Origin of the sequence: Rhodopseudomonas palustris (genome assembly GCF_034479375.1) — a bacterium.
GTDB lineage: Bacteria > Pseudomonadota > Alphaproteobacteria > Rhizobiales > Xanthobacteraceae > Rhodopseudomonas > Rhodopseudomonas palustris_M.
The window spans coordinates 2117898-2348583 of sequence record NZ_CP140155.1 but is presented as its reverse complement, the minus strand read 5'-3'; the positions used below and the strand labels follow the sequence as shown (position 1 = coordinate 2348583).

Here is a 230686-nt window from a genome sequence, read left to right as displayed (position 1 = left end):
ACCTTGCGGTGCTCTGAGGCTAACCCGAACCTTCGATCGCATTACCATCAGCGCTGGTAGCAAAGGAACATGCCATGAAGATCAATCGCCGTCATCTCGTGATCGGAGGCGCAGCGAGCGCCGCCGTGCTGCCGTTCGGAACGGCCGCCCGCGCGCAGGCCAAGGAAGTCGTGATCGGTGTGATCTATCCCTTGTCCGGCGCCAGCGCCCAGATCGGCGTCGATGCCCAGAAGGCGTTTCAGACCGCGGCCGAACTGATCAACAACAAATACGACTACGATCTGCCGCTGGCGCGCGACGAGGGCCTGCCCGGGCTCGGCGGCGCCAAGGTGCGGCTGGTGTTCGCCGACCACCAGGCCGACCCGCAAAAGGGCCGCGCGGAGGCCGAGCGCCTGATCACGCAGGAAAAGGTCAGCGCCATCGTCGGCACCTATCAGAGCGCGGTCGCCGTCACCGTCAGCCAGATCTGCGAGCGCTATCAGGTCCCGTTCCTGTCGGCCGACAATTCGTCGCCGAGCCTGCATCGCCGCGGCCTGAAGTTCTACTTCCGCGCCGCGCCGCACGACGAGATGTTCTCGCAGGCGATGTTCGACTTCTTCGACGCGCAGAAGAAGAAGGGCCAGAAGATCGAGACGCTTGCGCTGTTCCACGAAGACACCATCTTCGGCACCGATTCGGCGAACGCCCAACTCAAGCTCGCCAAGGATCGCGGCTACAAGGTCGTCGCCGACATCAAGTATCGCGCCAACTCGCCGTCGCTGACCGCCGAGGTGCAGCAGCTCAAGGCCGCCGACGCCGACGTGCTGATGCCGTCGAGCTACACCACCGACGGCATTCTGCTGATCCGCACCATGGGCGAACTCGGCTACAAGGCCAAGAACATCGTCGCGCAGGACGCCGGCTTCTCCGAGAAGGCGCTGTACGATGCGGTCGGTGACAAGATCCCGGGCGTGATCTCGCGCGGCTCGTTCTCGCTCGACCTCGCGGCCAAGCGGCCGATGGTCGGCAAGATCAACGACATGTACAAGGAGAGGTCCGGCAAGGACTTCAACGACTATTCGTCGCGGCAGTTCATGGGCCTGATCGTGATGGCCGATGCGATCAACCGCGCCAAGTCGACCGACGGCGAGAAGATCCGCGAGGCGCTGGTCGCGACCGACATGCCGGGCGACAAGACCATCATGCCGTGGAAGCAGGTGAAATTCGACGCCGAAGGCCAGAACACCTTCGCCGACCCGGTACTGCTGCAATATGTCGGCGGCAAGTTCGTGACGATCTTCCCGGAACAGGCCGCGGTCGCCGAGGCGATCTGGCCGATGCCGTAGGCGACGGCTCGCCGCTGTTCGTCGTCATTGCGAGCGCAGCGAAGCAATCCAGAAGCTCCGAGTACGGCGCCGCTGAATTGCTTCGTCGCTTCGCTCCTCGCAATGACGGCAGCCCGCTTCTTCTTGTTCAGGAGCTTTGCCTTTGACCACCGCAACCATCATCCAATCCCTGGCCAGCGGCCTGCTGATGGGGCTGCTGTATGGCCTGGTCGCGGTCGGGCTGGCTCTGATCTTCGGCCTGATGGACGTCACCAATTTCGCCCACGGCGAATTCCTGATGCTGGCGATGTACATCTCGTTCTTCCTGTTCGCCTTCTTCGCGATCGACCCGTTGCTCTCCGCGCCGCTGGTAGGTGCGGCGATGTTCGTCTTCGGAGCGGTCGCTTACTTGTTCATCATTCGCTTCGCGATGCGGGCGAAAGCCAATATCGGCATGGTGCAGATCTTCACCACCTTCGGCCTCGCCATTCTGATGCGCGGCCTGGCGCAGTATTTCTTCACGCCGGACTATCGCAGCATCAACGTCTCCTGGCTCGGCGGCAAGACGATCTCGTTCGGCGGCATATTCCTGCCGGTGCCGCAACTTGTCGGCGCGCTGGTGTCGCTGGCGGCGTTCGGCGCGCTGTACTTCTTCATCAAGAAGACCGATTTCGGCCGCGCGCTGGAGGCGACCCGTGAGGATGCCGGCGCGGTGGCGCTGGTCGGCATCGACAAGAACCGGGTGTTCGCGCTCGGCTGGGGGCTCGGCTCTGCGCTGGTCGGCCTTGCCGGCGCGGTGATGGCGATGTTCTTCTACATCTATCCCGACGTCGGCGCCTCGTTCGCGCTGATCGCCTATGTCACCGTGGCGCTGGGCGGCTTCGGCAGCGTATTCGGCGCGTTCGCCGGCGGCATCATCGTCGGCCTCGTCGAGGCCACCACCGCGCTGATCATGCCGCCGTCGCTGAAAGCGGTCGGCATCTACGCCGTCTATTTGCTCGTCGTCTTCATTCGGCCGCGTGGCCTGTTCGGATCGATCTGATGGACCAGGCACACGCCAAACGCCGCCGCCGCGACCTCATCGTCGCCGCCGTGCTCGCCTGTATCGCGGCGCTGGTGCCGCTGTTCGTCAAGGACGTCTACGTCCAGAACATCATGGTGCTGACCCTGATGTATGCGGCGCTGTCGCAGGCCTGGAACATCCTCGGTGGCTATTGCGGCCAGATTTCGCTGGGCCACGCATTGTATTTCGGGCTCGGCGCCTACACCACGGCGCTGCTGTTCACCAAATTCGGCGTGCTGCCGTGGTTCGGGATGCTCGGCGGCGGCCTGATCTCGGCGGTGATCGCACTGGCGCTCGGCTATCCGACCTTCCGGCTGCGCGGGCATTATTTCGTCATCGCCACCATCGTGATCGCCGAAATCGGCTTCCTGCTGTTCCACAACTGGGACTGGGCCGGAGCTGCGCTCGGCATCGACATCCCGGTGCGCGGCGACAGTTGGGCCAAATTCCAGTTCACCCGCAGCAAGCTGCCCTACTACTACTTCGCCCTGGTGTTCTGCTGCGTCGCCTGGCTGGTGACGTGGTGGCTGGAGAACTCGAAATGGGGCTATTGGTGGCGCGCGGTGAAGGACAATCCGGAAGCCGCTGAAAGCCTCGGCGTGGTGGTGTTCAACTCCAAGATGGGCGCCGCCGCGGTGTCCGCCTTCCTCACCGCGATCGGAGGAGCCTTCTATGCGATGTTCGTGTCCTACATCGATCCCGAAAGCGTGATGACGTTCCAGTTCTCGCTGCTGATGGCGCTGCCGGCGGTGCTCGGCGGCATCGGCACGCTGTGGGGGCCGGTGCTCGGCGCCGTGATCCTGATCCCGCTGACCGAATTGACGCGCTCCTTCATCGGCGGCTCCGGACGGGGCGTCGATCTCATTCTCTACGGCACCGTGATCGTGCTGATCTCGCTGGCGCGGCCGGAGGGGCTGATCGGATTGTTCTCGCGGCGACCCGCCTCGAAGGGAGCGCCGCGATGACCGTGCCCTTGCTCGAGACCCGCGGCGTGTGGCAGCGCTTCGGCGGTCTGATCGCCAACAGCGACGTGTCGATCTCGGTCGGCCGTGGTGAGATCGTCGGGCTGATCGGCCCGAACGGCGCCGGCAAATCGACGCTGTTCAACCTGATCGCCGGCGTGCTGCCGCCGACCCAGGGCTCGATCATTTTCGACGGCGAGGACGTGACGAAACTTCCCGCTACCGCGCGTTGCGCGCGCGGCATCGCCCGCACCTTCCAGGTGGTGAAGAGTTTCGAGTCGATGACGGTGATCGACAACGTCATCGTCGGCGCGCTGATCCGCACCACGGTGATGCGCGAAGCGCGCCGCAAGGCGCACGAAGTGCTGGCCTTCTGCGGCCTCGACGCCCGCGCCGACGTGCTGGCGAACCAGCTCATCCCGTCCGAAAAGCGCCGGCTCGAGGTCGCGCGCGCGCTCGCCACCGAGCCGAAGCTACTGCTGCTCGACGAGGTGCTGACCGGGCTGACGCCGACCGAGGCGCAGACCGGCGTCGAACTGGTGCGCCGTGTCCGTGACACCGGCGTCACCGTGCTGATGGTCGAACACGTCATGGAAATCGTGATGCCGCTGGTCGATCGCGCTATCGTGCTCGATCTCGGCAAGGTGCTGGTCGAAGGCGAGCCGGCGGACGTCGTGCGGGATCCGAAAGTCATCACTGCCTATCTTGGGGATCGCCATGCTGTCGGTGCGTGAGATCACCACGGCCTATCAGGGGCTGGTCGCGATTTCGCAGGTCTCGATCGAGGTCGAGAAGGGCGAGATCGTCTGCGTCGCCGGCGCCAACGGCGCGGGCAAGTCGACGCTGCTGAAATCGATCGCCGGCGCCGAGCGTCCGCGTTCCGGACAGGTGTCGTTCGACGGCGAACGCATCGACGGCACCGCGCAGCACCTGATCACCGCGCGCGGCATCGCTTACGTGCCGGAGAACCGCAGGCTGTTTCCGCGGCTGTCGGTGCACGACAATCTGCGGCTCGGCAGCTATCTGTTCCGCGGCAAGCCGGACCGCGAGCAGCCGCTCGAGTTCGTCTTCAGTCTGTTTCCGCGCCTGCAGGAACGGCTCGAACAGCGCGCCGAGACATTGAGCGGCGGCGAACAGCAGATGCTGGCGATCGGTCGCGCGCTGATGACGCGGCCGCGGCTGTTGATGCTCGACGAGCCGTCGCAGGGCATCATGCCAAAGCTGGTCAGCGAGATCTTTCAGTCGGTGAAGAAGATCCGCGACGCCGGCATGACCGTTCTGATCGTCGAGCAGCGCATGGCCGAATGCCTCGAAATCGCCGACCGCGCCTACATCCTGCAGACGGGCAGGGTGCTGATGCAGGGCAAATCCGCCGAGCTGATGGACAATCCGGACGTCCGCAAAGCATATCTGGGCCTTTAGCTGAGTTTGCTGCGGGTTTTGCCTCCGAGTTGAGTCTCCATCGCTCCGCGTCATTGCAAGGCGCAGAGCGACGAAGCAATCCAGATGTCCCGTGCATCTGGTCCTGGATTGCTTCGCTGTGCTCGCGATGACGGATGCTGAAATTCATCGTATCTCTTGAGCCTCCAAGGATGCCGAGGGACGCTCAACATGCCGCGCTTTGCCGCCAATCTCAGCCTGATGTTCACCGAGCACCCGTTTCTCGATCGCTTCGATGCCGCAGCCGCAGCCGGGTTCTCCGCGGTGGAGTTTCTGTTTCCCTATGAGCACAGGCCCGACGACATCGCCGAGCGATTGAGGCGCAATCACCTCACGCAGGCGCTGTTCAATCTGCCGCCCGGCGACTGGGCGGCCGGCGAAAAGGGGTTTGCGGCGCGGCCGGAGAAGTTCGCAGAGCTACAGCAGAGCTTGCACACCGCGCTGCCCTATGCGCTGGCGACCGGCGCGAAACGCGTGCATCTGATGGCCGGGATCGCCGATCGCCACGACGGCGAAGCGGCGCTGGCGTTTCGCCGATCACTCGCGGTGGCGGCGCATTTCTTTGCGCCGCACGGCATCGATGTGCTGATCGAGCCGCTCAACACGCGCGACGTGCCGGGCTATTTCCTCGGCGATTTCGCCTTCGCCCGTGACCTGATCCGCGAATTGCAGATCCCGAACCTCAAGCTGCAGTTCGACATCTATCACTGCCAGATCCTGCACGGCGACGTCGTGATGCGGCTGCGCGAGATGATGCCGATCATCGGCCACATCCAGATCGCCAGCGTGCCGTCGCGTCACGAACCGGACGGCGAGGAATTGAACTATCCCTTCCTGTTCGACGAACTCGACCGGCTCGGCTATGCCGGCTTCGTCGGCGCCGAATATCGGCCGCGCGGCGTGACGCTGGACGGACTCGGCTGGTTCGCGCCCTACGCTGTGAACTCCAAGACGTCGTTGTGTCGCGACGTGGAATTCGAGCCAGATGACGGAAGATCGCCGGTCCGCCGAACTTCATGCTTCGGCGACCCGCGGCCGCGCTGACGCATCCGCGAGTTCCCTCGGCTTCCACGCTCCGCTCTCGTGATCGGCGGCGGGCCGTCCCGGACTCTCTCCGCTTGCGATCACTCTGTCGTGACCATCCATCCGCGACCGGCCGAAATACGCTGCTATTCGATCTCTGCAGGGAGCTTGTGCGTTGCAACAGCTTGGCGACCCCGGGTGCGTTCAGGTAGATCAGACATCGCGGCAGGGTCGCCGTCATCGACGACAGCATCGGGAACGGCCTGACGGATGATATCGCTGGTCCGCATCGCACTGAGCCGGCCCTACACCTTCGTGGTGCTCGCGCTGCTCCTGCTGATCATCGGTCCGCTCGCCGCATTGCGCACGCCCACCGACATCTTCCCCGAAATCCGCATCCCGGTGATCGGCGTGGTCTGGCAATACACCGGCCTGCCGCCGGACCAGATGGCCGGCCGCATGACCACGCCGTTCCAGCGCGCGCTGACCACCACGGTCAACGACATCGAGCACATCGTCGCCAATTCGTATAACGGCTTCGGTATCGTCAAGATCTTCTTCCAGCCCAACGTCGACATCCGCACCGCCAACGCCCAGGTGACGGCGATCTCGCAGACGATGCTGAGGCAGATGCCGCCCGGCGCGACGCCGCCTCTGATCCTGAACTACTCGGCCTCGACGGTGCCGATCATCCAGCTTGCGCTGTCCGGCGACGGGCTGACCGAGCAGAACCTCGCCGACCTCGCCATCAATCAGCTCCGCACGCCGCTCGTCACCGTGCCGGGCGCGGCGATCCCGTGGCCGTTCGGCGGCAAGCAGCGTCAGGTCCAGATCGACCTCGACCCCGCCGCGCTGCAGGCCCGCGGCCTGTCCGGGCAGGACGTCGCCAACGCGCTGGCCGCGCAGAACCTGATCACCCCGGTCGGCACTCAGAAGATCGGCGAGTTCGAATACGTCATCCAGCTTAACAACTCGCCGAAGCAAATGGCCGATCTCGGCAATCTGCCGATCAGGGCGGTCAACGGCGCGATGGTCTATGTGCGCGACGTCGCCTCGGTGCGCGACGGCAATCCGCCGCAGACCAACATCGTCCACGTCGACGGCAACCGTTCGGTGCTGATGATGGTGCTGAAGGCGGGAGCGGTGTCGACGCTCGACATCATTTCGGGCATCAAGCGCAAGGTCGCCGAGGTCAAGGACGCGTTGCCCGAACAACTGAAGATCGCCTTCATTGGCGACCAGTCGGTGTTCGTGCGCGGCGCCATCACAGGCGTCGCGGTCGAGGGCGTGATCGCCGCGCTGCTGACCAGCGTGATGATCCTGCTGTTCCTCGGCAGCTGGCGCTCGACGATCATCATCGCGGTGTCGATTCCGCTGTCGGTGCTCGGCGCCATCGTGATGCTGTCGGCGATCGGCGAGACGCTGAACATCATGACCCTCGGCGGCCTCGCGCTCGCGGTCGGCATTCTGGTCGATGACGCCACGGTGACGATCGAGAACATCAACTGGCATCTGGAGCAGGGCAAGGAGGTCGAGACGTCGATCATGGACGGCGCCCGGCAGATCGTGACGCCGGCCTTCGTCTCGCTGCTGTGCATCTGCATCGTGTTCGTGCCGATGTTCTTCCTCGAGGGCGTGGCGCGCTTCCTGTTCGTGCCGATGGCCGAAGCGGTGATGTTCGCGATGATCTGGTCGTTCATCCTGTCGCGCACGCTGGTGCCGACGATGGCGAAGTATCTGCTGAAGCCGCACGTGCATCACGGCAGCCTCGACGCCAAGCAGCGCTCGCGCAATCCGCTGGTTCGTTTCCAGCAGGGTTTCGAAGGCCTGTTCGCCCGGTTCCGCCACGGCTACGGTGATCTGCTGACGCTGGCGATGGGGCACCGCAGGCTGTTCGTCGCGGGCTTCCTCGGCGTCGTCGCGATCTCGTTCGCGCTGGTGCCGTATCTCGGACGCAACTTCTTTCCGTCGGTGGATTCCGGGCAGATCCTGATGCACGTTCGCACCCAGGTCGGCACCCGCGTCGAGGAAACCGCCAATCAGCTCGCCGAGGTGCAGAAGGCGATCCGCAGAATCATCCCGCCGGATCAGATCGAAACCATGACCGACAACATCGGCATGCCGATCTCCGGCATCAATCTGACCTACAACAATACGGGCGTGATCGGCACCCAGGACGGCGATATCCAGATCAAGCTGAAGGGCGAGCACGAGCCGACCGAAACCTACGTCCGTGCGCTGCGTGAGCAATTGCCGAGGCAGTTTCCCGGCATGAGCTTCGCGTTCCTGCCCGCCGACATCGTCAGCCAGATCCTCAATTTCGGCGCGCCGGCGCCGATCGACCTGCAGGTGCGCGGCGCCAACCTGCCGGCGAATTTCGAATACGCCGGCAAGCTGCTGGCGAAGATCAAGCGGATTCCCGGCGTCGCCGATGCGCGGATTCAGCAATCGCCGAACAATCCGATGTTCAATATCGATGTCGACCGCACCCGCGCCCAATATGTCGGGCTGACGACGCGCGACGTCACCAACAGCCTGGTGGTGAATCTCGCCGGCTCGTCGCAGGTGGCGCCGACCTATTATCTCAACCCCGACAATGGCGTGTCGTACTCGATCGTGATGCAGACCCCGCAATACCAGATCGACTCGCTGGGCAAACTGGAAACGATCCCGATTTCGGCGACCGGGAGCGCCGGCGCCAGCGCGCCGATCCTCGGTGGCCTCGCCGATATCAGACGCGCGGCCGGCAATGCGGTGATCTCGCAATACGACATCCAGTCGATGGTGCAGATCTTCGCCACCACCCAGGGCCGCGATCTCGGCGCGGTGTCCGCCGATATCCGCAGGGTGATCGAGGAGACCAAGGCCGAGGTGCCGAAGGGCTCGTCGGTAGTTCTGCTCGGCCAGGTCGAGACCATGAACAGCGCATTCTCGGGCCTGCTGTTCGGCCTGCTCGGCGCGATCGTGCTGATCTATCTGTTGATCGTGGTCAACTTCCAGTCCTGGGCCGATCCGTTCGTGATCATCACCGCGCTGCCGGCGGCGCTCGCCGGCATCGTCTGGATGCTGTTCGCGACCGGCACGACGCTGTCGGTGCCGGCGCTGACCGGCGCCATCATGTGCATGGGCGTCGCCACCGCCAACAGCGTGCTGGTGATCTCGTTCGCGCGCGAGCGCTACGCCGCGCTCGGCGATCCGGTGCAGGCGGCGCTGGAATCCGGCTTCGTCCGGTTCCGTCCGGTGCTGATGACGGCGCTGGCGATGGTGATCGGCATGGCGCCGATGGCGTTGGGCTTGGGAGAAGGCGGCGAGCAGAACGCGCCGCTCGGCCGCGCCGTGATCGGCGGCCTGATTTTTGCTACCATCGCGACACTGATGTTCGTGCCGGTGGTGTTCAGCATGGTTCACAAGAAGCAGCCGGCGCAAGACGCTGAGCCTGCCCCGGAGATGTCGCATGTCCACTGACGCCCCGCCGCGAAAATCCCGTCGCGGCCTCGGCATCGCCGGCATTCTGCTCGCCTGCGCCGCAGTCGCCGTCGTGGTCACGGGCATCAATGCGCGCGAGAAGAGCGACGCCGATCTGCGCAACTGGACCGATGAGCAGGCGATCTCCAGCGTCGCGGTGACGCGGCCCGACGGCAAGGTGCTGACCAACACGCTGGATCTGCCGGGCCGGCTCGAGGCCTATTCGCGCGCGCCGATCTACGCCCGCGTCTCCGGCTATGTGAAGAGCTGGAACGCGGACATCGGCGCGAAGGTCAAGGCCGGGCAGGTGATCGCCGAAGTCGAGGCGCCCGACCTCGATCAGCAATTGCTGCAGGCGCGAGCCGATCTCGCCAGCCAGCAGGCCAGCGCGCGTTTGTCCGAGGCGACGCTGAACCGCCGCAAGACACTGCTGGCGTCGAACTTCGTCTCGGCGCAGGAGATCGACGAGCGCACCGCGGATCTCGCCAACAAGAAGGCCGCTGTGAATTCCGGCCAGGCCAATGTCGAACGGCTGGAAGCGCTGGCCGGCTACAAGAAGATCACCGCGCCGTTCGACGGCGTCGTCACCGAGCGCAACACCGATGTCGGCGCGCTGATCAGCGCCGGCTCGAGCGCTGGTCCCGCGATGTTCGTGGTGTCGGACATTGCGAAGCTACGCGTCTACGTCAACGTGCCGCAGACCTATGTGCCGATGATCAAGATCGGCGCCAAGGCGGTGATCACGCTGCCGGAATATCCGAACCGCAGCTTCCCGGCGACGGTCGAGGCCTCGTCGCAGGCGGTCGATGTATCCTCCGGCACCACGCGGATGCAGCTCGCGCTCGACAACGCCAAAGGCGAACTGATGCCGGGCGGATACGCCAATGTGAAGCTCAGCCTGGTGCGCGACGGCGTGCCGCTGCACATCCCGGCCAGCGCGCTGATGTTCAATCGCAGCGGGCTGCGCGTCGCGGTCGTCGGACCGGACGACCGCGTGCAGCTCAAGACCGTGAAGATCGCGCGCGATCTCGGCCGCGAAATCGAACTCGCCTCGGGGCTGTCGCCCGACGACCGCATCATCGTCGCCCCGCCGGACGGCATCGCCGACGGCGAAAAAGTCCGCGTCGTCGGCGGCGATGCCGGCAAAGGAAAACCGACGGCGTCGGAGAAGCAGGACGTGAAGGGGTAGCTGCGGAAGACCAACTGCGATCGAGCGTCGCCACACGACTGACCTCATCCTGAGGAGCCCGTCGAAGCCCGCAGCGCGAAGCCGGGCGTCTCGAAGGATGTACACGAGCGCGTGCAGCTCATGGTTCGAGACGCCCGGCTTCGCTGCGCTACACCGGGCTCCTCACCATGAGGGCCCACGTCAAACCGCACGCCACTCCGGCACGCCATCGGCCGCCGTCGAGATAGCGCCACGCGCGCCGACCGGGCTGCGGTCCATGTTCGTCAGCGCCGCCAGAGTCGCCTGATCCTGCGCCGGCACCCGTGCCAGCGTGCGCGCGCCGTTCGACGTGCGCAGCATGACGACGCCGTGTTCGACGTCGCCCTTGCTGGTGTAGATCACGGTGAAGCTCTCGACCGTGCCGTCGCCCGAGGCTTCCGTCACGAACGCCGGCACGTCGCCGTAAGCCGCATCGGCGTTCGCCTGCACGCTGACGTTCTCGCTAAGCGCTTCTTCCGGAGGCGTTCGCGACACCACCAGCGCGTGATGCTTGGTGACGAATCCGCCTTGCCCGTACAGCAGGCCGAGCCTGGCGCCGCCGCGCAGCTTGCGCACCATCGCGCAGGCGGCGTGGGTCATGTAGGTGTTGAGTGGCGCGCCGAAGAAGGTCAGGCCGCCGGTCACCGTCGGCTGCACGTCGTCGCCGAGGCCGAGCGTGCGCCGCGCCATTTTCGGCACAACCGGGAAGCAGGAGTAAAGCTCGATCGCGTCGAAGGCGCGGCCGTCGCCGCCGACCATCGCCTTGATCGTCTCCAGCACGGCGTTCTGCGCGTGGCTCTGGTGGAACTGATCACGGGCGAGATAATCGCGCGGCTCCTCGGCCGAGGCGCCGCCGTGAATGTAGATCAGTTTCTCCTCGGCGATGCCGGCCTCGCGCGCCTTCGCCAGCGAGGTCAGCAGCACCGCGGCGCCGAGATTGACGCTGGGATTGGCGACCATCAGCTTGGTGTAGGGCCAGGCGATCAGCCGATTATCGGGCGATGGCGTGGTGATCTCGCTTGGTGCGAAGGCGCGCTTGATCCAGGCGCTGGGATTGCTTGCTGCGGCCTGGGCGTAGCGCGACCACAAGACTCCGGACTCGTCGAGCGCCTGCCGTGGCGTCTGGCCCCAATGCGCCGCGGTCGCCGCCTCGTACAAAGGATACACGGTGATCGGCCGCGCCACGCCGAGCTGCGTGGCGATCGGCTTCTGGAACGCCGCGCCGCGCTTCGGCTCGGGAACGTCGCTGGCGAACGGCGTCCACGGCAATTCGAGCTTGGCACGCGCCGCCTTGGTCGCGGTCGATTGCGCCTCGGCGCCGCACACCACCGCGACATTGGCCTCGCCGCGCGCGATGCGCAGCGCCGCCTCGTGGATGAAACGGATCGGGCTCTCGCCGCCGACCGGACCGTAATAGCAGTGCCGTGGTGACACGCCGAGCCGTGCGGTGAGCTGCTGCTCCGGCGCGTGATAGCGCCAGCTCAGGAAGTTGACGACGTCGAGCGAGTTGATATCGCGCAGGAGGCTCGTGGCGCTGTCATCTCCGGCGCGCCGCACCGCGGCTTCCAGCAGCGCCAGCGGCTCCAGCCCTTGCGCGAGGTCGTTCGGATGGTCGGCGATTTCGCCGATGCCGACGATGACGGGAATGCGCTCGGGCGTGAGTTCGCTGGCCATCTCTTGTTCTTTTTGTTGGTGGAGGGGCGCGATCGTCAGAACGCGGTGTAGCCGCCGTCGATCACGAAGGTGTCGGCGGTGTGATAGGACGACGCCTTGCTCATCAGATACACCGCGATGCCGCCGAAATCCTCCGGCTCGCCGAACCGGCGCACCGGAATGCGCGGCATCACATTGGCGACGAATTTGTCGTTGCCCATGATGCCCGCGGTCATGTCGCTCTTGATCCAGCCCGGCAGGATCGCGTTGGCGGTGATGCCGTTGCGCGCCAACTCGACCGCGAGCGCGCGCACCAGCGCGTTGATCGCCGCCTTGGTCGCGGCGTAGTGCTCGTTGCGCGCGGTGCCGAAGATCGAGGCGAGGCTCGAGGTGGCGACAAGCCGGCCGAACGGATCGCCGTTGGCGGCGCGTTCGGTCATGTGCCGCGCGGCGGCCTGGAAGGCATGGAAGACGCCGTCGAGATTGGTCGCGAACATCGTGCGCCATTGCTCTTCGGTGCGTTCGATGAACGGCTGTCGTCCGCCGCCGCCGATGCCGGCATTGGCGAAGCAGCCGTCGACCCGGCCGAAGGATTGCAGCGTCGCCTCCATCGCGGCCTTGACCGACGCCGGATCGGTGACGTCACAGACCCGCGCTTCCGCCTTGCCGCGCGCGCCGGCGAGGCTCTCCAACGCCGCCTTGTTCTTCTCGGGATTGCGGCCCCAGATCGAGACGTTGCAGCCGGCGGCGGCGAGCGCCTGCGCCATGCCGAGCCCGATGCCGCCATTGCCACCGGTGATGACCGCAACGCGTCCGCTCAGATCGAAAATGCTCATACAGCGTTTCCATTTTTGTTTGTCGCGCGCTAAACCGTTCATCACGGCTGCGCGCTGTTATCGTCGCCCGACCATGGACAAGCGCGCCGCAAAAATCAAATATGGCTCCAGGTCCGAGAGCCTTCCACACCGCGGAATAACGCGGAGCAAGCGCGAGGAAACAGATGCAGTTCAAACACGTCACGCTCGATTTCGATGGCCCCGTCGCGATCCTGAAGCTCGATCATCAGGAGGTGATGAACGCGGTTTCAATCGACATGCTCGGCGGCCTCGGCGAGGCGCTCGACGCGATCGAGGACAAGCGCGCCGAAGTGCGTTGCCTGGTCATCACCGGCGCGGGCCGCGCGTTCTGTACCGGTGCCAATCTGCAGGGGCGCAGCTCGAGCAACAACATGAGTCAAAGCGGCAAAGGCGCCGGCGCCGCGCTCGAAACCGCCTTCCATCCGTTCCTGCGCCGTCTGCGCAAGCTGCATTGCCCGATCGTCACCTCGGTCAACGGTCCGGCCGCAGGCGCCGGCATGAGCTTCGCGCTGATGGGCGACATGATCCTCTGCGCGAAGTCGTCCTACTTCCTGCAGGCGTTCCGCCGCATCGGTCTGGTGCCGGATTGCGGCTCGACCTGGCTGCTGCCGCGCGTGATCGGCAAAGCGCGCTCGGTCGAATTGTCGCTGCTCGGCGAGAAGCTGCCGGCCGAGAAGGCGCTGGAATGGGGCCTCGTCAATCGCGTCTACGACGATGCCGAGCTGTGGGCCGAGACCATGAAGCTCGCGCAGGAACTCGCCAACGGCCCGACCATCGCGCTGTCGCTGATCCGCAAGCTGTATTGGGATTCGCCGGAGAATTCGTTCGAGGAGCAGCTCAACCTCGAATTCGAATCCCAGCGCATCGCAGGCTCGACCGACGACTTCAAGGAAGGCGTCGGCGCGTTTCTCGAAAAGCGCCCCGCGAAGTTCCAGGGCAAATAAGCGCGCGATGGCCGCAACGGCTTTTGTCGAGGCGCTGGCGCGCAGCGTGCGATCGTGGTGCGCCGGCGCGACCGGCGTCCGCGACGTCGCGCAGCTCTCCGGCGGCGCCAGTCAGGAAACATGGTCGTTCGTGATCGAACGGCCGGACGGCGACGTCGCGGCGATCCTGCGCCGCTCGCCGCCGGGTTATGGCAGCGTGTCGGGTCGCGCCGCCGGCCTCGACGCGGAGGCCGAGCTGATGCGGCTCGCTTATGACGCCGGGGTGCCGTCGCCGCGCGTCCTGCACGTGCTCACCGAGCGCGACGGGCTGGGCGACGGTTTTTTGATGCAGAAGGTGGATGGCGAAACCATCCCGCGCAAGATCCTGCGCGATGAACTATTCGCCGCCGCACGTCCAAAACTGGCGCGGCAGATCGGCGCCATCCTCGCCGGCCTGCACGGCATCGACAGCGCCGCGCTGCCGAGCTTGCGGACGATCAGTTCGACGCAGGAGATCGGGCTGCTGCGCGACGACTATCGAGCCTACGATTGGCCGCGGCCGGTGTTCGAACTGGCGCTGCGCTGGCTCGCCGATCACGACCCCGGCGTCTCCAAGCAGATTTCGCTGGTGCACGGCGATTTCCGCCACGGCAATCTGATCATCGGCCCCGACGGCGTCCGCGCCGTGCTGGATTGGGAGCTCGCGCATCTCGGCGATCCGATGGAGGATCTCGGCTGGGTCTGCGTCAATTCGTGGCGGTTCGGCGAGATCGACAGACCGGTCGGCGGGCTCGGCTCGCGCGAGGAGATGTTCGCCGGCTACGAAGCCGCGGGCGGGCACGTCGATCAAGCACGCGTGAAATTCTGGGAAGTGATGGGCACGCTGCGCTGGGGCATCATGTGCTGCGGCATGATGCAGCGGTTCAGGCAAGGACCCGATCACTCGATGGAGCGCGCGATGATCGGCCGCCGCTCGTCGGAGACGGAAATCGATCTGCTGCGGCTGCTGGCGCCGCGCGGCTAATCATTCAACGAGGCAGCGATGCAGGACGAACCGAGGCCCGACGAACTGATCAAGGCGGTCGCCGACTTCCTGCGCGACCAGATCGCGCCGCAGATTTCCGGCCACGCCGCGTTCAAGCTGCGCGTCGGCATCAACGCGCTCGATCTGGTGACGCGGCAATTGGCGCTGACCGGCGAAAGCGACGCCGCAGAACACGCCAGCCTGAAGGCGCTGCTCGGCCACGACGGCTCGCTGTTCAACCTCAACGCCGAACTCGCCGATCGCATCGCGTCCGGCGCGGTCGACCTGTCGACGCCGGGCGTCAAGGACCATCTGTGGCGTACCACGCTCGCCAAGCTCGCGGTCGATCAGCCCAACTACGCGAGCTATCGGCGCGAGCTGGAAGGCGGTGAACAAGGCCTTCCAACAAACACTCCGTCATCCTGAGGAGCCCTGCTTCGCGAGTTGCGCGAAGCTGCGCGTCTCGGAGGATGGGCCGCAATCGACGTCAGCGACTCGTCGCCGCATCCTTCGAGGCTCGCTGCGCTCGCACCTCAGGATGACGATTCAGCAGTGTTCATCCGAGGAATTTCTCAGTTGTCATTCCGGGGCGCGCGTAGCGCGAACCCGGAATCTCGAAGAGTTCATCACCTCTGGATTCCGGGTTCGCGAGCTGCGCTCGCGCCCCGGAATGACCGACGTTGGTTTGCCGTCATTGCGAGGAGCACCAGGATCGGCGCTTTGCGCCGTCCGAGTACAGGCTCCGCGACGAAGCGATCCAGCGCCGGGCTCGGAGCTTCTGGATTGCTTCGCTTCGCTCGCAATGAGGCCAAGAGGTCGTGCTGACGAACTACTTGCCCTGCCAGTTCGGCTTGCGCTTTTCCGAGAACGCCTTCGGACCCTCGACGTAGTCCTGCGACGCGACCATCGCTTTCACGGCCGGATAGTCGCGCTGCTCGGCGATCGCCTGCGGCAGTGAGACGTCCAGCCCGCGCGACAGCGTCTGTTTCGAGGCGCGGATCGACATCGGGGAGACGGTGCAGATGGTTTCGGCCCAGCGCTCGGCGGCGGCGAGGGCCTGCCCCGGGGGCACCACCTCGTTGACGAAGCCGAGCTCGTGACCCTCTCTCGCCGAGACGTGGCGGGCGGTGAGGATCATGCCCATCGCGCGCTTCAGCCCGATCTGGCGGGGCAGGCGGTGCAGGCCGCCGGCCAGCGCCGCGAGGCCGACGCGCGGCTCGGGCAGGGCAAAGGTGGCGTTCTCCGCGGCGATGATCAAGTCGCAGGCGAGCGCAATTTCGAAGCCGCCGCCCATCGCCACGCCGTTGACCGCGGCGATGATCGGCTTGTCGCAATCGAACCGCGACGTCAGCCCGGCGAAGCCGGTCTCGCCCCAGCCGCGCTTGCCGCCGCTCGCCTGCCACTTCAGATCGTTGCCGGCGCAGAACGCCTTGTCGCCGGCGCCGGTGACGATCGCCACCCATTGTTCGGGATCGGCCGAGAAGTCGTTGAACACGCCTTCGAGTTCGTAATGCGCATCGGTGTGCAGCGCGTTGTAGACCTCCGGCCGCGACAGCGTGACGATGGTGATCGGGCCCTTGCGCGTCACATTGGAGAATTGCAGCGCCATCGGCGTTTCCTTTTTTCGTTGAGCAGAATTTGCGCGTCGCATGCGCGCTTGACTTGACGAGACGCGCGCATGTTAATCGGTCGCTTAACAAGATCAACAACAACGCGAAGACCGTGGGAGCACGCCTTGGATTTTTCTCTGCCGCCGGAGCTGGTCGCCTATCTCGCCGAGCTCGATCGCTTCATCGATGCCAAGATCAAGCCGCTGGAACAGGCGGACGACAACATCCGTTTCTTCGATCATCGCCGCGAATGGGCGCGCACCGATTTCGAGGGCGGCGGGCTGCCGCGTCACGAATGGGAAGAGCTGCTGCGCAAGGCGAAGAACATCGCCGACGATGCCGGGCATCTGCGCTTCGCGATCCCGAAGCGCTATGGCGGGCAGGACGGCACCAATCTGTCGATGGCGGTGATCCGTGAGCACTTCGCCGCCAAGGGCCTCGGCCTGCACAACGATTTGCAGAACGAGCATTCGATCGTCGGCAATTTTCCGATCGTGAAGATGCTCGACCTGTACGGCCGCGACGATCAGAAGGCGATGATCGACGGCTCGATCACCGGCAAATTTCGCATCACCTTCGGCCTGACGGAACCCGATCACGGTTCCGACGCGACGCATATGGAAACGCGCGCGGTCGAGGCGACGCGCGACGGCAAGAAGGGCTGGGTGATCAACGGCGAGAAGATGTGGACGACCGGCATGCACGTCGCCACGCATTGCGCTTTGTTCGCCCGCACCTCGGGCAACGATGGCGACGCGCGCGGCATCACCTGCTTTCTGGTGCCGGCCGATGCGCCGGGCGTGAAGGTCGAGGAATATCTGTGGACCTTCAACATGCCGACCGACCATCCGCGGGTGAGCTTCACCGACGTGTTCGTCACCGAGGAGGCGTTGTTCGGCGAGGTCGGCCGCGGCCTGTCGTTGGCGCAGTGCTTCGTGCACGAGAACCGCATCCGCCAGGCGGCGAGTTCGCTGGGCGCCGCGGTGTTCTGCATCAATGAAAGCGTCAAATACGCGCGGGAGCGCAAGCCGTTCGGCGAGGAACTGGCGCGCAACCAGGCGATCCAGTTTCCGCTGGTCGAACTCGCGACCCAGGCCGAAATGCTTCGCCTGCTGATCCGCAAGACCGCGTGGGAGATGGACCAGATGACCCAGGCGCAGGTCGAGCACACGCTGTCCGACAAGGTGTCGATGTGCAACTACTGGGCGAACCGGCTGTGCGGCCAGGCCGCCGATCGCGCGATTCAGGTTCACGGCGGCATCGGCTATTCGCGCCACAAACAGTTCGAGCACATCTACCGCCACCACCGCCGCTATCGCATCACCGAAGGCAGCGAGGAAATCCAGATGCGCAAGGTCGCGGGATTCCTGTTCGGCTATATGGGGGCGAACAAGAGGTGAAGGCGATCTGGGCGGTGTTCATCTGCCGTCCAACACACGTCATTGCCGGGCTCGACCCGGCAATCCATCTTCTTCGCAAGATGCATCGATTAGCGCGCTCTGCGCGCGATGGATCCGCGGGTCAAGCCCGCGGATGACGTCAGGTGGTGGAGCGAGCCCGTTGCCTCTCCGCGATCCCCGATTCGACTATCAAACAGCCACGGCAAATTGGTCTCGCGGCTCCATCGAGCCCGAGTTGTGCACCCGTCGCTGTCGCAGCGAGGGGTGGGGGCGCGCCGCGTGGCGCGAAGGTGGTGAGTTCGCGATGGCTTCTTTCGAAGTCATCGCGCAACGCCTCGTCGGCGCGCCCACCTGCGGCGGTTTTAGGCTGTCAGGCCCGTGCTTCCGTTGACAGGCAAGGGTAATGAAACCCCACGGTCCGGCGGATTACGCCGCCTTCGCCTGCCCCCGTGCAGCGAACTAACAAGTCGCAGAGCCTCGTAGTAGGCCCGGACGGGTACCCGAAGCCTCCCGGACGCGTGCTTGCGAGGCACGACGCGCAGGACGCCGCGTCAATCCGAATCCCCCGGCACAGCGCCGGCTTGATCGAACCATCGTTCCGGACCGGTTGCCCGGCCCGTCGATCTGTCCCGCTTCAAAAGCGCCCTCGAGAAGCGCCCCTCACGGACAGGACGATGCGGACTATAATCATATTAGGAATGTTGTCAAGAGATGCCGCCGGCAAGATCGTCATCACCCGCGCAGGCGGGTGATCCAGTATCGCAGGGCGCGCGCGGCGAATGCATAGCCCCCCACAGAGGCTCTGGGATACTGGGTCGCCCGCCTGCGCGGGCGATGACGGGGAGTGGATGCTGCTCCGTCCCGTTGCCTCCGGACCGCTCGTCGGATCCGCCTCGTGGTTCGCGACACCCGGCTTCGCGATGCTGCGCGATGCTCCTCTCCATGAGGGTCGAGACTGCGGGCGTTCGCGCCGAACTTCCCGTCAGCTCGCCGCCGGCGCGGCCGCCTTCATCTTGTCCTGCAAGGTGAAGCTGTCGCCGGAGCGGGTCAGGATCGCGTCGCGGTCGTGGAAGGCGTTGAGCGTCGAGCGGTGGCCGATCGAGACGATGGTGGTGTCGGGCAGCTTCTGATCGAGCAGACGATACAGCGCGGCTTCCGACGGTTCGTCGAGCGAGGCGGTGGCTTCGTCGAGGAACAGGTAGCGCGGCGCGTGCAACAGCGCGCGCGCGACGCCGAGCCGCTGCTGCTCGCCGAGCGACAGCGTCCGGTTCCAGTGGCCGTGTTCGGCGAGCCGGTCCGCCAGCGCCGGAAGCCCGACCTGCTTCACCACGTCGGCCACCTGCGCGGCGGTGAACGCCTCGGTCTCCGCGGGATAGACGATCGCGGCCTGGAGCTCGCCGACCGGGAAGTAGGGCCGCTGCGGCAGCATCATGATGGTGGCGTCGGCGGGAATCGCGATCGCGCCGGAGCCGAACGGCCAGATCCCCGCGATGGCGCGGAACAGCGTCGACTTGCCGGCGCCCGACGGTCCGGCGATCAAGGTGCGCTCCTTGCCGCTGATCCGGAAATCGTCCGCGCGCATCAGCGGCTTCCCGGCGGGCAGAGTCAGTTCGAGGTCGTCGAGATCGATCGCATCGCCGGCTTGCGTGACCACGCGGCTGATGCCGGGATTGGCGCGCTGCGCGGTTGCGTTCCGGATCGCGGCCTCGAAGCCATCGAGCCTCGCCACCACCGATTGCCATTCCGCCAGCGTGCGATAGGCGGTGACGAAGAACGACAGCGAGTCCTGCACGTTGTTGAAGGCAGAGGCGGTCTGCATCAGCCCGCCGAGCTGGACCTTTCCGGCGAAATAGGCAGGGGCGACCAGGATATAGGGAAAGATGATCGAGGCCTGCGAGTAGCTCGCGGTGAATGCCGTGAGCTTCTTGGTGCGCGTCATGATCCGCATGAAGTTGTCGGCGACCAGCCCGAACCGCGACGACAGCTTGCCACGTTCCGCAGGCTCGCCACGTAGCAGGGCGATCTGTTCGGAATTTTCGCGAGCCCGCACCAGGTTGAAGCGGAAGTCGGCCTCGAACCGCTGCTGGCGGAAATTCAGATCGGCCAGCGGCGAGCCGATCCAGTGCGTCAGCACGGTGCCGATGGTCGCGTAGATCAGCGCGCCCCACACCAGATAGCCCGGGATCGGGATGTCACGCCCGAACACGTGGAGCGGCGCATCGTTCGACAGCCCCCACAGGATGATGACGAACGAGAACAGCGTCACCACCGAATTCAGCAGGCCGATGCCCAGCAGCAGCGTGCGCTCGACGAACATCTGGGTGTCTTCGGCGATGCGCTGATCCGGGTTGTCGGCGGCGTCGCCCTGCAACTGCATCTGGTAGTGGTTGGAATCGTGCAGCCATTCGCCGAGATAGCGCTCGGTCATCCAGCGCCGCCAGCGGATCTGCAGCCACTGGTTGAGATAGAGCTGATAGACCTTGAGTGCGATGAAGATCGCCGCGAGCACGCAGAAATAGCCGAGCTGATAGGCGAAGACGTTGAAGTCGCGCTCCTGCAGCGCGTTGTAGAAGACGTTGTTCCAGCGATTGAACAGCACCGCGAGGCCGACCACGGCGAGTTCGATGACGACCACCGTCGCCAGCAGGATGCGGCCCATCCGCCGGTCCTCGGATTTGAAATACGGCACCGCGATGCGCCACACGGTCGCCAGGGTGGAACGAATGCTGGTCACGGATGAGTTCTCCGGGTGCGAGGCCCTCGCCCGAGGGCCGTTCGACAAGATTGCAGGTGTACGACCTACGGCGCGCGCCCACTTGTCGCACCCTAGCATGACGGCCGCGGCGCGGAACCGGGTCCGGCCTGTTTCGCGCGTTTGTGAGCATCCGCGGGCCCGGGTTCACCTGATCGCGCGCTGTCGCCGATGCGGGCGATCACTGGTCAAGCGGGCCGCATCCGCGATAGACAGCGCCATGATCTCGAACAACAGACGAGGAAAGATGCGTTCTTCTCTGCTGACAGGCGCCGCGCTGGCGGCGGCTCTCGTCGTCGCGCTCTCGGGCCCCGCAAAGGCTCAGCCGGACGGCGAATTTCCGTTCGGTCTGGAAATGACGCTGGAAGCCCCGCCGAAGCCGGGCTCGAAACGGATTCCGAATCTCGAAATCGGCGACAAGGGCGAGGTCCGGCTCGAACTGTGGTGCAAGGGCGGCAGCGGCCAGTTCTCGGTCGCCGGCGCCAGCGTGATCTTCGTGCCCGGCGCGCTGGAGGATCGCAATTGCCCGCCGGATCGCGCTCAGGCCGACGATGCGCTAATCGCGGCGCTGACGGCGGCCACCGGCTGGAGCCGGCAGGGCGACTACGTGACGTTCTCGGGCGGCGAGACGCTGCGGTTCCGGCTCAACAGCAACTAACTCGTCGGGCCGTCGCGCAGGATGATGTCGGCGCAGGCCGCCGCGGACTGCACGACGCCGCTGTAGCCGCCGAGCCCGGCATAGGCCGAGGCCAGATACAGCCCCGGCAGCACCGTGCGCGGCGAACGATACGGCGCGCCGCCGTCGTCCGGCGGCAGCGGCGCGAAGCCGTAGACCGAGCCTTGCGGCACGTTGAGATATTGCTGCACCGACAGGGCGACGTTGAACGAGGAAGCGGTCACCGCGCCGGCGATGCCGGGATAGATGCGGTCGAGATGAGCGACGATCGCCTGCTGCCAGCGGCCGCGCTTGGCGCGGTAGTCGTCCTGATCGAGGCCGCTCCAGTTGGTGATCTGATCCGGCCCGACCACCGACAGCACATAAGGCGGCGACGGCACGCCGGAATCGATCGCGGCGTAGTCGGCGATCGCCAGCGGCGGCATCCGCTCGGCGGGCTCGCCGGCCATCAGCGCCTTGCCGTCGGCGTAGTCCGCGAGGTTGTTCATCCAGTCCGGCAGCACCTGCGTCGAGTAGCTGGTGACGCCGAACTCGCGCGGCGGCTGCGATAGGCCGAGCGTCAGCGCGAACAGCGACAGCGACAGCGTGCGGCCGGCATAGCTCTCGGTCAGTCGCCGGTCTTGCGCATCGGGCATCAGCGCCGCCAGCGCGCCCGGCGCGGCGTTGCCGATCACGGTGAGGGCTTCGACCGATTGCGGATCGCTGCCGTCGCGCGCGGTGTGGGCGACGCGATGGATCGCGCCGGGCTCACCCATCTCGATGCCGCTGACGGCGCGGCGCAGCATCACGTCGCCGCCGCCTTTGCGTATCGCGCGGGCGAGGGCGCTCGACAGCCGCTGCGAGCCGCCCTGGACGTAGCGGGCGCCGGTCAGGAGAAAGCCGCCCTGCATCATCGCGAACGGAACCCACCACAGCCTGGCGGGGTCGTCGTGGAAGTAGGAGAGGTTGCCGGCGATCGCGCATTTCAGCGCTTCGTCGTCGCCGAACAGCGCCTGCAGCTTGTCGGCCAGCGACGACGACCAGTCGGGAAACTCCGGCGCCAGCGCGAACACCGCGTCGAGGCCGCCGTCGCCGGCGGCCGCAGCCAGTTGCTCCATCTCGCCGAGGAATTGTTCGATGCCGCTGCGGGCGCCGGGAAACCGCGCCAGCAGCGCCATGCGGGCGCCGGCGAAATCGTCCGGCAGCACGAAGGGCTGCGCGAGCGGGCCGCCGCGGATCTCGTACAGCGCGCCCGCCGGGACAAACTGCACCGCGTCGCGCGCCCCGGCGCGGCCCAGCGCCGCGTGCTTGGGGTCGCGCGGATGCTGCGGATCGCCGGTGATATGCAGCGAGCCCTCGACGAACAGATCGCCGACCTTGTAGCTCGACGCCGCGCCGCCGACCGAATTGCCGCGCTCCAGCACCAGCACCTTGCGGCCTTCGCGGGCGAGGATTGCGCCCGCGGTCAGGCCGCCGAGGCCGGCGCCGACCACCACTACGTCAAAGCGCGTCATTCAATCGATATTCCTGCGCAGAACGGAAGCGCTTCTTTGCCGCAATGCAGCGGCATGTCAAATCGCTGCTCCGCGGGCAGTCACGGACGGGTTTTACCTCTCCCCGCCCTTCTGCGGGGAGAGGTCGACCGGCATCGCGCAGCGAAGCCGGTCGGGTGAGGGGCGAGGCAGTGCGATCCGGCGGCGTCGGTATCTGCGGGGAGGCCGCAGACCACACCCCAGCCCTCTCCCCGCGAAGAGCGGGGCGAGGGAGCAGGCTGCGGCCGTCGAGAGGCTGGTCGAGTCACGAAGCGCCAGACTTGGTCGTGGCCTGGCCGTCACTGTATTCTTGGCGTGAGGAGCGGGACGGTATTACTGCCAGGTCGCGCTTTCGGAATCCCAGCGCTGGCCTTTCAGCTCCTTCGCCAGCGCCGCGACCGCGCCGCCATCGCTGCGCGGTTCGGCTCCCTCTTCGCCGGTGGCATCGTCGTTGATGGTGAGCCTGGGGCCGGCGCTCTCGTCGGAGGTGGTATCCGAAGGGTTGCCGAGCCACAGCATCAGCCTGTCGGTCGGGCCCGGCCTGTCGGCGCTGACCATCGCCTCGACCTCGATGGTTTCGGTGAGCTGCAGCGAGGGGACCAGATCGCTCGGCCGCTTGAAGGTCAGCTTCAGCTTGCCGGTGTCGTCGTTCCAGGCCGACGCGGACAGCTTCGCGCCGAGCGTTTGCGACAGCACGCCGGCGACGGTGGCGGCGAGCTTGTCGCGGTTCAGCCGGTCGCCGTCGCGCCAGCCGGCGGCGGGGAACAGGATGGTGCGGTCCATCTCGATGATGCCGTTGGTCCAGCCCGCCGCGATCACGCCCGGGAACGTCTTCGCTCTGGCGATCACCGCAGCGGCGCGCGCCGGGTCCGTGGTCAGATTGATCACCAGCGTGCCGGCGCGCAACGCGTCGCAGCCGACGCTCAGGCTCGACAGCGCCACCTGCAGGTTCTGGCCTTTCAGCGTCTTCAGGAAGTCTGCGGCGGCTTCGAGATTGACCCGTATGCCGACCGCCTCCGGCGACACTTCGGTGAAATCCTTCGGCGCCGTGGCGATGCTGTCGTCGGTGGTCTGGTTCTCCAGATATTCCTTCTCGCTCAGATCCGAATTGTCGCTCGACGTGATCTCGTGAACCGTCGTGCCGACGCTGATCTCGCCATTGAAGTCGACGGTCTCGCCGTTCGGCTTGCGGGTCAGCTTCACCGTCACCGCCGCCTTGTCGCCGGTCGTCTGCGTGGTTCCGGTGAGGCTCTGGCCGGTGACCTGCAGATTGGCGACGAAGCGCTCCTTGTGGTCGGACCCCCTGGCCGGCGAGTAGCAGACGTCGAGCACCGCGCCGGTCACCGTCTTGCCCTGCCGGGTTTCCTTCAGGATGACGTCGGCGCCGTCGAGGAAGCCGTCGAGGGCGGTGAAGTAGCGCGTCTCGCTGGCGGGCGCCGCCGCTTTCGGTGCGAGCTTGCTCTGGGCGACAGCGAGATCGGTCGCAGGCAGCAGCATCAGCAGGCTGAACATGAGCGCGCGCATCGGGGACTTTCCTCGCAGGATTTGCCGTTTCGGATCGTTGTCGATTCGAATTGAATCCGAACCAAGGCCTGACTAGCAAATCGCGGAGCCCGCGCCAAAAAACAAGCGCTAAGACACCTACAGCCGTCATCCCGTGCATGCGGGGATCCAGTATCCCAGAGAGCCCGTGGTTGAACGCCGACGCACTGGAATACTGGGTCGCCCGCTTTCGCGGGCGATGACGGCTGAGAGAGTGACGCCGGCCGTGCCATCGCGCGGTCTTAGCCATCGTAGCCCACAAAACAACAAGGCCGCCCGGAGGCGGCCTTGCGTGATCGTTATCGGAGGAGGGGCGCCGGGCTCAGAAGCCCATGCCGCCCATCCCACCCATGCCGCCCATGCCGCCGCCACCCGGCATCGCCGGTGCGTCGGCCTTCGGCAGTTCGGCGACCATGGCTTCGGTCGTCACCAGCAGCGCTGCGACCGACGAGGCGTCCTGCAGCGCGGTGCGGACCACCTTGGCCGGATCGAGGATGCCCTTGGCGAGCATGTCGACATAGTCCTCGGTCTGGGCATCGAAGCCGAACGTCTCCGACTTGTTCTCGAGGATCTTGCCGACCACGATCGAGCCTTCGACACCGGCGTTCTCGGCGATCTGGCGGATCGGAGCCTCCAGCGCCTTGAGCACGATGTTGATGCCGGCCTGGACGTCGGCATTGTCGTTGTGGATGCGGCCGACCGCCTTCTTGGCGCGCAGCAGCGCGACGCCGCCGCCCGGCACGACGCCTTCCTGCACCGCGGCGCGGGTCGCGTTCAGCGCGTCCTCGACACGGTCCTTCTTCTCCTTGACCTCGATCTCGGTGGCGCCGCCGACGCGGATCACCGCGACGCCGCCGGCGAGCTTGGCGAGGCGCTCCTGCAGCTTCTCACGGTCGTAGTCCGAGGTGGTTTCCTCGATCTGCGCCTTGATCTGCGACACGCGTGCCTCGATGTCCGGCTTCTTGCCGGCGCCGTTGACGATGGTGGTGTTCTCCTTGTCGATCACCACCTTCTTGGCGCGGCCGAGCATCTTGAGCGTGACGCTCTCGAGCTTGATGCCGAGCTCTTCCGAGATCAACTGACCGCCGGTCAGGATCGCGATGTCTTCCATCATCGCCTTGCGGCGATCGCCGAAGCCCGGCGCCTTGACGGCGGAGACCTTGAGGCCGCCGCGCAGACGGTTGACCACCAGGGTCGCCAGCGCTTCGCCTTCGACGTCCTCGGCGATGATCAGCAGCGGCTTGCCCGACTGCACCACGGCTTCGAGCACCGGCAGCATCGACTGCAGGCCCGACACCTTCTTCTCGTGCAGCAGGATGTAGACGTCGTCGAGCTCGACGGTCATCTTCTCGGCGTTGGTGACGAAGTAGGGCGACAGGTAGCCGCGGTCGAACTTCATGCCCTCGACGATGTCGACTTCGGTATCGAGCGACTTGTTCTCTTCGACGGTGATGACGCCTTCGTTGCCGACCTTCTGCATCGCCTGGGCGATCATCTTGCCGATCGGCGCGTCGCCGTTGGCGGAGATGGTGCCGACCTGGGCGATTTCGGCCGAGGAGGCGACCGGACGGGCGCGCTTCTGGATGTCCTTGACCACGGCCTGGACCGCGATCTCGATGCCGCGGCGCAGATCCATCGGGTTCATGCCGGCGGCGACGGCCTTGGCGCCTTCGCGCACGATCGCCTGGGCCAGCACGGTCGCGGTGGTGGTGCCGTCACCGGCGAGATCGTTGGTCTTCGAGGCGACTTCGCGCAGCATCTGCGCGCCCATGTTCTCGAACTTGTCGTCGAGCTCGATCTCCTTGGCGACGGTGACGCCGTCCTTGGTGATGCGGGGAGCGCCGAAGCTCTTCTCGATCAGCACGTTGCGGCCCTTGGGGCCGAGCGTGACCTTGACCGCATTGGCGAGGATGTCGACGCCGCGCAGCATCCGATCGCGCGCGTCTCCACCGAATTTGACGTCCTTGGCTGCCATTCAATTTGCTCCTGATGTCTGTTGAGAGGTGATCAGCCGACCACGCCCATGATGTCCGACTCCTTCATGATCAGGAGTTCCTGGCCGTCCAGCTTGATCTCGGTGCCCGACCACTTGCCGAACAGCACGCGGTCGCCGGCCTTGACGTCGATCGGGATCAGCTTGCCGGCTTCGTCGCGGCCACCCGGGCCGACGGCGACGATTTCGCCTTCCTGCGGCTTCTCCTTGGCGGAGTCCGGAATGATGATGCCGCCCTTGGTCTTGGTTTCCGCGTCGATGCGCTTCACCACGACACGGTCATGGAGTGGACGAAAATTGAGCTTAGCCATCGGTGATCCTGTGCTGTTGCTGGAGGAGGTCGGCGTCGAATGCCGGGCCCGGTGCGCGGTTCGGGTGTCGTCCGCGTTGTTGGCAATCGCGCTGCGAGAGTGCTAATTGTGGTTCCGGAATATGGCTTGATGCTGGTTCTGTCAAGTTGAGGGCTTAATAGCTTGGTGAGGCTGATGTAGGATTCTCCGAAAACGGATCGGGGCACCGGCATCTTCGCCGACCGCATTGCCTGCCGTGGCATTTTGCGCTTGTGTGCCGCAAGGGCGCATGGGGATGTTCTCTCGGGGAGACGTTATGATCATTACAAGCAACGCACGCGCGCCGGTGAATTTGGCAATCGCGTCTCTGATGGCGCTGGGCCTGGGTGCGTGCGGCAGCTTCGGCGGGTTCGGCGGAATGGGCGGCTCGCAGCCGGCCGAGGTCGCAGAGCCCGCGCCGCCGCCGGAAGTGCCGGCGACGATTCGCGCCGACGAGATCGTCGGCCGCTGGGGTCTGGCGTCGTTCCAGAATCCGGCGGACCGCGCGCGCACCGAAAAGGCGGCGTTGTCGCAGTGCAAAAATCCCTACGTGATCGGCGCCGGCGCGACCGGCGGCGTCATCATGCATCTCGCCGATCAGGCGACGCCGCAGGAACTGCGGCTGAAGGGATCGCCGGGCGGCAAGAACTATATCGGCCCGGCCGGTCCGATCGGCGATCAGGATCGTGAAATCCTGTCGTTCGACGGTCGCACCCTGGTCACCCGGTTCATCGACAAGGATGCCGCGACCCGGTACGGTAATATGGTCTATGTGCGGTGTTCGCCGCGCGCCTGATATCCGACCGACCGATCGAGCCGAGCTGACGCCATGCCTTCATGACCGCGCTGCGTAATCTCGGGTTCGGACCCGGACGCGCGGTCGTGGTGCTGGCGATCACCCAGATCCTGTGCTGGGGAATCCTGATCTACCCGCCCGTGCTGACGATGCCGCATCTGACCGCGGATCGCGGCTGGTCGCTGGCCTTCGGCATGGCGGGATTCTCGCTGGCGCTGGTGATCTCCGGGATCATGTCGCCGATCGTCGGCGGCCTGATCGACCGTCACGGCGGCAATGTGGTGATGGCGCCCGGTGCGCTCGCCGGCGCGCTCGGCCTGGCGCTGCTCGCCACCACCGATACGCGGCCGATGTACTTCGTGAGTTGGGCGCTGATCGGCGTTTCGATGTCGTCGAGCCTGTACGATCCGGCGTTCGCGACGCTGGCCCGGCTGTTCGGCAGCTCGGCGCGGCGGCAGATCACCTTCGTCACCTTTGCCGGCGGCTTCGCATCGACGGTCGGCTGGCCGGCGACGCATCTCCTGCTCGAGCATGTCGGCTGGCGCGGCACCTATCTGGTGTTCGCCGCCGTGATGGCCTTCATCGTCGCGCCGCTGCACGGCTTCGTGCTGCCGCGGAAGCCGTCGCCCTCGCACGGCGCGGTCGTGTCCGGACCGCATCCGGTGCCGGAAGAGCCGCTGCGGCCGGAAGGGCGGCCATTCCTGTTGCTGGCAATGGCGTTCGCGCTGCATGCGCTGATCATGTCCGGCGTCACCTCGAATTTGCTGGCGATGTTCGAGCGCGGCGGGCTGAGCGGCGCCACGGTGGTGACGCTGGGCGCGCTGTTCGGGCCGGCGCAGGTGGCGGCGCGGCTGATCGATTTTCTCCTCGCGGGTCGAACGCATCCGCTGTGGATCGCGCGCGGCGCGATCACCCTGATGGCGGTGTCGTTCGGAATGCTGGCGTTCTTCGGCGTGTCCGCCCCGGTGGCGGGGCTGTTCTGTATCGCCTTCGGCGCCGCCAATGGGGTGATGACGATCGCGCGCGGCAGCCTGCCGCTGCTGATGTTCGGCCATGCGGGCTATGGCCGGGTGATCGGCCGGATCGCACGACCGGCGCTGTTCGTTCAGGCCTCGGCGCCGTTCGTGGTCGCGGCGGCGGTGGAACGGTTCTCGGACGCTGCGGTGATCGAGGTCGGCATGGTGGCGGCGCTGGCCGGGCTGGGATGTTTCCTGCTGATCCGGCCGCCGCGGGCGGCGTCGCGGCGCTAGCGCGTTTCATCGATTGATTGAAGCGATCTGTTGAAGCGATGTGGCCCTTGCCGGATGCAGTGACTCCTCATCCTGAGGAGCCCGGCAAAGCCGGGCGTCTCGAAGGATGGGGCGACGCAGTGCCGGCGGCGCATGGTTCGAGACGGCGCTTCGCGCCTCCTCACCATGAGGTTGTGCCTGCGGCGAGTATCCCTGAAGGCCAGTGCCGATTCCATCGGAGACAGAGCGGCTCCAGGGTGCGAACCCGGAAACCGGATCGCCGTGTGATAGACGATTCACGCTGGTCGTGATCTGGGCTCGGGCGGTCGACAAAACGCCCCGGTCCTGATCGGAACCGGGGCGCAATTGTCTGTGGCGAGCGGCGCGTGCGATCAGTTGAACATCGCGTCGATGTCGTCCTGCGAGGCGTGGCCTTCGTCGTCGAGCTTCGGCCCGTTGAGCAGCCTGTCGTCGCCTTCGCGGTGGTCGACGATCGGCGGAGCGTGGGCCTTGATCGCGTCGACGCCGCCCCAGATGTCCATCATCGCCACGATGTGCTGTTCGATGAACTTCATGGTGCTCATCACTTTGCTGATGCGCTGGCCGGTGAGGTCCTGGAAGTTGCAGGCCTCGAAGATCGCGATCACGCGCTCCTGAACTTCCTCGCTCAGCGCCTTCTGCTGATCCACGGACGTGATCTTGCCCAGCGCCGTCGCGGCCTGGTCGATCGCTTCGGCAGCCTCGAGGATCTGCTGGGTGGCTTCCTCGGTGCCTCCGACGACGGCGCCGAGTTCGCCGTTGACCTTGGCCATCTCCTCGCCGTTGAAGCTCTTGGTGTGCAGCACCGCGATCTCGCGCTTGGTCTGGTCGATCGCGTTGTGGATCAGATCGAGTTCGATCCTGAGCTTCTCGAACTGCTCGATCTGGGCGCGGTAGGTCGCCAGCAGGGCTTTGGCCTCCGCGGCCTCGGCGGCTGCCGCGGCATTGATCTGCTGCGTGCCGCTGCCGGTGGCGACCGCTCCGCCGCCTCCGACGATCTGGGCACGTATCGCGCGCAGCTCTGCCATGATGTCGTGGTGAGTCGGCCCCGCTTCGTAGTCGATCGGTGCGAGCGGGGGCGCGCTGCCGAGCGTGAGTTCTTCGATCCGGAAGCGCTTGCGTGGAAGTGACATCGGCTCATCCTGTTTTCAGGCAATTACTTGTTTGTAGTGCCATCTGTTTAACGGTGCGTTGCCAGTCCGGAACTAACCCGCGGAACGGCCGGGGCACCGCCGAAACGCCGGGTTAACCATCCCGGCCGCGACTTCATGGAAAATAAACGCTGTCTTCGAGAACAGCGCCGTTTGCCGACGTGGTGAATCCACAACGGGCCGTCGTTTACCAAACCGATCGAGTTTTGGTTTCTGATCCGTTGCGTTCACCGGCGCCTTCGGGCGTGTCCACGACGAAACCAGTTCAGAGTACGTCGATGTTCAGGAAAACCACACTCGCCTTGTTGACCAGTGCGTCCTGTCTTGCCGCCGGCCTGCCACATGCGGCGGCCTATGAAACGTCACCGGTGCCCGAGCCCACGGTGATTTACGGGGCGCGCCAGGCGCCGCAGCCCGCGCCGGTCCGCACCGCTTCGGCGCAACGCTCCAATATGGGCGGCGGCTTCATCGAGTTTCTTTTCAGGGACGGCGGCGAGCCGTCGCACCCGGGTTACTACGAGCCACCGCCGTCCTACGAGCAGCGGCGTCAATACCTGCCGCCGATGGATCCGCAGGCCATGCGTCAGCCCGAGGCGATCGATCCGGCGCGGCCGGCGTTCGATCCGCGATACGAAAAGCAACTCGTCGATTACCAGGGCAACGAAAAGCCGGGGACCATCGTCGTCGATACGCCGAACAAGTTTCTGTACCTGGTGCAGGGCGACGGCCGGGCACTGCGCTACGGCATCGGCGTCGGCCGGCCGGGCTTCACCTGGTCGGGCGTCAAGACGATCTCCGCCAAGCGCGAATGGCCGTCCTGGACGCCGCCGAAGGAAATGCTGGCGCGCCGTCCCGATCTGCCGCGGCACATGGAAGGCGGCCCGGACAATCCGCTCGGCGCGCGGGCGATGTATCTCGGCTCGTCGCTGTATCGGATCCACGGCTCCAACGAACCGTGGACGATCGGCACCAACGTCTCCTCCGGCTGCATCCGGATGCGCAACGAGGACGTCATCGACCTCTATGGCCGCGTCAATGTCGGCGCGCGGGTGGTGGTGATCTGATCGCCGCCGCCCGTCACGACAACGGCCGCCCGTGGGCGGCCGTTTCTGTTCGGGGAGTGGCGAACCCGGTCGGTTCAGGCGAAGTCGCTGTCGCCGCCGCCGTCGAAATCGTCGGAGTCGAGATCCATGTCGTCCTGGTCGTAGCCGGCGTCGGCCATGCGATCGTTGCTCGATCCCGGATCCATCGCGCTCTGGCGCGACGAGCCGTCATCGACGCCGCCGCGCTGCGAGCCGATGTCGCCGAGGCCGGCCTGCTGCGCGAGATTGCCGCCCGAGGAATCGCCGCCCCACGGGCTCTGGGTGCCGCCGCCGAGGCCGGACTGATCCGCCGCGCTCTGCTGGCCGCTGCCGCCGCCCATCATGCCGCGGATGCTGGAGAGCAGCAGCGAGCCGCCGACCACACCGGCCGCCGCCGCCGCGGCGGTGCCGAGGAACGATCCACCGCCGCCGCCCATCGGCGAAGCCGCGCCGCCGCCGAACGGGCTGCCGAATCCGCCGCCCTGTTGCGGGGCGTATTGGCCGGGTGAAGGTTGGCCCATCTGCTGTTGTCCGAGCACCTGCCCGGTATTCCAGGCCGGTCGGCCGCCGCCGGGAGGCGGCACGTTCGGGACCGAACCGCGCTGCTGACCCTGACCGAAGATCGTATCACGCATCGTGTCGAGGAAGCCGCCGCCGCGATGAGAGTCGGCTTCGCCGTCGCTTTCCAGTTCCTGAATGCGCTCGTGCGCTCGCTTCAGCGCCTCGTCCTGCACCAGCACGGTCTGCACCAGCCCATAGATCGCATTCGGCGCAACCCGCTGGCCCTGGGCGATTGCCGCGGCTGCGTCGGGATCGCGCGGGGCGGATTCGAGACGGGCGAGCCTTTCGAACAGATCGTCCACAAGCTGGCGTTCTTGCGGTGTCATGATGGTCTCCCTGAGCATCCGTTACCTCACACGACGCGCGATCGCGGAAAGCGGCGCAGCGGGCGTGAGCCTGGAAAATGTAGGGAGGGTTTGGGCCGCAATAAGTCCCGGCCGGGATTAATTTTTGGTATGCGACAGAACGACCGGCGCCGGAGTGACCGCGGGCTTGCGCCCGCAGGTCACTTTGTCGCCAAGATCACATTGTGCTCCGCGAGTAGCGGCAGGAAGCGGTCGCCGGCGAGAAAAGCGTGTTCGCGTTCGCGCTGATCGGTGAACGGATCGAGACTGATCAGCACATCATCGACGAAGCCGGGATGGCACATCACCAGCCCGCCGTCGGGCAGGCCGTCGAGAAACGACGCCAGCAGCTTTTCGAAATCGGTCTCGCGGGCAAAATCATAGGCGCCGGCGAAGCCGGGATTGAACGCCAGCCCGGCGCGCGTCGCGCGCAGCCGGAATTGCCGGCTGAGCACGTCGAGCAAGAGCGGCTTCGGTGCGCCCAGTCGTTGCGCCAGCGGCTGCGCGCGGCCGCATTGCCGGACCCAGGCGTTCGGCGCCAGCGCCTTCACCACGCCGACGAAGGCGTCGCGGACCTGCGGAAACAGTTGCACGTGCTGATGGCCGTCGACGTAGTCCGGCATCCGTCCGAACCGCTCGGCGAAGGCTTCGAGCTGCGCGGTCAATTCCGCGGCGATCAGATGCGGGTCGTGCCGGCGCAGCAGGCTGCCACGCAGCTTGCGGCCGAGCGGCAGGAAGATCCCGCCATGCAGCGGCCGGTAGTGCATCGTCAGCGGCGAGAACGGCGCGGTCAGCGTCGCGTGCAGGCCGATGGCGCAGTCGGGATTGGCGGCGGTGGCGTCGAGCAGAGCGCGGACGTCGGTCCGAGTGATCGCCGGCGCCACCATCATCACCGACGTCGCGTTGATACGCCGGCGCTCGATCAGGTCGAGGATCGCGCGGTTGACGCCCGGGCTGATGCCGTAATCGTCGGCGCACAGCCAGATCCGCCGCGGCGCAGCGTCGCTCATTCGGCGGCGGTCTGCTTGGCCGGGCCGGCGTCGGCGTTCGGCTCGGAATTCCGGACGCTGTGCTCGGCGACGAAGTAGATCGGCCGCGCCTTCAGCTCGGACAGGATCTTGCCGATATACTCGCCGACGATGCCGATCATCAGCAATTGCACGCCGCCGATCGTCATCATGCCGACCATCAGCGACGGATAGCCCGGCACCGACTTGCCGCCGACCCAGGTCTCCCATAGAATCGACAGTCCGAACAGGAACGCGCCGAGCGCCAATGCGGCGCCGAGCAGGCTGGCGATCCGCAGCGGCGCCACCGAGAACGAGGTCAGGCCTTCGATCGACAGGCCGATCAGCCGGCCGGCGCTGAAAGTGGTGAAACCGTGGGTGCGCGGCGCCGGTTCGTAGTCGACCCGGAACTGCTTGAAGCCGATCCAGCTCGCCAGCCCCTTGAAGAAGCGGTTGCGCTCGGGCAGCAGCTTCAGCGCCGCGGCGGCGCGCGGCGACAGCAACCGGAAGTCGCCGGCGTCTTCCGGAATCTTCTGCCGCGCGCCCCAATTGATCATCGCGTAGAAGCCGCGCACCGCGGCGCGGCGCAGCCGCGGCTCGTTGTCGCGATGCGCCTTCGCGGTGTAGACGACGTCGTAGCCGTCGTCGATCCAGTGCGACACCAGCTTCTCGACCAGCTCCGGCGCGTGCTGGCCATCGCCGTCCATGAACAGCACCGCGCCGCGGCGGGCGTGATCGAGGCCGGCGAGCAGGGCTGCCTCCTTGCCGAAATTGCGCGACAGCGACACCACCTGGACGTCGATGCCATTGGCCGGCAGGTTGCGGGCGATGCTCAGCGTCGCATCGGCGCTGCCGTCGTCGACATAGACCACTTCGCAGGCCAGCCCGTAGCGCTGCCGCAGCGTCGCCGCGAGCGTCGCCAGCCGATCGTGCAGCGCCGGCAATCCGGCGGCCTCGTTGAACGCCGGCACCACGATCGACAGCCCCAGCGCAACTGCGCTTGCACCGGCGCTCAGGCCTGACAGGTCACTCCCCAGTCTCATCGGTCGGTTCCGGCTTGGCTTGCTGTGTTGTTAGTTCCGCACGCATCGGTCCACTGCACGATATGGCGGCGGCGCGGTGCTGTCGCCATGTCGGCGGAACCATAACCCGGCATTATTGCCTCAGGAATGCTGCAAGTTTGCTGAACAGCGGATTGTCCTTGTCGAACACGTAGTCGAGCGAGGCCACCGACACCGTGTCGGCGCCGTGGTCGCGCAGGAAGCTGCCGAGCCCGTAGATCTGCGCCGGCGGGCAGTGCAGCGTCAGCATCCCCGAGGAGGTCGGCCCGCCGAACGGCGACACCACGCCGAACCGGCTGTGCGCCTCGGCGAGCAGCGCGTCGTTGCAGCCCGTGAAGCGGGTGCGGACTTCCTTGTATTTGCTGGCGCGGGCGCGCGAGGCGATCTGGTCGAGGATCACGCGCGCCGTCTCGCGCGTCTCGTCCGACCAGTCGGCGTCGCGCGAGGCGACCAGATTGGCCTGGCTGCGCAGCATGACGCCGTCGTCGAGCACCTTGAGGCCGTTGGCGGCCAGCGTCGCGCCGGTGGTGGTGATGTCGACGATCATCTCCGCGGTGCCGACCGCGGGCGCGCCCTCGGTGGCGCCGGCGCTTTCGACGATGCGGTAGTCGACGACATTGTGCTGGGCGAAGAAGCCGCGCGTCAGGTTGATGTATTTGGTCGCGACCCGCATCCTTCGATTGTGCTGGGCGCGGAAGCCGGTGGTGACGTCGTCGAGATCCGCCATGGTGCGGACGTCGATCCACGCCTGCGGCACCGCGACGACCACATTGGCGTAGCCGAAGCCGAGCCCGTCGATCAGCAGCACGCGGCGGTCGGCGTCGGCGATGCTCTCGCGCAGCAGATCCTCGCCGGTGACGCCGAAATGCACCGAGCCGCGCGCCAGATTGGCGGCGATCTCGCTGGCCGACAGATACGCGACCTCGACATTGTCGAGGCCGGCGATGGTGCCGCGATAGTCGCGGGCGCCGCCGGACTTCGACAGCGCCAGACCGGCGCGGGCGAAGAAGGCTTCGGCGTTTTCCTGCAGGCGGCCCTTGGACGGGACCGCGAGAACGAACGGCGCGCTCATGCCGCACCTCCGGAGACCGTGGTTTGCGTCATCGCCTCGATCCAGATCGAGAAGCCGACCGCGGGGATCGGGGCGCTCGCGCCGAGCTGACTCATCAGCCCGTCATAGCGGCCGCCGGCGACCAGCGGATCGTCGCCATTGCCGGCGCGGTGAAGCTCGAATTCGAAGCCGGTGTAGTAATCGACGCCGCGGCCGAACGAGGTCGAGAACCGGGTCTTTGCGAGGTCGATGCCGCGCGCGGCCATGAAGCCGATCCGGCTCTCGAACTGATCGATCGCCGCATCGATCGCAAGTTGGGCGTCGGCGGCGAGCGCGCGAAGCTGTTGCAGCGCGTCGTTCGGATCGCCGCTGATGGCGAGGAAGCGCTGGATCTTCTGCAGCGCGTCGCGCGGCAGCGCGCCGCTCTTCAGCGTCGATTGTTCGAGGAAGCGGTCGGCGATCTCGGACACCGCGCGGCCGCCGAGCGTGGTGGCGCCGGCGATCGACATCAGGTCGGTGACCAGCGCCAGCGCCGCCTTGCGGTCGGAGCCGGCCAGCGCCGCCAGCACGCCCTCGTATTCGTTGGCGCTGGAGGTCGCGAGCGTCAGCCGCTCGAGGTCCTGCGCCAGGCTGATCTTACGGTTGAAGTCCTTCATCAGCCGCCGCCGCCACACCGGATACAGCCCGAGCGCGTCGATCAGCGCCGAGAACAACGCGACGTCGCCGGTGCGGATGTCGATTTCAGTGAGGCCGAATGCGGAAGTTGCTTCCAGCCCGAGCGCCAGCATCTCGGCGTCCGCCGCGGCGCGGTCCTGTCGGCCGAAGGATTCGATGCCGGCCTGCAGGAACTCGCTCGGCTTGCCGCTGCGTTGGCGGAACACCGGGCCGAGATAGCAGAACCCCGCCGGCTGGCCGGCGCCGGGCGAGGCGAGATAGTCGCGCGCGACGGGAATCGTCAGGTCGGGGCGCAGGCACAGCTCTTCGCCGCTGGAATCGGTGGTGAGGTAGAGGCTCTTGCGGATGTCCTCGCCGGAGAGGTCGAGGAACGGGTCGGCCGGCTGCAGGATCGCCGGCTCGGCCCGGACATAGCCGGCCTGGCTGAACGATTGCAGCAGCGCCTCCGCCCACTCGGCGGATCCGGTCGCGCGAGCGGCGGCGGTCTTGGTCATGGTCGAAATTCCAGCGGTCCCGGGCAGGGAAGGGGCAAAAGGGTCGTCTGCGCAGCCCTTAACACGGCCGAATGACAGTTTCGACCGTCATTCAAGAGATGCGTTAAGGCCGTTTGGGGCCAATCGTTGAACGCCACTCCTGTGTCGTCGCCGCGCAGGCGGGGACCCATACGCCGTAGCATCTCGACTGAAGTCCGGTGGCAGTGGCATTCCTTTGCTTGAAAAGCCGGGGGGTTATGGATCCCCGCCTGCGCGGGGACGACTCGTTGCGGGTGTTGCGGCTGAACATTTGATCATGTGCGATAGGCCGACTGGCTACGCCGTCCAATCACCCGCCACCGCCTGGACCAGCGCCAGCGCCGCGACCGCGGCGGTGTCGGCGCGCATGATGCGGGGGCCGAGCGCCAGCCGCAGGATTTTCGGCTGTCGCAGCAAAAGCTCGCGCTCGTCGGCGGCGAACCCGCCTTCTGGGCCGACCAAAAGGTCGATTCCCTGCGCAGCCGCGGGGCGGGCGGCCTGCAGCGCGGCGACCGGATTGGCGACCTCGGCGTCCTCGTCGCAGAATACCAGCAGGCGACTGCTTTCGGCCCGGACCGCGAGCCAGCGCTCCAGCGCGACCGGTTCCTCGACCCCGGCGAGGCTGAGGATGCCGCATTGCTCGGCCGCCTCGATCACATTGGCGCGCATCCGCTCGGTGTTGAGCCGATGCACCTGGGTGTGCCGCGTCAGCACCGGCTGCAGCCGCCCGGCGCCCATTTCGACGGCCTTCTGCGCCATATAGTCGAGCCGCGCGTGCTTCAGCGGCGCGAATGCGTAGGTCAGATCGGGCAGGCGATCCTGCGGCCGGGTCTGCTCGGCGACTTCCAGTTCTTCCGGTCGCTTGCGGCCGGCGAGCACGGCGCGCCACTCGCCGTCGCGGCCATTGAAGGCGAGCACCGGCGCGCCGGAACCGAGCCGCAGCACGTTGCCGAGATAATTGCTCTGGTCGCGGTTCAGCGGCACCTGCACACCGGCGGCGAGGGCGGCGTCGATGAAAAGACGGGGGCTGCGGAAATCGTATCGGGACATGGCAGTGGGTTCCAGGAGCCGGTTCTAATCCAAACGTCCAGCAAAATCAGCGAGTAAACGTGGCGAACCGCCGCGCTGCCGCCCTATTCCACGGGTTGTTAAGGGCATTCGGGAATCGTAAAAGGCCGAGGGCGACGAGCGCATCGTCGCGCCAGACGGGCATTCGGGGACTGTTTTTGGGGATTCTTGGGGACCATCGAACCTTTGCCGGAGGAGCAGCCTTGATCATCCCACGTTTGATAGTGCCGACGGTCGCCGCCGTCTTTACTTTGCACGCCGTGCAGGCGAATGCGCAAAGCGCATTTCCGGCACCCTTGCCCAACCAGGCCGCGACGTCCACGCAGACGACAGCTCCGATGTCGGCTTTTCCGGCGCCGTTGCCGAACCAGGCCGCTTCGGCGCCTGCGCAGTCCTCGCCGTTTCCGCCGGTCAATAGCGGCAGCGCGTTCGGGGCCGGTGCAGCTCCGCTCGCGGGAGGTGGAGGAGGGTTCGCGCCGCCGCCTCAGCAGGCCGCGCCGATGGGGCAGCAGGCCGGCGGCGAAGAGTGCATGAACGACTTCCTCAAGCTGCGGCAGGACGCCGAGAAGCGCGGCGCGGCGATTCAGGCCGCCGGCAAGCGGAAGGCTCCTGCAGCCGAAGCCTGCAAGCTGATCAACGCCTTCGCGGTCGCCGAGACCAAGATGATCAACTACGTGACCACCAACGCCAAGAAGTGCGGCATCCCCGGCGAGATCGCCGACCAGCTCAAGAAGGGCCATCAGAACACCACGGGGATGCAGAAGAAGGTCTGCGACATCGCGGCCCAGCAGCAGCAGCGCGGTCCGGCCGGCCCGAGCCTCGCCGACGTTCTCGGCTCGTCGGCCGCGGCACCCGAGGCGAATACCTCGGCGAAGAAATACGGCGGCACCACGTTCGACACGTTGAACGGCAACGTGCTGCAGAGATGACCGGCGTTCCGATCAGCGGCGCGACGGCGCCGGTTGCCGACTCGACCGGCAACTGGGTCGACAGCCACGCGCCGGAATGGTCGCGGCCCTATCTCCGTCTCGCGCGGTTCGATCGTCCGATCGGTTCCTGGCTGCTGCTGATGCCGTGCTGGTGGTCGGCCGCGCTGGCAGCCGGCATGGCGAAGGACCTCAGCCACCTGCCGCTGTTCTGCGCGCTGTTCTTCGTCGGCGCCTTCGTGATGCGCGGCGCCGGCTGTACCTGGAACGACATCACCGACCGCGATCTCGACGGCAAGGTCGAGCGCACCCGATCGCGGCCGATCCCGTCCGGGCAGGTCAGCGCCCGCAACGCCGCGGCCTTCATGGTGACGCTGTCGTTCATCGGCCTCGCGGTTCTGCTGCAGTTCAACAATTTCACCATCGCGACCGGCATCGCCTCGCTGATCATCGTCGCGGCCTATCCGTTCATGAAGCGGATCACCTACTGGCCGCAGATCGTGCTCGGGCTCGCGTTCTCGTGGGGCGCGCTGATGGGCTTCGCCGGCACCTTCGCGCGGCTCGAACTGGTGGCGTTCGTGCTCTATGCCGGTTCGATCGCCTGGGTGGTCGGCTACGACACCATCTACGCGCATCAGGATGCCGAAGACGATCTGATGATCGGCATCAAGTCCACCGCGCTGTTGTTCGGCGACAGGACTCACGCCGCGCTGATGATGCTGTACGGGCTTTCGGTGACGTTGCTGGGCACTGCTCTGGTGCTGGCCGGCTCCGGCTGGCTCGGCTGGGTCGGGCTCGTTGCCTTCGCGGTGCATCTGGCTTCGCAGATCGTCCGGCTCGACATCCACGACAGCGGATTGTGCCTGAAACTGTTCAAGTCGAACCGCGATGCCGGCCTGCTGCTGTTCATCGGCCTGTCGTGCGACGCGGTCGCCCGGACGATGGCGTAATCATCCGCGCAATCGTCGGCGGCTCGTTCTCTGCGGATCGTGAAGCCGCGCGTGCCGAACTCGCAGCGCGCGGCGTTCCTCGAGGGACTCAGTTTCGGGCGATGATCTCGCGCTCGCCGGCGTAGTTGCGCGGCGCCTCCAGCAGCGCACCGGTGCGCCGTCGCATCAGGAAGCGCGGCCGGCGCCGGCTGATCACGCTGTGGCGGCGGCGGCGTTGCGCGGGTTCGCGCGGCGTGTCGTCGGGCAGTTGCGGCAGCGCGAAGATTTCGCTCCACAGCGCGCGGGCGCGTTCGATCTCGTCGTTGTCGTCGCTGATACACAGCGGCACCGACAGCGACGGATCGCGATGCACCAGCATCAGCATCCGGCCGTCGTCGAGCCCGCGGCAGGCGATGCCGCGGAAGTCGCTGACGCGCACCTTGATCGCCATCCGCATGCCGGCGACGGCGCGGTGCAGGATCACGCGTTCGCGATGCAATTCGATTTGCCGGATGCCGCCATCGGCGCGAACGTCGTGCGCGTCGAAGCGGATCGGCAGTGAGAGGGGGTCGAGCCGCAGAGCGCGGCTCGACCCGACGGGATTGCTCCCGCCTGTTGCTGTTTGACGCCTCACGGCTTTGTTCTCCCCGCCGGATTTATCTGTCCGGTCGATGGGTGAAGGATGCCAGAGCGGCGTCCGGAATCGCTTAAAAAGCTCGGTTAATCGAAGCTTGCGCGGCTTGCTTCGCCCCGCATGATTGACAGAAGCTTGGCCGGCATGATTGACGGAAGCTTGCCGCGAAGCCGACAATGATTTGTTCCTTCGCCGCGCAAGGTGCTTGAAGTCCGCGCCGAACAGGCACATCTGTGAAATCTCGGGATGCGTTTCCGGACCCGCCGTCATTGCTTTCAGCCTCAGGATTTCTGTTTGTGAACTCTTCACCAAGCGTCCGATCGCCGTCGTCGCCTTCCAGGGATCAAGACCTGCTCGATCAGTCGGCGTTGAGCGAACTGGCGCAACGGCTGGTCGAAGCGGCGACGCGCGCCGGCGCCGATCAGGCCGATGCGGTCGCGGTGCGCGGCGTCTCGCACGGCGTCGAAGTACGCGACGGGCGAATGCAGGAATCCGAGCGCTCGGAGGGCGACGACGTCGGCCTGCGCGTGCTGGTCGGCCGCCGTCAGGCGGTGGTCTCGACCAACGACATCACCGGCGACGGCGTGTCGAAGCTCGCCGAGCGCGCGGTGGCGATGGCCCGCGTCGCGCCCGACGACAAATATGTCGGCCTCGCCGATCCGGCGCTTTTGGCCCGCGATTTTCCGCAGCTCGATGTGCTCGATCCGCAGACCCCGTCGACCGCCGAGCTGGAGCGCCGGGCGCGCGAAGCCGAGCAGGCGGCGCTGGCGGTCGAGGGCGTCACCAAATCGGGCGGCGCCTCCGCCTCGTCGGGGATCGGCGGCATGGTGCTGGTGACTTCGACCGGCTTCCACGGCGCGTTCCTGCGCTCCAGCCACGGCATCTCGATGACCGCGATCGCTGGCGACGGCACCGGGATGGAGCGCGACTACGAATACACCACGGCGCCGCACGCCGCGGATCTGATGTCGCCGGAAACCGTCGGCCGTGTCGCCGGCGAGCGCACCGCGGCGCGGGTCGGCCCGCGCAAGGTCGAAACCTGCAAGGTGCCGGTGATCTTCGATCCGCGCGTCGCAGGCTCGCTGGTCGGGCATCTGGTCGGCGCCGTCAACGGCGCCGCGATCGCGCGCAAGACCTCGTTCCTCAAGGACCGGCTCGGCGACAAGCTGTTCCGCGACGGCATTCGCATCGTCGACGATCCACTGCGCAAGCGCGGGCTGCGTTCGCAGGCGTTCGATGCCGAGGGCGTCGCGGTCAAGGAACTCGCGATCGTCGATGACGGCGTGCTGACCACCTGGCTGCTCGACTGCGCCACCGCGCGCGAACTCGGGCTCACCACCACCGGGCACGCGCATCGCGGCGTGTCGTCGTCGCCGTCGCCCGGGCCCTATAATCTGCATCTCGAAGGCGGCACGATGAGTCCGGCCGAGCTGATGGGCGACATCAAGCAGGGCTTCTACGTCACCGATCTGATCGGCTCCGGCGTCAACGGCGTCACCGGCGACTACAGCCGCGGCGCCGCGGGTTTCTGGATCGAGAACGGCGAATGCACCTACGCGGTCAGCGAGGTCACCATCGCGGGCCATCTGATCGAGATGTACAAGACGCTGACGCCGGCCAATGATCTGACCTTCCGCTACGGCGTCAACGCGCCGACGCTGCGGATCGAGGGGCTGACGATTGCCGGACGCTAGTCCCGATACGCGGCATAGCGAAGCCGGAGGGCGCGACGCCGCGCTGCTGGCCGAGACGGTCCGCGAGGCGGGCGCGCTGGCGCTGTCGATGTTCCGCACCAAGCTGCGCGAGTGGACCAAGGGCGCGTCGTCGCCGGTGTCCGAGGCCGACATCGCCGTCAACGATCTGATCCGCGACCGGCTGCAATCCGCCGTTCCAGAATACGGATGGCTGTCCGAAGAAAGCGCCGACGATCCAGCGCGGCTGGACAGCCAGCGGGTCTGGATCATCGACCCGATCGACGGCACCCGCGCCTATCTCGCCGGGCGCGAGGACTGGTGCGTCTCCGCGGCGCTGGTCGAGAACGCCTCGCCGATTCTCGCGGCGGTATTCGCTCCGGTCAGTCAGGAGTTCTTCTTTGCCGCCCGGGGGGCGGGGGCGACGCTGAACGGGCTCCCGATTCGCGCGAGCGCCGGCCCGGATCTGGATTTCATCAAAGTTGCGGGGCCGAAACCGTTGATCGAGCGGCTCGCGCTGCCGGAAGGCGCTCACATTCTTCCGCGGATCGGCTCGCTGGCATTGCGTTTATGTGGCGTCGCCGATCGTCGGATCGACGTCGCGTTCGCAGGTGGGCAAAGCCGCGACTGGGACCTTGCCGCGGCCGATTTGATCGTGCACGAAGCGGATGGTACACTAACAACCCTCGCGGGCGAAGCCATCGTCTACAACCGTCCCGAGGTCACGCACGGCGTTCTGGTGGCCGCGGGGCGCGATCGTCATGCTCGAATCGTCGAGCATTTTCGCAATCGCCCTGCGAGTTGAGCCTGCATCTGCCCGTTTGCCGCTGAGGAACCTCGATGCCCGACACTGCGCAGCAATTGCTTCATCTCGTCATCGGCGGCGAGCTCGAGGATCTCGAGAACGTCACCTTCCGCGACCTCGACAAGGTCGACATCGTCGGGGTGTATCCGAGCTACGCGTCGGCCTTCGCGGCGTGGAAGGCGAAGGCCCACCAGACCGTCGACAACGCCCACATGCGCTATTTCATCGTTCATCTCCATCGCCTGCTGGATCCCGGCCAGGACGCAAAGCTGGCACGTTGACCGGGCTCGCTGTGCGATGACGAGCGCGTCACCCCCGCGGTGGCAGACGGGGCCTTCGCTGGCCGAACCGTTGCCGATGACGCTGCGCGTCTATCAGAGGCTTACCGCCGGCATGGCCCCACTGGTCCCGCTGCTGATCAAGCGGCGGCTCAACCAGGGCAAAGAGGAGGCGGCGCGGGTCGACGAGCGCCGCGGCGTCGCCGCGCATGTGCGGCCGCACGGACCGCTGGTGTGGATTCATGGCGCCAGCGTCGGCGAGGTGCTGGCCGCGGCCGGGCTGATCGAGCGGCTGCGCGCGCTCAATCTGCGCATCCTGCTGACGTCGGGAACCGTGACCTCGGCGGCGGTGGTGGCGAAGCGGTTTCCGCCCGACATCATCCACCAGTTCATCCCCTATGACGCGCCGCGCTTCGTCGCGCGCTTCCTCGACCACTGGCAGCCGTCGCTGGCGCTGTTCATCGAATCCGACCTGTGGCCGAACCTGATCCTCGCCTCGGCGGCGCGGCGATTGCCGATGGTGCTGATCAACGGCCGGATGTCGCAGCGCTCGTTCCCGCGCTGGCGCCGGGCCTCGGCGACGATCGGCACGCTGCTCGGCAAATTCGACATCTGCCTGGCGCAGTCGCGGATGGATGCGGAGCGGTTTTCGGCGCTGGGCAGCCGCAACGTCATCACCACCGGCAATCTGAAGATGGACGTCGAGCCGCCGCCGGGCGACCCGGCGCGGCTGGAACGGCTGATGGCGGTGACGCGCGGCCGGCCGGTGATCGTCGCCGCCTCGACCCATCCGGGCGAGGAGGAGATCCTGCTCGACGTCCACCGCACGCTCATCGGCGTGTTTCCTGCGCTGCTCACCGTGATCGTGCCGCGGCATCCGCATCGCGGCGAACAGATCGCCGGTCTGATCGAGGCCTCCGGCCTGCACGCCGCATTGCGCTCGCGCGAGCAACTGCCGACCGCGGCCACCGCGATCTACGTCGCCGACACCATGGGTGAACTCGGCCTGTTCTATCGGCTGGCGCCGATCGTGTTCATGGGCGGTTCGCTGATCGAGCACGGCGGCCAGAATCCGATCGAGGCGGTCAAGCTCGGCGCCTCGATCGTGCACGGCCCGCACGTCTCGAATTTCAGCGACGTCTATCGCGCGCTCGACGACGAGGGCGGCGCCTTCACCGCGGCCGACGCCGCCGCGCTGGTCAGGCGGTTCGGCCAGTTGCTGTCCGACGCCAATGCGCGCCAGACCTCGATCGATGCCGCGACCCGCGTGGTCGACCGGCTCGGCGGCGCGCTGGACCGCACCGTCGCCGCGCTCGAACCCTATCTGCTGCAATTGCGCATCGAGCAGGGCGCCGCCGATGCGTGAGCCGGGCTTCTGGCACCGGCCTCCTTCGTTGCTGTCGCGATTGCTGCTGCCGCTCGGCGCCGTCTACGGCGAAATCACGTCCTGGCGGATGCGCAAGACCGGCGTCGAGGCCGGCGTGCCGGTGATCTGCGTCGGCAATTATCATCTCGGCGGCGCCGGCAAGACGCCGACGACGCTGGCGCTGGTGCAACTCCTCCGCGATCTCGATGAAAATCCGGTCGTGCTGAGCCGCGGCTATGGCGGCCGGCTGCGCGGACCGATCGGCGTCGATCCGCAACGCCACGGCGCGGCGGATGTCGGCGACGAGCCGTTGATGATGGCGCGCAGCGTGCCGGTGGTGGTGGCGCGCGACCGCGTCGACGGCGCGGCGCTGGCGCGATCGCAGGGCGCGAGCGTCATCGTGATGGACGACGGCTTCCAGAATCCGGCGCTGCTCAAGCATGTCGCGCTGATCGTGATCGACAGCCGGCGCGGCGTCGGCAACGCTTGCGTCTTTCCCGCCGGCCCGCTGCGCGCGCCGCTGCCGCTGCAGATCGAACGCACCGACGCGCTGATGATCATCGGCGACGGCGCGGCGGCCGATGACGTCGCGGCGCAGATCGCAGCGCAGGGCGGCGTCCTCCTGCGTGCGCAGCTTCGGCCCGACGAGGCCTCGGTGGAGCGGCTGCAGGGGCAGCGCGTGCTGGCCTTCGCCGGCATCGGCGACCCGGCGCGGTTCTTCGCGACGCTGCGCGCCAGCGGCATCGACGTGGCGGAAGCGCGGGCATTCGCCGATCATCATCCGTTTACGGCGGACGATCTCGCGAGCCTCGCCGACACCGCCCGCCGCGACGGCCTGACGCTGGTGACGACCGAGAAGGATCTGGCGCGGATCGGGGCCGCGGCGGCAACGCTCGGCAGCGCCATCGTTCCGTTCGCGGTGACGCTGGCGGTCGACGATCCGGTAAGGTGGCGGGGCTTCGTGCTCGAACGGCTCAATCAGGCCCGCGCCGGTCGGTTTCGTCGGCGGAGCTGAGCGATCCGCGATTGACTGCGCGGCCGATTTGACGATCCTGCCGTCATTGCCGGTTGTGCTCATCGATTGAATTGAGAGTTTCTCTTCCGCCGAGTGAAGACCGCCTCGCAACCCGAGGCGCCAGGGGATGGTGGCATTGGTGGATCGTCTGCAGATCGTCGTTCCCTGCTTCAACGAGGAAGAGGCGCTGCCGGAAACCGCGCGGCAACTCTGCGGCGTGATCGAATCCTGCATCGCGCGCGGATCGATCGCGAATTCGAGCAGCGTGCTGTTCGTCGACGACGGCTCCTCCGACAAGACATGGCGATTGATCGAGGCGCTGCACGCGTCGCAACCGCAGCGCTACGATGGCATCCGGTTGTCGGGCAATTTCGGGCATCAGGCGGCGCTGTGGGCGGGGCTCTCGGCCTCGACCGCCGAGATGGTGGTGACGATCGACGCCGATCTGCAGGACGATCCGAACGCGATCGAGACCATGGTGGCGCGCTATCACGACGGCGCCGACATCGTTTACGGCGTCCGCTCCGAGCGGCAGTCCGACACCTGGTTCAAGCGCAACTCCGCCGGCCTGTACTACAAGCTGCTCGGCCTGCTCGGCGCCGAGATCCTGCCGCAGCACGCCGACTTCCGGCTGATGAGCCGGCGCGCGATCGCGGCGCTGCTGCAATATTCGGAAACCAACCTGTTCCTGCGGGCGCTGGTGCACCGGCTCGGCTTCGAGACCGCGCAGGTCGCCTATCGGCGCACGCCCCGCGTCGCCGGCGCGACCAAGTACCCGCTCGGCAAGATGCTGCATTTCGCGATCGACGGCATCACCTCGTGGTCGGTGGCGCCGCTGCGGGCGATCGGGATCATCGGTCTCGCGGTGTCGCTGCTCGCCTTCCTGCTCGGCCTCTGGACGCTGTGGGCCAAACTGTTCACCGACCAATCGATTCCCGGCTGGGCCTCGATCATGCTGCCGCTGATGCTGTTCCAGGGGTTGCAGTTCATCTTCCTCGGCGTGATCGGGGAGTACGTCGGCAAGATCTTTCTGGAGACGAAGCGGCGGCCGCGATTCATCGTTCGCGAGACCGCGAGCGACGGCATCGCCGCGCGGCCGGACCGGCGCGAGCGCGAAGGAGGCGCGCGATGACCGGGGCGTCGCTCACCGCCGCGCCGCCGGCGTCGGATCGCTGGATCGGACTTGCCGGCCGCGCGCCGGTGCTGGCGCTCGCTGCGGCGGCTTTGCTGGCGATCTCGGTGAAGCTGTTCCTGGTGTTCACGCCGAACGAGATGGACGCGTTCTGGATCTACTCCTGGGCGGTCAATCTGGTCGATCACGGCATCCGCGCCGACCGCTTCTTCTATCCGAACGACCTGGTCGGGGGCACCTACGTGTTCTCGATGATCCCGACCGCGCTGATCGCGGCGGTGTATGCGCTGATGGGCCACGGCTACTGGACCGTGTTCGTCGCCAACGAATTGTGGCTGCTGCTGATCCTCGCCGCGTTCTACGGCTTCCTGCGCGCCGAGTTCGACTACCGTCCGGTGACGGCGCTGACGATGGCGATCGTGCTGTGCCTGATGGAGCCGGTGCTGCGCGGCGTGGTCTCTCTCCGCGCCGAAACGCTGTCGCTGGCGGCGACGCTGATAGCCTTGCTGTGCGTGCGCCGGCCGCGCCTGGTCTGGCTCGGCGGCGCGCTGGCGGTGCTCGCAGTGGAGATCCACGCCACCGGCGTGATCGGCGCCGGCTTCGTCGCGCTGCGCGTGCTGCTGGATCGCATGGGCCTGCGCGCGCTGGTGCAACTCGCGCTGGGCGGCGTGCTCGGCATGGCGCTGTTCTGGGCGCTGCATCCGGACATGGTGTCGCTGCGATGGCTGCACGATCTCGGCGGCCGGCAGGGCACCAACGGCATCCGTTCGCCACTGGCCGCTTACTTCTGGCACGCGCAGTACAAGCGCCATCTGCCGGAACTGGCCTGCATCGGCCTCGCCGGCGCGATCATGCTCCACGCCCGGAGTCTGCCGCAGATCTGGAACGAGGCGCGCGAGCCGATCCTGCAGATCGTGCTGGCGGTGGTGCTGCTGGAACTGCTCGGACGCGGCAGCTATCTCTACGTCGTCTGGATCTTCGTGCCGTTCTATCTGCTGGCGTTGCGGATCCGGCCGTCGGCGCTGCTGCCGCTGCTGGCGTTTCATCTCGCGAGCTATCTGGCGCTGATGCTGTACAATGGCGACTACAGCCACGCGCGGCTCGCCGCGGCCATTCGCAGGGTCGCGGCGCCGAACATGCTGGTGCTGGGGCCGCATCCGGCGTTGCCCGGTGCGCCGACGCCCGATCAATATGTCTGGCTGCCCGAGGATGCCGAGATCGCGCCGCAGATCCGCGGCCTATCGCGGCCGGTGCTGGTGGTCGGCCGCACGTCGCGGCCGGATGTGACGCCGGTCGACCGGGTCGGGGGCTTCTCGATCGGCTGGATGAAAAGCCCACAGGGAGATGCGCGATGACCAGCAGTCCCGACCGCAACGACGGCGCCGCCTCGCGCTGGGCCAGCGATCCCTATCCGGACTACGCGCCCGAGGTGAACCAGTCGATCAATTTCTCGGGCCTCGACCAGTCGTTCTTCACCCGCGGCAAGGCCGACAAGGTGATCGAGAAGGTGAAGAGCCTCGGCCTGGGGCGACCAGCGCGGCTGCTCGATATCGGCTGCGGCCCCGGGCTGATCCACGGCTTCCTGCCGCCATCGGTCTGCGAGGTCTCGGGCGTCGACGTCAGCCCGACGCCGCTCGACATCGCCAGACAGCGCCATCCGGGCAATGACTATCAGCTCTATGACGGCCGCACGCTTCCGTTCGCCGATGCGAGTTTCGATCTGGCGGTCACGGTGTGCGTCGTCCACCACGTCGCCGTCGCCGAATGGGTCGGGTTTCTCGAAGAAGCGCTGCGGGTGCTGCGGCCCGGCGGGGCGCTGGTGATCTGCGAGCACAATCCGTGGAACCCGCTGACGCGGCTGGCGGTGCATCGCTGCGCGTTCGATCACGACGCGGTGCTGCTCAGCGCGCCGACGGCGCGCGCGCTGCTGGCGCAAGCCGGCTTCGCGCCGCCGGAGATCGAGTACATCTTCTTCACGCCGTTCGAGAACGCAGCGGTCCGCAAGATCGAGCACGCGATTCGCAGGCTGCCGCTCGGCGCGCAATACGTCGCCACCGCGCGACGGCCCGTCGCGTGAACGGAAATCGAGCCCGCGGTTTGCCCGGCCGTCAGATCAGCGGCTTCGCCGCCTCGGGATAATGCCGCTGCAGCACCGCGATCGGCGTGGCGTAGGCTTCCTTGAGATCGACGCTCCAGTATTTCAACTCGTCGAGCGGAATCTGCACGCCGGTCACCGCGCAGCGGACATAGGTGCCCGGAGAGATCACGCGGAAATCTCCGTCGAGGTATTGCACCTGCGCTTCGCCCGAGCCCGAGGGGCCAAATTTGTTCAGCACGGCTGATCTCCTGAGATACCGCATGCGGCGAGGCGTTGCCCCGGCCGCTCGCGGTCGATATCTCCCACAGATAGAACGGATGAGCGGCGTTGCAAACCACCGACTTGTGATGAAATCGCAGTTCTGGCGCATGATAATCTGTATTGCGGTGGGCGCTCGCCGGCCGACCGGGATTACCGCCTGGACCTGTGCAATGCGCCTGCCTTTGTTTCTGTCGATTGCGGTTCTGCTCGCCGCGGGGCAGGCCGCCGTGGCGGCGCCCGCGCCCGAAATCGTGAATATTTCGGCGGCGGAGGGCAAGCTCAGCGCATTCCTGTTCAGGCCCCACGGCGACGGTCCGTTTCCCGCGGTCGTCGCCTTGCATGGCTGCGGTGGACTGGTCGGCAGGTCCGGCGCCATCAGGCCACGCTACGCCGATTGGGCCAGACAATTGCTGAAATCCGGCCATGCCGTGCTGCTGCCGGACAGTTACGGTTCACGCGGTCTCGGTCCTCAGTGCGACGCCCGGGGCCGCCGCTCGCTGGCGCGGCGCGAGCGCCTAGCGGACATCGCCGCCGCACGGCACTGGCTCGCGCAGCAGCCCTTCGTCGCGCGCCAGCGCATCGGCCTGATCGGCTGGGACAATGGCGCGAGCGCGCTGCTGTGGGCGGTGCGCCCGCAAACCGTGTCCGCCAGCGGCGAGCCCGAGTTCCGCTCGGCGATCGCGTTCTATCCGGATTGCCGGATCTCGGCGCGGCTCGGATGGAGTGCACGGGTGCCGACGCTGGTGCTGATCGGCGGCAATGACGCCATCAGCTCGGCCTCGGCCTGCCGGGCGATGATCGACGGCGCCCGCGGCCGCAGCGCGCTGGCGCGGATCGTGGTCTATCCCGGCGCCGATCACGATTTCGACCACGCCGGCGTCACGCCGCATCTCGCCGGCGCCGACGATCCGGAAGTGCCTGAGCAGGGCCATCGCGGCTTCGATGCGGCCGCGCGCAGCGATGCCGAAAGGCGGGTATCGCATTGGCTCGGGCGGTGAGTGGCAAATCTAGTCTAGATGGTCGAGCATTCCATCATATCAATTTTTGGCGTCAAAGAGCAGAGTTCTAAGAATTATTCAGCAGCCTCCATGTCGGACGCAATCTCAGCGAGCGGGTGGCGCAAGAAATGCTCAAACAGCGTGTCCTTGATAACCTTCTGTTTGCCTGAGCGCGCAAGCGCCAGAACCTGCTGGCCGTCCTTCCAATCGATGGGGAGCCGCGTCCGTTTGACTTTTTCTGCCTCGAGCAACTGAACCGAATCTACGCTGAATGTGCCTGATGTCCACAGCTCGAACCGCCGGTCGGCCTCGCGAAGCGTTCGATGGCTTTGGAGATAAGCATTGAACGTCGGAATACGCCGCAGCCAGTCCTCGACCTCGTCGATTTCGACAACACCACCCGGCTGTTTGCCCTTGCATTCGACAAGCGTACAGGATGCTGACTGCTCTGTTATGGCGATGATGTCGATATCTCCGCGTTTACCAGTCTTTTCATCATACGCGCTTATGCCTATATCGATCGACACCGCAGAACGCCGCAGAAGATGCGCCGAGAGCAGGTGAAAGAGAATGCCGCGCAAATTGCCGGCCTTACCTTCGATCGAAGATAGTTCGTGAATGTATTCTTCAAGTCGCTCCGGATAGCCGGACACCATGGCGGCGGCATCATTGAGCGTCTTCACAAGACTACGAATTGACTGCGCAACGCGCCCGCCAAAGAGGTTCTCGTGTGTCGCCAGCACAACACCGGCTTTATGTCCTTCGGTCAGCGCTGCGGACGTGAATGATTCTGCCAGCAAAATTGGGAAAATGCCCGTACCATTCAGCGCAGCCTTCGACATCCGAGCCTTGCGAATGAAATATCGGATGTGGAACTCATTCAGCCGTCCATCGGCAAATACGTCAGCCACCAAGAAGCCCGGCTTTGAATCACCGTTGCGCAGCGGCATCAAATAACTGGGACCTGATAGGTCCCACACGAACGGGCCGACCTGCGGCTTTCGAGCATCGCCACGAATGGCGATTGAACTATAACTGGCGAGACCAATCTTGCGCGCCCATTCGCGAAGCGCATCGAGCAGAACGCCTTCGGAGAGCGAACGGGCAGTACGGTTCGCCGAGCCAACCGCATCAGCCCTAGCGGCCGTATAGCAGCTCTCTGGCAAATCAAATGCGGTGAGAAAACCGGCATCCACCAACTGGGACGCGACGCGGTCTGCAGAAATTTGTCCTTTCTGCGCAATCGGTGCTCCGCTGATAACAGAGAAGTCCTCCTTAAGAACTGTGCCACCCCGGGCAAGCACACCGTCGATAGCGGCACCGTAGACCGAGTTTGTCGCGCGCAGGTCGCGATGAAAATTCGTCCAGAATCGTTCAGTGTTGCGATCAGGAAGCCGGTAAAGAAAAGCTTCACGCTTGGGCAAAAGAGGGATGGGAAAACGGACGATAGGCTTCGACACTCGCGACAGGCGTTTTCGCGCCGCATCGGCATTGATGCCGAGCTGCTTCTGCAGATGCTCTGCTATAAGAGACGATCGGCTCGGGCCGTGGGTAGCTAGGATGGCCTTGATATCGTTCATGTCACACTGCTTAATTTATTAATAATACTACCTTCGCTAGCGAGGTTTTTCAACGTCGAGGAACAAATCAATAATATCAATGGCTTATGGATGACTATTTCGGGGGGTCGAAGTTTTGGTGTCACGGACTGGTTTTCTGCAGCGTGAGCCTATTGCCGAAGCAATCGACCCCAAACGTGCACGGCGGCTTTCGGAAAGCTCATTCCTAAACGACAAAATCGTATCACGATTTCGAAGATCGATTTTCCAGCTCTAGAACAACGAGCCCTGGTCTATCGGCTTCGATACGCGCTTGGCCGCCGGCTTGGAGGAGGGGGCCGAGGAGGGCTTCGAAGCTTCGGATCTCGTCGACCCGCCGCCATCGGCAGTGACGCCGACGCGGCCGTCGGCGAACTCGACGCTGAGCTGCGCGCCGGCATTCACCGCTGCCGCGGCGTGGACGGCGTGGCCGCCGGCGTCGCGCACCAACGCGAAGCCGCGCGCCAGCACGCCGCGATACGACAGAGCGGTGAGCAATTTGCCTGATTGGGTCACGCGCGCCTGCTGGCGATCGAGCAGGGTGGCCAGCGCACGCCGTGCGCGCTCGGCGAGCCGGAGCATCCGTTCGCGCTCGCGTGCGATCCGCATCCGCTGCGCCTGTTCGTTGGCGAGCTTCGAGGCCTGCAGCCGGATCGCCAACCCTTCGAAGCGGTCGCGGCGATGGCGCAGCGTCGCGCGGGTGCAATGGCGCAGCCGCTCGCCGGTGATGCCGAGCCGCTGCGCGCTGTGGCCGACCTGCGCGCGCAGCACATTCAGCGTGATGCCCGCCGCAGCCCGCGCATAGCGCCGATGATGCGCATGCGTGTTGGCGCGCAGGGCCCGCGGCAGCCCGGCCGATGCGCCGTCGAGCCGCTGCCGCGGGATCGCGAGCAGTTCGCTCGCCGCCGGCAGCGCGCGGGCGGCGGCGCGCAACTCGTTGCGGCGCGAGTCCTGGCCGCGGGTCCAGCACAGCATCATCCGCCGCGCGTAGCTCTGCACCTCGACGAACAATTCGGCGCGCACCGGCACGGCCATTTCGGCCGCGGCGGTCGGCGTCGGCGCGCGCTTGTCGGCGGCGAAATCGATCAGCGTCACGTCGGTCTCGTGGCCGACCGCGGAGATCAGCGGGATCATGCTCTCGGCCGCGGCGCGAACCACGATCTCCTCGTTGAAGGACCATAGATCCTCCAGCGAGCCGCCGCCGCGCGCGACGATCAGCAGATCCGGCCGCGGGATCGGGCCGCCCTCGGGCAGCGCGTTGAAGCCGTGGATCGCGGCGGCGACCTGCTCGGCCGAGCCTTCGCCCTGCACCTTGACCGGCCACACCAGCACGCGGCGCGGGAAGCGGTCCTCGAGCCGGTGCAGGATGTCGCGGATCACCGCGCCGGTGGGGGAGGTGACGACGCCGATCACTTCCGGCAGCCACGGCAAGAGCTGCTTGCGCGCCTCGTCGAACAGGCCTTCGGCGCCGAGCTTGCGCTTGCGCTCTTCCATCAGCGCCATCAGCGCGCCGATCCCGGCGGGCTCCAGCGCCTCGATCACGATCTGATATTTCGACGAGCCGGGATAGGTGGTGAGCTTGCCGGTGGCGATGACCTCGAGGCCCTCCTGCGGCTTGAACCGCATCCGCCCGGCGACGCCCTTCCAGATCACCGCCTCGATCTTGGCGCTCTCGTCCTTCAGCGCGAAATAGCAATGCCCCGACGAATGCGCGCCGCGAAAGCCGGAGATCTCGCCGCGCACGCGGACGTGCCCATAGGTGTCCTCCACCGTCCGCTTGAGCGCCTGCGACAGCTCGGAGACGGTGAATTCGGCGACATTGACGAGCGTGTCGGGAGCGAGCAGTCGGGCCATGCGATTCGCGAGTTGTTTGGGTTGCTGCGGAAAATAGGGACTTTCGCAGCCGACGCCAACCGGCCGGGCCACATTGTGCTGCCACAGCCACGCAGCCGGCGTGCCGTGCGCGCGCTGCGGCCGGTTTTCCTGCCCGGTTTACGACATATCCACATCCGGACCCAAGCCCTCGTTGCCCGGAACCCCCGCCGTGTTACACCTCGCGCACCATCCACGGGGCACGGTCAGGCTTGCGATGAACATCTTGTTGCTCGGTTCGGGCGGCCGCGAACACGCGCTGGCCTGGAAGATCGCGGCCTCGCCTCTGGTGACCAAGCTGTTTTGCGCGCCGGGCAATGCCGGGATCGCGCGCGAGGCGAGCTGCATCGCGCTCGACGTCACCGACCATCGCGCGGTGATCGAGTTCTGCAAGGCGAATGCGATCGAGCTGGTGGTGGTCGGGCCGGAGGCGCCGCTCGCGGCCGGCATCGTCGACGATCTCGCGGACGCCGGCATCAAGGCGTTCGGGCCGACCCGCAAGGCCGCGCAGCTCGAAGGCTCCAAGGGCTTCACAAAGGACCTGTGCAAGGCGCACGGCATTCCCACCGCCGCCTATGAGCGCTTCAGCTCGCCCGACGACGCCAAGGCCTATATCCGCGTCCAGGGCGCGCCGATCGTGGTCAAGGCCGACGGGCTCGCCGCCGGCAAGGGCGTCGTGGTGGCGATGACACTGGCCGAGGCGGAAGATGCGGTCGACATGATGTTCGGCGGCGGGCTCGGCGACGCCGGCGTCGAGGTCGTGGTCGAGGATTTCCTGGTCGGCGAGGAGGCGTCGTTCTTCGTGCTGTGCGACGGCGAGCACGCGCTGCCGCTCGCCACCGCGCAGGACCACAAGCGCGCCTTCGACGGCGACAAGGGGCCGAACACCGGCGGCATGGGCGCGTATTCGCCGGCGCCGGTGATGACCGACGCGATCTGCGCGCAGGCGATGGAGCGCATCATCAACCCGACGCTGAAGGCGATGAAGGCGATGGGCGCGCCGTTCAAGGGCGTGCTGTTCGCCGGTCTGATGATCACCGAGGACGGCCCGCAACTGATCGAATACAACGTCCGGTTCGGCGATCCGGAATGCCAGGTGCTGATGATGCGGATGATGTCCGACATCGTGCCGGCGCTGCTCGCCTGCTGCGACGGCCAGCTCGCGCATTTCAGCCTGCGCTGGATCGGCGAGCCGGCACTGACGGTGGTGATGGCCGCCAAGGGCTATCCCGGCGCCTACGAGAAGGGTACGCGGATCGCCGGGCTCGAACGCGCCGAGAAGATCCCGGGCGTGCAGATTTTCCATGCCGGCACCATGGCGTCGGGCGACTGGGTGCTCGCCAATGGCGGCCGCGTGCTCGCGGTCACCGCATCGGCGAACACGGTGGCCGAAGCGCAGCGCCGCGCCTACGAGGCGATCGGCGTGATCAACTGGCCCGAAGGCTTCTGCCGCCGCGACATCGGCTGGCAGGCGGTGGCGCGGGAACGGCGAGGGAAGTAACGACGTTGAAGCTTACGGTCGCTTTGCTCACCATTCGTCATGGCCGGGCTCGTCCCGGCCATCCACGTCTTTCTCGCGGCGTCTGCAGCAAGACGTGGATGCCCGGCACAAGGCCGGGCATGACGGGTGCTTAAACTGATCGTCGGTCACGCGCGAGGATGAACTGATGCCCGATCTCGCCGATTTGTTTCCGGGCTTCGGCTCGGAGTGGATCAACACCTCGTCCGGCCGCATCTTCGCCCGCACCGGCGGCGACGGGCCGCCGCTGTTGCTGCTGCACGGCTTCTCCGAAACCCATGTGATGTGGCACCGCGTTGCGCCGAAGCTCGCGGAGAAGTTCAAGCTGATCATCGCCGATCTGCCCGGATACGGCTGGTCCGACATGCCGGAGAGCGATGCCGAGCACACGCCCTACACCAAGCGGGCGATGGCGGAGCAACTGATCGAGGCGATGGAGCGGCTGGGCCATGTGCACTTTGCGCTCGCCGGGCACGATCGCGGCGGCCGCGTCAGCTATCGGCTGGCACTCGATCATCCCGGCCGGCTGAAGAAGCTGGCGGTGCTCGACATCCTGCCGACCTACGAGTACTGGATGCGGATGGACCGCGCCTACGCGCTGAAGATCTATCATTGGAGCTTCCTCGCCCAGCCCGCACCGCTGCCGGAGACGCTGATCGGCGCGAGTTCGGATTTCTATCTCAAGAACAAGCTCGCGAGCTGGGCGAAGACGAAGGACCTGTCCTGCTTCGATCCGCGCGCGATGGAGCACTATCTCGCGCCGTTCCGCGATCCGATGCGGCTGCACGCGATGTGCGAGGATTATCGCGCCGGTGCGCATGCCGACTTCGCGCACGACAAGGCGGACGTGGAGGCCGGCCGCAAGATCCCGGTGCCGATGCTGGCGCTGTGGGGCGACGCCGGCATTGCGCAATCCGCCGCGACGCCGCTCGACACCTGGAAAAACTGGGCGGACGACGTGCGAGGCGGCCCGGTCGATTCCGGCCACTTCCTCACCGAGGAAGCGCCGGAGCAGACCGCGCAGGCGCTGCTCGAATTCTTCACGGCTTAGGACGACGCCGGCGGTCGCGCCTTTCGGGTCGAGGCCGCTGCCGCAAAGCCGTTTGCCGGGCGGGGAATGGGCTTTGCACCAGCCTTCCCAGCGCCTAATGTCCGCGCGGCGCTTGCGCCACAAAAACCCATCGGGAGGAATATTCGTGATCTATGTCGTCGCCACTTTGACCGTGAAGCCTGAAATGCGTGCCGAACTGATTGCCGGAGCGAAGGACTGCATCGCCGAGACCCGCAAGGAGCCGGGCAACATCGCCTACGACATGCACGAGAGCGTCAGCGATCCGACCAAGATGGTGTTCGTCGAACAGTGGGAGAACGCCGAGGCGCTCGGCCCGCACGGCAAGGCCGAGCACTTCAAGGCGTTCGGCCGGATCGCCGCGAAGTGCCTGTCGGCGCCGCCGAAGATCGAGATCATCACGCCCGAAAAGGTCGACGTGAAGTAACAACAACAAGAAAAGGGAAACGCCATGATCTATGTCGTCGCCACCACGCAGGTGAAACCGGAGTCCCGCGAGGCCTTCATCGAGGGCGCCAAGGCCTGCATCGCCGAGACCCGCAAGGAGAAGGGCTGCATCGCCTATGACAGCCACACCAGCATCAATGACCCCAACATTTTCGTCGTGGTCGAGCGCTGGGAGAGCCGCGACGATCTCAACGCCCACGCCCGCGCCCCGCACATGAAGGCGTGGCGTGAACTATCCACCCCGCTGAAGGCCGCGCCGACGGTGATCGAGATCATCAGCGACGGCAAGGTCGAGAAACTGTAGCGCGCATCGCGCGCCCGGAACCGAACGAGAGCGAGCATGATCCGAGCCGGCAAAGTCCACGGGCAATATCACTGGAAGGAGCCTGCGGCCGACACCGTCGTGCTCGATTTCGACGACCGGCATCGCCGCCGCATGGCGATGACCGGCACCCGTGGGCTTGAATTCTTGCTCGATCTCGAGCACGCCACCGCGTTGCGCGGCGGCGACGCGCTGGTGCTCGACGACGGACGGCTGGTCGAAGTCGTCGCGGCGCCGGAGCCGCTGCTGGAAATCCGCGGCCGTGATCCGCAGCATCTGGTGCGGCTCGCCTGGCACCTCGGCAACCGCCATCTGCCGACCCAGATCATGGCCAAGGCGCTGCGCATCCGCCGCGATCACGTCATCGCCGATATGGTCACAGGGCTCGGCGGCAAGGCGGTCGAGATCGAGGCGCCGTTCGATCCCGAAGGCGGCGCCTATGCGCCGGCGCACGAAAGCGCGGGTCATCATGATCACGGCGGTCATGAGCATGGGCATCATGATCACGATCATCACGACCATGCCCATCATGATCACGGCAAGCATGATCACGGCAAGCATGATCACGGCCACGAGCATCACGTCCACGACGAGCATTGCGGCCACGATCACGGGCACGGCCATTCCCACAAGCATGACCACAAGTAATACGCCGGAGGCGGCCGCCGCCGAGCCGCTGTCGGCGGAGCAGGGCGCGTCGCTGTACCGGCTGATGACCTGGCTGTCGCCGGCGTTTCCGGTCGGCGCGTTCTCCTATTCCAGCGGCATCGAATGGGCGGTCGAGGCCGGCGATGTCACCGACGCGGCGTCGTTGCGCGACTGGCTTGGGGCGATGCTCGAACACGGCTCCGGCTTTTGCGACGGCGTGTTTCTCGCGCACGCTTATCGCGCGGTCGCGCACGGCGACGACGCTGCGCTGCGCGACGTCGCCGAACTCGCGGCTGCGTTCGTGACCTCGGCCGAGCGCCATCTCGAAACCACGGCGCAGGGCCGCGCCTTCATCGAGATCGTCCGCAACGCCTGGGCGAGCGACGGGCTTGCCCGCGCGGTGACTGCGTGCAACGGCGCGCTCGCTTATCCGGTCGCGGTCGGCCTCGTCAGCGCCGTGCACGGCGTGCCGCTCGCCGCGACGCTGCACGCGTTTCTCCATGCCGTGGTCTCGAACTGGATCTCCGCGGGTGCACGTCTGGTCCCGCTCGGCCAGACCGACAGCCAGCGCCTGCTGGCGGCGCTGGAGCCCGCCGTGATCGCCACCGGCGACCGCGCGCTCAATGCCTCGCTGGACGACCTCGGCAGCGCCACCTTCCGCGCCGACCTCGCCGGCCTGCGCCACGAGACGCAGTACACGCGGCTGTTCAGGTCGTAGTTGCGGCGACGTGGACCCGCGGCCATCCTTCGAGACGCCCTGCTTCGCCTCCAGGCGAAGCAGGGCTCCTCAGGATGAGGGCCGAGAAGGCGGAGAGGCCCGGTGGCAAGATGAGCGTGACGGAAGTGCGATACGAGCACAGCGCCTCATGGTGAGGAGCATCGCGAAGCGATGCGTCTCGAACCATGGCGGAGAGCGGCTCAGCCCACCATCCGGTCGCGGCCTTTCCAGAAGTCGGCGCGCAGCACTTTCTTGTCGATCTTGCCGACGCCGGTCATCGGCAGTTCGGTGACGAATTTGATCTGCTTCGGCGCGTGCGCGGAGCCCTTGCGGCTCTTCACCAGTTCGATCAATTCCTGCTCGTCCGGCTTGCTACCTGCGCGGGCGACGACGATCGCGGTGACGGCTTCGCCCCATTTGTCGTCGGGCACGCCGACGACGGCGACCATCGCGACGTCGCGATGCGTCGACAGCACGTCCTCGACCTCGCGCGGGAAGATGTTGAAGCCCCCGGATACGATCATGTCCTTCTTGCGGTCGAGGATGTACATGTAGCCGCGATCGTCGCGCCGGGCGATGTCGCCGGTGTGCAGCCAGCCGTTCTTCAGCGTCTCGGCGGTCTGCTCCGGGCGCTTCCAGTATTCCGCCATCACATGCGGGGCGCGCACGCAGATTTCGCCGGACTCGCCGGTCGCGACCTCCTGATCGTTCTCGTCGAGGATCCGCGCGTCGCAGGCGGCGATCGGAAAGCCGCAGGACAGGAACAGCTCCGGGTCCTTCGGATCGTGATCGGCCTTGCGCAGCACCGAGATCGGATAGCACTCGGTCTGGCCGTAGAGCTGCGAGAACACCGGGCCGATCCGTTCGATGCCTTCGACCAGCCGCGTCGGCGACATCGGCGAGGCGCCGTACAGCACGAGGTCGAGCGAACTCAGATCGGTGGTCGCCAGCTTCGGATGGTCGAGCAGCACGTAGATCATCGTCGGCACGAACAGCGTGAAGTTGATCTTCTCGCGCGCGATCGTGGCGAGCACCGCTTCCGGATCGAACCCTTTCAGCATGTGCACGGTGCCGCCGCGCATCAGCGCAGGCAGCACCTTGGTGCCCGCGACGTGGCTGATTGGTGCCACCGTGAGATAGCGCGGGTCGGCGGGGATTTCGAAGTCTGCGAGGATCGCCGCGGCGAAGCCGGCGTTCTCGCGATGCCGGCGCAGAGCGCCCTTCGATTTGCCGGTGGTGCCGCCGGTGTAGTTCAGCACCGCGACGTCGTCGATCCGCGCGAAATCGCGCGGCGTGGCGGCGCCGGCCTTGTCCATCGCGACCAGCAAATCGAGGCCGTAATCGGCGCGGCCCAGCGTGAACACATGGCGCAGGCCGGTCGCTCGCGCCGCGAGCTCGCCGCCGCGCTGCAGGAAGGCGGCGGCGTCGATCACCAGGATCGCCGCCTCGGAATCCTCGATCTGGTCGAGCTGGTCCTGCAGCGATCCGAGCGGATGCAGCCAGGTGACCGCGAAGCGGGACAATTGCGCGGCGACGCCCGCGCACCAGCTCTCGGCGCGATTGGCGGTGAGCAGCGCGACGCGCGTGCCGGGCTGCGCGCCGAGCGCCATGAACACTTTCTGGATGCTGCCGATCGTGTCGACGGCGCCGCGATAGCTCATGCTGCCGCTCGGCCACGCGAACGCGATGCGCGACGGATAGCGCGACAGCGCACGCAGCGTCTGCGTGCCGGCGGTGGGGAAGGCGTAGAGGGCGTCGGTCATGGGCGTTCTCCCGGATCTTTGTCATCGGCCATTGCGCGTGCCAATGTTAGGCGACGAACCTAGCACGCCGCTGCGCGGAAGATGCAAACAGAGCAGGAGGAATTGCCGTGGAATTATCCGATCGTCTCGTCCGTTTTCGAGGCCGGCTCGAACTGCCGCTGATCGCGGCGCCGATGTTTCTGGTATCCGGCGTCGATCTGGTCGCCTCCGCATGCAGCAACGGCGTGATCGGATCGTTTCCGACGGTGAATTGCCGTAGTACGGAACAACTCGAGGGCTGGATCGGGACGATCGCCCAGCGGCTCGCGGCGCATGAAGACGCAACAGGCCGTCGCGCGGCGCCATGGTGTCCGAACCTGATCGTGCACCGCTCCAATGCGCGGCTCGCCGACGACCTCGCGGTGCTGCTGATGCACAAGCCCGAAATCGTGATCGCCAGCGTTGGCTCGCCGCAGCCCGTGATCGGGCCGTTGCATGATGTCGGCGCGATGGTGCTGGCCGACGTCGCCAGCATCCGCCATGCCGAACGCGCGGCGGCGGCGGGCGCGGACGGGCTGGTGCTGCTCACCGCAGGCGCGGGCGGGCAGACCGGGTGGCTCAATCCGTTCGCTTTCGTCCGTGCCGTGCGTCAGTTCTTCGACGGCGTCATCGTGCTGGCCGGCGGAATCAGCGACGGCGTCGCGCTGCGCGCGGCGATGACGCTCGGCTGCGACCTCGGCTACATGGGCACCAAATTCATCGCGACGCAGGAGAGCGCGGCCGATCCGCGCTACAAGGCGATGCTGGTGGATTCCTCGGCCGACGACATCCTGCTGACCAAAGCCTTCACCGGCCTGCAGACCAGCATGCTGCGGCCGTCGATCGTCGCCGCCGGGCTCGATCCGGACGCGCTGCCCGAGCGCGGCGCGATCGATATCGGCAAGGACATCGACGTCGGCGCGCGCGAGAACCGGCCGCAGCGCTGGCGCGATATCTGGAGCGCGGGGCATTCGACCTCGGGCGTCGGCGGCATCGTGCCGGTCGCCGAGCTGATCGCGCAGACGGCGCAGGAATTCCGCAGTGCAGGATAAGCGTGCCCTGACGCCAGTCGACGGCAGTGCTGCGCCATGGCATATCTGTCGGACAACAAGAATAATCGGGGAGACCACGCCATGAAGAGCTTTCGCGTTTCGGGCTTCGGCCAGCCGCTCAGCGAAGAGAACCGGCCGACGCCGGAATTGACCGGCACGCAGGTGCTGCTCCGCGTCAAGGCTGCCGGCATTTGCCACAGCGATCTGCATATCTGGGAAGGCGGCTACGAACTCGGCCACGGCCGCAAGAAACTGTCGCTGGCCGATCGCGGCGTGGCGCTGCCGCTGACGATGGGGCACGAGACCGTCGGCGAGATCGTCGCGGCCGGGCCGGACGCCAAGGACGCCAAGATCGGCGACGTCGTGCTGGTGTATCCGTGGATCGGCTGCGGGGAATGCGCGGTCTGCCGCGCCGGCGACGAGAACATGTGTCTGAAGCCGAGGTTTCTCGGCGTGTATTGCGACGGCGGCTATTCCGACGAACTGATCGTGCCGCATCCGCGCTATCTGCTCAGCCTCGATGGGCTCGATCCGGTGACCGCGGCGCCGTATGCGTGTTCGGGTGTCACCACCTACAGCGCGCTGAAGAAACTCGAATTCGCGTTCGACGGCCCGATCGTGATGTTCGGCGCCGGCGGCCTCGGCCTGATGGCGCTGTCGCTGCTGAAGGCGATGGGCGGCAAGGGCGCCATCATGGTCGATATCGACGCCAAGAAGCGTGAGGCGGCGGAGCAGGCCGGCGCGATGGCGACGGTCGACGGCGCGGCGCCCGATGCGCTGGAGCAGATCGCCGCGAAGGCCGGCGCGCCGGTGCGCGGTGCGCTCGATCTGGTCGGCAATTCGCAGACCGCGCAGCTCGGCTTCGATTGCCTCACCAAGGGCGGCAAGCTGGTGATCGTCGGCCTGTTCGGCGGCGGTGCGCCGTGGGCGCTACCGTTCATCCCGATGCGGGCGATCACGATCCAGGGTTCGTATGTCGGAAATCTGCGCGAGACCCAGGAACTGCTCGATCTGGTGCGCGCCAACAAGATCGCGCCGATTCCGGTGACGCCGCTGCCGCTGCCGAAAGCCAACCAGGCACTGCTCGATCTGCAGCAGGGCAAACTGGTCGGGCGCGCGGTGCTGACGCCGTAATCAGTCCGGCGCGCGCGCCGCCAGCCGTTCGGCCTCGGCGAGGTCTTCCGGCGTGTTGGCGTTGAAGAACGGATCGAACGGATCCGCCTGCCATTCCACGATCGCGCGCGGGTAGCGCGCGGTGAAGCGGTCGACCTTGCGGATGTCGTCCGCGAGCAGCGCACGGCGCAGGTCGAGGCGCAGACCGACGGGCCACAGAGCGATCACGGAATGAGAGCGGTCGGCCGACGCCGCGACCGCGATGTCGGCCTGCTGATCGATCCGCGCCTGATGCAGCCGCGCGACCAGATCGCGCGGCAGGAACGGGCAATCGGCCGGCGCGCTCAGCATCCATCGGGCCGTCGGCCGGTGTTCGGCGATCCAGTCCAGTCCGGCGAGCACGCCGGCGAGCGGACCGCGAAAGCCATCGACCGGATCGGCGATGATCGGCAGCTCGTAGTCCGCGAAACGCGCCGGATCGCCGTTGGCGCTGAGCGCCAGCGTATCGCATTGCGGCGCGAGACGCTCGATCACGAGCGCCAGCAGACTCCGGCCGCCGATGGTGCGCAGCGCCTTGTCGCCGCCGCCCATCCGCTGCGCGAGGCCGCCGGCGAGAATGATTGCAGGTGTGGCGGGATGGTCGGCCATCGAGCGTTTCCAGCATTCAGGGCGCATCACCGTGGTACAGGCGGCGGCGCGCATTCGCAATAAGGCGAACGGCTGAACGATTGACGCAGGCGCTGCGCTTCGCCATCGTCCGCGGCCATGGCGACAATCAAACTCGATCTGACCGGGCTGAAATGCCCGATGCCGGTGTTGAAGACGCGCAAGGCGCTGACGACGCTGAAGTGCGGCGACCGGCTGGAAGTGCATTGCACCGATCCGATGTCGCTGATCGACATCCCGGTGCTGATCCAGCAGACCGGCGACCGGATCGACAGCACGACGCGCAGCGAAGCGGCGATCGTGTTCGTCATCGAGAAGGCCGATGCGGCGGATCGCGCCGAGGGCTGAACACCGCCGGGAACTAATTATCGTCCGGATCGATTGATTTCCCTGTTGCAATGGGAGGTAGGCATGGCCCGGAAATATTCGAAGAAGGCGTCGGCCAAGGTCGCGCGCGCGATGAAGAAGCGCAAGTCCGGCACGCTCAAGAGCGGCGGCTCCGGCAAGACGGTGAAGAGCCGCAAACAGGCGATCGCCATCGGCCTGTCGGAAGCGCGCGCCGAAGGCAAGAAGGTGCCGAGCAAGAAGAGCGCGAAGAAGGCGGGGGCGAAGAAGACGGCTAAGAAGTCGACGACGAAGAAGACGGCCAAGAAGACGGCCAAGAAGACGACCAAGAAGACGGCGAAGAAGACGGCCAAGAAATCGTCGGCGAAAAAGACGTCGCGCAAGTCGTCAGCGGGCCGCAAGCGCAAGGCGTCGAAGAAGAGCTGAGGTCTGTAAAGGGGCTCCGTTCACAAATGTCCTCGCATTCGTCATTCCGGGGCGCTCGCGCAAGCGAGCGAACCCGGAATCCATAAGCCCAGTGCGCTGATCAAGGCAGAGCGTCGAAACGGTTCTACCCTCCACGTATGCTAGGGGATATGGATTCCGGGTTCGCGCTGCGCGCGCCCCGGAATGACGGATGAGAGGTGAAGCAGGCGGCGGGCGCTGTAGCGATGTCCAATACCTCACGCCGGCTAGTTGTTGGCTCTCGCCTGCTTTCTCTTGTCTGCTTTCTCTGCCGCCTTCAGCCTCAGCTCGCCTTGCGCGCCCGTGCCGCCGAACGGTGGGCCTTCTTGGCGGCGCGGCCGCCGCTGCGCGCGGAGGGGGGGCGGCGCTGCGCCGGCTTGCCGCCTTTGTTGCCTTTCAGGCTTTGCTTCAGCGCGTCCATCAGACTGACGACGTTGTCGGATTTCTCTTCCGGCTCGGGGATCTTGATCGACTTGCCGGCGGCCTTGCGCTTGACCAGCGCCTTCAGCGCGGTCTCGTAATCGTCCTTGAATTTCGACGGGTCGAAATGCGCTGCCTTGGTGTCGAGGATGTGCCCGGCGAGTTCGACCATGTCCTTCGAGATCTTCGGGCTCTTGATGTCGTCGAAATAATCATCGGCGTCGCGCAGCTCGTAGGGATAGCGCAGCGTGGTGCCGAGCAGCCCCTTGCCGAGCGGCTCGATCGCGATCACGTGCTCGCGGTTGGTCAGCACGATCCGCGCCAGCGCGACGCGGCCCTTGTCCTTCATCGCGTCGCGGATCACCGCGAAGGCCTCGACCCCGGCCTTGCCTTCCGGCGCGATGTAGTACGGGTGGTCGAGATAGCGCTTGTCGATCTCTTCGGCCGGCACGAAGCTGTCGATCTCGATGGTGTGGCTGCTCTCGATCTGCACGGCTTCGAGCTCCTCCTTCTCGATCTGCACATACTTGCCTTTGCGGACTTCGTAGCCGCGGCCCTTCTGGTCTTTTTCGACGACTTCGCCGGTGTCCTCGTCGATCATCTGCTGCTTCAGCCGATTGCCGGTTTCGGTGTTGATCATGTGGAAGCGGGTCTTCTCGACGCTGGTCGAGGCTGGATACAGCGCCACCGGGCAGGTCACCAGCGACAGTTTCAGCGAGCCCTTCCAGTAGGCGCGGCGCGGGGCCATGATGCTCTCCGAAGGCGATATGATAGATACGCGGCGAGGACCGGACGGCGGCGTCCGATCGGGAACTTCAACCCTGCGGTGGGGTTTTGGTTCCGGTGCTGAGGTTGCCTGGGCGCCATTGCGGAGACGATGAATGGCGGTGAACAAGACGCTTTCCCTGTACCGCAACAAGCGCGACTTCGCGCAGACCGCCGAGCCTCGCGGCGACGCCGCGGTCGCGCCCTCGAAACGGCGGCGGTTCGTGATCCAGAAGCACGACGCGACGCGGCTGCATTACGACCTCCGGCTCGAATATGACGGCGTGTTCAAGTCGTGGGCGGTGACGCGCGGCCCGTCGCTCGATCCGCACGACAAGCGGCTCGCTGTCGAGGTCGAGGATCATCCGCTCGATTACGGCGATTTCGAAGGCACCATTCCCGAGGGGCAATACGGCGGCGGCACGGTGCAGCTCTGGGATCGTGGCTATTGGGATTGCGACGATCCCGAGCGCGGCTTCAAGAAGGGTGATCTCAAATTCACGCTCGATGGCGAGCGACTGCATGGAAGCTGGGTGCTGGTGCGGATGCGCCACGACCGCAATGGCGGCAAGCGCACCAACTGGCTGCTGATCAAGCATCGCGACGACGACGCGCGCGAGGGCAAGGCCAACGACATTCTGGACGAAGACCGCTCGGTGGCGTCGGGGCGGCCGATGAAGCAGATCGCCGAGGGCAAGGGCCGTGCGCCGAAGCCGTTCATGACCGGCAAGACCGGCAAGGTGAAGGCCGACGCAGTGTGGGATTCGAACGAGGGACTGGCTGCGGACGCGCGAACGGCGAATGGTTCGGGCAAGCCAGCGGCGTCGGCGGCCAAGACGAAACAGGCTGCTGCAAAAACCACCAAATCAGCAAGGACGAAGCCGGCGAAGGCCGCGCGCAAAGCGCCGAAGGCCGTCACGATGCCGGATTTCGTACCACCGCAGTTGTGTACCTCGGTGGAGCGCCCGCCCGGCAGTGACGGCTGGGGTCACGAGATCAAGTTCGACGGCTACCGCATGCAGCTCCGCGTCGAAGACGGCGAGGCGACGCTGCGAACGCGCAAGGGGCTGGACTGGACCGCGAAATTTCGGGCGATCGCCGACGAGGCCGCCGGGTTGCCCGACGCGATCATCGATACCGAGATCGTCGCGCTCGATCATCACGGCCACCCGGATTTCGCCGCACTGCAGGCGGCGCTATCGGACGGCGACAGCGACAGACTGATCTGCTTTGCGTTCGACCTGCTCTATGCCGACGGCGAGGATTTGCGGGCTCTGCCGCTGTCCGAGCGCAAGCAGCGCCTCCAGGATCTGCTCAAGTCCGCGCGCGGCCGGCGCAAGGAAGGCCTGATCCGCTATGTCGAGCATTTCGAGACCGGCGGCGACGCGATCCTGCAATCCGCCTGCAAGCTGTCGCTGGAAGGCATCGTCTCCAAGAAGCTCGACGCGCCGTATCGCTCCGGCCGCAGCGACAACTGGACCAAGGCGAAGTGCCGCGCCGGGCACGAGGTGGTGATCGGCGGCTGGAAGACCACCGCCGGAAAATTCCGCTCGCTGATGGTCGGCGTGCACCGCGACGATCATCTCGCCTACGTCGGTCTGGTCGGGACCGGATTCGGCCAGGACGTGGTGAAGCGTATCCTGTCCGAGTTGAAGGCGCACGAATCGAAGGAGAGTCCGTTCGCCGGCAACAACGCGCCGCGCAAGACCAGCGACGTGCATTGGGTGACGCCCGAGTTGGTCGCCGAGATCGAATTCGCCGGCTTCACAGGCGCCGGCATGGTGCGGCAGGCAGCGTTCAAGGGACTGCGCGCGGACAAGCCTGCCGAGGAGGTCGAGGCCGAGGAGCCGACGACGGTCGCGATCACGAATCCGAAGCCGAAGGGCAGGGCGAAGACGTCAGCAAAGGCGGCGCCGACGGCGCGGAAAGCGCCAAAGGCCGCGCCTGCAAGGGCCGCCGGCCGCGCCGAGGTGATGGGCGTCGTGATCTCCAAGCCCGACAAGCAACTATGGCCCGCGAGTGAGATCGGCGATGCCGTCACCAAGCTCGACCTCGCGCATTACTACGAGGCGGTCGGCGACTGGCTGATCGCACATATCAAGGGGCGGCCATGCTCGATCGTGCGGGCGCCGGATGGCATCGACGGCGAGCTTTTCTTCCAGCGCCATGCGATGCCGGGCATGTCCAACCTGATCGACCTCGCGAAAGTGTCGGGCGACCGCAAACCCTATGTCCAGATCGATCGCGTCGAGGCGCTGATCGCGGTGGCACAGATCGGCGGCCTCGAACTGCATCCATGGAATTGCGCGCCGGGCGCCTATGAGGTTCCCGGCCGGCTGGTGTTCGATCTCGACCCCGCCCCGAACGTCGGCTTCGACGAGGTGATCGTGGCGGCGCGCGAGATGAAGGAACGGCTGGAGGCGATCGGGCTTGCGACGTTCTGCAAGACCACCGGCGGCAAGGGATTGCACGTCGTCGTCCCGCTGACGCCGAAGGACGATGTCGACTGGAAGCAGGCCAAGACCTTCGCCCAGACGGTATGCGCCCAAATGGCCGACGACAGTCCGGAGCGCTATCTGCTGAACATGTCGAAGCAGCAGCGCAAGGGAAAGATCTTCCTCGACTATCTGCGCAACGACCGTATGTCGACGGCGGTTGCGCCGCTGTCACCCCGGGCGCGCGCGGGAGCCACTGTGTCGATGCCGGTGACCTGGAGTCAGGTCAAAGCCGGCCTCGATCCGAAGCGGTTCACGCTGGCGACGGTGCCAGGTCTGCTTCGCAAGACCAAGGCGTGGGCGGACTACGACAAATCAGCGGCCCCGCTGAGGGCGGCGCTCGAGGCGCTCGCATCCAGCGGGGCTTGAGATCGCGTAAAGTGGGATCAGATCTTGCCGAGCAGGAGCAGGATCACCAGAATGATGATGATCAGGCCGAGGCCGCCGCCGCCATAATAGCCGGTGCCGTAGAACGGTCCGCCGCCGATGCCGCTGAAACCGCCCAGCAGGGCAATGATCAGAATGATCAGGATGATTGTGCCGATAGACATCTCGCTCTCCTTGTCGCGACGGGTCGCCCGAATGCTCCGCCTCTGTCAGAGCGGAAACACGCGGCGAGAGTGAAGGTTCCATAGGTTGAACCGGCCGCATGCTCTGTTATTTCCGGTGGAGCGCCCTAAATAACGACCGACGCAACGCCCCGATGACGGAAGGAAGTACTGATGTCAGCTCCGCTTGTCATATCGATACCTCATCGGCTGGGACGGGACGAAGCCGCGCGCCGTCTAAAGAGCGGATTGGGCCAGGCGGCGATCAGCGTGCCTGTGCTGACGCTCGACGAGGAGATCTGGCAGGGCGACCGCATGATTTTCAGAGTGCGCGCGCTGGGCCAGGTCGCGGCCGGCCACGTCGATATCGCCGACGATCACGTCCTGCTGGAAGTGCGACTACCATGGCTGCTGCAGAAGTTCGGCGACGTCGCGCAGCAGGCGATTCGCAAGCGCGGTCATCTGCTGCTGGAAAAGAAGAAGTAGCGCGTATCGCGGCATCGCGACAGGAATGCGTGCTGCTACGCAGCAAGTCAGTCGTCGAATCTATTGCATCTGCGTCTTAAGGTTCGCGTAACCGCTGGCTGAAATCATCTGGAAGCGGAGGAGGGAACCGATGACGAATCGGCACGAGATCCGCCAAGCCGCCCGGCGCGAGATCCCGGGCGGCTTCGCTCTGTAATCTCCCTGCGACCGCGATCAGGCGCCTGTCCTTCGGCGTGGCCGAGCCGAGCCGGCGAGATTGCTCAGGCGCGCCTGACGGACCGCGACCGGCAGATTGGGAAACAGCTCGGAGAGCTTCACGTCGCTTCCGGTCGTGCCTTCGACGGTGAATCCGGAAACATCCAATGTGGCGTCGAACGCGTCGCCGCGCGGCCATTGCCGGCCGTTGTCCGACAGCGGCGCGAAGTTCTTTCCGACCACCACGATCACGGCCTCTGCGCCGCGGGTGCGGGCGAAAGCGATCGCATGGTCGCGATGGGGGCCGGAGACGTCGAGCGGCCGATAGTCGCCGTCGGTGAACACGCTGCGGAGTTCGTTGCGGATCGCGAGAAGCCGCCGCGTCCACGCCAGCTTGACGCGGCCGTCGCGCCAGTTCCGCAGGAGCGCATCCCAGTCCGGCTCGGCGAGCGCGGCAAGCGCATTCTCGCGGGCGGCAAAATCGACCGGGCGGCGATTGTCGGGATCGACCAGTGAGAAGTCCCAGAATTCGGTGCCCTGATAGAAGTCCGGCACCCCGGGCATCGTCGTCTTGAGAGTGATCTGGCTCAGCGAATTCAACGCGCCGATCACGGAGACGCGCTCCGAAAGATTCTGAAGCGACTCCAGAAAGGCGCCGGACTGCGCCGGGTCGAGAAGCCGGTCGATGAAAATGCGGATGCCCTCCTCGTAAGCGAGGTTGGGGTTGATCCAGTTGGTCTCCTGCTTGCCCTCGCGCGCCGCTTTCAGCGCGTAGCCCTGAATCCGGTCGGTGAAGTCCGGGTCGGGTTCGAGCGGCCAGGCGCCCACCAGGCCCTGATACAGCATGTATTCGAACGTCGCGGACGGCGCCCGCATCGCGCCGTCGGTCACCAGATGGGCTGCGTTCAGAAGCTTCCATTTGGCGACCAGGCTCGCCCATTCGCCCGGCATCTCCGCCAGCGCCAGCAGCCGCGTTCGCGCGTCTTCGCCGCGCTTGGCGTCGTGGGTCATGGTCGAGGTCATGCCGTGCGGCCAGTCCTGCGCCCGCTGCGTCATCAACTGATGGAAGGCATCGGGCGCCAGCGCGTGCGCGGCGGGTTCGCCGCCGACCTCGTTGAGCGCGAGCAGGCGATGGTATCGATAGAACGCAGTATCCTCGAGCGACTTCGCCATGGTCGGCCCGGTGAACTGCTGGACCTTGAGCGCGAAGCGGCGGACCCGCGGCTTGCTGTGCGCGGCCCGGCGCTTCAGCAGGTCCATCGTCAGCGCGTCCTGCAGGAAGTCGAAAATGCCATCGTCGGCGCCGAACCAGTCGGCGCGCGCCTTCTCGATGGTCTGGGCGATCAGTTCGCGATCGGGCCCGTTCGGGCCGGAGCCGCTGATATAGGTGCGATACACCGGGAAGTGCAGCACGTAGAGTTCGAACACCTGGCGCAGATTGTCGGCTGAGAAGTCGCGCGTCGAATAGTGCCCGCTGGCGATCCGGGCCAGCAGGCGCGTCAGCACGGTGAATTCGCTGAGCAGTAGTGTCTCCAGCACGCGGCGCTTGGCGCGCATCAGCACCGGCGGGAAATCCGGCGAGGTGTTGCTCACCTGCCGCCAGACCTCGTCGAGCGGCTGCAGCCCGGCGCCGTGGACCAGTGCCTGGGTGATCACATTGAGCCATTCGTAGCCGGTGGTGCCGTGGACGCCGGCGAAGCGCCGCAACGGCTCGCCGTCGCCGAGGATCTTCTCGATCACCATGTAGAGCGGTGCGGCTGCGGGGCCCTGCGCCTCGCGGGTGAGGCGGCGCAGCCGCTGGAAATATTGCGCGGGGTCGCGCAGACCGTCGATGTGGTCGAGCCGCAGGCCCTGCAATTGGCCGTTTGCGATCAGCCGCTTGACCAGCGTGTGGATTGCCTCGAACGTGCCGGCGTCCTCGACGCGCAGGCCGGCGAGGGTGTTGACGTCGAAGAAGCGGCGATAGTTGATCTCGCTCGCGGCGAGCTGCCAATGGCCGAGCTTGTAGTGCTGGCGTTCGAGCAGATTGTGCAGCGCCTGGATCTGCGTATTGCGGCCTTCGCCTGTGCGATAGGCGGCGAGGCCCTTGTCGATCAGCTCGGCGCTGCCCGGAATAGCCTTCAGCGCCGCCTTGAAGTCCGGCGCTTCCTTGCGATCCGGGTGGCGCAATCCGCGATAGCGCGCGGCGAGCTCGAGGATCGCCTTGCCGGCAGGATGATCGGCGGCATCGGCCTCGCGCACGATCGTGCGCAGGATCTCGCTGTAGCGTTGCGGCGCGATCGGCAGCCGGTGCTCGAAGTACCAGGCCGAGAAGTTGCCTTCGCCGGCATCGTAGCGCAGCTCGATCTCGCCGCTCTCCAGCGCCTTGCCGTAGGACGTTCCGATGATCGGCAGCAACACGCCGCCGCGGTTGCGGAACGGCAGCATCTCCCAGTCGATGTCGAACGAGGCGGCATGCGGCGACGCCGGGCCCCATTCGAGAACGTCCAGCCACCATGGATTGTCGGCGAAGTGCACGCCGACATGGTTGGGGACGAAATCGAGGATCAGGCCGATATCGTTGCTCTTCAGCGCTTCGGACAGTCGCGCGAACGCCTCTTCGCCGCCGAGCTCGGGGTTGAGCCTGGTGTGATCGACGATGTCGTAGCCGTGGGTCGATCCGCGACGCGCCTTGGTGAAGGGCGACGCATAGAGATGCGAAATCCCGAGTTCTTTGAGATATGGCACGATCGCGGCCGCATCGTCGAAGCCGAAGGCGGCGGTGAACTGGATACGGTAGGTCGCAGTCGGGATCGCGGGAGGCATCAGGACTCTTCGAGGCGCCAGGTCACCGCCCACGGCGGAATCATCCCGTTCCAATCGTCGCCCCACAAATTAGTTCCATCGGGCGTTGCCTTGAAGGCGACGTCGTGGTCCGACAGATTGGCGACGAGCTTCAGGGTGGCGCCGTCTCCGAGCCGCCAGCGGGCGCGGAGCAGGCCGTCGTCGGCGATCTCGGCGTTGCCGAAGCGGGCGCCGGGCAGGCGCGGCACGATGCTGTTGCGCCGGATGTCGAGCAGCCGCTTCACCAGCGCCAGCCGCGCTGCGCCGCGGCCGCCGTCACGTTCGCTCCAGTCGATGACCGCGCTCTTGAAAGTCGATTCGTCGAGCGGATCGGGGACCTCGTCGCCGTATTTCTCGTAAGCGCCGGCGAATTCCTTGCGCCGACCCCGGCGGACCGCATCGGCGAGTTCGCCGTGGAAATCACAGAAGAACGGAAACGGCGCCTGCGAACCCCATTCCTCGCCCATGAACAACATCGGAATCGTCGGCGCCAGCAGCGTGATCGCGAGCGCGGCTTCCACCGCCTTCGGCTTCGTCAGGCTTTCCAGCCTGTCGCCGAGCGCGCGATTGCCGATCTGATCGTGGTTCTGCAGGAAATTGACGAAGCCGAGCGGCGGCAGCTTGTCGCTCGGTTCGCCACGCGGCTGGCCGCCGCGATGCTCCGACGGCTCTCCCTGATAGACGAAGCCCGAGCCGAGCGCGCGGGCGATGGCGTTCAGCGGCGATTCGGCATAGTCGGAATAGTACCCCTGCTTCTCGCCGGTCAGGGCGACGTGCCAGGCGTGGTGATAGTCGTCGTTCCATTGCGCGCGATACTGTCCGCGCGGGGGATCGACGACAGGATCGAGCACGGCGGCGATATTGTCGTCGTTCTCGAGCACCAGATGGATGTGGCGGCCGGTTTCCGCGGCGAGCTTTCCGACTTCCCGGCTCAGCTCGTAAAGCATCGGAATCTCGCCCTGGTCCGGGATGGCGTGCACGGCGTCGAGGCGCAACCCGTCGAAATGATATTCGCGCAGCCAGTACACGGCGTTCTCGATCGCGAAAGCCCGGACCTGCTCGACGTAGTAATTGATCCCGTTGCCCCACGGCGTGTGCGAATCCGAGAAGAACGGCGGCGCGTATTGGCCGATGTAGTTTCCTTCGGGGCCGAAATGATTGTAGACGACGTCGAGGAACATCATCAGGCCGCGCTCGTGCGCCGCGTCGATCAGCGCCTTGAGATCCTCCGGCCGGCCATAGGCGCTGTCGGGCGCGTACCACAGCACGCCGTCATAGCCCCAATTGCGTCGCCCGGGAAAATCCGCCAGCGGCATCAGCTCCAGCGCGGTCACGCCGGTGTCGACCAGATGATCGAGCCGGTCGATCATCGCCCGGAACGTCCCCTGCGGCGTGAAGCTGCCGACATGCGCTTCCAGCAGCACCGTCTCGTGCCACGGCCGACCACGCCATTCGGCGGCGCGCCAAGGATAGGCGGAATGATCGATCACTTCGCTCGGGCCCTGAATATCCTCGGGCTGGAAGGCCGATGCGGGATCGGGAACGTCGGTCGCGTCGTCGATGCGGAAGCGATAGCGCGTGCCGCCCCGCGCACCTTCGATCTCGACCTTGAACCAGCCGTCCTTGTCCCGCTGCATCGCATGGGGGCGATCGAGCACGACGTCGACGCGATCGGCGTTCGGCGCCCACAGCCGGAACTCGACGCCACGCGCGGTCAGCCGGGGTCCGAAGCCGCGTCCCATCATGCACAGGCTCCGGAAAACGCCAACACGGAGCGCGGCGGAGCGGACGTCTCGCTGCCCGTCGGCAGCGGCGCGACCTGGACGGAGTCCTTGGTGGTGTCGAATAGCTGATGCCAGTTTTGATATTCGGACAGCTTCGGCAAGTGAAACTTGATCGTCTCGACGCCCGAGTTGAGCACGATGAAGATCGCGTCGGCGTCGGGCTCCATGGGGCTCAGCACGTAAGCGAGAAACCGCCCGTCGGGAAACGCCCAATCCTGCTCCGTCATTTCGGTGGCGGAGGGCGTCAGCCACAACACACCATAGGACCCGTCGGCGCGTCGGCCGTCGACCCATCGACGCGAGCGAATCTGCGGAAAGCGGCGGCGGATCTCGCTCATCAGCCCGACGAATTCGACCATGTCGTCTTCGCGATTGAGGCCGTCCCAGCCGACCCAGCCGATCTCGTTGTCCTGGCAATAGGCGTTGTTGTTGCCGTTCTGCGAGTTTCCGACTTCGTCGCCGGCGAGCATCAGCGGGACGCCCTGGGCGAGAAACAGGCAGGCGAGCTGGTTCTTGCGGAGCTGGCGGCGCAGCGCGACGATCTTCGGATCGTCGGTCGGGCCTTCGTGGCCGCAATTGTTGCTGAGATTGTCGTTGGAGCCGTCGCGATTGTCCTCGCCGTTGGCGAGGTTGTGCTTGTCGTTGTAGCTGAACAGATCCGCGAGCGTGAAACCGTCGTGGACGGTCACGTGGTTGACGCTGGCGCGCGGCATCCGGCTGTCGTGATTGAAGATGTCGGACGAGCCCGTCATCCGCCGCGAGACTTCGCCGATCAGGCTGCCTTCGCCGCTCCAGTAGCGCCGCATCGCGCTGCGATAGCGGTCGTTCCATTCCGACCATTGCGACGGGAACGCGCCGACCTGATAGCCGCCCATGCCGAGATCCCATGGCTCGGCGATCAGTTTCACCGAGGCGAGCACGGGGTCCTGACGGAGCGCGGTGAAGAACCCGGAATTGCGTTCGTAGCCGTTCGGGCCACGCGCCAACGTGGTGGCGAGGTCGAAGCGGAAGCCGTCGACGTGGCAGACCTCGACCCAGTAGCGCAAGCTGTCCATCACCATCTGCAGCACGCGCGGATGATTGAGATTGACCGAGCTGCCGCAGCCGGTGAAGTCGTCGTAGAAGCGTGGATTGTCCGGCATCAGCCAGTAATACGAGGCGTTGTCGATGCCGCGAAACGACAGCGTCGGGCCGAGGTGATTGCCCTCGGCGGTGTGGTTGTAGACGACGTCGAGGATCACTTCGATGCCGGCGTCGTGCAGCCGCGCCACGGTGGTGCGGAACGCGTCGAGCGGATTGTCCGGCGCGTAGCGCGGCTCCGGCGCGAAAAACGAGATCGTATTGTAGCCCCAGTAGTTCACCAGCTTCTTCTCGACCAGCACGCGGTCATCGATAAGCGCGTGAACCGGCAAAAGTTCGATCGCGGTGACGCCGAGACGTTTGAAATGGTCGATCATCGCCGGCGCAGCGAGGCCGCCGAAGGTGCCGCGCAGGCCGGGCGGGACGTCCTCGCGCAGTTGCGTCAGTCCTTTGACGTGGGCTTCGTAGATGATGGTGTCTTCCCACGGGATGCCGGGGCGGTTCTCGTGGCGCGAGAAGCCGCCGGTCTCGTCGACCACCACCGCCTTCGGCATGCCGCGGGCGTTGTCTCGGCGGTCGAACGACAGATCTTCGCGCGGGCTGCCGGCGCGATAGGCGAAGTGTGCGTCGCTCCAAACCAGCCGACCGAACAGCCGCTTGGCGTAGGGATCGAGCAGCAGCTTGTGCGCATTGAAACGATGGCCCCCCTCGGGATCGTAGGGGCCGTAGACCCGGTAGCCGTAGAGTTGGCCGGGCGAAACGTCGTTGAGATAGCCGTGCCAGACGTCCTCGGTGCGCTCGGGAAGTTCGATCCGCTCCAGTTCGCGACGGCCCTGGCTGTCGAACAGGCACAGCTCGACCTTGTGGGCGTTGGCGGAGAACAAGGCGAAATTGGTGCCGCGGCCGTCCCAGGTGGCCCCGAGGCGCGAGCAGCTTCCGGCAGTGAGGCGCATGCTCAGTCTTCCGGCGTCAGAAAGATCACCGCCAAGGGCGGAATGGTCAGACTAAGCTCAGGCACCAGCCCGTCAAGCGTCCGGACCTCGCCGCCATTGCCGACATTGCCGCCGCCATAGGTCGCGGCGTCGGAATTGAACACCTCACGCCAGCGACCGGGGAACGGCACACGGACCCGATAGTCCGGGTAGACGTTCGGCGAGAAGTTCGCGATCACCAGGCAGCGCGCGCGGGTGTCGTTGCCCTTGCGCATCCAGGCGAACACGTTGCGCGCGGAGTCCTCGGTGATGACCCATTCGAAGCCGAACGGATCGCAGTCGAGCTGGTGCAGCGCCGGCAGATCCCGGTACAGCCTGTTGAGGTCCCGGACCAGCGCCTGGATGCCGGCATATTTCGGCGTATCGAGCAGGTGCCAGTCGAGCGAGCGGTCGTGATTCCACTCCCGCTCCTGGCCGAACTCACAGCCCATGAACATCAGCTTCTTGCCGGGGTGGGCGAACATGAAGGCGTAGTACGCCCGCAGATTGGCGAAGCGCTGCCATTCGTCACCCGGCATCCGGCCGAGGATCGAGCGTTTGCCGTGCACGACTTCATCGTGCGACAGCGGCAGGATGAAGTTCTCCGAGAAGGCGTAATGCAGCCCGAACAGGATCTGGCCGTGGTGATATTTGCGGTGGATCGGATCCTTGCTGATGTAGTTCAGCGTGTCGTGCATCCAGCCCATGTTCCACTTGTAGCCGAAGCCGAGCCCGCCGAATTCGACCGGCCGCGACACCTGCGGCCATGCGGTGGACTCTTCCGCCGCCGTGGTGGCCTGCGGGAATTTGGCGAACACCTCGGCGTTGAAGCGACGCAGGAATTCGATCGCCTCGATGTTTTCGCGGCCGCCGAACTTGTTCGGGATCCAGCCGCCCGCCGGCCGGCTGTAGTCGAGATACAGCATCGAGGCCACCGCATCCACGCGCAACCCGTCGATGCGGTAGCGCTCCAGCCAGAACAGCGCGTTCGACACCAGGAAGTTCACGACTTCGGTGCGGCCGTAATTGTAGATCAGCGTGCCCCAGTCGAGATGCCGGCCCTGAAGCGGATTGGCGTGCTCGTACAGCGCGGTGCCGTCGAAATTGCCGAGCCCGTGCGGATCGTCGGGGAAATGTCCGGGCACCCAGTCGAGCAACACGCCGATGCCGTGCTCGTGGCAGGCGTCGATCAGCGCGCAGAAATCCTCGGGCGTCCCGAACCGGCTGGTCGGTGCAAACAGCCCGGTCGGCTGATAGCCCCAGGAGCCGTCGAACGGATGTTCGCTGACCGGCAGGAACTCGACATGGGTGAAGCCCATGTCGCGCACATAGGCCGGCAACTGCTCGGCGAGTTCGCGATAGGTCAGCCACTGCTCGCCGTCCTTGCGGCGCCACGAGCCCAGATGCACCTCGTAGATCGACATCGGCGCGCCTAGCGCATTGATGTTGTCCGGCGCAGGGCGGGGGAGCGGCAGCCTGGCCTGATCGACGACGATCGAGGCGGTCTTCGGACGCACTTCGGCCGCGAACGCCATCGGGTCGGACTTCTGCGGCAGGGTTTCGCCGTTCGGCCCGGTCATATCGAATTTGTAGTGATCGTCGGCGGCGGCGCCGGGAATGAACAGTTCCCAATAGCCGTTACCACGCACCCTCATCTGGTGCCGCAGCGGATTCCAGAAATTGAAGTCGCCGACCACGCTGACGCGGCGCGCATTGGGCGCCAGCACCACGAAGGCGACGCCGCTGACGCCTTCCAGCACCATCGGATGCGCGCCGAGCTTGTCGTACAGCCGCTGGTCGGTGCCTTCTCCGAGCAGATACAGGTCGAACTCGGTCAGGATCGGTGGAAAGCGGTAGGGGTCCTCGAGATCGACGGTGGTGTCGCCGAAGCGGGCGCGGAGCTGGTAACGATGCGAGCCGTTCGGTAGCGGCCCGGCGAACAAACCGGCATCATGCACGCGCTCCAGGGTGGCCGTCTCGCCGTGCTCGCCGACAGCCTCGACGGCGGTGGCATCCGGCAGCAGAGCGCGGACGACGACGCGGTCGTCCTCGGGATGCGGGCCGAGATAGCGAAACGGGTCGGCGTGGCGGCCTTCGAGCACCGCATAGGCGTCATCGGTCAATTGGGCGGTCATGAATTAATTCTCCTCGGGCTGCCGAGTCAGGATGCGAAGGATGCCAGCCAGCGGCACGCGGAGCCAATCGGGACGATAGGCGAGTTCGTATTCGAGCTCGTATAGCGCCTTTTCGATCAGGAAGAAGTCCAGGATCCGATCGGCCGCAACGCGATCCGCAGGCCACACCGGGCCGTCGGCCATCGTTTCGCGATAGGCGGCCAGGAACGCCTCGGTCGAGCGCGTCCGCCAGACATCGAGCGCGGCGGAGATCCTGCCGGAATCGTCAGGCAATGAACGCAGCGCGCGCTCCAGCGCGGCTGTGGTCGAGTAGTCGATCGAGCGGATCAATCCGGCGACGTCGCGCGCGGCCGGCGCCTTGGCGCGACGTTCAGCCTGCGATCTCCGGGGTTCGCCTTCGAAATCGATGATGAAGATGTCGTCCTTGACGATCAGCATCTGGCCGAGATGGAAGTCGCCGTGATGGCGGATCTTCAGCCCGCCATCGTCGCCGAACAGGCCGCGCAGCCGTTCCAGGAGACCATCGCGCTGTGCCAGCAGATCGTCGACCATGGCCCGGTCGGCATCCCTCAGGCTGTCGCGCTTGCGGTCGAGCTCGTCGAGGACGCGCTTGGCGTTGTCCGTCACGATCCCGGACCATTTCCGCGCGTCGTCGCCGCCGATCGGCTCCGGCGCGAATTCAGCCACCTCGGGGTGGGCCGCCAATGCGATATGCATCTCGGCGACGCGCCTGCCGGTCTGCTGCATGTAGCGCAGATACGGAGCCAGCTCCTCGCTGACGTTGTCGTCTTCCGTGCTGATCAGCAGCCGCTGGTCGTCGACATAACGGTCGAGATAGCCCGAGGTGACGGTCCAGCCGTCGCCCTGGTTGGCCACGAAGTCGTGCACCACCCCGATCGCGCTGACCTTGTCGCCCTCGACCAGCTCGACGCTGCCGAGCAGGAAAGGCGTATTGGCGAAGCCGGCGACCTCGGAGAGGAAGCGGCCCATCTCGATCTCGGGATTGATGCCGCTCTCCAGCCGGCGATAAAGCTTGATGACGTAGCTCTCGTCGACCAGCGCGGTCGAGTTCGACTGCTCCGTGTCCACGGCGCGAATGTGATTGTAGGGGCCTGCCGGCTTGTCGGCGAGCCGCGAGCCGGGCCGGAATTCCAGCCGGTCGCCGTCGTTCTCCACGACGAGGGATTCACGCAGATTGTCGAGCAGCATCGTCGTGAATTCGGTGTCGGCGGCGACGTCGAGCAGGGTTCCCTCACGCGCGCCCTGGCGGACCGCGGCGAATGCTCTCGGATTGTAGCGCTCGCGATCGAACCGCACCCAGTCGATCTGCATCGGGAGCACGTAGCGGGCATTCACGCCGCGGACGGTGGCCTCGAAGAACGTCAGCCAGGGCCGGTTGTCGTGGGTGACCGAGAATGGAATCGCCGAGGTCAGGCGCGGATGGATCGCGCGCGGCGAGCGCTCCGGAAACCATCGCGTTCGCGACAGATAGGCCGGCAGCACGTCGCGCTCGAACACGCCGCGGGTGCGCGCCAGTGTCATCCAGGTCGACCCCAGCGGCACGACCAGCGTTTCGAACTCCGGCACCGTCGCGGCGGGCGCGACGTGATCCGAGGTGTCGCGCTCTTCGAGCTTGAACCAGTAGAACCCGTAGGGCGCGAGCGTGATCATATAGGGCAGTTCGCCGATCGGGGGGAATTTGGTGCGGCCGAGCATCTCCTGCGGCACGCGATCCTTCCACGGCGACAGGTCGAGTTCGGTCGCCTGCGCCGAGCGCGACAGATTGGCGACGCAGAGGATCACTTCGTCCTCGTACTGTCGGACATAGGACAGAACCGACCGGTTGACCGGCCGGATGAAGGTCATCGTGCCACGCCCGAAGGCGAGGGTGGACTTGCGGACCGAGATCAGGCGCTTGGTGGCGCTGAGCAGCGACGACAGGCTGCGCGCCTGGGCCTCGACGTTCACCGAAGCGTAGCCGTAGACCGGGTCCATGATCGGCGGGGCGTAGAGCCGCGCCGGATCGGCTCGCGAGAAGCCGCCATTGCGGTCCGACGACCATTGCATCGGCGTGCGTACGCCGTTGCGGTCGCCGAGATAGATGTTGTCACCCATCCCGATCTCGTCGCCGTAATAGATGATCGGCGTGCCGGGAAACGACAGCAGCAGCGAGTTCATCAGCTCGATCTTGCGGCGATCATTGTCCATCAGCGGCGCGAGCCTGCGCCGGATTCCGACATTGATGCGGGCGCGCGGATCGGCCGCGTAGGTCGTCCACAGATAGTCGCGCTCGACGTCGGTGACCATCTCGAGCGTCAATTCGTCGTGGTTGCGCAGGAACATCGCCCACTGGCAGTTCGCCGGAATTTCCGGGGTCTGCCGCATGATGTCGGTGATCGGGAAGCGATCCTCCTGGGCGATCGCCATGTAGATTCGCGGCATCAGCGGGAAGTGATAGGCCATGTGGCATTCGTCACTGTCGCCGAAATATTCCTGCACGTCCTCGGGCCACTGATTGGCCTCGGCGAGCAGGACTTTGCCCTTGGCGTAGGCATCCAGCTCGGCGCGCAGCGTCTTGATGACGGTGTGGGTCTCGGGAAGATTCTCGTTGTTGGTGCCGTCGCGCTCGCACAGATAGGGAATTGCGTCCAGCCGAAAGCCGTCGACGCCGGTGTCGAGCCAGCGCTTCATCACCTTCACGACCGCGCCGACCACGTGCGGATTGTCGAAATTGAGGTCGGGCTGGTGCGAGAAGAAGCGGTGCCAGTAATACTGGCCGGCTTCCGGATCCCAGGTCCAGTTCGACTTCTCGGTGTCGGTGAAGATGATCCGGGTGCCCTGGTATTTCTGGTCGGAATCGCTCCAGACGTACCAGTCGCGCGCGCTGGAGCCCTTGCCGCTGCGTCGCGCCCGCTTGAACCAGTCGTGCTGGTCGGAGGTGTGATTGATGACGAGTTCGGTGATGACGCGCAAATTGCGCTTCTTGGCTTCGACGATGAAGCGGCGGAAGTCCTTCATCGTGCCGAAATCGGGATTGATCGAGCCGTAGTCGGCGATGTCGTAGCCGTCGTCACGCTGCGGGGAGGGGTAGAACGGCAGCAGCCACAGCGCAGTGACGCCGAGGTCCTGGAGATAATCCAGCTTCTCGGTCAGGCCGGCGAAGTCGCCGATGCCGTCGTTATTGCTGTCGGCGAAGGCCTTGACGTGAAGCTGATAGATGATCGCGTCTTTGTACCAAAGCTCGTCGGTGGCATCGATTTCTGGCTTGGAATCGGTCGCGTCGACGGGGGACATCACGTTCATGGCTGCGCTCCTCACGCCAGGCAGCGGAAAAGCAGCGCAGGATCGCGTTGCGGATCGATCCGTAGAGTGAGGCCGCCCCATTCGACGGCGTGCCGCTCGCCGGTGAGCAGATTCTCGACCGCCACCACCGGGCGGCGCTCGCCGCCGACCTCGATCTGGGTGTCGCCGAGCGGGAACCAGAATTCATGAAAGTCGCGCGACAACGCGATCGCGACGGCCACCACATTGGTCAGGTCCGCGGAGTATTTGATGAAGCCGGTCACGTTGGGATCTTGAATATCGACAAAGCGCAGGTTGCTCGTCTGTTGAAGCGCAGGATTGCTGCGGCGGGCCTGATTGATGTCGCGAATATACGGCTTGATGTTGCCGGGCTTGTCCCAGTCACGTACCTTGATCTCGTATTTCTCGGAATCGAGATATTCTTCCTTGCCGGCAATCGGCTCGTGTTCGATCAGCTCGAAGCCGTTGTAGATGCCATAGGTCGATGACAGCATCGCGGCGAGCGCAAGGCGGGATTTGAACATCCACGGCTCGCCGCCCTGCAGATGAAAGGGCAGGATGTCCGGGGTGTTGACGAAGAAGTTCGGCCGATAGAAATCCCGCTCCGGATAGCCGGTCAACTCGCGCAGGTATTCCTCGATCTCCCACTTCTGGGTCCGCCAGGTGAAATAGGTATAGGACTGGCTGAAGCCGAGTTTGGCGAGGCCCTTCATCAGCTTCGGCCGGGTAAAGGCCTCCGCCAGAAACAGCACGTCGGGATGACTGAGCTGAACCTCGCGGATCATCCACTCCCAGAACCGCAGCGGCTTGGTGTGCGGATTGTCGACCCGGAAGATCTTCACGCCCTGGTCGACCCAGAACAGGATCACGTCGCGCAGCGCATTCCACAGCGAGCCGGCGTCCTCGCAGGTGAAATCCGGATTGACGATGTCCTCGTATTTCTTCGGCGGGTTCTCGGCGTATTTCATCGAGCCGTCGGGGCGCCGCTTGAACCAGCTCGGATGCTGTTTCAACCACGGATGATCCGGCGAGCACTGCACCGCGACGTCGAGCGCGATTTCGATGTTCACCAGCTTGCAGGCCTCGACCAGAGCGCGGAAATCGTCGAGCGTGCCGAGCTCGGGATGCACCGCGTCGTGGCCGCCTTCCTCTGCGCCGATCGCGTAGGGACTGCCGGGATCGCCCGGCTCGGCCTTCAGCGAATTGTTGCGTCCCTTGCGGTTGACGCGGCCGATCGGGTGGATCGGGGTGAAATACAGCACATCGAAGCCCATCGCCGCGATGTCCGGCAGCCTTGCGATGCAGTCGCGGAAGGTGCCGTGCTGGCCGGGCACCGTGCTCTGGCTGCGCGGTACCATTTCGTACCAAGCGCCATTGCGGGCGCGTTCGCGGTCGATCATGAGCGGCAGCAGCACCGAGCGGGTGACGTCGGGCCGCGCCTGACTCTCGCCCATCGCGTCGCGCAGCTCTGGGGCGAGCAGGGGAGCGACTTCTCCGGTCTGCAGATAGTCTTCGCATTGTCGCTGAATGACCGCCAGCGCATCGCGGCTGCCGTGGAGCGCCTTGGTCAGCATCCCGGCGCCTTCCAGCGCGTCGAGGGCGACGTCCTGGCCGGCCTTCTGCTTCAGCTCCATGCCGTGCCGCCAGGTCGCGAATTCGTCGGTCCAGGCTTCGATCGCATAGACATATCGGCCGATACGGTCGGGCGTGAAGGAGGCGGTCCAGCGGTCGTTGACCACATGCCGCATCGGGACCCGCTGCCAGTCCTGATCCTGCTCGCGGCGCCAGATCAGGGCTGCGGCGATCACCTCATGGCCATCACGGTAGACGTCCGCCCAGACCTCGAACGGCTCGCCGACGACCCGTTTAACGGGAAATCGGCCGCTATCGATGATCGGATAGATGTCTTCGATATGAAAAGCCCCGCCGGCCGCGACGGTCTGAATTGCTTGGGTCGACTGGTTCACGGTGATGCGTATAGGACGTCAGTCCCATTCCCTGGAAATCACATACGGGCGGTCGTCCCGTAACAAAGCTTCTGGAACGCCAAGGTTCCTGGAACTCACCCTACGCAATCGCGTTGCAGACGACTATCCTGTTCGGAATTGCCGGATTCGCGGCGCACTCCCGTGCGGCGATGCAGACAGCGTGACTGATGAATCTATTTACCAAAGCCGCAGAACTCGGAATTCAGACCGAATTCTTCGATGGGCAGGGGCAGCGCCACGTCACCCCCCCCGAAGCCCTCCATATCGTTCTCGATGCAATGCCGGCGCGGTCGACGCATCGATTGCTCGACCGGATCGCCGTTGTTCGGGCCGGGGAAGAGGCTGCTGCAGATCTGAGTGATGCAGCGGTCTTGCCGGTGGCGTGGAAAATTGTCGCAGGCGACGCCTGCCTGGCGGAAGGGACGACGCAGCAGCGCCGTGTCGTCTGGCCGTCCCATTTGCCGGTCGGCAGCTATCGTCTGCATCTTGCAGACGCGGGCGGTCACACGGAGGAGGCGCCACTGCTGGTGGCGCCGTCCACCGCCTTTCGTGGCGAGTTCGATCGCTCCTGGATCATCGCGGTGCAACTCTACGGGTTGCGCTCCTCACGCAATTGGGGAATCGGCGACTTCACCGATCTGGCGAGATTGATCGAGATGGCGGCCGGATGGGGCGCCGGCGGCATCGGCCTCAATCCATTGCATGCGCTGTTCGACGATCGGCCGGGCGACTGCAGCCCGTATTCGCCGAACAGCCGGATGTTTCTCAACCCGCTGTATATCGACGTCGAGCAATTGCCCGAGTTCAAGCTCGCCGATCTGCCCGGCGCGGCCGAAGCGATCGCGACGCTGCGCGGCGACGAACTGATCGACTATCCGGCCGTCGCCGAGTTGAAATGGCGCGCGCTGAGGAGCGCTCACGCGGCGTTTCGCGCGACGCCCACGTCCGGTCGCCGCGCCGCATTCGAAGCCTTCCGCCGCGAGCGTGCGCCGCTGCTGACCCGGTTTGCCTGTTTCGAGGCGCTGCGGCATCAATTCGCGAAGCCGTGGTGGGAGTGGCCGGACGAATGGCAGCATCCCGAGGATCTCCGCTGCGCGCAATTGCGCGACGGCCCGGACGGCGTCGAGATCGAATTCATCGAATATGTGCAATGGTGCGCCGACGATCAGTTGCGTGCCTGCCACGACCTCGCTGCTGAGCGCGGCATGGACGTCGGGCTGTATCTCGACGTCGCCGTCGGCGTGCAGAGCGACGGCTTCGACGCCTGGAACGAGCAGGTCGCGATCTCCCGACAATTGTCGGTTGGCGCGCCCCCCGACCAGTTGAACTCGGCCGGTCAGAACTGGGGCCTCGCGGGCTTCAACGCCGCGGGGCTCGAACTCACCGGCTTTGCGTCATTCCGCGAGATGCTGCGCGCGGCGATGCGTTATGCCGGCGCGATCCGGCTCGATCATGTTCTCGGCCTGAACCGGCTCTATCTGGTGCCGCACGGCTACGCCGCCGACAGCGGCGTGTATGTGCAGATGCCGTTCGAAGCGCTGCTGGCGGTCACCGCGCAGGAGAGCGTCGCCAATCGCTGCGTGGTGATCGGCGAAGACCTCGGCACGGTGCCGGAAGGCTTCCGCGAGCGCCTGGCGGCGTGGGGCGTGTGGTCGTATCGCGTGATGATGTTCGAGCGCGACTTCCATCAGGGCTGGTTCTTCGGCGTCGATCACTATCTGCCGGAGGCGCTGGTGACCTTCAACACCCACGACCTCGCGACCTATTCCGGCTGGCGCGCCTCGACCGACTTGAAGTTCAAGCATTCGGTCGGTATCGATCCCGGCGAGAGTGACGACGCCAGGCGATACGCTTTCGCGATGCTCGCCGACGTGCTGCGCCGGCAGGGGATCGAACAGGAGGATATTTATGCGGTGCTCACTTTCCTCGCGCGCACGCGCTCGCGCCTGCTTGCGATTTCACTGGAAGACCTGCTCGGCGTGATCGATCAGCCCAACGTGCCCGGCACCGTGTTCCAGCATCCGAACTGGCGCCGCCGTTTGCCGCGTGCAGTCGACGAGATCGCGTCGGCGATCAATCAGCAGGCGCTGCTCGCCGCAACCTCGGAGCGCCGGTCCGCGGTGAAAACCGTTGCCGGGTAAGATCGAAGACTACGCCCTGATCGGCGATTGCGAGACTTCGGCGCTGGTCGGACGCGACGGCTCGATCGACTGGCTGTGCTGGCCGTCGTTCGATTCCGATGCGTGCTTCGCCGCGCTCTTGGGCGATGAGACCCACGGCCACTGGCAGATCGGCCCGTCGCAGCAGGTGATATCGACGACGCGGCGCTATCGCGGCGACAGCCTGATCCTGGAAACGCGGTTCGAGACCGAAACTGGAATCGCCACGCTGATCGACTTCATGCCGCTGCGCCGCAGGGCCTCCCACATCGTGCGGCTGGTGCGCGGCGACGTCGGCCGCGTCGAGCTGCGGATGCATCTGGTGCTGCGGTTCGGTTTCGGCGTCGACATTCCCTGGGTGAAGCGCGGCGAAAAGCCCGGCGAACTGCTTGCGGTCTGCGGTCCGGACATGACGGTGCTGCGATCGCGGGTGGTGAGTCACGGCGAGGGGATGACGACGGTCGCCGACTTCCCGGTCAGCGAGGGCGAGACCATCCCTTTCCTGATGACCTACGGGCCGTCGCATCTGCCGGTGCCGGAGACGATCGATCCGATCGCCGCGTTGCGCGATACCGAGGAGTTCTGGAGCGACTGGGCGGGCCGCTCGACTTACACCGGCGAGTATCGCGATCTGGTGATGCGTTCGCTGATCACGCTGAAGGCGCTAACCTTCGCACCGACCGGCGGCATCGTCGCGGCGCCGACGACCTCGCTGCCGGAAACGCTGGGCGGCGCCCGCAACTGGGACTATCGGTTCTGCTGGCTTCGCGACGCGACCTTCACGCTGTTCGCGCTGATGAACAACGGCTACACCGCGGAGGCCGCAGCGTGGCACGATTGGCTGCTGCGCGCGGCCGCCGGCGCGCCGGCCAAATTGCAGATCATGTACTCGATCGACGGCCATCGCCGGCTACTGGAGTGGCAGGCCGACTGGCTGCCCGGCTATGAGGGCGCCCAGCCGGTGCGGATCGGCAATGCGGCGCACGATCAATTGCAACTCGACGTCTATGGCGAATTGATCGACGCCTTCCATCAATGGCGAATGGCGGGCCTCGAACTCGACGGCGATTCCTGGGCGATGGAATGCGCGGTGCTGAAGCATCTGGCGACGATCTGGGATCAGCCGGACAGCGGCATCTGGGAGCGTCGCGGGCCCGCCAAACACTACGTGTTTTCCAAGGTCATGACCTGGGTGGCCTTCGATCGCGGCGTCAAGAGCGCGGAAAAATTCGGCCTGAAGGCCCCGCTCGCGAAATGGCGCGCGCTGCGCGACGAGATCCATCGCGACGTCTGCGCCAAGGGTTTCGACGCGAAACAGAACGCCTTCGTCGAGCACTACGGCGCCGATGTGCTGGACGCCAGCGTGCTGCTGATCCCGGCGGTCGGCTTCCTGCCGCCCGACGATCCGCGGGTGCGCGGCACGGTCGCGGCGATCGAGACGCACATGATGCATCGGGGCTTCGTGCTTCGTCACGATCCGCGCGAAACGCCCGACGAGCCGCTCCCGGTCGAGGGGGCGTTTCTCGCCTGCAGCCTGTGGCTGGCCGACGCCTATGTGTTCGACGGCAGGATCGACGAAGCCAAAGTGCTGTTCGATCGCGTTGTCGGCATCGCCAACGACGTCGGTCTCCTCGCCGAGGAATACGACCCCGATGCGGGCCGGCAGACGGGCAATTTCCCGCAGGCGCTGACCCACATCGCGCTGATCATCACCGCTGACAATCTCAGCGCGGCGAGGTCCACAACCGGCAAGCCGGCGGTGCAGCGCTCGAAATAGGCGTCCGCGCTCAGATCTGCGCGTTGCGCGCGAGGATGAAGTCGATCGCCGCCGCGAAACCCTCGTCCTCGTTCGAGGCCGTGACGTGCGACGCCAGCCGCTTGACGTCGTCGGTGGCGTTGCCCATTGCGATCGGCAGCCCGCTGACCCGGAACATCGCCAGATCGTTCTGCATGTCGCCGAGCGTGGCGATCGCGTCTGTCGCAATCCCGAGACGCTTCGCCATCGCCTGCACGAAGGTGCCCTTGTTCTGGCCCGGCGGCGTGACGTCGAGGTAGTAGTCCTGCGAGCGGATCGCCAGCGCGGCGTCGCCGAGCGCGGCCTGCAGCTCCTTTTCGCAGCGTTCGAGCAATGCGAAATCCGGACTGGCGCCGACGATCTTGCAGGCGTCGTCGGCCAGCGGCGTGAAATCGTCGATCTGCGTCGGATCGAACCGGATGGTGCGCTGTTCGTGCGGCACGTATTTGCCGTCGTCGCGGCGGATGTACCAATTGTCGTTGGTGAAGATCCAGACGTCGATGCCGTGGCGCTCGAGCAGATCGAGGCTGGTCTTCACCGCCGCGGCGGGAATGAGGTGCTGCTCGATCACGCTGAGCGATGGGTCGACGATCGAGCTGCCGTTGAACGGCCCGAGCGGCAGCGTGATGCCGAGCGGATCGCTGAACATCCGCATCCCGACCGGCGGCCGGCTCGACGTCAGCGTGAAGCCGATGCCGGCCTGCTGCAGCTTTGCCACCGCGGCGCGGGCGCGTTCGGACAGTCGCTTGTCGGACGTCAGCAGCGTGCCGTCGACATCGGAAATCACCAGCGCGATGCGGCTCATCGGTTCAAGGCCTGTTGCTGTGGAGTTGGGTGACGATCGCGTCGACGATCTGTTCGATCGAGGCGTCGATGCTGACCGTGATCGGGCGTTCGTCGGCGCCGGGCTGTTCCAGCGTCGCGAACTGGCTGTCGAGCAGCCCGCCCGGCATGAAGTGATTCTTGCGAGCGGCCATCCGGGCGGCGATCAGCTCGCGGCTGCCGTCGAGATAGACGATGCGCACGTCGGCGCGTCCATGCACGAGGATATCACGATAAGCCCGCTTCAGCGCCGAGCAGCCGATCACGGCATGGTGGCCTTCGTCGGCGATCCGATCGATCTCGGCCGCGATCGCGCGCAGCCACGGCCAGCGGTCGTCGTCGGTCAGCGGCTGGCCGGCGCTCATCTTCGCGACATTGGCCGGAGGATGGAAGTCGTCGCCATCCTGGTAGGTCCAGCCGAGCCGCTCGGCGAGCAGTTCGCCGATGGTGCTCTTGCCGGAGCCGGACACGCCCGTCACGATCAGGACTCGCGGTTGCGGATCGTCAGCCTTCACGGACCGCCTCCGGCAGTGCGTCCTCGGTGATCAGCCACACCGTCTCGCCGTTCGAGCGGGCGCGGCCGGCCGGCAGATCGGCGCCTTCGAAGACTTGGCCGACGATCTCGCGTTTGGCCGCGCCGTGGACGAGGAACAGCATCTCGTTACACGATGCCAGTGCCGGAAAGGTGAGGGTGACGCGCGGCACGAACGGCGCGACATGCGCCGTATCGACGCCTGCGGCCCAGCGATCGGTCACGTCGAGTTGCGGCCAGCCGGGAAACAGCGACGCGGTGTGGCCGTCCGGGCCGACGCCGCCGAGCACCAGATCGAACAGCGGCCGCGCCGGATCGAGCGCCGTGGCGCCGTAGAACGTCTGCAAGTCGCGTTCGTAGCGCGTCGCCGCCTCGTCAGGCGTGGCGCTGTCGCCGGCGGGAATCGCGTGGATGTTGTCCGGCGGCGCGCGGCCGTCGAGCAGCACGCGCCTGATCGTCCCCATATTGCTCAGCGGGTCGTCGAGCGGCACGAAACGTTCGTCGCTGATGAACCAGTGCACGCGCGACCAGGGAATCCTGTCCGCGAATTCGGTCGCCAACAGCTCGAACATCCGCTGCGGCCCGGAGCCGCCGGTCAGGCAGATCGCCGGGCGCTCATGATGCAGCGCGACGCGGGCGATCAGCCGTTGTGCCGCGACCCGCGCCAGCGCCTCGGCGTCGGCGGCGACGACGATCTGGCGACGGTCGCCGACCTTCATTTGGCCGAGCCGCGCCAGTTGCGGCCGTCACGGGTGAGCAGGGTCTCGGCATCCTCCGGCCCTTCGCTGCCGGCCCTGTAGGTCTGTAAGCCCTCGGCGCCGGCCTTCTCCCAGGCATCGAGGAACGGCTGCACCGCGCGCCAGCCGGCCTCGACGCCGTCGGCGCGCTGGAACAGGATGTTGTCGCCGATCATGCAATCGTGCAGCAGGGTCTCGTAGCCGTTGCTCGGCGCCACCTTGAAGTAATCCTTGTAGCGGAAGGTCATCTCGACCCCGTCGATCGCGATCGCCGGGCCGGGGATCTTGGTGTTGAACTGCAGGGAGATGCCCTCGACCGGCTCGATGCCGATCACCAGATAGTTCTGCGACAATTGCTCCACCGGCGTGCAGCGGAACATCGCGAACGGCGCCTGCTTGAACTTGATCGCGACCTCGGTGCGCTTGGCGCCGAGCGCCTTGCCGGTGCGAAGATAGAACGGCACGCCGGCCCAGCGCCAGTTGTCGATCGTCAGCTTCAGCGCCGCATAGGTTTCGGTGGTGCTGCCCGGCGCGACATCCTTGACACTGCGGTAGTCGGGGATCTCGGTGTCGCCGACCTTGCCGGCGATGTATTGTGCGCGGACCGAATTGCGCAGCGCTTCCTGTTCGCTCTGGACCTGGATCGCGGTGAGCACTTCGGCCTTGGCCGAGCGCACCGAATGCGCGTTGAAATGCGCCGGCGGCTCCATCGCGACCAGCGACAGCAACTGGAACAGATGGTTCGGCACCATGTCGCGCAGCGCGCCGGTCTTGTCGTAGAAGCTGCCGCGATGGCCGACGCCGAGTTTCTCGTCCACCGTGATCTGGATGTGTTCGATGTGATCGCGATTCCAGATCGGCTCGAACATGCCGTTGGAGAAGCGCAGCACCAGGATGTTCTGCACCGTCTCCTTGCCGAGATAATGATCGATCCGGTACAACTCGTGCTCGGTGACGATGCTGAGGAGATGATCGTTCAGCGCCTTGGCCGAGGCGAGATCGGTGCCGAAAGGCTTCTCGACCACCAGCCGGCGCCATGCCTTGGTGTCTTCCTCGAGCAGGCCGGCGCGGCCGAGCTCGGTCGCGATCGGCGCGAAGGCGTCGGGTGGCGTCGCCAGATAGAACAGCCGGTTGCCGCCGGTGTTGCGGTTGGCCTCGAGCTTTTCCAGCCGCTCGCGCAGCCGGTCGAAGGATGGCGGATCGGCTGGATCGGCGCTGACCGCGGTCACGCAGTACAACAGCTTGTCGGCGATGTCCTCGTTCACCGGCCGCGTCGCGAATTTGCGCAGGCCGTGCATCAGGCTGGCGCGCAGATCCTCGCTTGACATCTCCGAGCGAGTGATGCCGACCACGCAGAATTTTTCCGGCAGCAGATTGGCTTCGGCGAGATTGTACAACGCCGGAATCACCAGGCGGTGAGTGAGATCGCCGGTGACGCCGAAGATCACGAAAGCGCAACCTTCTGGCACCTGGGGATTGACTTGAGTGGTCACGCGCGCTCCGCTTTCGGCTCGAGGATTGCTGGCGCGGCCTGATGCTCGGCATCGGGATGTTGCTGCGGCTCCTTGTGCCCGCCGAAGCCGGCGCGCATCGCCGACAGGATCTTCTCCGCAAAGGTGTGCTCTTTGCGCGAGCGGAAGCGCGCAAACAGCGCCGAGGTCAGCACTTCGGCCGGCACGGCTTCCTCGATCGCAGCGTTGATGGTCCAGCGGCCCTCGCCGGAATCCTCGACGAAGCCGGAGTAGGTGTCGAGCTCGCCATTGCGCGCGAGCGCGGAGGCGGTGAGGTCGAGCAGCCAGGACGGAATCACGCTGCCGCGCCGCCACACTTCGGCAATATCGGCGATGTCGAGATCGAACCGGTGCTCGCTCGGCAGCGCGTCGATATTGGCGTTCTTGAGAATGTCGAAGCCTTCGGCATAGGCCTGCATCAGGCCGTATTCGATGCCGTTGTGCACCATCTTGACGAAGTGCCCCGAACCGACGGGGCCGGCGTGGATGTAGCCCTGTTCGACGCGCGGGTCGCGGCCGTCGCGGCCCGGCGTGCGCGGAATGTCGCCGATGCCCGGCGCGAGCGTGGCGAAGATCGGATCGAGCCGGTCGACGACCGGTTTGTCGCCGCCGATCATCATGCAGTAGCCGCGTTCAAAGCCCCAGATGCCGCCGGAGGTGCCGACATCGACGTAGCTGACGTTGTTCTCCTTCAGCGTCCTGGCGCGCCGGATGTCGTCCTGCCAGAAGGTGTTGCCGCCGTCGATGATGACGTCGCCCGGCGCGAGCAGCTTGCCGAGCGCTTCGATCGTGGTTTCGGTGATCTGGCCGGCCGGCAGCATCACCCACACCGCGCGCGGCGCGTCGAGCTTGCGGACCAAATCTTCCAGGCCCTGAGCGCCGACAGCGCCTTCGGTGGTCAGCGCGTCGACCGCTTTGGGATCCCGATCATACACCACGGCGTGGTGGCCATCTTTCATCAGGCGGCGAACGATGTTGCCGCCCATTCGTCCGAGGCCGACCATGCCGAGCTGCATGCAAGGATCTCCTGTGTGTCCGGGCTCCGCTTGAATGCGGAGCCTCGTTGTCGCCGTTCAGTCGTTAGTTCAGTGCGTCGCGGATCGCCTGATCCAGCGACTTCAATCCGGCGCCGAGGTCGCCCTTAATGTGGACGCGCAGCGCGCGGCGGCCACGTTCCGTCAGCACGTCGAAATCGCCGCGGGCCTGCGCCGCCTTGATCACGCCGAAGCTGGCGGTCTGGCCGGGGACGGCGAGGTCGTTGGCGTCGTCAGAGGTGATCTGCAGGAAAACGCCGCTGTCCGGGCCGCCTTTATAGGCCTGGCCGGTGGAGTGCAGGAAGCGCGGGCCGAATTCGGCGCAGGTCGCCAGATGCCTGGCGTCGCGCACCGCGAGCCGCATCGACTGCAGCTTGTCGATATGCGCCGCATTGCGCTCGATATAGGCCAGCAGCGCGACATAATCGCCACCCTGCGTGCGCGCGAGATGCGCCTTGATCCACGAGCCCAGCGTGCCGTCGGCGCCGGCCTTGCGCAGCGCCGCGGCGTTGGACTCGTCGGTGTAGAGATCGGCGTCCGCCGTCGTCAGCGCGGGCTTCTCGGGCGGCAATGCACCGGAGGTCTCGAACGCCGCGGTGAGTTCGCGGGTCTTGATCTTGGCGGATTCGACATCCGGCTGGTTGAACGGGTTGATACCGAGGATGGAGCCTGCCACGGCGGTGGCGAGTTCGAAGCGGAAGAACTCCTGGCCGATAGCGTCGGGTGATTTCAGCACGATCCGCACCACCGGATGTCCGGCCTGTTCGAGCGCGGCGAGCTTGGCGTCATGCGCGGCGTCACTCTCGTTCGCGGTGCGCAGGTCGATGAACAGCCGGTCGCTGCCGTAGATCGACGGCTCGGCCAGCGGCTCGCCGTCGATCGGGATCAGGCCCTTGCCGTCCTTGCCGGTCGATTCCGCGATCAGTTGCTCGGCCCAGGCGCCGAAATCGGCGATCGCCTTCGACGAGGTGATCGTCACCTTGTCGCGACCTTCGAGGCCGGCGCAGCCCATCGCGAGGCCGAGCTGCACGCCCGGGTTCTCCTGCGGCGGCACGTCGGGCCCGCAGGAGCGGACCATGGTCAGCGTCACGTCGAGTAGTCGGCCGAGGTCGACTCCGGCCGCGGCGGCGGGCACCATGCCGAACGGCGACAGCACCGAATAGCGACCGCCGATGGTCGGATCGCCGTGGAAGATCCGGGCGAACTTCGCTTCGGTCGCGACCTTTTCCATCGAAGAGCCAGGATCGGTGACCGCGACGAAATGCTGGCCGGCCTTGTCGGCGCCGACGGTCTCGCCGACGCGGGCGAAGAAGTAATCCTTCATCACGTTCGGCTCGGTGGTGCCGCCGGACTTCGATGATACGATGAACAATGTGGTTCCGAGCGTGACGCTGTGCTCCAGCGTGCGCACCTGCGCCGGATCGGTCGAGTCCAACACGTGCAGCTTCGGGAAGCCCGGCTGCTGTGCGAAGGTCTTGGCCAGCACTTCCGGGCCGAGGCTCGATCCCCCCATGCCGAGCACGACGGCATCGGTGAAGCCGCGCGCCTTCACCCATTTGGCGAATTCGGTGTAGTCGGCCAGCTTGGCCTTTTCAGCCGCGGCCGAATTCAGCCAGCCAAGCCATTTGTCTTCGTCGGTGCCGGTCCACACCGACTTATCACGATCCCACAGCCGCCGGATCTTGCCGGCGTTGCGCCAGTCTTCGCCATGATCCTTGACGGCTTTCGCAAGCTCCGGAGCGAGCGCGAACTCCTGCGTGTCGATGCCGCTGGCGAGTACCGTCTCGCGCTTGAACGCCACCGCACCGAGCAGTTTGTCGAACGCATCGGCGAACAACTGCACGCCTTCGGTGACCAGCCTGTCGGTGATCGCATCCAGCGAAATCCCGATATTGTCGAGATCCTTCAACACAGCGCGGGCGTCGTCGACGTTTTCCTCGAGGCTGGCGCGCGGCTTGCCATGATCGCGGAAGGCGTCGAACGTCGCCGGGGGCACTGTGTTGACGGTGTCGCGGCCGATCAGCTCTTCGATATAGAGAACGTCGCTGTAGGCTTTGTTCTTGGTGCCGGTCGAGGCCCACAGCAGCCGTTGCGGCTTGGCGCCGCACAGTTCGAGCTTCTTCCAGCGATCGCCGGAGAACAACCGCTTGTAGTCCTGATAGGCGAGCTTGGCGTTGGCGATCGCGACCTTGCCCTTCAGCTTCTCCAGCCGGGCCTTCTCGGCAGGACCGTTCGCCTTGGCGATCTTGTCGTCGATTTCCTTGTCGATCGCGCTGTCGATCCGGCTGACGAAGAAACTGGCGACGCTGGCGACGTGCGCCGGGTCACCGCCGCTCGCAATCAGCGCTTCAAGACCGGAGAGATAGGCTTCCGCGACCTCGACATAGACTTTCTGCGAGAACAGCAGCGTGACGTTGACGCTGATGCCCTTGGAAATCAGGTGCTTGATCGCCGGCAGGCCCTGCCGCGTGGCCGGGACCTTGACCATCAGATTTTCGCGCTTCACCGCGCCCCACAGCCGCTCGGCCTCGACGATGGTCGCCTTGGTGTCGAGCGCCAGATAGGGCGAGACTTCCAGACTGACGAAGCCGTCGCGACCTTTCAGCTTATCGTAGGTCGGGCGCAGCACATCGGCGGCGTGCTGAATGTCCTCGACCGCGACCGCCTCGTACAACTCGCCGACTGAGCGGTCACCCCGCGCCAGCGCCGCGCCGATCGCGCCGTCATATTCGTCCGAGGAGCCGATCGCCTTTTCGAAGATCGACGGGTTGGATGTCACACCCTTCACGCCGTCGTCGTCGATCAGCTTCTTCAGGTCGCCCTTGGCGATAAAGCCGCGGGCCAGGAAATCCAGCCAGATTGCCTGGCCGTGTTGTTCGAGCGCTTTGACGGGGTTCATGTGCCTGGTCTGTTCATTCGGTGCGATGAGGCCTCGCGGGCATTTCCGTCCGGGAGCGGAGGCTTGTCAACTCATCCTCAGTGCCAGCTTGCTCGGTTCGAGCTTGCGTGCGCGCGCCATCGAGCCGTGTGAGCCGATCTCGCTGAGGGTCAATGACGTTTGAAACATCAAACGGTTCCGGGTCGACCTCTATCCCAATCGTGTGATGCCGACATTACAGCATCGGTCGGGTCAGCCGCCGAGATCGCTTTTCGAGAGATCCCACAGCAGTTTGTAGACCCCGGCCGAGACCAGCGTCGAACCGCTTTCCGCGACGCTTCGGTCGAAACGTCCGGCCGTCGCAGCCTGCACGGCGTCGATGCCGGTGCCGTCGATCAGCACGAACCAGTCCGACGCCCCGGGGCTGGTGACGCCCGGCGGGTCGGTCAACGGCTTCGACAGCGCCGGGTCGTTTTCCAGAAGGTGCATCGAAATGAGGCCGTCGAACGGCAGCGGGTCGAGCTGCCCGACGATGGCCGCGCGCAATGCCGGCTCGCCGCCGGGGGCGGGGCGGATCCGGACCAGGCCGAGCACGGCGCCGCGGCCCTGGCCGCGGCTCGCCGTGATCCGGGCCACGCCGCGGATCATGTTCTGGAATTTGGCGATGTTGCGGTTCGACCATTCGGTCTGATTGGCGAGCGCGGTGCGATAGGCCGGGCTGCTCAGCACGTCGAAGGTTCGGGTCGAATACAGGCCGAGATATTTCGGGGAGGCGTCATGCGCGACGTAGCGCCGCGCTTCGAGAAAGCCTTCGATCGCGACGCGCTCGGCGATGTGCTCGCGGTCGTACCAGCGATTGAAGTCGGTCTCGTCCGCCGGATCGACGTCCATCGAGGTCAGCAGCATTCCCTGGTCGGCGAGCGGCATCGTCGATGGTCCTTACGTTGCTGTTTTGCCTGCGACGTCGTTGATCGCAGCGATCACCGCGTCGCGAATGCCCGGGTCGTACAAAAGATGCCCGGCGGCATCGATCGTGCGGAGTTCGGCATCCCGCCACGCCGCGATCAGCCGATGCGCTGTGGCGGGCGGACACAGCAGATCGTAGCGGCCCTGCACGATGATGCCCGGAATGCCGGCGAGTGCGTGCGCTCCCTGCATCAACTGATCTGGGCGCATGAAGCAGTCATGGGCGAAGTAGTGCGCTTCCATGAACGCCGTCGTCGGCATCGGTCGGGTCGTGTTCTTGCCGGAGCTTTCAAGTCGCGTCCGTTTCGGCGCGATCTGCGACAGGATCGCCTCGGTCTCGCCCCAGGCTCGCGCCGCGGGGCCATGCACCGCCGGGTCGGGATCGAGGATGCGCCGCCAGTAGGCGTCCAACGGCGCGGCGCGCTCGGATTCCGGAAGTGCGCCTAGAAAATCAGCAGACAGCTCCGGATAGAACCGCGGCAGGTTGGAAAGAAATGCACCTTCGAGTTCGCTGCGCGTACCGAGAAAGGTCGCGCGCAGCACGATGCCGCTGACGCGATGCGGATGCGCCTGCGCATAGGCCAGCGCCAGCGTCGCCCCCCACGAGCCGCCGACCACCAGCCAGCGCTCGATGCCGAGCATGGTACGTATCATCTCCATATCGGCGACCAGATGCGGCAGCGTGTTCGCCTCGCGCCCGCCCTTCGGCCGGCTGCGCCCGGCGCCGCGCTGATCGAACAGGACCGCATGAAATCGCTGCGGATCGAACAGCCGCCGGTGGTCGGGCTGACAACCGCTGCCGGGCCCGCCGTGCAGATAGACTGCGGGAAGACCGTCGGCGTTGCCATTGGTTTCGACATAGAGCTCGTGGCCGTCGCCGACCGCGACCATTCGAGAGCTGAGCGGCGCTGCGGCCTTGTCGCCGTCGTCGGGGCGGATCTCGGATTTTGCGTCGTGTGCCATCACATTTCGTTACAGGGAAACCGCAGCGGAGGCGAGCGGACGATGAAGCGGCATGCGGGAGACAGGGTTGCGCATCGCGCGACTTGCCCTCACCTTTGCTGAGCACAAGACGGAAGCGATGGATGCCGAGATATTTCTTCAATACACGGATCGGTGAGGAACTGATCCCAGACCCGGAAGGCGAGGATTTGCGCGATGCGGATCACGCCTGGCAAGTCGCACGCGCGACGATCAAGGAAATCATCAAGACGGAGGCGGCTCAGGTCGATCTGATCCGCGCCAGCCTCGAAGTCACCGACGAGGACGGCGACGTCGTGCTGGATTTTCCCTTCAGCGAAGCGCTGATCGACATGCCCCCCTTGCCGCGAAACAGGCATTGACGCTCGCTCGATTTACGGTAGCGCCGTATAGGGCGTCGCGCTATCACGTCATTGTCAACCGAGGGGAACATGCAGGAAATCTGGCGATTGTCCGCGGCCGAGCTCGCCGCGTTGATCCGGACGCGCAAAGTTTCGGCGCGCGAAGCAGCACAGGCGGCGCTGGACCGGCTCGATGCCGTCAATCCGGCGATCAACGCGGTGATCGATCATCGCCCCGACGATGCGCTGGCCCAGGCCGATGCGGTCGATGCGGCATTGAAGCGCGGCGATGACGCAGGCCCGATGGCCGGAGTGCCCGTCACCGTCAAGGTCAATATCGATCAGGAAGGCTTTGCGACGACCAACGGTCTGACGCAGCAACGCGACCTGATCGCTGCGTCCAACAATCCGGTGGTCGACAATCTGCGCAAGGCCGGCGCGGTGATCGTCGGCCGTACCAATACGCCGGCGTTTTCCTATCGCTGGTTCACCTCGAACAAACTTCATGGCGAAACGCTGAACCCCCGCGATCCGTCGATCACGCCGGGCGGCTCGTCGGGCGGCGCCGGAGCGGCGGTCGCGGCCGGCATCGGCCATATCGCGCACGGCACCGACATTGCAGGCTCGGTTCGCTATCCGGCCTATGCCTGCGGCGTACATGGTCTGCGGCCGACGCTGGGGCGGATCGCCGCCTACAACGCCTCGTCGCCGGAGCGGCCGATCTGTCCGCAGATCAGCGCGGTGTCGGGTCCCTTGGCACGAACGATCGGCGATCTGCGGCTCGCGCTCGCGGTGATGTCGCAACCGGACGCGCGCGATCCGTGGTGGGTGCCGGCGCCGCTGGACGGTCCGCCGATGCCGAAGCGCGCCGCGCTGTGTATCGCGCCCGATGGACTCGAGGTTGTCCCCGAGGTGAGCGACGCGGTGGTCGACGCCGCGCGCCGGCTGGAGCAGGCCGGCTGGACCGTGGAAGAACTGCCGAACACCCCGCCGCTGCGCGAGGCCGCCGATTTGCAGTCGCGGCTGTGGCTCGGCGACGGCTATCAGGCGATGCTCGCGGCCGCCGAGCGCGAAGGTGACGAGGGGGCGCTGGCCTGCCTCAACGGCAATCGCGATCGGGAAATACCCGATGCCACCGCCTTTTCCAAACTGCTCGTCCGCAGGGCGACGCTGACCCGCGACTGGCAGCTTTTCTTCGAGCGCTACGCGGTGCTGCTGATGCCGGTGTCGGGCGAATTGCCTTTCCCGCAGCGGCTCGATCTGAAGGACGAAGCCTCCTTCAGGCGGGTGTGGGCGGCGCAGATGCCGCAGGTCGGCATTCCGTTCATGGGGCTCCCCGGGCTGACGGTCTCGACCGGGCTGGTCGGCCGTGTGCCGGTCGGCGTGCAACTGGTCGCCGGCCGCTATCGCGAGGACCTGTGCCTGCTCGCGGGCGAGGCGATCGAGGCCGGCGGCACGCCGGCGTCGCCGATCGATCCGGTGCGGTGAGCAGAGGCGGACGGCGATGACGTCGATCTATGATTTCTCGGCCAGGACGCTGGCAGGCGAAGAGCTGGCGCTGAAGCAGTTCGAAGGTCAGGTGCTTCTGATCGTCAACACCGCCAGCGCCTGCGGATTCACCCCGCAATACAAGGGGCTCGAAGCACTGCAGCAGACCTATGGGGCGCGCGGATTTTCGGTGCTCGGCTTTCCCTGCAACCAGTTCGGGGCGCAGGAATCCGGCAGCGAGGCGCAGATCGCGCAATTCTGCGCCGTCAATTACGGCGTCAGTTTTCCGATGTTCGCCAAGATCGACGTCAATGGCGCGCAGGCGCATCCGTTGTACGCCTTTCTCAAGGACGAGAAGGGCGGGTTGCTCGGCTCGGCGATCAAGTGGAATTTCACCAAATTCCTGGTCGATCGGTCCGGGCATGTGATATCGCGGCACGCGCCGACGACCACGCCGGAGTCGCTCGCGAAAGACATCGAGACGCTGCTATGATGACCGACAAGCCCACCACCAGTGCCAATGCCATCGAAATGCCGGACCGGCTGTCGATCGAGCCGAACAGCCCCTACTACAACGAAGCGCTGCTCGAGCTCGACGTCGGTATCCGCTTCAAGGGCCATGAAAAGACCAATGTGATCGAATACTGCGTCAGCGAAGGCTGGATTCGGGTCGCGGCCGGCACCGCCAAGGATCGCTTCGGCAATCAGCTCGCGATCAAGGTCCATGGGCCGGTCGAGCCCTATATCCGCCCGCGAAGCTGACATGTGCATCGCGTGACGCATCGGTCACTTTGTTACTGATTACGTCTTGATGACGGCCTCACGTTTTTTCTGATCTGTTTTGGCCGCAAAGTTGCGTCATTTTCGCAACTTTGCGGCGCCGCATCGAGGGCTGGGACCGAAGCCTGCCGATTGCGCTTGCGGCCGCGTGTCATTCCCGTCAGCATCCTAACAGAATTTGTTTGTTCTCCGCCCGTCAGACTTCATGTCACGACTATGTTTGCAGGAGGATAGCTGGTGTCGATCGCCGAGAGCCGGCCGAAGCGGCGTTTTCAGCTCCTGCTGATCAAGCCCTCGCACTATGGCGACGATGGCTATGTGATCCGCTGGTGGCGTGCCACGATCCCTTCCAATTCGCTGGCCAGCGTCTACGGCATCGCCCAGGAAAGCGCCGCGCGGCAGGTGCTCGGCCCCGACGTCGAGATCGACATCGAGGCGATGGATGAGTTCAACACCAGGATCGATATTGCGAAGCTGCTGAAGCGGCTCGCCGCGCACGGCAATTTCGGCATGGTCGGCCTGATCGGCGTGCAGTCGAACCAGTATCCGCGCGCGCTCGATATCGCGCGACCGTTCCGGGACGCCGGCATTCCCGTCGCGATCGGCGGCTTCCACGTCTCGGGCTGTCTGTCGATGCTGGACGGCAAGGCGGTCGATCTCGACGCCTGCCGCGAGCTCGGCGTGTCGATCTTCGCCGGCGAGGCGGAGGGCCGGATCGATCTGCTGCTGCAGCACGCGGCGAAGGGCGAACTGCAGCCGCTGTACAACTACCTCGACGATCTGCCCGGCATCGAAGGCACGCCGGTGCCATTCCTGCCGCTCGCCAACGTCAAGCGCACGATGGGCCTGTCGACCTCGTTCGATGCCGGCCGCGGCTGCCCGTATCAATGCTCGTTCTGCACCATCATCAATGTGCAGGGTCGCAAGTCGCGCTATCGCTCGCCCGACGACGTCGAGGCGCTGGTCCGCGCCAACTGGCAGCAGGGCGTCTCGAAGTTCTTCATCACCGACGACAATTTCGCCCGCAACAAGGACTGGGAAGCGATCCTCGATCGGCTGATCTGGCTGAAGGAAGAGCAGGGCATCCCGCTCGGCTTGATGATCCAGGTCGACACGCTGTGTCACAAGATCCCGAATTTCGTCGAGAAGTCCAAACGCGCCGGCGTCACCCGCGTCTTCCTCGGCCTCGAGAGCATCAATCCGGAGAATCTGCTGCAGGCCAAGAAGCGGCAGAACAAGATCACCGAATATCGTGCGATGCTGCTGGCGTGGCGGGCACAGGGGGTGATCACGCTGGCGGGCTACATCCTGGGCTTCCCGGCCGATACGCCGCAGAGCATCCTCGCCGATCTCGACATCATCAAGCGAGAACTGCCGATCGACATTCTGGAGTTCTTCTGCCTGACGCCGCTGCCGGGCTCGGAAGACCATCAGACGCTGTGGAAGGCCGGGGTCGCGATGGACGCCGACCTCAACAAATACGATATCGAGCACGTCTGCACCGCACATCCGAAGATGTCGCGTCAGGCGTGGGAAGACATCTATCAGCAGGCCTGGCGGCACTATTACGAGCCCGCTCATATCGAGACGCTGCTGCGCCGCGCCGCGAAGACGGGGATCAAGCTCGGCAGCATGGTCAAGTTGCTGCTGATTTTCTCGCTGGCGGTGTCGCTCGAGAACGTGCATCCGCTGCAGAGCGGCGTCTTCCGGCTGCGGCATCCGTCGGAGCGGCGGCCCGGCCTGGCGCGCGAGAATGCGCTCGTGTTCTGGCCGCGGCTCGCGCTGGAGCTGGCGCGCAAGACCGGGGCGATCCTGTCGACGGCCGGGAGACTGAGCAGGGTCGCCTATCGTGTGGCCCGCGATCCGCAACGCCACGACTACATGGATGCGGCGCTGACTCCGGTGTCCGACGACGACGAGACCGAGCTCGCGATGTTCACCCAGACCGCTGCGGCTAAGCAGGCGGTGGTGCACCGGAACAAGGTGCTGAGCCTGACCCGCGGCACTGCGTAGCATCGAAGTGCGGCAGTCGAGCGGGGACGGTTCCGTCTAGCCTCATCCATACCGTCCGAAGGGGGTCGCAAGCGGCGCCATGCCGAAAATCGCTACCTGATGTGCTCCGCGATTACGCCGACGAAATCACCGTGAAACAATCAGTGGCTAATCACGGGCGCGTTTTGGCCGGTCCGTAAGGCTTCGGTTCGAGGTGTGATGGGCACTCTGGAGACAATGATGGCGAAGGCCACGCTGACGATCAGCAGCAAGAATTATTCGTCCTGGTCGCTCCGAGGCTGGCTTCTCACCAAATTCGCGGGGCTCGAATTCGACGAGATCATCGTCCCGCCCGACGATGCCGCAGCTCGAGCCGAAATCCTGCTGTTGTCGTCGTCGATCCTGGTGCCGTGCCTGCGCCACGACGGCGCGGAGATCTGGGATACGCTGGCGATCGCCGAGTATCTCCACGAAGTCAGGCCCGAAGCCGGATTGCTGCCGGCCGAGCGGATCGCGCGGGCGCATTGCCGTTCGATCTGCGGCGAGATTCACTCGGGATTCACCACGCTGCGCGCGTCGCTGCCGGTCAACCTGAAAGCGCACTTCCCCGGCTTCAAGATCTGGCCGCGCGCGCAGGCCGATATCGACCGGGTCTGCACCATCTGGCGCGAATGCCTGAGCCGATCCGGTGGACCATTCCTGTTCGGCGCGCGGACCATGGCGGATGCGATGTATGCGCCGGTGGTGACGCGGTTCATGACCTACGGCGTCGAGCTCGATCCGCAGCTTGCGGGCTACGCCCGAACGATCATGGACATGCCGGAGATGCGCGAATGGATCGCAGCCGCGCGGCAGGAGCCGGCGGAGATCGAGGAGCTGGCGATCGCGTTATGATTGTCTCGCATAGGCACGAGGCTGCTCCGACGACGGTCATCGCCGATCATTAACGATTGAACGCCTTTTTCCGTTGGAGGCTTGTGGGACCGAGCAGATATCGGGTCTCGATCTGGATCGTCGACGAGATATAGCGCGTGAACGTTCGGAGCGGCCGATTCGCAGTGATTCGGCCCCGCTTCGTTCCGTTCGCGTTCCAGAGGTTAAGATGGTCAGCAAGGCTGTCGCAACCCGGGACACTCGCGGCCCGGACGTTCGAGCTCCGCTGGTCAGAGCGTTAGACACCATCAATGCGGACGATAGTCGCGTTCTCCGCAGGGCCGTTAACCAAATTTGGTGCGTGAATGCGAAATCACGCCAGCAAGACGAGCACGCCTTGTGGGCCACTCTCTGATCGAGCCGAGATCTTGGGCGTGAACGGCGGGAACAGCCGATTCGCAGTGATTCGGCCTCGCTTCGTTCCACCCGCGTTCCAGACGTTAAGATGGTCAGTCATGCTGTCGCAACTCGGGACACCTCGTTCTGGCCCTTTGGGCGCGCCCGCCAAGGCTCGCAGGGTCGACGGACACCACGCGCTCTCCTCCGGCCGTTAACGATTTTCGGCTGCCACGACCAAATCAGCCACCGGCGCCGGGGAGGGCTTGTGGGGTTTGCTTGCTGATGGGCGCGACATCTTGGGCGTGAACAGCCGAAACAGCCCAGTCGCGGTGATTCGGCCCCGCTTCGTTCCACCCGCGTTTCAATCGTTAAGATAGGTCAGAACGGCTGTCACAAACCGGTACAGAAAATCGCGCTACGGCGCTCTCAGTCCTTCAGGCCTTGCGCCCTGGCGGCGAGGCCGCGGCGGAAGGCGCGGTCGCGCTTCAGGTGCCATTCGCGGCTCATGGCGCCCTGCCGGCTGGTGAAACGCTCGCTATGGAGCAGCACCCAGCTTCGGCCCCGCGTCGAGCGCGCGCCGGTGCCGGCGTTGTGCTGCGACAGCCTGCGGTCGAGGTCGAGCGTCCAGCCGACATAGGTCAGGTATCGGCTCGGGCCGGCGCAGCCGAGCACATAGACGAAACACTCTTCGGCGGGAGGATCCTGCATCGGGCGAAAATCGCACGCAGCGGCGGGTCCGGCAATCCGCCGCGGCTTCTGCGCGTTGACAGCGGGGCACCGGACCCGCTTGGCTGGTGGCCCACGATGTATGGAGGAGATCATCATGACCGGCCGAACGACGATGGTGGCGATGCTGATGGCGCTCGGCTGGAGCAGCGTGGCGGCGGCGCAGGACGTGCCCGGCATCGAGATTTGCACTGCCGAGAAGACCATGGAACGTCGCACCAGTTGTCTGCAGAGCAACGTCGACTTCCTGCATAGAACGATCGACAAGACGCGGCTCGATCAGCAGCAGAAGCTCGACGCCGCCAATCGTCAGATCGAGGCGCTGAAGATCGCGCTGGCGGCGATGCAGAAGACCGTCGCGCAACTGCAGGCGGGGTCGAAGAAGCCGGAACCCGCGGCTGCGCCGGCCAAGGACGCCACGCCGCCGAAATCCGACGCGAAGTAGTACGCAAGGGGCGATTCCGTTCGGCGGAATTCCGCCGCGCGGCTCGGCTTGGCAATGCGGGTCGACATGAACTAACATCGCCGTTCAACGAGCAGCGCGTGCGGGACTTCAATCCGCCCTGCGATAATAACAACCATCGGGAGGATCCATGTCCAACATCCGCGTTCTCGCCACCGATCTGGCGTTTCCAGAAGGCCCCGTGGTGATGCCGGATGGCTCGGTGGTGCTGGTGGAAATCCGCGCGCAGCAGCTCACGCGGATCTGGCCCGACGGCCGCAAGGAGGTCGTCGCCAAGGTGCCGGGCGGCCCCAACGGCGCGGCGATCGGACCCGACGGCCAATGCTACATCTGCAACAATGGCGGGTTCGGCTGGTTTCCCTCGCGCGGCACGATGATGCCCGGCGCGCCTGAGCCGCACGAATATATCGGCGGATCGATCCAGCGGATCGATCTCGTCAGCGGTCGGGTCGAGGCGCTGTTCGACAAATGCGGCGAGCATCCGCTGAAAGGGCCGAACGATCTGGTGTTCGACAGGCATGGCGGGCTGTGGTTCACCGACCTCGGCAAGCGCCGCGCCCGCGACATGGATGTCGGCGCCGCCTACTACATCAAGCCCGGCATGACCGAGATCACCGAGCAGGTGTTCGGCACGCTGCCGCTGAACGGCATCGGCCTGTCGCCCGACGAGGCCACGATGTACGCAGCCGAAACACCGACGGCGCGGCTGTGGGCTTTCGACATCGTGTCGCCCGGCGAGGTGAAGCCGCGCGACGTGATCTATCGTGGCGAGAAGGGCAAGCCGATCGCCGGGCTCGGCGGCTATCAGATGTTCGACTCGCTCGCGGTCGAAGCCGGCGGCAATGTCTGCGTCGCGACGCTGGTGTCGGGCTGCATTTCGGTGATCGCGCCGGACGGCACACTGGTCGAGCAGGTGCCGACCGGCGACCGCGTCACCACCAATATCGCGTTCGGCGGCCCCGATTTGAAGACCGCCTACATCACGCTGTCCGGCAAGGGCGAGCTGATCGCGATGGACTGGCCGCGGCCTGGTCTGCCGCTGAACTTCCTGAACAAGTAGTATCGCCGTCCTGGTGCAACGTGGGTGACGTCGTGCCCTGGCTTTGTGCCCGTGCGCGCCCATTGTTTCAGCACGTCGCTCCCGAATTTCATCGTCGATGACCGGGACAGGCCCGGTCGTCAGGGAGTAAGGAAGACCGGCACGATTCATCGAGGAACCTGCAATGCCCTGGCTCGAACCGATCACCCTCAGCGGCCCCCATGCCAGACTTGAGCCGCTTCAACCTGCGCATCGCGACGGGCTGATCGAGGCCGTGCAGGACGGCGAGCTGTGGAAGCTGTGGTACACGGCTGTGCCGGCACCGGACCGGATGGAGGCGGAGATCGCCCGCCGGCTGGCGCTGCAGGCGCAGGGCGCGATGCTGCCCTGGACGGTGAAGGACGCAGACGGCCGGATCGCCGGCATGACGACGTATATGAATGTCGATGCCGCCAACCGCCGGGTCGAGATTGGTTCCACCTGGTACGCCCGGCGCGTGCAGCGCACCGGCCTGAACACGCAATGCAAGCTGTTGCTGCTGCAGCATGCGTTCGAGGTGCTCGACTGCATCGCCGTCGAATTCCGTACACACTTCTTCAACCATCAGTCCCGGCGCGGAATCGAGCGGCTCGGCGCCAAGCAGGACGGCATCCTGCGCAATCACCAGATCGCCCCCAACGGGACGCTGCGCGACACCGTGGTGTACTCGATCATCGCCACCGAATGGCCGACGGCGAAGGCGCATCTCAACTACCAGCTCTCGGGCAAGCCTCGGCCGGAAACCGCCGGTTCCGGTTGATATCGATCAAGCCCCCGGGCTGCTACCAGCTTGCCGGTCTAAAGAATGATCGGCTAATCAGCCATTGTTTGATCTACATCATTCTGTGATGTGCCCAACGCCGCCATCTTGCTGCCATGCCGTTTTATCGCTTCCACGTCCGTGATCCGATCAACCGCGTCGATGGCCCTGGCCACGACGGGGCGGCGCTGGCCGACGATATCGACGCCACCCTGTTCGCCGCCGGCGTGATCCAGCGGCTGGTGCAGTTGCAGCCGACGGTGCCGCTGACCTGGTCGATCGAGATTATGCAGGACCAGCGCAAGGTCTGTGCGCTGCCGTTCGACAAAGGCTGCCAGGTGATGCTGCGGCCGGAGTGGGTGTGCGATCAGCCGACCGACGTGCACGAAGGCTGGCGCTGAGTCTCAGGTTGGCGGCCCTCGTCATTGCGAGCCGAAGGCGAAGCAATCCAGAGGCTCCATGATGCACGGGGCTCCTGGATTGCTTCGTCGGCTTCGCCTCCTCGCAATGACGCGAGAGATGCGCTGCTACGCCGCCGTCCCAGGCAAGCGATCCGGTCGGTAAAGCGTATCGATCGTCACCGTGCCGCGGGCGCGGGAGACGCAGGCGCACATCTTGCCGCTGTCGTGCTTCTGATGGTCGCTGAAGAACACGTCGCGGTGGTCGATCTCGCCGTCGACGGCGGTGACGTCGACGGCGCAGACGCCGCATTCGCCGCGCTCGCAATCGGATACCACCTCGAAGCCGGCCGCGTTCAGCGCATCCAGCATCGAGCGGTCGCGCGGCACCACGATCTCGTTGCCGGTGGCGGCGATGCGGACGCGGAATTCGGTGGTCGGCAGCCGGCCGCTGGAGCCGAAGGTCTCGAAGCACAGATCGCTCGCCGGCCGGCCGGCCTGATGCCAGGCGAGCCGCGCCGCCTCCAGCATCCGCAGCGGACCGCACAGCACCGACACCGCCCCTTCGGGAAGCGCGCGGAACGTGGCATCGAGATCCAGCCGCGCACCTTCGTCACCGGCATGGAGCCGCAGCCGGTCGCCGAGCAGCACGCCGAGCTCGTCGTGGAGCGCGGCGTCGCTGCGGGATTTCACCGCGTAGTGCATCGTCAGATCGGCGCCGCGGCGGGCGAGCGCGGCGGCGATGCTGAGCATCGGGGTGACGCCGATGCCACCGGCGATCAGCGCGTAGTGCTGCCGGCTCCAGTCGATCTCGAACAGCGAGGTCGGATGGGTGATGTCGATCCGCTGTCCGGGCCTCAGCGCCCACATCGCCTTGGATCCGCCGCGGCTGTCGCCGGCGAGCCGCGCCGCGATCCGCAGGCGCCCACGTTCCGGCGCGCCGACCAGCGAGTAGCTGCGTTTGTCGGGCTGGCCGTCGATCAGCACCGCGACGTTGATGTGGCTGCCGGGCGGACAGGCTGTGACCGCGACGTCGGGTTCGAGCACGATCTCGCGGATCGACGGTGTCAGGTCGCGGGTCGACACCACGGTGCTGCTGGTCCAATGCTCGGCGAAACGCATCGCGGCCTCCTGTCGATGTGTTCGAGGTCGGTTATTTGTCGGCGGCCTGGGTCACCAGCGTCAGCGCCGGCAGCAGGTCGAGATGGGTGCGGTTGCGCAGCGCCAGCCGCAGGTTGCGCACCGCGAGCCTGGCGTGTTCGCGCATCACCGCTTCGGCGCGGGCGCCTTCACGGTTTTCGATCGCGTCGACGACGATGCGGTGATGGTCCTGCGCGATGACCAGGATCTGGTGCGCCTCCGGCAGCGCCGACTGCGCCATCACGAAGGCGCTCGGCGAGGCGAAGGGCAGGGCGGCGACGCGATCGATCTGCCGCATCACCGGCGACGAGCCGGATAGTTCGTTGAGCAGCGCGTGGAATCGAGCGTTGAGCGCCACATAGGCCGAGAACGCATCGACCGAAACCGGATCCTGTTGCACCAGCAGGTCGATGTCGCCGAGGCATTCCTTCAGCGGCTCGAGCTGCCGGGCGCTGACGCCGCGCTCGGCGGCGAGCCGCGCAGCGAGGCCCTCCATGGTGCCGCGCAGCTCGATCGAATCGAGGATGTCGCGCTCGGAGAACGCCTTGACCATGAAGCCGCCGGACGGAATCGCCTGCAGCAGGCCTTCGTCCTCCAGCCGCACCAGCGCCATCCGCACCGGGGTGCGCGACACCCCGGTGATCTCGACCGCCTGCAGTTCGGAGATCCGCTCGCCGGCGCGGAGCTGGCCGGACAGCACCATGTCGCGCAGGGCGAGCTGCGCGCGCACCGTCTGTGACGTCGACCGGTCGGCGGCCTTGTCGTTCATCGCTTACTCCGCCGCCTGCAGCTTCGGCGCGTTCTCCTGCGCGACCATGCGGTCGATCAGCTTGCGCGACCACATCGCGCCGGCGTCGATGTTGAGATTGTAGAACACCCGGTCGGGGTTCTCGAGCATCGCGCGCTGTTGCGCTTCGAGGATGATTTCGTCCTCGCGGAAGATCCCGGCGACACCTTCACGGATTTCGGTGGTGAGGCGCTGGTCGCCGAGCCGATAGTTGCGCACGAACGCCCAGAAGTAATGGCAGGTGGTGTCGGTCTCCGGCGTCATGGTGTTGAGCACGAAGCCGTTGACGCCTTGCGAGCGATCGCCTTCCGGCGCGCCTGAGCCGGCCGGCGCCACCCCGACGTCGATCGTTACTGTGCCGGGCGCTTCGAACCGGATGATCTGCCAGCGATCCACCGGACCGGGCTTGCGCAACTGCGCCGCCCAGAACGGCGGCGGCTCGATGCCGTGCATCCAGCGCGTCACGGTGACGGTGCGGTCGCCGTGGGTGACGTCGAAGGGTGCCTCGGCCACGGCCTCGTTGCCGATCGACGAGCCGTGCACATAGGTCTCGTGGGTGAGGTCCATCAGATTGTCGACGACGAGCCGCCAGCCGCATTTGGCGTGGATGGTCTTGCCGTCGCCGGCCCAGGCCGGATCATCGTTCCAGTGCATGTCGGGGACGAGCGCAGGATCGGCCAGCACCGGATCGCCCATCCACAACCAGACGAAGCGATGCCGCTCGACCACCGGATAGGAGCGCACGCAGGCCGACGGATTGATCGTCTCCTGCGACGGCATGTAGGTGCAGCGGCCCTGCGGATTGAACTTCAGCCCGTGATAGCCGCAGACCACGGTGTCGCCTTCGAGTCGGCCCTTCGACAGTGGCACCAGCCGGTGCCAGCAGGCGTCCTCCAGCGCGGCGACGCTGCCGTCGGCCTTACGATACATCACCACGTGTTTGCCACAAATCGTGCGCGGCAACAGCGCGTGCCTGATGTCGGCGTCCCACGCCGCGGCGTACCAAGCGTTGAGCGGAAAGGCGGGCATCGTGGCCTCCCAGAGGATTATCATTGGGTGCAGATTGTATACCGGAAAAGCGAGAACGCAACTCAAGTGGCAAATAAGTGCGAGATTTAAGGGGGTTTCTGTATACTGAGTAATGGTTGAAGTGACGGACGGGAAAATCCTGACTGGAAAGTTCGTTGTTTGTTCCGTTAGCCTGTTCCGATGGGAGGCGGGCATGAACGAACTGGTCCAGCGATCCGACGCCGAACTGCTGCAAGCTTGGCTCGACAACGTCCGCAGTCGCGCCACGATCGAGCATATTGGCGCGCTCAATCGTCAGTTCCACGAACAGGCGCGGATCGAGCGTGAGTTGGTCGCGCACGTCGGCGGCCTCGATCGGCTGCGCGAATTGCTCACGCATGCCGATCCGGAGGTCGTCCTGAGTGTGGAGCAGGCGCTGCGGAGATCGGACGCCTGTGCCGCCGACGGACGAGGGCGCTCGGCGGTCCCGCCCGGCTCGGCAGACGCCGGCATCCTCGATGATCATCCGATATTCTGGCCCGCGCGCCACCCGCCCCCACCGGCGATGGAGGTCTCCGAGATCGCGCAGCGCCTCATCGCCGCGTTGCCGCTGGAGGCCGCGGCGCTGCTGCGCCAGCTTCGTCCCGCGATCGGGCTGTGGCCTCAGACGGCGCGCGCCCACGCGCCGATCGACGGCTCCCGGCTCGGCGGCATGCCCTGCGCACCGCCGGATTGGCGCTGGCCGGTCGCCGCGACCGAGCCGATGCTGTTCCTCGGCCAGATCAACTGCGCCGACCTACGCGGCCTGCCGGGCGCGGAGGCGTTGCCGTCGCAAGGCCTGCTGTCGTGCTTCGGCGACCACGACACGGTGATGGGATGTCTGCTCACCGGGCAGGGCGGTGCGCTGTATCATTGGCCCGAAACCGAAAATCTGATGCCGGCGGAGCCGCCACTGGAAATGCTCACGGTGTTTCCACGCGCCGAGCTGACGTTCCGGCCGATGTGGGATCTGCCGGACCCGGAAAGTCGCATCATCGAGGCCATCCTGCCGGATCGGCCGCGGCGCGACATCTACAAGCGCTTCCGCGACGATCTGCACCGCTATGGTTTTCCCGCCGAACTCGACTATCCGTGCAATCGCAGCAAGCTGCTCGGCTGGCCGGATCTGCTGCAGGGCGAGAGTTTCGAGTTCACCCTGGATCAGCCGTTCGATCAGTACCGATTGCTGATGCAGCTCGACGGCTACACCAACGGCAGCGAAATCGCCGGCTGGGGGCCAGGCGGGTTCCTCTACTACTTCCTATCCAAGCAAGACCTCGCCGGACGGCGGTTCGAGACGGCCGAATTGGCAATCCAATTCACGTGAGTTGCGGTGATCGCCGTGGCCTGCACGTGACGAAAACGGCAATGCCCGGGACAGACCCGGGCCTTGCGAGCTTTGTTCGAAACCGCGGGCGAGCCGGCGGCTGCGCGGCTCACACCTCGCGGCGGCTCAGAAACGCCAGTCGTTCGAACAGATGCACGTCCTGCTCGTTCTTGAGCAGCGCGCCGTGCAGCGGCGGGATCAGCTTGCGAGGGTCGCGTTCGCGCAACTGCTCCGGGCTCATTTCCTCGTTGAGCAGCAGTTTCAGCCAGTCGAGCAGTTCGGAGGTCGACGGCTTCTTCTTCAAGCCGGGTACGTCGCGCACCTCGAAGAAGATCTTCAGCGCCTCGGCCACCAGCCGTTGCTTGATCCCGGGGAAGTGCACGTCGACGATCGCCTGCATAGTGTCGGCGTCCGGGAACTTGATGTAGTGGAAGAAGCAACGGCGCAGGAACGCGTCGGGCAGTTCCTTCTCGTTGTTCGAAGTGATCATCACGATCGGGCGCTTCTCGGCCTTGACGGTCTCGCCGGTCTCGTAGACGTGGAATTCCATCCGGTCGAGTTCGAGCAGAAGGTCGTTCGGAAACTCGATATCGGCCTTGTCGATCTCGTCGATCAGCAGCACCGGGCGCTGGCCGTGGGTGAACGCTTCCCACAGCTTGCCGCGCTTGATGTAGTTGGAAATGTCGGAGACGCGCGGATCGCCGAGCTGGCTGTCGCGGAGCCGTGACACGGCGTCGTATTCGTAGAGGCCCTGCTGCGCCTTGGTGGTCGACTTGATGTGCCAGGTCAGCAGCGGCGCATCGAGCGCCTTGGCGACTTCCTCGGCCAGCACGGTCTTGCCGGTGCCGGGCTCGCCTTTCACCAAGAGCGGCCGTTCGAGGACGATCGCCGCATTGACGGCGACCTTGAGATCGTCGGTCGCCACGTAATCCTTGGTGCCGGTGAACTTCATGCGTTTTCTGCCTCGTCTGTCATCAGGCGCGCGCGCCCGTTCTTGTTGCTTTTGTCGTGAGCGCGCGGCCGCGGACGGCGGCCGCACATCGCTGTGAACTTCGGTATCAGGCTCTGCGGATCATAGCCAGCAGCACCAGGACGATCACCGCGCCGATCGCCGCGTTGATAATGGCGCGGAAGATGCCGGTTCCGAGATTGACGCCGAGGAACGGCAGCAACCAGCCGGCGACGACCGCGCCGACGATGCCGATCGCGATGTTGCCGATCAGGCCGAACCCGCCGCCGCGCACCAGCAGTCCCGCGAGCCAGCCCGCGATCGCGCCGACCAGCAGCCAGACGATGATGGAATCGATCCCCATGACATCCCCCAAGTGATTCTGTGTTCAACCGGCCGTTTGAGGCCAAGCCCGGGGACTTTAGTCGAAAAACCCGCGAGGTCTAGGCAGTGAAGCCGCCGGCCGGGTCGACTCAGGCGGGCGTGCCGGTCCGGGTGGATACGTCGGGGACCAGCGATCCGGCGTCGCCGACATAGGCAGGCGCCACCACGCTGCAATCGCGGCCGCGCCGCTTCGCCTCGTACAGCGCGATATCCGCACAGCGAAGCAGCGTTGCAGGATCGCAGACGGCGGAGACCTTGCCGGCGATGCCGATGCTCACGGTCAGTCTGCCGCGCGTCGCGCTGGGGTTGACGATACCGAGCGACCGGACGGCTGCCTGCAGGTCTTCGGCGAAGACGAATGCGGCCGCCATCGCTATGCCGGGCAGGACGATGGTGAACTCCTCGCCGCCGTAGCGCGCGGCGAAGCCGCCTGCACTCGCTGCGGTCCCGGCCAGCAATCCACCGAGTTGTCGGAGAGCCTCGTCGCCGGCATGGTGGCCGAGACGGTCGTTGAAGCCTTTGAAATCGTCGACGTCGATCATCAGCACCGACAGATCTCGCCTCGCCTTGAATTCGCTGGCGATGAAATCATCGAGCGCTCGGCGGTTCGGTAGGCCGGTGAGGGCGTCGGTTCTGGCCATTTCCGCGAGGCGGGAATTCAGGGCCTCGACTTCGTCCTCCACCTCCTTGCGGCGAGTGACGTCGCGCAGCGTGCAGACGATATTGCGTTCCGGCCGGCTGTCCTGGCGAGTGAACCTGAAATTGGCCTCGAGCCAGACGAGCGTGCCGTCGGCTCGTTCCATGCGGAACTCGGCGCGCAGGCCGTTGGGGGCATGAGGCAGACGCTTGCCGATCGACCGTAGTCCCGCGACGTCGTCGGGGTGCATCATGTCGAGATACACGCGGCCGAGCATCTCCTCGGGGCTGAAGCCGAGCACCGTCTCGACCGACATCGATACGAAGGTCAGGACGCCCTGGCCGTCGAGCACAACGACGACGTCGCCGATGTTCGCGTCGATCAGGCGATGACGCGCGTCGCGCTCGCGCAGCAGCTTCTCGAAGCGCTCGCGGTTGCGCAGTTGCACCGCGAGCCCGGCAGCCAGCAGCACGATGCAGGCGAGCACCGCCATCGCCACCACCGCGTCGGAGCGGATCGCCTCGCGCCAGTCCGCCAGCACCGACACTTCGGTGCGTGCGACCGTGACGACGAGCGGATAAAGGGATAGTCGCTCGTAGGCATAGTATTTCTGGAGGCCGTCGAACGGAGAGGTTGCAAGATTGTATCCGACGGGGCTGCGCGGCAGCAGACGCTCGAACAACTGGCTCTTCGACAGGTCACGTCCGTCCTTCGTCGGCGGCCAGCGAATCACGACTTTGCCGTCGCTGCTGGACAACGTGATTCCACCGCCGGCGCCGAGGTCGAAGGTCTTGTAGAAGTCGTTGAAATAGTCGCTCTCGATCGTCGCGATGACAATGCCCGCAAAGTCGCCGTTCGCCGTTTCGAGGCGCCGAGTCACTGCAATCACCGGTTGCCCGGACGTGCGGGAGACGACCGGTCCGGTGATCAGCGGTTTGGGGTCGGCGTGATCCCGGTGATAGGTGAAGTAGTCACGGTCGGCATTGTTGATAGGAGGAAGCGGGGTGATCGACGCGTATTCGACGTCGCCCTTCGCGTCGAGGATCGCCAGTTCCTTGATCTGCTGCAGCTTGTCCGAAATTTCGCGCAGCCGCGCGTTGAACGATGCGCGATCGGGAAACGGCTGGAACCGAAGAAAGGCGACGATGTCGTCCATCACCACGTCGGCCGCCTGCATCGTGTGGTTGGCGTGTTCCGCGAGCGAATGCGCCAGATTGCGCATCTCCGTCTCGCTCTGCGCCAGCGCGTTGCGCCTCGCGTCGTAACCCTTCCAAACCACTAGCGCGAGCACGCAGGCGCTCATCGCCAGCACGAACAGCGTGACGATCAGGGCCGGCGTCGACAGCCGGCCGATCGGATTGGACGATGGGAGAATAGGGGAAATCATCGGCCTGCAGGGGGCTTCGTTGCAGGCACAGCAGTGCACCGGCTTAGATTACCCAACCGATAATCCGATCGGTCCGATTGAGGGCATTCGCGGTTCCGGCCGGAGTTTTCAACAGCCGCTGCGAAGGTATTGCACCTTGACGAGCGCGCAGGGTCGGGCAATCTGTCGGCCATGTTCCTTCAGTTTTTCACGTCGCTGCGCGACGCCCAGGTCCCGGTCACGCTCCGCGAATATCTGACGCTGATGGAGGCGCTCGACGCCGACCTGGCGGATCAGAGCGTGGAGAATTTCTACTATCTGTCGCGCGCCGCGCTGGTGAAGGACGAGCGCAATCTCGATAAGTTCGATCGTGTTTTCGGCAGCGTGTTCAAGGGGCTCGAGAACCTTCTCGACGCCATGGAGAAGGCGGACATTCCCGCCGAATGGCTGAAGAAGCTGGCGGAGAAATATCTCACCGAGGAAGAGAAGAAGCAGATCGAGGCGATGGGCTGGGACAAGCTCATGGAGACGCTGAAGAAGCGCCTCGAGGAACAGAAGGAGCGGCACCAGGGCGGCAACAAGTGGATCGGCACCGCCGGCACCTCGCCGTTCGGTGCCGAAGGCTACAATCCGGAAGGCGTGCGGATCGGCCAGGAAAAGAGCCGCCACCAGCGCGCCGTCAAGGTGTGGGACAAGCGCGAGTTCAAGGATCTCGACGGCAACGTCGAACTCGGCATCCGCAACATCAAGGTGGCGCTGCGCCGCCTGCGCAAATTCGCCCGGACCGGCGCCCCGGACGAACTCGATCTCGACACCACGATCCGCGAAACCGCCAATCACGGCTATCTCGACGTGCATATGCGGCCCGAGCGGCGCAACGCCGTCAAGGTGCTGGTGTTCTTCGATATCGGTGGCTCGATGGATTCGCACGTCGCGCAGGTCGAGGAACTGTTCTCGGCGGCGAAGAGCGAATTCAAGCACATGGAATATTTTTACTTCCACAATTGCCTCTATGAAGGCGTGTGGAAGCAGAACAAGCGGCGCTTCACCGACCGCACCCCGACCTGGGACGTGCTGCACAAGTTCCCGCACGACTACAAGGTCGTGTTCGTCGGCGACGCCTCGATGAGCCCTTACGAGATCATGGTGCCGGGTGGCTCGGTGGAACACGTCAACGAGGAGGCCGGCTCGGTCTGGCTCGACCGCGTGCTGCGGACCTATCCGCATGCCGTCTGGCTCAATCCGGTGGCGCAGCGGCACTGGGACTACTCGGAGTCGACCACGATCATCCGCCGGCTGTTTTCAGAGCGGATGTATCCGATCACGATCGAGGGCCTGGAAGGCGCGATGCGCGAGCTGGTGCGCTGAGCGACTATCTTCCAGGCGTCATTCCGGGGCGCGAGCGCCAGCTCGTGAACCCGGAATCTCTGCGATCAAAACAGCGAGATTCCGGGTTCGCGCTTCGCGCGCCCCGGAATGACTGAGCAACTGATAAGAAACGACGCAAGGAACGACCATGCCCCAGACTATCACGCGCGGCATCAAGGCGCTGCTCGACGAGGCCAATGCCGAGATCGAAACTATCGGCACCGCCGACGCGATCGCGCTGCATCAGGCCGGCCCGGCCAGCGACGTGGTGATCGTCGATATCCGCGATCCGCGCGAGATCGAACGCGACGGCCGCATCCCCGGATCGTTCGCCTGTACCCGCGGCATGCTGGAATTCTGGATCGATCCGGAAAGCCCCTATGCCAAGCCGGTGTTTCAGGGCGACAAGAAGTTCGTATTCTATTGCGCCGGCGGCCTGCGCTCGGCGCTGGCGGCGAAGACCGCGCAGGACATGGGGCTGAAGCCGGTCGCGCATATCGAAGGCGGCTTCGCCGCCTGGCGCGACGCCGGCGGGCCGATCGAGGCCTGGGTGCCGAAGAAGCCGAAAGGCTGAGCCGAAGCGGCGCGCGCGGGCTTGACCGGCGCGGCGGTTTTCTCAATGACGGTGTCGTTCCGGACAGCGTCCGGCGATGCTGTCTTTCATGCGCCTGCGGCGGAGATTTCCCGATGACTGCTACCGACGACCCGCTGGTCTCCACCGAATGGCTTGCCGCGCACCTCGGTGATCCCAGGGTCAAGGTGCTCGACGCGTCGTTCAAGATGCCGGGCGTGCTGCCGCGGCCCGGCGACGACTATCTCGCTTCGCACATTCCCGGCGCGGTGTATTTCGACGTCGAGGAGGTCTGCGATCGCGGCGATGCGCGGCCGCATATGTATCCGGACGCCGCGCAGTTCGCACGCGACGTCGCAGCGATGGGCGTGTCGTCCGGCGACACCGTGGTGGTGTACGATGCCGGCGGCTGGGTCGCGGCGCCGCGGGCGTGGTGGATGTTCTTGTCGTTCGGTCACGACAATGTTCGTATTCTCGAAGGCGGATTGAAGAAGTGGCAGGCGGAAGGCCGGCGGACCGAGCCCGGCAAACCGTCGCCTGAGCCCGGCACGTTCAATGCAAAGCTCGATCCGAACTATCTGCGCAGCCAGCAGCAGATGGTCGCCAATCTCGAAAGCGGCGCCGAGCAGGTGATCGACGCCCGCGCCGCCGATCGCTTCGAAGGCCGCGTGCCGGAGCCGCGTCCCGGCCTGCGGGCCGGGCACATCCCGGGCAGCCGCAATCTGCCGTACAATGAATTGTTCGACGCAAGCACGGGTCTGATGAAGTCGCGCGACGAGTTGCGCCAGGCCTTCGCCCGCGCGCGCGTTGATCTCGGTCGTCCGATCGTCACGAGTTGCGGCTCCGGTGTATCTGCGCTGGTGTTGACGCTGGCGCTGTATCGGCTCGGCGTCCGCGGCACCGCGCTCTACGACGGTTCGTGGTCCGAATGGGGCCTGCCCGAGGGGCCGCCGATCGCGACGGGACCGGCCTGAGTTGAGGGCTTTGTCAGGTCGGGGGCAGGCCGAACGGCGATAGCTCCGTCGACGGTCGGTTGGCCACCGGGCGCGCGCGCCGCCCCTCGACCTGCCGGCGACGCTTGACCTTGGCCTGCGCCGGCTTGCCGGCCTTCGGCCCTGTCGCCGCCGGCCGCTCCGCTTTCGGTTCAGGCTCGCGGATCGAGCCGGTCGATTCCTGGCCGCCGGGCTTGGCGGCTTGATCTGCCGCCTCCGCTTCAGGCTTGGCCGGCTGCTCGAATGACTGCGCGGCTGGCTTGGTCGGAGCTCGCGGATCGGGCTTCGGCGTCGGGATCGGGCCAGTGAGCGCTGCGACCTGCGGCAGATCGAGCGCTACGGGCTCGCTCTTGGCCGGCTCCGGCGTCGCAATTTCGGTGGACGCGTGCGGTGGGTCTTGTTCGATCGCCGTCGCGGGCGCTGCCGGCTTTTCGGCTTCCATCGCGGCGGCTTCCGAAGGGGCCGGCTCCGGCTTGGTTGCGGTCTCGGGGACATGCGCCGGGGCGGCGGCCTCCTGCGTTGCCAGAGCCGCCGGTCCAACTTGTTGGCCGGCCTCCTGCGGCCTGTTCTGCTCGGCCAACACCGGCTTGGCCATGGTCTGCTCGGTCATAATCTGCTCGGTCGCGGGCAGGGCGCGCTGATGCGGCTCGTTGGTCTCGGGTCGCTCCGGCTCGGCCCTGGGCAGCGCCGCGATCGCATCCGGTAGGGCCGGCCCCGCAGCTTCGGATGCGCCCAGATCGGCGGCTTGCAGCGATGGCTCCGTCGCCTGAACGGCCTTGGCCGCGATCGGCTGTTCGTCCTGCGCTCTCGGCTCGATCACCTGAGGCTCGACTCGCAACAGGCTGAGCGTCGGCATCGCCGGCTCGACCGGCCGCATCGCGAGGGTGGTCTGGGCCGGCCGGATCGACCGGGCGCTGGCAAATTGTTCATGCGCGGTGCGCAGCAACGCCGCGGCGCCAAGTCCAAACACCAGCATCGAAACCGCAAGCGCAACCGCCGCGAACAGGAAACGGACTCCGGGAAGCATCTCGGGTTCATTCCGTCTTCGGCGCCGAGCGCGCAAAGACACTTGAGCAACACCAACGCGGCGACCACACGGGCTCGGATCGGCAGGCGATGAAATGCACGCGGCGAATCAGAGCAGATCGAGAATAGCGCAATGGATTCGCAGCACCGCGCGAAATCTTTGGACGATCATCATCGTTCCGCGACCCAAGCGTCGGGTCCGCGGCATTGCCTGGCGGCCCGTCGGCTGGCACGATCGATCGGAAAAGCCTGCGAAACCCTTCGGCGGGAAGATCTCGACGGATCAAGACGCGACAAATGCAGCACACACCTTCAAATAGGGGCGAATTTGGCGTGATTGTGCCGGTCTTGTCTTGAATGTGCCGCGATCCTGCGGCATCTGCCCAGTGACGATCCAGTCTCTGCTTCGGTTTACAAACGGGCGATGATGAACAATCGAATCTTGACGTTGTTGGCGACTGTTGCGGCGATCTCGGCCGGAACTTCGATGGTGCACGCGCAGAGCTATCCTGCCGCGCCTGGGTCCTACGCGACGTCAGCACCGGGCGACTATCGTCAGGCGATGCCGAATTTCGACAATATCGACGACGAAGACGGCGCCGGGTCCGCGGCGCTGCCGCCGCCCGGTCCGGTGACGTCACCGGACGATCCGCGCTATGGTCGCCCCTTGGGCGCGCCACCCGTCTATTCCGATCGCGCTCCCGTTCCGCAAGGCCCGGTGATGTCGCCGGACGACCCGCGCTATGGTCGCCCGATGGGCGCGCCGCCGGTTTATTCGGATCGCACGCCTGCGCCCCAGGGGCCGGTGATGTCGCCGGATGATCCGCGCTATGGCCGGCCCGCCGGCCCGCCGTCGGTGATCTACTCCAATCGCGGCGACGGTTCGCTGCGCCCGCCCGAAGGCGTTGGCGCCGGACAGCCGGGCGTTCCCCAGGTTGCGACCGGCTCGGTCCCGCCGGCTCCCCAGATTGGCGCCGATGGCCGGCCGCTGCAGGTCGCCGCGCTGCCGCCGGAAGAGCAGCCGGACGCCGATCAGGAGTTCCAACTGCCGCCGCATCTGCGCCGTCAGGAGGTCGCGTTCCAGACCAAGGAGCCGGCCGGCACCATCGTCGTCGATACCAGCAACACCTATCTGTACTACATTCTCGGCAATGGCCGGGCGATGCGTTACGGCGTCCGCGTCGGGCGCGACGGCTTCACCTGGAACGGCGTGCAGAAAGTCAGCCGCAAGGCGGAATGGCCGGATTGGCATCCGCCGACCGAAATGATCGAGCGGCAGCCTTATCTGCCGCGCTTCATGGCCGGCGGTCCCGGCAATCCGATGGGCGCCCGGGCGATGTATCTCGGCTCGACCGTCTATCGCATCCACGGCACCAACCAGCCTTCGACGATCGGCAAGTTCGTGTCCTCGGGCTGCATCGGCATGCTCAATGACGACGTCAGCGACCTGTTCGAACGCGTCAAGGTTGGCACCCGCGTCGTCGTGCTGCCGGGCGGCGCGCCGCCGACCCCGACCGCCAGCGCGCAGCAGCCGGTCGCGTCGGCCGCACCCGCGCAACAGTCGCAGATGTCCGTCCCCGGCGCACAGCCGACCTCGGTGGCGCCGCTGCCGGCGCCCGTCACGATCCGCTGACGCCTCTCGATCAACAAGAACGCCCGCACAGAGCGATCTGTGCGGGCGTTCTGCTGTCTATCGAGCCTGGTCTGCTTTGGCAGGAGCTTTCAGGTCTGGCGCGGTGGTCTGCTGTTGCCGTGCTTGGCGCGCCAGGCCGGTCCGGGCCCGCGCATATAGTGCAACTCTGGCCGGTAGGGACTGAACGCCTGGATGACGAACTGGCGCCAGAACTCGCGGATTTCGCTCGTCCACCCGGGACGGCTCGGCTGGCCGACGGCGTCACGCCGGTCAGGCGCGCTCGATGTGAGGCCTGCCATGGGGCTCCCCTGTGTTCAGGTGTCGATGAGGCGGGAAGGGCGCACCGGCGCAGCCTTCACCTCAGGGCGAGTGTTGGCCGAGGTCGTTAAAACATGGTGCGAATTGTCCGCACCTGGAAGCGGAGCTGGCATCGGCCTCGGCACAGGCTGAACGACTGCTTAACGTGAGTGCGTCCGGGTTGCCCTTTGCCGGACGCACCGCTACATCAAACGCAACCAATTCCCCCGCACGCACCGCTTTCAAGGACCACGATGGCTCGCCAGTTCGTTTACTTCATGCAGGGCCTGACCAAGGCCTATCCGACCCGCAAGGTGCTGGATAACGTCCATCTGTCGTTCTATCCCGACGCCAAGATCGGCGTGCTCGGCGTCAACGGCGCCGGCAAATCGACCCTGCTGAAGATCATGGCGGGGATCGACAAGGAATACACCGGCGAGGCCTGGGTCGCCGAAGGCGCCCGCGTCGGCTATCTCGAACAGGAACCGCAGCTCGATCCGGCGCTGACCGTGCGCGAGAACGTCATGCTCGGCGTCGCCAAACAGAAGGCGATCCTCGATCGCTACAACGAGCTGGCGATGAACTATTCCGAAGAGACCGCCGACGAGATGACCGCGTTGCAGGACCAGATCGAGGCCGCCGGTCTGTGGGATCTGGACAGCAAGGTCGACCAGGCTATGGACGCGCTGCGCTGCCCGCCGGACGACGCCGACGTCACCAAGCTGTCGGGCGGCGAGCGTCGCCGTGTCGCGCTGTGCAAGCTGCTGCTCGACCAGCCCGAACTGCTGCTGCTCGACGAACCGACCAACCATCTCGACGCCGAGAGCGTGTCGTGGCTGGAAAGCCATCTGCGCGCCTATCCGGGCGCGATCCTGATCGTCACCCATGATCGCTACTTCCTCGACAACGTCACGTCCTGGATTCTCGAACTCGACCGCGGCAAGGGCATTCCCTACGAGGGTAACTACTCGTCGTGGCTGGTGCAGAAGCAGAAGCGGCTGCTGCAGGAAGGCCGCGAGGATGCGGCCCACCAGAAGACGCTGGAGCGCGAGCAGGAGTGGATCGCGTCCTCGCCCAAGGCGCGTCAGGCCAAGTCCAAGGCGCGCTACCAGCGCTACGATGAGCTGCTCGCCAAGGCCAGCGAGAAGCAGACCCAGGCCGCGCAGATCATCATCCCGGTGGCGGAGCGGCTCGGCAACAATGTGGTCGACTTCGAGCACCTGACCAAGGGGTTCGGCGATCGCCTGCTGATCGACGATCTGACCTTCAAGCTGCCGCCCGGCGGCATCGTCGGCGTAATCGGCCCGAACGGCGCCGGCAAGACCACGCTGTTCCGGATGATCACCGGGCAGGAGAAGCCCGACCAAGGCACCATTACCGTCGGCGAGACCGTGCATCTCGGCTATGTCGATCAGTCGCGCGACGCCCTCGACGGCAAGAAGACGGTGTGGGAGGAGATCTCCGGCGGCAACGAGCAGATCCTGCTCGGCAAGAAGGAAGTCAATTCGCGCGGCTATTGCTCGTCCTTCAACTTCAAGGGCGGCGATCAGCAGAAGAAAGTCGGATCACTGTCCGGCGGTGAGCGCAACCGCGTCCATCTCGCCAAGATGCTGAAGTCCGGCGCCAACGTGCTGCTGCTCGACGAACCGACCAATGACCTCGACGTCGACACGCTGCGCGCGCTCGAAGAGGCGCTGGAGGATTTCGCCGGCTGCGCCGTGATCATCAGCCATGACCGCTGGTTCCTCGACCGTATCGCGACGCATATCCTGGCGTTCGAGGACGACAGCCACGTCGAATGGTTCGAAGGCAACTTCCAGGACTACGAGAAGGACAAGATGCGCCGCCTCGGCCAGGACGCCATCATCCCGCACCGGGCGAAGTACAAGAAGCTGACGCGGTGAGGCGCGTTCTGAGAGAGGTGGGAGGCGCGCGCTATCCCACCTTCTCGCTGAGCCACATCTTGATCAGCGACTGATACGGCACGTCGCGCTTGTTCGCGGCGACTTTGATCTGCTCGAGCAACTCCGTCGGCAAACGGATCGAAATCGCAGTCGTCGACGGCTTCAGGTTCGGGAAGCGAACTCGTTCGGCCTTGCTCCAGTCGAGATAATCGCTGGAATCATGCGTTTCCCAGAATTGCCGTTCTTCGGCTTCCGATTTGAATGACGGGATGGGCTTAAGCTTTTTCATAGCTGCTCCTGTCTCTTCGGCTCATGTCGCGCGCCGAGAGCACACGGATCAATGTTCCGTCCGCTCGCAACGTAAACGTGACATGCAGCAAGCGTCCCGCCTTGGTTTGGCCGAGAGCATAGAACCGACGTTCTGCAGCGCTGTGCTTTGCGTCTTCCTGCAATAGCAGCGGGTCGTGCACGAATACGCTTTCTGCCTCCAACTGGCTGACTGCGTGTTTGTCCGCACTCTTGCGGCTGTTGCCATCGTCCCAGTCGAACCCGACGACCTTGCTCAGATCGATCATTTGTATATGCCACAAATATACGATGGATCGAGGATATTGCAAAATCCCGCCGGATCAATAGGTTTCCAGCCGACTCGGGGGCACGAGGGTGGAGTTGGATGGCCGACTGGAATGCCGAGCAGTATCTGAAGTTCGAGGATCAGCGTACACGGCCGGCGCGTGAGCTGTTGGCGCAGATCCCGGTGACGGCGCCGCGCAAGGTCGCCGACATCGGCTGCGGGCCCGGCAACTCGACCGCGCTGCTGGTCGAGCGCTGGCCCGAAGCCGCGGTGGTCGGCGTCGACACTTCGGCCGACATGCTGCGCCAGGCCCGCGAGCGGCTGCCGCAGCACAAGTTCGTCGAGGCCAACGTCGCGCATTGGGCGCCGCCGCCGGGTACGGACGTGCTGTTCGCCAATGCGGTGTTCCAGTGGGTGCCGGACCATCTGAAGCATCTGAAGCGGCTGGTGGCGGGACTCGACGAGGGCGGCGTTCTCGCGGTGCAGATGCCGGACAATCTCGACGAGCCGTCGCACGTCATGATGCGCGAGGTGGCGTTTCAGGAGCCGTGGCGTCACCAGCTCTCCCAGGCCGCCGAACTACGCGATCTGCTGCCCAAGCCCGGCGCGTATTACGATGCGCTGCGGCCGCTGTGCAGCCGGTTGGACATCTGGCACACGGTCTACAACCACGTGCTCGACGACGCGGCCGCGATCGTCGAATGGGTCAAGGGCACCGGCCTGCGGCCGTTCATCGATCCGCTCGATCTGCACGAGCGCAAAGCCTATCTCGCCGCCTACACCGCGCGGGTCGCCGCCGCCTATCCGCCGCAGTCCGACGGCAAGGTGTTGCTGCGGTTTCCACGAATATTCATGGTCGCGATCAAGTAACGGCCCGCGCATTCGCGATCGTCGGCTGCGGTTAATCGCCGCTCCCCGGCGTCTCGACAGAATCGAACGGAGTTCCCACTTGAGAGGTCCCCAATCTTGCCCGCCTGGAGCTTCCCCACATGTCGATGACGCCCGAGACGCCGCTGCCGCCGAAAGGCTTAGGGCTGCGACCGATTCCCATGTTGATCTTCGGCTCGCGCTGGCTGCAATTGCCGCTCTATATCGGGCTGATCGTCGCGCAGGGCATCTACGTCGTGCTGTTCTTGAAGGAGCTGTGGCATTTGTTCCAGCACTCCTTCGACTTCAGCGAGCAGCAGATCATGCTGGCGGTGCTGGGGCTGATCGACGTGGTGATGATCTCCAATCTGCTGGTGATGGTGATCGTCGGCGGCTACGAGACCTTCGTGTCGCGGCTCAACCTGCAGGGACATCCGGACGAGCCGGAATGGCTCAGCCACGTCAATGCCAGCGTGTTGAAGATCAAGCTGGCGATGGCGATCATCGGCATCTCGTCGATCCATCTGCTGCGCACCTTCATCGAGGCGGGGACGCTCGGCGCGCCGGGCCGGGTCGGCGGCTACACCGAGACGGGGGTGATGTGGCAGACCATCATCCACACCATCTTCATTCTGTCGGCGATCGGCATCGCCGTGGTCGACCGGATATCGAACCAGGCGATCGACGAAGCAAAGGCTCATTCCGGGAAACACTGACGAAGCGTGCCGCTGCCGCTCTGGCCGCAGCCGCGGCGGCGCTGTGGCTGATGCTGGCCCCGGCCGCCGCGCAGGCGGCCGATGCCGGCTTCACGCGCTTCGTCGCCTCGCTGTGGCCCGAGGCGCAGCAGGCGGGCGTTTCCCGCGCGACGTTCGATGCCGTAACGGCGGGGCTCGAGCCGGACTACAAGCTGCCGGACCTGATCCTGCCGGGGCGGCCCAAGACCGGCGCGCCGTCCCAGGCCGAGTTCGTCCAGGTGCCGGCCGATTATCTCAAGGAAGCGCGGATCGAGAGCCTGGCCGCACACGGCCGCGGCTTGCTGCGGAAGTATCGCCCCACGCTCGCCGCGATCGAGCAGCGGTTCGGCGTGCCGGCGACGGTGGTGCTGGCGATCTGGGGCCGCGAGACCGACTACGGCCGGCACCGGCTGCCCTATGATGCCGTCCGCGTGCTGGCGACGCAGGCCTATGTCGGACGTCGCAAGGAGCAGTATCGCCTCGAGCTGATCGCGGCCTTGAAGCTGATCAGCGACGGCGTGGTGACGCGCGCCGACATGCGCTCGTCATGGGCCGGCGCCACTGGGCTGACGCAGTTTCTGCCGACCGAACTCGACAAGCACGGCGTCGATTTCGATGGTGACGGCCGCGTCGATATCTGGCGCTCGGTGCCGGATGCGCTGGCGTCCGCCGCGCAGCAACTCGTCAACAAGGGCTGGAAGCCGGGCGTTAGCTGGGCCTACGAGGTCCGCGCGCCGGCCAATGCCGATTGCACGAGGGGCGTGCCCGAGGTCAGCCAGCCGATCGGGCAGTGGCTGCGCGACGGATTCACACTGGCCCGCGGCGGCAAGCTCGACGCCGGCGAGTTGGCGGAGCCCGCGTCGTTGCTGCAGCCCGAGGGCATCTACGGCCCCGCCTTCCTGACGACGAACAACTACTTCGTCATCAAGCAATACAACTTCTCCGATCTCTACGTGCTGTTCGTCGGTCATCTCGCCGACCGCATGACCGATCCGCGACCGTTTGCGACGCAATGGTCGGCGACGAAGCAGCTCCGCACCACCGACGTCGAGGCGATGCAGCGCGGGCTGACGCGGCTCGGTTTCTACAACGACAAGATCGACGGCAAGGCCGGGATGCTGACCCGCGCCGCGCTCGGCGCGTATCAGAAATCCGCGCGGCTGACGCTCGATTGCTGGCCCAGCGAACCGGTGCTGCGCTCGATCGAGGCCGCGCGGTAGTCACCGCGGTCAGATGATCGCCCGGCGGACCTTTGCGGTGATCCATTCGCTGACGACCACGGTCGACAGGATCATCAGCAGGATCAGCGAGACCTGCGGCCAGGCCAGCGTGTTGAGCGAGCTTTCCAGCGCCAGCCCGATGCCGCCGGCGCCGACCAGGCCGAGCACGGTGGATTCCCGGATGTTGATGTCCCAGCGGAACACCGCGATGGTGGCGAAGGCCGGCAGGATCTGCGGCCAGATCCCGTAGCTGATCACCTGGCCGGGGCCCGCGCCGGTGGCGCGGATCGCCTCGACCTGGGTGTCGTCGATTTCCTCGATCGCCTCGTACAGCAGTTTGCCGATGAAGCCGATCGAGCGCAGCGCGATGGCGATGATGCCGGCCAGCACGCCGGGGCCGAGCACCGCGACCAGCAGCAGTCCCCAGATCAGCGCGTTGATCGATCGCGAGCCGACGATGACGAACAGCGCCAGCGGGCGCACGAAGGCCACGCTCGGCGTGGTGTTGCGCGCCGCCAGAAAGCCCAGCGGGGTCGCGATGACGATTGCGATCAGGGTGCCCAGGGTGGCGATGTTGAGCGTGTCCCACAGCGGCTTCCAGAGCCGATCGGCATAGCTCCAGCGCGGCGGCAGCATCCTTCCGAATATGTCGGCGGCCTGTCGCGGCGCATCCTCGACGAAAGCCCAGATCGTATCCGCGGTCATGATCCGCCAGCACAGCACCGCGAGGACGACCAGCGCGAACCAGCCGAACCAGCGCCAGCGCTGCTCGCCGGGCGTCAGCCTGCGCCAGTGTTGCGCGCCGTCGGCGCCGATCGTCACCGCCATCTCAGGCCACCCTCTTGCGGATCCAGCCGGAGGCGTATTCGCACAGCATCACGATGCCGATGATGATCAACAGGATCGCCGCGGCGCTGTCGAATTCATAGCGGTCGAGCGCGGTGTTCAGCGTGGCGCCGATGCCGCCGGCGCCGACGATGCCGATCACCGAACTCTCGCGGAAATTGATGTCGACCTGATAGGCGGTGAGCCCGACCAGGCGCGGCGTCACCTGCGAGGCGACGGCAAAGTCGATCACCTGCCAGAAGCCGCCGCCGGTGGCGCGGATCGCCTCGACCTGCGCGGGGTCGATCTCCTCGATGTCGTCGGCGATCAGTTTCGACAGGAAGCCGATCGTGGACAGCGACAGCGTCAGGAAGCCGGCGAAGGTGCCGAAACCGAACATCGCCACGAACAGGATCGCGACGATGATCTCCTGGAACGACCGCGCCAGCGCGATCACCGCGCGGCAGATGCCGTAGAGCCACCACGGCGCCAGATTACGCGCGGCGCCGAGGCCGATCGGCAGCGCCAGGATCACGCCGAATACGGTCGCGCAGACCGTCATCGTCAGGCTCTCGATCAGGCCCTGTTGGATGTCGCTCCAGCGCGAGGTGAAATCGGGCTGCAGGAAGCCGGCGAACAGCCGCGCCGCGCGGGCCATCCCCTCGACCACACGGGTCCAGTCGACATCGACGCTCGACAGCGCCAGCCAGAGATACCCGACCACGGCGGCGGCGATGCCGATCCGGAGCCAGCGGTTCTCGATGAGTCGCGGCGGGTGCCAGACCGGCGCCGCGGATCGGGCCTGCGCATCCATCACAGCCGCGCCAGCGCCGGATCGAGCTTGAGCGGTGCGGGCGGCTCGGCAGCGTGCGGCGGGAGGTCGACGATCTCGGCGTCGTCGGTGGTCTTCGACCAATCCTCTTCGCCATAAATGCTGGTGAGGACGTCGGGCGTGAGGCCGGAAGCCGGGCCGTCGTAAACCACTTCGCCGGCGCGCAGCCCGACGATCCGCGGCAGAAAAAGCTGCGCCAGCGCGACGTCGTGGATGTTGACGATAGCAGCGAGGCCGCGCTCGGCGCAAAGCTCGGTGATCAGCCGCATCACCTGTCGGGAGGTCTTCGGGTCGAGGCTGGCGGTCGGTTCGTCGATCAGCAACAGTTCCGGATTCTGCGCCAGTGCCCGCGCGATGCCGACGCGCTGGCGCTGCCCGCCGGACAGCGCATCGGCGCGCTTGTCGACCTGGTCGCTGAGCCCGACCCGGGCCAGCAGCGCGAAGGCGCGCTGCACATCCGCCTGTGGAAACCGCCGGAACCAGCTCGCCCAGAATCCGACATAGCCGAGCCGTCCGGACAGCACGTTCTCCATCACGGTGAGGCGCTCGATCAGCGCGAATTCCTGGAAGATCATTCCGATCCGGCGCCGCGCCCGGCGCAGATCCGCGCCGCCGAGCCGGGTCAGTTCGGTGTCGCCGAGCCGGATCGAGCCGCCGGTCGGCGGCACCAAGCGGTTGACGCAGCGGATCAGCGTCGACTTGCCGGCGCCGGAGGGGCCGATCAGGCCGACGATGTCGCCGGGGCCGATGTGAAGCGAGACGCCCTTCAGCGCCCGATCGCCGGTGTTGTAGCGCTTCTCGAGGTTTTCGATCGTCAGCACGAATGGTTCCCCGATCGCGAATGGCCGGTGCCCGACATGCGTCGCGCCGCCCGAATATCAATCCGGACGGCGCCACTACGCAAGGCGGCTGTTACTTGCAGGCGTAGCTGACGCCCATCGCCTGATCGATCTGGCGCACCACCTGCCATTTGTCCTTGAACGAGATCTCCATGAACTTCTGCTGCGGCGGGTCGGACTTCTCGAATTCCTTCAACAGTTCGCTGCCTTCCCACGGATAGGAGAAGAACGCCTGCTTGATCTTGGCCTGTAGTTCCGGCTTCAGATTGTAGACCACGCCGTAACCGGTGGTCGGAAACGAGTCCGAGGCATAGATCACCTTCAGTTGATCCGGCTTCACCACGTTGCGCCCGATCATCCGGTCCTTGACCGAGGAGGCGATTGCGGCGGCCGGGTAGTCCTTGTTGGCGACGCCGAGAATCGAATTGTCGTGCTTGCCGGAGAACACCGGCTCGTAGTCCTTCTGGGCTTCCATCTTGAACTGATCGCGCAGCAGGGCGGAGGGCGCCTTGTAGCCGGAGTTCGAGGTCTCCGAGGTGAAGGCCATCTTCTTGCCCTTGATGTCCTCGATCTTGTCGATGCCCGAGCCCGGATAGGTGATGATCTCCATCTTGTAGCCGAACTCGTCCTTGTTCGACGCCATCATGGCGAACGGGCGAAAGCCGGCGCAATTCACCGCGATCGGATTGGAGCCGGTGTTGAAGCCCGCCACGTGCAGACGGCCGGCGCGCATCGCCTCGATCTGCGCGGCGTTGGACTGGACCGGGAAGAACTGCACCCGCTTGCCGGTCACCTGCTCCATATGCTTCAGAAAGCCTTCCCAGACCTTGGCATAGACCGCGGGGTCCTCGACCGGCGTGTAGGCGAAGACGAGAACCGGCGGATCGATCTGCTCCGCCGCGTTGCTCGGGACGTCGGCCAACAGGTCGCCGTCGGCGTCGGTGAAGCGGGAATCGAGGCCGAGCGCGCTGCTCGACAAAGCCACGCTGACAGCGGCCCCGACGGCCAGCGTCCGAACAAAGGTGCGGATCACGAATCTCTCCTGAGGGTCGGTGGTCTTGACATGATGATCCCGACGGCCAGCGGCTGATGCGGTCGACGAGAGGAAACGACGGATCGGGTCTGGAAAACGTGCGGAGGCTTCGACGCGATCGGCGTCATCATGGACCGGGGGCGCGATAGTTATATGACAGTCACGTCATGACTGCCGCCGACCCGGGAGCGCAGCCGCAACTCGATGCCGCGCAGACAAAAAGAAACCGGCCGAAAATCGGCCGGTTCAGAAGACGTCGGAACGTCGAATCGAGGCGATCGATCGAATCAATCGCAGACTTCGACCGGGCGCGAACGCCAGACGCCGCGATAATCGTCCCAGAAGCGCTGGCGGACGATGCGGCAGGCCGGCTCTTCGACATAGACCGGGGCAGGGGCGCCGTAGGCCGGACGGCTGGCCGCAATCGCGCCACCGAGCAGGGCGCCGCCGATCAGGCCGCCGGCGACGCCGGCTGCGATCCGGCCGCCATCTGCCTTCGCGTCCGGAACCGCCGTCATCAGCGAGCCGGCGAGGGTCGCGACCGCAACCAGGATCGAAACAGTCTTCTTCATTTGTCTCTCCAGAGTAGCGCCGCGACCGGCGCGCGTTGATATAAACTCGCAAGGCCAACCGCACAGCACCAAAAAAGCGCAATGCCGTCAATCGTCGCAGATAGGCTGCCGATCACTGTCCCTCAAAAGCGGTCTTTTTCGGGCCACCCAGGTACGGGCCACCCAGGTACGGGCCACCCAAGTTCAGGCCACACAAGGCTTCTCCGTCCAGTCAGGACAAGGGGAAGACTGGTTAGTCGGCGCAGAAGCCCGAAGGTTCAATACTATTCGCAGACGCGCACCTGGCGGATTCGCCAGGCATAGCCGTCCCAGAAGCGCTGGCGCTGCCAGTAGCAGTCGGCGTCGTAGCCGGGTCCGACGACATAAGCCGGGGCCGGCCGATAGTAGCCGGGGCCGTATCCGTAATAGCCGGGGCCGGCGACCGCGCCGCCGACAATGGCGCCGCCGAGAAGCCCGGCGGCGAGTCCCACGCCAAAGCCGTCATGCGCCTGTGCCGGGGCCGGCGAGCCAACCGCCGCCACTCCCAGCGCCGCCGCTGCGGCCAGCACCATCAATGGTTTCCTCATGGCTTCACCCTTCGATCTCGGTCGCGACGGCTGCAAATGAAACGTCGCAGGCGAAAGGTTCCACAATACTGTTGAACGATCAATGAATGGAGGGGTCCCAGACTGGCCATGTTTCGGCTTCGATTGCCGCAATGCACACGGCGTCCTGATCCCGGTTTTCGGGCCCCAAGTCGATCGCTCCGCAGCGCGGATCAGTTTCGGTCCGCCATGACGATCAGAACATTGTCCGCGCTGAACTAACGGCTTCCGCCATCAAAGCCGTGCGGCGCAGGCGCTTGAGCGAGATCAAGACGGCTCATCGAGTTTGGAATAGCTTCAAAACAGCCGTTTTCCTTTTGCTTCGATCCTATCTCTTCACTATCGAAAGCTTGCACCGCCATCATTGGGACTGCTGAAATTCCATGATCGTCTGTTCCTGCAACGTCCTCACCGATCACGACGTCCGTAGCGCGTTGAATCCCGATGGCGGGAACGCACGCAGCGCCGGCGAGGTGCATCGCTGCCTTGGCTGCAGCCGCCAGTGCGGCCGTTGCATGCACACCATCCGGAAGATCATGAACGATACCGGCTGCCCGGCTGGACACGCGCACGCCCACGTATCCTGAACCCTGCAAACGCGTTAGGCCCCTGCAATCGCGGGGATTGCGATTCGTTGGGATTTTGATCTAGAATTATTCCAATTCTAAAGTGGAATGGCGCGCCGGGTGAAATCCCGGATTGCGCAAGTGTGCGACAGGAGAAGTCATGAAGGGCGATGCCAAGGTCATCGAATATCTCAATCGCGGTTTGCGAAGCGAGCTCACGGCCATCAGCCAGTATTGGTTGCATTATCGGTTGCTCGACAATTGGGGGCTGAAGGACCTCGCCAAGACCTGGCGCAAGGAATCGATCGAGGAGATGGAACACGCCGACAAGCTGACCGACCGGATCATTTTCCTCGACGGCTTCCCGAACATGCAGGTGCTGGACCCGTTGCGGATCGGCCAGAACGTCGAGGAAGTGCTGAACTCCGACCTGCAGGCCGAGATCGGCGCCCGCGAACTGTATCAGGAAGCGGCGACCTACTGCCACAGCGTCAAGGACTACGTGTCGCGCGACCTGTTCGAGCAGCTGATGAAGGACGAGGAGCATCACATCGATTTCCTCGAGACCCAGATCGACCTGGTCAAGCGGCTCGGCGTCCAGCTCTATCAGCAGCACCACATCGGCGAACTCGACCACGACTGATCGATAGCATCGGCGCGTATCCCGTTTCGGGGTGCGCGCCGGGCGACGTCGCCCGGATCAGGTCGTCCGGCGCGCGGGCGGCGGCGACAGCGGACAGTCCGCATAGGCCGCCTCGATCGCCGGCTCGGCGCCGGCGACCTTGAACTCCACCGAACTGATGCCGGCATTGAGCGAGCGGATCCGGACGTAGAGCCGGGTCGAACCGCGCAGATCGTCGATGAACTGCTGTAAGGCGGCGGCGTCGTCGATGACGATCACCCTGTTACCGAACAGAACTCGGGACTCGACGGCGTCGCGCCCCGGCTTGTCGTCGAAGCGGTAGCCGAGGCTGGTGTTCCGGTCGGAGCCGATCCTGAAGGCGAAAGCGATCTTCGCGATCGGACGCTTCTCGAAGCAGGTGAGTTGCAGGCTGGCGTGACGGATGGCCGAGTCGGTGCTGTTGGTCGCGCCCCAAACCCGCGTGAACGCGCCAGAGACCGGCGTGCCGGTAATCCGATCTGGCCTCTGATCGATCAGCCAGCTTCCGGACCGGGACGTCCCGGCGTCGGTGACGCATCCGGCCAGTATCGCGACTGCGCCCAATGCCGAAACCCGCAACAGGATACGCAACGAACCACGCAACGCAGCCTCCCACCCTGGTTCCATTCTGCAACCATGACGGGTAGTAAGCAAGAGGATTTGAAATCTGGTAGTATCGTCCGCGCCGCAGTCAGGCTTGCCGGCGCCGGAACGGCCAGTCAACGACGCCCGCGGCATACAAAGATGCCCAGATGATCAGCGGCTGCGCCGCCAGCCTCGGGCCGTGATACCACCAACTGCTCGGCAGCCCCGGGATGTCGATCCCGCTGATTGCGTGGTTGATATTCGCCGGCCAGACGCACAGCGCGTAGAGCGCAAACGCAACGCCGGCCCACCAACGCAGCGGCCGCGTCACCAGCGCGATCGCGCCGGCCAGTTCGCACAGTCCGGTGAGCAGGATCACCTGCGGCGCGAACGGCACCCAGTCCGGTGTCATCGCGAGCAGTTTTTCGGGCACGGCGAGATGCGCCACGCCGGCGGCGGCGAAGAACGCCGCGAGGATCCAGCGCAGCACAAGGCGCGGCAGATCGGACTGCGAGGCGTCGGAGACCGCCGGCGAGGACGACGACGTCATCCTAAGTCTTGTCCACGATCGCAGTCGCCGGTCGATCGCTGCCGGAAGCGGTCTCCTCGTGCCATTTGCCGGATTCGTCCTCGTACTGGATCACTTCGGTCGCGCCCGGCACGCGCTGCTCCTCCGCGGCCCGGCGGGCGGCGGCGGCCGCCGCGTCGTGCGTCGGATAAGGTTCCGAGAAAACGCCGTTGGCCGTGTAGGCCCAGCCGCCGTCGTGTTCGACGATCGCATAGGTGATTTTGGTCATGACGGCCTCGCTGATGAACCCCGTGAATCGTCCGACGCGATCCTGCGCGTCGATGAACCAACTGTCCCCGACCGCCGCTGTTCCGCGTCGCTCATCGCGCCGTCACCGTGACCGCTGCTTCGTTGCGGCGCAGGAAGGGGATGGTGAACGGCGCATCGTAGAACAGGCCGTAGGGCGCGCCGGCGGGCTGCCAGCGCGAATTTTCCAGTGCCGCGATCAGTTCCTGCTGGCGCACGCCGAGGTCGCGGCCGGTCCAGGTGAAGCGCAGCGTCGCGACGGTTTCTTCGGGCACCGAGACGATCTTGACGCGGTCGTCGGACGGCTTCGGCGCGGTTTCGGGCGTGAGCTTCGCCGGCAGGAAGAATCGCATCCGGATCGCGCCGTCGCTGCGCTCGGTCTGCACCGGCGCGGTCATTGCTATCTTCTCGGGCCGTGCCACGTCGACCGGCGACGTCATCGCCACGCGCTCGGGTTCGCCGGCGGCGTTGCGGTTTGCGCCGGCGATGTAGTTGAACAGCAGCGTGAAGGCGCGGCCGCCGTCGCCCTCGCGATCGAGCGCGACCTCGGCGGCGACGCGCGGCGCGTAGCGGCGGATCTCGATGTTGTCGGCGGGGCGGTCGAGCACCGTATAGGCCGGCTGCTCGTAGAGCCGCAGCCCGAATACGCCGAGAGCGGATTCGAACACCAGCACGGTGTAGTACCAGATCGCCGACATTCGTGTCCTCGCAGCATTCGAACTGCCGTCTCAGCTAATCACCAGGACGGCGATCACAAGGGCTGCAAGTCCGGAGTTCCGCGTTGCGCGCCGGGCGATCGGCGTTACCATCCGGTAACAGGCTGACAACGTTCGAGGGTCGAGAATGTGCCGGAATATCAAGACGCTGTTCAATTTCGAGCCGCCGGCGACCGAGGATGAAATCCGCGCCTCGGCGCTGCAATTCGTCCGCAAGCTGTCGGGGTTCAATACGCCGTCGCAAGCCAACGCAGCGGCGTTCGAGCGCGCGGTCGACGACGTCGCCGATGTCGCGCGGAAATTGCTGGCGTCGCTGCAGACGCAGGCCGAGCCGCGCAATCGGGAGGTCGAGGCGGAAAAGGCGAAGCAGCGCTCGCGCGAACGGTTCGGTTAGCGTCCGCGCGATGCGCACTCAATCCTTGTGCTTGCGCTTCTTCTTTTTCTTGCCGTCGGTCCGCTCGTCGTCGTCCTCGCGGTCGTCGTCGGCGGCTTGCTCCGACCCGTCGAGCGCTGCTGCGACCTCGCGCTCGGCGGCTTCGCGTTCGATCGCTTCGCGCGCTTCCGCGGCCTCGCGCTCGGCGCGTTCGCGCGCCTCCTGTTCGCGCTTCGCCTTGTAGTCCTCATAGGCGTCGAAGATCAGGTGCAGCCAGGGCATCACCTGCTCGATCGAGGGGAGGGCGCCGGCAGGGCCGGGCTCGCCGCGCGGGCCCTGATCGCCGCGCAGTCCCTGATCACCACGGGGGCCTTGCTCGCCGCGCGGGCCTTGCGGTCCGGCTTTGCCGTCGGGACCGATCGGGCCGGCCTTGCCGTCGGGACCGGGCTTGCCTTGCGGGCCCTGCGGCCCCGGCTTGCCGTCGGCGCCGGCCTTGCCCTGCGGGCCGGCCTTGCCTTGCGGACCGGGCTTGCCGACCGGCCCCGGCTTGCCGCGCGGGCCGTCCGGTCCCGGCCGCCCCGGATGTCCCTGCGGTCCGGGACGTCCCGGTTCGCCGGGCCGTCCGCGCGGTCCTTGCGGTCCCGGACGTCCACGGCGGTTGGTTTCTGCTTCGGCCACACGCGCCCCCAAAACGATTCCTGTCTCTCACCCTTAGCAGAGGTGAGGTGACGGCATCAATTCGGCGCGGCGCTGTTCCAGACCACCGGCAGATTGAGCAGGCCGCGAAACGCCCAGCCGCCGATCCGCACCGGCTGCTGCGGATCGAGCCGCAATTCCTGCAGCCGCGCGAACACGCTCGGCAGCGCGACGTCGGCGACCATCGCGCGGGAGGCGAAGGCGCCGGCGCAATAATGCGGCCCGGCGCCGAAGGCGATGCTCTTGGCGTGATCGCGGCCGACGTCGAAGATATCAGGATCGGCGAAACAGGCCTCGTCGCGATTGGCCGAGCCGAACATGAAGAACACCCGGTCCTCCGGCTCGAAATCGACGCCGCGATAATGAAACGGCTGCGCCACGCGGCGCGGCGACATCCCGATCGGCGCGATCCAGCGGGCGTATTCCTCGAACACGTCGAGCCAGCTCGCTTCGCCCGCGGCCACCCGGGCGTATTGCGACGGATGCGTCAGCAGCGCCCAGACGCAGCCCGCGATCGCGTCGCGCGGCTCGTTCTGCCCGCCGGAGATCGCGAGCTTGATGTTGGCGCGGATCGACTCCATCGCCATGCCGCCGGCGATCAGCACGCTGAGCATCGAATGGTTCGGATGCTTGCCGACGGCCGGCGCCATGTCGTCGATCGCCGCGTCGATGCCCGCGGTCGCTGCATGGCAGCGTTCCTCGACGGCTTTGTCGCCGGTGTAGTTGGCGATGCCGTCGATCATCGCCTGCGACCACGAATCCATCTCCTGGTAGCTGATATTGGTGAGGCCGGTGATGTCCTTGAGGCATTCGCCGGACAGCGGCAGCGCGAACGCCTTGACCAGATCGGCGGCGCCCTGCTGCGCGAGCTGATCGAGAATGCGGTCGGCATGGGCCTGAAACTGCGCGCGCCAGACCGCCTTCACCGTGCGCGGCGACACCGCCGGAAACAGCGCGGTGCGCTCGGCGATGTGCGCGTCGCCGTCCTTGCGCATCATGTTGTGACCCATCAGCCGGTTCATCAGCCCGGCCGGTTGATGCGACGAGAACACCTCGATGCGCTTCTCGTTGACGAAGATGTCGTCACGCCGGGTGAAGATGGTCGAGCCGAGCTGCGGCACGAAGGCGATCGGTGCCTCGGCGCGCATCTTCGCCAATGCCGGATAGGGATCGGCCCAGAACGCGGCGACGTCGATGTCGAAATGCGGGGCGTTGCTCATGCGATGATCTGCTGCAGTGCGGGAGAAGTTGCGAGGCAACTGCAAGCGTGATCAAGCGGGGCGCGGCTGTCAAACCGAAACCATGCGGCGCCGCAGCATGGTTTCGCGCGGGATTTTCGAATCTCTGTGCGTAGTTCGCTGCTACTCGGCCGCGTCGCTGCGCGGCGGCGCGGCCGACGGCGTGCTGTTGGCCGGGAGGAACACCAGGCCGTCGTCCTTGCGGCAGATGCCGTAGGTGCCGGCGCTGTTCGAGGTCAGCACGATCGCCGGCTCGCTGCAGGTTTCGCAGACCAGGCTGCCGGCCGCGTTGAAGTGGCCGGGCAGGCGGTCCTGCTTCGCAATCAGCGTGCATTCTTGCCCGAGCGGATCGATGCTCACCTTGGCGCCGCAGGAGAAACAGAACCGCGTCTCCGACTGCTGCTTGCCCTGGTCGATATTCGCCGGGATCTTGCTCGAACACACCGGGCAGTTCACCGACACCGCGCGGGTGAATTGCGAGGCGCCGGGCATCCGCAGGAAGATGTTGCCGGTGGTGGAGCGATGGGCGTGGAAGCGCTGGCCGCAATGCGGGCAGGTCGGCTTGGCGCTGTCGCCGGGCAGGCTGCCGATCTGGAATTCGACGGCCTTCTTGCAGGCCGGGCAGTTCTCGGTCTCGGTGGCGAGCTTGCGCTCCGGGGCGCGGGTGTCGGTGATATGCGCCTCGATGTGCAGCGTCTCGCGCGCGGTCAGCATCTCGATCACGTCGAACGGCAATTGCCGGCCGGTGATCTCGCCGATCTCGTGGGTGACGCCGATCAGATTGTCGATGCACTGCTCGATCTGCGCCAGATACACCGCCGAGGGCAGCGACTCGTCGCGGCCGCCCTTGATCGATTTGTGGATCTGGCTGATCGAGGTTTCGAGCTGGCGCGCCAGCACGTTGAGGTGGGCGGCGGTGCGCGCCTCGGCGGCGCGCTGGCGTACGGTCCAGACCACCGCGAGCGTGGCGAGGCTGGCGCCGAAGATCGCCGAGATCTGGCCCCAGAACCACACCCAGCCGCTCTGGGTGCCGAGCGCGAAGCCGAGCACGATCATGAACAGACCCGTGCAAGCGGCGATGGTCTCGACCGGATGGGCCGAGAACACTTTCATGAAAGCTTTGCGCAGCACCGCGAGTCCCCACATCATGGTTGCTCAGCCTATCGCCAAACAAACGCCGCCGAAAGCCGCAGCGGCGTCCCGACGCGGGTTTTACCCATCGATCATTGCTGCTGCGGGCGGACAAATCACCGCGAGCGGCGGCGCGGCTTTGACCTGCATCAAGGACGACCGCCCGCGGCGGCCGATGCGGCCTTAGCCAAGGCTCTTTCGTCATGGCCGGGCTCGACCGGAGGCCATCCGCTCGGCAAGCACCATTCCTGCCGCGCTGATGCGCGCGGCGGATGCGCGGGTCGAGCCGGTGTCGAAGCGGCTTCGGCCGCGCAGGCGGGGCGCGCCCGCACATGACGGGAGCGTCACGTGCGCGGTGTTTGCACGACGAACTAACGACCGCCCTGGAATACTGGGTCGCCCGCCTGCGCGGGCGATGACGGGAGAGAGCGGGGCGAGCGCTTCGGCCATCGCTGCGCCGTCATCCTGAGAGCCTGACCGAAAAAAAATGTGGGCCGCAAGATCAACGCCCTATCCCCGTCATTGCGAGCGAAGCGAAGCAATCCAGTGCGCCAAACACAGGAGTCTGGATTGCTTCGTCGCTTCGCTCCTCGCAAAGACGAACTTAAGTGCCTGATCTTGTTGCTGCCATTTCGAGTCGGACTCTGGGGTGCTCGCCCGCAGGGCGAGCCTCGAAGGATGCGGAGACGTGGACCGTGCGTGCGGCCCATCCTTCGAGGCTCGCTGCGCTCGCACCCCGGATCAAGTCCGGGGCAGGCTCTCAGGATGACGGAGCGCAAGTCGAGGACCTGCACCCGCTGGCATCTTCACTTATCAAACAGCCACGGCAATTCCTTCTCGCGGCTCGCTGAGCCCGAGTTGTGCACCCGTCGCTTCACAGCGAGGGGTGGGGGCGCGCCGCGTGGCGCGAAGGTGGTGAGTTCGCGATGGCTTCTTTCGAAGTCATCGCGCGACGCCTCGTCGGCGCGCCCACCTGCGGCGATTTTAGGCTGTCAGGCCCGTGCTTCCGGGGACAGGCAAGGGTAATGAAACCCCACTGATCCGGCGGATTACGCCGCCTTCACCTGCCCCCGTCCAGCGAACTAACAAGTCGCAGAGCCTCGTAGTAGGCCCGGACGGGTACCCGAAGCCTCCCGGACGCGTGCTTGCGATGCACAGCGCGCAGGACGCCGCGTCAACCCGACTTCGCTGACCAAGGTCAGCTTCGCCAGGCCATCGTTCCGGGCTGGTTTCCCAACCCGTCGATCTGTCCCGCTTGTACGACGCCTCGCGAAGCGCCCCTCACGGACAGGACGACGCGGACTATAATCATAATAGGAATTTTGTCAAGGGCCCTTCCGCCGGCACAGCACCGAATCCGAGGAGCCGGCGGAGCGCGCAGCGCGAAGCATCCTCGGGGCGCTGCGTCCGCCGGGCGTTGCGGCACCGCGCGCTCTGCTATGGTCGCGGCACGAATCGTCGCGCCGTGGCGGCGATCGTGTTTGCCGGTCGCCGATCGGCCGTCATTTGCAGGAGAGACCGATGCGTCGATTGTTTGGAGTTGCGTTCGCCCTGATGCTCGTCGCGATCGCCGGCGCCACCGCCGCGCGCGCGGCCGAGGGCCGGATCGCGCTCACCATCTTCAAGGGCGGCTGGATCATCGGCGGATCGGGCGGCTCCGGCACGCTGAGCTTCAACGGCCGCCGCTATCCGCTGTCGATCGGCGGACTGTCCTACGGCCTGGTGTTCGGCGGCTCCAAGGCCGAGCTCGTCGGCCGCGTCAGCAACATCCGCTCGCCGCGCGACGTCGCCGGGGTCTACGGCGCGGTCGGCGCCGGCGCTGCGATCGGCGTCGGCGCCCGCGCCATCGTGCTGCGCAACGAGAAGGGCGCGGTGCTCGAACTGTCCGGTCGCCAAGTAGGCCTGATCGCCGACCTCGACCTCAGCGGCCTCGCGATCGGCCTGCAATAGTCCGGCCGCGACCGGGCGCGGGCTCGCGCGGGAGGAGATGTCTGCGCGCGCGATCACCGGGGCTGTGCATGCAAGGCGGCGGGCAGGCCGGCGCAGGGGAAAACAGCTCCGCGAGTCGGGGGTCCTGCAAGGCGAGCGCGTCGTAAAGTGCGAAGACCTCTGCGGCGCGCGGCGTGCCGATCACTTCGTCACGGGCGAGGGCTCGCGCCGCCAATTCGGACGTGGCTCTCGCCGGCGGCTGATCCTGCACCATCACGGCCGGACCCTGCGGTCCGATGAAATGATGCAGCCGCACGGCGACGCGATCGGTGGCGCTGGCGCCGTCGCCCCCCGGCCCGATGATCAGATCGATTTCCGCGCCGCGCGTATCGACGTGGCCGACCGTCCAATGGACCAGATAGCTCGCCAGGTCCGCACCGGCTTTCAGGTCCGCACCGGCTTTGCTGATCATGCCCATCACCATGCGGCTGACATGGCCGCAGCAATCGCAGCGGCCAGTGGTGCGCTCGTCGAGCAGTTCGACGCAGAGGCCCTCCGCTGCGGTGCTCATCGCGGCGCTCCGGAGCGGGCGTCGTCGCAATCGAGGCCGAATTGTTCGCGGGCGAGGCGGCGATCCTCCGGCACCGAGGCCGTCATGGCGCACAGCGTCGCGTTGCCGATCATCCGGTCGCCTTCGAGGTAGAGCCAGTCGGCGATCTCGTCGCGCTTGAAGACCAGGTAGCCGCCGCGTTTCAGGTTCGGCACCAGCCGCGGCTCGTTGTCGACCACGCCGATGAAGTCATCGTTCTGGTTGGCGAAGCGCGTGACCCACAGGAATTCGCTGCGGCCGTCGGCGAGCCCGACCTCCACCTTCAGCGCAAAGTTGCGCTGATTGATCCGCGGGCGCGCGGCCTTGGCGAGGAAGTCGGGCAGGGTGGCGCGGGCCTTGGCGATCGCCGCCCGCATCGCCGGGTCGTCGTCCGGCACGAAGTGAAGGTCGTCGCGCTCGACCCGATCGAGCAAGGAGTCCGCCCCGGCGGGCGCTGGAGCCGAGAGGAACAACGCCATCACCGTCAGCGCCATCACCGTCAGCTCAATGACCTTCAGCAGAATGACCTTCAGCAGAATGACTTTCAGCAGAATGACTTTGAGCGCAAATGCCCGGCGCATCCCGGCGCCCTCCTGAAATACGCAACACCCAAATTCGCTCGACCAATGGCTGCAATAATGTTCCCGTTATGTTCCTTTCGTCAAGTCAGTGTCCCGCCGGACAGTTCGGCCGCGCCCGGTTGCCTCGCCGGCGGTTGCTGGCTACAGCAAGTCGCAATCACAGGCAGGGTGGAGCGTTCATGAGCGACAAGGTGATCATCGCCGGCGGCGGCATCGGCGGGCTGGCGACGGCGCTGACGCTGCATCAGATCGGCGTGCCCTGCGTGGTCTATGAGGCCGCGCGCGAGATGCGGCCGCTCGGCGTCGGCATCAATCTGCAGCCCAATGCGGTGCGCGAACTCGGCGACCTCGGCATCGGCGGCGCCGCGCTCGACCGCGTCGGCCTGCCGGCGAAGGAATGGGCGCTGGTCGGGCTCAACGGGAACGACATCTATGCCGAGCCGCGCGGCCAGCTCGCCGGCTATGCCTGGCCGCAATACGCCGTGCATCGCGGCGCCTTTCACATGCTGCTGCACGACGAGGTGGTGAAGCGGCTCGGCGCCGATGCTGTGCGGCTCGGCCGCCGCGTCGCGGGCTACGCCGAGACCGCGGGCGGCGTCTCGGCGCGGATCGAGCACGTCGACGGCACCACGTCGGAGGATCATGGCGCGCTGCTGATCGGCTCCGACGGCATTCACTCCGCCATTCGCGCGCAGATGCATCCGGACCAGCCGCCGATCCATTGGGGCGGCGCGGTGATGTGGCGCGGCACCACCTGGGGCAAGCCGACCCGCACCGGCGCGTCGTTCATCGGCCTCGGCACTCACAAGCAGCGTGTGGTGATCTATCCGATCTCGCATCCGGATCCTTCGACCGGGCTGTCGATGATCAACTGGATCGCCGAAGTGACGCTCGACAATTCCGAGGGCTGGAAGCAGCAGGGCTGGTTTCGGCAGGTGCCGACCGCCGACTTCGCGCATCATTTCGACGGCTGGGTGTGGGACTGGCTCGACGTGCCGGCGCTGATCCGCGAGTCGACGAGCGCGTTCGAGAATCCGATGATCGACCGCGACCCGGTCGCCACCTGGCGCGACGGCCGCGTGCTGCTGCTCGGCGACGCCGCGCATGCGATGTATCCGACCGGCTCCAACGGCGGCAGCCAGGCGATCATCGACGCCCGCGAGCTCGGCGCCGCGATGGTCGAACACGGCGCGACCGAAGCCGCGCTGGCGGCGTTCGATACCAAGATGTGCGGCCCGATCTCGCAACTGATCCTGCGCAACCGCGGCGCCGGCCCGTTCGGGCTGCTCAACCTGGTCGACGAGCGCTGCGGCGGCACCTTCGACGATATCGACGAGGTGATTCCAGCGGAGGAACGCGCGGCCTTCATGGCGGGATACAAGGCCGCGGCCGGGTTCGCGATCGAGAAGCTGAACGCTGCGCCGCCGACGATCGCGAAGGGCGCGAAGGTGAAGGAAGCGGTCGGGGTGTAGCGACGAGCGAGTCGCTCGCAAGCCCGTAGCAAGCCTGTAGCCTGCATGAAGCGCAGCGATATGCGGGGACCGCCGAGCGTCGACGGTGGTTGCATTGACGTTGCAGCGGATGACGCTTCGTTCATCCGCCTACGCGGTTAGCCCGTAGCCCGCATGAGCGTAGCGATATGCGGGGTCTGCCTCAAAGCAAGAACCCGGGTGTCGCTTCGCTCACCCGGGCTGCACCTTCCGACCAGCTGATAGTTACCGGCTCGACGTGTTCGCTTCATCCTGGCCCGCGCTCTGGTCATCGCGATCCGCCGCCGCTTCTGCGCCCGGGGCCACTTGCGCCAGTCCCGGCCGACGGCCGTTGACGCGAAACAACGTATGCACCTTGCTACCAACCGTCGCGCAGCCGCCGCGCATGTTCGGCATGATCAGAAGCGCTTCACTCATCGTCTGCTCCTCGTTGCTGTCGAGGCGATAATTAAAATGCAAGCAATCGGTTCGGTGTCGCTGCGGGCTTGGTTAACAACTCGTCAAGCGAATGCGGACGGCAGGGACGGCGGCCGGACACCAGCCGCGTCCGGCCAGCTTGCTCCGGGCGATCACTCGCAATCGATGCCGTATCTGGCGCGGAACGCGGCGCGCTGATCCGCCGGCTCGCGCGCGATCAGCACGCAGGCGGTGAAATTTCCGATCACGCGATCGTCCTGCTTGTAGGACCAGTCGGCGATGTCCTTGCGTTCGAAGGCGAGGCGGTCGCCGTATTTCAGATTGGCGATGTTGCGCGGGATGTTGACGACGCGTCCGATGAAACCGTCGCCGTCGCGAACGAACGGGCGCAGCCAGAGAAACTCGCTGCCGTCGCGGAGCGGCACTTTCACCTTGATCGAGAAGTCGCGCTGATTGCCGGCCGGATGATCGGCGCGGGCGAGAAAATCGTCGAGCCCGGCGCGCGCTTTGGCGATCGCCGCGGCCATCTCCGGATCGCCGTGCTGGACGCGGGCGATCTCGTCGCGCGCGGCCTTGTCGATCAGCGACTGCGCCCGGCTGGGCGCGACGAATAACGCAACCAACGAAATCACGACCCACAGCAACATCGCGGCCTCCAAAAGAACTTCGTTTGAAACCTTGCCAGGCTATGTGTTCATGATATGTTCCAATTGTCAAGAAAAGCGAGTAGTTAAGAAATTTACCGTTTTGCGGGTGTCGCCGACGTCATCGCTCGGCGGCAGGCCGCGCATCGCCGGACCGCTGTCGCGCGCCGCCGATGCGGATCAGGAGCAACCGACATGTCGATGGAAATCTACGTGTTCTCGGACCAGAGACTGACCGCGATCGAGGACTGGCAGCAGGCGCTCGACCGCCGCGGCGCGCCGCTGCGTCTCTCCGCCGCCCGGCCGTTCGCGGAACTGAGCGGCGCGCTGCCGGCGGTGCTGCGCGATCGCCCGACGGCGTTCGAATGCGATCATTTCGACGCCGCTGAACTGATGGACGAGGCGGAGGACGTGGCGTTCGACCATCGCTGGCGCCACGCGCTGGCGTTCCGCTGGGGCGCAGATCTGGCGGCCGGCGAGGCCGCCTTTCTGGCCGCGGCCGCCTACGCCGCCACCACCGGCGGCTGCATCCTCGACGGCCAGGAGGGCGCGCTGATCTCGCCGGAGCGCGCGACGGACATCGCCGCCGAGTTCGAGAAGAGCGGACCGATGATCGAGGAGGTGATCCGTCGGACGCAACAACGCTTCGGCGGGCCGTGAGAGCGTCGCGTCGTAGCCCGCGTGAACGAAGCGAACGCGCGGGCAGGCGCGGGCGGTGTGGAGTTTGCGCAGCACCGCAACGGCATCGCACGGAAACAATCCAGGCCGTCGCATCGGCTGAGGCCGGCGGCGATGCTCGCATCCTCGTCGCGCTCGGCCCCGCCGCCGCGCTCTCGCTGGCGTTCAAGGGCCTCGGCGAGGACGAAGCCCTGACCACGGCGAAGAGCTTCGACTGGAAGGCGATGCGGGCGGCGGTGAAGTAGCGGGAGACGTAGGGCGGGTTAGCCGAAGGCGTAACCCGCCATCTGCGCACGAGGTGGCCGATGCCGAACTACCGTCGTGCCTTCGTGCCGGGCGCTAATCCGCCCTACGGGCTGGGCCGGGCGTAGCAATCGTGTAGGATGGGTTGAGCTCTTGCGAAACCCATCGCCGCACATTGAGCCTTCGATGACGAATTATCGGCGCAACGCCATCGCCGGCGGCCGCTTCTTCTTCACCGTCAATCTCGCGGAGCGCCGGCTGCGGTTGCTGACCGATCACATCGACCTGTTGCGCGGAGCGTTCCGCCACACGCGGCAGCACCATCCGTTCGGGATCGACGCGATCGTGATCTTGCCCGACCACCTCCATGCGGTCTGGACGCTCCCCGATGGCGATCGCGATTTCGCCATGCGCTGGCGGCTGATCAAGGCCACGTTTTCGCGCGGCCTGCCGGCGGGCGAACGGATTTCCGAAAGCCGCGCGCGCAAAGCCGAACGCGGCATCTGGCAGCGGCGCTATTGGGAGCATACGCTGCGCGACGACGACGATGTCGCGCGGCATATCGATTACATTCATTACAACCCGGTGAAACATGGCCACGTCGCCCGCGTCGCGGACTGGCCGCATTCCTCGTTTCATCGCATGGTCGGGTGCGGTGTCTATCCGATCGATTGGGCCGGCGACATGGACGCCCCAAGCGACGCGTTCGGCGAACGAGCGCCGTAGGATGGGTTGAGCCCTTCGCGAAACCCATCATGATGTGCAGCGATCGGGGCGATGGGTTTCGCAAGAGCTCAACCCATCCTACGGGCTGGACGCTCCCCGATGGCGATCGCGATTTCGCCACGCGCTGGCGGCTGATCAAGGCCGCGTTTTCACGCGGCCTGCCGACGGGCGAACGGATTTCCGAAAGCCGCGCGCGCAAAGCCGAACGCGGCATCTGGCAGCGGCGCTATTGGGAGCATACGCTGCGCGACGACGACGATGTCGCGCGGCATATCGACTACATTCATTTCAACCCTGTGAAACATGGCCACGTCGCCCGCGTCGCGGACTGGCCGCATTCCTCGTTCCACCGTCTGGTGGCGCGCGGCGTCTATCCGATCGATTGGGCCGGCGACATGGACGCCCCAAGCGATGCGTTCGGCGAACGAGCGCCGTAGGATGGGTTGAGCCCTTCGCGAAACCCTTAATGATGTGCAACGATCGGGGCGATGGGTTTCGCAAGAGCTCAACCCATCCTACGGGCTGTGAAGCACGGCCTGGTCGGTCGAGTTCAGATTGGCCGTATTCGTCGTTTCATCGCGACGTCCGACGCGGGGTGTTTCCGCTCGATTGGGCGGGCAATGCGGTGCCGAAGGTGAGTTCGGCGAAGCCTAGCGTCGCTCGACCGTAGGGCGGGTTAGCCGAAGGCGTAACCCGCCGGGCCAAACGCACCGCTTGCTTCGGCGCAATGGCGGATTACGCTTCGCCAATCCGCCCTATGGACTCTGGCGTCGTTCCGCTGCAATTCGAAAATGCGCCCTTCCGCAAGGCAGAAAACCAAGGCAGAGAATGTGAGTATCGATCAAGGAATAGCGCTTCTTTCAAGTATTGGCGCATGCATGGCTGCAATCGCGACATTTTTGACCGTGCTCCAGATTTCGAAGCAACGCAGAGCATCATATCGACCTGAGCTCGTGCTGTCGCGAACGCCTTTTGAAGGTGGAACGGCCGAAGCAGCTAATTGTCGTTTGCCGGACCTCTGGAATGCGCAACGGCAAGATAACGAAGCCGATGAGAAGGCCAAGCCTGCGAGAGATTGGTCCTTCCTTGCTGTGCCTCTAGCGAATATAGGGTTGGGAGCAGCAAGGGGCGTCAATGTGTCCTGGAGTTTTCCAATCGAAGATCTTGCTGATCAGCTAAATAAGCGCGCGCAGCAGACGCTCACTCCGGCATATTTCACATTTGTCAACGGGGTGTTCTCGTTGAAGTCGGAAAGACTCGGAAATTGGACGTCACTCTGGTTGAATCAAAAGAGTGAGCATGTGGACTTTGTCGTGCCCATCGCAATTCAGCGGGACCTCTTAATGCTGAAGATCCCGCATGCATATGTTGCGGGTGTTTCGGCATTGCTGGTTTTGGGAGTTGATCAAAAGGATAGTTCGTTTCCAGATATTCCAAGCTTGTGTGTCGAACTAGAGTATTCCGATATCGCAAATGAAAGGTACAGCAGTTCCTTCGAGATTGAATTCCACTTGGTGATGATTGGCGACAAGGGGCAGACCATCCGCGGCTACCTTGAGCCGAGAAAAAGAGAGTAGTAGCCCGTAGGGCGGATTAGCGCAGCGTAATCCGCCGACTGATCGCGCGGAAGAGGCGGGTTACGCCTTCGGCTAAGCCGCCCTATAGGTGTCATTAACAAAACAGCCGGGCTCTCGCCCGGCCGCTTCGTCTCGGATGGATGCCCGGGTCGAGCCCGGGCATGGCGTTGTGCGTGGGGAGAGCCCGCCGCCTTACGACAGCGCCTTGTTGCTCTCCTTCACCTTCTCTGCGTCGAGATACAGCTGCTCGCCCATGTCCCGAAACTTCTCGCTCATCTGCGCCATGCCGTCTTCGATTACGCCGGACATCGTCATCCCGACATTGCCGAACGACCCGGCGCCGGCGAGGTTCAGCGCTGCCTTCTCGTTGTCGCCCAATCCCGCTGCATAGTCGCGGACGTCCTGGGTGATCTTCATCGAACAGAATTTCGGGCCGCACATCGAGCAGAAATGCGCGACCTTGTGGGCTTCCTTGGGCAGGGTCTCGTCGTGGAAGGCTTTCGCCGTGTCCGGGTCGAGGCCGAGGTTGAACTGGTCCTGCCAGCGGAAGTCGAACCTTGCACGGGAGAGCGCGTCGTCGCGCAGTTGGGCGGCGGGGTGGCCCTTGCCGAGGTCGGCGGCGTGGGCGGCGATCTTGTAGGTGATCACGCCGGTCTTGACGTCGTTGCGGTCGGGCAGGCCGAGATGTTCCTTCGGCGTGACGTAGCACAGCATCGCGCAGCCGAACCAGCCGATCATCGCAGCGCCAATGCCGCTGGTGATGTGGTCGTAGCCCGGCGCGATGTCGGTGGTCAGCGGGCCGAGCGTATAGAACGGCGCCTCGCCGCATTCCTTCAGCTGCTTGTCCATGTTGATCTTGATCTTGTGCAGCGGCACGTGGCCGGGGCCTTCGATCATCACCTGACAGCCCTTGGCCCAGGCGATCTTGGTCAGTTCGCCGAGCGTCTCCAGTTCGGCGAACTGGGCGCGGTCGTTGGCGTCGGCGATCGAGCCCGGCCGCAGGCCGTCGCCCAATGAGAACGACACGTCGTATTTGCGCATCAGGTCGCAGATCTCGTCGAAATGCGTGTAGAGGAAGCTCTCCTGATGATGCGCGAGGCACCATTTTGCCATGATCGATCCACCACGGGACACAATGCCCGTCACGCGATCTGCGGTGAGGTGGATGTATTGCAGCCGCACGCCGGCGTGGATCGTGAAGTAATCGACGCCCTGTTCGGCCTGCTCGATCAGCGTGTCCTTGTACAGCTCCCAGGTGAGCTTCACCGGATCGCCTTCGCACTTCTCCAGCGCCTGATAGATCGGCACGGTGCCGATCGGGACCGGCGAGTTGCGCAAAATCCATTCGCGGGTGGTGTGGATGTTGCGGCCGGTGGAGAGGTCCATCACGGTGTCGGCGCCCCAGCGGATCGCCCACACCATCTTGTCGACTTCTTCTTCGACCGACGACGTCACCGCGCTGTTGCCGATATTGGCGTTGATCTTGGTGAGGAAGTTGCGGCCGATGATCATCGGCTCGAGTTCGCCGTGATTGATGTTGGCCGGGATGATGGCGCGGCCGCGCGCGATCTCGTCGCGGACGAATTCGGGGGTGATGAACGCCGGCACGCTGGCGCCGAAGGATTCGCCATCGGCCAGCGCCGCCTCGGCGCGCGCCAGTTGCTGCTTGCGGCCGAGGTTCTCGCGCTCGGCGACGTAGATCATCTCCTTGGTGATGATGCCACGGCGGGCGAATTCATATTGCGTGATCGGCGCGTCGCCGATGCCGCGCAGCGGCTGGTGATGCGCCGTGAACGACTTCGCCGCATGCGCCGCGCCGACATTGCCATTGTCTTCCGGCTTGACGTCGCGGCCCTGATACTGCTCGACGCCGCCGCGCTGCTTGACCCACTCGGTGCGGGCGCGCGACAGCCCCTTGTTGACGTCGATGGTGACGCTGGGATCGGTGTAGGGGCCCGAGGTGTCGTAGACCGGCAGGTTCGGCTCGCCGGCGCCTTCGCTGAGCACGATCTCGCGCAGCGGCACGCGCAGATCCGGCGCCGTCGCCGGCACAGCATAGATCTTGCGCGAGGAGGGCAGGCCGCCGGTGGTGACGGCGGGACGCGTAGTGTCGGGATTGGAGCGGATATTCATGCCATCCTCCTGTTTATGTTGTTGTCGGGCCGCTATGTTCGGTCGTGGACTGTTCGTCAGGGTGGCGAGGCACGTTGCGTGTCGCCCTCACCCCGACCCTCTCCCGCAAGCGGGAGAGGGGGAAGTCATCGGTTGGTTCGAGGCCGCGCCCCACGCAGGGCGCGCTCCCTCTCCCGCTTGCGGGAGAGGGCTGGGGTGAGGGCGCCGCGCGTCGCAGCGCTCACGATCCTCATCATGCCTTCTCCGCCACATAGTCCAGCCAGGCGCGCACGCGCGCGTCGGGGTCCTCGTTCTGCGTCACGTCGCTGACCACCGCGATCGAGTCGGCCCCGGCGGCGAAGATCTCGCCGGCGTGTTCGAGCTTGATGCCGCCGATCGCGACCAGCGGAATGTCGCCTGCGCGCTGCTTCCATTCGCTGATCTTCGGGATGCCCTGCGGCGCGAAGCGCATCGCTTTCAGCGTGGTCGGGAAAATCGGGCCGAGTGCGATGTAGTCCGGCTTCGCGGCCAGCGCGGTTTCCAGCTCGGCATCGTCATGCGTCGAGAGGCCGAGCGTCAGCCCGGCGCTGCGGATTTCATGCAGGTCGGCGGTCGCGAGGTCTTCCTGGCCGAGATGCAGATGCTGCGCGCCGGCGACGATCGCGGCGCGCCAGTAATCATTGATCACCAGCTTGATCTCGGTGCCCTTCACCGCATCGAGCGCGTCGGTGACGAGCTGCAGCGCGGCGCCGTCGTCGAGGTCCTTGGCGCGGAGCTGCACGGTGCCGACGCCGAGCGCGGCGAGGCGCTTGACCCACGCGATGCTGTCGACGACGGGATAGAAGCGATCAGGATACGGCATGCCAGAACGGGGTCCCAATCACAGGGGTTGAGGGGGAGGCGAAATCGCGGGCGCCCATCAGCCCGGCTTCGAATCCGGTGCGGCCGGCTTCGACCGCGAGCCTGAAGGCGCGGGCCATCGCCACCGGGTCTTCGGCCTTGGCGATCGCGGTGTTGAGCAGCACGGCGTCGTAGCCGAGCTCCATCGCTTCGGCAGCGTGGCTCGGCGCGCCGAGGCCGGCATCGACCACGAGGGTGATGTCGGGCAGGCGGTCGCGCAGCAGCTTCAGCGCGTCGCGAGCGACGATGCCGCGCGCACTGCCGATCGGCGCCGCCCACGGCATGATGACGCGGCAGCCGGCATCGACGAGGCGCATCGCGACGGAGAGATCCTCGGTGCAATAGGGGAACACTTCGAAGCCGTCCTTGGTCAGGATCTGGGCGGCTTCGACCAGGCCGACCACGTCGGGCTGCAGCGTGTCGTTGTCGGCGATCACTTCGAGCTTGATCCAGCTCGTGCCGAACAATTCGCGCGCCAGCTTCGCCGTGGTCACCGCCTCGCGCACGCTGCGGCAGCCGGCGGTGTTCGGCAGCACGGTGACGCCGAGCTCGCGGATCAGCGACCAGAACTGATCGCCCGCCTTGCCGCCGGCGGCCTCGCGGCGCAGCGACACGGTGACGATGTCCGCGCCGCTCTCGCGGATCGCGTCCTGCATGATCGAAGGCGACGGATACAGCGCGCTGCCGATCAACAGGCGCGAGGAAATCTCGCGGTCGTAGAATTTCACCATGGGTGTAGCTCCGAGCACTGATAAGTTCGCAGCGTCCGCGTACTCCCTCCCCCCTTGCGGGGGAGGGTCGGGGTGGGGGGTACCACGGGCACAGTGCTGGTACGGACCGGATAGATTCCTGACAGTTCAGACCGGGGTGATTGTCGACAGTTCACACTGCATCGGAGGGAGGACCGCCGATGCCTTTTGTGGAGACCTGTCGGATGGAACAGCGGGTGCGGATGCTGTCGGAGCATGCGAGCGGCCATTGGAGCGTGTCGGATCTGTGCCGGCGCTACGGGGTCAGTCGAGACACGTTCTACGAGTGGCGGCGGCGTCGGGACAGCGGGGCCGAGGACTGGTTCGTGGACCGCTCGCATGCTCCGCATCATTGCCCGCAGCGGACCGATGCCGCACTGGTTGCGACGATCGTCGATCTGCGGCGCCGGTTTCCGCACATGGGTCCGCGCAAGCTTCTGGCGATCCTGCGGCGCAAGCATCCGGAGAACGCGTGGCCTTCGGCCTCGACGATCGGCGGATTGTTGAAGCAGGCCGGGCTGATCGCGCCGGTCAGGCGGCGGCGGCCGGCGCTGGCTCAGCAACGACCGTTTGCAGCGGTGAGCGCGCCGAACGACGAATGGGCGGCCGACTTCAAGGGCTGGTTTCGGACCCGCGACGGCACCCGGATCGATCCCTTGACGCTGACCGACGGTTTCAGCCGCTATCTGTTCGACATCGCCATCACGCCGCAAACCATCGACGCCACGATGCCGTTGTTTCTCGATGCCTTCCGCCGCCATGGCCTGCCGCGGGCGATCCGCTGCGACAACGGCTCGCCGTTCGGTTCGACCGGCGCCTGCGGGCTGACCCGGCTGTCGGCCTGGTGGCTCAAGCTCGGGATCGAGCCGCATTTCGTGCATCCAGCCTCGCCGCAGGAGAACGGCCGTCACGAGCGGATGCATCGGACCCTGAAGGCACAGACCTCGCGCCCGCCGGCGGCCACGGCGACCCAGCAGCAGTCCCGCTTCGATGCCTTCCGCGATCACTACAATCGGGAGCGCCCGCACGAGGCGCTCGGCCAGCGACCGCCGGCCGAACTCTACACCGTCTCGACGCGGCAGATGCCGGACCGGATCGCGGACCCCTGGTACGACGCCGACCACGAGGTGCGGCGGGTCCGCAGCTCCGGCGAGATCATGTGGCACGGCGAGCGCATCTTCATCAGCGAGGCGCTGATCGGAGAACCGATCGGCATCGCCGAACTCGACAACGGCGACCAGATCGTGCGGTTCTGCCATTACGACATCGGCCTGATCGATCGCCTCCGCGTGTTCCGTCGCTTCGCTCCGCCCCGAGAGGGGCTGCGCTACGCGCCGCAACACGCGGACAAAGACCTGTCGACAATCATCCCGGTCTAAAGTGTCGGGAATCATGCCGGTTGAACAGCTTGGGGACCCCCACCCCCGACCCCTCCCCGCAAGGGGGAGGGGAGTGGAGGCGCTGCGGTACTTGGCTCGCGCCATCCTCATCCGCCCTGCCTCGGCGTCAGGATCTCGATCTCGTCGCCGGCGCTGACGGGCGTCTCGTCCCATTTGCCGCGCGGGACGACGTCGTAGTTGATGGCGACGGCGTAGTGGCCGCCGGTGCAGTCGAGTTCGGTCATCAGCGCACTGAGGCTGGTGGCGGTCACGTCGCGCTGTTCGCCGTTCAAGGTCACAAGCATCGCATCACCTGATTGTCGACGACGCCGCGCTCGACATAGGCCAGCATCTTCTCGGCCAGCGCCGGCGCCAGCAGGAAGCCGTGGCGGTACAGGCCGTTGGTGGCGATGCGGCGGTTGCCGATGGAAATTCGCGGCAGATTGTCGGGGAAGGCCGGGCGCAGGCCCGCGCCGATCTCGACGATATGCGCCTCGCCGAACGCCGGATGCACCGCATAGGCGGCGCTGAGCAGTTCCAGCGCCGAGCGCACGGTGACGAGTTCGTCCTCGCTCTCGATCGAGGTCGCGCCCAGCATGAAGTGATTGTCTTCGCGCGGAATGACGTAAAGCGGCCAGCGCGGATGCATCAAGCGCACCGGGCGCGACAGCGTCACTTCGGTGGTCTTGATCACCACCATCTCGCCCTTGACGCCGCGCAGTTCCGGCGCCTTGTCGCGCGCGGCGAGGCCGCGGCAATCGATCACCAGGCCGTCGAGTTCTTCCGGCGTGATCTCCGATTCGAAATGGATCGCGCCGCCGGCCTCGACCAGGCGCTGGTGCAGCCGCGCCAGCACCAGCCGCGGTTCGACATGGCCTTCGTCGGGGAAGTACAGGCCCTCGCGGAAGCGGCCGGCCAGCGCCGGTTCCAGTTCGGCGACGCCGTCGGCGTCGAGCCGCTGGTGGCCCGCGGTCATCTTGGCGAAGCGCTCGAAATCGGCGCGGTCGCGCGCATGCGCCACCACCAGCGAGCCGTTGAACGCGGTCTCGGGGAACTCCTTGCGCCACATCTCCAGCGAGCGCATGCCCATCAGCCCGACCATCGGCTCGGCGGTCTCGGCCTCGCAATACGGCGCCAGCATGCCGCCGGCCCAATGGCTGGTGGCCTGCGTCATTTCGCGGTCGCCGCGCTCGTACAGCGTGACGTTGCGGCCGGCACGCGCCAGCAGCAGCGCCTGCCACGCGCCGGCGATACCGGCCCCGATCACCGAGACCGGCGCATCCTTGCGCAGATCCGGCGGCGTGCCGCGCAAGACGGCAGCGGCCTCGTCGGTGGCAACGGATGCAATGGCGTCCTGATCTATAGCTATGTGATGATGCGCGGAATCGGCCCCGCGCTGGCCTTCGATGGTCTGGTACATCCCTGTCCCTTCGCCGGCATGACCCGGATCAGGTTCAAAGGGTCACCGCGGTCCCGCGTCAGCTTCAAGCAAGATCGGGCTTGAAGTGGCGAGCGTGCGGTATCTCAGCTCCTCGTCGGAGCCCCCCTCGGAACGAACTCAATGTAGGCCGATCGCCTCCGGTGTCAACGTGCCTTTGGGCGAGGGCCAGTTCCATCGGCCCGCCCCGCGGTTTACTTCAAATTATCCGGCCGCGTGTTTGATCGCGGAACCTCGACCCCCGACCGGACACCGCCGATGACGATCCTCACCGCCGATTCGAGCGACCTCGCCGGCGCGCGGCGCAGCGCGCTGCCGCTGTGGATCGGGGTCGCGGTCTACGCCTTCCTGCTGGTCGCGGGCGACCGGCTGCTGAACGATCCGGATTCGTTGTGGCAGGTGACGCTCGGGCAGTGGATCATCGACCATCGCACGGTGCCGCAGACCGACGTGTATTCCTTCACCATGGCCGGGCAGCCGTGGATCTCGACGCAATGGCTGTCGCAGGTGCTGCTGGCGGCGAGCTACCAACTCGCCGGCTGGGCCGGGCCGGTGGTGCTGTCGGCCGCGGCGCTGGCGGCGACTTTCATGCTTTATGCGCGCTGGCTCGGCCAGCGCTTGCGCGGCAGCACCACGCTGGTGTTCGTCGCCGCCGCGGTGGCGCTGATGGCGCCGCATATGCTGGCGCGGCCGCATGTGCTGGCGATGCCGGTGATGGTGGCGTGGGTCGGCGCGCTGATGGCGGCGGCCGATCGCCGCGCCGCGCCGTCGTTCTGGCTGCTGCCGCTGATGGCGCTGTGGGCCAATCTGCACGGCGGCTTCGTGCTCGGCATCGCGCTGGTGGCGCCGATCGCGCTCGACGCGGTGCTGGCGGCGGCGCCGTCACGCCGGCTGTCGCTGCTGCTGCGCTGGGGCGCGTTCGGCGTCGCGGCGCTGATCGTGAGCTGCGCCAATCCGTATGGCTGGCACGCGATCCTGGCGTCGCAGCGCATCCTGTCGCTGGGCGCGGCGCTGGCGACGATCGGCGAATGGGCGCCGGTGAATTTCTCGCGGATCGGCGCGTTCGAGGTCGCGCTGCTGGCGGGGTTCGGCCTGGCGCTGTGGCGCGGCGTGACGCTGCCGCCGGTGCGCATCCTGCTGCTGCTCGGCCTCGTGCACATGGCGCTGAGCGCCAACCGCAACATCGAAGTGCTGGCGCTGCTGGCGCCGCTGATCATCGCGGCGCCGCTGGCGCGGCAGATCGGCGGCGCCGAGGCGCGCGGCGAGGGGCCGGCGCGCGGGTCGGCCGCCGGGTCGCTCGGCGCGGTGGCGGCGGCGATCGCGCTCACGCTCGGCGGCACGCTGGCGTTCGCGTCGCTGCATCGCTTCGCGCCGCATCCGGCGAACTCGCCGGCGGCGGCGGTGACCGAGCTGAAGAAGCTCGGCGTGCAACGGGTGTTCAACGATTACGATTTCGGCGGCTATCTGATCGCCAACGGCGTTGCGCCGTTCATCGACGGCCGCACCGAACTGTACGGCGAGTCCTTCGTGGTCGAGCAGAACGCCGCGGTGCGGCTGAAGCCGCCGGAGAAACTGTTCCGGCTGCTCGCGGACTACAACATCGACGCGACGCTGCTGCGCACCGAGGACGCGGCCACGCATCTGCTCGATCACATCGACGGCTGGCAGAAGGTGTATTCCGACGACGTCGCGACGATCCATCTGCGCAGGCCGGGTGCCGTGCACAGCGTCGAGCCGAAAGTCACGCCGGCGAAGTGAGCGCGTCGCTACGCCTGCGCGGGCAGATCGATCCGCACGATCAGGCCGTGCGGCTTGCGGTCGTGCAGCGTCAGTTCGCCGCCGTGATTCTGCGCGATGGTGCGGGCGATCGAAAGCCCCAGCCCGAAGCCGGAGGTCTCGTCCATGTTGCGGGCGTCGTCGCCGCGCACGAAGGGCTCGATCAATTCGGCCCTGCAGCTTTCGGGAATGCCGGGGCCGTCGTCTTCCACCGCGATCGCGACGTGCCCGGGCGATGCTTCCAGGCGGACGATGACGTCCTGGCCGTAGCGCACCGCGTTGTCGACCAGATTGGTCACGGCGCGCCGGATGTCGTCCGGCCGCGCCGGCAATTCGGCATGTTCCGGCCCAACATAAGTCACCTTGTGGCCGAGATCGGCGAACTGATCGGTGATCAGTTGCAGCGTGCTCGCCAGATCGATCCGCGTCATCGGCTCCAGCGCGCGGCCGGTGCGCAGGAACGACAGCACCGCGTCGAGCATCGAGCGCATCTGGTCGAGATCGCGCAGCATGTTGTCGCGCTGGGTGACGTCCTCGATGAACTCGCTGCGCAGCCGCAGCCGCGTGATCGGGGTGCGCAGATCGTGGCCGATCGCGGCCAGCGTCCGGGTGCGGTCGTCGATCAGCGCGGTGATGCGGTTGCGCGACCGGTTCATCGCCCGCGCCAGCGAGCGGATTTCGTCCGGCCCGCTTTCCGGCAGCGGCTCGTCGGTGCCGTCGAGCTTGAAATTCTCCGCCGCCCTGGCAAAGCCCGACAACGGCGTCGACAACGCGCGATCGGCCCACAGGCCGAACATCGCCAGGCTGATGATCACGCCGAGGAACGCGCTCAGCCAAGGCCCGTTCGAGATCGGCGGTCGCCCGCGCATCTCCGGAATCGCGGCGGCGATCGCCGTGCCGTCCGGCAGCGCGATGCCGACCCGCGGCGTCTCGCCGCCGGGCAGCGCGAACACCCGTGCCAATGGCCCCAGCGCGCGCGCCACCTGGCGGATTTCCGGCAGTTCGCGGTCGGATCGTGGCGGCACCTCGGCGGCGTCGAGCAGGCGTAGTTCGAGGTGCGGGAATGTTCTGGTGATCTGGTCGACGAGTTGCGGTCTCTGCTCCTCGGGCGTCGCCGCAATCAGAAGGACCGAGATCTCAAACTGATCGTGCCGATGCTCGGGCGGACCGAACCGGTCCGGCCCGCGCAGCAGGAAGGTCGCCATGATCAGCAACTGCGTGCCGATCAGCGACGCGATCACCAGCACCGCGATCTGACTGCGGATCCCGCTGAAACGAAACCGGCCGAGCCGCTCGAGCATGAAGCCTCCGGCCGGTGCGGCCTCGATCAGACCGTTTCGACGGCGGGGGTGAACATATAGCCGCCGGAGCGCACCGTCTTGATGATGCTGACGCTCTGCGGATCGGGCTCGATCTTGCGGCGGATCCGGCTGACCAGCACGTCGATCGAACGTTCGAACGAGCCGGCGTTGCGGCCGTGGGTGAGATCGAGCAGCGCTTCGCGCGACAGCACCCGGCCGGGCCGTTCGCAGAACGCCTGCAGCAGGTCGAACTCGGCGCTGGTCATCGCCACCAGCGCCCCGTCGGGGTTGCGCAGTTCGCGCAGCCGGAAATCGATCCGCCAGCCGAGGAAGGCGAGTGCGGTCGCGCCGGCGGTGGCGCTGGCGGTCTGGGCGAGCGACTGCCGTCGCAGCACGGAGCGGATCCGCGCCAGCAATTCGCGCGGATTGAACGGCTTGGCGAGGTAGTCGTCGGCGCCCATCTCCAGGCCGAGAATGCGATCGACGTCCTCGCCGCGCGCCGTCAGCATGATGATCGGCAGCGGCGAGGCGGCGCGCACGCGGCGGCACAGGCTGAGGCCGTCCTCGCCCGGCAGCATCACGTCGAGCACGACGAGATCGACGCGCTGGTCGGCGAGCCGGCTATCCATCTCGCGACCGTCCTGGGCGGTCACGACATGACATTCGTTGTTGCGCAAGTATTTCGCGATCAGCGCGCGGGTCTCGCGGTCGTCTTCGACGACGAGGATGTGGGGCGGGGCGGTGCTCATGAGGCCGTTTACCGAGAATCCTCGCCAAGCTGAAACGGGTTTTTTGTTTCCGGATGTGTCCCGTCGGAAGGTCGCAACATTCTGCAATCAAGCCGTGTGCGGTGAAAAGGTCTCGTTAATTCCGCTCACCACACGGTGGAGCGCGATCAAGGCACCCCGGAGCTTCCCATGACCTCCATCTCCGCCACAAGCAGTCATCTCTCTCCACTTCAGCAGCTTCAGAAGGAACTGGCGGCCGAAGTCACGGCCGGCCAGGTCGGTTCGACTGACGCCACGGCATTGTCTTCGGCGCTGAGCGAGATCGATTCCGCCCTGCAGAGCAGCCGCAGCAGCGGCTCCGGCAGCAGCACGCAGGCATCGCCCGACGACATGAAATCCAGGATCGACGATCTGATCGCCGATCAGGTCTCCAGCGGTAACCTGACCAGCGAACAGGCCGAAGAGCTGAAGAGCGTGTTCGAGAATGCGTTCGCCGGCGGCCCCGGTGGCGCCGGTGGTCCTCCGCCGGGTCCTCCGCCGGACGACAGCACGTCGACCGACTCGACGTCGAGCACGTCCAGCTCCAGCACCGACATCAGCGATGCGCTGCAGGAATTCCTGAAGCTGCTGCAGGAGCAGCAGGCATCGTCCGAAAGCAGCTACAGTTCCAGCGGAACCAGCAGCGGCCGTTCGACGTCTTTCTCCGCGCTGGTCGTCAACTACCAGGCCTGACTGTGTGACGCCGTCGGGACCAGCGAGCATCCTCGCCGCCTCGCGGCGAGGATGCTCTGCCGCGTCTTGTCGTCGCGCCGTGGAACTCGGACGTGTTCTTCGGATGCGAAAGGTTGTCGTGTGTAGTTGACGCAATAAAAAGGTCCGCCCTCGGAACTGTGTGCAGACTCGCTCGTTTGTCCGGGACCATTCGACAAACATGGAGGGTACTACACAATGAAAACCAATACCGTACTGGCCGGCCTGCTCGGCACCACGCTGATCGCGACCGCCGCTTTCGCGCAATCGCCTGCCGCGCCCAATACCGGAACGATGGCGAAGCCGACCGCATCGTCGTCGGCCGCAGCCTCCCACTCCGGTCAGTGGCGCGCATCGAAGCTCGTCGGTCTCAATGTCTACAACCAGGGCAACGAGAAGCTCGGCGACATCAGCGAAGTGCTGCTCGACAATTCGGGCCGTGTTCAGGCTGTTGTGATCGGGGTCGGCGGGTTCCTGGGCGTCGGCCAGCGTGACGTCGCGGTGGCCTTCGACAAGATCAAGTTCGTCGACACTCCGGTATCGTCGAACACGGCGATGAACCGTAACAACGCCACGACGTCGGGCGCCGGCACCACCACGACCACCGCCCCGGGCTCAGCGGCCCCGGCGACCACCACCGGCTCGGCGACCACCATGACCAACAGCACGGCCGAGCGTTGGTATCCGGACCACGCCGTGTTGAACACGACCACCGATGAACTGAAGGCGATGCCGGAGTTCAACTACAACAGGTCGTAACGGCATGATCTGACAGAGCGCGCGAACGCGACGACGCGTTTGGGCGGCTGTCTGCAAAGTCCTGTGGTGTAATTCGCCTGGTGGCTCGCAGCCGCCGGGCGAATTTTGCTTCGAGCAGCCGGGGGCTCGCGCAGGAGATGGAGTCACGCCGCAGATCAGCGAGTTACTCAGGGCGCCTTCAGCTTGGTGAGCGTCACCTCGAGAATGCCGTTGGCCTCTGCGGTCACCCGAAGCATCGAAGAATCGAACGCCACGTCGGTCAGCCGCAGGCTCGAAATCTCCGAGGAAATCCGTAAGCCGTCCTCGTTGCGCTGATACGCTGCGATCACCGCGCCGATCCGGCGCTGCACGTTCAGGGATTCCGGCTTGAGGTCGATCACCGCGCGTTCTGCGATCGCCTTTTGCAGATAGGGCACGGCGGCGCGCGCGGCTTCGCCGAGCAGGCCGAACGCCGCCTCGGATTCGACCGCGAGCTGCATGTCGGACAGTCGCAGCGTCTGGTCCTCCTGGTTCAGCACCGGCCGGCCCCAGATGTGCAGCGTGGCTTCGCCGCCGAAGCCGAACAGGCTTTTCTGTTCTTTCGCATCCACCAGCATCGAGATCAGCAGCCGGTCGCCGCTGGCCGCGACATTGACGCGCTTCACCGTGATCGCGGCGGCTCCGCCGTTCTCGGGGAAGGTGCGGCCGACGAATTGCGGCTCGATGACGCGATCGAGCTCCTTGAACGGAATGTCGATCGGCACTGCGACCTTCACGCCGGTGCTGTCGGGCGCGACCATTTCGAGCTGCGCCGGGAACGGACATTCCGGCTTGGTCGGCGCGGTGGTGATGCGGCTGTCGGCGACGATGCCGAGCGTCAGCACCACCGTGGCGGCATCGAATTGCGGTTGCGCGGCCAGCGCCTTGGTCGGCCGCAGTTCGAGCCAGAAGCCGTTCGGCACGCCGGCGCCCTGCAGCGGTATCGAGCGGCAGATCCGCGCCCATTCGCGCCGCGCGCTGCGCTCCAGCGCGCCGTCGTTGCGGATCGTCTGCTGCAGCCGGGCGAGCTGTTCGTTGACGGCCTTGTCGATCACCGGCTTGACCTGCGCCGGTACGTCGATCCGTGCGCCGCCGATCGAGACGTTGGAGTCGGACAAAATCACCTGCGCGGTGAGATTGGGATCGACGTGCCAGTCCGGCAGCACCTTCGGCCGCGCGGAGATCGCGACCATGCCCTTGATCTCGCCATTGGCGCTGAACGATTTGATGTTGACGCCGACCTGCTTGGCGACCTTGTCGCCGAACAGTTTGCCGAGCGTGTCGCCGACCTTGCTCTGGGCGCTGCTCGAGAGCGAGCCCCGTGCGGAGAGCGTGCCGGTGAGCGGCGCGGTCACCGTGGCCTGCTCGGGCGCGCCCTTCGCCGAGACGGCGCCGCGCGCCACGGTCCAACTGATATCGGCATTCTGCACCAGTTGCGGCATCGGGTTGTCGGCCTTGCCGGAAAAGTTGCGCGGCGCGGTCCGATCGACCAGATCGCGGATCGCGGTCAGCGGCACGATCACCGGCACGACGACCGAAGACTGGCGGATCGCCGGCAGCGGTGGCAACGCCTGCAGCGACGGCGGGCTGACGGCGCGCGGCGACAGCCAGTCGAACGCCTTCAGCGTGACACCGAATGAGATTGCTATGATCGCCAAAGCGACCAGGACGGTCTTGAAACGCATCAATTCCCCAGGGGCAAACGAGCCGGACCATACAGGCCCGGGCCCGGCGGCGCCAGCAGGGGGCTGGGTGCGAACGGGGCAACGCCCCTGAAATCGCGGCAATGTCGCCGCGCTGCCGCCGTCGCTGTGTCACAACGGACACGCCGGCAACGATACGACACAAGATAATGGCGCGGTCGCCCGCGCCATCCGTCGTTCGGTGCGCTGTCGTTCGTCGACCGCTAACCGCGGCGGCCGCTCGCATTGTCGGCGCGGCGGCTGTCGGGCAGCACGATCACCTTGGCGCCGACGTTGACCCGCGCATACAGGTCGGTGACGTCGTCATTGGTGAGCCGGATGCAGCCGGACGAGACGTGGGTGCCGATCGTCGACGGCGCGTTGGTGCCGTGGATGCGATAGATCGTGCCGCCGAGATACATCGCGCGGGCGCCGAGCGGGTTGCCGGGGCCGCCGGCCATGTGGCGCGGCAGATAAGGCTGGCGCGCGATCATCTCCCGCGGCGGGGTCCAGTCCGGCCACTCGGCCTTCCTGGTGATCGACTGCACGCCCGACCAGGTGAAGCCGTCGCGGCCGACGCCGATGCCGTAGCGCACCGCGCGGCCGCCGCCGAGCACGTAGTAGAGATAAGTGTTCGGGGTATCGATGACGATCGTGCCCGGCGCCTCGCGGGTGGCGTAGCTGACGATCTGGCGCTTCAACCGCGCCGGCAATTCGGCGGCGGGTGCGTCGTCGTCGTGCTGCGGCACGGCCTGGGGCTGCGGTGCGGCCTGTTCGACCGGCGCGTAGGCCAGCGGCTGCATCGCGGCCGGCTGCGGCAGCAGCGGCAGGAACGGGAAGGGAAGCGGCTGGGCTGCCTGGGCCGCGCCCGTCATGGCAACGGCTCCGATCGCGAATGCTGCGACCGCGGCGGTACGTCGGATCAGCCGGAAATGGCTCATGGTCGGTCCCCTGTTTGAACGCCTTGTCTTGTTCGCCAGCGCCTTCGGCGCCTTGTTGGCGTTATCAGTACCCGCCCAACCGTTTCAGGAGGTTTTCGTCGACCGCCGAATTTGGTTTCGTCGCGGTAGGGATTTGTTTCGCCTAAGGTTGCCGGGCACCGCCTCGCGCGCGTCTCCGCCGCGCCCGTTTGATCGGGCGCAATTCCGATCGCCCGGCCTGCCGGTAAGCCGAAGCCGCCGCGAGGTGCGGGTGGTTTGGGGAGTTTGGCGACATGGCGACGGTGAAGTTCTACGGCAACGAGACGGTGCCGCTCGAGATGCACAAGGTGCGGATCGTGCAGAAGCTCAGCCTGCCGCCGGTCGAGCGCCGCCTCGAGAAGATCACCGAGGCCGGCAACAACACCTTCCTCTTGAAGAACGACGACGTCTTCCTCGACATGCTGACCGACAGTGGCGTCAACGCCATGAGCGATCGCCAGCAGGCCGCGATGCTGATCGCAGACGACAGCTACGCCGGCAGCGCCACCTACACCCGGCTCGAGGACAAGCTGCGCGACATCTTCGGCATGCACTACTTCCTGCCGACGCATCAGGGCCGCGCCTGCGAGCATATCCTGGCCAAGGTGTTCGTGTCGCCCGGCAAGGTGGTGCCGATGAACTATCACTTCACCACCACCAAGGCGCATATCACGCTGCAGGGCGGGGCGGTGGAGGAACTGGTGACGGACGCGGGCCTCGAAGTCGTCAGCGTCAACCCGTTCAAGGGCAACATGGACATCGCCAAGCTGCGCGCGGTGATCGGGAACGCCGGCGCCGACAAGATCGCCTTCGTGCGGATGGAGAGCGGCACCAATCTGATCGGCGGCCAGCCGTTCTCGCTCGCCAACCTCGCCGACGTCGGCAATGTCTGCAAGGAGCACGGCATTCCGCTGGTGCTGGACGCCAGCCTGCTCGCCGACAATCTGTATTTCAACAAGACCCGCGAGGATCACTGCAAGGCGATGTCGATCCGCGAGATCACCCGCCGCACCGCGGACCTGTGCGACATCATCTATTTCTCGGCGCGCAAGCTCGGCTGCGCCCGCGGCGGCGGCATCTGCATCCGCGACCGCGCGCTGTACGAGAAGATGCGGCCGCTGGTGCCGCTGTACGAGGGCTTCCTTACCTATGGCGGCATGTCGGTCCGCGAAATGGAGGCGCTCACCGTCGGTCTCGAAGAGACCATGGACGAGGAGATGATCAATCAGGGGCCGATGTTCATCGGCTACATGGTCGAGCAGTTGCAGGAGCGCGGCGTGCCGGTGATCACGCCGGCCGGCGGGCTCGGCTGCCATATCGACGCCAAGCGGTTCGTCGACCACATCCCGCAGTCGCAATATCCGGCCGGGGCGCTGGCCTCGGCGCTGTACATCGCGTCGGGCATCCGCGGCATGGAGCGCGGCACGCTGTCGGAGCAGCGCGAGCCGGACGGCAGCGAGATCTTCGCGAACATGGAGTTGGTGCGGCTGGCGCTGCCGCGCCGCGTGTTCACGCTGTCGCAGGTGAAATACGCGGTCGACCGCATCGCCTGGCTGTACGACAACCGTCACCTGATCGGCGGCCTGACCTTCGTCGAAGAGCCGGAGGTGCTGCGGTTCTTCTACGGGCTGCTGAAGCCGGTGTCGGACTGGCAGAACAAGCTGGTCGCCAAATTCCGCGAGGATTTCGGGGACAGTTTGTAACGGCAGAGTAGTGCGGATAAGCCGAAGGCGCCATCCGCCATCGCGAGTCCGGACGGCGGATGGCGCGCTACGCGCTTATCCGCCCTACGAGCTAAGACGGTGTACCGTAAGGGCGCCGCTTAACTTTCGGCGAAGCACGCTCCCAGTGTCCGTCGTCATTGCGAACGAAGCGAAGCAATCCAGCCCGGTGCACTGCGCTGGATTGCTTCGTCGCTGCGCTCCTCGCAATGACGGCGCGAGAGAGACCGGACTTCACCCGCAGCAACGGCCCGCAGTCGCTGTCGCGCCGGGCTTGGTCGCCCGCACGAAGCCGCTGAAGAATTTGCCGTCGATCTGCGGCGCGATCGCGTCGACGTCGAGCCCCCTGCCGGCGAGGAAGTCGCGGGCGTCTTCCACCTTGTAGATCCGGGTCGGTTCGATCGAAATGCCGTCGAAGCCGGCAGCGGCGAGCTTCGCCGTGTAGTCGGTTTCGTCGAGCGCGCCGGCAAGGCAGCCGACCCACAGCAGCACGTCGCTGCGCAGCGCCTCCGGAATCTCGCCCCGCGTCACCACGTCGGACACCGCGAAGCGGCCGCCGGGCCTGAGCACGCGGAAGGCCTCGTGCAGCACGCGGTCCTTGTCGCCCGACAGGTTGATCACGCAGTTGGAGATGATCACGTCGACCGAATTATCCGGCAGCGGGATCTGCTCGATCTGGCCTTTGAGGAATTCGACGTTGTCGGCGCCGGCCTTGCGCTGGTTGTCGCGCGCTAGCGCCAGCATCTCGTCGGTCATGTCGAGGCCGTAAGCCTTGCCGGTCGGCCCGACGCGGCGCGCCGACAGCAGCACGTCGATGCCGCCGCCGGAGCCGAGATCGAGCACGGTCTCGCCCGGCTTCAGCTCCGCCAGCGCGGTCGGGTTGCCGCAGCCGAGCGAGGCCAGCATCGCTTCGGCGGGCAGGCCCTGGGCCTGGGCCGCATCGTAGAGATTGCTTGTGATCGGGCTGACATGGTCGAGGGCAGGGGTGCCGCAGCACGATCCGGCGCGGGTGGCGGCCGCGGCATATTTCTCGCGGACGATTTCGGTAATCTCGGTGGTGGACATCGGGCTCTCCTCACGGTTGGCTGGCAGGACGGCGGGACGGGCTTTCGGTAATTCTATCAGACTAGAAGCATCGAATAAGCGGGCACGAAAAACTCAGGCGGCGGATTTGGTGTCCTTGCTTTCGACGGCATCGGCGCAGCATTCGGCGACCATGAAGTCCATCAGGCCGCGCATCACCTCGTAATTGGCGTGGCAGTTCAGCGTGGTGGCGTCGCGGACCTGGCGGATCAGCCCGGCCGCAACCAGCGTCTTGAGATGATGCGACAGCGTCGAGGGCGCGATCTTCAGCCGCTCCTGCAGCCGGCCGACCGGCGTGCCGGCCTCGCCGGCGCGCACCAGCGCCCGGTAGATCTTCAGCCGGGTCGGATTGCCCAGCGCCTCGAATTTGGTGGCGACGTCGTCAATCTTCATGCCCGCATCGTGCGATCGAATTCTCCGTGGGTCAAACGGTAATTCTAGGATAATCGAATTAATCTCGATCGCGATCTTGACTTGCTGCTAAATATCGATAATTCTGGATATATGGAATCAGAGAACGCAATCATGGCCCTCGGGGCTCTGGCGCAATCGACCCGGCTGGAGGCATTCCGGCTGCTGGCCGCGCACGAGCCGGAGGGCCTCGCGGCCGGGGCGATCGCTGACGCGCTGGCGGTGCCGCAGAACACCATGTCGTCGCATCTGGCGATCCTGGCCCGCGCCGGTCTGATCCGGTCGCGGCGGCACAGCCGCTCGATCGTGTATCGCGCCGACCTCGAGCGGTTTCAGGAGATCGCGCTGTTTCTGATCAAGGATTGCTGCGGCGGCAGCCCGGAATTGTGCGCCCCGCTGATCGCCGACCTACAGCCGTGTTGTGATCCCAAGGAGCCCGCCGATGTCTGACCGCACCTTCAACGTCTTGTTTCTCTGCACCGGCAATACCGCCCGCTCGATCCTCGCCGAGAGCATCCTGCGCAAGGACGGAGCCGGTCGCTTCAACGCCTTCTCCGCCGGCAGCAAGCCGAGGGGGGTGGTCAATCCATTCGCACTGAAGGTGCTCGAAGCGAGCCAATATCCGACCGAGGGCCTGCGCTCGAAGAGCTGGCAGGAGTTCGCGGAGCCGGACGCCCAGGTGATGGATTTCGTGTTCACCGTCTGCGACAACGCCGCCGGTGAGGTCTGCCCGGTGTGGCCGGGCCAGCCGACTAGCGCGCATTGGGGCATCGACGATCCCGCCGCGGTCGAGGGCAGCGATATCGACAAGGAGCGCGCGTTCGTGCAGGCGTTCCGCTTCCTGAAGAACCGGATCGACGCCTTTACCGCGCTGCCGATCAAGCGACTCGATAGCGTCGCGCTCGGCGCGGTGCTGCAGGAGATCGGCCTGTTCGCGGGCGTCAGCTTCGGTCGTCCGAAAGTGGCGTGATGGATGTCGTGATCTATCACAATCCCGACTGCGGCACCTCGCGCAACGCGCTCGGCATGATCCGCAATGCCGGGATCGAACCGCATGTGATCGAGTACCTGAAATGCCCGCCCGGCCGGGCGCTGTTGCAGCAACTGATCGCGCGCGCAGGGCTGACGCCACGCGCGGCGTTGCGCGAGAAGGGCACGCCTTATGCCGAGCTGAAGCTGAATGATCCAGGGCTCGGCGACGACGATCTGCTCGACGCGATGATGGCGCATCCGATCCTGATCAACCGGCCGCTGGTGGTGACGCCGAAGGGCGTGCGGCTGTGCCGGCCGTCCGAAATCGTGCTCGACCTGCTGCCGCCGCAGCGCGGCGAATTCGTCAAGGAAGACGGCGAGCGCGTGATCGACGAGACCGGCCGGCGCGTGGCGACGGCGTGAACATGCGCGCAGACCGATGATGGCAGACCAACGATGAATGCAAGGCGAAGCAACGTTGCACTACGTCATCGCCCGGCTTGACCGGGCGACCCAGTACCCAGAGCGCTTCGTTCAGAAGCTGGCGCTCTGGGAGACTGGATCCCCGCTTTCGCGGGGATGACGGCGGTGGATTGGTCGGCTTCGCTCGCAAGACAAGACGCATTTTCGAGCCACGCTACGCAGCGTGAAGTGATCAAAGAGGCCATCATGTCCACCTTCGAACGCTATCTCACACTTTGGGTCGCGCTCTGCATCGCCGTCGGCATCGCGCTCGGCCATGTCATTCCCGGGTTCTTCCAGGTGGTCGCCGCCGCCGAGATCGCCAAGGTCAATCTGCCGGTGGCGGTGCTGATCTGGCTCATGATCATTCCGATGCTGGTGAAGATCGACTTCGCCGCTCTGGCGCAGGTGCGCGAGCATTGGCGCGGCATCGGCGTGACGCTGTTCATCAACTGGGCGGTGAAGCCGTTCTCGATGGCGGCGCTGGCCTGGTTGTTCATTGGATATCTGTTCCGGGACTATCTGCCGGCCGACCAGATCAATTCCTACATCGCCGGGCTGATCATCCTCGCCGCGGCGCCGTGCACCGCGATGGTGTTCGTGTGGTCGAACCTGACCAAAGGCGAGCCGCATTTCACGCTGAGTCAGGTCGCGCTCAACGACACCATCATGGTGTTCGCCTTCGCGCCGATCGTGGGGCTGCTGCTGGGGCTGTCGGCGATCACCGTGCCGTGGGACACGCTGATGCTGTCGGTGGGGCTGTACATCGTGGTCCCGGTGATCATCGCCCAGCTGCTGCGGCGGAGCGTGCTGGCGGCCGGCGGCGAGGCGGGGCTGCAGCGCTTGCTCGGCGCGGTCCAGCCGCTGTCGCTGGTGGCGTTGCTGGCGACCCTGGTGCTGCTGTTCGGCTTCCAGGGCGAGCAGATCATCAAGCAGCCGCTGGTGATCGCGCTGCTCGCGGTGCCGATCCTGATCCAGGTGTACTTCAATTCCGGGCTGGCCTATCTGCTGAACCGGCTCGCCGGCGAGCAGCATTGCGTCGCCGGCCCCTCGGCGCTGATCGGCGCCAGCAATTTCTTCGAACTCGCGGTGGCGGCGGCGATCAGCCTGTTCGGTTTCGAGTCCGGCGCGGCCCTCGCCACCGTGGTCGGCGTGCTGATCGAGGTGCCGGTGATGCTGACGGTGGTGTGGATCGTCAACCGCTCGAAGGGCTGGTACGAGCGCGCGCCGGCGAGACCACCGGTCGCAGTGCCGGGCCGGGAACGGCCGGGTTGAGGGTGGATTGATACGCGGGGCCTCCAATCGAAAGGGATTCGCGATGCCGCGCACGAAGACAGCCTGGTCAACTCTGTCGATGGCCACGGCCGCTTTTGCCACCGCAGCCTGCGTGTCGCAGGCCTCCGCCCGTACGGTTGAGACCGACAAAGCGCGCGTCAATGTCGAGCGGATCGCGGGCGTCGAACATCCGTGGGGGATCGCGCTGATTCCGGACGGCCGGTTTCTGGTGACCGAGCGGAATTCGGGTCGTCTTCAGCTCGGTAGCCGTGACGGCCGGCTGATGCAGGTCGAGGGCGTGCCGAAGGTGTTCCACTACAAGGGGCCGACCGGCCGCAGCCAGGCCGGACTGTTCCACGTCGCACCGCATCCCGACTTCGCCGACAACCGGCTGATCTATTTCAGCTTCGCCCAGCCCTCGGAGGAAGGCGCCGGCACTGCGATCGCGCGCGGACGACTGGTCGAGGAGGGCGACAAGGCGCGGCTCGACAATGTCGAGGTGATCTACACGCCGAAGGCGCATGATTCCAGCGGACTGCATTTCGGCGGCCGCTTCGCCTTCCATCCCAAGGACAAATCGATCGTGATGTCGATCGGCGAACGGCGCAACATGTCGCGGGCGCAGAAGCGCGACGACGAGGCCGGCTCTTTCATCCGGGTGATGGACGACGGTTCGGTGCCGAAGGACAATCCGTTCGTCGGGCAGAACGACGCCGCGCCGGCGATCTATGCGCTCGGCAACCGCAACAGCCAGGGGCTCGCCTTCCATCCGCAGACCGGCGCGCTGTGGGCCAACGACCATGGGCCGCGCGCTGGCGACGAGATCAACAAGATCGAGGGCGGCAAGAACTACGGCTGGCCGATGCAGGCCGCGGGCGTCGATTACTCCGGCGCGCCGATCGGCAAGGGCGCGCGTGGTGTCGATGGCATGACGGACCCCGCGCATGTGTTCGAGCGCACGGTCGGGCCCTCGGGCCTCGCCTTCTACACCGGGGAGATGTTTCCGGAATGGCGCGGCCACATGTTGCATGGCGGCCTCGCGGCGCGCGCGCTGGTGCGCACTTCGCTCGACGGCGACAAGGTGACCGGCGAGGAGTGGATGCTGCGCGACCTCGATCGCCGTATCCGCGACGTGCAGGTCGCCTCCGACGGTGCGATCTGGCTGGTCACCGAGCATCCGGACGGCGAGGTGCTGCGGCTGAGCCGCGCGGACGCGGCGACGGTCGGGTCCGGCAAGGCGGATCGCGGCAAGGACAAGGCGCGCTGAGCCAGTCCCACCGACCAGCAGCCGAGGCGGCGCTGGTCGGTGGGACTACTCCCCGATGGGTTGATGATCGCGCGGCGCGCCTAGAGCGTTTCATCGATTGATTGAAGCGATATGGCCCTTGCCAGATGCACTGACTCCTCATCCTGAGGAGCCCGGCGAAGCCGGGCGTCTCGAAGGATGGGGCGACGCATCATGGCCGGCGGCGCATGGTTCGAGACGGCGCTTCGCGCCTCCTCACCATGAGGTTGTGCCTGTGGTCAGAGTCCCAGAACGCCAGTGCTGATTCCATCGGAGACGGAACGGCTCTAGTCGGCGCGCAGCTTCAGCCCGGTCGCGGCTTCGAGGTCTCTGATCGCCTGATCGGCGCTGGTGACCTTGATCGTGGTCATGCCCATCTCGCGCGCCGGCTTGAGGTTGACGCCGAGGTCGTCGAGATAGACGCAGTTGGCCGGGTCGACGCCGAGCGTATCGGTCATCATCCGATAGATCTTCGGATCCGGCTTGCGCAGGCCGATCTTGGCGGACTCGATGACGTGATCGAACAGCGCCATCACTTCGGCGACGTACAGCGTGCGGCCCGAGGCCGAGCCGATCGCGTTGGCGGGCAGATTGTTGGTGATGCAGCCGGTCTTGAAGCTCTGCTTGACGCGGCGCAGGGCCTCGACCATCTGCGGGCGGAGATCGCCGGACAGCAGCGGCAGCACCTCACGGCCGCGGACCTCGGCGCCGAGCGCGCGCGATTCTTCCGCGAACAGCGCGTCGAAGGTGTCGAGATCGACTTCGGCACGCTCGAACTTCGCCCAGGCGTTCTCGAAATGATTGGCGGCATTGGTGCGGCGGATGATGTCGATCGGCAGCCCGCGCTCGATCTCGAACCGTGCGAACGCCTCGAACGGCGAGGAGGTGAGCACCCCGCCGAAATCCCAGATCACCGCCTCGACCATCGCGTTTCGTCTCCCCGCTGTTGATTGCAGCGAGGGCTAGCACGCGGCTGCGGCGGCCACCAGTCCGGGCGGCGAGGCGCCGGCATGCATCGCCTCCAGCATGGTGTCGCGCAGCCATTTGTGGCCGGGGTCGTCGGTGTTTCGCTCGTGCCAGATCATGTGGAAGTGCTGTTCCGAGATCGGCACCGGCGATTCGTGGATCTGCAGATTGAACACCGGCGCCATCAGTTCGGCGAAACGGCGCGGCAACACCGCGACGAGGTCGCTGCTGCCGACCGCCGCCGGCATCGACCAGACCTTGTTGACCATGTAGGCGATCCGCCGGTTGCCGCCGCGGGTGGTGATGTCGCGATCGATATTGATGTGACCGCGCAGCTCGTTGATCAGCGCCACCTGGTTCAGCGCCATGAAGGTCCTGGCGTCGAGCGTGGCGCCGATCCCGGGATGGCCGCGGCGGGCGACCACGACGTTGTCGCACGGGCAGATCGTCTCGAACACCAGCCCCGGCGCGCTGACCGGGAAGGTGTAGCAGGCCAGATCCAGCGTGCCGGCGATGATGTCGTCGGTGACGTTGGTGTTCCAGGGCGGGCGGGATTCGATCGTCACCTGCGGCGCATGCGCGGTGATCTCGCGCAGCAGCGGCGGCATCAGGATCGGCTCCAGCGGATCGACGATCACGATCCGGAAGGTGCGCTTGTAGGAGGCGAGATCGAGGCTGCGATCGCCGTCGAATTGCTGGCGGATCAGCCGCAGCGCCTCGCGCACCGGGTCGATCATCTGCTGCGAGCGCAGCGTCGGCTTGACGCCGCGGCCGGCGCGCACGAACAGCGGATCGTCGAAATGCTCGCGCAGCCGCGTCAGCGCGTTCGAGACCGCCGGCTGGCTCAGCGCCAGTTGCCGCGCGGCGTGGCTGATATTGCCGGTGGCATACACCGCGTCGAACACGATCAGCAGATTGAGGTCGACATTACGCAGGTTGATCGTCGCCATCGGCCCCCGCCGTCCCCCTGTAGCCTTGATCTTGCGACGCAAACTTCAATCATTCGCGCGGCTGATAGATAGATGAGCGGCGGCCCGCCTGCCATGGCGAATTGTCGCAGCCGGCCCTCATTGTCGGCACGGGAGCGCGGCCCAAACCATTCACCGGCGCTATGGTCGGCATTCAAAGACATAATTTTTCATCCCGTTGCCGCGCTCCTAGTGTCCCCCTGGGGGGCGGAGCGAACGCGCATGCGGCGGTGTCGCAAGCGGCCGAGCTACACGCCATCGATGAAGACAAGACCCGGCCGGCGCGCCCGCGTGCGTCGGAACGGCAGCGCTTTGGGGAGACGCGACGATGGACGTGCCGACGGTGAGGGGTGGCAGGATCGCGAACGGCAGGGTGCGGATCGCGTCCGTCGCCGCGGCACGGATCAAGCAATTGCTGCTGTCGACCGCGCTGGTCGGCATCGTGGTCTATCCGCAGGCGCTGCAGGCGCAATCCTGGAACGGCAACGTCGACAGCGACTTCTCCAACGGCGCCAATTGGAGCACCGGCGTCGCACCGACCTCAACCGACGTCTCGACGATCGCATCCACGCCGACCACCCCGGTGGTGGCCGCGACCACGGCGAATGCCGGGCAGATCACGATGTCCGGCGCCACAATCGGCATCAATAGCGGCGCGACACTGGTCTTGAACACCCTGACTGTCGGGAGCGGGTCCACCGTGACCGGGGCGGGCGCCATCGCGACGAATTCGTTGTTCCTCGACTCCGGCTCGGTCGCGACCGATGTCGCGCTGGGGATCCTGGCGACCATGGGAGGCGGCACCATCAGCGGCGCGATCAGCGGCGCCGGCCAGATGCTCGTCTCCGGCGGATTCAACACCTTGACCGGCGCCAACACCTATAGCGGCGGCACGCAGATCAATGCCGGCGCGCTCCTGACGGTCGGCGACAGCGGCACCCTCGGCTCGATCACCGGCGACATCGTCAACAGCGGCACGCTGACCTTCACCCGCTCCGATACGACGGCCTATGGCGGCGTGATTTCCGGCACCGGCGTGGTCAACAAGTCCGGCACCGGCACGCTGGTCCTGTCCGGCGCCAACACCTATAGCGGCGCGACGACCATCCTCAACGGTACGCTGCAGACCGGCGCCAACAACGTGCTCAGCAGCGCCTCGGCGCTGACGATTGCCGCCGGTGCGACGCTCGACCTCACCAATACACAACAGACCGTGGCATCGCTGGCGGGCGCCGGCAATGTGAATCTTGGAGGTGGCCACGCCTTCAGTTTCGGTGGCGACAATGCGTCCACCAGCTTCACCGGAAATTTCATTGGCACGCTAAGCGCCATCAAGGAAGGCACCGGCACCTTCAGCTTCAGCGGTACCGGCCCGAGCGCTGGCGCCATCCAGATCAATGCGGGTACGCTGGCATTGACCGGCGCGGCCGACTTCAGCGGTGCAGGCGTCACCTTGCAGGCCAATACGACGCTGGACATTTCCGGGGCCAACGCCGGCATCTCGATCAAGAGCTTGCAGGGCCAGAACGGCACGGCGGTCCATCTCGGCAGCCGCACGCTGACGGTCCAGCGCACCGACTTTGTTTTCGGCTCCAACTTCAACGGCGTCATCGACGGCAGCGGCGGCCTGACCGTCGGGCAAAATTCGTCGCTCAGGTTGTTCGGCGTCAACACCTATAGCGGCCCGACCACGCTCAGCTCGGCGTCGGCCACGCTGGACCTTCGACATGTCAGCGCCATCGCGGCCTCCAGCGAGGTCAATCTCGCCGCCAGCGGCGTCACGCTGGCGAGCCAAAATGCCGGCGGAGACGCCACGGTTCAGGCGCTGCGCGGCGTCGCCGGCAGCATCGTCACCCTGCACAACAACAATCTGGTGATCGCCAACGCGGCATCGGATTTCGCCGGCATCATCAAGACGGATTTCGGCGCGCCGACCGGCGGCGTCATTCTCAATGGCGGCCACCAGACCCTGTCCGGGATCAACACCTATCTGGGCGCCACCACGGTCAATGCCGGCACGCTCAGCGTCAACGGCTCGATCGCAACCTCGTCGCTGACCACGGTCAATGCCGGCGGCACGCTGGGCGGCACCGGCACGGTCGGCAACACATCGATCAATGGCGGCGCGCTGGCGCCGGGCAATTCGATCGGCACACTGAATGTGAGCGGCAATCTCGTCTTCACCGCGGCGTCGAGCTACATGGTCGAGGTGTCGCCCACCAGCGCCGACCGCACCAACGTCAGCGGCACCGCGACGCTCGGCGGCGCGACGGTCAACGCGATCTTCGCCAGCGGCAGCTATGTCGAGCGGCAATACACCATCCTCAATGCCGCCGGCGGCATCGTCGGCACGTTCGGGTCGGTGGTGAACAGCAATCTGCCGTCGGGCTTCAAGTCGAGTCTGGGCTACGATTCCAACAACGCTTATCTCAATCTGGTGCTGGACTTTACGCCTACGCCGACACCGACTCCAACACCCACGCCGTCGCCGCTGCCGATCAACAGCGGCCTCAACGGCAACCAGACCCAGGTCGCCAACGCGCTGAGCGGATATTTCGCGCGCAACGGCAGCATCCCGATCTTGTTCGGCGCGCTCGGTCCGGCCGGGCTGAGCGCTGCGGCGGGCGAGACGCCGACCGGCGTTCAGCAGACCACGTTCAACGCCATGAACATGTTCATGGGCGTGCTGACCGATCCGTTCAGCAACGGTCGCGGGCTTGGCGATCAGACGCCGGTCGCGATGTCCTACGCGGGCGGCGGCTCCGTGCGCGATGCCCACGCGATGATCACCAAAGCGGTGAAGCCGTCGTTCGAACCGCGTTGGGTCAGTTGGGGCGCGGGCTTCGGCGGTTCGCAGACCACCGACGGCGATGCGACGCTCGGCTCCGCGACCTCGACCAGCCGGCTCTACGGCATCGCCGCCGGCGCCGACTACTGGCTGTCGTCACAGACCGTCGCCGGCTTCGCGATGGCCGGCGGCGCAACCAGTTTCGGCCTCGCCGACGGGCTCGGCTCCGGTCGCTCCGATCTGGTGCAGGTCGGCGGCTTCGTGCGCCACAGCATCGGCGCCTTCTATCTCACCGCTGCGGCCGCCTATGGCTGGCAGGACATCACCACCGAGCGGACACTCGGCGTCGGCGGGATCAATCAGTTGCGTGCCAACTTCAACGCCAACGCTTACTCCGCCCGCGTCGAAGCCGGCCACCGCTTCGTCGCGCCGCTGATTGGCGGCATCGGCCTGACGCCCTATGCCGCCGGGCAGGTCACCGCGTTCGATCTGCCGGCCTATGCGGAGCAGACCGTGAGCGGCAACGGCGTGTTCGCGCTCGACTATGCTGCGAAGACCGCAACCACGACGCGCAGCGAGATCGGCCTGCGCAGCGACAAGTCGTTTGCGCTGGATGGCGTGCTGCTGACGCTGCGCGGACGGGCGGCCTGGGCGCACGATTTCGACGTCGAACGCTCGATCGCGGCGACGTTCCAGGCGCTGCCCGGTGCGAGTTTCGTCGTGAACGGCGCGCGTCCGGCGCGGGATGCGGCGCTGACGACGGTGTCCGCCGAGGTGAACTGGTTGAACGGCTTCTCGGTCGCGGCCGCCTTCGAAGGCGAATTCTCCGACGTCACCCGCAGCTATGCGGGCAAGGGCGTGGCGCGCTACGCTTGGTGATCGTGCGCCGCGCGCTCGGTTCGAACCGCGCGAACGAGTATGCCGTAGAACGAAATACGGTTCCGAAAACGGGAACGTCTGTGGCCTCATATCCACACCCGATGCGACTTTGTCGCAAAGCGGCGCCGCCAACCTGTTCATCCCAATTGTGAACCTGTAGGCTGATTCACGAAGCGGGCTCGGTCGTGGCCCGCGAGGTGACGAGGTGTGAATTGCAATATCGGCGAACTGCCGACGACCGGGGGTCGCGGCTTAAGGCGGCCGAGCTGATTCGAATTCGTGGGCGGCGGCAGGTTGTTGTGTCGGCGCTGATGGCCACAACGGCTTTGTTGTCGGTCGCCCAGACTGCGCATGCCCAGCAGGTCTGGACCGGCGCGACGAGCCAGGACTACGACACGGCTTCGAACTGGAGCGGCCCGGTTGTGCCCGACGCCGGTGCGACGGCAACGTTCACCAGCAACGGCGCGCCGACGTCGGTGGTGCTGACGACCATCCGCAGCCCGGCCGGCTTCACGTTCGATGCAGGGACGCCGACCTACACGATCGGAGTCGCATCCGGCGGGCAGCTCAATATGAGCGGCGCCGGCATCGTCAACAACTCCGGCAACGCCCAGGAATTCCTCATCGGTTCCGGCAGCCAGATCGACTTCGTGGGCTTCAGCACCGCGGGCAATGCGACCATCAGGAACCTGGGTGGTACTCTGATTTTCAGCCAGACTTCGTCCGGAGGAACCGCCGCAATCGAGAATGACGGCAGCATGGGGCTGCGGACGACCTCAGGCTCGATATCGATCGGATCGCTGTCGGGCAGCGGGACGGTGGCGGCCATCGCGGCCGGCGTCCCGGTCCAGAGCTTGAGTATCGGCAGCCTGAACACCTCCACGGAATTCTCGGGCACGTTCAGCGACGGCGACTCGCAATTCGCGCTGGTCAAGACCGGGACCGGAACGCTGACGCTGACGGGGAACAATTTCTACTCCGGAGGCACCACGATATCGGGCGGCACGCTGCAGCTCGGCAATGGCGGCTTGAACGGCTCCATCATCGGCGACATCATCAACAATGCGACGCTGGCCGTCGATCTCAGCAACGGCACCAGCCTCGGCGGCGTGATCTCCGGCAGCGGCGAACTGGTCCAGCGCGGGGGCGGCATCCTCGCGCTGCTCGGCAACAACACCTATACGGGCGGCACCACGATTTCTTCGGGCACGCTGCGGGTCGGCAACGGCGCCACCAGCGGTTCGATCGTGGGCGACGTCGTCAACAACAGCGTGCTCCAATTCAATCGTTCGGACGCGATCGGCTTCGGTGGCGTGATCTCCGGCAGCGGAGAGCTGGTCAAACTCGCCGGCGGCACGCTGACGCTGACGGGGGCCAACACCTACACCGGCGGCACCACGATCAGCAACGGCACGCTGCAAATCGGCAGCGGCGGCACCACCGGGTCGATCACCGGCAACATCACCAACAACGCAGCGCTGGTGTTCAATCGGTCTGATGCAATCGGCTTCGGCGGGGTGATTTCGGGCACCGGCAGCGTCACCAAGCTCGGCAGCGACGCGCTGCTCCTGTTCGGCGAGAACACCTACACCGGCGGCACCACCATCAGTGGCGGCTTCTTGCAGATCGGCAGTGGCGGCACCGCGGGATCGATCGTCGGCGACGTCGTCAACAACGGGACGCTGGAGTTCGCCCGCTCGGACGCCCATGCTTTCAGTGGCGCGATTTCCGGCACCGGCAATCTGATCAGCTTCGGCGGCAGCGTCGGCAGTGGCGTTTTCACGTTGACCGGGACCAATACTTACTCCGGGGGCACGACCGTCTCCAGCGGCACGCTGCAGATCGGCGACGGCGGTACCTCGGGCTCGATCGTCGGCAACGTCAGCAACAACGCTACGCTCGCGTTCAATCGCTCCGACGCCACGAGCTTCGGCGGCGTGATTTCCGGAGGCGGCCAAGTCGTCAAGCGCGGCGCCGGCGACCTGTCTCTGACGGGCCTCAGCAGCTATACGGGCGCCACCACGGTCGATGCCGGCACGCTCAGCGTCAACGGCTCGATCGCGTCGTCGTCGTTGACGACGGTGAACGCAGGGGCGGCGCTCGGCGGCACCGGCACGGTCGGCACCACGCTGATCAACGGCGGCGCGCTGGCGCCGGGCAATTCGATCGGCACGCTGAATGTGAGCGGCAACCTCGTCTTCACCGCGGCGTCGAGCTACATGGTCGAGGTGTCGCCGAGCAGTGCCGACCGCACCAATGTCAGCGGCACCGCGACGCTGGGTGGCGCGACGGTGAACGCGTCGTTCGCCAGCGGCGGCTATGTCGAGCGGCAATACACCATCGTCAACGCCACCGGCGGAGTGGTCGGCACTTTTGGCGCGCTGGTCAACACCAACCTGCCGTCCGGCTTCAAGTCGAGTCTCGGCTACGATGCCAACAACGCCTATCTCAATCTGGTGCTCGACTACACGCCGACGCCGCCGACCCCGGAGCCGTCACCGACGCCGCCCGTCATCAACAGCGGCCTCAACGGCAACCAGACTCAGGTCGCCAACGCGCTGAGTGGTTATTTCGCGCGCAACGGCAGCATCCCGATCGTGTTCGGCGCGCTCGGCCCGGCCGGGCTGAGCGCTGCGTCGGGCGAGACGCCGACCGGGGCACAGCAGTCGACGTTCAACGCGATGGGCATGTTCATGGGCGTGCTGACCGATCCGTTCAGCAACGGCCGCGGGCCGGCGGATCAGACGCCGGTCGCGATGTCCTACGCGGCGGGTGGCACCGCCGGCCGCGGCGGCTCGGCGCATGACGCCCACGCGATCATCATCAAAGCGGTGAAGCCGACGTTCGAACCGCGCTGGGTCAGTTGGGGCGCGGGCTTCGGCGGTTCGCAGACCACCGACGGCAATGCGACGCTCGGCTCCGCGACCTCGACCAGCCGGCTCTACGGCATTGCCGCCGGCGCGGATTACTGGCTGTCGCCGCAGACCGTCGCCGGCTTCGCGATGGCCGGCGGCGCGACCAGTTTCGGCCTGTCCGGCGGCCTGGGCTCCGGCCGCTCCGACCTGATCCAGGCCGGCGGCTTCGTCCGCCACCGCGTTGGCGCCTTCTATCTCACCGCCGCAGCCGCCTATGGCTGGCAGGACATCACCACCGAGCGGACACTCGGCGTCGGCGGGATCAATCAGTTGCGTGCCAACTTCAACGCCAACGCTTACTCCGCCCGCGTCGAAGCCGGCCACCGCTTCGTCGCGCCGCTGATTGGCGGCATCGGCCTGACGCCCTATGCCGCCGGGCAGGTCACCGCGTTCGATCTGCCGGCCTATGCGGAGCAGACCGTGAGCGGCAACGGCGTGTTCGCGCTCGACTATGCTGCGAAGACCGCAACCACGACGCGCAGCGAGATCGGCCTGCGCAGCGACAAGTCGTTTGCGCTGGATGGCGTGCTGCTGACGCTGCGCGGACGGGCGGCCTGGGCGCACGATTTCGACGTCGAACGCTCGATCGCGGCGACGTTCCAGGCGCTGCCCGGTGCGAGTTTCGTCGTGAACGGCGCGCGTCCGGCGCGGGATGCGGCGCTGACGACGGTGTCCGCCGAGGTGAACTGGTTGAACGGCTTCTCGGTCGCGGCCGCCTTCGAAGGCGAATTCTCCGACGTCACCCGCAGCTATGCGGGCAAGGGCGTGCTGCGCTACGCCTGGTGATCGTTCGAACGCCTGTCATTGCGGCGCCGGAGCCCGGCGTCGATCCGCACCTTCTCAATGCATGGTCTTGCTGCTCTTGAGAAACGGGCGGCGGGCGGATTCGTGCTTTTCGTAGAGTTCGAGCCAGCGGCGGTCCTCGGGTCGGTACCATTCCTCATTGCCGCCCGGCGGCGGTCCGCTCTTGGCGATGATCTCGTCCAGCCGGAAGAACTCGGCGGTTTCTTCCGACGAGAGACCGATCAGCACCCTGTTTCCAGAGCTATCGAGTTCGTAATCGTCGTCCTTGATCATGCCGCCAATTGACCATCGGCGACGGCGCGGTCAACGCAATTGCGCGCTTAACCTAACTGATCAACCTTACCCGCCGATTGTTGCGTCGGATTCAAGGAATAGCCGATCGCGAATACTTAACGCGTTAATACAATGTTTTACCTCTCGAATTACAGGATAACCGGGTACCGGCCGACGCGGCGGCGTTCGGCGATGCAGGGCAAGGGGACCTTTGATGCTGAGATCGATTTCGGCGCGGATGATCGTGGCGATCACGCTGGTGGCCATCGGATCGTGCGCCATGCTGGCAGGCTTCAGCTTCTGGCGGCAGCAAGAAACCATCGATGTTGCGCTGGAGCGGGAGCTTCGCTCGGACTACGCCAACCTGTCCGGCGCGATCGAGGCGGAAACCCGCACCACGCTGGCGCTCAGCGAAACCCTCGCGGCGATGCAATCGGTCAAGGACTCGATTCGCTCCGGCGATCGCGACGCCACGATCGCGCTGTTGAAGGAGGCTCACGGCAAGCTCGCCCCGCGCGGCCTCAACCTGATCACCATCCAGGTTCCGCCGTCCACGACATTCGCCCGCGTCCACAAGCCGGATGCGTTCGGCGACAACGTCGCCAACCGTCGCAAGATGGTGGTGGATGCGCTGGCCAATTCACGCTCCGAGGGCGGCATCGAGCCCGGCCGCGACAACCTCACCGTGTTCGGCACGGCGCCGATCGTCGACAGCAAAGGGCTGGTGGGGACGATGGATATCGGCGCGCCGTTCGGCCAGAATTTCGTCGAGCGGATGAAGTCGCGGTTCGGGGTGGACGTTGCGATTCTACAGCCCACCGGCGAGAGCACCAATGTCATTGCCTCGTCGATCTCCGGCCTGACTCCGGACGCCGATGCAGTTCGCCGCGCGATGTCCGGCGAACTGGTGATCCGCAAGCAGGAACTCGGCGGCAAGGCCACCGGCGTGACCTTCGGCCAGATCAAGAACTTCTCCGGCAACCCCGTCGCGGTGCTGCAGATCGTGCGCGACGCCAGCGCCTACGCCGCGCTGACGGCGAGCGCGCTGCAGTGGCTCGGGCTGGCGACGCTCGGCGCGGCGCTGGCCGCGATGGCGATCGCATTCTGGCTCGGCCGCGGCATGGCGAAGCCGATCCGGGCGCTGGAAGGCGCGATGCGGGAAATCAGCCAGGGCCACCACGCGGTCGAAGTCCCCGGCTGCGCCCGGCGCGACGAGGTCGGCTCGATGGCCCGTACCGTCGAAGTGTTCAAGGAAAGCCTGCTCGAGACCGAACGGCTGCGCGCCTCGCAGGATCAGCAGCGCGTCGCCCACGAGAATGAACGACGACAGGCGATGCTCGAACTGGCGGCGCGGTTCGAGTCGAGCGTCGGCAGCGTGGTCGAACTGGTCGGCTCGGCGGCCACCGAACTGCGCGGCACCGCGGATTCGATGGCCGGCACGGCGAAGGAATCCGAACAGCGGATCGTGGCGGCCACCGCCGCCTCGTCGCAGGCGACTTCGAACGCGCAGGCGGTCGCCGCGGCGGTCGAAGAACTCGACGCCTCGATCAACGAAATCGGCAAGCACGTCGATCAGTCGGCGAACGTCGCGAGCGAGGCGGCCAATCAGGCCGGGCGCACCAACGAAGAAGTGAAGGGGCTTGCGGAAGCCGCGCAGAAGATCGGCGAAGTGGTGACGCTGATCAGCGACATCGCCGCGCAGACCAATCTGCTGGCGCTCAACGCCACCATCGAAGCGGCACGCGCCGGCGACGCCGGTCGCGGTTTCGCAGTCGTCGCCGCCGAGGTCAAGGCGCTCGCCGAACAGACCTCCAAAGCGACCGACGAAATCTCCTCCCAGGTCGGATCGATTCAGACCGCGACGCAGAGTTCGGTGACGGCGATCGAGGGCATCACGACCATCATCGGCCGGGTCAACGAGATCGCCACCGCGATCGCCAGCGCGGTGCGCGAACAGGGCGTCGCGACGCGCGAGATCGCCCACAACGTCGCCGAGGCTGCGCGGTCCACCACCGAGGTTTCGAACAATATCGGCGGCGTCCACGAAGCCGCGCGCGAAACCGGCATCGCGGCCGGCCAGGTCGTCGACTCCGCGACGGAACTGTCGCGGACCGGCGAGACCCTGAAGACTCAGGTCGACACCTTCCTGCGCGAAGTCCGCGCCGCGTGATCGGCTGATCGCGAACAGACCGGCGATGCGGGGGCTTCGGCCCCCGCTTTCGCATGGTTAAGCGAAGCTGACCGGATACCGTTCAATTCTCTTTAATCAGATTGGTGGACTGTGCGCGGATGACGCGCGGAGTTCGTTTGTATCTCGTCGGCTCCTTCGTCCTTGTGTCGCTTGCTGGTTGCGGACGCGGATTGTTTCAAACCGCCGAACGCGAACCGTGGCGGACCGAGGCCGAAGTCGCTTGTCTGAAATCGGGCGCCGTCAAGGAGGGCCCCGAACTGGTCCGGGTCGATCCGATTTCCGGACCCGGAGTTTGCGGCGCCGAGTTCCCTTTGAAAGTGGCGGCGCTCGGCGAAACTAGTGCGATCGGCTTTGCCGACGATCTGCGTCCGCCGGCGGCAATCGGCGGCGCGCGGCAGCCGCGCTGGCCGGGCGCGCAGCCCTCCTATGCCGCGCCGGCGCGCGGTTATCCGCAACAGCAATCGCAGCAGCCCGCCTACGGCAGGTCCACGCCCTCCGGTAATGGCGGTTCGAACACAGGCTATGTGAATTCAAACGCGGGCTATGGCAGCAACAACGGCCCGGTGTCGCTGACGCCGCCCGGCGTAGGACAAGCCGGCCGCGACATCGATCTGCCGAACGACGGCGCGCTGCCGCCGGCCGATCGTCCGCCGGCAGAGCACGTCACCGGCTATACGCGCGATCCGAACTACGCACCGGCTCCCGTCGGCCGCGCTCCCGTCGGCCGCGCTCCCGACGATGCGCAGCGGCCGCTGCCGCGGCTCGGTCCGGCGCAGGGCAACATCACTGGCTCGGTCGGGCCGGTTGCCCTCAAGCCGGTGGCGACGCTGGCGTGTCCGATCGTGTCCGCGCTGGACCGCTGGCTGGCGGAATCGGTGCAGCCCTCGGCGATGCGCTGGTTCGGCGTGCCCGTGGTGGAGATCAAGCAGATCTCGGCCTATTCGTGCCGCGGCATGAACGGCAATCCGAACGCCCACATCTCCGAACACGCCTTCGGCAACGCGCTCGACATCTCCGCCTTCGTGCTGGCCGACGGCCGGCGCGTCACGGTGAAGGGCGGCTGGAAAGGGCTTCCGGAAGAGCAGGCGTTCCTGCACGACGTGCAGAACTCGGCGTGTCAGGTGTTCAACACCGTGCTGGCGCCGGGCTCGAACATCTATCACTACGATCACATTCACGTCGACCTGATGCGCCGCAAGAGCCAGCGCAGCATCTGCAAGCCCGCCGCAGTGCCGGGCGAAGTGATCGCGCAGCGCCTGCAGCAGCGCAACCCCTATGCCGGCAATGGCTGGAACGGCGTCACCGGCTCGATCGGCAAAGCCCCGCCGCGGTCGAAAGCAGTCTCCCGCGACGAAGCCGAGGACGATTAGTTGGCTGTTGCGTCCCGCTTCGCCCGATAGGCGGCGAGGAACATCCGGGTGGCGCTGTCCACCACCTCGGCGATCCGCGCGGGCGAGGGCGTCTCGGTCATCTGGAAGACGTACGGCAGAAACAATGTGGCCTGGCACAGTTTGGTGAATTGCGCCGCAGCGAGCGGGCAATTCTCGATCTCCAGTTCGCCGGCCTGCACCTGCAGCTCGAGATAGCGCGCGAACCGGCCGAGCGAATTGGCGATCACCCGCTCGTAATAGCGCTGGCCGATCTCCGGCATCCGTTCGGCGATCGCCATCACCGTGCGGATCGCCGACGCGCCGCGTGGATTGCACAGCGCCTGGATATAGGCGGTGCCGAACGCCACGAGCGTGGATTCGACGTTTCGCCCCGGGGTGAAATCGAACGCCAGCATGCCCTGGGCGAGGCTCTCCTGCTCGATGATCTCGCAGAACAGCGAATTCTTGTCGGCGAAATAAACGTACAGCGTGCCCTTGGACACGCCGGCGGCGCGGGCGATCTCGCCCATGCTGGCGCCGTCGAAACCATGCTCCAGAAACACCGCGCGCGCGCCCTTGACGATCTGACGGCGCTTGGCGCTGTCGTCGTCGGGGTGAGGCGCCTGGGCGGCGGTGGCGTTTGCAACCATTGGTTCAGCGTGTCCGAAAATTCTGCCGGCCCCTCTCACAAACACGGGACCGCGCTGCTAAGCTCGATGAAGAAATCTATCTTGACCGAACCGTTCGGTCAATTTATTCGAGAATAGCTGTCAGGACGGGTGGTCCGGGCAAGCGCTCACGATGATGAGCCAGTCAGGAGGAAGCCCGATGTCCGGACGCGACCAAGCTGCCCGCGTTCTCAGGTCCGAGCCGGTGCAAGAAACGGATGCGCGGGCCGCCGTGACGCCGCAAGTTGCGCGGCCGCTGCCGGAAGACCCGTCGACGCTGAAGCTCGCCGAGCCTGTCGGGCGCGAAGCCGAGTCCGAACCGATCGCGCCGGCGACCGAGCCCGCGGCCGCGGCGAAGAAGCCCGGCCGGAAGCGGCTGGTGCTGGTCGGCGTCGGCATCGCGGCGCTGGCCGCAGTCGCTTACTTCGGCATCGACTACATGCTGGTCGGCCGCTTCATGGTGTCGACCGACGACGCCTATGTCCGCGCTAACAACACCACGCTCGGCGCCCGCGTTGCCGGCCATATCGCCGCGATCATCCCTGGCGACAATACGCTGGTGAAGGCGGGCGACGTGGTGTTCCGGATCGACGATGGCGACTACAAGATCGCCGTCGCCTCCGCGCGCGCCAAGATCGCCACCCAGCAGGCGACGATCGAACGGATCGGCCGGCAGGTCACCGCGCAGCAGAGTGCGGTCGAGCAGGCGCAGGCGCAGCGCGACTCCGCCGAAGCCTCGGCCAGGCGCGCCGCGCTCGATTTCGACCGCCAGCAGGCGCTGAGCACCAAGGGCTTCGCCTCGCGCGCCGTGTTCGAGACCTCGCAGGCCAGCCGCGACCAGGGCACGGCCTCGGTCGCCGCCGCCAAGGCGGCCTATGACGCCGCGCGCGACAATGTCGAGGTCACCAAGGCGCAGCAGAACGAGGCGCGCGCCCAGCTCGTCGAACTGCAGAGCTCGCTCGCCAAGGCCGAGCGCGATCTCGACTTCACCAATGTCCGCGCCCCGGTCGACGGCGTGTTCTCCAACCGTCTGGTCAACACCGGCGACTACATCAATGCCGGCCAGCGCCTCGCCAATATCGTGCCGCTCGACGGCGTGTATATCGACGCCAATTTCAAGGAAACCCAGCTCGCCCGCCTGAAGCCCGGGCAGACCGTCGACATCTCGGTCGACGCTTACGCCGGCCGCAAGATCGAGGGCACGGTCGACAGCCTGTCGCCCGCGGCGGGGCAGGTGTTCACGCTGCTGCCACCCGACAACGCCACCGGCAATTTCACCAAGGTCGTGCAGCGCGTGCCGGTCCGCATCCGCGTGCCCGCCGACGTGGCGCGCGAGAACCTGCTGCGCGCCGGCATGTCGGTCTATATCCGGGTCGATACGAGGACCGGGAAGTAAGCGCCGGCTCGCGGCGGAGAATTCGCCGAAATGTTTCCGACGAAAGTCCTCACCATCCGTCATGCCCGGCCTTGTGCCGGGCATCCACGTCTTCCTGGGGAAGCCTCGAGAAAGGCGTGGATGGCCGGGACGAGCCCGGCCATGACGGTGGTGGGAGGCAATAGGCTCTGAGGAATCCGCCGATGTCGGCATCTACCACAGCGACCGCCGGAGCGGTGCCGCAGGCGCCGGCCGAACACGTGCCGACGAGCCGGCTGATCGCGTTCCTGATCATGGTGTTCGGGATGTTCATGTCGATCCTGGACATCCAGATCGTCTCGGCCTCGCTGTCCGAAATCCAGGCCGGCCTGTCGGCGTCATCGTCCGAGGTCTCCTGGGTGCAGACCTCGTATCTGATCGCCGAAGTGATCGCGATCCCGCTGTCCGGCTTCCTGTCGCGCGCGCTCGGCACGCGCAATCTGTTCGCGATCTCCGCGGCCGGCTTCACCTTCGCCAGCCTGATGTGCGGCCTGACCTCGTCGATCACCGAGATGATCGTGTGGCGGGCGATCCAGGGCTTTCTCGGCGCCGGCATGATCCCGACGGTGTTCGCCTCGGCGTATACGGTGTTTCCGCGCAGCAAATTCAACCTGGTCGGGCCGATCATCGGGCTGGTCGCGACGCTGGCGCCGACCATCGGCCCGACGGTCGGCGGCTACATCACCGATCTGATGTCTTGGCACTGGCTGTTCTTCATCAACGTCGTGCCCGGCATCGGCATCACCATCGGCGTGCTGATGCTGGTCGATTTCGACGAGCCGCATTACGAACTGCTCGATCATTTCGACTGGTGGGGGCTCGGCTTCATGGCGGGCTTCCTCGGCTCGCTCGAATACGTGCTGGAAGAGGGCCATCGCAACGACTGGTTCAACGACGAGTCGATCCTGATCTTCGCGGTGGTCTGCGCGGTCTGCGCCGTGGGGTTCTTCTGGCGGGTGCTGACCGCGCGCGAGCCGATCGTCGACATCCGCGCCTTCACCAACCGCAATTTCGCGTTCGGCTGCCTGTTCTCGTTCTGCGTCGGCATCGGCCTGTACGGCCTGACCTACATCTATCCGCGCTACCTCGCCGAAGTCCGCGGCTACAGCGCGCTGATGATCGGCGAGACCATGTTCGTCTCCGGCATCGCGATGTTTCTCTCGGCGCCGCTGGTCGGCCGGCTGATGACGCTGGTCGACATGCGCATCCTGATCGCGATCGGCCTCTTGCTGTTCGCCGCCGGCACCTGGCTGATGACCGGGATCACCCGCGACTACGACTTTTACGAACTGCTGTGGCCGCAGATCTTCCGCGGCGTCGGCATGATGATGGCGATGGTGCCGGTCAACAACATCGCGCTCGGCACGCTGCCGGCCGAGCGCGTCAAGAACGCCTCCGGCCTGTTCAACCTGACCCGCAATCTCGGCGGCGCGCTGGGGCTGGCGCTGATCAACACCATCCTCGACGGCCGCACCGATTTCCACATCTCGCGGCTGCACGACAAGGTGACGTGGGGCAACGCCCAGGCGGTCGACTTCCTCAACATGCTGACCCAGAAATTCCAGGGCATGGGCGACGCCTCGATGATGGCGCTGAAGCAGTTCAACCAGATCGTCCACCGCCAGGCCGTGACCATGAGCTTCGGCGACGCGTTCTTCCTGCTGACGATCTTTTACGTCGGCCTCAGCACGCTGGTGGTGCTGGTCGCCAAGCCTGCGAACCCGGCGGCGGCGGGGGATGGGCATTGAGAGCGCGAGCAGCCGTCGCTCTTGATGAATCGCCCAATCGAGCGACTGCAAAGAATAAGACAAAAGACCAAGCACTTCGGTGGCGTCTCGTAGGGCACCGCGTAAAGTCGATGTTGACTGGTTGACAGGGATCATTACGTAGCTAGTCTGCTACGTATATCAATCTCGTCCGCTCTTTCTGAGCGATCAATATCTCATTCTTTAGTCACGTAAGCGATAATGGGAAATTTAATCAATATCTGGCGAGAGGTTAGTGCGTACCTTCGATATGCAAATACTCGTAACTTTGCTCTTGTTGCTATAATTGCGAGCGCTCTCACGCTATTGACGGCTTTGCGCACGACAAATTCTGTTAGCTGCGTCCTCGTTCCTTCCTCATTCACTTTTGCTGTTGTCTCATCGCTTCTGACATTGGCAGAAATAGTTCTGGCGCTCTCATTCATTCCGAGACTCGATTCGCTCGGCAATTTCGAAAGCAATTGGGTGATTGCAGCGAAAATGGGTTATCTTATCCCACGACCATCTGTTAGTGAGCATAGAAATCCTATCTATTTCTACGACATCGGTTGCTTTAACAATGGTGTCGAGTACTTCGAGTTCTTGAATTCGCGGTTCCCAGATCTGATCGATAGTTCCAGTCCTACATCAAGTATCTGCGCACAGCAAATTTGGATAATTGCAAGGATATCGATGAAAAAGTTTGCTCAGTTCGCAATTGCCCTGTCATTCCTATTTCTTGGGGGCGCATTCTATCTAATAGGCTGTTTGATTCGGGCGGGACAACCATGCACGACGAGCTAGGTCTAATATCGGAAGTGTTGACTACGCCGCTCCTTGAAGCTGAGCTAACGGGACATGAGATCGGACGCAATCGTGTTCGTGTACTTCGGCTCCTATACAAACTGCTGAAGGATCGGTGTATTGGTATCCAAATTTGGTTGGCCGACTCACTTGGCGATTGGACAGAATTGCGTCTAGCGTACTGGTGTCCGTCGTTGTCAAATGAGTATGTTGAGGATGTGAAGGGTTCGATCTGCCGGGTGCCGAAAGTTACTGGTGAGAGTAGATTTTCATCTAGTCATTACACGTCTGAGGTCCTTCGTTGTGCAAATTATCAGTTTGAATTGGTTGGTATCACTGCGAGTCATCGGCATCTCATTGAGATGCCAAATCCGATCCCAAAGGGAAGTGCAAAATCGACGTCTTCGTTAAGCCCGCTGGCTTGGGCCATATTCGCGCTCCGCGAGCCATTGACGCTCGCCCAGTCGCAGGCGGCTAAAGTACTCGCGTTCAATTTTTCGATTCTCTTAGAGCACGGACGAATTCATCGCATTGTTGAGACTACAAATGCCTGCACTCAAGCGCTCCATAGCTCGACCTCTTTGGAGGTCGCTCTTCGTGAGTGCGCACTGCAGTTGGCAAATAGTTGCGCTGCTCAAGCAGGTGGACACGTAGAATTTGTCAATGGGGTTGTGAGTAGTCTTGGGTTTCCCGACGGCTGCGCACTTACCGAGAAAGATAAGTCTGATATCCATGACTTGCTGCTGACAAAGGTATTTCCAATACCAGCTCTACATGAGCTATTTACCGATGTGGCCAACGGAAGAGAATTCCATTCTAATCCCTCGCTTGGAAACTTACTCTTTATCCCAATTCTGGCGCCTGGCATTTCTCTCATTACGGCCCCTTTCTCTCCGCTTGGCGGTGCTGAGGAGGAGCTTGGCAGAGAATGTGAGACGGTTACTCACGCGATCTTCCTGATTCGAAAGTCCAGTCCAAATTTTCTTGGCGTCAATTTCAGTGCGACTGATCGAAAATTGTGTAGGAGCGTTTCCCGAAACCTGTCAAATGCGGCGTTCTCTCGGTTCTTTGAGGAGCTATTTCTCTCGCTAAATAGCTATTTTTCAACGGTTCCTTTGGATAGCGAGATTGACTTGGATGACGTGTTTGACCGCATTCGACGAATCGTGCCAAGCGCCTCGTTTCTTGAGCTGTATACCGTATATCGTGAAACATCAGGGCAGCTGACGATCAATCCGGCCCAAGGCAGCGCGGCAGTACCTAATGGAATTGTTAATGAATTTATTGAGAGGGAGTCGAATGATATATTTGGATGCGTATCAAACAACGTTGAGGAGACGATTGAATGTGCATGCTGTGTAATTGAGCATGAGCGTGTGGCGCTCATATTTCGAATAAGCACAAATTATGTGCCGCTACGATTCTATGTCATAGAGTTTGGTTCCTCGATTCTTGAGGCGTTCCGGTTTCAACTTCTCAAACATTTCATGCGCGAGTTGTTCAATTTACATCGCGCGCGTGATTTGTCAGAGCAGAGAAGTAGCTTGTTGGCGCAAATACGACACGCTGTCGTCGATCCGTTGGCCGCTGCAACTAACAATATTGATGTCTATCAGAGTTACCTTAATGAATGTGGGAAGGATGATGAATCGTGGAGCGAGTTGCGCTCTGATAGAGAGTTTCGAGAGCTAATACCGCAGGCGAAGTATCTTAATCATCAAGCGCTCCTATTCATCGATACGGGACGCTTTCTGCTGTCCAATCTTACTTATTCAAACATTAAGTTTGAGCAGTATCGTCCGAAGGACTTGATCAGAACGGTTCGAACTGCGTTCAATTATGGGCTTCGTGAGAGAGGGCAGTCTTGGTCTCTAAAACTGGTGGGCGACGACAGGCGCTACGCTGTCGGCGACAGTTTGCTTCTGTGGATGGCCATGGCAACTCTTATAGACAATGCGATCAAGTATGGACGTCGCGAAACGCCTATAAACGTAGTGATCAATCATTTGGAATCTGAATGGTCGTTTTCGGTCGAGAATACAGGGGACTATCTCGATCCGTCTCTTAGAGAAGACATATTTCGTCCTTTTGTGCGTGGACACAAAGCGGACACGGGAATAACACGGCGCCAAGGAACGGGTATCGGGTTGACAGTGGCGCAGAAAGTTGTCCAAGCGCACTGCGCGACCTCATCAGTGCATTTCACGTCAAAGCGGAAGAGTGATGGGAAGACTGCCTCAACAAGATTTTGGTTTACGCTTCCCTACAGATTGGCGAGTCGGGCTGATTCGTCGGGCGACCAAGTTGGATTGATTGGTGGGGATGAGTCGCCGGAAAGAAGTTCATGATTCAAGTACATACCATTGTACATATTGAGGATGATGCGCCTCATTGGCGCTCATTGACTCAATCATTGTATCTGGCGATACGTGAGCAGCTCGGCGAGCGAAGCGTAAAGGCTCGCGGAACTCTGCGGATGGTTCGCCCGAAGAACTCGCACGAATTTCCAACTAGGACATGCATTACCTGGAATGACGGTGTTGACCACGAAATAAGCTACTGGTTTGTAACTACGGAGCGCGTCGACGGAGCGATTATTAAGCTCCAACCTGAGGATAATCCGACGTTTGTCTTGGATGTCATGCGTCCCGGGCCGGAATCTGGGTTGGCGTCAAGTGTTAACGAGACACTTTCTTCGATTAGTCCCTACATTTCGGATTGTGACGCTCAGGTCCGATTGTTCACGGCGTATTCGCAGGCTGACGGCGCTGAAATACCGGATAACGCGCCAAAAATGTTCAAGAAGGGTTTGGAGACAGACGCGTTACTTGAGTTTTTGCTCGAGAGAGTTGGCTTTGGGGGTGGGTAATGTATGGCATATCGTCTATCTCCCAGGTCAAGAAAAGGATTGACACGTTCAATAAGTCGGATTGGCAGTTTTGCATCTCAGATGGTCAGGCTGTATCTCGCTCGGTTGCTCGAGATCCGTTTCTGTCTGCCTTCATGAATTTCCGCGTAGTGCCGGACGCAATATGGGGGTTTGATAATGCGATCTCTGCAATCCGGTTCATTTACGGTTCCGTGCCGGTAGCGGAGCAGAGTGAAGAGACCTTATGTAATCCTACTGAGGATACTCGGAAAGCGCTCGATCTGGCGGCAGGACTCGCTCCGCACTTACTTAAGAATTCAAGGTTTCTGCCGAATCTGGAGGCGCTATCCGGTCTGCTCTCGTACGTTCAACATTCAAGCGCGTACTTCGATATCAATTTGGGTGTCTTGTGCAAGGATCTCACGAAAAGTCACGAGCTGTACTGGATTGGAGTCGAGGCGATTCAACTCGCATTGTTGGTCGAGAAGGAGCAGTTGCGAGATCAGGGGGGCGCCATCTACTACGATTCGAACGCGCAGCTGCAGAGAATTTCTGGGCTCGTTCATGACTACCACGCGTTTCGACTTCCATATTGGAGATCTGTGCCGGCAATTCGTGTTTCGGAGGATGTTGGATCTGACGAAGTTGAGCGTCTTCGAGACATTTTCGCCGATCCGCTGAGTTTTTGCCCTCGTGAGGCCGACGATGAGGGGCGGTTTGAGTGGCCATGGCAGAGGTGTCTTGTTATTGGGCCCTCAGGCGAGGTGCGATATCGTGCTATCGGAACGACGTCTCTGACGCTCGATCTTCGTGCGTCGACCTCGGCTATGGAGTTAACGGACCCGCCAGAGCAGTTTTCCGAGTTTATAGATACGGTAGTCGGAGCAGCGCGATCAATCATCCTGGAACATGGCGGGTTTTTTGACAAGGAAACGGGGGATGGTGTGGTTGGTCATTTCTGCACGCATCGAAACGTTTCAGAGACGGACAAGTTGGACGAGTTGCCAACTGAAGTAGTTGCGGTGAGGTCTGCTATTCGAATAGTTAAGGCAATTGACGAGTTGTGCCTTAAGTATCAACGGTGGTTGCGTCACGGGATGGATAGGCTCGGCCCCGCTATAGGAATCCATACTGGTACGGCTGTGTGGATCATTGATGAAATGCAGATCCGTGCAATTGGCTCGTCGGTTGTCGGTGCTGCCCGCCTTTGCGGGTGCGCGGCGTCACGAGAGATTGTGATCTCCAACAAGACGTTCCACGCGATTGAAGATCATCGTGCAATAGTCAATGTAATTGAATTCCATAAGAAGGCGGTTTCGTTTCAGGAGTATGGAGAGCGGCTTGGTACGTACGCGTACTCAGGCATGAGTTATGATCATAGAGGGGCAGCATCTTAGTATCATCCTATTCAGGCGCAAGTTTATCGCGTTTGTTCCATATCTCGCGTTCCTAATGGCGAAGGGCCCGGCGTTTCCGCCGAGCCCTTCATTCAACAAGTATCAGTCGGCCTGTAAGCCGGGTTCTGGAGGGCAGCGCCCGAAGACGCTACGTGACGGCCATTCCTCTGGGACCATGTTTGCACATGGCCTCGAGCAACCTACCCGGACGGCGGGTTTGACATCACCCTGCGGAGTTATCGCCCGAAAGCGAACTGTCCACTATGCCGTCCCTATTCGGTTTTGCTCCCGGTGGGGTTTACCATGCCGTCGCCGTTGCCGGAGACGCGGTGCGCTCTTACCGCACCTTTTCACCCTTACCCGGCTTCGCCTTGCGGCTTCGCCGGGCGGTTCGTTCTCTGTGGCACTTTCCCTGGGGTCGCCCCCGCCGGACGTTATCCGGCACCGTATGTCGATGGAGCCCGGACTTTCCTCCCCCGCAGCCTTTCGACCATAGCGGGAGCGGCCGTCCGGCCGACTGACGCCGTAGCCATGCGGGCTGCGCGCGGCGGCGTCAAGGCGGAAGGCGGCGTCTCTCAGGCCAGCGCAGCGGCCGCCCGGACGTCGATCGACAGGCCCCCGAGCAGCGCGTGCAGCGTCGCCAGCGTCGAGCCGTCGGCGATGCCGTCGACCTTTTCGGGCCGGAAGTGGCGCTGGAAGGCGGTGACGACCTCGAAGGTGGCGTGATCGAATTTGCCGGTGATCGCGATGCCGTAGCCGTAATCGGCCAGCGCCTGCTGCATCACCTGAACCTGTTCGCCTTCGGCGCCGTGCCGCAACACCGCGCCGGCTTCGATCCGCGCCGGCTCGACCCAGTGACCGACTCCGGAGGCGGCGAGCGCCCGCCACGGAAATTTCTCGCCGGGGTCCTTCTTGCGCGCGGGGGCCACGTCGGAATGTCCGAGCACGCGGTGCGGCTGAACGTTGCGGCGGATGATGATGCCGCGGCACAGCGCGATCACAGCAGCGATCTGGCGGAGCGGATAGTCCGGATAACCCCAATCATGGCCGCGATTGATGATCTCGATGCCGATCGAGCAGGAGTTGATGTCCTCCTCGCCGGCCCATTTCGCCACGCCGGCGTGCCAGGCGCGCTTGGATTCCTGCACGCATTGCAGGATCCGGCCGTCCTCCAGCACCACGTAATGCGCCGACACTTCGGTGCCGGCCTTGCACAGCCGGGTCAACGCGCCCTCGACGTCCGGCATCCCGGTGTAGTGCAGCACGATCATGTCGGGCTGGCGGCCCTTGTTCCGCTCGCCGAAATTCGGCGACGGAATCACGTCGGACACCACGGATGAATCGGGTGTAAAAGTCTGCATGGCCACGATGCCCTTGGGCAGTGGGACGGCACGTCGACGCTTCGACTCGGAACCTGCAGACGCGAACGAACCTGACAACATCAGACGATCCAAACTCGGCAGGAGAACGGCGAAGGCGCGAAATGCAGCCAGCCGCAGCGTCCGCTCACTATCCGGGTGATGACCGTCGGTCGCAACGCGGCTGTTTCACGATTTTGCCATTTTCTGTGGACTGTGGACGAACCGCACCACTCCAATACCGCACCGCAACCCGCACGGATCGTCGATGTCAGCTCGAGCTGTACGGTCCCCGTCAACGTTTTCTTAAGCCTATGGGACGTTACTGAGAGGGGATGAGCCGAACCGCCGGGACCGGCCGGGGCCTCCCTCTGCAAACCCATAACCGATGGAAATCCAACAGATTTCAGGCAGGTCGTCGGGTTCGCCAGTCCGGGCAGCCGGCGGACGCGCTGGACCCTTTGTGGAACCGGGAGTTTCGAAGGACGATGCACCCGTTGCCGCCGATATCGCAGCCGAACAGCGCCGCAGCCGGCGTCCGCACGCCGCGGGCCGGACGCGCAGCCGCGCCGGCAGGGCAGGGCGCATGAGCGAATTGCGGCCGCGCCACATCCCCGTGCTGGGACCCGAAGCCGTCGCGCTGCTCGCGCCGCACGACGGCGGGGTCTATGTCGACGGCACCTTCGGCGCCGGCGGTTACACCCGGCTGATCCTGCAGGCCGCCGACACGCGAGTGATCGCGATCGACCGCGACCGCAGCGCCATCGCCGGCGGATTCGATCTGGTGCAGAGCGCGGACGGGCGGCTGACGCTGGTCGAGGATCGCTTCTCCAATCTGGTCGAGGTCTGCGAGGCGCAAGGCGAGCCCGCCGTCGACGGCGTGGTGATGGATATCGGCGTGTCGTCGATGCAGGTCGATCAGGCCGACCGCGGCTTCTCGTTCCGGCAGGACGGGCCGCTCGACATGCGGATGGGCACCGACGGGCCGAGCGCCGCCGACGTGGTCGCGCAGGCTTCGGAGGCCGACCTCGCCAACATCATCTACATCTTCGGCGAGGAGAAATTCTCGCGCCACATCGCCCGCGCCATCATCGCCGCCCGCAAGGAGGCGCCGATCGCCACCACCAGGGCGCTGGCCGAGATCGTCGGCAGCGTGGTGCGCAGCAAGCCCGGCCAGATCCACCCGGCGACGCGGACGTTCCAGGCGCTGCGGATCTTCGTCAACGAAGAGCTCGACGAATTGTATCAGGCGCTGGCGGCGGCGGAGCGGGTGCTGAAGCCGGGCGGGCGGCTCGCGGTGGTGACGTTCCATTCGCTGGAGGACCGCATCGTCAAGACCTTCCTGACCGAGCGCAGCCGCGTCGGCGGCGGCTCGCGGCATCTGCCCGAACCGACGCAGGCGGCGCCGAGCTTCACCGTGCTGACCAAGCGCCCGATCATCGCCGGCGACGCCGAGGTCGCCGCCAATCCGCGGGCGCGCTCGGCCAAGCTGCGCGGCGGCGAGCGCACCGCGGCGCCGGCGCACCGGCCCGACGATCTGCCGGGCTGGCCGACGCTCGCCAGTGTGATGAAGGCAGGCGTGATGAGGGCCGGCCGATGATGCGCCTCATTCATGTCGTGGTGATCGGAATGCTGGTGTTCGCCGCGGCCTATGTCTACCGGATCAAGATGGATTCGACCGTGCGCACCGAGAAGGTGCTGCAGCTCCATGCCGAAGTGCGCAGGGAGCGCGAGGCGATCGCGCAGCTCCGCGCCGAATGGGCCAAGCTCGACGCGCCGGGCCGGCTGCAAGGCATCGCCGAGCGCCATCTCAAGCTGAAGCCGATCGCGGCGCGCCAGTTCGACCGGCTGAAGAACCTGCCGGCCCGGCCGCCGAGCATCGTCAATCCGAACGACCCCGACCCGATCGCCTCGATGATCGAGAAGGTCGACCCCGACATCGTCACCGGCGCGCTGCCGGCCAGGGAGGCCGCGCAGTGACCGAACCGTCCGCCCCGCTCGTCGGCCACCACGTCAATTGGCGGCAGCGGCTGATCCGCAGCCTGATCTACGGCCGCGACGTCGATCGCGACGCCAAGGCGCGCGTCCGCGTCGGCCTGGCGATGCTGGCGTTTGCCGGGGTGTACGGCGTGATCGCGTTCAAGCTCACCTTCATCGCGGTGGTCGGCGACAGCCACGGCACGCGGCGCACCGCGTCGCAGGACGCGATCGCCACCGCGCGGCCCGACATGGTCGACCGCAACGGCACCATCCTGGCCACCGACGTCAAATCGCCGTCGCTGTTCGGCGAGCCGCGCCGGATCATCGATCAGGACGAGGCGGTCGAACTCCTGACCGCGACGCTACCCGACCTCGAGACCCAGGAGGTCCGCGAGCGGCTGGCCTCGAAGAAGGGCTTCGTGTGGCTGAAGCGCGAGATCTCGCCGCGGCAGCAGGCCGACATCAAGAAGCTCGGCGTTCCGGGCATCGGCTTCCTGCGCGAAAACAAGCGGGTGTATCCGACCGGGACCGAGGTGTCGCATCTGATCGGCCTCGTCAACATCGACAACCAGGGCATCGCCGGCGTCGAGAAATGGCTCGACAACAATGGCCTGGCCGATCTGCATCGCGCCGGCTTCGCCTCCGACCGGCTGCAGAGGCCGGTCGAACTCGCGGTCGACATCCGCGTCCAGCACGCGCTGCGCGATGAATTGCTCAAGGCGAAGGACAAGTACAAGGCCAAGGCGGCGTCGGGTCTGGTTTCCAACGTCAACACCGGCGAGATCGTGGCGATGGTGTCGCTGCCGGATTTCGACCCCAATAATCCGCGCGAGGCCAACGACCCCGACCGCATCAACCGGCTCACCACCGGCGTCTACGAGATGGGCTCGACCTTCAAGACGCTGACGCTGGCGATGGCGCTCGACAGCGGCAAGGCGACGCTGAACACGATGTACGACGCGCGCGGGCCGCTGCGCTACGGCAAGTTCGCGATCCACGACACCCATCCGCTCGGCCGCGCGATCTCGCTGTCGGAAGTGTTCACCTTCTCGTCCAACGTCGGTGCGGCGCGGATTGCGCTGGCGCAGGGCGTCGAGGCGCACAAGGCGTTTCTGAAGAAGGTCGGCCAGCTCGACCGGCTCCGCACCGAACTGCCGGAAAGCGCGTCGCCGATCGTGCCGAAGCGCTGGGGCGAACTCAACACCATCACCATCTCGTTCGGCCATGGCGTCGCGGTGGCGCCGTTGCAGGCGGTGATGGGCATCAACGCCATGGTCAATGGCGGCTATCTGATCCCGCCGACCTTCCTCAAGCGCAGCGAGGAAGACGCGCTGAAAATGGCCAAGCGCGTGGTCAAGAAGGAAACCAGCGACAAGATCCGCTATCTGATGCGGCTGAACGCCGAGATCGGCACCGCCAGGACCGCCGACCAGATCGCCAAGGGTTACTACATCGGCGGCAAGACCGGCACTTCCGAGAAGGTGATCAACGGCCGCTACGCCAAAAAACAGGTGCTGAACTCGTTCACAGCGGTGCTGCCTGCGGACAATCCGCAATTCCAGGTGCTGGTGATGCTCGACGAGCCGAAGGCGCTGCCGGAGACCCACGGCTTCATCACCTCGGGCTGGAACGCGGTGCCGACCGGTGGCAAGGTGATCGAGCGAATCGCGCCGCTGCTGGGGATCGAGCCGCGGTTCGATCTGCCGCCGCCCGACCGCCTCATTCTTGCGTCATCGAAGCCGGCCCAGTAGGTCGCAGCCGCGCGGGGCGGCAATGCGTCAGTCGTGTTGCGCCGGGGCGCGCTTGCGCTAAAAGCCCGGTTTGCGTGCGAAACCCCTTCGGACCGATCGGCCGGACTCGAGGACCATGAAGCTCCGCGACCTCTTCAGCGACGATACGGCGATCACGGCGCAGGCGGCCGATCTCGACGCCGGCGGCCTCGCCGTCGACAGCCGCGCGGTGAAGCCGGGCGACGTGTTCTTCGCGCTGGCCGGGGCGAAGACCGACGGCGCGCGCTTCGTCGCCGCTGCGATCGAGGCCGGCGCCGTCGCGGTGGCGGGCGATCATCCGCCCGCGGGCGAGCTTGCCGTGCCCTTCGTCCGCCTGAGCAATCCGCGCCGCGCGCTGGCGCTCGCCGCCGCGCGGTTGTTTCCGCAGCAGCCGCAGACCATCGCCGCGGTCACCGGCACCAGCGGCAAGACTTCGGTCGCAGCCTTCACGCGGCAGATCTGGCAGCGGCTCGGCCATGCCTCCGCGAGCATCGGCACCATCGGTCTCGTGACGCCGACGCGCAGCGTCTACGGCTCGCTGACCACGCCGGATCCGATCGCGCTGCATCGCTCGCTCGACGAAATCGCGCGCGAGGGCGTCACCCATCTGGCGCTCGAAGCCTCGTCGCACGGGCTCGATCAGTTCCGGCTCGACGGTGTCCGCGTCGCCGCTGGCGGCTTCACCAACCTGTCGCGCGACCACATGGATTATCATCACGACGTCGCGCATTATCTTGCGGCAAAGCTGAGGCTATTTCGCGACCTCGTCGCCGCAAGCGGCGCCGCGGTGATTTCCGCCGATCACGACTGCTCGGCGCAGGTGATCGAGGCCGCGCGGGCGCGAAAACTGCGGCTGATGACCGTCGGCCGCAACGGCGACGCCGGCGACGGCATCCGGCTGATCGAGGCCGCGGTCGACGGGCTCGCGCAACGGCTCAAGCTCGAACATGCCGGGCGCAACTACCAGGTCCATCTGCCGCTGGTCGGCGAATTTCAGATCGAGAACGCGCTGGTCGCAGCCGGGCTGGTGATCGGCACCGGCGGTGATGCGGCGGCGAGCTTCGCCGCGCTCGAACATCTCGAAGGCGCGCCGGGCCGGCTGGAGCGGGTCGGCGCGCGCAACGGCGCGCCGGTGTTCGTCGACTACGCGCACAAGCCCGATGCCTTGGCGAAGTCGCTGCAGGCGCTGCGGCCCTATGCGAAGCGCAAGCTCGTCGTGGTGTTCGGCGCCGGCGGCGACCGCGATGCCGGCAAGCGGCCGCTGATGGGCGCGATCGCGGCCGGGCACGCCGACGCCGTCATCGTCACCGACGACAATCCGCGCAGCGAAGACCCCGCGGCGATCCGCGCAGCCATCCTCGCAGCCGCGCCGGGCGCGCGCGAGATCGGCGATCGCGCCGAGGCGATCCGCACGGCGATCGGCGAATTGCAGTCGGGCGACGCGCTGCTGATCGCCGGCAAGGGCCACGAAACCGGGCAGATCGTGCAGGGCACGGTGCTGCCGTTCAGTGATCACGAAGCCGCCGCGGCGGCGCTGTCAGCGAGCGCGGCATGAGCAAACAACCGCTGTGGACGTCCGAGGCGATGGTCGAGGCGATGCACGCCGCGATCAACGGCACGCCGGCGCGCGACGTGTTCGGCATTTCGATCGACAGCCGCACGCTGGCGCCGGGTGACGCTTACTTCGCGATCAAGGGCGACGTCCATGACGGCCACGCCTTCGTCGAGGCGGCGCTGAAGGCGGGCGCGGCGCTGGCGGTGGTCGAGACGGCGCAGCGCGACAAGTTCGCCGCCGACGCGCCGCTGCTGGTGGTCGACGACGTGCTCGACGGCTTGCGCGATCTCGGCCGCGCGGCGCGGGCGCGGCTCGACGCCAAGGTGATCGCGGTGACCGGCTCGGTCGGCAAGACCTCCACCAAGGAGGCGCTGCGCGGCGTGCTCGGCGCGCAGGGCGAGACCCACGCCTCGGTGGCCTCGTTCAACAATCATTGGGGCGTGCCGCTGACGCTGGCGCGCTGCCCGGCCGACGTGCGCTATGCGGTGTTCGAAATCGGCATGAACCACGCCGGCGAAATTGAACCGCTGGTGAAGATGGTGCGACCACATCTGGCGATCATCACCACGGTGGAGCCGGTGCATCTTGAATTCTTTGCCGGCCTCGAGGCGATCGCCGACGCCAAGGCGGAAATCTTCGCAGGGCTGGAGCCCGGCGGCATTGCCGTGCTGAACCGCGACAATCCGATGTTCGAGCGGCTCACCGCGAGCGCCCGCAAGGCGGGCGTCGGCCGCATCGTGTCGTTCGGCGTCCACGCCGAGGCCGATGCGCGGCTGCGCGACATCGCGCTGCATGCGGATTGCTCCGCGGTTGATGCGAGCATCCTCGGCCACGACGTCACCTACAAGCTCGGCATTCCCGGCCGCCACATCGCGATCAACTCGCTCGCCGTGCTGGCCGCGGCGGAACTGGTCGGCGCCGACCTCGCGCTGGCCGCGCTGGCGCTGGCGCAGGTTCAGCCCGCGGCGGGCCGCGGCGTCCGCCGCCCCCTCGAACTCGGGCAGGGCGAGGCGACGCTGATCGACGAGAGCTACAACGCCAATCCGGCGTCGATGGCGGCGGCGCTCGGCGTGCTCGGCAGCGCCGAGATCAGCGGGCAGGGGCGGCGCATCGCCGTGCTCGGCGACATGCTGGAACTCGGTCCCGCCGGGCCGGAGCTGCATCGCGGCCTCGCCGAGGCGGTGCAGAACAACGCCGTCGATCTGGTGTTCTGCTGCGGCCCACTGATGCGCAATCTGTGGGACGCCCTTTCCTCGGGCAAGCGGGGCGGCTATGCAGACAGCGCGGCCGCGCTCGAATCGCAGGTGGTTGCGGCGGTCCGGACCGGCGACGTGCTGATGATCAAGGGCTCGCTCGGATCGCGCATGAAAACGATTGTCACCGCGCTCGAGAAGCGCTTTCCCGGCAAGGCCGCGCGCGACGACGCTGCGGTGTAAGGCGGCTTGAATGCTCTATTGGCTGATCGATTTTTCCAGCTCATTTCCTGCTTTCAACGTCTTCCGCTACATCACCTTCCGCACCGGCGGCGCGGTGGTGACCGGCGCGCTGTTCGTGTTCCTGTGCGGGCCGTGGATCATCGACAATCTGCGGCTGCGCCAGGGCAAGGGCCAGCCGATCCGCACCGACGGCCCGCAGTCGCATCTCGTGTCCAAGCGCGGCACGCCGACGATGGGCGGCCTGATGATTTTGTCGGGGCTGACGGTCGGCACCGTGCTGTGGGCCAATCCGCTCAATCCCTATGTCTGGATCGTGCTGGCGGTGACGCTCGGCTTCGGCTTCGTCGGCTTCTACGACGACTACATCAAGGTGACCAAGCAGACCCACGCCGGCATTTCGGGCCGCACGCGGCTGCTGATCGAGTTCGCGATCGCGGGCGCGGCGTGTTTCGCGCTGGTGTGGCTCGGCCGCGGCTCGCTGTCGAGCTCGCTGGTGATCCCGTTCTTCAAGGAAGTGGTGCTCAATCTGGGCTGGTACTTCGTGATCTTCGGCGCCTTCGTGATCGTCGGCGCCGGCAATGCGGTGAACCTGACCGACGGGCTCGACGGCCTCGCCATCGTGCCGGTGATGATCGCGGCTGCGAGCTTCGGCATGATCTCCTATCTCGTCGGCAACGCTGTGTTCGCCGAATATCTGCAGATCAACTACGTCGCGGGCACCGGCGAACTGGCGGTGCTGTGCGGCGCGCTGCTCGGCGCCGGCCTCGGCTTCCTGTGGTTCAACGCGCCGCCGGCCTCGATCTTCATGGGCGACACCGGCTCGCTGGCGCTCGGCGGCATGCTCGGCTCGATCGCGGTGGCGGTGAAGCACGAGATCGTGCTGGCGGTGATCGGCGGCCTGTTCGTGCTCGAAGCCGTCTCGGTGATCGTGCAGGTGACGTCGTTCAAGCTGACCGGCAAGCGCGTGTTCCGGATGGCGCCGATCCATCATCATTTCGAGCAGAAGGGCTGGACCGAGCCGCAGATCGTGATCCGGTTCTGGATCATCGCGGTGATCCTGGCGCTCGCCGGCCTGTCGACGCTGAAGCTGCGGTGAAGTTGGATATGTGCGCCGTCAGCCCTCACGCCGGGTGCAGCGTCATCCTGAGGTGCGAGCCCTTGCGAGCCTCGAAGGATGGCCACGGGCACGTGCGGCGATCCTTCGAGGCTCGCCGAAGGCGGCGAGCACCTCAGGATGACGTGGTGCCGGTGGCGCGCAATGTTGACCTCATCCTGAGGAGCGGCCCGCAGGGACGCGTCTCGAAGGATGTGCCACGAAATCATCCTTCGAGACGCGCGCTGATGCGCGCTCCTCAGGATGAGGTCCGTTGTGTGGCGCGGAGGATGTCGACATGATCCCCGTCACCTCCTTCGCTGGGCAATCCGTCGCGGTGTTCGGGCTCGGCGGTTCCGGGCTGGCGAGCTGTCACGCGCTACGCGCCGGCGGCGCCGAAGTGATCGCCTGCGACGACAATCTCGACCGCATGGTCGAGGCCGCACAGGCCAATTTCATCACCGCCGATCTGCGGAATCTGTCGTGGGCGAATTTCGATGCGCTGGTGCTGACGCCGGGCGTGCCGCTGACGCATCCGGCGCCGCACTGGAGCGTGCTCAAGGCGCGCGAGGCCGGCGTCGAGGTGATCGGCGATGTCGAGCTGTTCTGCCGCGAGCGGCGGCTGCACGCGCCGACCGCGCCGTTCGTCGCCATCACCGGCACCAACGGCAAGTCGACCACCACGGCGCTGATCGCGCATCTGATGTGCGAGGCCGGCTACGACACCCAGATGGGCGGCAATATCGGCACCGCGATCCTGTCGCTGGAGCCGCCACGCGCCGGCCGGGTCCATGTGATCGAGATGTCGTCCTATCAGATCGACCTGACGCCGTCGCTCGATCCCAGTGTCGGCATCCTGCTCAACGTCACCGAGGATCACATCGATCGCCACGGCACGATCGAGCACTACGCCGCGGTGAAGGAGCGGCTGGTCGCCGGCGTGCAGGACGGCGGCAGTGCGATCATCGGCGTCGACGACGGCTTCGGCCGCGACGCCGCCGATCGGCTGGAACGCGCCGGCAAGCAGGTGGTGCGGATCTCGGTGAAGCAGCCGCTCGCCTCCGGCATCACCATGGATCACGAGACCATCGTCCGCGCCGACGGCGGCGCGTCGCACGCGATTGCCAAGCTCGGCGGCATCGGCTCGCTGCGCGGCCTGCACAACGCGCAGAACGCGGCGGCGGCGGCCGCCGCCGCACTCGCGCTCGGCGTCAGCGCCGACGTTCTGCAGAAGGGGTTGCGCAGCTTCCCGGGCCTCGCGCACCGGATGGAGCAGGTCGGACGACAGGGCGCGACGTTGTTCGTCAACGACTCCAAGGGCACCAACGCCGACGCCACCGCGAAGGCGCTGTCGTCGTTCGGCGAGATCTTCTGGATCGCCGGCGGCAAGCCGAAGACCGGCGGCATCGAAAGCCTCGCCGAGTACTTCCCGCGGATCCGCAAGGCGTATCTGATCGGCGAGGCGGCGCAGGAATTCGCCGCGACGCTGGACGGGCGGGTGGACTACGAGATCAGCGAGACGCTGGAGAATGCCGTGCCGGCCGCCGCGCGCGACGCGGCGGTCTCGGGATTGCCCGAACCCGTCGTGCTGCTGTCGCCGGCCTGCGCCTCGTTCGATCAGTTCCGCAATTTCGAGATCCGCGGCACCAGGTTCCGCAACCTGGTGACGGCGCTGGACGGCGTCGTGCCGGTGGTGTGAGGTAGGCACTTCGGTTTCCACACACACCGCCGCCATCGCCCGCGCAGGCGGGCGACCCAGTATTCCAGAGCCCTCGAAAGCAACGACAGTCTCTGGAATACTGGATCCCCGCTTTCGCGGGGATGACAGTTGCGCGGGTGGCGACATCACCGCCCACCCCCCTCACAAGCTCGATTCCTTCCGATTCCGTTAACCTCTTGGCAACCACGCGGGCGCACCAATGGGCGGACCTCTGGCCCAGGATCGCCGATGATTTCCCGTGAGCAACGCACCCCGTTCAGCGAATGGTGGTGGACCATCGACCGCGTGCTGCTGGTGGCGCTGATCGCGCTGATGCTGGCGGGCGTGATCCTGTCGCTGGCGGCGTCGCCGCCGGTCGCGACGCGGATCGGGCTCGACCCGTTCCACTTCTTCAATCGCCACGTGCTGTTCCTGGCGCCGTCGCTGATCGTGCTGATCGGCGTCTCGTTCCTGTCGCCGCGGCAGATCCGGCGCGCCGCGCTGATCGTATTCGCGCTCAGCATCGTGCTGATCGTGGCGACGCTGATGTTCGGCCCGGAGGTGAAGGGCTCGCGGCGCTGGATCACGCTGCTCGGCCTCAACATCCAGGCCTCCGAAATCGCCAAGCCGTCCTTCGTGGTGCTGGCGGCGTGGCTGTTTTCGGAAGCAGCGCGGCGGCCGGAAATGCCGGCGACGTCGATGTCGATGGCGCTGCTGCTGACGCTGGTGTCGCTGCTGGTGATGGAGCCGGATTTCGGCCAGACCATGCTGGTGCTGATGGTGTGGGGCGCGCTGTTCTTCATCGCCGGAATGCGCATCGTCTGGGTGTTCGGGCTGGCCGGCGTCGCCGCAGGCGGTCTGTTCGCGGCCTATCTGTTCGTTCCGCACGTCGCCGGCCGCATCAAGCGGTTCATGAACCCGGCGTCGGGCGATACTTTCCAGGTCGACATGGCGAGCGAGGCGTTCAGCAATGGCGGTTGGTTCGGGCTGGGGCCGGGCGAGGGCATCGCCAAGCGTAGCCTGCCGGACAGCCACACCGATTTCGTGTTCGCCGTGGCCGGCGAGGAGTTCGGCATCATTCTGTGTCTGGCGCTGCTGGCGCTGTTCACCTTCATCGTGATGCGCACGCTGTCGCGGGCCTACAAGTCGGACGATCTGTTCGCGCGCTTCGCCGCGTCCGGGCTGGCGATCCTGTTCGGCATCCAGGCCGCGATCAACATGTCGGTCAATCTGCAACTGATCCCGGCCAAGGGCATGACGCTGCCGTTCATCTCCTATGGCGGTTCCTCGATGGTGTCGCTGGCCTATGGGGTCGGCATGATGCTGGCGCTGACGCGGCAGCGGCCGAAGACCGAGGTCAATGCCATGGGCGCCGCGGCGGGCTACGCGTGACGCCATGAGCGACGCGCCTCTCATCCTTCTCGCGGCGGGCGGCACCGGCGGGCATCTGTTCCCCGCCGAGGCGCTGGGCGTCGTGCTGATGAAGCGCGGGCTGCGGGTGCGGCTGGTCACCGACAGCCGCGCGATGCGCTACAGCGGGCTGTTCTCCGCCGACATGGTCGACGTGGTGCCGAGCGAAACGGTGCGCGGCAGGACGCCGTGGGCGCTGGGCCGCACCGGGCTGATGCTCGGCGCCGGGACCGCGAAGGCGCTCGCGCTGATGCTGCGGCTGAGACCGGCCGCGGTGGTCGGCTTCGGCGGCTATCCGACGCTGCCGCCGCTGTTCGCGGCGCGGGCGTTGCGGATTCCGACGTTGATCCACGATTCCAATGCGGTGATGGGCCGCGCCAACCGGCTGCTCTCGAAGGGCGTCACCGCGATCGCGACCTCGCTGCCCGGCGTGCTCGACCGCGACCCGGCGCTGTCCGCCAAGACCACCACGACCGGCACGCCGATGCGCCCGGCGATCCTCGCCGCCGCCGCGGTGCCGTTCGCGCCGCTCGAGAACGAAGGCGCGCTGCGCCTGCTCGTCGTCGGCGGCAGCCAGGGCGCCCGGGTGATGGCCGACATCGTGCCGGGCGCGCTGGAGCAACTCGATCCGGCGTTGCTGGCGCGGATGGTGCTGACCCAGCAGGTCCGCGACGAGGACATGGCGCGGGTCCGCGCCGTCTACGACCGGCTGAAGCTGACTTGCGAACTCGCGCCGTTCTTCTCCGACCTGCCGGCGCGGCTGGCCGCCAGCCAGCTCGTGGTGTCGCGCTCGGGCGCCGGCACCGTCGCCGAACTCGCCGCGATCGGCCGGCCGTCGATCCTGGTGCCGCTGCCCGGCGCGCTGGATCAGGACCAGTTCGCCAATGCCGGCGTGCTCGCCGATGCCGGCGGCGCGATCCGGATCGCGCAGGGCGATTTCACGCCGGAGCGGCTGGCCGCCGAAATCGCCGCGCTCGCCGCCGATCCGCACAAGCTCAGCGCGATGGCCACCGCCGCCCGCGCCGTTGGCCGGCTCGATGCGGCGGAGCGGCTGGCCGATATGGTGACGCAGGTGGCACGGATTTAAGCGATTTCAAGCCCAATTTACGCTTGTCAGCGCGAGCGGAAGCGGGGCATCCAAGGGGACGCTGGCCGTCCCGAATCGGGCCGCCCGCGCCTTTCCGTCCGATCGGACGATGAATCCAGGAACCCGCCCCATGAGACTGCCGCGCGAGATCGGACCCATCCACTTCGTCGGGATCGGCGGCATCGGCATGAGCGGCATCGCCGAGGTGCTGTGCAATCTCGGCTATACGGTACAGGGTTCCGACGCCTCGGAGAGCGCCAACGTCAACCGGCTGCGCGAGAAGGGGATCGCGATCAGCGTCGGCCACAAGGCCGACAACGTCGCCGGCGCCGACGTGCTGGTGGTGTCGACGGCGATCAAGCGGGATAATCCGGAACTGCTGGCGGCGCGGGCGCAGCGCATTCCGGTGGTGCGCCGCGCCGAGATGCTGGCCGAGCTGATGCGGCTGAAGAGCTGCGTCGCGATCGCCGGCACCCACGGCAAGACCACGACGACCTCGATGGTCGCCGCCTTGCTCGACGCAGGCGATTTCGATCCGACCGTGATCAATGGCGGCATCATCAACGCCTACGGCACCAATGCGCGGCTCGGTGCCGGCGACTGGATGGTGGTCGAGGCCGACGAGAGCGACGGCACCTTCCTGAAGCTGCCGGCGGATGTGGCGATCGTCACCAATGTCGATCCCGAGCATCTCGATCACTTCAAGACCTTCGACGCGGTGCAGGATGCATTCCGCAACTTCGTGGAGAACGTGCCGTTCTACGGCTTCGCGGTGATGTGCATCGATCATCCGGTGGTGCAGACGCTGGTCGGCAAGATCGAGGACCGCCGCATCATCACCTATGGCGAGAACCCGCAGGCCGATGCGCGGTTGCTCGACCTCAAACCCTCGGGTGCGGGCTCGACCTTCAAGGTCGCGTTCCGCGATCGCAAGGCCGGCACCGCGCATGAGATCGCCGATCTGATGCTGCCGATGCCGGGCCCGCACAATGCGCTGAACGCCACCGCCGCGATCGCGGTCGCGCACGAGCTCGGTCTGTCCGACGACACCATCCGCAAGGCGCTGGCCGCGTTCGGCGGCGTGCGGCGGCGCTTCACCAAGACCGGCGAGTGGAACGGCGTCACCATCATCGACGATTACGGTCATCATCCGGTCGAGATCGCCGCGGTGCTGAAGGCGGCGCGGCAATCGACGGACGGCAAGGTGATCGCCGTGGTGCAGCCGCATCGCTTCACGCGGCTGCAGTCGCTATTCGAGGAATTCTGCACCTGCTTCAACGACGCCGACAGCGTGATCGTCGCCGACGTCTATCCGGCCGGCGAGGCGCCGATCCAGGGCATCGACCGCGATCACTTCGTGCTCGGCCTGCGCGCCCACGGCCATCGCAACGTGATCCCGCTGCAGGATTCCGCATCGCTGGCGGGCGTCGTCGCGGGCGTCGCCAAGAGCGGCGACTACGTCGTCTGCCTCGGCGCCGGCAACATCACCCAATGGGCCTACGCGCTGCCGGGCGAGTTGAAGGCGCTGGGCGGCTGACGCGAGAGGAGGCACCGATGGCTGTCCTGAGCGACGAGACCTGGAAGCGGCACGCCAATCCCTGGAGCGTGTGGACGCGCTACGCGGCGTTCCCGGTGCTGATCGCGGCGATCTGGAGCCGGGCGTGGCTCGGCTGGTGGGCGCTGGCGCCGATCGGCCTCACGATCGCGTGGCTCGCCTATAATCCGCGGGCGTTTCCGCCGCCGGCGTCGACCGACAATTGGGCGTCGAAAGCCGTGCTCGGCGAGCGGATCTGGGTCGCGCTGCAGCGCGACGAGGTGCCGGCACAGCATCGCATCGTCCCCGGAGTCGCCGCCGGCATTTCGATGGCGGGCCTGCCGTTCCTCGCCTGGGGATTGATCGTGTTCGATCTCGCCGTCACCGCGCTCGGCATGACCATTGTCATGCTGGCGAAAACCTGGTTCGTCGACCGGATGGTGTGGCTGTTCGAGGACATGAAGGATCAACGCCCGGAGTATCGCTCTTGGCTGTACTGATGTCTTCCGCTCTCGCCGCCGACCTCAAAGCCGCGATGCCCGAGCTGCGCGGCCGTCTGCTCGGCAACGAGCCACTGGCGCCGCTGACCTGGTTTCGTGTCGGGGGTCCTGCGCAGGTGCTGTTCACGCCCGCCGACGAGGACGATCTCGGTTACTTCCTGTCGCTGCTGCCGGCGGAGGTGCCGGTGCTGTGCATCGGCGTCGGCTCCAATCTGATCGTCCGCGACGGCGGGCTGCCGGGCGTCGTGATCCGGCTGGCGCCGCGCGGCTTCGGCGAAGCGCGCAGCGACGGCGAGATCGTCCATGCCGGCGCCGCCGCGCTCGACAAGCGCGTCGCCGAGTCGGCTGCTGCCGCGCAGCTCGGCGGGCTCGAATTCTACTTCGGCATTCCCGGCACGATCGGCGGCGCGTTGCGGATGAACGCCGGCGCCAATGGCCGCGAGACCAAGGACGTGCTGATCGACGCCACCGCGCTCGACCGCGCCGGCCGCCGCCACATCATCGATAGCGCGGGGATGCAGTTCAGCTACCGTCACAGCGGCGCGGACCCGTCGCTGATCTTCACCTCGGCCCGGTTTCGCGGCACGCCGGCATCACCGGACGCGATCCGCGCCAAGATGAACGAAGTGCAGGCGCACCGCGAACTGGCGCAGCCGGTGCGCGAGAAGACCGGCGGCTCGACCTTCAAGAATCCGCCGGGCCACAGCGCGTGGAAACTGATCGACGCCGCCGGCTGCCGCGGCCTGCGCATCGGCGGCGCGCAGGTGTCGGACATGCACTGCAACTTCCTGATCAATACCGGCGACGCCACCGCGGCCGATATCGAAACCCTCGGCGACACGGTGCGCGAACGCGTCAAGGCGCAATCCGGCATCGAGCTGCAATGGGAGATCAAGCGGATCGGCGTCGCCGCCGAGGCTGCCGGCTAGCGCGTTTCATCGATTGATTGAAGCGATGGCCCTTTGAGCGGTGTGGCCCTCGCCAAATGCACCGACTCCTCATCCTGAGGAGCCCGGCGAAGCCGGGCGTCTCGAAGGATGGGCGACGCAGTGCCGGCGGCGCATGGTTCGAGACGGCGCTTCGCGCCTCCTCACCATGAGGTTGTGCATGCGGCGAGGATACCTGCACGCCAGTGCTGATTGAATCGGAGATAGAACGGCTGCAGCGATTATTTCGGAGCGGGCGGCGGGGCGGGCGCGGGTGGAGGTGATACAGGCGCGACCGGGGGTGCCACCGTGTCGGGCAGCGACAGCAGTCGCTCGATCGGCTTCGACGACACCCGGAACACCCCGCCGAATGGATCCTCCTGCAGCGCGATCATGCCCAGCGCGACGATCGCGCCGGTGCCGAATACCGTCAGCGCCGCGAGCATCGCACGCGGCTTGTCGAGGTGTACCAGCGTCAGCGCCACCTGCGTGATCACGCCGAGCAGTAGCACCGAGATCCATTTCAGGTCGCTGGTGCGGTCGGTCGACAGGCTGAGCCTTGCGTTGCGGGCGGTGCCGACCCGCACCGCGGCGCTGAGCATCGCCACGTGGACCGCGGCGCTGGCGTCGCGACTGATCGCCGGCTCGCTGAGTTCGCCGAGCAGGGTGTCATAGGCCGCATTGGTCCGCGCCGCGCTCTCGCCATGCGCGGCCGGCCATTCGTCGTGCAGAACCGACGCCGCATAGCCCTTCAGCGCGATGCGGATGTCGCGCATGTCGGTAACGGAGGCAACGCTCAGCGTATACAGATTCTGCAGTTCGCCGGCCTCGGCCTGCACCGCCCGGGACGCCTGGCGATTGCGCTCGGTGACGTCGTAGCCGAGGAAGCCGGTGAGCAATCCGAACAGCACCGCAACCGAGGAGAAGAACGGCGCGACGATCCCGTTCAGCCTGGAGACCGGTCGGCGCAGCGGCGAGGCGCAGGTCAGGGCGACCAGCGTCAGCGCGACGCCGTAGTACAACAGCGCCAGCGTGACGAAAGTGCCGTAAGTAGGAAGGTCGAGCCACGCCCTGATCATTCTGGTTCCCGCAGTGTCGATCGTTGTGTCCCCGGCGACACGGTGGCTCCCGAATCGGGAGCTTGTCCGATGCCTCGAGCCGCGAACCTTGACCGGTTCTGCCGTATCCGTCCACCGAGTGACCGGCCGTCCGCGCGCAGGGACTGGGCCCCTTTACAAGCGTCGCGAAGGCAGGCCTGCTGTCGGGCTATCGTCCCGGACGTACACGGCCAGCAACTCACTCGCCATGGTTCCGCCTCGCCGGGGTGTCAATCACGCCGAGGACTCGACTGGAGCGATCTCGTTGCAACGACAATTCGCGCCGCGGCTGCGGCAATTGCACTGGTACGAGATCGCGCTGATCGCCGCCGTCGCGCTGGCGCTCTGCATCTATCTGCCGATCGTGGTGAAGCGCTCGGCGGTGCACGGGTTCGGCGACGTTCAGGTGTTCTTCCGCGCAGGCTGGGCGGTGTGGACAGGCTATCCCCTGTATGAAGTCGCCGATCATCACGGCTGGACCTATCACTACCCGCCGTTCTTCGCGCTGCTGATGGGGCCGTTCGCCTATCCGCTCGACGGCTATCCCAAGCCGGCCTGGGCGCTGCCGCTGCCGCTGTCGGTCGCGGTATGGTACGCGCTCAGCGCCGCCGCCGTGCTGATCGCGATCGACTGGTGGGCGAGGGCGCTCGAACGCGGCGCGCCGCCTCTGCTCCAGGAGGCCGACTGGAATGGCTGGTGGATGCTGCGGATCGGGCCGCTGGCGACGCTGCTGCCGTTCATCGGCGACGGCTTCGGCCGCGGCCAGCCGAGCGCGCTGGTGCTGCTGACGATGGTCGCGTTTCTCGTGCTCTATGTGCAGGGCCGGATCTATGCGGCGGCGTGCGCGCTGGCGATCGGCTTCACCATCAAGCTGTTCCCGATCGCGCTGCTGATCTTTCCGCTGCTGCGGCGGGACGTCAAAACGGTGCTGGCCACGGCCGGCTTCAGCCTGGTGTTCCTGTTCGTGGTGCCGATGCTGTGCCTCGGCCCGTCCGAAGTGGTGAAGCTCTACACCGCGATGTGGACGGAGCATCTCAGCGGCATTCTCACCGGCGTGCCGAACGCCAAGATCGCCGCCGAAATCACCTTCACCTCCTACGACATGCTGAGCATCGGGGCGATGCTGGCGCGGATCGGCGCCGGCGGCCTGCCGGTGGCCGACACCTTGCCGACCTTCGCCACCGCGGGACAGATGGCCTTCAACGCCGCGTTCGTGGCGGCGCTGCTGTGGATCGGCCACGGCCGGTTCTGGCGCCTGACGGGGCCGCAACCGCCGCCCTCCGAAGCGCTGCTGATCGGCGGCGCCATCCTGTGCGCCGGGCTGCCGGTGATCCTGTCGGTGTCGCAACCGAATTACGTCGCCTTCGTCGCGCCGCTGGTGGCGGTGGTGCAGTTCGATGCGTGGCGGCGCAGCGGCGAGGTCAGGGTGGTGCCGCTGCTGATCGCATGGGCCGGCGTGATGTGGCTGGGCATGGTCGCGACCGAAGGCGGGCTGTGGGAGCCGCTGCGCGTGATCGGGCTGGTGACGCCGGCGGTCGTCGCGCTGCTGGGCTGGGGCCTCGTCTGCCTGCGGCGGGCGCGATAGCGCGGCTTCTCCGAATCAGCCAAATCGGGGAGATTGCGCCCGCGCCGGCCCGTGCCGTTTCACGCACCATTCGATCGAACAGGGACCCGCGCGGCGGACCGAATTCATGCGACAGACGATTCTCTTCGGCGGCACCAGCAAGGAGCGACTGGTGTCGGTCGCCTCGGCGCAGGCGCTGCACGCCGCGCTGCCCGACGCCGAATTGTGGTTCTGGAACGACGACGACAGCGTCCATGCCGTGACCGCGGAGGCGCTGCTGGTGCATGCGCGGCCGTTCGAGGAAGCGTTTCAGCCGGCCGGCGAGAACATCGGTCCGCTGGCGCGCGCGCTCGATCGCGCCGCGGCCGAGCAGCGGCTGCTGGTGCTGGGTCTGCACGGCGGCGTTGCCGAAAACGGCGAGTTGCAGGCGATGTGCGAATTGCGCGGCGTGCCGTTCACCGGCTCGGGCGCAGCGGCGTCGCATCTCGCCTTCGACAAGGTGGCGGCGAAGCGCTTCGCCGCGATCGCCGGCGTGCGGGCGCCGGCCGGCATCGCGCTCGCGGACGCCGAGGCGGCGCTGGCCGCCCACGGCCGGCTGATCGCCAAGCCGGCGCGGGACGGGTCGAGCTACGGCCTGTTCTTCATCAATGCGAAGCAGGACCTGGTCGCGGTGCGCAATGCAGCTCGAACAGAAGACTATCTGATCGAGCCGTTCGTCTCCGGCATCGAGGCGACCTGCGGCGTGCTGGAGCGGGCCGACGGCTCGCTGCTGGCGCTGCCGCCGATCGAGATCGTGCCGGCCGACGGCGGCTTCGACTACACCGCGAAATATCTCGCCAAATCGACCCAGGAGATCTGCCCCGGCCGGTTCGCGCCGGAGATCTCGGCGACGATCATGGAGGATGCCGTGAAGGCGCACCGGGTGATGGGCTGCCGCGGCTATTCGCGATCCGACTTCATCGTCGCCGCCGACGGGCCGATCTTTCTGGAGACCAACACGCTGCCCGGCCTGACCAAGGCGTCGCTCTATCCCAAGGCGCTGCAGGCGCAGGGGATCGCCTTCGTCGATTTCCTGCACGGCCAGATCGCGCTCGCGGAACGCCACGTCCGGGGTTAACGACTTTCGTCGAGTTCCCGGATTCGGCGCTGCAAAAATGCCGCTCATGCGCGCAAATCCCTCAGGAAACGCAACAATTCCGGGCCTGAACCGGGCGCCTTTACTTTTTGTTTACCAGGAGAGCCGAAGGTTAACGCTGGCCGCGCATTCTGACGCTGGCTGCTGCGGCGTGACCGGGCGGATTCTCCGCGCGCGATCCCGTGCAGCCTCGATCCGTCACTTGCGCCTGAGCCCGGTTGGTTGCGGGCACAACGAGTATGAGCGCAAGCAATGCATGGTGGAGGGCGCCTCGAAAAGTCGTCGCGACTGTCGGGGATTCAGTCTGATCTGAAAGCGGTCGCCGTCGCGGCCGTCGCGCTGCTGCGCCATCGGATGGCCCGCCGAAAAAGGCCGCAGCCGCAGCCGCTCCCGACCAGGCGGCTGGCCCGGCCCGAACCCGAGCGCGGCATTATCGCCGTGCTGGAGAAGTACACGCCGCGCCGGATCGGCGTCGTCGCCACCGCGCTGATCCTGCTCGGCAGCGCCGGCCTCGGCATCGTCAAGGGCGGGCATGTCGATGAATTCGTTCATGGGTTGGACGACGCCCGGAATGCGGTCGCCAATATCGCCGGCTTCCGCATCGAACAGGTCGCGATCAGCGGCCGTAAGCAATTGACGCAGGACGAAATTCTGGCGATCGGCGGCGTCACCGGACGCTCCTCGCTGCTGTTCCTCGACGCCGCGGCGGTGCGTGACAAACTCAAGGCAAACCCGTGGATCGCCGACGCCACGGTTCTGAAGTTCTATCCGAGCGAATTGCAGATCGACATCGTCGAGCGAACCGCCTTCGCGCGCTGGCAACTCGACGGCCGCACCTCGGTGATCGCCGAGGACGGCGCCGTGTTGGAGCCGTATGTGGCGCGCCGCTTCCTGTCGCTGCCGCTGGTGGTCGGGAAGGGTGCCGGCGAACGCGCCAAGGATTTCCTCGCGCTGCTGGCGCGCTATCCGCAGGTGCAGTCGCAGACCCGCGCGGTCGCGCTGGTCGGCGAGCGGCGCTGGAATGTCTGGCTGAGCAGCGGCCTGGTGATCCGGCTGCCGGAGCAGGACGTCGGCAATTCGCTGGCGATGCTGACCAAGCTCGATCAGGACGACAAATTGTTCTCGCGCGACATCACCGCGATCGACATGCGGCTGCCCGATCGCCTGACCGTGCGGCTGTCGGACAACGCCGCGAAGGCGCGCGAGGAGCAGTTCAGCAAGGACAAGAAGTCGAAGAAGAAGGCGGGTGACGCGTGACCGGCTTCGATCGCACCCAGACGCCGAAGACCCGTCCGATGCCGCCGCATCGGACCGCGATGGTGGCGTCGCTCGACATCGGCACCAGCAAGATCGCCTGCATGATCGCGCGGCTCAAGCCGTGCCCGCCGAAGGACGCGCTGCGCGGCCGCAGCCACGCCGTCGAACTGGTCGGCTTCAGCCAGATCCAGTCGCGCGGCGTCAAGGCCGGCGCCGTGGTCGACATGGTCGAATGCGAGAAGTCGATCCGCCACGCCGTCGCGCTCGCCGAGCGGATGGCCAAGGTGCGGGTCGAGTCGGTGCTGCTGTCGGTGTCGGCCGGCCGGCTGCAGGGCCAACTGATCGAAGCCGCCGCCGATATCAGGGGCGGCGCGGTCACGCCCGACGACGTCGCCCGCGTCACGTCCACCGGCATGCACCACGCCACCGCGCCCGGCCGCGCCGTGCTGCACGCGCTGCCGGTCGGCTACACGCTCGACGGCGTCAAGGGCATCCGCGATCCGCGCGGCATGGTCGCGCGTCAGTTCGGCGTCGACATGAACGTGGTCACCGCCGACGCCACCGTCGCCAAGAACCTGATGCTCGCGGTCGAGCGCTGCCATCTCGAGGTCGAGGCGATGGCGGCGAGTCCTTATGTCGCAGGCCTGTCGGTGCTGACCGACGACGAAGCCGATATCGGCGCCGCGCTGATCGAGATGGGGGCGGGGACGACGACGATGGCGATCTACTCGGCCGGCCGTTTCGTCCACGCCGCCGGATTTGCGCTCGGCGGGCACCACATCACGATGGATCTCGCGCGTGGATTAGGCGCGTGCATTGCGGATGCCGAGCGAATCAAGACGTTATATGGCACGGTGCTAACTGGCGGTTCTGATGCGCGCGAGCTGATGTCGATCCCTGCCGCCGGGGACAATGAGCGGGATACTCCGCAAGTGATCTCCCGCGCGACGATCGCGAACATCATCCGGCATCGCGCCGAGGAGATTTTTGAGATGGTCAGGGACCGGCTGGCGGATTCGCCGTTTGCTGCCGAGCCGCGCGCGCGCGTGGTGCTGAGCGGCGGCGCGTCGCAGCTCACCGGCATTCCCGAACTCGCCACGCGCATTCTCGGCCGCCCGGTGCGGGTCGGCCGTCCGCTCGGCTTCGGCCGGCTTCCCACCGAGGCCAAGAGCGCATCCTTCGCCGTTCCCACCGGGCTGCTGGTGTATCCGCAATACGCCCACCTCGAACACATCGAGCCCAGGCATTCCCGACAGGTCCGGACCGCCGATCACGCCGGTTACTTCGGCAAGGTCGGCCGCTGGCTGCGCGAGGGCTTCTGATGACTCTTTTCCGCCCCCTTCCGCTTTCACAAATTGTCCAGGCCGATCGCCCGGGACTTCACGAACCAACGCGCGCGTAATCGAGAGGCAACTCATGACCATCAATCTCAACGTTCCTGACATTCGCGAGCTGCGGCCCCGGATCACCGTGTTCGGCGTCGGCGGCGCCGGCGGCAACGCGGTCAACAACATGATCACCGCCGGGCTCGACGGCGTCGATTTCGTCGTCGCCAACACCGACGCGCAGGCGCTGACGATGTCGAAAGCGCAGCGGCTGATTCAGATGGGCACCCAGGTGACGCAGGGCCTCGGCGCCGGCTCGCAGCCCGACGTCGGCTCCGCTGCAGCGCAGGAAGTCATTGACGAGATTCGCGATCATCTCACCGGCGCCAACATGGTGTTCGTCACCGCCGGCATGGGCGGCGGCACCGGCACCGGCGCGGCCCCGGTGATCGCCAAGGCGGCCCGCGAGATGGGCATCCTCACCGTCGGCGTCGTCACCAAGCCTTTCCACTTCGAAGGCGCGCGCCGGATGCGGACCGCCGAGACCGGCATCGCCGATCTGCACAAGGTGGTCGACACCCTTCTGATCATCCCGAACCAGAATCTGTTCCGCGTCGCCAACGAGAAGACCACCTTCGCCGACGCCTTCGCGATGGCCGACCAGGTGCTGTATTCGGGCGTCGCCTGCATCACCGACCTGATGGTCAAGGAAGGGCTGATCAACCTCGACTTCGCCGACGTCCGCGCCGTGATGCGCGAGATGGGCAAGGCGATGATGGGCACCGGCGAAGCCTCCGGCGAGAAGCGCGCGCTGACCGCCGCCGAAGCCGCGATCGCCAACCCGCTGATCGACGATTCCTCGATGAAGGGCGCCCGCGGCCTCCTGATCTCGATCACCGGCGGCAAGGATTTGACGCTGTTCGAAGTCGACGAAGCCGCGACTCGTATTCGCGAAGAAGTCGACCAGGACGCCAACATCATCGTCGGCGCCACCTTCGACGAGAGCCTCGACGGCATCATCCGGGTCTCGGTCGTGGCGACCGGCATCGAGCAGGCGCAGTTGTCGCGGAACGCAGCCGCGGCCGGCGCGGCTTCCAATGCTGCGCCGGCTGACAGCCGTCTGGCTGAACTGACTGCCAAGCTGCGCGCCGACAATCTGCGCATCGCCGAAGCCGCCGCCGCCCGCGCGGCGCAGGCTGCTGCTGCGCCGGCTCCGTCCGCCGCCGCGCCGGTGGCGCGCGCCGCCAATGTCGAGCGCGCCGCGCTCGCCGCGATCGCCGCCGCCGTCAGCAACGAGCAGATGCCGGCTCAGGAGGTCGCTCAGGCGCCGGTCCAGTCCGCGTCCTATGGCGACGTCACGGTCCGTCCGATCCCGCAGAAGCCGTCGCTGTTCCCCGACGTCGAGCCGGCCCGCGCGGTGAACGAGGAGCCGGAAACCCCGGACGCCTTCATCCCGCAGCAACCCGACCGCGCCGCCTTGCGCGCGCCGCGGATGCCGCGGTTCGACGAACTGCCGGTTCCCGCCCAGAACGAGATCCGTCAGGCCGCCCGCAGCGAGTTCGACGACGAGCCGCAGAAGACCCGGCTGTCGCTGCTGCAGCGTCTTGCCAATGGCCTCAGCCGTCGCGAAGATGAATCCGAGCCGGCCGCTCCGGTCCGGAGCGCTGCCGCGCCCGCCATGCCGCAGATGCCGTCGCTGCCGGAGCGCCGTCCGCAGCGCAGCATCGCCGACCAGATGGCGGCCCATGATCCGGTCTCGGAATACGCCAAGCGTCCGGCGCCGCAGGGTCTCGACGTCCATGGTCGTCCGGCGCCTGTTGCCCAACCGCCACAGGGCGACGACCATCTCGATATCCCCGCCTTCCTGCGGCGGCAGGCGAACTGATCCGATGCCTCATTTCTGACGATGACATGACCCCGGAAGGCAACTTCCGGGGTCATTGTTTTGTGCGGTGCGAAGTCCGCAATTTTCAAGCAAGTCTTTGATTTAAGTTATGAAAAATGAAATCCCGCGTTCGGGACCCAGTGCGGCTTCGCCACGATTGAGTCCGAATTCGAGGAGGCGGCGGCGGTAATGCGGCGGAGTTGGGGTAACAATCCGTAAAAAAGCGTGAGTTGGCGCTCTTTGAGGCAGTGCTATGGTTTCTCGGGACTTGGGGACACACGGTCGAGTCGCCCGGACGCATCGTCCGGTACCGACTGACAGGTGGTCATTGGTGGGCAATAACGCATGAAATTCAGCCGGCAGACAACGCTGCGATCGCAAGCCACGGTCACAGGCGTAGGTGTCCATTCCGGTCGTCCGGCCAGCCTCACCATTGGGCCCGCATCCATCGACGCGGGTTATATTTTTGTCCGCACCGGTCTCGACGGCGGCGATCGCGAAATCCAGGCCAACGCCAAATCGGTGGTCGCCACCGAACTGGCGACGGTACTGGGCGACAGCGACGGCCCGCTGGTTTCGACCGCCGAGCACGTTCTCGCCGCGCTGCGCGGCATGGGCATCGACAATGCCACGATCGAAGTCGACGGCCCCGAAGTTCCGATCATGGACGGCAGCGCCGCCCCGTTCGTCGCCGCGATCGACCAGGCCGGCGTCCGCGAGCAGTCGGCGCCGCGCCGCTTCATCCAGGTTCTCAAGCCGGTCCGCGTCTCGCATGGCGAGTCGTTCGGCGAACTTCGCCCCTATACCGGCGGTTTCCGCGTCGAGGTCGAGATCGACTTCGCCAATCCGGTGATCGGCCAGCAGAATTATACGCTCGGCGTCGAACCCGAAGCCTTTCGCCGTGAAATCGCCCGCGCCCGCACCTTCGGCTGCATGAGCGACGTCGCCCGGCTGTGGGAAATGGGTTATGCGCTCGGCGCGTCGTTCGAGAATTCGGTGGTGTTCGACGACGAGCGGCTGCTCAATGCCGAAGGCCTGCGCTACGCCGATGAATGCGCCCGCCACAAGCTGCTCGACGCGATCGGCGATCTGGCGCTGGCCGGCCTGCCGATCCTGGGCGCCTATCGCTCGATGCGGGGCGGCCACAAGCTCAACCATTCGGTGCTGACCGCGCTGCTGGCCGATCGCACCAATTTCCGCGTGATCGAAGCCGAGCCGGCGCGCCGCGCGGTCCGGGGACACGCCGAAGCCGTCACCCGCCTGGCCGGCGGCATGGTGGCCCCGGCGTTCGGCCCGGATATGTCCTGATCCGGCGGATCCTGCCGGCGACGGCGTGAGGCTGCTCGCGCTGCATCTCCAACGTTGCAATGTCATCCCCGGTGGCCGGCCGCTGGTGTCCGCCGGCCGCCGCCGTCCGATCGCCTTATTCCCGGCGAAATGCCTGCGTACCCGGTTGGTCCCGTAACCTTTTTCGGCTACACAGCCGGAGGTCGACTCCATGCTTCGGGGCAGGTCGGTGGTTTCCGCCATTGCGGCCCGATCGGATGCCGGGGCGCACCGTTCTCCAGTATGTCAGGTTGGAATTGATGTCGGCACAGCGGCTCGGACTGCGAAACAGGCTGGTCTTGCGCGGAAGCGATCGGTTTTGGCGCAGCCTTCCCTTGGTCGCCAGCCTGTTGATGCTCGCGCTGCCGCTCGGCGGCTGCGGCACCGGCGCGATCTGGGACAAGTTCCTGGCCAAGGACGAAGACAAGTTCAACGACGAGCCGGCGGACAAGCTCTACAATGAGGGCTTGTACCTGATGAACAAGGAGAAGGACCCGAAGGCGGCGTCGAAGAAGTTCGAGGAAGTCGACCGCCAGCATCCTTATTCCGACTGGGCGCGCAAATCGCTGCTGATGTCGGCCTATTCGTTCTATCAGGCCGGCGATTACGATAGCTGCATCGGCGCCGCCACGCGCTATGTCACGCTGCACCCGGGCAGCCCGGACGCGGCCTATGCGCAGTATCTGATCGCGGCGTCGCATTACGACCAGATCCCCGACATCTCCCGCGACCAGGGCCGCACCGAGAAGGCGATCGCGGCGCTGGAGGAGGTCATCCGCAAATATCCGACCTCCGAATACGCCAACCAGGCCAAGCAGAAGCTGGAAGGCGCCCGCGACCAGCTCGCCGGCAAGGAGATGGACGTCGGCCGCTATTACATGGAGAAGCGCGATTACGCCGCGGCGATCAACCGCTTCAAGACCGTGGTGACGCGCTATCAGACCACCCGCCATGTCGAGGAAGCGCTGGCGCGCCTGACCGAGGCCTATATGGCGATCGGCATCGTCGGCGAGGCGCAGACCGCCGCCGCCGTGCTTGGCCACAACTTTCCTGACAGCCGCTGGTACAAAGACGCTTATAATCTTGTAAAGTCCGGCGGACTCGAACCGACCGAGAACAAGGGCTCCTGGATCAGCAAGTCCTTCAAGAAGCTCGGTCTCGGATAGGACTTTTCTCGCATGCTTTCGCGCCTGTCGATCCGCGATATCGTGTTGATCGAGCGGCTCGATATCGAGTTCTCCCGAGGCCTCGCCGTGCTTACCGGCGAGACCGGGGCGGGCAAATCGATCCTGCTCGATGCCTTTGCGCTGGCGCTGGGCGGCCGCGGCGATGCCGCGCTGGTCCGCCACGGCGCCGAGCACGGCCAGGTGACCGCGACCTTCGACCTGGCCAACGGCCATCCCGCCTTCGCGATCCTCTCCGCCAACGGCCTCGACGACCGCGATGTCGAGAATTCCGGCGAACTGATTCTGCGCCGGGTTCAACTCGCCGACGGCCGCACCCGCGCTTTCATCAACGACCAGTCGGTCAGCGTGCAGACCCTGAAATCGGTCGGCGCGACGCTGGTCGAGATCCACGGCCAGCACGACGAGCGCGCGCTGGTCGACGCCGCCACCCATCGCCGGCTGCTCGACGCCTTCGCCGGGCTGGAGAAGGACGTTACCGCGCTGGAGACGCTGTGGGAGGGCCGGCGTAGCGCCCGCGCCGCGCTCGACGCCCACCGCGCCGGCATGGAGCGCGCCGCGCGCGAGGCCGACTATCTGCGCCACGCTTCCGACGAATTGAAGAAGCTGGCGCCGCAGGACGGCGAAGAGACGTCGCTGGCCGAGCGCCGCACCGGGATGATGCAGGGCGAGAAGATCGCCTCCGATCTGCGTGAGGCGCAGGAGGCGGTCGGCGGCCATCATTCGCCGGTGGCCGCGCTCGCCGCCGCGGTGCGCCGGCTGGAGCGCCGCGCCGGAAGCGCGCCGCAGCTCGTCGAGCCGGCGGTGCGGGCGATCGACGCCGCCATCAACGCGCTGGAGGAAGCCGACCAGCATCTCAATGCCGCGCTCGCCGCCGCCGATTTCGACCCGCTCGAACTGGAGCGGATCGAGGAGCGGCTGTTTGCCTTACGCGCGGCTGCGCGGAAGTATTCGACGCCGGTCGACGGGCTCGCAGCGCTCGCCGCGCAATACGCCGCCGACGTGGCGCTGATCGACGCCGGCGCCGATCGGCTGGTGGCCCTGGAGAAGGCCGCCGGCGAGGCCGATGGCCGTTACAGCGCCGCCGCGGCGAAGCTCTCCGCATCGCGTAGCAAGGCCGCCGACAAGCTCAACAAGGCGGTCAACGGCGAACTCGCGCCGCTGAAGCTGGAGCGCGCCAAATTCATGACCCAGGTCGAGGCCGACGCCGCGGCGCCGGGACCGCAGGGCATCGACCGCGTCGAATTCTGGGTGCAGACCAACCCCGGCACGCGGCCCGGGCCGATGATGAAGGTCGCCTCCGGCGGCGAGCTGTCGCGGTTCCTGCTGGCGCTGAAAGTGGTGCTGTCGGACAAGGGCTCGGCGCCGACGCTGGTGTTCGACGAGATCGACACCGGGGTCGGCGGCGCGGTCGCCGACGCGATCGGCGGACGCCTGGCGCGGCTCGCCACCAAGGTGCAGGTGATGGCCGTGACCCACGCCCCGCAGGTCGCCGCCCGCGCCGACCAGCATCTCTTGATCTCCAAAGCCGCCCTCGACAAAGGCAAACGCGTCGCCACCCGCGTCAGCGCCCTGGAACAGGACCACCGCCGCGAAGAAATCGCCAGGATGCTCGCCGGCGCGGAGATCACCGCCGAGGCACGCGCGGCGGCGGATCGGCTGATCAAGGCGGCGGGGTGAGAACGAAGCGCCGCCCAGCTTCTGCGGCCGAGATTCCGGGTTCGCCCGCCGCTACGCGGCGGTCGCCCCGGAATGACTCGTTGAGAGGTGGGTGCCACACACACCGTCATTCCGGGGCGCTCGCGAAGCGAGCGAACCCGGAATCCCGCGATTCAGGGCACCCCGACGCCGATCATTGAACGATGGTGTCGAACAAATCCTCCCACCCCGGATTGTCGCGCGCGATCAACGCCACCTTCCACGCCCGCCGCCATTTCTTGATCTCCTTCTCCCGCGTGATCGCGGAGATCGGGTCGTCGTGGATTTCGAACCACACCAGTCTGGCGATGTTGTATTTCGACGTGAAACCCGGCACGGCTTTGGTCCGATGCTCGTACACCCGACGGACGAGGTCGTTGGTCACGCCGAGATACAGCGGACCGTCTTTCCGACTGGCGAGGAGATAGACATAATAGGCCATCGATGCTCTCGCTCGCGGCGAGATTCCGGGTTCGCTTGCTGCGCAAGCGCCCCGGAATGACTCGCGGATAGGTCTCGTCCCGAACACCGTCATTCCGGGGCGGTCGCAAAGCGACCGAACCCGGAATCCCGTGGTTCGAGGCACTACCGCGAGCGTGAGCTCGCGAACCCGGAATCTAAAGTGTCGACAAATGATGGCCAAGACAAAAACCACCGCCCCCGACGTCGCCACCCTCACCAAAGCGAAAGCCAAGGTGGAGGCGATGCGGTTGCGGCTCGAGATCGAGCGGCACAACAGCGCGTACTACCAGCACGACGCGCCGAAAATTTCGGACGCGGAGTACGATGCGCTGCGGCGCAGGCTCGAGGCGATCGAGCAGAAATTTCCCGAGCTGGTCAGCGATTCGTCGCCGACGCAGACCGTCGGGGCCGCGCCGGCCCGCGGTTTCGCCAAGGTGCAGCACGCGGTGCCGATGCTGTCGCTCGGCAATGCGTTCGCCGACGACGAGGTGACTGAATTCGTCGAGCGTGTGCAGCGCTTCCTGCGGCTCGATGACGTGCCGGCGATCGTCGCCGAGCCGAAGATCGACGGGCTGTCGCTGTCGCTGCGCTACGAGCGCGGCGAACTGGTGCGCGCGGCGACGCGCGGTGACGGCTTCACCGGTGAGGACGTCACCGCCAATGTCCGCACCATCGCGGACATTCCGACGACGCTGAAGGCTAAGACAATCCCCGCCGCCTGCGAGCTGCGCGGCGAGGTCTATATGCTCAAGCAGGATTTCCTCGCGCTCAACAAGCGGCAGGAAGAGGCCGGCGACACCGTGTTCGCCAATCCGCGCAATTCCGCCGCCGGCTCGTTGCGGCAGAAGGACGTCGCGGTCACGGCGTCGCGGCCGCTGAAATTCTTCGCCTATGCCTGGGGCGAGATGAGCGACTATCCGATGGAGGAGGCGACGCAGTTCAAGATGCTGGCGTGGCTGAAGCAGGCGGGCTTCGTCGTCAATCCCGAGATCACGCTGTGTACCAGCGTCGCCGATGCGCTCGCGTTCTATCGCCGGATCGGCGAGCAGCGCGCGTCGCTGCCCTACGACATCGACGGCGTGGTCTACAAGGTCGACCGGCTCGACTATCAGGAACGCCTCGGTTTCGTCTCGCGCAGCCCGCGCTGGGCGATCGCGCATAAATTCGCCGCCGAGCAGGCGACGACCGTGCTGGAGACCATCGACATCCAGGTCGGCCGCACCGGCGCGATGACGCCGGTGGCGCGGCTCCAGCCGGTGACGGTCGGCGGCGTCGTGGTGCAGAATGCGACGCTGCACAACGAGGACTACATCCGTGGCCTCGGCAATGACGGCTCGCCGCTGCGCGACGGCGTCGATATCCGCGAGGGCGACACCGTCGTGGTGCAGCGTGCCGGCGACGTGATTCCGCAGATCGTCAGCGTCGTGCTCGACAAGCGGCCGGCCGACGCTGCGCCCTATCAGTTCCCGCACAAATGCCCGGCATGCGGCAGTCACGCCGTGCGCGAGGAGGGCGAGGCGGTGTGGCGCTGCACCGGCGCGCTGATCTGCCCGGCGCAGGCGGTGGAGCGGCTGAAGCATTTCGTCTCGCGGCTGGCCTTCGACATCGACGGGCTCGGCGAAAAGCAGATCGTGCTGTTTCACGAGAGGGGCTGGGTGCAGGAGCCGGCCGACATCTTCACGCTGCAGAAGCGCAACGTCGAGCTGAAGCTCGAATTGCTCGAAGGCTATGGCGAAACCTCGGTGCGCAATCTGTTCGCGGCGATCGACGCGCGGCGCACCATCGAACTGCACCGGCTGATCTTCGCGCTCGGCATCCGCCATGTCGGCGAAGGCAACGCCAAGCTGCTGGCGCGGCACTACGGCACGCTGGATGCCTTCCTTGCGGCGATGCGCTCCGCGGCGGAAGGGCAGACCGATGAGGGCAACACATCGGAGGCGTATCAGGACCTCGACAACATCGCCGGGATCGGCGACGTCGTCGCGGCGGCGGTGGTCGAATTCTTCGCCGAGCCGCGCAACGTCGCGGCGCTGGGTGCGCTGCTCGCGGAGTTGAAAGAGGTGCTGCCGGCCGAGCAGGCGCGGCGCGACACCGCCGTCGCCGGCAAGACCGTGGTGTTCACCGGATCGCTGACGAAATTCACCCGCGACGAGGCCAAGGCGGCGGCGGAGCGGCTCGGCGCCAAGGTCGCCGGCTCGGTGTCGAAGAAGACCGACTACGTCGTCGCCGGCGAGGACGCCGGCTCGAAGCTGACCAAGGCAAAAGACCTCGGCGTCGCGGTGCTGACCGAGGACGAGTGGCTGGCGCTGACCTCTTGACGCGTCATTCCGGGGCGCGAGCGCAGCTCGCGAACCCGGAATCCCGAGGTGTTCTGCCGATCGAGATTCCGGGTTCGCTCACTTCGTGAGCGCCCCGGAATGACTCGGGGAGAGGCGGGCGTCCCACCAGTCCGGACGTCATCCTGAGGAGCCGCCGCTCTTGCGGCGGCCTCGAAGGATGGGCCGCGCATACGACCCGTCGCCGCATCCTTCGAGGCGCGCCGAAGAGGGCGCACACCTCAGGATGACGGTGCTGTGCTTGGTGCGGTGTGCTTGTGGCTGAGCGGCAGCCACCCCTCACATCACCGGCGGTTCTTCGCCTTCGGCCTTCTCGATCAGCTCCTCCGTCGGAACCAGATTGCTGCGCGGGACCAGGAAGATCATCGAGGCGGCGCAGGCCAGCGCGAGGGCAGCGACGGCGATGTTGAGCGGCAGCGGCGTGGCGAAATGGCCGCCGAGATACGCGCCGAATTGCGAGCACAGCGAGCCGATCCCGAATTGGGTGAAGCCCATCAGCCCGGACGCGGTGCCGGCCGCCTGCGGCCTTATGCTGATCGCGCCGGCGGTGGCGTTGGCCATCACGCTGGCATTGCCGAACATGATGATCATGTGGGTGAGGAACAGCCAGCTCGGCACCTGATTCCAGCCGAGCACGCCCCACAGCAGGTTCAGCGCCGCGCCGCCGATCTGCATCGCCAGCCCGAACCAGATCAGCTTGTCGAGCGAGTAGCGCGGCGAGAACCGCACGCAGAACAAATTGCCGATCAGATAGGCGAAGCCGGAGCTCGCGAACCACGCGCCGTATTCGGCCGAGCTGCGGCCCATCTGCGTCACCACGACGTAAGGCCCGCCGCCGGCGAAGGTGAAGATGATCGCGGAGGCCAGCACCTGGCACAGCACGTAGCCGATGAAGGCGCGGCTCCGGAACAGGCCGCCGACGTCGCCGCGGAAGCCGCCCGGCGCGGCGGGGCCGTGGCGGCGGCGGGTCTCCGGCAGCGCCAGTGCGACCGTCGCGGTGACGACGATCGCCCCCGCGGTGACGACGTAGAAGATCGCGCGCCAGCCGAGCGCGGTTTCGATCACGCCGCCGAACAGCGGGCTCAGCATCTGCGCGATCATCATCACGGCGATCACGAGGCTGAGCATGCCGCCGACGCGGTCGCGGCTGTAGAGATCGCGGATGACGGCGCGGCTGATCACCATGCCGGAAGCGCCGCCGAGCGCCTGCAGGAACCGCGCGGCGATCAGTTGCGGCAGGGTCTCGGCGAAGATGCAGCCGACGCTGGCGGCGACCATCAGCGTCAAGCCGCCGAGCAGCACCGGGCGGCGGCCGAACCGGTCCGACAGCGGCCCCATGATCAACTGCGAGCACGCCAGCCCGACCATGTAGAGCGATACCGTCATCTGCGCGACCGAGATGTCGCTGCCGAAATCGCCGGCGAGCACCGGCAGCGCCGGCACGAAGATGTAGAGCGCGATCGGCGCCGCGCCGTTCATCAGCACCAGCAGCAACAGCAGCAGCTTCGACGGCGGCCGGTCGATCCGGCCGGGGTCGATCGCGAAGGTTCTGCCGGTCTTGCCGTGCATGCGGGGGCGGTTCCGACCGGTCAGCAAATCGATGTGCGGTGTGAGAAGACTGTAGCGTGCCGCAGGATCGTTCACAGACCGTTTTCGGCATGAGGCTATGCGGGGAGGGGCGGGGCGACCTCCGACACAGGCAGTCATTCCGGGATGCGCGCACCGTCCTCTCGTTCGTCATTCCGGGGCGCGCGAAGCGCGAACCCGGAATCTCTCTTCGCAACAACCTCTGGATTCCGGGTCTGCGCGCCGGCAGGCGCGCATCCCGGAATGACGGCGACCATTGCGGCGATCAGCGCTCCAGCGGGGCCGTCGCCGCGTCGAGCCAGGCTTGGGTCGGGCCGTCGAGATGCGGGCGGACTTCAGCGCGGACGCGGGCGTGGTAGGCGTCGAGCCAGGCCAGTTCCTTGCGGCTCAGCATGTCGAGGTCGATCAGCCTTCGGTCGATCGGCGCCAGCGTCAGCGTCTCGAAGCCGTTCATCGGCTTCTCGGCGCCGTCGATCGTCTTCTCCACCACCAGTTCGAGATTCTCGATCCGGATGCCGAAGCCGTCGGTCTTGTAGTAGCCGGGCTCGTTGGACAGGATCATGCCGCGCTTCAGCGGCGTGGTGCCGAGCTTGGAGATCCGCGCCGGGCCCTCGTGCACCGACAAATAGCTGCCGACGCCGTGGCCGGTGCCGTGCTCGAAATCGAGCCCGGCCTGCCACAGGAACTGCCGCGCGAGGGTGTCGAGCTGTGCCCCGGTGGCGCCGTCGGGAAACACCGCACGCGCGATTGCGATATGGCCGCGCAGCACCCTTGTGAAGCGGTCGCGCATCTCGGCGCTCGGCTCGCCGATCGCAATCGTGCGGGTGACGTCGGTGGTGCCGTCCTGATACTGCGCGCCGGAATCGATCAGCAGCAGATCGCCCGGCTGGATGCGGCGGTTGCTCTTGCGGGTGACGCGGTAGTGCACGATCGCGCCGTTCGGGCCGGTGCCGGAGATGGTCGGGAACGACACGTCCTTCAGCGCGCCGGTGTCGCGGCGGAAACTCTCCAGCGCCTCGACGGCGTCGATCTCGGTCAGCGATCCGTTCGGCGCCTCGCGGTCGATGAAGGCGAGGAAGCGCGCCAGCGCCACGGCGTCGCGGCGGTGCGCGGTCCTCGTGCCTTCGATCTCGGTCGCGTTCTTCACCGCCTTCAGCAGCGCCACCGGATCGGCGCCGCGCAGCGGCTTGCCGCCGGCCTCATCGATCAGCCGCGTCAGCGCGTCGGCGGCGGTGGCGCTGTCGAGCGCGATCGCGGCGCCGGAGCGGGCGAGCGCCTGCAGCGCCGGCGCCAGCTCTGCGGGCTCGGCGACCTGGGCGGTCTGTTCGAGGTGGTCGCGCGCCGAGTTCGACAGCTTGCGCGCGTCGATGAAGATGGTCGGCCGGCCGTCTTGCGGCACCAGCGCGTAAGACAGCGGCAGCGGCGTGTGCGAGACGTCGGCGCCGCGGATGTTGAAGGTCCAGGCCACTGCGTGCGAATCCGACAGCACCAGCGCGTCGGCCTTGAGCTTCGCAAGCTCGCCGCGGATCCGCTCGAGCTTGGCGCTCTCGCTCTCGCCGGAAAATTCAAGCCCGTGAATGCTGACCTGGCCGAGCGGCGGCTCCGGGCGCTCGGTCCACACCGCGTCGACCGGATTGCCGTCGACGGGGACGAGCTCCGCGCCGGCCTTGGCGCAAGCGGTCCGCATCCGCTCGACTGCCGAAGAAGTGTGCAGCCACGGATCAAATCCGAGGCGGTCGCCGTCTTTCAGATGCGCTTCCAGCCAGCGCTCCGGCGGCGGTTCCACCAGCGACTCGACCGTCCAGGCCCTGGTGTCGACCTGCTTGGCCGCCTGCAGCGTGTAGCGGCCGTCGACGAACACCGCCGCCTCGTGGGTCAGCACCACCGCCAGACCGGCCGAGCCGGTGAAGCCGGTGAGCCAGGCCAGCCGCTCGTCGGAGGCCGGCGCATACTCGTTTTGCTGCTGATCCGCGCGCGGAACGACGAAGCCGGTGAGCTTCTTCCGCGCCAGTTCTTCGCGGAATGCGGCGAGCCGCGCGGTCAGGGCGACGCCGCCTTCCGGCTCCTCGAAGGTCTGGAAATGCGCTTCGAACATCGATTCCTGTTCCTCGATCGCTGGGCGAAACATTGTGCTGCGAAAAGCGTTGCTTATGGCACGAGTTATGCTTGATTTATCGAGCCTGCAAGCAACAGGCCCGAGTGCCGACGCACTCTGATAACGCGTCCGGGAGAAACCCGGGAGTGTCTCAACTCAACGATGAGGGGATACACATGCCTGCATTTTCGTTCGAGAAGATTTCCGCGCCCGTTCGTCCGAACCCGAACCCAGGCGCGAATGTCGAACCCTCCGACAAGAAGCAGCGCGGCGTCATCACTCAAATGCTGGATCGGCTGGCCGGGGCGCGCGGCAAGCGCGCGGTGCCGAAGGACGGCGTCTATGTCCGCTTCCCGAAGCCGCCCGGGAAGTAGTTCTCAGAACGTCTTTGCCAGCAGCAGGCTGCTCCAGCCCTCGATCACGATCTGCCGCAGCAGCACGCAGCCGCGCGCCCGATAGGCCGCGATCACGCTTTGCGCCTGGGGCTGCAGCAGGCCGGACAGGATCACCAGCGCCGACGGCGCCAGATGCTCGGACATCGGCTGCGCCAGCGCGCGCAGCGGGTTGGCGAGGATGTTCGCCAGCACCAGGTCGAACGGCGCATGGGCGGCAAAGGCCGGCGAGGCGAAGCCGGTGGCCCATTCGGCGTGAACCAGATTGCCGACGCCGTTGAGCCGCGCGTTCTCCCTGGCGACCGCGACCGACTGCCGGTCGATGTCGGTCGCCAGCACCGGCTGGCGCAGCGCCTTGGCGGCGGCGATCGCCAGCACGCCGGTGCCGGTGCCGAGGTCGAGCACGCTGCGCGGCGGGCCGGCGCGCAGCACCAGATCGAGCAGCGTCAGGCAGCCGCGGGTGGTGCCGTGATGGCCGGTGCCGAAGGCGAGCGCGGCCTCGATCTCGATGCCGAGCTTGTTCGGCGGGATGCGGGCGCGATCGTGCTGGCCATGGACGATGAAGCGGCCGGCGGCCACCGGCACCAGCCCCTCGAGGCTCGCCGCCACCCAGTCCTTGGCCGCGATGGTCTCGACGCTCATCGCCTTCGCCGCGGCGTCGCCGGCCGCCTGGGCGACCAGATCGCGGATGCCGTCGAGGTTCGGCAGCTCGCCGAAATGCAGCGCGATCTCCCAGCTCCGGTCCGGCCGCTCGAACGCCGCGATCGCCATCTCGGCCTCGTCGAAGCACTCGCCGAGCAGGTCGGTGACCCGGCGCGCGGTGGCCTCGTCGCCGATCACGAAACTGGCGCGGGTGGTGGGGGCGGGATCAGGCATGGCAGGTCCGATGGTTGGCGAGGCGGGCGCCGTTGATGCAATGTCTCAACGCGATGTCCACAGCTTCTGCGCCCGAAAGCCGGTGTTTGTCCACGACTTACCCACAGGCTTGAAGGTGGCGCTTGCGGTATCGTGGGAGGGGCCATTGGACTTTCGAGTGGTAAATTGAGATGCGGCTGGTAACCAAAAAGCCATATTTGTGTCCCAAGGGACACAGAGCGGGGATCGGCCTGACGATTCCTGCTTTAAGAACCCCGGAGGAGTGGTGCGGACTGGGCCAATGACGTGCCCGTGTCCATGACTGCTGCATTGAGCATCGGCGCCCCCTCCCGCGCTCGGCAAGAGCGCAACCCAACGATGAGGGCGAATGATCAATACCGGCGAAGTAGTTTCATTTTCGAAGTCGACCCGCAGCGGCGGCATCTACGCGGTCGTTGCGGTGTGCCTGGCCGGCTCCTTTGCCGGCACGACGGCAGCGGTTGCGGAACAGCAGCCGTCCTACCAGCCGCTGTCCTTGCAGCAGCAGCAATCCTTCGCGCCGCCCGCGGCCAATCTCGATTGCGCTACCATCCGCTACCATGTCGCCGAACACGGCAAAGCCAAGTCGATCGCCTGGGCGGTCAAGAACGGCTATTCCTGGGCCCAGATCAATCAGGCGCGGCGGTGTCTGAAGGGGTGAGGGCGCGAGCTGTCCCGTCCCGGAGGCGCGGATTGATGCCTCGTTTGCGGTAGCCCATCCACAGCTTTTCCCCGCGATTCACACCGTGCTTCAACAGATTCGCGCACAGCTTTAACGGCCACTTTTCCACAGCCTGTCCACAGGCTTCCACACAGTCTTATCCACGCTTTGTGAACAGGCTGCGGTGATCTGCGAGGATCGCCGCCGCGGCGTTGTGGCCGGGGGCGCCGGTGACGCCGCCGCCGGGGTGGGCGCCGCTGCCGCAGTGGTAGAGGCCCTTCAGCGGGCCGCGATAGTCGGCGTGGCCGAGCATCGGCCTCGCGGAGAAGAGCTGGTTCAGGCTGAGCGCGCCGTGGAAGATGTCGCCGCCGAGCAGGCCGAAGTCGCGCTCGAGATCGAGCGGCGACAGGATCTGGCGGCCGAGCACGCTGGCGGCGAAGCCGGGGGCGTAGCGGTCGACGGTGGCGATCATCAGGTCGGCGACCTCGTCGCGGCGGTCGTCCCAGGACACGCCGCCGGGCAATTGCGGCGCGACGTGCTGGCAGAACAGGCTGGCGACATGCCGGCCGGGCGGCGCGAGGCTGTCGTCCAGCGTCGAGGGGATCAGCATCTCGACCACCGGCTCACGGCTCCAGCCATGGGCGCGGGCGTCGCTCCAGGCGCGGTCCATGTAGTCGAGGCCGGGGGCTATGATCATGCCAGCGGTGAGGTGGTCGCCGGTTCCGGGCAGCGCCTTGAACGACGGCAGGCCGGACAAAGCGACGTTCATCCGGAAGGTGCCGGAGCCGTTCTTCCAAGCCTGCATGCGCCGGTGGAACTCGACCGGCAGCGCATCCTTCGGCAGCAGCCTGGTGTAGAGCAGCTTCGGATTGACGTTGGCGGCGACGTATTTCGCCCGCACAATGCGGCCGTCGTCGAGGGTGACGCCGACCACGCGGCCCTTTTCGACCAGCACCTCGCGGACCCCCGCGCTCGTTTCGATTTCGGCGCCGGCGGCGCGGGCAGCGGCCGCCATCGCTTGCGAAATCGCGCCCATGCCGCCGATCGCGTGGCCCCAGACGCCCTTTTTGCCGTTCACCTCGCCGAAGGCGTGGTGCAGCATGACGTAAGCCGAGCCGGCCGCATAGGGGCTGGCGTAATTGCCGACGATGGCGTCGAAGCCGAACAGCGCCTTGACCAGGTCGTTTTCGAACCGCGCGTCGAGCATCTCGCCCGCCGAGCAGGTGAACAGATCGAGCAGCAGCCGCTGCTGCTCCAGCGTCAGCGCGCGCAGCCGGTTGGCGGCGCCGAGCGCGGCCAAGCCTTCGCGGATCGCGCCCGCGCCGAAGCGCTCGACGAGATTGGGCGGGGCGCGCAGCACGAAATGCCGCAGCACGTCGGCAATGGTCTCGAGCTCGGCAGTGAAACCGTCGATCGTCGCCGCGTCGCGCTTGCTCAGATGCGCGACCGATTTCGCGGTGTATTTCGCCCCGGTCAGCAGGTATTTGCCGTTCGGGGCGGGCAGGAAATTCTGCGCCCGGCGCTCGACGATGCGCAGCCCGTGCTCGGCCAGCGCGAGGTCGGCGATCACCTTGGGGTTGAGCAGGCTGACGGTGTAGGCCGCGACCGAATTGCGGAAGCCGGGATGAAACTCCTGCGTCACCGCGGCGCCGCCGACCACGCTGCGGCGCTCGACCAGCTTCACCTTCAGCCCGGCCCGCGCCAGATAGGCGGCGCAGGTGAGGCCGTTGTGACCGGCGCCGATGATCAGCACGTCGGGATCGGACATGGGTGTTCCAGGAGGGGCGGGCGGCGGCTCCTGCGCCGCGCCGGCCACACGGAGTCCACACTCCGTTATCAGGGATTGAATATCAAAGACCCGGCGACCGGCACAAGGCCGCCCCGTAGCCACGGCACAACGTCGCGGTGGCCTGATCCGAGTGGATGGCGGCGTCCGGTTCTGCGATGGTCGGATGCGGCGGCGCCGCATCGGGCCCCGCCTGCGGTGGCGCGTCGCGCCGCCGCGACGTCCGATTTTCTGCGCCGGCATCGCCGGATCATCCAGGCTGGAGACCGTATGACCGAGTCGATGCCGCCCGTCGCGGCTCACAATTCCGAGGCGCGCAATCGGGTGATCCTGATCGTCTACACCGCGGCGATCTTCACCAGTGCGCTGTTGCTGTTCTCGGTCCAGCCGCTGTTCACCAAGATGGTGCTGCCACGGCTCGGCGGCTCGCCCGCGGTGTGGTCGGTGGCGATGGTGTTCTTCCAGTCGCTGCTGCTCGGCGGCTACGCCTATGCGCACTACATCAGCAGGATCCGCAATCGCGCCGTCCCGGTTGCGATCCATCTGGCGCTATTGGTCGCGGCGTTGCTGATGCTGCCGCTGTCGATCGCAAGCGGCTGGGGCACGCCGCCGTCGAGCGGCTATGCGTTCTGGCTGCTCGGCCTGTTCGCGGTGTCGATCGGCCTGCCGTTCTTCGCGCTCGCGGCCAACAATCCGCTGCTGCAGGCGTGGTTCGTGCGCACCGGGCATCCCAACGGGCCCGATCCTTACTTTCTCTACGCCTCCTCGAATATCGGCAGCTTCCTGGCGCTGCTGTCCTATCCGGTGTTGCTGGAGCCGGCGCTGACGCTGCGCGTACAGAACATCCTCTGGACCGGCGGTTACGGTCTCCTGATCCTGCTGATCGCCGGATGCGGCTATCTGCTGCTGCGTTCGCCGCGGATGGACATCAACGCCCGCACCGGCGAGGACGACGCGGGCGCGGTCGCGCCGTCCTGGACGACGCTGGGGCGCTGGATCTTCCTCGCGGCGGTGCCGTCCGGCCTCCTGATCGCGGTGACCGCCCACATCTCGACCGACGTCGCGGCGGCGCCGCTGCTGTGGGTGCTGCCGCTGTCGCTGTATCTGCTGACCTGGGTGCTGGTGTTCCAGTCGCGGCCGCTGCTGCCGCACAAATGGATGCTGGCGGCGCAACCGCTGGCGATCGCGGTGATCGCGGTGCTGCTGGCCTATACCGGCACGCCCAATCTGCTGGTGATCCTCGGCGGCCATCTGCTGTCGTTCTTCGTGATCGCGATGGCCTGCCATGGCGAGTTGGCCCGGACGCGCCCGGATGCGCGCCATCTCACCGGCTTCTATGTCGCGCTGTCGTTCGGCGGCATGGTCGGCGGCCTGTTCGCCGGTCTGGTGGCGCCCTACAGCTTTTCCTGGATTGCCGAATACCCGATCCTGCTGGCGCTGGCGGTGCTGTGTCGGCCGCCGGTCGCCGAGCGCGTTCCGGCCTGGACGCGCTGGTACTGGGCGTTTCTCGCCGCGCTGGCAGTGGTGCTGATTGCGCCGGCGTTCAGCTCCGGCCGGGTGTTCGAATGGCTCAGCATCAACCGCGTGCTGTTGGTCGGCGACGTGGCGGCGGTGGCGGCGTTCGCGGCGCTGGCGCTGCGCGCCAATCGCTGGAAGGTGTTCGCCACGGTGGTGCTGGCGCTGACGCTGGCGCGGCTGTATCCGCCCGACGACGGCCGGGTCGACACCGTTCGCAGCTTCTTCGGCGTCCACAAGATCCAGGTGACGTCGAACGGCCAGTATCACGTGCTGCTGCACGGCACCACGATCCACGGCGCGCAGAAGATGCTGAACGACGACGGCACGCCGGTCAGCGGCCGGCCCGAACCGATCACCTATTATGACAAGGACGGCGGCATCGGCCGTGGGATCGCCGCGATCCGCGGCCGCAAGGCCGGGCCGCTCCGCGTCGCGGTGATCGGGCTCGGCGCGGGGTCGCTGGCCTGCGCGGCGGAGCCCGGCGAAAGCTGGCGCTTCTTCGAGATCGACCAGTCGATGGTCGACACCGCGCGCGACCCGAAATACTTCACCTATGTCAGCCAATGCGCGCCGGACATGCAGCCGGTGATGGGCGATGCGCGGCTGACCTTCGCCGGCGAGCCGGCCGGCGCCTATGATCTGATCATCGTCGACGCCTATTCCTCGGACGCGATCCCGATCCACCTCGCCACCCGTGAGGCGATGGCGATCTACAAGTCGAAGCTGGCGCCGGAGGGATCGGTTCTGATGCACGTCTCCAACCGGCATCTCGAACTGTCGAGCGTGGTGGTCGGCATCGCCGCCGCCAACGGCCTGAAGAGCTGGGCCTATGGCGACGATCCGGAACGCGACGCCGAATACATCTTCGCCACCTCGGTGGTGATCTCGGCGCGCGAACCCGCGGATGTCGGCGAGATCGCGTCGTCGTCCGACTGGACACTGACGAAGCCGCGTCCTCACCAGCGGGTGTGGACCGACGACTATTCCAACGTCCTCGGCGCGGTCTGGCGTCGGCTGCGGGAAGGGCAATAGGGCGTTTGCGAGCGAAGCGGGCAGGCGGTTCGCGTCAAGACAACGCGCCGGAACCGGGACCGCCCCGACGCGCGGCAAAACGCGCGTCCACCGGGGCAGACGCGCGTTCCAGGCTCACGATCAATGTCGATCAATAGGCCGAGTAGCCGCCGTAATAGCTGCGCGGCTGGTAGTAGCGTCGGGGTTGGTAGACCTGGGCCGCGTAGGCGTCTTCATCCGAGTACTGGTACTGCGGCTGAGCGTAGCCTCGGCGATAGCCGGGAGGGGCCGGGTAGAGGCGACTGTCGCTGCCGTCGGCCGGATAGATGTAGCCGTCGTCGGCGACCTGCGGCGCGACCACACGCGGCTGCGCGCGCGGCGCGAGTTCGACCGGCTCGCCGGTGCCGTCATAGGCGGGCGCCGGCGCGCGCCGCGCCGCCGCGGTGGCCGTCCGGTTGGCCGGCTGTCGCGCCAGCGCCACGCGCGACGACCCTGTGAGGGTGACGGTGGTGTTGAGCACGCCGTCCTTCTCGACCAGCGCATAGAGCTTCGAGGCGTTCTCGCGCGACAGCCGCACGCAGCCGTGCGACACCGGCACGCCGAGCTTGCCGGCGGCGTCGGTGCCATGGATGGCGTGGCCGCGTTTGGTGAAGAAGATCGCGTGCGGCATCGGCGCGTCGTCGAACTCCTTCGAATAATGGTCGGGCTCCATCCGGAAGGTCTGGAACGAGCCGTTCGGCGTTTCGTGCGACGGATTGCCGGTCGAGACCGGCCAGCGATAACGCTCGACGCCATCCACCGCGACGGTCATCTGCTGATTGTCCTTGTCGACGGTGATCGCGACTTTCGCCTGCGCGGCGCCGGTCGCCGCCAGCAGGATCAGACCGGTGAGGGAAACGAGATACGAACGCATTTTGACGGCCTCCTCGGCCCGATCCTTCGACTTCACCGCCCCGTCCCCGACGGTAATATGCATAGCGGCCTCCGCAGTTTCCAGTGGCGCGCGCGTCGCATGCCGAAAACCGCAGGCATCGTTAACTCGCCGGTGCTCCGGGCGGGGCCAAGACCGGGCTGCGGCGAAATCGGGGCTGAATGGAACTTAATCCGGCATTGCGGGTTGTCGCCTCACAACTGCTCCGACGCTCGATCGGGGGACAATCCCGAAGGATGGACACCATGAGAACCACCACGAAGACGCTCGCCCTTCGCGCCGACCAGTCGCCGCTGAAGGCGATGCTGGCCGCAGCCGCGCTGGCGCTGGCGCTGCTGGCGATCCCGACGATCGGCCATGCCCAGGGCATCGTCCGCGGCGCGCAGGAAGGCTCGCGCGAAGGCAACCGCGCGGCGGGGCCGGTGGGCGGCGTAGTCGGCGGCGCGATCGGCGCCGGTGTCGGTGGTGCTGTGGGCGCC

Annotated in this window: 200 protein-coding genes, 1 other RNA gene, 2 pseudogenes and 1 riboswitch (2 of these 204 only partly in view); of the genes and pseudogenes, 113 read left to right on the top strand and 90 right to left on the bottom strand. The window is 65.9% G+C overall.

Annotation, left to right across the window (positions count from 1 at the left end; genetic code table 11):
• From SR870_RS10605 to SR870_RS10565, 9 genes and pseudogenes are all read left to right on the top strand, one after another.
• Nucleotides 1–17, top strand: partial view of a putative hydro-lyase gene (locus SR870_RS10605; RefSeq protein WP_322517924.1) — the 3' portion only. Its footprint begins 802 nt before the window's first position; only the last 17 of its 819 coding nucleotides appear in the window; its start codon lies beyond the left edge, outside the window; it ends in the stop codon at nt 15–17.
• Nucleotides 18–74: 57 nt separating this feature from the next.
• The gene (locus tag SR870_RS10600; protein WP_322517923.1) at nt 75–1325 is read left to right on the top strand and encodes an ABC transporter substrate-binding protein; all 1251 of its coding nucleotides are present in this window, start codon (nt 75–77) and stop codon (nt 1323–1325) included.
• 142 nt (nt 1326–1467) lie between these two features.
• A complete protein-coding gene (locus SR870_RS10595; RefSeq protein WP_322517922.1) occupies nt 1468–2346 on the top strand; it encodes a branched-chain amino acid ABC transporter permease in 879 nt (292 codons plus the stop codon).
• Nucleotides 2346–3332, top strand: coding sequence for a branched-chain amino acid ABC transporter permease (locus SR870_RS10590; protein ID WP_322517921.1), 987 nt, complete (start codon nt 2346–2348; stop codon nt 3330–3332). Before SR870_RS10595 ends, SR870_RS10590 begins: the two co-directional genes overlap by 1 nt.
• Entirely contained in the window at nt 3329–4063 is a 735-nt protein-coding gene (locus SR870_RS10585; protein WP_322517920.1) for an ABC transporter ATP-binding protein, read from the top strand. Before SR870_RS10590 ends, SR870_RS10585 begins: the two co-directional genes overlap by 4 nt.
• Nucleotides 4047–4751: an ABC transporter ATP-binding protein gene (locus SR870_RS10580; RefSeq protein ID WP_322517919.1), complete on the top strand. Its 705-nt coding sequence runs from the start codon at nt 4047–4049 to the stop codon at nt 4749–4751. The genes SR870_RS10585 and SR870_RS10580 overlap by 17 nt, the downstream gene beginning before the upstream one ends.
• Nucleotides 4752–4940: 189 nt before the next feature.
• Nucleotides 4941–5708 (top strand): annotated as a pseudogene (otnI, locus tag SR870_RS10575) (2-oxo-tetronate isomerase); the annotation flags it as partial.
• A gap of 354 nt (nt 5709–6062) precedes the next feature.
• A complete protein-coding gene (locus tag SR870_RS10570; protein WP_322517918.1) occupies nt 6063–9257 on the top strand; it encodes an efflux RND transporter permease subunit in 3195 nt (1064 codons plus the stop codon).
• Entirely contained in the window at nt 9247–10446 is a 1200-nt protein-coding gene (locus tag SR870_RS10565) for an efflux RND transporter periplasmic adaptor subunit (protein ID WP_322517917.1), read from the top strand. The genes SR870_RS10570 and SR870_RS10565 overlap by 11 nt, the downstream gene beginning before the upstream one ends.
• Before the next feature lie 180 nt (nt 10447–10626).
• Here the strand turns inward: SR870_RS10565 and SR870_RS10560 are convergent, their stop codons facing one another.
• Together SR870_RS10560 and SR870_RS10555 are read right to left on the bottom strand one after the other, a co-directional pair.
• Nucleotides 10627–12138 carry an acetyl-CoA acetyltransferase gene (locus SR870_RS10560; protein ID WP_322517916.1) on the bottom strand — a complete coding sequence of 504 codons (1512 nt, stop codon included), beginning with the start codon at nt 12136–12138 and terminating at the stop codon, nt 10627–10629.
• A gap of 35 nt (nt 12139–12173) precedes the next feature.
• Nucleotides 12174–12953, bottom strand: a complete 780-nt coding sequence (locus SR870_RS10555; protein WP_322517915.1) for an SDR family oxidoreductase — start codon at nt 12951–12953, stop codon at nt 12174–12176.
• A 164-nt stretch (nt 12954–13117) separates the two neighbouring features.
• Between SR870_RS10555 and SR870_RS10550 the strand changes: the two genes are divergently transcribed.
• From SR870_RS10550 to SR870_RS10540, 3 genes are read left to right on the top strand one after another with little or no spacing between them, the layout of a single operon-like run.
• On the top strand, nt 13118–13918 hold the full coding sequence (locus SR870_RS10550; RefSeq protein WP_322517914.1) for an enoyl-CoA hydratase/isomerase: 801 nt from the start codon (nt 13118–13120) through the stop codon (nt 13916–13918).
• Nucleotides 13919–13925: 7 nt separating this feature from the next.
• Nucleotides 13926–14921: a phosphotransferase family protein gene (locus SR870_RS10545; protein WP_322517913.1), complete on the top strand. Its 996-nt coding sequence runs from the start codon at nt 13926–13928 to the stop codon at nt 14919–14921.
• 18 nt (nt 14922–14939) lie between these two features.
• Nucleotides 14940–15347 (top strand): DUF6285 domain-containing protein, encoded by a 408-nt coding sequence (locus tag SR870_RS10540; protein ID WP_322517912.1) that lies wholly within the window; start codon nt 14940–14942, stop codon nt 15345–15347.
• Between the two features lie 403 nt (nt 15348–15750).
• Here SR870_RS10540 and SR870_RS10535 read toward each other — a convergent pair whose 3' ends face one another.
• Nucleotides 15751–16530: an enoyl-CoA hydratase-related protein gene (locus SR870_RS10535; RefSeq protein ID WP_322517911.1), complete on the bottom strand. Its 780-nt coding sequence runs from the start codon at nt 16528–16530 to the stop codon at nt 15751–15753.
• A gap of 126 nt (nt 16531–16656) precedes the next feature.
• Here SR870_RS10535 and SR870_RS10530 point away from each other — a divergent pair, with 126 nt between their 5' ends.
• On the top strand, nt 16657–17931 hold the full coding sequence (locus tag SR870_RS10530; RefSeq protein WP_322517910.1) for an acyl-CoA dehydrogenase family protein: 1275 nt from the start codon (nt 16657–16659) through the stop codon (nt 17929–17931).
• 982 nt (nt 17932–18913) lie between these two features.
• Here SR870_RS10530 and SR870_RS10525 read toward each other — a convergent pair.
• Nucleotides 18914–20665 (bottom strand): ABC transporter ATP-binding protein/permease, encoded by a 1752-nt coding sequence (locus SR870_RS10525; protein ID WP_322517909.1) that lies wholly within the window; start codon nt 20663–20665, stop codon nt 18914–18916.
• Nucleotides 20666–20930: 265 nt separating this feature from the next.
• Between SR870_RS10525 and SR870_RS10520 the strand changes: the two genes are divergently transcribed.
• Complete coding sequence (locus SR870_RS10520) at nt 20931–21341, top strand: META domain-containing protein (RefSeq protein ID WP_322517908.1); 411 nt, start codon at nt 20931–20933, stop codon at nt 21339–21341.
• Here the strand turns inward: SR870_RS10520 and SR870_RS10515 are convergent.
• The 4 genes from SR870_RS10515 to groES all read right to left on the bottom strand — a co-directional run bounded on the left by SR870_RS10515 (nt 21338) and on the right by groES (nt 26716).
• Nucleotides 21338–22852, bottom strand: coding sequence for a phytoene desaturase family protein (locus tag SR870_RS10515; RefSeq protein ID WP_322517907.1), 1515 nt, complete (start codon nt 22850–22852; stop codon nt 21338–21340). The genes SR870_RS10520 and SR870_RS10515 overlap by 4 nt on opposite strands.
• A 351-nt stretch (nt 22853–23203) precedes the next feature.
• Nucleotides 23204–24394, bottom strand: coding sequence for a hypothetical protein (locus SR870_RS10510; RefSeq protein WP_322517906.1), 1191 nt, complete (start codon nt 24392–24394; stop codon nt 23204–23206).
• 340 nt (nt 24395–24734) lie between these two features.
• Nucleotides 24735–26387 (bottom strand): chaperonin GroEL, encoded by a 1653-nt coding sequence (groL, locus tag SR870_RS10505; RefSeq protein ID WP_322517905.1) that lies wholly within the window; start codon nt 26385–26387, stop codon nt 24735–24737.
• Between the two features lie 32 nt (nt 26388–26419).
• Complete coding sequence (gene groES / locus SR870_RS10500; RefSeq protein ID WP_322517904.1) at nt 26420–26716, bottom strand: co-chaperone GroES; 297 nt, start codon at nt 26714–26716, stop codon at nt 26420–26422.
• Between the two features lie 295 nt (nt 26717–27011).
• On the opposite strand from groES, the gene SR870_RS10495 reads away from it, so the two are divergent.
• Nucleotides 27012–27530 carry a hypothetical protein gene (locus tag SR870_RS10495; protein WP_322517903.1) on the top strand — a complete coding sequence of 173 codons (519 nt, stop codon included), beginning with the start codon at nt 27012–27014 and terminating at the stop codon, nt 27528–27530.
• Nucleotides 27531–27571: 41 nt separating this feature from the next.
• Nucleotides 27572–28780, top strand: coding sequence for an MFS transporter (locus SR870_RS10490; RefSeq protein ID WP_322517902.1), 1209 nt, complete (start codon nt 27572–27574; stop codon nt 28778–28780).
• A 371-nt stretch (nt 28781–29151) separates the two neighbouring features.
• On the opposite strand, the gene SR870_RS10485 is transcribed toward SR870_RS10490, so the two are convergent.
• Nucleotides 29152–29931, bottom strand: a complete 780-nt coding sequence (locus SR870_RS10485; protein WP_322517901.1) for a protein phosphatase CheZ — start codon at nt 29929–29931, stop codon at nt 29152–29154.
• A 296-nt stretch (nt 29932–30227) separates the two neighbouring features.
• Between SR870_RS10485 and SR870_RS10480 the strand changes: the two genes are divergently transcribed.
• Entirely contained in the window at nt 30228–31013 is a 786-nt protein-coding gene (locus tag SR870_RS10480) for a L,D-transpeptidase (protein WP_322517900.1), read from the top strand.
• A gap of 74 nt (nt 31014–31087) precedes the next feature.
• Here the strand turns inward: SR870_RS10480 and SR870_RS10475 are convergent, their stop codons facing one another.
• The 6 genes from SR870_RS10475 to SR870_RS10450 all read right to left on the bottom strand — a co-directional run bounded on the left by SR870_RS10475 (nt 31088) and on the right by SR870_RS10450 (nt 37292).
• Nucleotides 31088–31918 (bottom strand): DUF2076 domain-containing protein, encoded by an 831-nt coding sequence (locus SR870_RS10475; RefSeq protein ID WP_322517899.1) that lies wholly within the window; start codon nt 31916–31918, stop codon nt 31088–31090.
• A gap of 179 nt (nt 31919–32097) precedes the next feature.
• A complete protein-coding gene (locus tag SR870_RS10470) occupies nt 32098–32946 on the bottom strand; it encodes a ChbG/HpnK family deacetylase (RefSeq protein ID WP_322517898.1) in 849 nt (282 codons plus the stop codon).
• Nucleotides 32943–33986, bottom strand: a complete 1044-nt coding sequence (locus tag SR870_RS10465; RefSeq protein WP_322517897.1) for a glycosyltransferase family 2 protein — start codon at nt 33984–33986, stop codon at nt 32943–32945. Before SR870_RS10465 ends, SR870_RS10470 begins: the two co-directional genes overlap by 4 nt.
• A gap of 112 nt (nt 33987–34098) precedes the next feature.
• On the bottom strand, nt 34099–35076 hold the full coding sequence (hisG, locus tag SR870_RS10460; RefSeq protein ID WP_322517896.1) for an ATP phosphoribosyltransferase: 978 nt from the start codon (nt 35074–35076) through the stop codon (nt 34099–34101).
• Nucleotides 35073–36224 (bottom strand): ATP phosphoribosyltransferase regulatory subunit, encoded by a 1152-nt coding sequence (locus SR870_RS10455; RefSeq protein ID WP_322517895.1) that lies wholly within the window; start codon nt 36222–36224, stop codon nt 35073–35075. The genes hisG and SR870_RS10455 overlap by 4 nt, the downstream gene beginning before the upstream one ends.
• A 315-nt stretch (nt 36225–36539) precedes the next feature.
• Nucleotides 36540–37292, bottom strand: a complete 753-nt coding sequence (locus SR870_RS10450) for a 16S rRNA (uracil(1498)-N(3))-methyltransferase (RefSeq protein ID WP_322517894.1) — start codon at nt 37290–37292, stop codon at nt 36540–36542.
• Between the two features lie 221 nt (nt 37293–37513).
• On the opposite strand from SR870_RS10450, the gene SR870_RS10445 reads away from it, so the two are divergent.
• Nucleotides 37514–38239 carry a hypothetical protein gene (locus SR870_RS10445; RefSeq protein ID WP_322518245.1) on the top strand — a complete coding sequence of 242 codons (726 nt, stop codon included), beginning with the start codon at nt 37514–37516 and terminating at the stop codon, nt 38237–38239.
• The gene (ubiA, locus tag SR870_RS10440) at nt 38236–39186 is read left to right on the top strand and encodes a 4-hydroxybenzoate octaprenyltransferase (protein ID WP_322517893.1); all 951 of its coding nucleotides are present in this window, start codon (nt 38236–38238) and stop codon (nt 39184–39186) included. The genes SR870_RS10445 and ubiA overlap by 4 nt, the downstream gene beginning before the upstream one ends.
• 88 nt (nt 39187–39274) lie before the next feature.
• Here ubiA and SR870_RS10435 read toward each other — a convergent pair whose 3' ends face one another.
• Nucleotides 39275–39799, bottom strand: a complete 525-nt coding sequence (locus SR870_RS10435) for a DUF6101 family protein (protein ID WP_322518244.1) — start codon at nt 39797–39799, stop codon at nt 39275–39277.
• A gap of 296 nt (nt 39800–40095) precedes the next feature.
• Between SR870_RS10435 and SR870_RS10430 the strand changes: the two genes are divergently transcribed.
• The 8 genes from SR870_RS10430 to SR870_RS10395 all read left to right on the top strand — a co-directional run bounded on the left by SR870_RS10430 (nt 40096) and on the right by SR870_RS10395 (nt 48163).
• On the top strand, nt 40096–41493 hold the full coding sequence (locus SR870_RS10430) for a TldD/PmbA family protein (RefSeq protein ID WP_322517892.1): 1398 nt from the start codon (nt 40096–40098) through the stop codon (nt 41491–41493).
• Nucleotides 41480–42295, top strand: a complete 816-nt coding sequence (locus SR870_RS10425) for a 3'(2'),5'-bisphosphate nucleotidase CysQ (protein WP_322517891.1) — start codon at nt 41480–41482, stop codon at nt 42293–42295. The genes SR870_RS10430 and SR870_RS10425 overlap by 14 nt, the downstream gene beginning before the upstream one ends.
• 35 nt (nt 42296–42330) lie before the next feature.
• Nucleotides 42331–42576 carry a DUF4170 domain-containing protein gene (locus SR870_RS10420; protein ID WP_322517890.1) on the top strand — a complete coding sequence of 82 codons (246 nt, stop codon included), beginning with the start codon at nt 42331–42333 and terminating at the stop codon, nt 42574–42576.
• 16 nt (nt 42577–42592) lie between these two features.
• Nucleotides 42593–43939, top strand: coding sequence for a 3-deoxy-D-manno-octulosonic acid transferase (locus SR870_RS10415; RefSeq protein WP_322517889.1), 1347 nt, complete (start codon nt 42593–42595; stop codon nt 43937–43939).
• Nucleotides 43932–44954 carry a tetraacyldisaccharide 4'-kinase gene (gene lpxK / locus SR870_RS10410; RefSeq protein WP_322517888.1) on the top strand — a complete coding sequence of 341 codons (1023 nt, stop codon included), beginning with the start codon at nt 43932–43934 and terminating at the stop codon, nt 44952–44954. The genes SR870_RS10415 and lpxK overlap by 8 nt, the downstream gene beginning before the upstream one ends.
• Before the next feature lie 127 nt (nt 44955–45081).
• The gene (locus tag SR870_RS10405; protein ID WP_322517887.1) at nt 45082–46086 is read left to right on the top strand and encodes a glycosyltransferase family 2 protein; all 1005 of its coding nucleotides are present in this window, start codon (nt 45082–45084) and stop codon (nt 46084–46086) included.
• Nucleotides 46083–47441, top strand: a complete 1359-nt coding sequence (locus SR870_RS10400; RefSeq protein WP_322517886.1) for a hypothetical protein — start codon at nt 46083–46085, stop codon at nt 47439–47441. Before SR870_RS10405 ends, SR870_RS10400 begins: the two co-directional genes overlap by 4 nt.
• Nucleotides 47438–48163 carry a class I SAM-dependent methyltransferase gene (locus SR870_RS10395; protein WP_322517885.1) on the top strand — a complete coding sequence of 242 codons (726 nt, stop codon included), beginning with the start codon at nt 47438–47440 and terminating at the stop codon, nt 48161–48163. Before SR870_RS10400 ends, SR870_RS10395 begins: the two co-directional genes overlap by 4 nt.
• A gap of 31 nt (nt 48164–48194) precedes the next feature.
• Here SR870_RS10395 and SR870_RS10390 read toward each other — a convergent pair whose 3' ends face one another.
• Nucleotides 48195–48422, bottom strand: a complete 228-nt coding sequence (locus SR870_RS10390) for a DUF2093 domain-containing protein (protein WP_322517884.1) — start codon at nt 48420–48422, stop codon at nt 48195–48197.
• Nucleotides 48423–48615: 193 nt separating this feature from the next.
• Between SR870_RS10390 and SR870_RS10385 the strand changes: the two genes are divergently transcribed.
• Complete coding sequence (locus SR870_RS10385) at nt 48616–49443, top strand: dienelactone hydrolase family protein (RefSeq protein WP_322517883.1); 828 nt, start codon at nt 48616–48618, stop codon at nt 49441–49443.
• A 74-nt stretch (nt 49444–49517) separates the two neighbouring features.
• Here the strand turns inward: SR870_RS10385 and SR870_RS10380 are convergent, their stop codons facing one another.
• Nucleotides 49518–51023 carry a hypothetical protein gene (locus SR870_RS10380; protein ID WP_322517882.1) on the bottom strand — a complete coding sequence of 502 codons (1506 nt, stop codon included), beginning with the start codon at nt 51021–51023 and terminating at the stop codon, nt 49518–49520.
• A gap of 252 nt (nt 51024–51275) precedes the next feature.
• Complete coding sequence (xseA, locus tag SR870_RS10375; protein ID WP_322517881.1) at nt 51276–52895, bottom strand: exodeoxyribonuclease VII large subunit; 1620 nt, start codon at nt 52893–52895, stop codon at nt 51276–51278.
• A 235-nt stretch (nt 52896–53130) separates the two neighbouring features.
• Between xseA and purD the strand changes: the two genes are divergently transcribed.
• The 6 genes from purD to SR870_RS10345 all read left to right on the top strand — a co-directional run bounded on the left by purD (nt 53131) and on the right by SR870_RS10345 (nt 57636).
• Entirely contained in the window at nt 53131–54414 is a 1284-nt protein-coding gene (purD, locus tag SR870_RS10370) for a phosphoribosylamine--glycine ligase (RefSeq protein ID WP_322517880.1), read from the top strand.
• Nucleotides 54415–54580: 166 nt separating this feature from the next.
• Entirely contained in the window at nt 54581–55483 is a 903-nt protein-coding gene (locus SR870_RS10365) for an alpha/beta hydrolase (RefSeq protein WP_322517879.1), read from the top strand.
• Nucleotides 55484–55628: 145 nt separating this feature from the next.
• A complete protein-coding gene (locus SR870_RS10360; protein WP_011440761.1) occupies nt 55629–55928 on the top strand; it encodes a putative quinol monooxygenase in 300 nt (99 codons plus the stop codon).
• A 24-nt stretch (nt 55929–55952) separates the two neighbouring features.
• Entirely contained in the window at nt 55953–56252 is a 300-nt protein-coding gene (locus tag SR870_RS10355) for a putative quinol monooxygenase (RefSeq protein WP_322517878.1), read from the top strand.
• A gap of 36 nt (nt 56253–56288) precedes the next feature.
• Nucleotides 56289–56918 carry an urease accessory protein UreE gene (locus SR870_RS10350; RefSeq protein WP_322517877.1) on the top strand — a complete coding sequence of 210 codons (630 nt, stop codon included), beginning with the start codon at nt 56289–56291 and terminating at the stop codon, nt 56916–56918.
• Nucleotides 56905–57636, top strand: a complete 732-nt coding sequence (locus SR870_RS10345; protein ID WP_322517876.1) for an urease accessory protein UreF — start codon at nt 56905–56907, stop codon at nt 57634–57636. Before SR870_RS10350 ends, SR870_RS10345 begins: the two co-directional genes overlap by 14 nt.
• A gap of 200 nt (nt 57637–57836) precedes the next feature.
• Here SR870_RS10345 and SR870_RS10340 read toward each other — a convergent pair whose 3' ends face one another.
• Entirely contained in the window at nt 57837–59399 is a 1563-nt protein-coding gene (locus SR870_RS10340; protein WP_322517875.1) for an AMP-binding protein, read from the bottom strand.
• A gap of 107 nt (nt 59400–59506) precedes the next feature.
• On the opposite strand from SR870_RS10340, the gene SR870_RS10335 reads away from it, so the two are divergent.
• Nucleotides 59507–60469, top strand: a complete 963-nt coding sequence (locus tag SR870_RS10335) for a nitronate monooxygenase (RefSeq protein ID WP_322517874.1) — start codon at nt 59507–59509, stop codon at nt 60467–60469.
• An 81-nt stretch (nt 60470–60550) separates the two neighbouring features.
• Nucleotides 60551–61603, top strand: a complete 1053-nt coding sequence (locus tag SR870_RS10330) for an alcohol dehydrogenase (protein ID WP_322517873.1) — start codon at nt 60551–60553, stop codon at nt 61601–61603.
• On the opposite strand, the gene mobA is transcribed toward SR870_RS10330, so the two are convergent.
• On the bottom strand, nt 61604–62230 hold the full coding sequence (gene mobA, locus SR870_RS10325) for a molybdenum cofactor guanylyltransferase MobA (RefSeq protein WP_322517872.1): 627 nt from the start codon (nt 62228–62230) through the stop codon (nt 61604–61606).
• A 117-nt stretch (nt 62231–62347) separates the two neighbouring features.
• Between mobA and SR870_RS10320 the strand changes: the two genes are divergently transcribed.
• Both SR870_RS10320 and SR870_RS10315 read left to right on the top strand, forming a co-directional pair.
• Nucleotides 62348–62596 carry a sulfurtransferase TusA family protein gene (locus SR870_RS10320; protein WP_322517871.1) on the top strand — a complete coding sequence of 83 codons (249 nt, stop codon included), beginning with the start codon at nt 62348–62350 and terminating at the stop codon, nt 62594–62596.
• Nucleotides 62597–62659: 63 nt separating this feature from the next.
• Nucleotides 62660–63019, top strand: coding sequence for a DUF6496 domain-containing protein (locus SR870_RS10315; RefSeq protein ID WP_322517870.1), 360 nt, complete (start codon nt 62660–62662; stop codon nt 63017–63019).
• Between the two features lie 301 nt (nt 63020–63320).
• On the opposite strand, the gene SR870_RS10310 is transcribed toward SR870_RS10315, so the two are convergent.
• On the bottom strand, nt 63321–64205 hold the full coding sequence (locus SR870_RS10310) for a Ku protein (protein WP_322517869.1): 885 nt from the start codon (nt 64203–64205) through the stop codon (nt 63321–63323).
• A 133-nt stretch (nt 64206–64338) separates the two neighbouring features.
• Between SR870_RS10310 and ligD the strand changes: the two genes are divergently transcribed.
• Complete coding sequence (ligD, locus tag SR870_RS10305) at nt 64339–67086, top strand: DNA ligase D (protein ID WP_322517868.1); 2748 nt, start codon at nt 64339–64341, stop codon at nt 67084–67086.
• 17 nt (nt 67087–67103) lie between these two features.
• Here ligD and SR870_RS10300 read toward each other — a convergent pair whose 3' ends face one another.
• Nucleotides 67104–67268, bottom strand: coding sequence for a DUF3309 family protein (locus SR870_RS10300; protein ID WP_011440773.1), 165 nt, complete (start codon nt 67266–67268; stop codon nt 67104–67106).
• 171 nt (nt 67269–67439) lie between these two features.
• On the opposite strand from SR870_RS10300, the gene SR870_RS10295 reads away from it, so the two are divergent.
• Nucleotides 67440–67751 (top strand): polyhydroxyalkanoic acid system family protein, encoded by a 312-nt coding sequence (locus SR870_RS10295; protein ID WP_322517867.1) that lies wholly within the window; start codon nt 67440–67442, stop codon nt 67749–67751.
• Between the two features lie 213 nt (nt 67752–67964).
• On the opposite strand, the gene treY is transcribed toward SR870_RS10295, so the two are convergent.
• From treY to SR870_RS10265, 6 genes are read right to left on the bottom strand one after another with little or no spacing between them, the layout of a single operon-like run.
• Nucleotides 67965–70751 carry a malto-oligosyltrehalose synthase gene (gene treY / locus SR870_RS10290; RefSeq protein WP_322517866.1) on the bottom strand — a complete coding sequence of 929 codons (2787 nt, stop codon included), beginning with the start codon at nt 70749–70751 and terminating at the stop codon, nt 67965–67967.
• Nucleotides 70751–72514: a malto-oligosyltrehalose trehalohydrolase gene (treZ, locus tag SR870_RS10285; RefSeq protein WP_322517865.1), complete on the bottom strand. Its 1764-nt coding sequence runs from the start codon at nt 72512–72514 to the stop codon at nt 70751–70753. Before treZ ends, treY begins: the two co-directional genes overlap by 1 nt.
• Nucleotides 72511–74586 (bottom strand): glycogen debranching protein GlgX, encoded by a 2076-nt coding sequence (gene glgX, locus SR870_RS10280; RefSeq protein WP_322517864.1) that lies wholly within the window; start codon nt 74584–74586, stop codon nt 72511–72513. The genes treZ and glgX overlap by 4 nt, the downstream gene beginning before the upstream one ends.
• A gap of 2 nt (nt 74587–74588) precedes the next feature.
• Nucleotides 74589–76739, bottom strand: a complete 2151-nt coding sequence (gene glgB / locus SR870_RS10275) for a 1,4-alpha-glucan branching protein GlgB (protein ID WP_322517863.1) — start codon at nt 76737–76739, stop codon at nt 74589–74591.
• 3 nt (nt 76740–76742) lie between these two features.
• Nucleotides 76743–80042, bottom strand: a complete 3300-nt coding sequence (treS, locus tag SR870_RS10270) for a maltose alpha-D-glucosyltransferase (RefSeq protein ID WP_322517862.1) — start codon at nt 80040–80042, stop codon at nt 76743–76745.
• Between the two features lie 11 nt (nt 80043–80053).
• Entirely contained in the window at nt 80054–82009 is a 1956-nt protein-coding gene (locus SR870_RS10265) for an alpha-1,4-glucan--maltose-1-phosphate maltosyltransferase (RefSeq protein WP_322517861.1), read from the bottom strand.
• Nucleotides 82010–82197: 188 nt separating this feature from the next.
• Between SR870_RS10265 and malQ the strand changes: the two genes are divergently transcribed.
• Together malQ and SR870_RS10255 are read left to right on the top strand one after the other, a co-directional pair.
• Nucleotides 82198–84171, top strand: coding sequence for a 4-alpha-glucanotransferase (gene malQ, locus SR870_RS10260; protein WP_322517860.1), 1974 nt, complete (start codon nt 82198–82200; stop codon nt 84169–84171).
• A complete protein-coding gene (locus SR870_RS10255; protein WP_322517859.1) occupies nt 84161–85966 on the top strand; it encodes a glycoside hydrolase family 15 protein in 1806 nt (601 codons plus the stop codon). Before malQ ends, SR870_RS10255 begins: the two co-directional genes overlap by 11 nt.
• A gap of 10 nt (nt 85967–85976) precedes the next feature.
• Here the strand turns inward: SR870_RS10255 and SR870_RS10250 are convergent, their stop codons facing one another.
• The 8 genes from SR870_RS10250 to pip form a co-directional block, all read right to left on the bottom strand.
• A complete protein-coding gene (locus SR870_RS10250; RefSeq protein WP_322517858.1) occupies nt 85977–86789 on the bottom strand; it encodes a Cof-type HAD-IIB family hydrolase in 813 nt (270 codons plus the stop codon).
• 4 nt (nt 86790–86793) lie between these two features.
• A complete protein-coding gene (locus SR870_RS10245; RefSeq protein WP_322517857.1) occupies nt 86794–87321 on the bottom strand; it encodes a gluconokinase in 528 nt (175 codons plus the stop codon).
• Nucleotides 87311–88057: a 6-phosphogluconolactonase gene (pgl, locus tag SR870_RS10240; RefSeq protein WP_322517856.1), complete on the bottom strand. Its 747-nt coding sequence runs from the start codon at nt 88055–88057 to the stop codon at nt 87311–87313. The genes SR870_RS10245 and pgl overlap by 11 nt, the downstream gene beginning before the upstream one ends.
• The gene (gene zwf, locus SR870_RS10235; protein WP_322517855.1) at nt 88054–89568 is read right to left on the bottom strand and encodes a glucose-6-phosphate dehydrogenase; all 1515 of its coding nucleotides are present in this window, start codon (nt 89566–89568) and stop codon (nt 88054–88056) included. The genes pgl and zwf overlap by 4 nt, the downstream gene beginning before the upstream one ends.
• Nucleotides 89565–90602, bottom strand: coding sequence for a phosphogluconate dehydrogenase (NAD(+)-dependent, decarboxylating) (gene gnd, locus SR870_RS10230; protein WP_322517854.1), 1038 nt, complete (start codon nt 90600–90602; stop codon nt 89565–89567). The genes zwf and gnd overlap by 4 nt, the downstream gene beginning before the upstream one ends.
• Nucleotides 90603–90666: 64 nt before the next feature.
• On the bottom strand, nt 90667–93519 hold the full coding sequence (locus SR870_RS10225) for a bifunctional transaldolase/phosoglucose isomerase (RefSeq protein WP_322517853.1): 2853 nt from the start codon (nt 93517–93519) through the stop codon (nt 90667–90669).
• Nucleotides 93520–93750: 231 nt separating this feature from the next.
• On the bottom strand, nt 93751–94425 hold the full coding sequence (locus SR870_RS10220) for a DUF4286 family protein (RefSeq protein WP_322517852.1): 675 nt from the start codon (nt 94423–94425) through the stop codon (nt 93751–93753).
• 12 nt (nt 94426–94437) lie between these two features.
• The gene (gene pip, locus SR870_RS10215; protein WP_322517851.1) at nt 94438–95427 is read right to left on the bottom strand and encodes a prolyl aminopeptidase; all 990 of its coding nucleotides are present in this window, start codon (nt 95425–95427) and stop codon (nt 94438–94440) included.
• Nucleotides 95428–95549: 122 nt separating this feature from the next.
• Between pip and SR870_RS10210 the strand changes: the two genes are divergently transcribed.
• From SR870_RS10210 to SR870_RS10185, 6 genes are all read left to right on the top strand, one after another.
• On the top strand, nt 95550–95807 hold the full coding sequence (locus SR870_RS10210) for a DUF6894 family protein (protein WP_322517850.1): 258 nt from the start codon (nt 95550–95552) through the stop codon (nt 95805–95807).
• Nucleotides 95808–95876: 69 nt separating this feature from the next.
• Nucleotides 95877–97274 (top strand): amidase family protein, encoded by a 1398-nt coding sequence (locus tag SR870_RS10205; RefSeq protein WP_322517849.1) that lies wholly within the window; start codon nt 95877–95879, stop codon nt 97272–97274.
• Between the two features lie 16 nt (nt 97275–97290).
• Nucleotides 97291–97767, top strand: coding sequence for a glutathione peroxidase (locus SR870_RS10200; protein ID WP_322517848.1), 477 nt, complete (start codon nt 97291–97293; stop codon nt 97765–97767).
• Nucleotides 97767–98036 (top strand): DUF3297 family protein, encoded by a 270-nt coding sequence (locus SR870_RS10195; RefSeq protein ID WP_322517847.1) that lies wholly within the window; start codon nt 97767–97769, stop codon nt 98034–98036. Before SR870_RS10200 ends, SR870_RS10195 begins: the two co-directional genes overlap by 1 nt.
• Nucleotides 98037–98291: 255 nt before the next feature.
• Nucleotides 98292–100067 (top strand): B12-binding domain-containing radical SAM protein, encoded by a 1776-nt coding sequence (locus tag SR870_RS10190; RefSeq protein ID WP_322517846.1) that lies wholly within the window; start codon nt 98292–98294, stop codon nt 100065–100067.
• A gap of 219 nt (nt 100068–100286) precedes the next feature.
• Nucleotides 100287–100940, top strand: a complete 654-nt coding sequence (locus SR870_RS10185) for a glutathione S-transferase family protein (RefSeq protein ID WP_322517845.1) — start codon at nt 100287–100289, stop codon at nt 100938–100940.
• An 804-nt stretch (nt 100941–101744) separates the two neighbouring features.
• On the opposite strand, the gene SR870_RS10180 is transcribed toward SR870_RS10185, so the two are convergent.
• Nucleotides 101745–102026: a GIY-YIG nuclease family protein gene (locus SR870_RS10180; RefSeq protein WP_322517844.1), complete on the bottom strand. Its 282-nt coding sequence runs from the start codon at nt 102024–102026 to the stop codon at nt 101745–101747.
• A gap of 115 nt (nt 102027–102141) precedes the next feature.
• On the opposite strand from SR870_RS10180, the gene SR870_RS10175 reads away from it, so the two are divergent.
• From SR870_RS10175 to SR870_RS10160, 4 genes are all read left to right on the top strand, one after another.
• A complete protein-coding gene (locus tag SR870_RS10175; protein WP_416221146.1) occupies nt 102142–102489 on the top strand; it encodes a hypothetical protein in 348 nt (115 codons plus the stop codon).
• Nucleotides 102490–102637: 148 nt separating this feature from the next.
• Entirely contained in the window at nt 102638–103567 is a 930-nt protein-coding gene (locus SR870_RS10170; protein ID WP_322517843.1) for an SMP-30/gluconolactonase/LRE family protein, read from the top strand.
• A 163-nt stretch (nt 103568–103730) separates the two neighbouring features.
• The gene (locus SR870_RS10165) at nt 103731–104345 is read left to right on the top strand and encodes a GNAT family protein (RefSeq protein ID WP_322517842.1); all 615 of its coding nucleotides are present in this window, start codon (nt 103731–103733) and stop codon (nt 104343–104345) included.
• 116 nt (nt 104346–104461) lie between these two features.
• Complete coding sequence (locus SR870_RS10160; protein WP_322517841.1) at nt 104462–104746, top strand: hypothetical protein; 285 nt, start codon at nt 104462–104464, stop codon at nt 104744–104746.
• 126 nt (nt 104747–104872) lie between these two features.
• On the opposite strand, the gene SR870_RS10155 is transcribed toward SR870_RS10160, so the two are convergent.
• From SR870_RS10155 to SR870_RS10145, 3 genes are read right to left on the bottom strand one after another with little or no spacing between them, the layout of a single operon-like run.
• Complete coding sequence (locus SR870_RS10155; RefSeq protein WP_322517840.1) at nt 104873–105865, bottom strand: PDR/VanB family oxidoreductase; 993 nt, start codon at nt 105863–105865, stop codon at nt 104873–104875.
• Nucleotides 105866–105896: 31 nt separating this feature from the next.
• Nucleotides 105897–106652, bottom strand: coding sequence for a GntR family transcriptional regulator (locus SR870_RS10150; RefSeq protein ID WP_322517839.1), 756 nt, complete (start codon nt 106650–106652; stop codon nt 105897–105899).
• A gap of 3 nt (nt 106653–106655) precedes the next feature.
• Nucleotides 106656–107699: an aromatic ring-hydroxylating dioxygenase subunit alpha gene (locus tag SR870_RS10145; RefSeq protein WP_322517838.1), complete on the bottom strand. Its 1044-nt coding sequence runs from the start codon at nt 107697–107699 to the stop codon at nt 106656–106658.
• A 112-nt stretch (nt 107700–107811) separates the two neighbouring features.
• On the opposite strand from SR870_RS10145, the gene SR870_RS10140 reads away from it, so the two are divergent.
• A complete protein-coding gene (locus tag SR870_RS10140) occupies nt 107812–109044 on the top strand; it encodes a DUF1963 domain-containing protein (RefSeq protein WP_322517837.1) in 1233 nt (410 codons plus the stop codon).
• Nucleotides 109045–109153: 109 nt separating this feature from the next.
• Here the strand turns inward: SR870_RS10140 and SR870_RS10135 are convergent, their stop codons facing one another.
• The 3 genes from SR870_RS10135 to SR870_RS10125 form a co-directional block, all read right to left on the bottom strand.
• The gene (locus tag SR870_RS10135) at nt 109154–109996 is read right to left on the bottom strand and encodes a MoxR family ATPase (RefSeq protein ID WP_322517836.1); all 843 of its coding nucleotides are present in this window, start codon (nt 109994–109996) and stop codon (nt 109154–109156) included.
• 106 nt (nt 109997–110102) lie between these two features.
• The gene (locus SR870_RS10130; protein WP_011440807.1) at nt 110103–110357 is read right to left on the bottom strand and encodes a GlsB/YeaQ/YmgE family stress response membrane protein; all 255 of its coding nucleotides are present in this window, start codon (nt 110355–110357) and stop codon (nt 110103–110105) included.
• A gap of 109 nt (nt 110358–110466) precedes the next feature.
• A complete protein-coding gene (locus SR870_RS10125) occupies nt 110467–112317 on the bottom strand; it encodes a diguanylate cyclase (RefSeq protein WP_322518242.1) in 1851 nt (616 codons plus the stop codon).
• Nucleotides 112318–112572: 255 nt separating this feature from the next.
• Here SR870_RS10125 and SR870_RS10120 point away from each other — a divergent pair, with 255 nt between their 5' ends.
• From SR870_RS10120 to sseA, 3 genes are all read left to right on the top strand, one after another.
• Complete coding sequence (locus SR870_RS10120; protein WP_322517835.1) at nt 112573–113748, top strand: VWA domain-containing protein; 1176 nt, start codon at nt 112573–112575, stop codon at nt 113746–113748.
• A 148-nt stretch (nt 113749–113896) separates the two neighbouring features.
• Nucleotides 113897–114322 carry a rhodanese-like domain-containing protein gene (locus tag SR870_RS10115; protein WP_322517834.1) on the top strand — a complete coding sequence of 142 codons (426 nt, stop codon included), beginning with the start codon at nt 113897–113899 and terminating at the stop codon, nt 114320–114322.
• A gap of 113 nt (nt 114323–114435) precedes the next feature.
• On the top strand, nt 114436–115293 hold the full coding sequence (gene sseA, locus SR870_RS10110) for a 3-mercaptopyruvate sulfurtransferase (RefSeq protein WP_322517833.1): 858 nt from the start codon (nt 114436–114438) through the stop codon (nt 115291–115293).
• 13 nt (nt 115294–115306) lie between these two features.
• Here sseA and SR870_RS10105 read toward each other — a convergent pair whose 3' ends face one another.
• The gene (locus SR870_RS10105; RefSeq protein WP_322517832.1) at nt 115307–116338 is read right to left on the bottom strand and encodes a hypothetical protein; all 1032 of its coding nucleotides are present in this window, start codon (nt 116336–116338) and stop codon (nt 115307–115309) included.
• A gap of 423 nt (nt 116339–116761) precedes the next feature.
• Here SR870_RS10105 and SR870_RS10100 point away from each other — a divergent pair, with 423 nt between their 5' ends.
• The gene (locus SR870_RS10100) at nt 116762–117970 is read left to right on the top strand and encodes a L,D-transpeptidase family protein (protein ID WP_322517831.1); all 1209 of its coding nucleotides are present in this window, start codon (nt 116762–116764) and stop codon (nt 117968–117970) included.
• Nucleotides 117971–118059: 89 nt separating this feature from the next.
• Here SR870_RS10100 and SR870_RS10095 read toward each other — a convergent pair whose 3' ends face one another.
• Complete coding sequence (locus SR870_RS10095; protein ID WP_322517830.1) at nt 118060–118269, bottom strand: hypothetical protein; 210 nt, start codon at nt 118267–118269, stop codon at nt 118060–118062.
• A 252-nt stretch (nt 118270–118521) separates the two neighbouring features.
• Between SR870_RS10095 and ettA the strand changes: the two genes are divergently transcribed.
• The gene (ettA, locus tag SR870_RS10090) at nt 118522–120171 is read left to right on the top strand and encodes an energy-dependent translational throttle protein EttA (RefSeq protein ID WP_322517829.1); all 1650 of its coding nucleotides are present in this window, start codon (nt 118522–118524) and stop codon (nt 120169–120171) included.
• A gap of 31 nt (nt 120172–120202) precedes the next feature.
• On the opposite strand, the gene brnA is transcribed toward ettA, so the two are convergent.
• A complete protein-coding gene (gene brnA, locus SR870_RS10085; RefSeq protein ID WP_322517828.1) occupies nt 120203–120460 on the bottom strand; it encodes a type II toxin-antitoxin system BrnA family antitoxin in 258 nt (85 codons plus the stop codon).
• Entirely contained in the window at nt 120447–120746 is a 300-nt protein-coding gene (locus SR870_RS10080) for a BrnT family toxin (RefSeq protein WP_322517827.1), read from the bottom strand. The genes brnA and SR870_RS10080 overlap by 14 nt, the downstream gene beginning before the upstream one ends.
• Nucleotides 120747–120844: 98 nt before the next feature.
• Here SR870_RS10080 and tam point away from each other — a divergent pair, with 98 nt between their 5' ends.
• The 3 genes from tam to SR870_RS10065 all read left to right on the top strand — a co-directional run bounded on the left by tam (nt 120845) and on the right by SR870_RS10065 (nt 123566).
• Nucleotides 120845–121615, top strand: coding sequence for a trans-aconitate 2-methyltransferase (gene tam / locus SR870_RS10075; protein WP_322517826.1), 771 nt, complete (start codon nt 120845–120847; stop codon nt 121613–121615).
• Nucleotides 121616–121734: 119 nt separating this feature from the next.
• On the top strand, nt 121735–122328 hold the full coding sequence (locus tag SR870_RS10070) for a TIGR00645 family protein (RefSeq protein ID WP_322517825.1): 594 nt from the start codon (nt 121735–121737) through the stop codon (nt 122326–122328).
• 50 nt (nt 122329–122378) lie between these two features.
• A complete protein-coding gene (locus tag SR870_RS10065) occupies nt 122379–123566 on the top strand; it encodes a lytic murein transglycosylase (protein ID WP_322517824.1) in 1188 nt (395 codons plus the stop codon).
• Nucleotides 123567–123575: 9 nt separating this feature from the next.
• Here the strand turns inward: SR870_RS10065 and phnE (SR870_RS10060) are convergent, their stop codons facing one another.
• From phnE (SR870_RS10060) to SR870_RS10030, 7 genes are all read right to left on the bottom strand, one after another.
• Nucleotides 123576–124394, bottom strand: a complete 819-nt coding sequence (gene phnE, locus SR870_RS10060; protein ID WP_322517823.1) for a phosphonate ABC transporter, permease protein PhnE — start codon at nt 124392–124394, stop codon at nt 123576–123578.
• Nucleotide 124395: 1 nt separating this feature from the next.
• Complete coding sequence (phnE, locus tag SR870_RS10055; RefSeq protein ID WP_322517822.1) at nt 124396–125205, bottom strand: phosphonate ABC transporter, permease protein PhnE; 810 nt, start codon at nt 125203–125205, stop codon at nt 124396–124398.
• Nucleotides 125205–126044: a phosphonate ABC transporter ATP-binding protein gene (gene phnC / locus SR870_RS10050; protein WP_322517821.1), complete on the bottom strand. Its 840-nt coding sequence runs from the start codon at nt 126042–126044 to the stop codon at nt 125205–125207. Before phnC ends, phnE (SR870_RS10055) begins: the two co-directional genes overlap by 1 nt.
• 91 nt (nt 126045–126135) lie before the next feature.
• Nucleotides 126136–127095, bottom strand: a complete 960-nt coding sequence (gene phnD / locus SR870_RS10045) for a phosphate/phosphite/phosphonate ABC transporter substrate-binding protein (RefSeq protein WP_322517820.1) — start codon at nt 127093–127095, stop codon at nt 126136–126138.
• 287 nt (nt 127096–127382) lie between these two features.
• On the bottom strand, nt 127383–127667 hold the full coding sequence (locus SR870_RS10040; RefSeq protein WP_322517819.1) for a hypothetical protein: 285 nt from the start codon (nt 127665–127667) through the stop codon (nt 127383–127385).
• 263 nt (nt 127668–127930) lie between these two features.
• Complete coding sequence (locus tag SR870_RS10035) at nt 127931–128233, bottom strand: hypothetical protein (protein WP_322517818.1); 303 nt, start codon at nt 128231–128233, stop codon at nt 127931–127933.
• 236 nt (nt 128234–128469) lie between these two features.
• Nucleotides 128470–128616 (bottom strand): hypothetical protein, encoded by a 147-nt coding sequence (locus SR870_RS10030; protein ID WP_322517817.1) that lies wholly within the window; start codon nt 128614–128616, stop codon nt 128470–128472.
• 18 nt (nt 128617–128634) lie between these two features.
• Here SR870_RS10030 and SR870_RS10025 point away from each other — a divergent pair, with 18 nt between their 5' ends.
• Both SR870_RS10025 and bfr read left to right on the top strand, forming a co-directional pair.
• Entirely contained in the window at nt 128635–128838 is a 204-nt protein-coding gene (locus SR870_RS10025; RefSeq protein ID WP_322517816.1) for a (2Fe-2S)-binding protein, read from the top strand.
• Nucleotides 128839–128977: 139 nt separating this feature from the next.
• Nucleotides 128978–129460: a bacterioferritin gene (gene bfr, locus SR870_RS10020; protein ID WP_322517815.1), complete on the top strand. Its 483-nt coding sequence runs from the start codon at nt 128978–128980 to the stop codon at nt 129458–129460.
• A 57-nt stretch (nt 129461–129517) separates the two neighbouring features.
• Here bfr and SR870_RS10015 read toward each other — a convergent pair whose 3' ends face one another.
• The 4 genes from SR870_RS10015 to SR870_RS10000 form a co-directional block, all read right to left on the bottom strand.
• Nucleotides 129518–130201: a hypothetical protein gene (locus tag SR870_RS10015; protein ID WP_322517814.1), complete on the bottom strand. Its 684-nt coding sequence runs from the start codon at nt 130199–130201 to the stop codon at nt 129518–129520.
• The gene (locus SR870_RS10010) at nt 130170–130613 is read right to left on the bottom strand and encodes a DoxX family protein (protein ID WP_322517813.1); all 444 of its coding nucleotides are present in this window, start codon (nt 130611–130613) and stop codon (nt 130170–130172) included. The genes SR870_RS10015 and SR870_RS10010 overlap by 32 nt, the downstream gene beginning before the upstream one ends.
• Before the next feature lies 1 nt (nt 130614).
• Nucleotides 130615–130860 (bottom strand): DUF2188 domain-containing protein, encoded by a 246-nt coding sequence (locus SR870_RS10005; protein ID WP_322517812.1) that lies wholly within the window; start codon nt 130858–130860, stop codon nt 130615–130617.
• A gap of 91 nt (nt 130861–130951) precedes the next feature.
• Nucleotides 130952–131575 (bottom strand): heme-binding protein, encoded by a 624-nt coding sequence (locus tag SR870_RS10000; protein WP_322517811.1) that lies wholly within the window; start codon nt 131573–131575, stop codon nt 130952–130954.
• A 145-nt stretch (nt 131576–131720) separates the two neighbouring features.
• Between SR870_RS10000 and SR870_RS09995 the strand changes: the two genes are divergently transcribed.
• On the top strand, nt 131721–131987 hold the full coding sequence (locus SR870_RS09995; protein WP_322517810.1) for a DUF2277 domain-containing protein: 267 nt from the start codon (nt 131721–131723) through the stop codon (nt 131985–131987).
• Nucleotides 131988–132005: 18 nt separating this feature from the next.
• On the opposite strand, the gene SR870_RS09990 is transcribed toward SR870_RS09995, so the two are convergent.
• The 3 genes from SR870_RS09990 to SR870_RS09980 form a co-directional block, all read right to left on the bottom strand.
• The gene (locus SR870_RS09990; RefSeq protein ID WP_322517809.1) at nt 132006–132644 is read right to left on the bottom strand and encodes a collagen-like protein; all 639 of its coding nucleotides are present in this window, start codon (nt 132642–132644) and stop codon (nt 132006–132008) included.
• A gap of 56 nt (nt 132645–132700) precedes the next feature.
• Nucleotides 132701–133882, bottom strand: a complete 1182-nt coding sequence (locus SR870_RS09985) for a cytochrome P450 (protein WP_322517808.1) — start codon at nt 133880–133882, stop codon at nt 132701–132703.
• Between the two features lie 141 nt (nt 133883–134023).
• The gene (locus SR870_RS09980) at nt 134024–135049 is read right to left on the bottom strand and encodes a hypothetical protein (RefSeq protein WP_416221145.1); all 1026 of its coding nucleotides are present in this window, start codon (nt 135047–135049) and stop codon (nt 134024–134026) included.
• Between the two features lie 1503 nt (nt 135050–136552).
• Between SR870_RS09980 and SR870_RS09975 the strand changes: the two genes are divergently transcribed.
• Complete coding sequence (locus SR870_RS09975; RefSeq protein ID WP_322517807.1) at nt 136553–136981, top strand: hypothetical protein; 429 nt, start codon at nt 136553–136555, stop codon at nt 136979–136981.
• On the opposite strand, the gene SR870_RS09970 is transcribed toward SR870_RS09975, so the two are convergent.
• Both SR870_RS09970 and SR870_RS09965 read right to left on the bottom strand, forming a co-directional pair.
• Nucleotides 136953–137531 (bottom strand): hypothetical protein, encoded by a 579-nt coding sequence (locus SR870_RS09970; RefSeq protein WP_322517806.1) that lies wholly within the window; start codon nt 137529–137531, stop codon nt 136953–136955. The genes SR870_RS09975 and SR870_RS09970 overlap by 29 nt on opposite strands.
• The gene (locus SR870_RS09965; protein WP_322517805.1) at nt 137528–138130 is read right to left on the bottom strand and encodes a YegJ family protein; all 603 of its coding nucleotides are present in this window, start codon (nt 138128–138130) and stop codon (nt 137528–137530) included. The genes SR870_RS09970 and SR870_RS09965 overlap by 4 nt, the downstream gene beginning before the upstream one ends.
• Before the next feature lie 179 nt (nt 138131–138309).
• Between SR870_RS09965 and SR870_RS09960 the strand changes: the two genes are divergently transcribed.
• Nucleotides 138310–139602, top strand: a complete 1293-nt coding sequence (locus tag SR870_RS09960) for a flavin-dependent oxidoreductase (protein WP_322517804.1) — start codon at nt 138310–138312, stop codon at nt 139600–139602.
• Between the two features lie 243 nt (nt 139603–139845).
• Here the strand turns inward: SR870_RS09960 and SR870_RS09955 are convergent, their stop codons facing one another.
• Both SR870_RS09955 and SR870_RS09950 read right to left on the bottom strand, forming a co-directional pair.
• The gene (locus SR870_RS09955; protein WP_322517803.1) at nt 139846–140037 is read right to left on the bottom strand and encodes a hypothetical protein; all 192 of its coding nucleotides are present in this window, start codon (nt 140035–140037) and stop codon (nt 139846–139848) included.
• A gap of 152 nt (nt 140038–140189) precedes the next feature.
• The gene (locus SR870_RS09950; RefSeq protein ID WP_322517802.1) at nt 140190–140684 is read right to left on the bottom strand and encodes a DUF2314 domain-containing protein; all 495 of its coding nucleotides are present in this window, start codon (nt 140682–140684) and stop codon (nt 140190–140192) included.
• Nucleotides 140685–140876: 192 nt separating this feature from the next.
• Between SR870_RS09950 and SR870_RS09945 the strand changes: the two genes are divergently transcribed.
• The 4 genes and pseudogenes from SR870_RS09945 to SR870_RS09925 all read left to right on the top strand — a co-directional run bounded on the left by SR870_RS09945 (nt 140877) and on the right by SR870_RS09925 (nt 143905).
• Entirely contained in the window at nt 140877–141341 is a 465-nt protein-coding gene (locus SR870_RS09945) for a hypothetical protein (RefSeq protein WP_322517801.1), read from the top strand.
• A gap of 447 nt (nt 141342–141788) precedes the next feature.
• Nucleotides 141789–142328, top strand: a complete 540-nt coding sequence (locus SR870_RS09940; protein WP_322517800.1) for an REP-associated tyrosine transposase — start codon at nt 141789–141791, stop codon at nt 142326–142328.
• 86 nt (nt 142329–142414) lie between these two features.
• Nucleotides 142415–142765 (top strand): annotated as a pseudogene (locus SR870_RS09935) (REP-associated tyrosine transposase); the annotation flags it as partial.
• A 393-nt stretch (nt 142766–143158) separates the two neighbouring features.
• Nucleotides 143159–143905, top strand: coding sequence for a hypothetical protein (locus tag SR870_RS09925; protein WP_322517799.1), 747 nt, complete (start codon nt 143159–143161; stop codon nt 143903–143905).
• A gap of 192 nt (nt 143906–144097) precedes the next feature.
• Here SR870_RS09925 and thiC read toward each other — a convergent pair whose 3' ends face one another.
• The 3 genes from thiC to SR870_RS09910 all read right to left on the bottom strand — a co-directional run bounded on the left by thiC (nt 144098) and on the right by SR870_RS09910 (nt 147648).
• Nucleotides 144098–146038 (bottom strand): phosphomethylpyrimidine synthase ThiC, encoded by a 1941-nt coding sequence (gene thiC, locus SR870_RS09920; protein ID WP_322517798.1) that lies wholly within the window; start codon nt 146036–146038, stop codon nt 144098–144100.
• 232 nt (nt 146039–146270) lie between these two features.
• Entirely contained in the window at nt 146271–146879 is a 609-nt protein-coding gene (locus SR870_RS09915) for a thiamine phosphate synthase (protein WP_322517797.1), read from the bottom strand.
• The gene (locus SR870_RS09910; protein ID WP_322517796.1) at nt 146866–147648 is read right to left on the bottom strand and encodes a thiazole synthase; all 783 of its coding nucleotides are present in this window, start codon (nt 147646–147648) and stop codon (nt 146866–146868) included. Before SR870_RS09910 ends, SR870_RS09915 begins: the two co-directional genes overlap by 14 nt.
• A 203-nt stretch (nt 147649–147851) precedes the next feature.
• Here SR870_RS09910 and SR870_RS09905 point away from each other — a divergent pair, with 203 nt between their 5' ends.
• Nucleotides 147852–149045, top strand: a complete 1194-nt coding sequence (locus SR870_RS09905) for an IS481 family transposase (RefSeq protein WP_322514220.1) — start codon at nt 147852–147854, stop codon at nt 149043–149045.
• Nucleotides 149046–149152: 107 nt separating this feature from the next.
• Here SR870_RS09905 and thiS read toward each other — a convergent pair whose 3' ends face one another.
• Together thiS and SR870_RS09895 are read right to left on the bottom strand one after the other, a co-directional pair.
• The gene (gene thiS, locus SR870_RS09900) at nt 149153–149350 is read right to left on the bottom strand and encodes a sulfur carrier protein ThiS (protein WP_322517795.1); all 198 of its coding nucleotides are present in this window, start codon (nt 149348–149350) and stop codon (nt 149153–149155) included.
• Nucleotides 149341–150465, bottom strand: coding sequence for an FAD-dependent oxidoreductase (locus SR870_RS09895; RefSeq protein WP_322517794.1), 1125 nt, complete (start codon nt 150463–150465; stop codon nt 149341–149343). Before SR870_RS09895 ends, thiS begins: the two co-directional genes overlap by 10 nt.
• A riboswitch (TPP riboswitch) is annotated at nt 150453–150603 on the bottom strand. (Overlaps the previous gene by 13 nt.)
• Nucleotides 150604–150741: 138 nt before the next feature.
• Here SR870_RS09895 and SR870_RS09890 point away from each other — a divergent pair.
• Entirely contained in the window at nt 150742–152241 is a 1500-nt protein-coding gene (locus SR870_RS09890) for a hypothetical protein (protein ID WP_322517793.1), read from the top strand.
• 8 nt (nt 152242–152249) lie between these two features.
• On the opposite strand, the gene SR870_RS09885 is transcribed toward SR870_RS09890, so the two are convergent.
• Entirely contained in the window at nt 152250–153560 is a 1311-nt protein-coding gene (locus SR870_RS09885; protein ID WP_322517792.1) for an ATP-binding protein, read from the bottom strand.
• Nucleotides 153561–153586: 26 nt separating this feature from the next.
• On the bottom strand, nt 153587–154309 hold the full coding sequence (locus SR870_RS09880; RefSeq protein ID WP_322517791.1) for a response regulator: 723 nt from the start codon (nt 154307–154309) through the stop codon (nt 153587–153589).
• A gap of 168 nt (nt 154310–154477) precedes the next feature.
• Between SR870_RS09880 and SR870_RS09875 the strand changes: the two genes are divergently transcribed.
• Together SR870_RS09875 and SR870_RS09870 are read left to right on the top strand one after the other, a co-directional pair.
• Nucleotides 154478–155020, top strand: a complete 543-nt coding sequence (locus tag SR870_RS09875) for a hypothetical protein (protein ID WP_322518240.1) — start codon at nt 154478–154480, stop codon at nt 155018–155020.
• A 216-nt stretch (nt 155021–155236) separates the two neighbouring features.
• On the top strand, nt 155237–155797 hold the full coding sequence (locus SR870_RS09870) for a PRC-barrel domain-containing protein (protein WP_322517790.1): 561 nt from the start codon (nt 155237–155239) through the stop codon (nt 155795–155797).
• A 167-nt stretch (nt 155798–155964) separates the two neighbouring features.
• Here the strand turns inward: SR870_RS09870 and SR870_RS09865 are convergent, their stop codons facing one another.
• Both SR870_RS09865 and SR870_RS09860 read right to left on the bottom strand, forming a co-directional pair.
• Nucleotides 155965–157500: a DUF4403 family protein gene (locus tag SR870_RS09865; RefSeq protein WP_322517789.1), complete on the bottom strand. Its 1536-nt coding sequence runs from the start codon at nt 157498–157500 to the stop codon at nt 155965–155967.
• Nucleotides 157501–157721: 221 nt separating this feature from the next.
• Nucleotides 157722–158438 (bottom strand): L,D-transpeptidase, encoded by a 717-nt coding sequence (locus SR870_RS09860; protein ID WP_322517788.1) that lies wholly within the window; start codon nt 158436–158438, stop codon nt 157722–157724.
• Between the two features lie 272 nt (nt 158439–158710).
• Between SR870_RS09860 and SR870_RS09855 the strand changes: the two genes are divergently transcribed.
• Nucleotides 158711–160159 carry a tryptophanase gene (locus SR870_RS09855; protein WP_322517787.1) on the top strand — a complete coding sequence of 483 codons (1449 nt, stop codon included), beginning with the start codon at nt 158711–158713 and terminating at the stop codon, nt 160157–160159.
• A gap of 252 nt (nt 160160–160411) precedes the next feature.
• Here SR870_RS09855 and SR870_RS09850 read toward each other — a convergent pair whose 3' ends face one another.
• Together SR870_RS09850 and SR870_RS09845 are read right to left on the bottom strand one after the other, a co-directional pair.
• Entirely contained in the window at nt 160412–161242 is an 831-nt protein-coding gene (locus tag SR870_RS09850; RefSeq protein WP_322517786.1) for an arsenite methyltransferase, read from the bottom strand.
• A gap of 93 nt (nt 161243–161335) precedes the next feature.
• Nucleotides 161336–161653, bottom strand: a complete 318-nt coding sequence (locus SR870_RS09845; RefSeq protein WP_322517785.1) for a metalloregulator ArsR/SmtB family transcription factor — start codon at nt 161651–161653, stop codon at nt 161336–161338.
• 111 nt (nt 161654–161764) lie between these two features.
• On the opposite strand from SR870_RS09845, the gene SR870_RS09840 reads away from it, so the two are divergent.
• The 5 genes from SR870_RS09840 (at nt 161765) to SR870_RS09820 (ending at nt 165647) form a co-directional block, all read left to right on the top strand.
• Nucleotides 161765–162121, top strand: a complete 357-nt coding sequence (locus tag SR870_RS09840; RefSeq protein ID WP_322517784.1) for a metalloregulator ArsR/SmtB family transcription factor — start codon at nt 161765–161767, stop codon at nt 162119–162121.
• The gene (locus SR870_RS09835) at nt 162114–162641 is read left to right on the top strand and encodes an arsenate reductase ArsC (protein WP_322517783.1); all 528 of its coding nucleotides are present in this window, start codon (nt 162114–162116) and stop codon (nt 162639–162641) included. The genes SR870_RS09840 and SR870_RS09835 overlap by 8 nt, the downstream gene beginning before the upstream one ends.
• The gene (arsC, locus tag SR870_RS09830; RefSeq protein WP_322518239.1) at nt 162641–163066 is read left to right on the top strand and encodes an arsenate reductase (glutaredoxin); all 426 of its coding nucleotides are present in this window, start codon (nt 162641–162643) and stop codon (nt 163064–163066) included. Before SR870_RS09835 ends, arsC begins: the two co-directional genes overlap by 1 nt.
• A gap of 246 nt (nt 163067–163312) precedes the next feature.
• On the top strand, nt 163313–164380 hold the full coding sequence (gene arsB / locus SR870_RS09825; protein ID WP_322517782.1) for an ACR3 family arsenite efflux transporter: 1068 nt from the start codon (nt 163313–163315) through the stop codon (nt 164378–164380).
• A 79-nt stretch (nt 164381–164459) separates the two neighbouring features.
• Nucleotides 164460–165647, top strand: a complete 1188-nt coding sequence (locus SR870_RS09820; protein ID WP_322517781.1) for a PQQ-dependent sugar dehydrogenase — start codon at nt 164460–164462, stop codon at nt 165645–165647.
• Nucleotides 165648–165952: 305 nt separating this feature from the next.
• Here the strand turns inward: SR870_RS09820 and SR870_RS09815 are convergent, their stop codons facing one another.
• Nucleotides 165953–166591 (bottom strand): HAD-IA family hydrolase, encoded by a 639-nt coding sequence (locus SR870_RS09815; RefSeq protein WP_322517780.1) that lies wholly within the window; start codon nt 166589–166591, stop codon nt 165953–165955.
• A gap of 36 nt (nt 166592–166627) precedes the next feature.
• Nucleotides 166628–167581 (bottom strand): LysR family transcriptional regulator, encoded by a 954-nt coding sequence (locus SR870_RS09810; RefSeq protein ID WP_322517779.1) that lies wholly within the window; start codon nt 167579–167581, stop codon nt 166628–166630.
• 346 nt (nt 167582–167927) lie between these two features.
• Here SR870_RS09810 and SR870_RS09805 point away from each other — a divergent pair, with 346 nt between their 5' ends.
• Together SR870_RS09805 and SR870_RS09800 are read left to right on the top strand one after the other, a co-directional pair.
• Nucleotides 167928–171266, top strand: a complete 3339-nt coding sequence (locus SR870_RS09805; RefSeq protein WP_322517778.1) for an autotransporter outer membrane beta-barrel domain-containing protein — start codon at nt 167928–167930, stop codon at nt 171264–171266.
• A gap of 311 nt (nt 171267–171577) precedes the next feature.
• Complete coding sequence (locus SR870_RS09800) at nt 171578–174967, top strand: autotransporter-associated beta strand repeat-containing protein (RefSeq protein ID WP_322517777.1); 3390 nt, start codon at nt 171578–171580, stop codon at nt 174965–174967.
• 54 nt (nt 174968–175021) lie between these two features.
• Here SR870_RS09800 and SR870_RS09795 read toward each other — a convergent pair whose 3' ends face one another.
• Nucleotides 175022–175258, bottom strand: a complete 237-nt coding sequence (locus tag SR870_RS09795) for a hypothetical protein (protein WP_011440872.1) — start codon at nt 175256–175258, stop codon at nt 175022–175024.
• Between the two features lie 214 nt (nt 175259–175472).
• Here SR870_RS09795 and SR870_RS09790 point away from each other — a divergent pair, with 214 nt between their 5' ends.
• Together SR870_RS09790 and SR870_RS09785 are read left to right on the top strand one after the other, a co-directional pair.
• Nucleotides 175473–177428 (top strand): methyl-accepting chemotaxis protein, encoded by a 1956-nt coding sequence (locus tag SR870_RS09790; RefSeq protein ID WP_322517776.1) that lies wholly within the window; start codon nt 175473–175475, stop codon nt 177426–177428.
• A gap of 119 nt (nt 177429–177547) precedes the next feature.
• Nucleotides 177548–178819 (top strand): extensin family protein, encoded by a 1272-nt coding sequence (locus SR870_RS09785; RefSeq protein ID WP_322517775.1) that lies wholly within the window; start codon nt 177548–177550, stop codon nt 178817–178819.
• Here the strand turns inward: SR870_RS09785 and SR870_RS09780 are convergent.
• Complete coding sequence (locus SR870_RS09780; RefSeq protein WP_322517774.1) at nt 178816–179469, bottom strand: TetR/AcrR family transcriptional regulator; 654 nt, start codon at nt 179467–179469, stop codon at nt 178816–178818. The two genes, SR870_RS09785 and SR870_RS09780, sit on opposite strands and share 4 nt — an antisense overlap.
• A 178-nt stretch (nt 179470–179647) precedes the next feature.
• Between SR870_RS09780 and SR870_RS09775 the strand changes: the two genes are divergently transcribed.
• The 4 genes from SR870_RS09775 (at nt 179648) to SR870_RS09760 (ending at nt 187716) form a co-directional block, all read left to right on the top strand.
• On the top strand, nt 179648–180883 hold the full coding sequence (locus tag SR870_RS09775; protein ID WP_322517773.1) for an HlyD family secretion protein: 1236 nt from the start codon (nt 179648–179650) through the stop codon (nt 180881–180883).
• A 182-nt stretch (nt 180884–181065) separates the two neighbouring features.
• Nucleotides 181066–182649 carry a DHA2 family efflux MFS transporter permease subunit gene (locus SR870_RS09770; protein WP_322517772.1) on the top strand — a complete coding sequence of 528 codons (1584 nt, stop codon included), beginning with the start codon at nt 181066–181068 and terminating at the stop codon, nt 182647–182649.
• Nucleotides 182650–183434: 785 nt separating this feature from the next.
• Entirely contained in the window at nt 183435–185798 is a 2364-nt protein-coding gene (locus SR870_RS09765) for a sensor histidine kinase (protein ID WP_322517771.1), read from the top strand.
• A 520-nt stretch (nt 185799–186318) separates the two neighbouring features.
• Nucleotides 186319–187716, top strand: coding sequence for an adenylate/guanylate cyclase domain-containing protein (locus tag SR870_RS09760; protein WP_322517770.1), 1398 nt, complete (start codon nt 186319–186321; stop codon nt 187714–187716).
• A gap of 98 nt (nt 187717–187814) precedes the next feature.
• Here SR870_RS09760 and rnpB read toward each other — a convergent pair.
• Nucleotides 187815–188237: RNase P RNA component class A (gene rnpB, locus SR870_RS09755), an RNA gene on the bottom strand.
• A 54-nt stretch (nt 188238–188291) separates the two neighbouring features.
• Nucleotides 188292–189158, bottom strand: a complete 867-nt coding sequence (locus tag SR870_RS09750) for an N-acetylmuramoyl-L-alanine amidase (protein ID WP_322517769.1) — start codon at nt 189156–189158, stop codon at nt 188292–188294.
• A gap of 502 nt (nt 189159–189660) precedes the next feature.
• Here SR870_RS09750 and rsmH point away from each other — a divergent pair.
• From rsmH to murB, 12 genes are all read left to right on the top strand, one after another.
• On the top strand, nt 189661–190674 hold the full coding sequence (gene rsmH, locus SR870_RS09745; protein ID WP_322517768.1) for a 16S rRNA (cytosine(1402)-N(4))-methyltransferase RsmH: 1014 nt from the start codon (nt 189661–189663) through the stop codon (nt 190672–190674).
• A complete protein-coding gene (ftsL, locus tag SR870_RS09740; RefSeq protein WP_322518238.1) occupies nt 190674–191054 on the top strand; it encodes a cell division protein FtsL in 381 nt (126 codons plus the stop codon). Before rsmH ends, ftsL begins: the two co-directional genes overlap by 1 nt.
• Complete coding sequence (locus SR870_RS09735; protein WP_322517767.1) at nt 191051–192805, top strand: penicillin-binding protein 2; 1755 nt, start codon at nt 191051–191053, stop codon at nt 192803–192805. The genes ftsL and SR870_RS09735 overlap by 4 nt, the downstream gene beginning before the upstream one ends.
• 115 nt (nt 192806–192920) lie before the next feature.
• The gene (locus tag SR870_RS09730; protein ID WP_322517766.1) at nt 192921–194378 is read left to right on the top strand and encodes a UDP-N-acetylmuramoyl-L-alanyl-D-glutamate--2,6-diaminopimelate ligase; all 1458 of its coding nucleotides are present in this window, start codon (nt 192921–192923) and stop codon (nt 194376–194378) included.
• Entirely contained in the window at nt 194375–195814 is a 1440-nt protein-coding gene (locus SR870_RS09725; RefSeq protein ID WP_322517765.1) for a UDP-N-acetylmuramoylalanyl-D-glutamyl-2,6-diaminopimelate--D-alanyl-D-alanine ligase, read from the top strand. The genes SR870_RS09730 and SR870_RS09725 overlap by 4 nt, the downstream gene beginning before the upstream one ends.
• Before the next feature lie 10 nt (nt 195815–195824).
• Nucleotides 195825–196910, top strand: a complete 1086-nt coding sequence (gene mraY, locus SR870_RS09720; RefSeq protein WP_322517764.1) for a phospho-N-acetylmuramoyl-pentapeptide-transferase — start codon at nt 195825–195827, stop codon at nt 196908–196910.
• Nucleotides 196911–197205: 295 nt separating this feature from the next.
• Nucleotides 197206–198606: a UDP-N-acetylmuramoyl-L-alanine--D-glutamate ligase gene (gene murD, locus SR870_RS09715; protein WP_322517763.1), complete on the top strand. Its 1401-nt coding sequence runs from the start codon at nt 197206–197208 to the stop codon at nt 198604–198606.
• 249 nt (nt 198607–198855) lie between these two features.
• The gene (gene ftsW / locus SR870_RS09710) at nt 198856–199998 is read left to right on the top strand and encodes a putative lipid II flippase FtsW (RefSeq protein WP_322517762.1); all 1143 of its coding nucleotides are present in this window, start codon (nt 198856–198858) and stop codon (nt 199996–199998) included.
• A 4-nt stretch (nt 199999–200002) separates the two neighbouring features.
• Nucleotides 200003–201103 carry an undecaprenyldiphospho-muramoylpentapeptide beta-N-acetylglucosaminyltransferase gene (gene murG, locus SR870_RS09705; RefSeq protein WP_322517761.1) on the top strand — a complete coding sequence of 367 codons (1101 nt, stop codon included), beginning with the start codon at nt 200003–200005 and terminating at the stop codon, nt 201101–201103.
• Between the two features lie 130 nt (nt 201104–201233).
• A complete protein-coding gene (gene murC, locus SR870_RS09700) occupies nt 201234–202640 on the top strand; it encodes a UDP-N-acetylmuramate--L-alanine ligase (protein ID WP_322517760.1) in 1407 nt (468 codons plus the stop codon).
• A gap of 17 nt (nt 202641–202657) precedes the next feature.
• Nucleotides 202658–203137 (top strand): DUF6653 family protein, encoded by a 480-nt coding sequence (locus tag SR870_RS09695; protein ID WP_322517759.1) that lies wholly within the window; start codon nt 202658–202660, stop codon nt 203135–203137.
• Nucleotides 203137–204066 carry a UDP-N-acetylmuramate dehydrogenase gene (gene murB, locus SR870_RS09690; protein ID WP_322517758.1) on the top strand — a complete coding sequence of 310 codons (930 nt, stop codon included), beginning with the start codon at nt 203137–203139 and terminating at the stop codon, nt 204064–204066. The genes SR870_RS09695 and murB overlap by 1 nt, the downstream gene beginning before the upstream one ends.
• A 239-nt stretch (nt 204067–204305) precedes the next feature.
• On the opposite strand, the gene SR870_RS09685 is transcribed toward murB, so the two are convergent.
• Nucleotides 204306–205142 (bottom strand): hypothetical protein, encoded by an 837-nt coding sequence (locus SR870_RS09685; RefSeq protein WP_322517757.1) that lies wholly within the window; start codon nt 205140–205142, stop codon nt 204306–204308.
• A 283-nt stretch (nt 205143–205425) separates the two neighbouring features.
• Between SR870_RS09685 and SR870_RS09680 the strand changes: the two genes are divergently transcribed.
• The 8 genes from SR870_RS09680 (at nt 205426) to recN (ending at nt 216516) form a co-directional block, all read left to right on the top strand.
• Nucleotides 205426–206745: a glycosyltransferase family 87 protein gene (locus SR870_RS09680; protein ID WP_322517756.1), complete on the top strand. Its 1320-nt coding sequence runs from the start codon at nt 205426–205428 to the stop codon at nt 206743–206745.
• A 106-nt stretch (nt 206746–206851) separates the two neighbouring features.
• Complete coding sequence (locus SR870_RS09675; RefSeq protein WP_322517755.1) at nt 206852–207841, top strand: ATP-grasp domain-containing protein; 990 nt, start codon at nt 206852–206854, stop codon at nt 207839–207841.
• 270 nt (nt 207842–208111) lie between these two features.
• Nucleotides 208112–209116, top strand: a complete 1005-nt coding sequence (locus tag SR870_RS09670) for a cell division protein FtsQ/DivIB (RefSeq protein WP_322517754.1) — start codon at nt 208112–208114, stop codon at nt 209114–209116.
• Nucleotides 209113–210438 (top strand): cell division protein FtsA, encoded by a 1326-nt coding sequence (ftsA, locus tag SR870_RS09665; protein WP_322517753.1) that lies wholly within the window; start codon nt 209113–209115, stop codon nt 210436–210438. The genes SR870_RS09670 and ftsA overlap by 4 nt, the downstream gene beginning before the upstream one ends.
• 94 nt (nt 210439–210532) lie before the next feature.
• Nucleotides 210533–212326: a cell division protein FtsZ gene (ftsZ, locus tag SR870_RS09660; RefSeq protein WP_322517752.1), complete on the top strand. Its 1794-nt coding sequence runs from the start codon at nt 210533–210535 to the stop codon at nt 212324–212326.
• Nucleotides 212327–212671: 345 nt separating this feature from the next.
• Nucleotides 212672–213634 carry a UDP-3-O-acyl-N-acetylglucosamine deacetylase gene (lpxC, locus tag SR870_RS09655; RefSeq protein WP_322517751.1) on the top strand — a complete coding sequence of 321 codons (963 nt, stop codon included), beginning with the start codon at nt 212672–212674 and terminating at the stop codon, nt 213632–213634.
• 278 nt (nt 213635–213912) lie between these two features.
• Nucleotides 213913–214818 carry an outer membrane protein assembly factor BamD gene (locus SR870_RS09650; protein ID WP_322517750.1) on the top strand — a complete coding sequence of 302 codons (906 nt, stop codon included), beginning with the start codon at nt 213913–213915 and terminating at the stop codon, nt 214816–214818.
• Between the two features lie 12 nt (nt 214819–214830).
• Complete coding sequence (recN, locus tag SR870_RS09645) at nt 214831–216516, top strand: DNA repair protein RecN (protein WP_322517749.1); 1686 nt, start codon at nt 214831–214833, stop codon at nt 216514–216516.
• 172 nt (nt 216517–216688) lie between these two features.
• Here the strand turns inward: recN and SR870_RS09640 are convergent, their stop codons facing one another.
• Complete coding sequence (locus SR870_RS09640; RefSeq protein WP_322517748.1) at nt 216689–216976, bottom strand: GIY-YIG nuclease family protein; 288 nt, start codon at nt 216974–216976, stop codon at nt 216689–216691.
• 190 nt (nt 216977–217166) lie between these two features.
• On the opposite strand from SR870_RS09640, the gene ligA reads away from it, so the two are divergent.
• A complete protein-coding gene (gene ligA, locus SR870_RS09635) occupies nt 217167–219314 on the top strand; it encodes an NAD-dependent DNA ligase LigA (RefSeq protein WP_322517747.1) in 2148 nt (715 codons plus the stop codon).
• Between the two features lie 297 nt (nt 219315–219611).
• Here ligA and SR870_RS09630 read toward each other — a convergent pair whose 3' ends face one another.
• Complete coding sequence (locus tag SR870_RS09630) at nt 219612–220901, bottom strand: multidrug effflux MFS transporter (RefSeq protein WP_322517746.1); 1290 nt, start codon at nt 220899–220901, stop codon at nt 219612–219614.
• A 283-nt stretch (nt 220902–221184) separates the two neighbouring features.
• Complete coding sequence (locus SR870_RS09625; RefSeq protein ID WP_322517745.1) at nt 221185–223014, bottom strand: aminopeptidase P family protein; 1830 nt, start codon at nt 223012–223014, stop codon at nt 221185–221187.
• Between the two features lie 176 nt (nt 223015–223190).
• On the opposite strand from SR870_RS09625, the gene SR870_RS09620 reads away from it, so the two are divergent.
• Nucleotides 223191–223388 carry a hypothetical protein gene (locus tag SR870_RS09620; RefSeq protein ID WP_322517744.1) on the top strand — a complete coding sequence of 66 codons (198 nt, stop codon included), beginning with the start codon at nt 223191–223193 and terminating at the stop codon, nt 223386–223388.
• Between the two features lie 3 nt (nt 223389–223391).
• Here the strand turns inward: SR870_RS09620 and SR870_RS09615 are convergent, their stop codons facing one another.
• On the bottom strand, nt 223392–224282 hold the full coding sequence (locus tag SR870_RS09615; protein ID WP_322517743.1) for a 50S ribosomal protein L11 methyltransferase: 891 nt from the start codon (nt 224280–224282) through the stop codon (nt 223392–223394).
• 367 nt (nt 224283–224649) lie between these two features.
• Between SR870_RS09615 and SR870_RS09610 the strand changes: the two genes are divergently transcribed.
• Nucleotides 224650–224961 carry a hypothetical protein gene (locus SR870_RS09610; RefSeq protein WP_322517742.1) on the top strand — a complete coding sequence of 104 codons (312 nt, stop codon included), beginning with the start codon at nt 224650–224652 and terminating at the stop codon, nt 224959–224961.
• 157 nt (nt 224962–225118) lie between these two features.
• On the opposite strand, the gene SR870_RS09605 is transcribed toward SR870_RS09610, so the two are convergent.
• The gene (locus SR870_RS09605) at nt 225119–226729 is read right to left on the bottom strand and encodes an NAD(P)/FAD-dependent oxidoreductase (RefSeq protein WP_322517741.1); all 1611 of its coding nucleotides are present in this window, start codon (nt 226727–226729) and stop codon (nt 225119–225121) included.
• Nucleotides 226730–227017: 288 nt separating this feature from the next.
• Here SR870_RS09605 and SR870_RS09600 point away from each other — a divergent pair, with 288 nt between their 5' ends.
• A complete protein-coding gene (locus SR870_RS09600) occupies nt 227018–229297 on the top strand; it encodes a fused MFS/spermidine synthase (RefSeq protein WP_322517740.1) in 2280 nt (759 codons plus the stop codon).
• A 130-nt stretch (nt 229298–229427) separates the two neighbouring features.
• Here SR870_RS09600 and SR870_RS09595 read toward each other — a convergent pair whose 3' ends face one another.
• Nucleotides 229428–230189, bottom strand: a complete 762-nt coding sequence (locus SR870_RS09595; protein WP_322517739.1) for a L,D-transpeptidase — start codon at nt 230187–230189, stop codon at nt 229428–229430.
• Nucleotides 230190–230452: 263 nt separating this feature from the next.
• On the opposite strand from SR870_RS09595, the gene SR870_RS09590 reads away from it, so the two are divergent.
• Nucleotides 230453–230686: the 5' portion of a hypothetical protein gene (locus tag SR870_RS09590; protein ID WP_322517738.1), read on the top strand. 114 nt of this gene lie beyond the right edge of the window; the window shows 234 of its 348 coding nt (coding positions 1–234); its start codon is at nt 230453–230455; the stop codon falls past the right edge of the window.

Excerpts from the sequence above, each read along its gene's own strand:
- SR870_RS10600 (WP_322517923.1), top strand. The coding sequence starts at position 75 with ATGAAGATCAATCGCCGTCATCTCGTGATCGGAGGCGCAGCGAGCGCC.
- SR870_RS10590 (WP_322517921.1), top strand. The coding sequence starts at position 2,346 with ATGGACCAGGCACACGCCAAACGCCGCCGCCGCGACCTCATCGTCGCC.
- SR870_RS10585 (WP_322517920.1), top strand. The coding sequence starts at position 3,329 with ATGACCGTGCCCTTGCTCGAGACCCGCGGCGTGTGGCAGCGCTTCGGC.
- SR870_RS10580 (WP_322517919.1), top strand. The coding sequence starts at position 4,047 with ATGCTGTCGGTGCGTGAGATCACCACGGCCTATCAGGGGCTGGTCGCG.
- SR870_RS10570 (WP_322517918.1), top strand. The coding sequence starts at position 6,063 with ATGATATCGCTGGTCCGCATCGCACTGAGCCGGCCCTACACCTTCGTG.
- SR870_RS10565 (WP_322517917.1), top strand. The coding sequence starts at position 9,247 with ATGTCCACTGACGCCCCGCCGCGAAAATCCCGTCGCGGCCTCGGCATC.
- SR870_RS10560 (WP_322517916.1), bottom strand. The coding sequence starts at position 12,138 with ATGGCCAGCGAACTCACGCCCGAGCGCATTCCCGTCATCGTCGGCATC.
- SR870_RS10555 (WP_322517915.1), bottom strand. The coding sequence starts at position 12,953 with ATGAGCATTTTCGATCTGAGCGGACGCGTTGCGGTCATCACCGGTGGC.
- SR870_RS10550 (WP_322517914.1), top strand. The coding sequence starts at position 13,118 with ATGCAGTTCAAACACGTCACGCTCGATTTCGATGGCCCCGTCGCGATC.
- SR870_RS10545 (WP_322517913.1), top strand. The coding sequence starts at position 13,926 with ATGGCCGCAACGGCTTTTGTCGAGGCGCTGGCGCGCAGCGTGCGATCG.
- SR870_RS10540 (WP_322517912.1), top strand. The coding sequence starts at position 14,940 with ATGCAGGACGAACCGAGGCCCGACGAACTGATCAAGGCGGTCGCCGAC.
- SR870_RS10535 (WP_322517911.1), bottom strand. The coding sequence starts at position 16,530 with ATGGCGCTGCAATTCTCCAATGTGACGCGCAAGGGCCCGATCACCATC.
- SR870_RS10520 (WP_322517908.1), top strand. The coding sequence starts at position 20,931 with ATGCGTTCTTCTCTGCTGACAGGCGCCGCGCTGGCGGCGGCTCTCGTC.
- SR870_RS10515 (WP_322517907.1), bottom strand. The coding sequence starts at position 22,852 with ATGACGCGCTTTGACGTAGTGGTGGTCGGCGCCGGCCTCGGCGGCCTG.
- SR870_RS10510 (WP_322517906.1), bottom strand. The coding sequence starts at position 24,394 with ATGCGCGCGCTCATGTTCAGCCTGCTGATGCTGCTGCCTGCGACCGAT.
- groL (WP_322517905.1), bottom strand. The coding sequence starts at position 26,387 with ATGGCAGCCAAGGACGTCAAATTCGGTGGAGACGCGCGCGATCGGATG.
- groES (WP_322517904.1), bottom strand. The coding sequence starts at position 26,716 with ATGGCTAAGCTCAATTTTCGTCCACTCCATGACCGTGTCGTGGTGAAG.
- SR870_RS10495 (WP_322517903.1), top strand. The coding sequence starts at position 27,012 with ATGATCATTACAAGCAACGCACGCGCGCCGGTGAATTTGGCAATCGCG.
- SR870_RS10490 (WP_322517902.1), top strand. The coding sequence starts at position 27,572 with ATGACCGCGCTGCGTAATCTCGGGTTCGGACCCGGACGCGCGGTCGTG.
- SR870_RS10485 (WP_322517901.1), bottom strand. The coding sequence starts at position 29,931 with ATGTCACTTCCACGCAAGCGCTTCCGGATCGAAGAACTCACGCTCGGC.
- SR870_RS10480 (WP_322517900.1), top strand. The coding sequence starts at position 30,228 with ATGTTCAGGAAAACCACACTCGCCTTGTTGACCAGTGCGTCCTGTCTT.
- SR870_RS10475 (WP_322517899.1), bottom strand. The coding sequence starts at position 31,918 with ATGACACCGCAAGAACGCCAGCTTGTGGACGATCTGTTCGAAAGGCTC.
- SR870_RS10470 (WP_322517898.1), bottom strand. The coding sequence starts at position 32,946 with ATGAGCGACGCTGCGCCGCGGCGGATCTGGCTGTGCGCCGACGATTAC.
- SR870_RS10465 (WP_322517897.1), bottom strand. The coding sequence starts at position 33,986 with ATGAGACTGGGGAGTGACCTGTCAGGCCTGAGCGCCGGTGCAAGCGCA.
- hisG (WP_322517896.1), bottom strand. The coding sequence starts at position 35,076 with ATGAGCGCGCCGTTCGTTCTCGCGGTCCCGTCCAAGGGCCGCCTGCAG.
- SR870_RS10455 (WP_322517895.1), bottom strand. The coding sequence starts at position 36,224 with ATGACCAAGACCGCCGCCGCTCGCGCGACCGGATCCGCCGAGTGGGCG.
- SR870_RS10450 (WP_322517894.1), bottom strand. The coding sequence starts at position 37,292 with ATGTCCCGATACGATTTCCGCAGCCCCCGTCTTTTCATCGACGCCGCC.
- ubiA (WP_322517893.1), top strand. The coding sequence starts at position 38,236 with ATGACCGGCGTTCCGATCAGCGGCGCGACGGCGCCGGTTGCCGACTCG.
- SR870_RS10420 (WP_322517890.1), top strand. The coding sequence starts at position 42,331 with ATGCCCGACACTGCGCAGCAATTGCTTCATCTCGTCATCGGCGGCGAG.
- SR870_RS10415 (WP_322517889.1), top strand. The coding sequence starts at position 42,593 with ATGACGAGCGCGTCACCCCCGCGGTGGCAGACGGGGCCTTCGCTGGCC.
- lpxK (WP_322517888.1), top strand. The coding sequence starts at position 43,932 with ATGCGTGAGCCGGGCTTCTGGCACCGGCCTCCTTCGTTGCTGTCGCGA.
- SR870_RS10405 (WP_322517887.1), top strand. The coding sequence starts at position 45,082 with ATGGTGGCATTGGTGGATCGTCTGCAGATCGTCGTTCCCTGCTTCAAC.
- SR870_RS10400 (WP_322517886.1), top strand. The coding sequence starts at position 46,083 with ATGACCGGGGCGTCGCTCACCGCCGCGCCGCCGGCGTCGGATCGCTGG.
- SR870_RS10395 (WP_322517885.1), top strand. The coding sequence starts at position 47,438 with ATGACCAGCAGTCCCGACCGCAACGACGGCGCCGCCTCGCGCTGGGCC.
- SR870_RS10385 (WP_322517883.1), top strand. The coding sequence starts at position 48,616 with ATGCGCCTGCCTTTGTTTCTGTCGATTGCGGTTCTGCTCGCCGCGGGG.
- SR870_RS10380 (WP_322517882.1), bottom strand. The coding sequence starts at position 51,023 with ATGAACGATATCAAGGCCATCCTAGCTACCCACGGCCCGAGCCGATCG.
- xseA (WP_322517881.1), bottom strand. The coding sequence starts at position 52,895 with ATGGCCCGACTGCTCGCTCCCGACACGCTCGTCAATGTCGCCGAATTC.
- purD (WP_322517880.1), top strand. The coding sequence starts at position 53,131 with ATGAACATCTTGTTGCTCGGTTCGGGCGGCCGCGAACACGCGCTGGCC.
- SR870_RS10365 (WP_322517879.1), top strand. The coding sequence starts at position 54,581 with ATGCCCGATCTCGCCGATTTGTTTCCGGGCTTCGGCTCGGAGTGGATC.
- SR870_RS10355 (WP_322517878.1), top strand. The coding sequence starts at position 55,953 with ATGATCTATGTCGTCGCCACCACGCAGGTGAAACCGGAGTCCCGCGAG.
- SR870_RS10350 (WP_322517877.1), top strand. The coding sequence starts at position 56,289 with ATGATCCGAGCCGGCAAAGTCCACGGGCAATATCACTGGAAGGAGCCT.
- SR870_RS10345 (WP_322517876.1), top strand. The coding sequence starts at position 56,905 with ATGACCACAAGTAATACGCCGGAGGCGGCCGCCGCCGAGCCGCTGTCG.
- SR870_RS10340 (WP_322517875.1), bottom strand. The coding sequence starts at position 59,399 with ATGACCGACGCCCTCTACGCCTTCCCCACCGCCGGCACGCAGACGCTG.
- SR870_RS10330 (WP_322517873.1), top strand. The coding sequence starts at position 60,551 with ATGAAGAGCTTTCGCGTTTCGGGCTTCGGCCAGCCGCTCAGCGAAGAG.
- mobA (WP_322517872.1), bottom strand. The coding sequence starts at position 62,230 with ATGGCCGACCATCCCGCCACACCTGCAATCATTCTCGCCGGCGGCCTC.
- SR870_RS10320 (WP_322517871.1), top strand. The coding sequence starts at position 62,348 with ATGGCGACAATCAAACTCGATCTGACCGGGCTGAAATGCCCGATGCCG.
- SR870_RS10315 (WP_322517870.1), top strand. The coding sequence starts at position 62,660 with ATGGCCCGGAAATATTCGAAGAAGGCGTCGGCCAAGGTCGCGCGCGCG.
- SR870_RS10310 (WP_322517869.1), bottom strand. The coding sequence starts at position 64,205 with ATGGCCCCGCGCCGCGCCTACTGGAAGGGCTCGCTGAAACTGTCGCTG.
- ligD (WP_322517868.1), top strand. The coding sequence starts at position 64,339 with ATGGCGGTGAACAAGACGCTTTCCCTGTACCGCAACAAGCGCGACTTC.
- SR870_RS10300 (WP_011440773.1), bottom strand. The coding sequence starts at position 67,268 with ATGTCTATCGGCACAATCATCCTGATCATTCTGATCATTGCCCTGCTG.
- SR870_RS10295 (WP_322517867.1), top strand. The coding sequence starts at position 67,440 with ATGTCAGCTCCGCTTGTCATATCGATACCTCATCGGCTGGGACGGGAC.
- treY (WP_322517866.1), bottom strand. The coding sequence starts at position 70,751 with ATGCCTCCCGCGATCCCGACTGCGACCTACCGTATCCAGTTCACCGCC.
- treZ (WP_322517865.1), bottom strand. The coding sequence starts at position 72,514 with ATGATGGGACGCGGCTTCGGACCCCGGCTGACCGCGCGTGGCGTCGAG.
- glgX (WP_322517864.1), bottom strand. The coding sequence starts at position 74,586 with ATGCGCCTCACTGCCGGAAGCTGCTCGCGCCTCGGGGCCACCTGGGAC.
- glgB (WP_322517863.1), bottom strand. The coding sequence starts at position 76,739 with ATGACCGCCCAATTGACCGATGACGCCTATGCGGTGCTCGAAGGCCGC.
- treS (WP_322517862.1), bottom strand. The coding sequence starts at position 80,042 with ATGAACGTGATGTCCCCCGTCGACGCGACCGATTCCAAGCCAGAAATC.
- malQ (WP_322517860.1), top strand. The coding sequence starts at position 82,198 with ATGAATCTATTTACCAAAGCCGCAGAACTCGGAATTCAGACCGAATTC.
- SR870_RS10250 (WP_322517858.1), bottom strand. The coding sequence starts at position 86,789 with ATGAGCCGCATCGCGCTGGTGATTTCCGATGTCGACGGCACGCTGCTG.
- pgl (WP_322517856.1), bottom strand. The coding sequence starts at position 88,057 with ATGAAGGTCGGCGACCGTCGCCAGATCGTCGTCGCCGCCGACGCCGAG.
- gnd (WP_322517854.1), bottom strand. The coding sequence starts at position 90,602 with ATGCAGCTCGGCATGGTCGGCCTCGGACGAATGGGCGGCAACATCGTT.
- SR870_RS10225 (WP_322517853.1), bottom strand. The coding sequence starts at position 93,519 with ATGAACCCCGTCAAAGCGCTCGAACAACACGGCCAGGCAATCTGGCTG.
- SR870_RS10220 (WP_322517852.1), bottom strand. The coding sequence starts at position 94,425 with ATGCCGCTCGCCGACCAGGGAATGCTGCTGACCTCGATGGACGTCGAT.
- pip (WP_322517851.1), bottom strand. The coding sequence starts at position 95,427 with ATGGCACACGACGCAAAATCCGAGATCCGCCCCGACGACGGCGACAAG.
- SR870_RS10210 (WP_322517850.1), top strand. The coding sequence starts at position 95,550 with ATGCCGAGATATTTCTTCAATACACGGATCGGTGAGGAACTGATCCCA.
- SR870_RS10205 (WP_322517849.1), top strand. The coding sequence starts at position 95,877 with ATGCAGGAAATCTGGCGATTGTCCGCGGCCGAGCTCGCCGCGTTGATC.
- SR870_RS10200 (WP_322517848.1), top strand. The coding sequence starts at position 97,291 with ATGACGTCGATCTATGATTTCTCGGCCAGGACGCTGGCAGGCGAAGAG.
- SR870_RS10195 (WP_322517847.1), top strand. The coding sequence starts at position 97,767 with ATGACCGACAAGCCCACCACCAGTGCCAATGCCATCGAAATGCCGGAC.
- SR870_RS10185 (WP_322517845.1), top strand. The coding sequence starts at position 100,287 with ATGGCGAAGGCCACGCTGACGATCAGCAGCAAGAATTATTCGTCCTGG.
- SR870_RS10180 (WP_322517844.1), bottom strand. The coding sequence starts at position 102,026 with ATGCAGGATCCTCCCGCCGAAGAGTGTTTCGTCTATGTGCTCGGCTGC.
- SR870_RS10175 (WP_416221146.1), top strand. The coding sequence starts at position 102,142 with ATGACCGGCCGAACGACGATGGTGGCGATGCTGATGGCGCTCGGCTGG.
- SR870_RS10170 (WP_322517843.1), top strand. The coding sequence starts at position 102,638 with ATGTCCAACATCCGCGTTCTCGCCACCGATCTGGCGTTTCCAGAAGGC.
- SR870_RS10165 (WP_322517842.1), top strand. The coding sequence starts at position 103,731 with ATGCCCTGGCTCGAACCGATCACCCTCAGCGGCCCCCATGCCAGACTT.
- SR870_RS10160 (WP_322517841.1), top strand. The coding sequence starts at position 104,462 with ATGCCGTTTTATCGCTTCCACGTCCGTGATCCGATCAACCGCGTCGAT.
- SR870_RS10155 (WP_322517840.1), bottom strand. The coding sequence starts at position 105,865 with ATGCGTTTCGCCGAGCATTGGACCAGCAGCACCGTGGTGTCGACCCGC.
- SR870_RS10150 (WP_322517839.1), bottom strand. The coding sequence starts at position 106,652 with ATGAACGACAAGGCCGCCGACCGGTCGACGTCACAGACGGTGCGCGCG.
- SR870_RS10145 (WP_322517838.1), bottom strand. The coding sequence starts at position 107,699 with ATGCCCGCCTTTCCGCTCAACGCTTGGTACGCCGCGGCGTGGGACGCC.
- SR870_RS10140 (WP_322517837.1), top strand. The coding sequence starts at position 107,812 with ATGGTTGAAGTGACGGACGGGAAAATCCTGACTGGAAAGTTCGTTGTT.
- SR870_RS10135 (WP_322517836.1), bottom strand. The coding sequence starts at position 109,996 with ATGAAGTTCACCGGCACCAAGGATTACGTGGCGACCGACGATCTCAAG.
- SR870_RS10130 (WP_011440807.1), bottom strand. The coding sequence starts at position 110,357 with ATGGGGATCGATTCCATCATCGTCTGGCTGCTGGTCGGCGCGATCGCG.
- SR870_RS10125 (WP_322518242.1), bottom strand. The coding sequence starts at position 112,317 with ATGAGCGCCTGCGTGCTCGCGCTAGTGGTTTGGAAGGGTTACGACGCG.
- SR870_RS10120 (WP_322517835.1), top strand. The coding sequence starts at position 112,573 with ATGTTCCTTCAGTTTTTCACGTCGCTGCGCGACGCCCAGGTCCCGGTC.
- SR870_RS10115 (WP_322517834.1), top strand. The coding sequence starts at position 113,897 with ATGCCCCAGACTATCACGCGCGGCATCAAGGCGCTGCTCGACGAGGCC.
- sseA (WP_322517833.1), top strand. The coding sequence starts at position 114,436 with ATGACTGCTACCGACGACCCGCTGGTCTCCACCGAATGGCTTGCCGCG.
- SR870_RS10105 (WP_322517832.1), bottom strand. The coding sequence starts at position 116,338 with ATGCTTCCCGGAGTCCGTTTCCTGTTCGCGGCGGTTGCGCTTGCGGTT.
- SR870_RS10100 (WP_322517831.1), top strand. The coding sequence starts at position 116,762 with ATGATGAACAATCGAATCTTGACGTTGTTGGCGACTGTTGCGGCGATC.
- SR870_RS10095 (WP_322517830.1), bottom strand. The coding sequence starts at position 118,269 with ATGGCAGGCCTCACATCGAGCGCGCCTGACCGGCGTGACGCCGTCGGC.
- ettA (WP_322517829.1), top strand. The coding sequence starts at position 118,522 with ATGGCTCGCCAGTTCGTTTACTTCATGCAGGGCCTGACCAAGGCCTAT.
- brnA (WP_322517828.1), bottom strand. The coding sequence starts at position 120,460 with ATGAAAAAGCTTAAGCCCATCCCGTCATTCAAATCGGAAGCCGAAGAA.
- SR870_RS10080 (WP_322517827.1), bottom strand. The coding sequence starts at position 120,746 with ATGATCGATCTGAGCAAGGTCGTCGGGTTCGACTGGGACGATGGCAAC.
- tam (WP_322517826.1), top strand. The coding sequence starts at position 120,845 with ATGGCCGACTGGAATGCCGAGCAGTATCTGAAGTTCGAGGATCAGCGT.
- SR870_RS10070 (WP_322517825.1), top strand. The coding sequence starts at position 121,735 with ATGTCGATGACGCCCGAGACGCCGCTGCCGCCGAAAGGCTTAGGGCTG.
- SR870_RS10065 (WP_322517824.1), top strand. The coding sequence starts at position 122,379 with ATGCTGGCCCCGGCCGCCGCGCAGGCGGCCGATGCCGGCTTCACGCGC.
- phnE (WP_322517823.1), bottom strand. The coding sequence starts at position 124,394 with ATGGCGGTGACGATCGGCGCCGACGGCGCGCAACACTGGCGCAGGCTG.
- phnE (WP_322517822.1), bottom strand. The coding sequence starts at position 125,205 with ATGGATGCGCAGGCCCGATCCGCGGCGCCGGTCTGGCACCCGCCGCGA.
- SR870_RS10040 (WP_322517819.1), bottom strand. The coding sequence starts at position 127,667 with ATGAAGAAGACTGTTTCGATCCTGGTTGCGGTCGCGACCCTCGCCGGC.
- SR870_RS10035 (WP_322517818.1), bottom strand. The coding sequence starts at position 128,233 with ATGAGGAAACCATTGATGGTGCTGGCCGCAGCGGCGGCGCTGGGAGTG.
- SR870_RS10030 (WP_322517817.1), bottom strand. The coding sequence starts at position 128,616 with ATGATGGCGGTGCAAGCTTTCGATAGTGAAGAGATAGGATCGAAGCAA.
- SR870_RS10025 (WP_322517816.1), top strand. The coding sequence starts at position 128,635 with ATGATCGTCTGTTCCTGCAACGTCCTCACCGATCACGACGTCCGTAGC.
- bfr (WP_322517815.1), top strand. The coding sequence starts at position 128,978 with ATGAAGGGCGATGCCAAGGTCATCGAATATCTCAATCGCGGTTTGCGA.
- SR870_RS10010 (WP_322517813.1), bottom strand. The coding sequence starts at position 130,613 with ATGACGTCGTCGTCCTCGCCGGCGGTCTCCGACGCCTCGCAGTCCGAT.
- SR870_RS10005 (WP_322517812.1), bottom strand. The coding sequence starts at position 130,860 with ATGACCAAAATCACCTATGCGATCGTCGAACACGACGGCGGCTGGGCC.
- SR870_RS10000 (WP_322517811.1), bottom strand. The coding sequence starts at position 131,575 with ATGTCGGCGATCTGGTACTACACCGTGCTGGTGTTCGAATCCGCTCTC.
- SR870_RS09995 (WP_322517810.1), top strand. The coding sequence starts at position 131,721 with ATGTGCCGGAATATCAAGACGCTGTTCAATTTCGAGCCGCCGGCGACC.
- SR870_RS09985 (WP_322517808.1), bottom strand. The coding sequence starts at position 133,882 with ATGAGCAACGCCCCGCATTTCGACATCGACGTCGCCGCGTTCTGGGCC.
- SR870_RS09980 (WP_416221145.1), bottom strand. The coding sequence starts at position 135,049 with ATGATGTGGGGACTCGCGGTGCTGCGCAAAGCTTTCATGAAAGTGTTC.
- SR870_RS09975 (WP_322517807.1), top strand. The coding sequence starts at position 136,553 with ATGCGTCGATTGTTTGGAGTTGCGTTCGCCCTGATGCTCGTCGCGATC.
- SR870_RS09970 (WP_322517806.1), bottom strand. The coding sequence starts at position 137,531 with ATGAGCACCGCAGCGGAGGGCCTCTGCGTCGAACTGCTCGACGAGCGC.
- SR870_RS09965 (WP_322517805.1), bottom strand. The coding sequence starts at position 138,130 with ATGCGCCGGGCATTTGCGCTCAAAGTCATTCTGCTGAAAGTCATTCTG.
- SR870_RS09960 (WP_322517804.1), top strand. The coding sequence starts at position 138,310 with ATGAGCGACAAGGTGATCATCGCCGGCGGCGGCATCGGCGGGCTGGCG.
- SR870_RS09955 (WP_322517803.1), bottom strand. The coding sequence starts at position 140,037 with ATGAGTGAAGCGCTTCTGATCATGCCGAACATGCGCGGCGGCTGCGCG.
- SR870_RS09950 (WP_322517802.1), bottom strand. The coding sequence starts at position 140,684 with ATGTTGCTGTGGGTCGTGATTTCGTTGGTTGCGTTATTCGTCGCGCCC.
- SR870_RS09945 (WP_322517801.1), top strand. The coding sequence starts at position 140,877 with ATGTCGATGGAAATCTACGTGTTCTCGGACCAGAGACTGACCGCGATC.
- SR870_RS09940 (WP_322517800.1), top strand. The coding sequence starts at position 141,789 with ATGACGAATTATCGGCGCAACGCCATCGCCGGCGGCCGCTTCTTCTTC.
- thiC (WP_322517798.1), bottom strand. The coding sequence starts at position 146,038 with ATGAATATCCGCTCCAATCCCGACACTACGCGTCCCGCCGTCACCACC.
- SR870_RS09915 (WP_322517797.1), bottom strand. The coding sequence starts at position 146,879 with ATGCCGTATCCTGATCGCTTCTATCCCGTCGTCGACAGCATCGCGTGG.
- SR870_RS09910 (WP_322517796.1), bottom strand. The coding sequence starts at position 147,648 with ATGGTGAAATTCTACGACCGCGAGATTTCCTCGCGCCTGTTGATCGGC.
- SR870_RS09905 (WP_322514220.1), top strand. The coding sequence starts at position 147,852 with ATGGAACAGCGGGTGCGGATGCTGTCGGAGCATGCGAGCGGCCATTGG.
- thiS (WP_322517795.1), bottom strand. The coding sequence starts at position 149,350 with ATGCTTGTGACCTTGAACGGCGAACAGCGCGACGTGACCGCCACCAGC.
- SR870_RS09895 (WP_322517794.1), bottom strand. The coding sequence starts at position 150,465 with ATGTACCAGACCATCGAAGGCCAGCGCGGGGCCGATTCCGCGCATCAT.
- SR870_RS09890 (WP_322517793.1), top strand. The coding sequence starts at position 150,742 with ATGACGATCCTCACCGCCGATTCGAGCGACCTCGCCGGCGCGCGGCGC.
- SR870_RS09885 (WP_322517792.1), bottom strand. The coding sequence starts at position 153,560 with ATGCTCGAGCGGCTCGGCCGGTTTCGTTTCAGCGGGATCCGCAGTCAG.
- SR870_RS09880 (WP_322517791.1), bottom strand. The coding sequence starts at position 154,309 with ATGAGCACCGCCCCGCCCCACATCCTCGTCGTCGAAGACGACCGCGAG.
- SR870_RS09875 (WP_322518240.1), top strand. The coding sequence starts at position 154,478 with ATGACCTCCATCTCCGCCACAAGCAGTCATCTCTCTCCACTTCAGCAG.
- SR870_RS09870 (WP_322517790.1), top strand. The coding sequence starts at position 155,237 with ATGAAAACCAATACCGTACTGGCCGGCCTGCTCGGCACCACGCTGATC.
- SR870_RS09865 (WP_322517789.1), bottom strand. The coding sequence starts at position 157,500 with ATGCGTTTCAAGACCGTCCTGGTCGCTTTGGCGATCATAGCAATCTCA.
- SR870_RS09860 (WP_322517788.1), bottom strand. The coding sequence starts at position 158,438 with ATGAGCCATTTCCGGCTGATCCGACGTACCGCCGCGGTCGCAGCATTC.
- SR870_RS09855 (WP_322517787.1), top strand. The coding sequence starts at position 158,711 with ATGGCGACGGTGAAGTTCTACGGCAACGAGACGGTGCCGCTCGAGATG.
- SR870_RS09850 (WP_322517786.1), bottom strand. The coding sequence starts at position 161,242 with ATGTCCACCACCGAGATTACCGAAATCGTCCGCGAGAAATATGCCGCG.
- SR870_RS09845 (WP_322517785.1), bottom strand. The coding sequence starts at position 161,653 with ATGAAGATTGACGACGTCGCCACCAAATTCGAGGCGCTGGGCAATCCG.
- SR870_RS09840 (WP_322517784.1), top strand. The coding sequence starts at position 161,765 with ATGGAATCAGAGAACGCAATCATGGCCCTCGGGGCTCTGGCGCAATCG.
- SR870_RS09835 (WP_322517783.1), top strand. The coding sequence starts at position 162,114 with ATGTCTGACCGCACCTTCAACGTCTTGTTTCTCTGCACCGGCAATACC.
- arsC (WP_322518239.1), top strand. The coding sequence starts at position 162,641 with ATGGATGTCGTGATCTATCACAATCCCGACTGCGGCACCTCGCGCAAC.
- arsB (WP_322517782.1), top strand. The coding sequence starts at position 163,313 with ATGTCCACCTTCGAACGCTATCTCACACTTTGGGTCGCGCTCTGCATC.
- SR870_RS09820 (WP_322517781.1), top strand. The coding sequence starts at position 164,460 with ATGGCCACGGCCGCTTTTGCCACCGCAGCCTGCGTGTCGCAGGCCTCC.
- SR870_RS09815 (WP_322517780.1), bottom strand. The coding sequence starts at position 166,591 with ATGGTCGAGGCGGTGATCTGGGATTTCGGCGGGGTGCTCACCTCCTCG.
- SR870_RS09810 (WP_322517779.1), bottom strand. The coding sequence starts at position 167,581 with ATGGCGACGATCAACCTGCGTAATGTCGACCTCAATCTGCTGATCGTG.
- SR870_RS09805 (WP_322517778.1), top strand. The coding sequence starts at position 167,928 with ATGGACGTGCCGACGGTGAGGGGTGGCAGGATCGCGAACGGCAGGGTG.
- SR870_RS09800 (WP_322517777.1), top strand. The coding sequence starts at position 171,578 with ATGGCCACAACGGCTTTGTTGTCGGTCGCCCAGACTGCGCATGCCCAG.
- SR870_RS09795 (WP_011440872.1), bottom strand. The coding sequence starts at position 175,258 with ATGATCAAGGACGACGATTACGAACTCGATAGCTCTGGAAACAGGGTG.
- SR870_RS09790 (WP_322517776.1), top strand. The coding sequence starts at position 175,473 with ATGCTGAGATCGATTTCGGCGCGGATGATCGTGGCGATCACGCTGGTG.
- SR870_RS09785 (WP_322517775.1), top strand. The coding sequence starts at position 177,548 with ATGACGCGCGGAGTTCGTTTGTATCTCGTCGGCTCCTTCGTCCTTGTG.
- SR870_RS09780 (WP_322517774.1), bottom strand. The coding sequence starts at position 179,469 with ATGGTTGCAAACGCCACCGCCGCCCAGGCGCCTCACCCCGACGACGAC.
- SR870_RS09775 (WP_322517773.1), top strand. The coding sequence starts at position 179,648 with ATGTCCGGACGCGACCAAGCTGCCCGCGTTCTCAGGTCCGAGCCGGTG.
- SR870_RS09770 (WP_322517772.1), top strand. The coding sequence starts at position 181,066 with ATGTCGGCATCTACCACAGCGACCGCCGGAGCGGTGCCGCAGGCGCCG.
- SR870_RS09765 (WP_322517771.1), top strand. The coding sequence starts at position 183,435 with ATGCACGACGAGCTAGGTCTAATATCGGAAGTGTTGACTACGCCGCTC.
- SR870_RS09760 (WP_322517770.1), top strand. The coding sequence starts at position 186,319 with ATGTATGGCATATCGTCTATCTCCCAGGTCAAGAAAAGGATTGACACG.
- SR870_RS09750 (WP_322517769.1), bottom strand. The coding sequence starts at position 189,158 with ATGTTGTCAGGTTCGTTCGCGTCTGCAGGTTCCGAGTCGAAGCGTCGA.
- rsmH (WP_322517768.1), top strand. The coding sequence starts at position 189,661 with ATGAGCGAATTGCGGCCGCGCCACATCCCCGTGCTGGGACCCGAAGCC.
- ftsL (WP_322518238.1), top strand. The coding sequence starts at position 190,674 with ATGCGCCTCATTCATGTCGTGGTGATCGGAATGCTGGTGTTCGCCGCG.
- SR870_RS09730 (WP_322517766.1), top strand. The coding sequence starts at position 192,921 with ATGAAGCTCCGCGACCTCTTCAGCGACGATACGGCGATCACGGCGCAG.
- SR870_RS09725 (WP_322517765.1), top strand. The coding sequence starts at position 194,375 with ATGAGCAAACAACCGCTGTGGACGTCCGAGGCGATGGTCGAGGCGATG.
- mraY (WP_322517764.1), top strand. The coding sequence starts at position 195,825 with ATGCTCTATTGGCTGATCGATTTTTCCAGCTCATTTCCTGCTTTCAAC.
- murD (WP_322517763.1), top strand. The coding sequence starts at position 197,206 with ATGATCCCCGTCACCTCCTTCGCTGGGCAATCCGTCGCGGTGTTCGGG.
- ftsW (WP_322517762.1), top strand. The coding sequence starts at position 198,856 with ATGATTTCCCGTGAGCAACGCACCCCGTTCAGCGAATGGTGGTGGACC.
- murG (WP_322517761.1), top strand. The coding sequence starts at position 200,003 with ATGAGCGACGCGCCTCTCATCCTTCTCGCGGCGGGCGGCACCGGCGGG.
- murC (WP_322517760.1), top strand. The coding sequence starts at position 201,234 with ATGAGACTGCCGCGCGAGATCGGACCCATCCACTTCGTCGGGATCGGC.
- SR870_RS09695 (WP_322517759.1), top strand. The coding sequence starts at position 202,658 with ATGGCTGTCCTGAGCGACGAGACCTGGAAGCGGCACGCCAATCCCTGG.
- murB (WP_322517758.1), top strand. The coding sequence starts at position 203,137 with ATGTCTTCCGCTCTCGCCGCCGACCTCAAAGCCGCGATGCCCGAGCTG.
- SR870_RS09685 (WP_322517757.1), bottom strand. The coding sequence starts at position 205,142 with ATGATCAGGGCGTGGCTCGACCTTCCTACTTACGGCACTTTCGTCACG.
- SR870_RS09675 (WP_322517755.1), top strand. The coding sequence starts at position 206,852 with ATGCGACAGACGATTCTCTTCGGCGGCACCAGCAAGGAGCGACTGGTG.
- SR870_RS09670 (WP_322517754.1), top strand. The coding sequence starts at position 208,112 with ATGCATGGTGGAGGGCGCCTCGAAAAGTCGTCGCGACTGTCGGGGATT.
- ftsZ (WP_322517752.1), top strand. The coding sequence starts at position 210,533 with ATGACCATCAATCTCAACGTTCCTGACATTCGCGAGCTGCGGCCCCGG.
- lpxC (WP_322517751.1), top strand. The coding sequence starts at position 212,672 with ATGAAATTCAGCCGGCAGACAACGCTGCGATCGCAAGCCACGGTCACA.
- SR870_RS09650 (WP_322517750.1), top strand. The coding sequence starts at position 213,913 with ATGTCGGCACAGCGGCTCGGACTGCGAAACAGGCTGGTCTTGCGCGGA.
- recN (WP_322517749.1), top strand. The coding sequence starts at position 214,831 with ATGCTTTCGCGCCTGTCGATCCGCGATATCGTGTTGATCGAGCGGCTC.
- SR870_RS09640 (WP_322517748.1), bottom strand. The coding sequence starts at position 216,976 with ATGGCCTATTATGTCTATCTCCTCGCCAGTCGGAAAGACGGTCCGCTG.
- ligA (WP_322517747.1), top strand. The coding sequence starts at position 217,167 with ATGATGGCCAAGACAAAAACCACCGCCCCCGACGTCGCCACCCTCACC.
- SR870_RS09630 (WP_322517746.1), bottom strand. The coding sequence starts at position 220,901 with ATGCACGGCAAGACCGGCAGAACCTTCGCGATCGACCCCGGCCGGATC.
- SR870_RS09625 (WP_322517745.1), bottom strand. The coding sequence starts at position 223,014 with ATGTTCGAAGCGCATTTCCAGACCTTCGAGGAGCCGGAAGGCGGCGTC.
- SR870_RS09620 (WP_322517744.1), top strand. The coding sequence starts at position 223,191 with ATGCCTGCATTTTCGTTCGAGAAGATTTCCGCGCCCGTTCGTCCGAAC.
- SR870_RS09615 (WP_322517743.1), bottom strand. The coding sequence starts at position 224,282 with ATGCCTGATCCCGCCCCCACCACCCGCGCCAGTTTCGTGATCGGCGAC.
- SR870_RS09610 (WP_322517742.1), top strand. The coding sequence starts at position 224,650 with ATGATCAATACCGGCGAAGTAGTTTCATTTTCGAAGTCGACCCGCAGC.
- SR870_RS09605 (WP_322517741.1), bottom strand. The coding sequence starts at position 226,729 with ATGTCCGATCCCGACGTGCTGATCATCGGCGCCGGTCACAACGGCCTC.
- SR870_RS09600 (WP_322517740.1), top strand. The coding sequence starts at position 227,018 with ATGACCGAGTCGATGCCGCCCGTCGCGGCTCACAATTCCGAGGCGCGC.
- SR870_RS09595 (WP_322517739.1), bottom strand. The coding sequence starts at position 230,189 with ATGCGTTCGTATCTCGTTTCCCTCACCGGTCTGATCCTGCTGGCGGCG.